The 172,243-nt window shown below is 63.8% G+C and carries 155 protein-coding genes, 1 tRNA gene and 4 pseudogenes (1 of these 160 running past the window's edge); 90 read left to right on the top strand and 70 right to left on the bottom strand.

Going from position 1 to position 172,243, the window contains the following annotated elements; translation table 11 throughout:
• The 20 genes and pseudogenes from sdhB to AWB70_RS23775 all read left to right on the top strand — a co-directional run.
• Positions 1-77 (top strand): annotated as a pseudogene (sdhB, locus tag AWB70_RS23865) (succinate dehydrogenase iron-sulfur subunit); the annotation flags it as partial.
• Between the two features lie 2 nt (positions 78-79).
• Complete coding sequence (locus tag AWB70_RS23860) at positions 80-349, top strand: FAD assembly factor SdhE (protein ID WP_014251426.1); 270 nt, start codon at positions 80-82, stop codon at positions 347-349.
• A gap of 136 nt (positions 350-485) precedes the next feature.
• Positions 486-1,787 carry a citrate synthase gene (gene gltA, locus AWB70_RS23855; protein WP_014251425.1) on the top strand — a complete coding sequence of 434 codons (1,302 nt, stop codon included), beginning with the start codon at positions 486-488 and terminating at the stop codon, positions 1,785-1,787.
• Between the two features lie 342 nt (positions 1,788-2,129).
• Positions 2,130-3,539 carry a 3-isopropylmalate dehydratase large subunit gene (gene leuC / locus AWB70_RS23850; protein WP_053569414.1) on the top strand — a complete coding sequence of 470 codons (1,410 nt, stop codon included), beginning with the start codon at positions 2,130-2,132 and terminating at the stop codon, positions 3,537-3,539.
• A 34-nt stretch (positions 3,540-3,573) separates the two neighbouring features.
• Complete coding sequence (gene leuD, locus AWB70_RS23845) at positions 3,574-4,224, top strand: 3-isopropylmalate dehydratase small subunit (protein WP_053569413.1); 651 nt, start codon at positions 3,574-3,576, stop codon at positions 4,222-4,224.
• A gap of 29 nt (positions 4,225-4,253) precedes the next feature.
• The gene (gene leuB, locus AWB70_RS23840; protein WP_053569412.1) at positions 4,254-5,321 is read left to right on the top strand and encodes a 3-isopropylmalate dehydrogenase; all 1,068 of its coding nucleotides are present in this window, start codon (positions 4,254-4,256) and stop codon (positions 5,319-5,321) included.
• A 147-nt stretch (positions 5,322-5,468) separates the two neighbouring features.
• Positions 5,469-5,624, top strand: coding sequence for a hypothetical protein (locus tag AWB70_RS38855; RefSeq protein ID WP_159680305.1), 156 nt, complete (start codon positions 5,469-5,471; stop codon positions 5,622-5,624).
• A gap of 82 nt (positions 5,625-5,706) precedes the next feature.
• Complete coding sequence (gene asd / locus AWB70_RS23835) at positions 5,707-6,828, top strand: aspartate-semialdehyde dehydrogenase (protein ID WP_014251419.1); 1,122 nt, start codon at positions 5,707-5,709, stop codon at positions 6,826-6,828.
• A gap of 150 nt (positions 6,829-6,978) precedes the next feature.
• Entirely contained in the window at positions 6,979-9,060 is a 2,082-nt protein-coding gene (locus AWB70_RS23830; protein ID WP_235024337.1) for a FimV/HubP family polar landmark protein, read from the top strand.
• Positions 9,060-9,863, top strand: a complete 804-nt coding sequence (gene truA, locus AWB70_RS23825) for a tRNA pseudouridine(38-40) synthase TruA (protein WP_045455175.1) — start codon at positions 9,060-9,062, stop codon at positions 9,861-9,863. Before AWB70_RS23830 ends, truA begins: the two co-directional genes overlap by 1 nt.
• Positions 9,860-10,528 (top strand): phosphoribosylanthranilate isomerase, encoded by a 669-nt coding sequence (locus AWB70_RS23820; RefSeq protein WP_014251416.1) that lies wholly within the window; start codon positions 9,860-9,862, stop codon positions 10,526-10,528. The genes truA and AWB70_RS23820 overlap by 4 nt, the downstream gene beginning before the upstream one ends.
• A 49-nt stretch (positions 10,529-10,577) precedes the next feature.
• Positions 10,578-11,771 (top strand): tryptophan synthase subunit beta, encoded by a 1,194-nt coding sequence (gene trpB, locus AWB70_RS23815; RefSeq protein WP_053569410.1) that lies wholly within the window; start codon positions 10,578-10,580, stop codon positions 11,769-11,771.
• Positions 11,772-11,782: 11 nt separating this feature from the next.
• Positions 11,783-12,661: a DNA-methyltransferase gene (locus AWB70_RS23810; RefSeq protein WP_053569409.1), complete on the top strand. Its 879-nt coding sequence runs from the start codon at positions 11,783-11,785 to the stop codon at positions 12,659-12,661.
• Positions 12,662-12,734: 73 nt separating this feature from the next.
• Positions 12,735-13,538: a tryptophan synthase subunit alpha gene (gene trpA, locus AWB70_RS23805; RefSeq protein WP_041731932.1), complete on the top strand. Its 804-nt coding sequence runs from the start codon at positions 12,735-12,737 to the stop codon at positions 13,536-13,538.
• A 68-nt stretch (positions 13,539-13,606) separates the two neighbouring features.
• Positions 13,607-14,479 carry an acetyl-CoA carboxylase, carboxyltransferase subunit beta gene (gene accD / locus AWB70_RS23800; RefSeq protein ID WP_045455166.1) on the top strand — a complete coding sequence of 291 codons (873 nt, stop codon included), beginning with the start codon at positions 13,607-13,609 and terminating at the stop codon, positions 14,477-14,479.
• Between the two features lie 76 nt (positions 14,480-14,555).
• Complete coding sequence (folC, locus tag AWB70_RS23795) at positions 14,556-15,866, top strand: bifunctional tetrahydrofolate synthase/dihydrofolate synthase (protein ID WP_053569408.1); 1,311 nt, start codon at positions 14,556-14,558, stop codon at positions 15,864-15,866.
• 42 nt (positions 15,867-15,908) lie between these two features.
• On the top strand, positions 15,909-16,778 hold the full coding sequence (locus AWB70_RS23790; protein ID WP_053569407.1) for an SPOR domain-containing protein: 870 nt from the start codon (positions 15,909-15,911) through the stop codon (positions 16,776-16,778).
• 9 nt (positions 16,779-16,787) lie between these two features.
• Complete coding sequence (locus AWB70_RS23785; RefSeq protein WP_053569406.1) at positions 16,788-17,321, top strand: CvpA family protein; 534 nt, start codon at positions 16,788-16,790, stop codon at positions 17,319-17,321.
• Between the two features lie 142 nt (positions 17,322-17,463).
• Positions 17,464-19,011 (top strand): amidophosphoribosyltransferase, encoded by a 1,548-nt coding sequence (purF, locus tag AWB70_RS23780; protein ID WP_045455157.1) that lies wholly within the window; start codon positions 17,464-17,466, stop codon positions 19,009-19,011.
• 79 nt (positions 19,012-19,090) lie between these two features.
• The gene (locus AWB70_RS23775; RefSeq protein ID WP_053569405.1) at positions 19,091-20,281 is read left to right on the top strand and encodes an O-succinylhomoserine sulfhydrylase; all 1,191 of its coding nucleotides are present in this window, start codon (positions 19,091-19,093) and stop codon (positions 20,279-20,281) included.
• Here AWB70_RS23775 and AWB70_RS23770 read toward each other — a convergent pair.
• The 12 genes from AWB70_RS23770 to AWB70_RS23720 all read right to left on the bottom strand — a co-directional run bounded on the left by AWB70_RS23770 (position 20,271) and on the right by AWB70_RS23720 (position 34,619).
• Complete coding sequence (locus AWB70_RS23770) at positions 20,271-21,050, bottom strand: helix-turn-helix transcriptional regulator (RefSeq protein WP_327349970.1); 780 nt, start codon at positions 21,048-21,050, stop codon at positions 20,271-20,273. The genes AWB70_RS23775 and AWB70_RS23770 overlap by 11 nt on opposite strands.
• A complete protein-coding gene (locus AWB70_RS23765; protein ID WP_035502329.1) occupies positions 21,047-21,388 on the bottom strand; it encodes an FKBP-type peptidyl-prolyl cis-trans isomerase in 342 nt (113 codons plus the stop codon). The genes AWB70_RS23770 and AWB70_RS23765 overlap by 4 nt, the downstream gene beginning before the upstream one ends.
• A 67-nt stretch (positions 21,389-21,455) precedes the next feature.
• Positions 21,456-22,868 carry a hypothetical protein gene (locus tag AWB70_RS23760; protein WP_053569403.1) on the bottom strand — a complete coding sequence of 471 codons (1,413 nt, stop codon included), beginning with the start codon at positions 22,866-22,868 and terminating at the stop codon, positions 21,456-21,458.
• 107 nt (positions 22,869-22,975) lie between these two features.
• The gene (locus AWB70_RS38440) at positions 22,976-23,206 is read right to left on the bottom strand and encodes a hypothetical protein (RefSeq protein WP_143281696.1); all 231 of its coding nucleotides are present in this window, start codon (positions 23,204-23,206) and stop codon (positions 22,976-22,978) included.
• Between the two features lie 246 nt (positions 23,207-23,452).
• On the bottom strand, positions 23,453-25,804 hold the full coding sequence (locus AWB70_RS23755; protein WP_014251403.1) for a polysaccharide biosynthesis tyrosine autokinase: 2,352 nt from the start codon (positions 25,802-25,804) through the stop codon (positions 23,453-23,455).
• Between the two features lie 498 nt (positions 25,805-26,302).
• Positions 26,303-27,391, bottom strand: a complete 1,089-nt coding sequence (locus AWB70_RS23750) for a glycosyl hydrolase (protein ID WP_053569401.1) — start codon at positions 27,389-27,391, stop codon at positions 26,303-26,305.
• Positions 27,392-27,424: 33 nt separating this feature from the next.
• Positions 27,425-28,627: a glycosyltransferase gene (locus AWB70_RS23745; RefSeq protein ID WP_053569436.1), complete on the bottom strand. Its 1,203-nt coding sequence runs from the start codon at positions 28,625-28,627 to the stop codon at positions 27,425-27,427.
• 49 nt (positions 28,628-28,676) lie between these two features.
• Entirely contained in the window at positions 28,677-29,756 is a 1,080-nt protein-coding gene (locus tag AWB70_RS23740; protein WP_014251400.1) for a glycosyltransferase family 4 protein, read from the bottom strand.
• A 10-nt stretch (positions 29,757-29,766) separates the two neighbouring features.
• The gene (locus tag AWB70_RS23735) at positions 29,767-30,918 is read right to left on the bottom strand and encodes a glycosyltransferase (RefSeq protein ID WP_053569435.1); all 1,152 of its coding nucleotides are present in this window, start codon (positions 30,916-30,918) and stop codon (positions 29,767-29,769) included.
• A gap of 519 nt (positions 30,919-31,437) precedes the next feature.
• Complete coding sequence (locus tag AWB70_RS23730; RefSeq protein WP_077158937.1) at positions 31,438-31,626, bottom strand: hypothetical protein; 189 nt, start codon at positions 31,624-31,626, stop codon at positions 31,438-31,440.
• A gap of 159 nt (positions 31,627-31,785) precedes the next feature.
• Positions 31,786-33,063 carry a flippase gene (locus tag AWB70_RS23725; protein ID WP_053569434.1) on the bottom strand — a complete coding sequence of 426 codons (1,278 nt, stop codon included), beginning with the start codon at positions 33,061-33,063 and terminating at the stop codon, positions 31,786-31,788.
• 470 nt (positions 33,064-33,533) lie between these two features.
• Positions 33,534-34,619, bottom strand: coding sequence for a glycosyltransferase family 2 protein (locus tag AWB70_RS23720; RefSeq protein ID WP_053569400.1), 1,086 nt, complete (start codon positions 34,617-34,619; stop codon positions 33,534-33,536).
• 646 nt (positions 34,620-35,265) lie between these two features.
• On the opposite strand from AWB70_RS23720, the gene AWB70_RS23715 reads away from it, so the two are divergent.
• Both AWB70_RS23715 and AWB70_RS23710 read left to right on the top strand, forming a co-directional pair.
• The gene (locus AWB70_RS23715; RefSeq protein WP_318293398.1) at positions 35,266-36,390 is read left to right on the top strand and encodes a sensor histidine kinase; all 1,125 of its coding nucleotides are present in this window, start codon (positions 35,266-35,268) and stop codon (positions 36,388-36,390) included.
• A 61-nt stretch (positions 36,391-36,451) separates the two neighbouring features.
• On the top strand, positions 36,452-37,819 hold the full coding sequence (locus tag AWB70_RS23710) for a hemolysin family protein (RefSeq protein ID WP_045455137.1): 1,368 nt from the start codon (positions 36,452-36,454) through the stop codon (positions 37,817-37,819).
• A gap of 663 nt (positions 37,820-38,482) precedes the next feature.
• On the opposite strand, the gene treY is transcribed toward AWB70_RS23710, so the two are convergent.
• From treY to AWB70_RS23650, 9 genes are all read right to left on the bottom strand, one after another.
• Complete coding sequence (gene treY, locus AWB70_RS23695; protein ID WP_053569399.1) at positions 38,483-41,440, bottom strand: malto-oligosyltrehalose synthase; 2,958 nt, start codon at positions 41,438-41,440, stop codon at positions 38,483-38,485.
• Entirely contained in the window at positions 41,437-43,650 is a 2,214-nt protein-coding gene (gene malQ / locus AWB70_RS23690) for a 4-alpha-glucanotransferase (protein ID WP_053569398.1), read from the bottom strand. The genes treY and malQ overlap by 4 nt, the downstream gene beginning before the upstream one ends.
• Positions 43,647-45,542, bottom strand: coding sequence for a malto-oligosyltrehalose trehalohydrolase (gene treZ / locus AWB70_RS23685; RefSeq protein WP_053569397.1), 1,896 nt, complete (start codon positions 45,540-45,542; stop codon positions 43,647-43,649). The genes malQ and treZ overlap by 4 nt, the downstream gene beginning before the upstream one ends.
• Positions 45,543-45,589: 47 nt before the next feature.
• Complete coding sequence (gene glgX / locus AWB70_RS23680) at positions 45,590-47,815, bottom strand: glycogen debranching protein GlgX (protein WP_014251391.1); 2,226 nt, start codon at positions 47,813-47,815, stop codon at positions 45,590-45,592.
• A 669-nt stretch (positions 47,816-48,484) separates the two neighbouring features.
• A complete protein-coding gene (gene glgB, locus AWB70_RS23670; protein WP_053569396.1) occupies positions 48,485-50,710 on the bottom strand; it encodes a 1,4-alpha-glucan branching protein GlgB in 2,226 nt (741 codons plus the stop codon).
• The gene (gene treS, locus AWB70_RS23665) at positions 50,697-54,083 is read right to left on the bottom strand and encodes a maltose alpha-D-glucosyltransferase (RefSeq protein WP_087086328.1); all 3,387 of its coding nucleotides are present in this window, start codon (positions 54,081-54,083) and stop codon (positions 50,697-50,699) included. The genes glgB and treS overlap by 14 nt, the downstream gene beginning before the upstream one ends.
• 74 nt (positions 54,084-54,157) lie before the next feature.
• On the bottom strand, positions 54,158-57,556 hold the full coding sequence (locus AWB70_RS23660; RefSeq protein WP_063786697.1) for a maltotransferase domain-containing protein: 3,399 nt from the start codon (positions 57,554-57,556) through the stop codon (positions 54,158-54,160).
• A 354-nt stretch (positions 57,557-57,910) separates the two neighbouring features.
• Entirely contained in the window at positions 57,911-59,566 is a 1,656-nt protein-coding gene (glgA, locus tag AWB70_RS23655; RefSeq protein ID WP_087086327.1) for a glycogen synthase GlgA, read from the bottom strand.
• Between the two features lie 295 nt (positions 59,567-59,861).
• Complete coding sequence (locus AWB70_RS23650) at positions 59,862-60,518, bottom strand: DUF1345 domain-containing protein (protein ID WP_045455116.1); 657 nt, start codon at positions 60,516-60,518, stop codon at positions 59,862-59,864.
• A gap of 246 nt (positions 60,519-60,764) precedes the next feature.
• Between AWB70_RS23650 and AWB70_RS23645 the strand changes: the two genes are divergently transcribed.
• Entirely contained in the window at positions 60,765-61,502 is a 738-nt protein-coding gene (locus AWB70_RS23645; protein ID WP_053569393.1) for a metallophosphoesterase, read from the top strand.
• A gap of 62 nt (positions 61,503-61,564) precedes the next feature.
• Positions 61,565-62,890 (top strand): DNA topoisomerase IB, encoded by a 1,326-nt coding sequence (locus tag AWB70_RS23640; protein WP_053569392.1) that lies wholly within the window; start codon positions 61,565-61,567, stop codon positions 62,888-62,890.
• A 34-nt stretch (positions 62,891-62,924) separates the two neighbouring features.
• Here the strand turns inward: AWB70_RS23640 and AWB70_RS23635 are convergent, their stop codons facing one another.
• From AWB70_RS23635 to AWB70_RS23625, 3 genes are all read right to left on the bottom strand, one after another.
• Positions 62,925-63,656 (bottom strand): RES family NAD+ phosphorylase, encoded by a 732-nt coding sequence (locus AWB70_RS23635; RefSeq protein WP_053569391.1) that lies wholly within the window; start codon positions 63,654-63,656, stop codon positions 62,925-62,927.
• Entirely contained in the window at positions 63,656-64,093 is a 438-nt protein-coding gene (locus AWB70_RS23630) for an MbcA/ParS/Xre antitoxin family protein (RefSeq protein ID WP_053569390.1), read from the bottom strand. Before AWB70_RS23630 ends, AWB70_RS23635 begins: the two co-directional genes overlap by 1 nt.
• 93 nt (positions 64,094-64,186) lie before the next feature.
• Positions 64,187-64,459, bottom strand: a complete 273-nt coding sequence (locus AWB70_RS23625; protein WP_053569389.1) for a DUF2866 domain-containing protein — start codon at positions 64,457-64,459, stop codon at positions 64,187-64,189.
• A gap of 266 nt (positions 64,460-64,725) precedes the next feature.
• Here AWB70_RS23625 and AWB70_RS23620 point away from each other — a divergent pair, with 266 nt between their 5' ends.
• Both AWB70_RS23620 and AWB70_RS23615 read left to right on the top strand, forming a co-directional pair.
• Positions 64,726-64,962, top strand: coding sequence for a hypothetical protein (locus AWB70_RS23620; RefSeq protein WP_053569388.1), 237 nt, complete (start codon positions 64,726-64,728; stop codon positions 64,960-64,962).
• 17 nt (positions 64,963-64,979) lie between these two features.
• Positions 64,980-65,291 carry a hypothetical protein gene (locus AWB70_RS23615; protein ID WP_053569387.1) on the top strand — a complete coding sequence of 104 codons (312 nt, stop codon included), beginning with the start codon at positions 64,980-64,982 and terminating at the stop codon, positions 65,289-65,291.
• Positions 65,292-65,376: 85 nt separating this feature from the next.
• Here AWB70_RS23615 and AWB70_RS23610 read toward each other — a convergent pair whose 3' ends face one another.
• Both AWB70_RS23610 and AWB70_RS23605 read right to left on the bottom strand, forming a co-directional pair.
• The gene (locus AWB70_RS23610; protein ID WP_041731911.1) at positions 65,377-65,535 is read right to left on the bottom strand and encodes a DUF3309 family protein; all 159 of its coding nucleotides are present in this window, start codon (positions 65,533-65,535) and stop codon (positions 65,377-65,379) included.
• Between the two features lie 316 nt (positions 65,536-65,851).
• On the bottom strand, positions 65,852-67,435 hold the full coding sequence (locus AWB70_RS23605) for an inorganic phosphate transporter (protein ID WP_014251378.1): 1,584 nt from the start codon (positions 67,433-67,435) through the stop codon (positions 65,852-65,854).
• A 187-nt stretch (positions 67,436-67,622) separates the two neighbouring features.
• On the opposite strand from AWB70_RS23605, the gene AWB70_RS23600 reads away from it, so the two are divergent.
• Positions 67,623-69,098 (top strand): CHAD domain-containing protein, encoded by a 1,476-nt coding sequence (locus tag AWB70_RS23600; protein WP_053569386.1) that lies wholly within the window; start codon positions 67,623-67,625, stop codon positions 69,096-69,098.
• A 38-nt stretch (positions 69,099-69,136) separates the two neighbouring features.
• On the top strand, positions 69,137-69,961 hold the full coding sequence (locus tag AWB70_RS23595; RefSeq protein WP_053569385.1) for a TOBE domain-containing protein: 825 nt from the start codon (positions 69,137-69,139) through the stop codon (positions 69,959-69,961).
• Positions 69,962-69,972: 11 nt separating this feature from the next.
• Here the strand turns inward: AWB70_RS23595 and AWB70_RS23590 are convergent, their stop codons facing one another.
• Positions 69,973-70,659, bottom strand: a complete 687-nt coding sequence (locus tag AWB70_RS23590) for a phosphatase PAP2 family protein (protein WP_053569431.1) — start codon at positions 70,657-70,659, stop codon at positions 69,973-69,975.
• Between the two features lie 330 nt (positions 70,660-70,989).
• Between AWB70_RS23590 and AWB70_RS23585 the strand changes: the two genes are divergently transcribed.
• Together AWB70_RS23585 and AWB70_RS23580 are read left to right on the top strand one after the other, a co-directional pair.
• Entirely contained in the window at positions 70,990-72,156 is a 1,167-nt protein-coding gene (locus tag AWB70_RS23585) for an extracellular catalytic domain type 1 short-chain-length polyhydroxyalkanoate depolymerase (protein ID WP_053569384.1), read from the top strand.
• A gap of 138 nt (positions 72,157-72,294) precedes the next feature.
• Positions 72,295-72,468 carry a DUF3563 family protein gene (locus AWB70_RS23580; RefSeq protein ID WP_014251373.1) on the top strand — a complete coding sequence of 58 codons (174 nt, stop codon included), beginning with the start codon at positions 72,295-72,297 and terminating at the stop codon, positions 72,466-72,468.
• 104 nt (positions 72,469-72,572) lie between these two features.
• Here AWB70_RS23580 and AWB70_RS23575 read toward each other — a convergent pair whose 3' ends face one another.
• The 5 genes from AWB70_RS23575 to AWB70_RS23555 all read right to left on the bottom strand — a co-directional run bounded on the left by AWB70_RS23575 (position 72,573) and on the right by AWB70_RS23555 (position 75,985).
• Complete coding sequence (locus tag AWB70_RS23575) at positions 72,573-72,992, bottom strand: organic hydroperoxide resistance protein (protein ID WP_053569383.1); 420 nt, start codon at positions 72,990-72,992, stop codon at positions 72,573-72,575.
• A 113-nt stretch (positions 72,993-73,105) separates the two neighbouring features.
• Complete coding sequence (locus AWB70_RS23570) at positions 73,106-73,567, bottom strand: MarR family winged helix-turn-helix transcriptional regulator (protein WP_053569382.1); 462 nt, start codon at positions 73,565-73,567, stop codon at positions 73,106-73,108.
• An 88-nt stretch (positions 73,568-73,655) separates the two neighbouring features.
• Positions 73,656-74,477: a BPSS1780 family membrane protein gene (locus AWB70_RS23565; protein ID WP_014251370.1), complete on the bottom strand. Its 822-nt coding sequence runs from the start codon at positions 74,475-74,477 to the stop codon at positions 73,656-73,658.
• Between the two features lie 8 nt (positions 74,478-74,485).
• A complete protein-coding gene (locus AWB70_RS23560; protein WP_014251369.1) occupies positions 74,486-75,454 on the bottom strand; it encodes a homoserine kinase in 969 nt (322 codons plus the stop codon).
• A 120-nt stretch (positions 75,455-75,574) separates the two neighbouring features.
• Positions 75,575-75,985, bottom strand: a complete 411-nt coding sequence (locus AWB70_RS23555) for a hypothetical protein (protein WP_014251368.1) — start codon at positions 75,983-75,985, stop codon at positions 75,575-75,577.
• Positions 75,986-76,213: 228 nt separating this feature from the next.
• Between AWB70_RS23555 and AWB70_RS23550 the strand changes: the two genes are divergently transcribed.
• A complete protein-coding gene (locus AWB70_RS23550; RefSeq protein ID WP_014251367.1) occupies positions 76,214-77,740 on the top strand; it encodes an AMP nucleosidase in 1,527 nt (508 codons plus the stop codon).
• Between the two features lie 63 nt (positions 77,741-77,803).
• Here AWB70_RS23550 and AWB70_RS23545 read toward each other — a convergent pair whose 3' ends face one another.
• Both AWB70_RS23545 and AWB70_RS23540 read right to left on the bottom strand, forming a co-directional pair.
• The gene (locus AWB70_RS23545; RefSeq protein ID WP_152979151.1) at positions 77,804-78,673 is read right to left on the bottom strand and encodes a hypothetical protein; all 870 of its coding nucleotides are present in this window, start codon (positions 78,671-78,673) and stop codon (positions 77,804-77,806) included.
• 310 nt (positions 78,674-78,983) lie between these two features.
• The gene (locus tag AWB70_RS23540) at positions 78,984-79,733 is read right to left on the bottom strand and encodes an LOG family protein (RefSeq protein ID WP_014251366.1); all 750 of its coding nucleotides are present in this window, start codon (positions 79,731-79,733) and stop codon (positions 78,984-78,986) included.
• A gap of 1 nt (position 79,734) precedes the next feature.
• Between AWB70_RS23540 and polA the strand changes: the two genes are divergently transcribed.
• From polA to AWB70_RS23525, 3 genes are all read left to right on the top strand, one after another.
• The gene (polA, locus tag AWB70_RS23535; protein ID WP_053569380.1) at positions 79,735-82,473 is read left to right on the top strand and encodes a DNA polymerase I; all 2,739 of its coding nucleotides are present in this window, start codon (positions 79,735-79,737) and stop codon (positions 82,471-82,473) included.
• A 172-nt stretch (positions 82,474-82,645) separates the two neighbouring features.
• Positions 82,646-84,010: an NAD(P)/FAD-dependent oxidoreductase gene (locus tag AWB70_RS23530; RefSeq protein WP_053569379.1), complete on the top strand. Its 1,365-nt coding sequence runs from the start codon at positions 82,646-82,648 to the stop codon at positions 84,008-84,010.
• A 200-nt stretch (positions 84,011-84,210) separates the two neighbouring features.
• A complete protein-coding gene (locus AWB70_RS23525; protein WP_053569378.1) occupies positions 84,211-85,086 on the top strand; it encodes a dienelactone hydrolase family protein in 876 nt (291 codons plus the stop codon).
• Positions 85,087-85,099: 13 nt separating this feature from the next.
• Here AWB70_RS23525 and AWB70_RS23520 read toward each other — a convergent pair whose 3' ends face one another.
• Positions 85,100-85,969 carry a sulfurtransferase gene (locus AWB70_RS23520; RefSeq protein WP_045455073.1) on the bottom strand — a complete coding sequence of 290 codons (870 nt, stop codon included), beginning with the start codon at positions 85,967-85,969 and terminating at the stop codon, positions 85,100-85,102.
• A 106-nt stretch (positions 85,970-86,075) separates the two neighbouring features.
• Positions 86,076-87,182 (bottom strand): aromatic ring-hydroxylating oxygenase subunit alpha, encoded by a 1,107-nt coding sequence (locus AWB70_RS23515; protein WP_053569377.1) that lies wholly within the window; start codon positions 87,180-87,182, stop codon positions 86,076-86,078.
• Between the two features lie 312 nt (positions 87,183-87,494).
• On the opposite strand from AWB70_RS23515, the gene AWB70_RS23510 reads away from it, so the two are divergent.
• The 4 genes from AWB70_RS23510 (at position 87,495) to folE2 (ending at position 91,676) form a co-directional block, all read left to right on the top strand.
• The gene (locus AWB70_RS23510; RefSeq protein WP_053569376.1) at positions 87,495-87,824 is read left to right on the top strand and encodes an exodeoxyribonuclease VII small subunit; all 330 of its coding nucleotides are present in this window, start codon (positions 87,495-87,497) and stop codon (positions 87,822-87,824) included.
• Complete coding sequence (locus AWB70_RS23505; RefSeq protein ID WP_053569375.1) at positions 87,821-88,708, top strand: polyprenyl synthetase family protein; 888 nt, start codon at positions 87,821-87,823, stop codon at positions 88,706-88,708. The genes AWB70_RS23510 and AWB70_RS23505 overlap by 4 nt, the downstream gene beginning before the upstream one ends.
• 94 nt (positions 88,709-88,802) lie before the next feature.
• Positions 88,803-90,719, top strand: coding sequence for a 1-deoxy-D-xylulose-5-phosphate synthase (gene dxs / locus AWB70_RS23500; RefSeq protein WP_014251358.1), 1,917 nt, complete (start codon positions 88,803-88,805; stop codon positions 90,717-90,719).
• Positions 90,720-90,869: 150 nt separating this feature from the next.
• On the top strand, positions 90,870-91,676 hold the full coding sequence (folE2, locus tag AWB70_RS23495) for a GTP cyclohydrolase FolE2 (protein ID WP_014251357.1): 807 nt from the start codon (positions 90,870-90,872) through the stop codon (positions 91,674-91,676).
• Between the two features lie 6 nt (positions 91,677-91,682).
• Here folE2 and AWB70_RS23490 read toward each other — a convergent pair whose 3' ends face one another.
• Positions 91,683-92,600 carry a LysR substrate-binding domain-containing protein gene (locus tag AWB70_RS23490; RefSeq protein WP_053569374.1) on the bottom strand — a complete coding sequence of 306 codons (918 nt, stop codon included), beginning with the start codon at positions 92,598-92,600 and terminating at the stop codon, positions 91,683-91,685.
• A 101-nt stretch (positions 92,601-92,701) separates the two neighbouring features.
• Here AWB70_RS23490 and AWB70_RS23485 point away from each other — a divergent pair, with 101 nt between their 5' ends.
• Entirely contained in the window at positions 92,702-93,925 is a 1,224-nt protein-coding gene (locus AWB70_RS23485) for an MFS transporter (RefSeq protein ID WP_082378098.1), read from the top strand.
• 36 nt (positions 93,926-93,961) lie between these two features.
• Complete coding sequence (locus AWB70_RS23480; RefSeq protein WP_053569373.1) at positions 93,962-94,588, top strand: glutathione S-transferase family protein; 627 nt, start codon at positions 93,962-93,964, stop codon at positions 94,586-94,588.
• A 3-nt stretch (positions 94,589-94,591) separates the two neighbouring features.
• Here the strand turns inward: AWB70_RS23480 and tsaD are convergent, their stop codons facing one another.
• Positions 94,592-95,620, bottom strand: coding sequence for a tRNA (adenosine(37)-N6)-threonylcarbamoyltransferase complex transferase subunit TsaD (tsaD, locus tag AWB70_RS23475; protein ID WP_053569372.1), 1,029 nt, complete (start codon positions 95,618-95,620; stop codon positions 94,592-94,594).
• Positions 95,621-95,696: 76 nt separating this feature from the next.
• Between tsaD and AWB70_RS23470 the strand changes: the two genes are divergently transcribed.
• The 5 genes from AWB70_RS23470 to AWB70_RS23450 all read left to right on the top strand — a co-directional run bounded on the left by AWB70_RS23470 (position 95,697) and on the right by AWB70_RS23450 (position 102,203).
• Positions 95,697-96,923: a BaiN/RdsA family NAD(P)/FAD-dependent oxidoreductase gene (locus tag AWB70_RS23470; RefSeq protein ID WP_053569429.1), complete on the top strand. Its 1,227-nt coding sequence runs from the start codon at positions 95,697-95,699 to the stop codon at positions 96,921-96,923.
• 210 nt (positions 96,924-97,133) lie between these two features.
• Positions 97,134-97,580 carry a GatB/YqeY domain-containing protein gene (locus AWB70_RS23465; RefSeq protein ID WP_014251351.1) on the top strand — a complete coding sequence of 149 codons (447 nt, stop codon included), beginning with the start codon at positions 97,134-97,136 and terminating at the stop codon, positions 97,578-97,580.
• 20 nt (positions 97,581-97,600) lie between these two features.
• A complete protein-coding gene (dnaG, locus tag AWB70_RS23460; RefSeq protein WP_053569371.1) occupies positions 97,601-99,484 on the top strand; it encodes a DNA primase in 1,884 nt (627 codons plus the stop codon).
• 440 nt (positions 99,485-99,924) lie between these two features.
• Positions 99,925-101,982, top strand: coding sequence for an RNA polymerase sigma factor RpoD (rpoD, locus tag AWB70_RS23455; RefSeq protein ID WP_075644265.1), 2,058 nt, complete (start codon positions 99,925-99,927; stop codon positions 101,980-101,982).
• Between the two features lie 144 nt (positions 101,983-102,126).
• Positions 102,127-102,203 (top strand) — tRNA-Ile (locus AWB70_RS23450).
• Between the two features lie 227 nt (positions 102,204-102,430).
• Here AWB70_RS23450 and AWB70_RS38850 read toward each other — a convergent pair.
• Positions 102,431-102,616, bottom strand: coding sequence for a hypothetical protein (locus AWB70_RS38850; RefSeq protein WP_053569370.1), 186 nt, complete (start codon positions 102,614-102,616; stop codon positions 102,431-102,433).
• 151 nt (positions 102,617-102,767) lie between these two features.
• On the opposite strand from AWB70_RS38850, the gene AWB70_RS23440 reads away from it, so the two are divergent.
• Positions 102,768-103,190, top strand: coding sequence for a hypothetical protein (locus AWB70_RS23440; RefSeq protein ID WP_053569369.1), 423 nt, complete (start codon positions 102,768-102,770; stop codon positions 103,188-103,190).
• Between the two features lie 220 nt (positions 103,191-103,410).
• On the opposite strand, the gene AWB70_RS38425 is transcribed toward AWB70_RS23440, so the two are convergent.
• Entirely contained in the window at positions 103,411-103,650 is a 240-nt protein-coding gene (locus AWB70_RS38425) for a hypothetical protein (protein WP_143281694.1), read from the bottom strand.
• Between the two features lie 101 nt (positions 103,651-103,751).
• Between AWB70_RS38425 and AWB70_RS23430 the strand changes: the two genes are divergently transcribed.
• From AWB70_RS23430 to AWB70_RS39555, 3 genes are all read left to right on the top strand, one after another.
• Positions 103,752-104,162: a hypothetical protein gene (locus tag AWB70_RS23430; protein WP_053569367.1), complete on the top strand. Its 411-nt coding sequence runs from the start codon at positions 103,752-103,754 to the stop codon at positions 104,160-104,162.
• The gene (locus AWB70_RS23425; protein ID WP_053569366.1) at positions 104,126-104,323 is read left to right on the top strand and encodes a hypothetical protein; all 198 of its coding nucleotides are present in this window, start codon (positions 104,126-104,128) and stop codon (positions 104,321-104,323) included. The genes AWB70_RS23430 and AWB70_RS23425 overlap by 37 nt, the downstream gene beginning before the upstream one ends.
• Before the next feature lie 95 nt (positions 104,324-104,418).
• Positions 104,419-104,553 (top strand): hypothetical protein, encoded by a 135-nt coding sequence (locus AWB70_RS39555; protein ID WP_268760573.1) that lies wholly within the window; start codon positions 104,419-104,421, stop codon positions 104,551-104,553.
• Between the two features lie 6 nt (positions 104,554-104,559).
• Here AWB70_RS39555 and AWB70_RS23420 read toward each other — a convergent pair whose 3' ends face one another.
• Together AWB70_RS23420 and AWB70_RS38845 are read right to left on the bottom strand one after the other, a co-directional pair.
• Positions 104,560-105,897 (bottom strand): DUF1996 domain-containing protein, encoded by a 1,338-nt coding sequence (locus AWB70_RS23420; protein WP_235024335.1) that lies wholly within the window; start codon positions 105,895-105,897, stop codon positions 104,560-104,562.
• Positions 105,898-106,072: 175 nt separating this feature from the next.
• Complete coding sequence (locus AWB70_RS38845; protein WP_159680302.1) at positions 106,073-106,237, bottom strand: hypothetical protein; 165 nt, start codon at positions 106,235-106,237, stop codon at positions 106,073-106,075.
• Positions 106,238-106,570: 333 nt separating this feature from the next.
• Here AWB70_RS38845 and AWB70_RS39810 point away from each other — a divergent pair.
• From AWB70_RS39810 to AWB70_RS39780, 5 genes and pseudogenes are all read left to right on the top strand, one after another.
• A pseudogene (locus tag AWB70_RS39810) lies at positions 106,571-107,452 on the top strand (major capsid family protein).
• Positions 107,453-107,464: 12 nt separating this feature from the next.
• Positions 107,465-107,905 (top strand): hypothetical protein, encoded by a 441-nt coding sequence (locus AWB70_RS23410; protein WP_060854202.1) that lies wholly within the window; start codon positions 107,465-107,467, stop codon positions 107,903-107,905.
• A 7-nt stretch (positions 107,906-107,912) separates the two neighbouring features.
• On the top strand, positions 107,913-108,449 hold the full coding sequence (locus AWB70_RS23405; protein WP_053569364.1) for a DUF4054 domain-containing protein: 537 nt from the start codon (positions 107,913-107,915) through the stop codon (positions 108,447-108,449).
• Complete coding sequence (locus AWB70_RS23400; RefSeq protein WP_053569363.1) at positions 108,446-108,637, top strand: hypothetical protein; 192 nt, start codon at positions 108,446-108,448, stop codon at positions 108,635-108,637. The genes AWB70_RS23405 and AWB70_RS23400 overlap by 4 nt, the downstream gene beginning before the upstream one ends.
• 174 nt (positions 108,638-108,811) lie before the next feature.
• A pseudogene (locus AWB70_RS39780) lies at positions 108,812-109,837 on the top strand (two-partner secretion domain-containing protein); the annotation flags it as partial.
• A gap of 1,239 nt (positions 109,838-111,076) precedes the next feature.
• Here AWB70_RS39780 and AWB70_RS39350 read toward each other — a convergent pair.
• Positions 111,077-111,208, bottom strand: coding sequence for a SymE family type I addiction module toxin (locus tag AWB70_RS39350; RefSeq protein ID WP_235024334.1), 132 nt, complete (start codon positions 111,206-111,208; stop codon positions 111,077-111,079).
• 225 nt (positions 111,209-111,433) lie between these two features.
• Here AWB70_RS39350 and AWB70_RS38420 point away from each other — a divergent pair, with 225 nt between their 5' ends.
• A complete protein-coding gene (locus tag AWB70_RS38420) occupies positions 111,434-111,679 on the top strand; it encodes a hypothetical protein (RefSeq protein WP_143281693.1) in 246 nt (81 codons plus the stop codon).
• 16 nt (positions 111,680-111,695) lie between these two features.
• Here AWB70_RS38420 and AWB70_RS23380 read toward each other — a convergent pair whose 3' ends face one another.
• Positions 111,696-112,448, bottom strand: coding sequence for a M23 family metallopeptidase (locus AWB70_RS23380; protein WP_235024333.1), 753 nt, complete (start codon positions 112,446-112,448; stop codon positions 111,696-111,698).
• A 279-nt stretch (positions 112,449-112,727) separates the two neighbouring features.
• Between AWB70_RS23380 and AWB70_RS23375 the strand changes: the two genes are divergently transcribed.
• Positions 112,728-112,979 (top strand): YkvA family protein, encoded by a 252-nt coding sequence (locus AWB70_RS23375; protein WP_053569360.1) that lies wholly within the window; start codon positions 112,728-112,730, stop codon positions 112,977-112,979.
• Between the two features lie 45 nt (positions 112,980-113,024).
• Here the strand turns inward: AWB70_RS23375 and AWB70_RS23370 are convergent, their stop codons facing one another.
• Entirely contained in the window at positions 113,025-113,363 is a 339-nt protein-coding gene (locus tag AWB70_RS23370; RefSeq protein ID WP_053569359.1) for a zinc ribbon domain-containing protein YjdM, read from the bottom strand.
• A 251-nt stretch (positions 113,364-113,614) separates the two neighbouring features.
• Between AWB70_RS23370 and AWB70_RS23365 the strand changes: the two genes are divergently transcribed.
• The gene (locus AWB70_RS23365) at positions 113,615-115,066 is read left to right on the top strand and encodes an aldehyde dehydrogenase family protein (RefSeq protein WP_053569358.1); all 1,452 of its coding nucleotides are present in this window, start codon (positions 113,615-113,617) and stop codon (positions 115,064-115,066) included.
• Positions 115,067-115,172: 106 nt separating this feature from the next.
• On the opposite strand, the gene AWB70_RS23360 is transcribed toward AWB70_RS23365, so the two are convergent.
• On the bottom strand, positions 115,173-115,511 hold the full coding sequence (locus tag AWB70_RS23360; RefSeq protein WP_041731862.1) for a hypothetical protein: 339 nt from the start codon (positions 115,509-115,511) through the stop codon (positions 115,173-115,175).
• Between the two features lie 97 nt (positions 115,512-115,608).
• Positions 115,609-116,553 carry a LysR family transcriptional regulator gene (locus AWB70_RS23355; RefSeq protein ID WP_014251291.1) on the bottom strand — a complete coding sequence of 315 codons (945 nt, stop codon included), beginning with the start codon at positions 116,551-116,553 and terminating at the stop codon, positions 115,609-115,611.
• Positions 116,554-116,974: 421 nt separating this feature from the next.
• On the opposite strand from AWB70_RS23355, the gene oxlT reads away from it, so the two are divergent.
• The 5 genes from oxlT (at position 116,975) to AWB70_RS23335 (ending at position 121,488) form a co-directional block, all read left to right on the top strand.
• On the top strand, positions 116,975-118,321 hold the full coding sequence (gene oxlT, locus AWB70_RS23350) for an oxalate/formate MFS antiporter (RefSeq protein WP_014251290.1): 1,347 nt from the start codon (positions 116,975-116,977) through the stop codon (positions 118,319-118,321).
• Positions 118,322-118,327: 6 nt separating this feature from the next.
• A complete protein-coding gene (locus AWB70_RS23345) occupies positions 118,328-119,254 on the top strand; it encodes a LysR family transcriptional regulator (RefSeq protein ID WP_053569357.1) in 927 nt (308 codons plus the stop codon).
• Between the two features lie 163 nt (positions 119,255-119,417).
• On the top strand, positions 119,418-120,431 hold the full coding sequence (locus tag AWB70_RS23340) for a 2-dehydropantoate 2-reductase (RefSeq protein ID WP_014251288.1): 1,014 nt from the start codon (positions 119,418-119,420) through the stop codon (positions 120,429-120,431).
• A gap of 114 nt (positions 120,432-120,545) precedes the next feature.
• Entirely contained in the window at positions 120,546-120,767 is a 222-nt protein-coding gene (locus tag AWB70_RS38415) for a hypothetical protein (RefSeq protein WP_053569356.1), read from the top strand.
• Positions 120,757-121,488 carry a GntR family transcriptional regulator gene (locus AWB70_RS23335; protein ID WP_014251287.1) on the top strand — a complete coding sequence of 244 codons (732 nt, stop codon included), beginning with the start codon at positions 120,757-120,759 and terminating at the stop codon, positions 121,486-121,488. The genes AWB70_RS38415 and AWB70_RS23335 overlap by 11 nt, the downstream gene beginning before the upstream one ends.
• Before the next feature lie 118 nt (positions 121,489-121,606).
• Here AWB70_RS23335 and AWB70_RS23330 read toward each other — a convergent pair whose 3' ends face one another.
• The 3 genes from AWB70_RS23330 to sucC form a co-directional block, all read right to left on the bottom strand.
• On the bottom strand, positions 121,607-121,969 hold the full coding sequence (locus AWB70_RS23330; RefSeq protein WP_143281692.1) for a hypothetical protein: 363 nt from the start codon (positions 121,967-121,969) through the stop codon (positions 121,607-121,609).
• A 112-nt stretch (positions 121,970-122,081) separates the two neighbouring features.
• Complete coding sequence (gene sucD, locus AWB70_RS23325) at positions 122,082-122,957, bottom strand: succinate--CoA ligase subunit alpha (RefSeq protein WP_053569354.1); 876 nt, start codon at positions 122,955-122,957, stop codon at positions 122,082-122,084.
• Positions 122,954-124,159 carry an ADP-forming succinate--CoA ligase subunit beta gene (gene sucC / locus AWB70_RS23320; protein WP_045455014.1) on the bottom strand — a complete coding sequence of 402 codons (1,206 nt, stop codon included), beginning with the start codon at positions 124,157-124,159 and terminating at the stop codon, positions 122,954-122,956. The genes sucD and sucC overlap by 4 nt, the downstream gene beginning before the upstream one ends.
• Before the next feature lie 331 nt (positions 124,160-124,490).
• Between sucC and AWB70_RS39075 the strand changes: the two are divergent.
• The 5 genes and pseudogenes from AWB70_RS39075 to AWB70_RS23295 form a co-directional block, all read left to right on the top strand.
• Positions 124,491-124,727, top strand: a pseudogene (locus AWB70_RS39075) (thiamine pyrophosphate-binding protein); the annotation flags it as partial.
• A 129-nt stretch (positions 124,728-124,856) separates the two neighbouring features.
• Positions 124,857-126,119 (top strand): formyl-CoA transferase, encoded by a 1,263-nt coding sequence (gene frc / locus AWB70_RS23310; protein ID WP_053569352.1) that lies wholly within the window; start codon positions 124,857-124,859, stop codon positions 126,117-126,119.
• 87 nt (positions 126,120-126,206) lie between these two features.
• On the top strand, positions 126,207-128,414 hold the full coding sequence (locus AWB70_RS23305; RefSeq protein WP_235024332.1) for an acetate--CoA ligase family protein: 2,208 nt from the start codon (positions 126,207-126,209) through the stop codon (positions 128,412-128,414).
• A gap of 59 nt (positions 128,415-128,473) precedes the next feature.
• On the top strand, positions 128,474-129,262 hold the full coding sequence (locus tag AWB70_RS23300) for a fumarylacetoacetate hydrolase family protein (RefSeq protein ID WP_053569351.1): 789 nt from the start codon (positions 128,474-128,476) through the stop codon (positions 129,260-129,262).
• Positions 129,259-129,921 (top strand): hypothetical protein, encoded by a 663-nt coding sequence (locus AWB70_RS23295; RefSeq protein WP_053569350.1) that lies wholly within the window; start codon positions 129,259-129,261, stop codon positions 129,919-129,921. Before AWB70_RS23300 ends, AWB70_RS23295 begins: the two co-directional genes overlap by 4 nt.
• A gap of 69 nt (positions 129,922-129,990) precedes the next feature.
• On the opposite strand, the gene AWB70_RS23290 is transcribed toward AWB70_RS23295, so the two are convergent.
• The 4 genes from AWB70_RS23290 to AWB70_RS38410 form a co-directional block, all read right to left on the bottom strand.
• Entirely contained in the window at positions 129,991-130,245 is a 255-nt protein-coding gene (locus AWB70_RS23290) for a CsbD family protein (protein WP_014251279.1), read from the bottom strand.
• 92 nt (positions 130,246-130,337) lie between these two features.
• Positions 130,338-130,694 carry a response regulator gene (locus tag AWB70_RS23285; protein WP_053569349.1) on the bottom strand — a complete coding sequence of 119 codons (357 nt, stop codon included), beginning with the start codon at positions 130,692-130,694 and terminating at the stop codon, positions 130,338-130,340.
• On the bottom strand, positions 130,691-132,202 hold the full coding sequence (locus AWB70_RS23280; protein ID WP_053569348.1) for an ATPase domain-containing protein: 1,512 nt from the start codon (positions 132,200-132,202) through the stop codon (positions 130,691-130,693). The genes AWB70_RS23285 and AWB70_RS23280 overlap by 4 nt, the downstream gene beginning before the upstream one ends.
• Before the next feature lie 381 nt (positions 132,203-132,583).
• On the bottom strand, positions 132,584-132,934 hold the full coding sequence (locus AWB70_RS38410; RefSeq protein WP_053569347.1) for a hypothetical protein: 351 nt from the start codon (positions 132,932-132,934) through the stop codon (positions 132,584-132,586).
• A 43-nt stretch (positions 132,935-132,977) separates the two neighbouring features.
• Between AWB70_RS38410 and AWB70_RS23270 the strand changes: the two genes are divergently transcribed.
• Positions 132,978-133,619 (top strand): DUF2968 domain-containing protein, encoded by a 642-nt coding sequence (locus tag AWB70_RS23270; protein ID WP_053569346.1) that lies wholly within the window; start codon positions 132,978-132,980, stop codon positions 133,617-133,619.
• A 219-nt stretch (positions 133,620-133,838) separates the two neighbouring features.
• Positions 133,839-134,546, top strand: coding sequence for an OmpA family protein (locus AWB70_RS38840; RefSeq protein ID WP_053569345.1), 708 nt, complete (start codon positions 133,839-133,841; stop codon positions 134,544-134,546).
• An 85-nt stretch (positions 134,547-134,631) separates the two neighbouring features.
• On the opposite strand, the gene AWB70_RS23260 is transcribed toward AWB70_RS38840, so the two are convergent.
• The 3 genes from AWB70_RS23260 to AWB70_RS23250 are packed head-to-tail and all read right to left on the bottom strand — an operon-like array spanning position 134,632 to position 136,205.
• On the bottom strand, positions 134,632-135,147 hold the full coding sequence (locus AWB70_RS23260) for a methylated-DNA--[protein]-cysteine S-methyltransferase (RefSeq protein WP_053569344.1): 516 nt from the start codon (positions 135,145-135,147) through the stop codon (positions 134,632-134,634).
• 46 nt (positions 135,148-135,193) lie between these two features.
• Positions 135,194-135,454, bottom strand: coding sequence for a hypothetical protein (locus AWB70_RS23255; RefSeq protein ID WP_045454995.1), 261 nt, complete (start codon positions 135,452-135,454; stop codon positions 135,194-135,196).
• On the bottom strand, positions 135,447-136,205 hold the full coding sequence (locus AWB70_RS23250; RefSeq protein ID WP_087086332.1) for a DNA/RNA non-specific endonuclease: 759 nt from the start codon (positions 136,203-136,205) through the stop codon (positions 135,447-135,449). The genes AWB70_RS23255 and AWB70_RS23250 overlap by 8 nt, the downstream gene beginning before the upstream one ends.
• A gap of 235 nt (positions 136,206-136,440) precedes the next feature.
• On the opposite strand from AWB70_RS23250, the gene AWB70_RS23245 reads away from it, so the two are divergent.
• Positions 136,441-137,448, top strand: coding sequence for an alpha/beta fold hydrolase (locus tag AWB70_RS23245; RefSeq protein WP_235024339.1), 1,008 nt, complete (start codon positions 136,441-136,443; stop codon positions 137,446-137,448).
• Here the strand turns inward: AWB70_RS23245 and AWB70_RS23240 are convergent.
• Positions 137,437-138,768: an MATE family efflux transporter gene (locus tag AWB70_RS23240; RefSeq protein ID WP_053569425.1), complete on the bottom strand. Its 1,332-nt coding sequence runs from the start codon at positions 138,766-138,768 to the stop codon at positions 137,437-137,439. The genes AWB70_RS23245 and AWB70_RS23240 overlap by 12 nt on opposite strands.
• A gap of 94 nt (positions 138,769-138,862) precedes the next feature.
• Here AWB70_RS23240 and AWB70_RS23235 point away from each other — a divergent pair, with 94 nt between their 5' ends.
• Positions 138,863-139,183, top strand: a complete 321-nt coding sequence (locus tag AWB70_RS23235) for a YnfA family protein (RefSeq protein WP_053569424.1) — start codon at positions 138,863-138,865, stop codon at positions 139,181-139,183.
• A gap of 13 nt (positions 139,184-139,196) precedes the next feature.
• On the opposite strand, the gene AWB70_RS23230 is transcribed toward AWB70_RS23235, so the two are convergent.
• Positions 139,197-140,219, bottom strand: coding sequence for a DUF2891 domain-containing protein (locus AWB70_RS23230; RefSeq protein WP_053569342.1), 1,023 nt, complete (start codon positions 140,217-140,219; stop codon positions 139,197-139,199).
• Positions 140,220-140,545: 326 nt separating this feature from the next.
• Between AWB70_RS23230 and AWB70_RS23225 the strand changes: the two genes are divergently transcribed.
• Positions 140,546-141,841 (top strand): MFS family transporter, encoded by a 1,296-nt coding sequence (locus tag AWB70_RS23225; protein WP_053569341.1) that lies wholly within the window; start codon positions 140,546-140,548, stop codon positions 141,839-141,841.
• A 218-nt stretch (positions 141,842-142,059) separates the two neighbouring features.
• Positions 142,060-142,731 carry a hypothetical protein gene (locus tag AWB70_RS23220; protein ID WP_053569423.1) on the top strand — a complete coding sequence of 224 codons (672 nt, stop codon included), beginning with the start codon at positions 142,060-142,062 and terminating at the stop codon, positions 142,729-142,731.
• Here AWB70_RS23220 and AWB70_RS39070 read toward each other — a convergent pair whose 3' ends face one another.
• Together AWB70_RS39070 and AWB70_RS23215 are read right to left on the bottom strand one after the other, a co-directional pair.
• Positions 142,732-142,893 carry a hypothetical protein gene (locus tag AWB70_RS39070; protein ID WP_167350999.1) on the bottom strand — a complete coding sequence of 54 codons (162 nt, stop codon included), beginning with the start codon at positions 142,891-142,893 and terminating at the stop codon, positions 142,732-142,734. It lies immediately after the preceding gene.
• Between the two features lie 63 nt (positions 142,894-142,956).
• Positions 142,957-143,979, bottom strand: coding sequence for an AraC family transcriptional regulator (locus AWB70_RS23215; protein ID WP_082378095.1), 1,023 nt, complete (start codon positions 143,977-143,979; stop codon positions 142,957-142,959).
• Positions 143,980-144,154: 175 nt separating this feature from the next.
• On the opposite strand from AWB70_RS23215, the gene AWB70_RS23210 reads away from it, so the two are divergent.
• The 4 genes from AWB70_RS23210 (at position 144,155) to AWB70_RS23195 (ending at position 148,960) form a co-directional block, all read left to right on the top strand.
• On the top strand, positions 144,155-145,288 hold the full coding sequence (locus tag AWB70_RS23210; RefSeq protein ID WP_053569421.1) for an acyl-CoA dehydrogenase family protein: 1,134 nt from the start codon (positions 144,155-144,157) through the stop codon (positions 145,286-145,288).
• A gap of 20 nt (positions 145,289-145,308) precedes the next feature.
• A complete protein-coding gene (locus AWB70_RS23205) occupies positions 145,309-147,015 on the top strand; it encodes an AMP-binding protein (protein WP_053569340.1) in 1,707 nt (568 codons plus the stop codon).
• 4 nt (positions 147,016-147,019) lie between these two features.
• Positions 147,020-148,141, top strand: a complete 1,122-nt coding sequence (locus tag AWB70_RS23200; RefSeq protein ID WP_053569339.1) for an enoyl-CoA hydratase/isomerase family protein — start codon at positions 147,020-147,022, stop codon at positions 148,139-148,141.
• A gap of 108 nt (positions 148,142-148,249) precedes the next feature.
• Complete coding sequence (locus AWB70_RS23195) at positions 148,250-148,960, top strand: hypothetical protein (RefSeq protein WP_053569338.1); 711 nt, start codon at positions 148,250-148,252, stop codon at positions 148,958-148,960.
• Positions 148,961-149,044: 84 nt separating this feature from the next.
• Here AWB70_RS23195 and AWB70_RS23190 read toward each other — a convergent pair whose 3' ends face one another.
• Both AWB70_RS23190 and ydiK read right to left on the bottom strand, forming a co-directional pair.
• Positions 149,045-149,584, bottom strand: coding sequence for a DUF6572 domain-containing protein (locus AWB70_RS23190; RefSeq protein WP_053569337.1), 540 nt, complete (start codon positions 149,582-149,584; stop codon positions 149,045-149,047).
• 190 nt (positions 149,585-149,774) lie between these two features.
• Complete coding sequence (gene ydiK, locus AWB70_RS23185) at positions 149,775-150,956, bottom strand: AI-2E family transporter YdiK (protein ID WP_075644269.1); 1,182 nt, start codon at positions 150,954-150,956, stop codon at positions 149,775-149,777.
• A 292-nt stretch (positions 150,957-151,248) separates the two neighbouring features.
• Between ydiK and AWB70_RS23180 the strand changes: the two genes are divergently transcribed.
• From AWB70_RS23180 to AWB70_RS23170, 3 genes are read left to right on the top strand one after another with little or no spacing between them, the layout of a single operon-like run.
• Positions 151,249-152,988 (top strand): pyrroloquinoline quinone-dependent dehydrogenase, encoded by a 1,740-nt coding sequence (locus tag AWB70_RS23180; protein WP_053569336.1) that lies wholly within the window; start codon positions 151,249-151,251, stop codon positions 152,986-152,988.
• Positions 152,988-153,593 carry a c-type cytochrome gene (locus AWB70_RS23175; protein ID WP_041731848.1) on the top strand — a complete coding sequence of 202 codons (606 nt, stop codon included), beginning with the start codon at positions 152,988-152,990 and terminating at the stop codon, positions 153,591-153,593. The genes AWB70_RS23180 and AWB70_RS23175 overlap by 1 nt, the downstream gene beginning before the upstream one ends.
• Positions 153,590-154,225: an ankyrin repeat domain-containing protein gene (locus tag AWB70_RS23170; protein WP_053569335.1), complete on the top strand. Its 636-nt coding sequence runs from the start codon at positions 153,590-153,592 to the stop codon at positions 154,223-154,225. Before AWB70_RS23175 ends, AWB70_RS23170 begins: the two co-directional genes overlap by 4 nt.
• On the opposite strand, the gene AWB70_RS23165 is transcribed toward AWB70_RS23170, so the two are convergent.
• The gene (locus AWB70_RS23165) at positions 154,222-155,142 is read right to left on the bottom strand and encodes a LysR family transcriptional regulator (RefSeq protein ID WP_053569420.1); all 921 of its coding nucleotides are present in this window, start codon (positions 155,140-155,142) and stop codon (positions 154,222-154,224) included. The two genes, AWB70_RS23170 and AWB70_RS23165, sit on opposite strands and share 4 nt — an antisense overlap.
• 119 nt (positions 155,143-155,261) lie before the next feature.
• Here AWB70_RS23165 and AWB70_RS23160 point away from each other — a divergent pair, with 119 nt between their 5' ends.
• Positions 155,262-156,200: a glutathione S-transferase family protein gene (locus AWB70_RS23160; RefSeq protein ID WP_053569334.1), complete on the top strand. Its 939-nt coding sequence runs from the start codon at positions 155,262-155,264 to the stop codon at positions 156,198-156,200.
• Here the strand turns inward: AWB70_RS23160 and AWB70_RS23155 are convergent.
• Together AWB70_RS23155 and AWB70_RS23150 are read right to left on the bottom strand one after the other, a co-directional pair.
• Positions 156,197-157,048, bottom strand: a complete 852-nt coding sequence (locus AWB70_RS23155; protein ID WP_041731846.1) for a 3-hydroxybutyryl-CoA dehydrogenase — start codon at positions 157,046-157,048, stop codon at positions 156,197-156,199. The genes AWB70_RS23160 and AWB70_RS23155 overlap by 4 nt on opposite strands.
• A 115-nt stretch (positions 157,049-157,163) precedes the next feature.
• Positions 157,164-157,643 carry a 2,4'-dihydroxyacetophenone dioxygenase family protein gene (locus AWB70_RS23150; RefSeq protein WP_053569333.1) on the bottom strand — a complete coding sequence of 160 codons (480 nt, stop codon included), beginning with the start codon at positions 157,641-157,643 and terminating at the stop codon, positions 157,164-157,166.
• Between the two features lie 131 nt (positions 157,644-157,774).
• Between AWB70_RS23150 and AWB70_RS23145 the strand changes: the two genes are divergently transcribed.
• The 6 genes from AWB70_RS23145 (at position 157,775) to AWB70_RS23120 (ending at position 162,350) form a co-directional block, all read left to right on the top strand.
• Positions 157,775-158,701, top strand: a complete 927-nt coding sequence (locus tag AWB70_RS23145) for an ABC transporter ATP-binding protein (RefSeq protein WP_014251250.1) — start codon at positions 157,775-157,777, stop codon at positions 158,699-158,701.
• A complete protein-coding gene (locus tag AWB70_RS23140; protein WP_014251249.1) occupies positions 158,698-159,459 on the top strand; it encodes an ABC transporter permease in 762 nt (253 codons plus the stop codon). The genes AWB70_RS23145 and AWB70_RS23140 overlap by 4 nt, the downstream gene beginning before the upstream one ends.
• 45 nt (positions 159,460-159,504) lie before the next feature.
• Complete coding sequence (msrB, locus tag AWB70_RS23135) at positions 159,505-159,990, top strand: peptide-methionine (R)-S-oxide reductase MsrB (RefSeq protein ID WP_053569332.1); 486 nt, start codon at positions 159,505-159,507, stop codon at positions 159,988-159,990.
• Between the two features lie 23 nt (positions 159,991-160,013).
• Positions 160,014-160,595, top strand: coding sequence for a hydrolase (locus tag AWB70_RS23130; RefSeq protein WP_053569331.1), 582 nt, complete (start codon positions 160,014-160,016; stop codon positions 160,593-160,595).
• A 61-nt stretch (positions 160,596-160,656) separates the two neighbouring features.
• The gene (locus AWB70_RS23125) at positions 160,657-161,703 is read left to right on the top strand and encodes a patatin-like phospholipase family protein (protein WP_053569330.1); all 1,047 of its coding nucleotides are present in this window, start codon (positions 160,657-160,659) and stop codon (positions 161,701-161,703) included.
• A 134-nt stretch (positions 161,704-161,837) separates the two neighbouring features.
• The gene (locus tag AWB70_RS23120; protein WP_053569329.1) at positions 161,838-162,350 is read left to right on the top strand and encodes a hypothetical protein; all 513 of its coding nucleotides are present in this window, start codon (positions 161,838-161,840) and stop codon (positions 162,348-162,350) included.
• 199 nt (positions 162,351-162,549) lie between these two features.
• On the opposite strand, the gene AWB70_RS23115 is transcribed toward AWB70_RS23120, so the two are convergent.
• Positions 162,550-163,713: a metallophosphoesterase gene (locus AWB70_RS23115; RefSeq protein WP_053569328.1), complete on the bottom strand. Its 1,164-nt coding sequence runs from the start codon at positions 163,711-163,713 to the stop codon at positions 162,550-162,552.
• A 300-nt stretch (positions 163,714-164,013) separates the two neighbouring features.
• Between AWB70_RS23115 and AWB70_RS23110 the strand changes: the two genes are divergently transcribed.
• Positions 164,014-164,580, top strand: coding sequence for a copper-binding protein (locus AWB70_RS23110; RefSeq protein ID WP_235024331.1), 567 nt, complete (start codon positions 164,014-164,016; stop codon positions 164,578-164,580).
• Between the two features lie 80 nt (positions 164,581-164,660).
• Here the strand turns inward: AWB70_RS23110 and AWB70_RS23105 are convergent, their stop codons facing one another.
• Together AWB70_RS23105 and gabT are read right to left on the bottom strand one after the other, a co-directional pair.
• Entirely contained in the window at positions 164,661-166,109 is a 1,449-nt protein-coding gene (locus tag AWB70_RS23105; protein WP_053569327.1) for an NAD-dependent succinate-semialdehyde dehydrogenase, read from the bottom strand.
• A 675-nt stretch (positions 166,110-166,784) separates the two neighbouring features.
• Positions 166,785-168,068 (bottom strand): 4-aminobutyrate--2-oxoglutarate transaminase, encoded by a 1,284-nt coding sequence (gene gabT / locus AWB70_RS23090; RefSeq protein WP_053569418.1) that lies wholly within the window; start codon positions 168,066-168,068, stop codon positions 166,785-166,787.
• A gap of 136 nt (positions 168,069-168,204) precedes the next feature.
• Between gabT and pdxR the strand changes: the two genes are divergently transcribed.
• Positions 168,205-169,692: a MocR-like pyridoxine biosynthesis transcription factor PdxR gene (gene pdxR / locus AWB70_RS23085; protein WP_014251240.1), complete on the top strand. Its 1,488-nt coding sequence runs from the start codon at positions 168,205-168,207 to the stop codon at positions 169,690-169,692.
• A gap of 101 nt (positions 169,693-169,793) precedes the next feature.
• On the top strand, positions 169,794-170,990 hold the full coding sequence (locus tag AWB70_RS23080; protein ID WP_053569326.1) for a M20 aminoacylase family protein: 1,197 nt from the start codon (positions 169,794-169,796) through the stop codon (positions 170,988-170,990).
• A 9-nt stretch (positions 170,991-170,999) separates the two neighbouring features.
• Here AWB70_RS23080 and AWB70_RS23075 read toward each other — a convergent pair whose 3' ends face one another.
• Positions 171,000-172,243, bottom strand: the 3' portion of a protein-coding gene (locus AWB70_RS23075; protein ID WP_053569325.1) for a methyl-accepting chemotaxis protein. 298 nt of this gene lie beyond the right edge of the window; the window shows 1,244 of its 1,542 coding nt (coding positions 299-1,542); the start codon falls outside the window, past its right edge; the stop codon is at positions 171,000-171,002.

Genomic DNA, 172,243 nt, shown 5'->3' with positions numbered 1-172,243 from the left:
ACGTGTGCCCCAAGGGGCTCAATCCGACCAAGGCGATCGGCAAGATCAAGGAATTGATGGTGCGCCGGGCGGTTTGAAAATGGACGAATCTCACCAGTCCGATCCCCTTCGCCGCGCGCGCCTTCGCTGGCGCGCACGGCGCGGCCTGCTGGAAAACGATCTGATCTTCGAGCGTTTCTTCAGCCGATATGAGCATGACCTCAGTGACGCCGACGTGGCCGCCTTGACCCGCCTGCTGGAACTGAGCGACAACGAACTGATGGACTTGCTGCTGGCGCGCACGGAGCCCGAGGGCGACCTGGCGACGCCGGATGTGATCCGCCTGCTGGACATGCTGCGTACCGCGTGACTTCTGCAGGAAATCGCGGAGTTTTGCAAAATAGGCCTGCTGCAGTGCACACAGGCCGATAAGACAGTTTTGCCGCGCAGCTTCCGTCGTGCAAATTATCGAGAACCTGTATTCATACTTCGATTGAGGATGTGCTATGACCCCGTCAGATGTTAAAGCCACGCTATCGTTCAGCGACAACTCGCCGAGCGTCGAAATGCCGATCTACAAGGGCACGATGGGCCCGGACGTGATCGACATCCGCAAGTTGTACGGTCAGACCGGCAAGTTCACGTATGACCCGGGCTTCATGTCGACGGCGGCGTGCAATTCGGCGATCACGTATATCGACGGCGACAAGGGCGAACTGCTGTATCGCGGATACCCGATCGAGCAACTCGCCGTGAACGCGGACTTCCTCGAAACGTGCTACCTGCTGCTGAAGGGCGAACTGCCGAACGAAGCGCAGAACAAGGAATTCGTGGACACGGTTACGCGTCACACGATGGTGCACGAGCAGATGCACTTCTTCTTCCGCGGCTTCCGTCGCGACGCGCATCCGATGGCCGTGCTGACGGCCGCGGTCGGCGCGCTGTCGGCGTTCTATCACGATTCGCTGAACATCAACGATCCGCGTCACCGTGAAGTCTCGGCCATTCGCATGATCGCGAAGCTGCCGACGCTGGTGGCGATGGCGTACAAGTTCAGCATCGGCCAGCCGTTCGTGTATCCGAAGAACGAGCTGTCGTACAGCGCGAACTTCATGCACATGATGTTCTCGAACCCGTGCGAAGAGTACAAGGTCAACGACGTGCTGGTGCGCGCGCTCGACCGTATTCTGATCCTGCACGCGGACCACGAGCAGAACGCATCGACCTCGACCGTGCGTCTCGCCGGTTCGTCGGGCGCGAATCCGTTCGCGTGTATCGCGGCCGGCATCGCATGTCTGTGGGGCCCGGCGCACGGCGGCGCGAACGAAGCCGCGCTGAACATGCTGGAAGAGATCGGCTCGGTCGACAACATCCCCGAGTTCATCAAGCAGGTGAAGGACAAGAATTCGGGCGTGAAGCTGATGGGCTTCGGTCATCGCGTGTACAAGAACTACGACCCGCGCGCGAAGCTGATGCGCGAGACGTGCTACGAAGTGCTGAACGAACTCGGCCTGCACGACGACCCGCTCTTCAAGCTCGCGATGGAACTCGAGAAGATTGCGCTGGAAGACGAATACTTCGTGTCGCGCAAGCTGTATCCGAACGTCGATTTCTACTCGGGCATCGTGCAGCGCGCGCTGGGCATCCCCACGTCGATGTTCACGTGTATCTTCGCGATGGCACGTACGGTTGGCTGGATCGCGCAGTGGAACGAGATGATTGCGGATCCCGAGCAGAAGATTGGCCGTCCGCGTCAGTTGTTCATTGGCCAGACGCCGCGTGAAGTGAAGCCGCTCGCGAAGCGCTAAGCTGAATACGTCAGGCGGGTAAGGTGTGGAAGAGCCCCGGTGAGTGATCGCCGGGGCTTTTTGCTTTTCAGCCTTCACGGGCCTTTTTGCGTCGCTTCTGCTGCAACGTTCGATTGACCAACGCTTTCCACGAAAGTGCGAGCTCCAGACCATCAATTTTTGTCCCGACCGCCACTAAGCCGGGTACTCCCCATCCAGGTATTGCCACCACCCCCATAACCCACTGTTTTTACACGGTTTTTTCTCACACCCTAGTACCCGCCGCGCGTCTGGCAGTGGCATAATCGTCGAACAAGCTAGACACCGACAAAAACCCCGCAGTCACCCACGAAAGCGCACATCATGGCTCAGACTCTCTACGACAAATTGTGGAACACCCACGTGATCCACACGGAAGAGGACGGTACCTCGATCCTCTACATCGACCGTCACCTGCTGCATGAAGTGACCAGCCCGCAAGCCTTCGAAGGCCTGAAGCTGGCCAACCGCCCGGTGTGGCGCATCAGCGCGAATCTCGCGGTGTCCGACCACAACGTGCCGACCACCGACCGTTCGCACGGCATTGCCGATCCGGTGTCGAAGCTGCAAGTCGATACGCTCGATTCCAACTGCGATAGCTTCGGCATCACGCAGTTCAAGATGAACGACCTGCGCCAGGGCATCGTGCACATCATCGGGCCGGAGCAGGGCGCCACGCTGCCCGGCATGACCATCGTCTGCGGCGACTCGCACACGTCCACGCACGGCGCGTTCGGCGCGCTCGCGCACGGCATCGGCACGTCGGAAGTGGAGCACGTCCTCGCCACGCAAACGCTCTTGCAGAAAAAGAGCAAGAACATGCTGGTGAAGGTCGAAGGCGCGTTGCCGCGCGGTTGCACGGCGAAGGACATCGTGCTCGCGATCATCGGCAAGATCGGCACGGCGGGCGGCACGGGCTACGCAATCGAATTCGGCGGCTCGACCATCCGCGCGCTGTCGATGGAAGGCCGCATGACCGTCTGCAACATGGCGATCGAAGCGGGCGCGCGCGCCGGCATGGTCGCGGTCGACGACATCACCATCAACTATCTGAAGGATCGTCCGTACTCGCCGCAGGGCGTCGAGTGGAATCAGGCGGTCGAGTACTGGCGCCAGTTCAAAACGGATGACGGCGCGCAGTTCGACCGCGTCGTCGAAATCAACGCGGCCGAGATCGTGCCGCAGGTGACGTGGGGCACGTCGCCGGAAATGGTCACGTCCATCGATGGCCGCGTGCCCGATCCCGAGAAGGAAAAAGATCCCGTCAAGCGCGACGCGATCGAGCGCGCGCTGAGCTACATGGCGCTCACGCCGAATACGCCGATCGAATCGATCCAGCCGGACAAGATTTTCATCGGCTCGTGCACGAATGCGCGCATCGAAGACCTGCGCGCGGCGGCGTATGTCGTGAAGTCGCTCGGCAAGCGCGTTGCGTCGAACATCCGTCTCGCGATGGTCGTGCCCGGCTCGGGGCTCGTCAAGGCGCAGGCCGAGCGCGAAGGTCTCGACAAGATCTTCACGAACGCGGGCTTCGAATGGCGTGAGCCGGGCTGCTCGATGTGCCTCGCGATGAACGCCGACCGCCTGGAGCCGGGCGAGCGCTGCGCATCGACCTCGAACCGCAACTTCGAAGGCCGTCAGGGCGCGGGCGGACGCACGCACCTCGTGAGCCCCGCGATGGCCGCCGCGGCCGCCATCGAAGGCCATTTCGTCGACGTGCGCAAGCTCGCGTGATCGTGCCTGATCAACCCGGACACTGAGAAAGACCATGGAAAAGTTCATCGTACATAGCGGCCTCGTGGCGCCGCTCGATCGCGAAAACGTCGATACCGACGCGATCATCCCGAAGCAGTTCCTGAAATCGATCCAGCGCACGGGCTTCGGCCCGAACGCGTTCGACGAATGGCGTTACCTTGATGTCGGCCAGCCCGGCCAGGACAACAGCAAGCGTCCGCTGAATCCGGATTTCGTGCTCAACCAGGCGCGCTATCAGGGCGCGTCCGTGCTGCTGACGCGCAAGAATTTCGGCTGCGGCAGCTCGCGCGAGCACGCACCCTGGGCGCTGGATCAGTACGGCTTTCGCGCAATCATCGCGCCGAGCTTCGCGGATATTTTCTATAACAATTGCTTCAAGAACGGCCTGTTGCCGGTCGTGCTGACCGAACAGCAAGTCGACAAGCTCTTCAACGAGACCTACGCGTTCGTCGGTTTCAAGCTGACGATCGATCTCGAAGCGCAAGTCGTGCGCACCGGCGACGGCACCGAGTACGCGTTCGAAGTGCCTGGTTTCCGCAAATACTGCCTGCTGAACGGGTTCGACGATATCGGTCTCACGCTGCGTCACGCGGACAAGATCAAGGCGTACGAGGCAGAGCGTCTGGCGAAGCAGCCGTGGCTGAACAACCGGCTCGTCGGATAAATCGAACCACGCAACGAAAGGAAGAGACGATGAAAATTGCAGTGCTGCCCGGCGACGGGATCGGTCCGGAAATCACGGCCGAAGCGGTCAAGGTGCTCAACGCGCTCGGCGAGAAGTTCGAACTGGAAGAAGCGCCCGTCGGCGGCGCGGGCTACGAGGCGCAAGGTCATCCGCTGCCGGAATCCACGCTGAAGCTCGCGAAGGACGCCGACGCGATTCTCTTCGGCGCGGTCGGCGACTGGAAGTACGACAAGCTCGAACGCGCGCTGCGTCCCGAGCAGGCGATTCTCGGCCTGCGCAAGCATCTGCAACTCTTCGCGAACTTCCGTCCGGCGATCTGTTATCCGCAATTGACGGGCGCGTCGTCGCTTAAAGCCGAAATCGTGTCGGGCCTCGACATTCTCATCGTCCGTGAACTCAACGGCGACATCTATTTCGGTGCGCCGCGCGGCCTGCGCGATGCGCCGGACGGCCCGTTCGAAGGCGCGAAGGAAGGCTTCGACACGATGCGCTATTCCGAGCCGGAAGTGCGCCGCATCGCGCACGTCGCGTTCGCCGCAGCGCAAAAGCGCCAGAAGAAGCTGACGAGCGTGGACAAGGCCAACGTGCTCGAAACGTCGCAACTGTGGCGCGACACGATGATTGACGTCGCGAAGGAATATCCGGAGGTCGAGCTGTCGCACATGTACGTCGACAACGCGGCGATGCAACTCGTGAAAGCGCCGAAAGCGTTCGATGTCGTCGTCACGGGCAACATGTTCGGCGACATTCTGTCGGATGAAGCCGCGATGCTCACCGGCTCCATCGGCATGCTGCCGTCGGCGTCGCTCGACAAGAACAACAAAGGCCTGTACGAGCCGTCGCACGGTTCCGCGCCGGATATCGCGGGCAAGGGCGTCGCCAATCCGCTCGCGACCATCCTCTCCGCCGCGATGATGCTGCGCTACTCGCTCGGCAAGGCGGAACAGGCCGACCGTATCGAAAGCGCGGTGAAGAAGGTGCTGGAGCAGGGCTATCGCACCGGCGACATTGCCACGGCGGACGGCAAGATCGTCGGCACGAAGGAAATGGGCGACGCGGTGCTGAAGGCGCTGTAAGTACGCGAAACGACGATCGGCGCTTCGCTGCAATAGAGCGGCCGATCGTCTCTTTTTGCCGATGTTCGCGCACGATCCCAACGATTTTCACGCGTTCGCAAAATCGCGGCGACGAAAACATCGGGTAATCGTGTATATTGCTTTGCTATGGCGAAGAACTCTCAATTCTCTCTGGTTTCCATCGGACGCGGCTCAAATGCCGTAGCGACGGAACTCGCCATCGGCACGCGCATGGCCGCCATCATCGGCGGCGTCAAAACGCGCATTACGAAAATTTCCCCCAAAGCGATCACGATTCGCTGATCGTCCCTCGTGTCCGAGCGTCTTCCCCGCGCGGCCACGCCGGGTAAAGATGCGGGGAAGCGTCCACAGTCAAAGGTTAGTCATGAATGTAGGTCTCGTTGGTTGGCGCGGTATGGTCGGCAGCGTCCTGATGCAACGCATGCAGCAGGAAGGCGATTTCGACTTGATCGAACCGGTGTTTTTCAGCACCAGCAATGCGGGCGGCAACGCGCCGTCGTTCGCCAAAAACGAGACGAAGCTCAAGGACGCAACGAGCATCGACGACCTGAAAAAGTGCGACGCCATCATCACCTGTCAGGGCGGCGATTACACCAACGAGGTGTATCCGAAGCTTCGCGCGGCGGGCTGGAAGGGCTACTGGATCGACGCGGCGTCGGCGCTGCGCATGAAGGACGACGCGGTCATCATTCTCGATCCGGTGAACCTGAACGTCATCAAGGATTCGCTCGTGAAGGGCGGGCGCGACTTCATCGGCGGCAACTGCACGGTCAGCCTCATGCTCATGGCGCTGGGCGGCCTGTTCCGCGAGAACCTCGTCGAATGGACGACCGCGATGACGTATCAGGCGGCATCGGGCGCGGGCGCGCAGAACATGCGCGAACTGCTGCAGCAGATGGGCGTGCTGTACGGTTCCGCAAAGGAAGATCTGGCCGATCCGTCGTCGGCGATTCTCGACATCGACCGCCGCGTGCTCGCGGCGATGAACGGCGAGCGCATGCCCGTCGACAATTTCGGCGTGCCGCTCGCGGGCTCGCTGATTCCGTGGATCGACAAGGATCTCGGCAACGGCATGTCGAAGGAAGAGTGGAAGGGCGGCGCGGAAACCAACAAGATTCTCGGCAAGCCGGCAATGGGCACGCCGGGCTCGGTTCCCGTCGACGGTTTGTGCGTGCGTATCGGCGCGATGCGCTGCCACTCGCAGGCGCTCACCATCAAGCTCACGAAGGACGTGCCGCTGGACGAAGTGCACGGCATCCTCGCCTCGGCGAACGACTGGGTGAAGGTCGTGCCGAACGAGCGCGACGCGTCGATCCGCGATCTGTCGCCCGCGGTCGTCACGGGCACGCTCACGGTGCCGGTCGGCCGTCTGCGCAAGCTGGCAATGGGCGGCGAGTATCTGTCGGCGTTCACGGTCGGCGATCAGCTCTTGTGGGGCGCGGCCGAACCGCTGCGCCGCATGCTGCGCATTCTGCTCGACAAGTAAAGTAAACTACGCGCCTGGATGCGCGTGCCCATCTCAAAAAGCGCCGCGTTTCCCGCGGCGCTTTTTGTTTTTGTGCTGTTTTGTTGCAAAGCACTGCTCACAGGACGATTTTCGCCGTATGTTTCAACTTTTGTCGCACCCGGAGCCTCAATGATCCAACGACCTCGCCGGTCTTTCCTTTCGTCATCGCGTGCGGCGCTCGCCGCGACAGGCTTTGCTCTATGCGCGGCGTTCTGGGCGAATCCCGGCGATGCGCTCGCCCAGGCAAGCGATGCGGCGGCCGCCGCCGCGACCGGGCAAACCTACGCGGTCAAACCGGGGCAGTCGCTGAGCGACATTGCCGGCGAACTCACCGGATCCAAGGACCGCGATGTTCGCGCCCGTGCCGCGCGTGCCCTCTTCGACGCGAATCCCAACGCGTTCGGCAATCACGATATCAACAAGCTGAGGCTCGGCGCGGTGCTCAATGTGCCCGCCGATCTGAGTGGCGCGGCTGCTGCCCCGGCAGCGCCTTCGGCCGCTCCCGTGCAACCGGTCGCGTCCGCGCCGGCCGAGACGCCAGCGCCTGCCGCGCCAGCGCCCGCGTCTGAGAACGCCACGGCGACGCCGCCGGCGGCGCCGGCCGTCGAGCCGCAAGCGAGCACGCCGGCGAACGCCGCGCCCGCGCCGGAACCGCAGCCCGAGGTCGCACCGGCGAGCGCGCCCGCGCCCGCTCCCGCGCCGGTCAAGCCGACCGGCGTGACGCCGGCCGTGATCGGGCTCACGCCGTTCATCGTCGCCATCGTGATCGTGGTGATCGGTGTCCTGCTGCTCCGGACGAGGCGCAACAAGCGCCGCGCGGCCCAACTCGACGACGCCGATCGCACCCCGCGGACTTTTTCGAGCCTCGAGGAAGCCCAGGCCGACGCCGACAGGCGCAACGAAGCGATGCGCAAGGCACGCGCAGCCGCGGCCGCCGGCGGCGCGGCCGGTCTCGCACTTGAATCCGATGCGCGCGATCAGCCAGAGTTGAATTCAGCGGCGGCGAGTATCGAAAACGCGGACGCGCCGCAGCCGCCCGCGACCTCGTCCGGCGACGAACTGCCCCCTGCAACCGAAGCGAAGCCCGCTCAGCCGTCGCACGACGAACCGTTCTCCCCCGCTGCGCCCGCGGCGCGGCATCCCGACTTCGTTCCGCCGTTGCCCGATGCCCTCGTCAGCGAGGCGGACGCGCACGAACAGCATGAGCAGCACGCTCGCGAAATCGCGGCGCGCGACGCGGCCCGGCGCGAAGCCGAAAAATGGGAGAGTGAGGAGCGGGAAGCCGCCGCCCGCCAGGCTGCGGCGCGGGAAGCCGAAGAGCGCGAGATTCGCGCGCGCGAAGCCGCCGCGCGAGAGGCGCTCGAGCGCGACACGGCCGCGCGCGAAGCCCAGTTGCGCGAAGCTGAAATGCGTCAGGTGACCGAGCGCGAGGAGTCGGCGCGTGAGGCGGCGGCACGCGAAATCATCGCGCGCGAGGCCGAACTGCGCGAACTCCAGGCGCGCGCCGCCGAAGAACAGGCCGCCGAACAGCGCGCCGCCGAGCAGCGCGACATCGAAGAGCAAGCCGCGCGCGAAGCCGAGAAGTCGGGCGTCGCGCTGGACGACGAACCTGTCGCCGCGCATCGTTTTCCGATGCCCAAGTTTCCGCAGGACGCGATTCAGGCGCTGGGCTCGCTCGACATGGAGTTGCCGCCGCGTATGGATTTGACGATCAAGCCGCCGGTCGTTGCGGAGCCGGAAGCGGCGACGCCGCCCGCCGCCGAGACGCCGCGGGAGCCGCGTCTCGCGCAGGTGCCGCCGCCGCCGACCGGGGCTACGCCGATCGAGCATGCGCCCTTCGTTCCCCAGCCCTTTACCCCCCTCGAAGCCGTGCCGCACACGCAGTCGCAGAGCCAGTCCGTCGCGGCGCAGATCGAAGCGGGCACCGCTGGCGCGGCGTCGGTTGCCGGTCTCGGCGCGACGCGTTTCGGGCCGCTCAGCCTCGATTTCGATCTCGGACGGGCGTCGAGCGCGAGCGAGCCTCTGCCTGCCCTGACGCCCGCGCAACTGGCGACGATCGCGCGCAATAAGCTCGAACTGGCCGCCGAATACATCGAATTGGGCGATCTTTCCGGCGCGCGCACCTTGCTGCAGGAAGTGATCGAATCGAACGATCCGGCGACGCGCCATCAGGCCGCCACGCTCCTGTCGACGCTCGCCCCGCATTCCTGATGCGCATTGCTCTTGGCATTCAGTACGACGGCGCGGCGTTTTGCGGCTGGCAATCGCAGCCGCACGGCAAGACGGTGCAGAACGAGCTTGAGCGTGCGTTGGCGAAGTTCGCCCAGACGCCGCTCGCGACCGTTGTCGCGGGGAGAACGGATACGGGCGTGCACGGCATCGGTCAGGTCGTCCATTTCGATACCGATCTCGACCGCGCCGAATTCTCGTGGGTACGCGGCACGAACGCGTTCCTGCCGGACACGGTCGCGGTGCAGTGGGCAAAGCCGATGCCGGACGACTTCCACGCGCGCTTCGCCGCCTTCGAGCGGACCTATTTTTACGTGTTGTACGTTAATCCGGTGCGTTCACCCATGCTCGCGAAACGCGCGGGCTGGGTGCATACGCCGCTCGACGTCGAAGCGATGCGCGATTCCGTCGCATGCCTCGTCGGCGAGCATGATTTTTCGTCGTTCCGCGCCGCCGATTGCCAGTCGAAGACGCCGGTGAAACACGTCTATCAGATCGACATTCGCGAGCAGGGCGATTTCATCCACTTTCGCTTTCGCGCCAATGCGTTTTTGCATCACATGGTGCGCAACCTGATGGGCTGCTTCGTCGCGATCGGGCGGGGCCGTCATCCCGCGTCGTGGATGGCCGAGGTGCTCGCCGCCCGCGACCGCCGCGCCGCCGCGCCGACCTTCATGCCCGACGGGCTGTATCTGGCCGGGGTCGGTTATCCTGAACACTTCGCGGTGCCGCCGCCGCATATCGCCAGCATGCCCTGGAGCGCAATCTGGGCAGAGCCGAAATGACCGAACAAGATTTGCATCGAACCCGCATCAAACTGTGCGGCCTGTCGCGCGCCGAAGACGTGCAACACGCCGTCGCGCTCGGCGCGGACGCCGTGGGCTTCGTGTTCTATCCGCCGAGTCCGCGCTCGGTAAGCGTCGCGCAGGCCGTCGAACTCGCGCGCCATGTGCCGCCGCTCGTCTCCGCGGTCGGCCTTTTCGTGAACGCGACGCCCGAGTGGATCCGGGAAGTCACGTCGAACGTGCCGCTTTCGCTGCTGCAATTTCACGGCGATGAGACGCCTGAACGATGCGAAGAACTCGCGGCAATTGCGGGTTTATCCTATTGGCGCGCATTGCGAATTGGGGCTGATGCGTCCACAAGCCATTTGATAGAATCGTCTCTTGAATTCAAGGCCGCAGGCGGCATTCTGCTCGACGCACTCGTCGAGGGCTTCGGCGGCGGTGGAAAGGTATTCGATTGGTCACTTATCCCAACAGATCTCGGGCATCGGGCCGTTTTGAGTGGTGGGTTGAACGCGCAAAACGTCAGTGACGCCATTCGGCGTGTGCGCCCGTACGCGGTCGATGTCTCGAGCGGCATCGAAGTGCCGGGCGCCAAGGGCGTGAAAGATCCCGCCCGAATGGCGGCGTTCGTGCGCGCGGTGCGCGCGGCGGACGCCGGGTGATTCGAACGTGAGCCGCGCCAGCGGCTCGCGTAACCGAGAGAGTGACGCAATGTACAACTTGCCAGACGAAAGAGGCCACTTCGGCCAATATGGAGGCGTGTTCGTCTCCGAAACGCTCATCCACGCGCTCGATGAATTGCGCGACGCGTATGACGCGGCTCAGAAAGATCCCGAGTTTCAGAAAGAATACGATTACGAGCTGAAGCATTATGTCGGCCGTCCTTCGCCCATTTATCACGCGAAGCGCTGGAGCGAGATGCTCGGCGGCGCGCAGCTTTACTTGAAGCGCGAAGATCTGAATCACACGGGCGCGCACAAGGTCAACAACGTGATCGGCCAGGCGCTGCTCGCCCGCAAGATGGGCAAGCCGCGCGTGATCGCCGAAACGGGCGCGGGGCAGCATGGCGTGGCGACCGCGACCATCGCGGCGCGCTTCGGCATGGAATGCGTCGTCTACATGGGCGCGGAGGACGTGCGGCGTCAGGCGGCGAACGTCTACCGCATGAAGCTGCTGGGCGCGACGGTCGTGCCGGTCGAATCCGGCTCGAAGACGCTCAAGGATGCCCTCAACGAAGCCATGCGCGACTGGGTGACGAACGTCGAAAACACGTTCTATATCATCGGCACGGTGGCGGGCCCGCATCCTTATCCGATGATGGTGCGTGACTTCCAGCGCGTGATCGGCGACGAATGCCGCGTGCAGATGCCCGAAATGGCGGGCCGTCAGCCGGATGCGGTGATCGCTTGCGTAGGCGGTGGATCGAACGCGATGGGCATCTTTTACCCGTATATCGACGATAAAGACGTCAGATTGATCGGCGTGGAAGCGGCGGGCGACGGGATCGATACGGGTCGCCACGCGGCATCGCTGATGGGCGGAAGCCCTGGCGTGCTGCACGGCAACCGCACGTATCTGCTGCAGGACGCGGACGGCCAGATCATCGAGACGCATTCGGTATCGGCGGGTCTGGATTATCCGGGCGTCGGTCCCGAGCACGCGTGGCTGAAGGACGCGGGCCGCGCGGAGTACGTCGGCATCACGGACGAAGAAGCGCTCAAGGCGTTCCACGACTGCTGCCGCATCGAGGGCATCATTCCGGCGCTGGAGTCGAGCCACGCGCTGGCGTACGGGGCGAAGCTCGCGAAGACGCTGCCGCGCGACAAGGTGCTGCTCGTCAATCTGTCGGGCCGCGGCGACAAGGACATGCACACGGTCGCCGAGCGATCGGGCATCCAGTTCTAAGCCACTAGCCGATGCGCACCGTCATTGACGAGCCGTTGTCTGCCGGCGCTCTCCAGAGCACCGGCGGCGACATCCGCAACCGCGATTTTCTGGCCGATGCCGAAAACATTCCCGACGCGTCGATCGATCTGATCGTCGCGGACCCGCCCTATGGTCTGGGCAAGGATTACGGGAACGACTCGGACATGCTGTCCGGCGACGCCTTTCTGGAGTGGACGTATCGCTGGCTCGACCTGGCGATTCCGAAGCTGAAACCCAGCGGCTCGCTGTACATCTTCTGCACCTGGCAATATTCGCCCGAACTGTTCGTGTTCCTGAAGCGCCGGCTTTTGATGATCAATGAGATCGTCTGGGACCGGCGCGTGCCGAGCATGGGCGGAACGACGCGTAAATTTACGTCAGTGCACGACAACATCGGTTATTTCGCGGTATCGAAGGATTACTACTTCGATCTCGATCCGGTGCGCATACCCTACGACGCAGAGACGAAAAAGGCGCGCTCGCGCAAGATCTTCGAAGGCAGCAAGTGGCTGGAGCTCGGCTACAACCCGAAGGATGTTTGGTCGGTTTCGCGGTTGCACAGGCAGCACGCGGAGCGGGTCGATCATCCGACGCAAAAGCCGCTGGAGATCGTCGAGCGCATGGTGCTGGCAAGCTGTCCGCCGGGCGGCCGCGTGCTCGATCCGTTCATGGGCAGCGGCACGACAGGCGTCGCGTGCGCGCGTCACGGCCGGCAGTTCACGGGCTACGAGATCAACGCGGATTACTGCGCGATCGCGGAGGCCCGCATGGCCGAGGCACGCGCCGCGAAGCTCGCGCCGCCCACGCCGGAGCGCACGCGCCGCAAGCCGCTCATGACCACCGACGCCGCCACGCAAGCCGCCGAATAGCGTCTTTTTCGCCGCTGATCGCGTCAGATGCGCACAAAGCATCGACGCCAACGAATACGAAGCGAGAATTCTCATGTCCCGTATCAAGAACACTTTTGCGGCGCTCGCCGCGCAGGGCAAGAAAGGATTGATCCCGTTCATCACGGCGGGCGATCCTAATCCGGAACAGACCGTCGAGTTCATGCACGCGCTGGCGAAGGGCGGCGCGGACGTCATCGAACTGGGGGTGCCGTTCTCCGACCCGATGGCCGACGGCCCTGTTATCCAGCGTTCGTCGGAACGCGCGCTCGCGCGCGGCGTGACGCTCAAGAGCGTGCTGGCCGATGTCGCGCGCTTTCGCGAAACCGACGACAAGACGCCCGTCGTGCTGATGGGCTACGCGAATCCGATCGAGCGGATGGGCGCCGAGGCCTTCGCGCAAGCCGCGAAGCAGGCGGGCGTCGATGGCGTGCTGGTGGTCGATTACCCGCCCGAGGAAGCGGAAGACTTCGGCGCCGCGATGCGCGCCGCCGGCATCGATCCGATCTTTCTGCTCGCGCCGACTTCCACCGACGAGCGTGTCGCGGCGGTCGGCAAGATCGCGAGTGGCTATGTCTACTACGTTTCGCTCAAAGGCGTGACCGGCGCGGCAAATCTGGACGTTTCCAGCATCGCGAGTAAAATCCCGGCCATCAAGTCGCATGTGCCCCTGCCGGTCGGCGTCGGTTTCGGCATTCGCGATGCGCAAACCGCACGCGCTGTCGCCGATGTCGCGGACGCCGTCGTCATCGGCAGCCGTCTCGTGCAACTGCTCGAAGAGGCGAAGCCGGACGCCGCAGCCGCGTCGCTGACGAGCTTCATCGCCGAAATTCGGCAGGCGCTCGACGCCGCACAGTAAAATACGCGCCGCCGCGGCCCGCTCGAACTCGAGCGCCGCGCGGCGCCCCGATCAGTCAAGGAAAAACGATGAGCTGGCTCGACAAACTGCTGCCGCCCAAGATCAAGCAAACGGATCCCAAAAGCCGCAAGGGCATTCCCGAAGGGCTGTGGGTGAAGTGCCCGTCGTGCGAGGCGGTGCTGTATCGCAACGACGTCGAGGCGAACCTGCACGTTTGCCCGAAGTGCAGCCATCACATGCGCATCGGCGCGCGCGAGCGGCTCGACCGCCTGCTCGATCCGGAAGGCCGCTATGAAATCGGCCAGGAAGTCGTGCCGGTCGATGCGCTCAAGTTCAAGGACAGCCGCAAGTATCCCGATCGCATCAAGGAAGCGATGGAGGACACCGACGAGACCGACGCCATGGTCGTCATGGGCGGTGCGATTCACACCCTTCCGTGCGTGGTCGCGTGCTTCGAATTCGCGTTCATGGGCGGCTCGATGGGCTCGGTCGTCGGCGAGCGCTTCGTGCGCGGCGCGCGCAATGCGCTGGAGCAGAACGTGCCGTTCATCTGCTTCACGGCTTCCGGCGGCGCGCGCATGCAGGAAAGCCTGCTTTCGCTGATGCAGATGGCCAAGACCACGGCGCTTCTGACCAAGCTGTCGGATGCCAAGCTGCCGTTCATCTCTGTTCTCACCGATCCCACGATGGGCGGCGTTTCCGCGAGCTTCGCTTTCCTGGGCGACGTCGTGATCGCCGAGCCGAAAGCGCTGATCGGCTTTGCGGGTCCGCGCGTGATCGAGCAGACCGTGCGCGAAAAGCTCCCCGAAGGTTTCCAGCGCGCCGAATTCCTCATGACGAAGGGCGCGATCGACATGATCGTGGATCGCCGCAAGATGCGCGAAGAACTTGCCCAGTTGATGGCCCTGATGACGCGGCAGCCGGCCGATTCCGTCGCCTGAGCCGCCGGTACGCCAGCGCCGCGCCGCGCGTGAACCCTGGGTTCCGCGCGGCGTTTTTGCTTTCTCGATCTCGAAAATGAACACTTTCCCCACTCTCGACGCCTGGCTTGCCCATCTGGAAGCGGCGCACCCGGTCGGCATCGACATGGGTCTGACGCGCATCGGCCGCGTGAAGGACGCGCTGGGGCTGCGCTTCGATTGCCCGGTTATCACGGTCGGCGGCACGAACGGCAAGGGCTCGACCTGCGCGATCATCGAAACGATCCTGCTGCGCGCGGGTTATCGCGTCGGCTGCCATACGTCGCCGCATTTGCTCGCGTTCAACGAGCGCGCGCGCATCGACGGCGCCGAGGCCAGCGACGCCGAACTGCTCGAACATTTCGAGGCCGTGGAGAAGGCGCGCGCGAGCCTCGCGGAGCCGGTGTCGCTGACGTATTTCGAGTTCACCACGCTCGCGATCCTGCATCTTTTCGCCTCGCGCGGACTCGATGCGGTCATTCTCGAAGTGGGGCTCGGCGGCCGGCTCGACGCCGTGAACATTGTCGATACGGATTGCGCGGTGATCACGAGCATCGATATCGACCATACGGACTATCTCGGCGACACGCGCGAGAAGATCGGCTTCGAGAAGGCGGGCATCTTCCGGGCGGGCAAGCCCGCGGTTTGCGGCGATCCGTCCGCGCCGCAGAGCCTGATCGATCATGCCGGGGCGATTGGCGCGGATCTGTGGCTCGTCGGGCGCGACTTCCGCTACGAGGCGCAGCCGGGCAACGAACGCCAGCAATGGAGCTATATCGGGCGTGAACAGCGGCGCTCGGCGTTGGCGTATCCGGCGCTGCGCGGCGCGAATCAGCTCATCAACACGTCGGCGGCGCTGGCGGCGCTCGAAGCGCTGCGCGATCGGCTGCCGGTTTCGGCGCAGGACATTCGCCTCGGGTTGGCGAACGTCGAGCTGGCCGGGCGTTTTCAGGTGCTTCCGGGCAAGCCGCAGATCATTCTCGACGTCGCGCACAATCCGCACGCTGCCGCCGTGTTAGCGCAAAATCTCGGCAACATGGGCTATTTTCCGTACACTTACGCGGTGTTCGGCGCGATGGGCGACAAGGATATCGAAGGCGTCGTCGCGCATCTGAAGAGCGAGATCGACCACTGGAACGTCACCGCGCTGCCGACGCCGCGCGCGGCGTCCGCGGAGCAACTCGAACACGCTTTGCGCGAAGCCGGTGTCAACGACGGCCCCGACAGCAGCGTTTCCCGCTTTGAGACGCCCGCGGCGGCATTTCAAGATGCGCTGAGCCGGGCCTCCGAAAATGATAGAATTTTGGTTTTCGGCAGTTTCTACACGGTAGCCGGCGTCATGGCGTACCGTCGCATGCAGCATAACTAGGCAGCATCACCAAGACGGTCGTCCGTCAGCATCAAGCGATACATGGGACTCTTTTCGTTCGGCAACAAAGACGACTCCGGTCGCGACGCACAATCCGATTCCCCGCGCGGCTCGCGTCATACCGTCCGCACGGAACGGCGCACGCGCAGGACGGACCGTAGCGAGCGCACCTCCGCCGACGCCATGATGCTCGATCCCACGCTTCCCGAGAAACAGCGCGCGCGGCGCAGGCTCGTCGGCGCTATCGCGCTGGTGCTGGCCGCCGTCATCGTCTTGCCGATGGTGCTGGATTCGCGCCCGAAGCCCGTCACCGACGACATTTCCATCGACATCCCCAATCGTCCGGCGCCCGCCGCGAAGCAGTCGCGCGACGCGACCGACGCGGACTCGCAGGCCGGCGTCGCGCACGAAGCGCCCGCCGCCACTTCCGGCAGCGTCGCCGCAGGCGTGACGCAACCGCAGCCCGCGGCGCCCGCCGCCACGGCGCAGGCCAAGCCGGAAGCCAGCGAACCGCCTAAGCCCGAGGCGAAGCCTCAAGCGTCGAAGCCCGCCGCCGTCGCGAGCCAGAACGCGAAGCCACAGGCCGCGCAGCCGCCTGCGGACGAGTCCAGCGCGAACGCGAACGCCGCGGCGAATGCGGCCGCGGGCGCGGCGAACACGCCGTCGTCGCCGGCCGGCAGCCGCTTCGTGCTGCAAATCGGGCAGTTCGACGACGAAACCGCCGCGCAGAATTGGGTCAACAAGTTGAAGTCCGCGGGTGTGCCCGCATATCTCGAACATCGCAAGCAGTCCGACGGCGGCACCAAATCGCTGTTGCGCGCAGGTCCGTTCCCGGATCGTGCGTCGGCGCAGGCGGCGCTCGCGAAGGTGCGCCAGGCCGGTCTCGGCGGCGGCACACGAGCATCGAACTAAGCAGACTCGATGTTCACCGCTTTCGACTATGCCGTGATGGCCGTGATCGGCTTGTCCGCGCTGCGCGGCATGTGGCGCGGCCTGCTGGCCGAAGCGTTCGGTCTCGTCGGCTGGGTCGCCGCGATTCTGATCGCCGGGCGCTTCGTCGGGCTCGTCGTGCCCTATATTCCGGCGACGTGGCCGGGCGGGGCGCTCACGCAGTGGCTGGTGGCGTTTCTGCTGGTGGTCGCGGCGGTGCTGCTGGTGTCGAGCGTGCTGTCGTCGCTTTTGACGCGCATCACGGAAGTAACCGGCCTGCGCGGCGTGGACCGTTCGCTGGGCTTGCTGTTCGGCCTCGTGAGAGGCGCTATATTGGTAGTGATACTGGTCGCCCTGGCTGGCTTGACCGAACTGCCGGAAAAGGATTTTTGGCGCAATGCGCTGCTGCGGCCGATGGCCGAGCAAGGCGTGCGCGAACTGAAATCGCTGCTCCCCGATACGCTCGCCGCGTACGTGCACGTCGCTCCTCAATCGAGCGTCCTGGCGCCAGACGCCGCACAATAGACGAACGGCCGGCTACACGAGGAACCCGCGACGGCTCGAAAGCGTTTCGACCCGGCCGCCTTACGGCCGATTTTCGAGAAAGCGCCCTCCGGAGCCGGGCAACGCCTTGTCTACCCGTTTCGACTCTTTGAAGGACCATGCCATGTGCGGCATCGTAGGTGTAGTTTCCCAAAGTCCCGTCAATCAGCTGATCTATGACAGCCTCCTTCTGCTCCAGCATCGCGGACAGGACGCGGCGGGCATCGCCACGGCGGACGGCAACAACTTCCACATGCACAAGGCCAACGGCATGGTGCGGGACGTGTTCCGCACGCGCAACATGCGCAGCCTGCCGGGCAACGTCGGCATCGGCCAGGTGCGTTATCCGACCGCCGGTTCGGCGTCGAGCGAGGAAGAAGCGCAGCCGTTCTACGTGAACGCGCCGTTCGGCATCATCCTGGCGCATAACGGCAACCTCACGAACTGGATGCAGCTGAAGGACGAGATGTTCCGCATCGACCGCCGGCACATCAACACCGCGTCCGACACGGAAGTGCTGCTCAACGTGTTCGCGCACGAACTGCAGCTCGCGAGCTCGGGCCTGCAGCTCGACGCCGCCGCGCTGTGGAAGGCGGTCGCGGGCGTGCACCGCCGCGTGAAGGGCTCGTACGCGATCGTTTCGCTGATCGCGGGCTACGGGCTCGTCGCGTTCCGCGACCCGTTCGGCATTCGCCCGCTGGTGCTCGGCAAGCTGGAAACGGCGACGGGCGTCGAGTGGATGGTGGCGTCGGAATCGGTGGCGATCGAAGGTATCGGCTTCGAATTCGTGCGCGATGTCGAGCCGGGCGAAGCGATCTTCATCGACGCCGAAGGCAATCTGCACAGCCATCAATGCGCCGAGAAGCCGGAACTCAATCCGTGCATTTTCGAGCTCGTGTATCTCGCGCGCCCGGATTCGTGCCTCGACGGCGTGCCGGTCTACAACGCGCGTCTGCGCATGGGCGACTATCTTGCCGAGAAGATCAAGCGCGTGCTGCCGGACGTGCCGATCGACGTCGTGATGCCGATTCCCGATTCGTCGCGCCCCGCCGCGATGCAGGTGGCCGCGAAGCTCGGCGTGGAGTATCGCGAAGGCTTCTTCAAGAACCGTTACGTGGGCCGGACCTTCATCATGCCGGGCCAGGCGGTGCGCAAGAAATCGGTGCGCCAGAAGCTGAACGCGATGGGCATCGAGTTCAAGGGCAAGAACGTGCTGATCGTCGACGACTCCATCGTGCGCGGTACGACCTCGCATGAAATCGTGCAGATGGCCCGCGATGCCGGCGCGAGCAAGGTGATTTTCGCGTCCGCCGCGCCGCCGGTGAAGTTCCCGAACGTGTACGGCATCGACATGCCGACGCGCGGCGAACTCGTCGCGCATGGCCGCAGCGACGACGAAGTGGCGCGCATGATCGGCGCGGACTATCTCGTCTATCAGGACGTGGAAGACCTGAAGAGCGCCATCCGCGACATCAATCCGAACCTGCGCGGATTCGAGGCTTCGTGCTTCGACGGCAACTACATCACCGGCGACGTGACGACCGATTATCTCGATCGCATCGAGTCCGCGCGCCTCGCGCCGCAATCGCAATCGGATCGCGATGCGGCGAGCGAAGCGCTGGAAGGCGGTGTCTCGCGCTCGCAGTTGCATTTGCAGCTATCGGTCGAGTAAAGCGCCGATATCGCTACAGGCCCGCTTCGTCTGCAAGGACCAAGCGGGCTTTTTTGTATCCGCGAAGAGGGGAGATGACATGAACGATAACTTCAACTTCGATACGCTTGCCGTGCGCGCCGGCACCTTGCGCAGCGAATTCAATGAGCACGCCGAAGCATTGTTTCTGACGTCGAGCTTCTGCTTCTCGAGCGCGGCCGAAGCCGCCGAGCGCTTCAAGAACGCGGAGGAAGCGTACACGTATTCGCGCTTCACCAATCCGACCGTCACGATGTTCCAGAACCGTCTTGCCGCGCTCGAAGGCGGCGAGGCCTGCATGGCGACGGCATCGGGCATGTCGGCGATCCTCTCGGTCGTGATGGCGTCGATGCAGCAGGGCGATCACATCGTCAGTTCGAAAAGCCTGTTCGGTTCGACCATCGGCATGTTCACGCAGATCTTCCCGAAGTTCGGCATCACCGCGACATTCGTCGATCCGGCCCGGCCCGACGAATGGCAGGCTGCCGTGAAGCCCGAGACGAAGATGTTCTTCCTGGAAACGCCGTCGAACCCGCTGACGGAGATCGCCGATATCGAAGCGATCGGCCGCATCGCGAAGCAGAACGGCGCGCTGTTCGTGGTCGATAACTGTTTCTGCAGTCCCGCGTTGCAGCAGCCTTTGAAACTCGGCGCGGATGTCGTGATGCATTCGGCGACGAAGTTTCTCGATGGTCAGGGCCGTGTGCTCGGCGGCGCGCTCGTCGGCACGAAGCGCTTCATCATGGAGACGGTGTTTCCGTTCGTGCGCAGCGCCGGACCGACGATGTCCGCGTTCAATGCCTGGGTGCTGTTGAAGGGCATGGAGACGCTCGCGCTGCGCGTCGAGAAGCAGTCGGCGAATGCGCTCGAGATTGCGCGCTGGCTGGAAGCGCATCCCGCGGTGAATCGCGTGTTCTATCCGGGACTCGAATCGCATCCGCAGCACGCCATCGCGATGAAGCAGCAGAAGGCGGGCGGCGCGATCGTATCGTTCGAGCTGAAGGGCGAGACGCAGGACGCGCAGCGCGCGAATGCGTGGCGCGTGATCGACGGCACGAAGCTCTGCTCGATCACCGGCAATCTCGGCGACACGCGAACGACGATCACGCATCCCGCGACGACGACCCATGGCCGCCTCACGCCTGAAGTGCGCGAAGCGGCGGGCATACGCGAAGGCTTGATCCGTCTTGCCGTTGGCCTGGAAGATCCCGCGGACATTCGCGACGATCTTGCGCGCGGACTTAACGGCTAACGCCGCCGTTGCGCCATTGCCCCGGCGAGATGCCAAAGCGCTTCGAGAACGCGTGAGTGAATGCGCTTTGATCGGCGAAGCCGACATCGAGCGCGATATCGGTGAGGGTTGCGCGCGGATCGGCGAGCAGGGTGAGCGCGGCATCGAGCCGCAAGCGATGCAGATAGCGATGCGGCGTCTCGCCGAACGCCTCGTTGAAAAGCTGATGAAAGCGCCGCATGCCGAAGCCGCAATGCGCGGCGAGATCGGCGATACGCAGCGGTTCCGATAAATGCAGACGCAGCCATCGGTCGATGCGCGCGAAGTCGAGACCGCGCATCGCGTCGACGGCATCGTCCGTGTCGTGCATCAGCACGCCGCATAGATGCGCGGCGGCCTGCCATGCGAAACGATGGACGAGGCGCGGGTCTTCGGCATGCGCGCGCCGCGCGACGTCGGCGACGAGCTGCGTGACACGCGGATCGATATCGATGGCCCGCGCGCGCTCGAAGTACCGCAGCGGCACCGCGACGGACGCCGCGGGCAGATCGAGCACGAGCTGGCGATTGTCGCCATCGGCCCAGTAGTCGTGACGCGCGCCCGCCGGAATGATCCACGCGCCGCGGCAATCGATGCGCGCGCCGTGGCCTTCGACGGCCATCTCCATCGACCCGTCGAGGCCGAGCACGATCTGATGGAAGTCGTGCACGTCCGACGCCTCGCACCGTTCATAACGGCGCAGCGACACGGCGGGACGATGAAGCGGCGCGTCCATGCAGGCAGGGCTCAGACGTCGAGCAGTTCCACTTCGAACACGAGCGTGGCGTTCGGCGGGATCACGCCGCCCGCGCCGCGCGCGCCATAGCCGAGTTGCGGCGGAATCGTGAGACGGCGCACGCCGCCCACCTTCATGCCCTGGACGCCTTCATCCCAGCCCTTGATGACCATGCCGCCGCCGAGCACGAACGCGAACGGGTCGTTGCGGTCCTTGCTCGAATCGAACTTCTGGCCGTCCGTGAGCCAGCCCGTGTAATGCACGCTGACGGTCTTGCCCGCGACGGCTTCGGCGCCCTCGCCAACGGTGACGTCTTCGTATTTGAGACCGGAATCGGTCGTGACAATCGACATGGTTGCTCCCTGGTTGATCGAAACCGACATTGTAGAACGATGCAGGGAAGCGGGCGGCGCGAGCGGCTTACAGATGACGCCCGCGCGGACCGAAGCGCGAGCCGATGCGCGCTCCGATTTCCGGCCGCACGTGCCTGCCGATCGCCGTGCCGATCGATGCGCCGTCCTGCGATTCCTGCATCGCGGCGGCGGCGGCCTTGTCGCCGACCTGCACTTTCGCGAGCTTCAGCGCGCGCACGCGCACGTAGGCCATCGCGACGAGCGTCCACGGCGCGAGATACGCGAACTCGGGCACGGAGACCATCATCATCGTCCAGGTCGCGACGCAGCACTGGCGCAGCGCCATGCCACGCGGGTCCCAGTCGAGCTTGAACGCGGGAAAGAGCATCAATGCGCTGATGAACACCGTGCCGACCACGCCGACATTGACGAGCAGTGTCGAGAAGAGATCGGTCGAGCGGACATAGCCGAAGCCGATGCCGAAGAGCTGGTTGAGCGGCGCGGCATTGAACCATAGCCGCATCGATTCGACGAACAGCAGCATGCGGTCGGAGCCCGACTCGGTCTTCTGTTCGAGCTTGTCCATCACCATCTGCTTGAAGAGATCGGCGATGTAATCCTGCAGCAGATACGCGAGCACGCACAGCACGAAGAGACCGATCAGCGCCTTGACCGGGTTGATGCCGAGCTTGCGCATGCGGATGAGCGAGTACACCGCATAGCCGATCAGCACGGTCGAAGACGTGCTCATGATGAGCGAGATCCCGATGACCCACACGGGCCAGCGCAGGCGCGAAGTCGCGTTGAAGTAAATCCAGAACGGGAAGATGGACATCGCGTACATGGAGGGCTCGCCCGTGAGCGCTTTCAGGCGCTGGATCGGAAAGCCCTTGATGTCGATCTGCTGGAACGAGCTGCCGTTCACCGTGCCGTCCGAGCGCACGATGCCCTTGCCGAACTGATCGCCGAACGCGCGGTTCGAGATGAAGTCGCCGGGCTGTCCCGTCACGATATAGAAGACCACTTCGTACATGCCGTACAGCGCGAACAGCGTGACGGCCGCGAGCAGCCATTGGTCCCACGTCGGCTTGTAATACTGGTAGACGTAAGCCACATAGAGCACGACCGCCGCGACGTAGAGCGACTGCGTAAACAGCGTCCTGCGCAGGATGAAGGTGAACGGATCCTTATCGTCGACGAGCACGATCTTGCTGAAGTCCGGCTCGAAGGGCGCCATGATGTCGGCGATCTGCGAGGTGCAGAACATGATCAGCCACACGACGATCGCCGCGAGCAGGAAATGCATCCAGTTCTTGCGCGCGCGGCCGCCGAACAGCAGCACGAGCGGCACGGAGAGAAAGCACATCAGATAGCCGATCGTCGTGCCCTGAATCGATGGCATGACGAGAAACGACGTCACCGGCATCGCGAAGGCCCAGATTCTGAAGTAGAGGTCGGTCAGCGCCGCTTTTTCTTTCATCGTCGAAGGTGGAATGCGCCTGGTTCGAACCAGGCTAGCTGTTGTAATCGGTATGGGCCGGAGCCAGGACGTCGGCGCTTATCGTGCTTCACCGCTGCATCGCGGGTTCAGCGCGAAATGAACGTGCGCGCGTCGAATCCCGGCTCGCCGAGATAGACGTAGCCGCCGATCGCGAGCAACGCGAGCACGACGACCACGACCGCCCGCACGGGCGTGCGCGCCAGCTTCCTCGCGCGCCGATGGGCACAGTGCGGACACACGGAGCAGTCCGCCGCAAGCTGTCTGCGACAGCGCGGGCATTGCACGAGCCGATGCCTGTAGGAAAAACGTCCGCTCATATGCGTCTCTTTCCCGATCCGGTTGCGGCGCGCAGCGCGCCGAAGCCCCGTGTCCATCCTGGCGAACGAGACGTTCCGGAGGATGGCTCGTGTTCCTGAAGTCGTTTGACATCCGGATCGCGCGGACGTTTCCCGCAGCGGATGGATGCATGGCGACCGATACCGCCGTTACAACGTTGAGCGCCGCGTGACAGGCACGCGGCGCGATTCATCGAAACAATGCCGCGCGTTGCCGCGCGCGCGATCTCAGCTCATCGACTTGAACGTGCTCGTATAGGCCGCGGCATAGCCATAACTGCGGCGATTGCTCGGGCGTCGCGGAATCGCGTTGAAGACCGAGCCGACGAGCCTGCCGCCCGCGCGCTGCACCTTCTTCACGGTTTCCTCGATCTCTTCCTCGCTCTGAATGCCCGAACGCAGCACGAGCACCGTCGAGCCGGCATCGCTCGCGACGATCGCCGCGTCGGTCACGACGAGGAACGGCGGCGTGTCGAGCAGGACCAGATCGAACTGGTCGCTCATGCGCGCGAGCATGTTGCGAAAGCCCGGCATCATCAGCAGCTCGGACGGATTCTCCGGATACGCGCCGCACGAGATGAACGAGAGCCCCGGCACGCCGACATAGCGGATCGCGTCGCCGAGCGCCATTTCGCCCTTCAGCACTTCCGAGAGACCGCCCGGATTCGACTGCTTGAAAAACGATGCGATGTGGCCGCGCCGCATGTCGCCATCGATCAGCAGCACGCGCAGGCCGATTTCGGCGAGCAGCACCGACAGATTCGCCGCGACGAAGCTCTTGCCCGCCGACGGAATCGGGCCCGTCAGCATCACGATATTGTTCGGCGCATTGGCGAGATCGCGATACAGCTCCGTGCGCACCGCGCGCAGCGCTTCGATCGCCGGATCGTGCGGGTAGCGGGTCGCGAGCACACGGGCATTGCGGTCGGTGTCGGCGACGTGCGGCATCGCGAAGGCATCGTGCTCCGGCAACTCGATGTGAGGCAGCGCTCTTGGCGGTCCACCGTCCTGCGTGCCGGAGTAGGTGAGCGGCGCATGCTCCACCGGCGACACGGCGATCTCGTGATCGAGCATCGCCTGCTGGCGGCTATACAGCACCTCGCCAAGCACGGGCACCGAGAGACGGCGCTCGACGAACATCGGATCGGTGACGCCGATCATCGCGTGACGGCGCAGGAAAATGAAGAACGTGCCGATGAAAAAGCCGAGGCCCGTGCCCGCGACGATCACGAGCGACTTGTTCGGCTTCACCGGGCGATACGGGCGCAGCGCGTTATCGACGATATGCGCGCCGCCGCTCGTGCTCGCACGGCGCACGGAGAGTTCCTGCGCCTTGTTCACCATGCCCATGTAGATGGTTTCCGCGACGCGCGCGTCACGGGTGAGCGTCGCGTTCTGACGTTCGGATTGCGGCATGCTGTCGAAACGCTGCTGAATCTGCTTGTTCGACGCTTCGAGTTCGGCGATCTGCTGGTCGAGATTGACCACTTGCGGGCTGCTCGGCTGGAAGCGCTGCAGGGCTTGCGTGCGTTGCAGCTTGAGCGTCGCGAGTTGCTGCATCGACACGATGCTGCCTTGCAGATAAGCCTGCGCTTCCGGAATCGGCTGCACCGACTGCGACTTCGCGCGGAACGTGCTCAGGTTGCCTTCGGCCACCTTCAGGTCGTGTTCGAGGCGCGGCAATTCTCCGCGAATGAATTCGAGCGTCTTCGTGTCGTTCGCCTGGCGCGCCTGCACCGCGGCGCTCAGGTACGCCTGGCCCAGCGCGTTCGCGACATCGGCGGTGAGCGCGGGGTCGTCGGCGTTGAAGGTGATCTGCACGACGCCCGTGTCTTTCGCGGACTCGGCCACCTTCATCGTCTTCTTCATGAGCGCGATGGCGTCGAGCGTGTTGAGGCGCGTCACGTCGAAACGCACGCCCGGATGGCCGATCGCGCTATTCACGAGAATCGATACGCCGTTCGCCGTCGCAGGGCGGCCGATCGTGCCGCGCAGAATGGTCTCGCCGTCGGGATCGCGCAACTCGTACTGATGGTTCTCCAGCAGCACGAGATCGAGCTTCTGGTCTTCGAGCGCGGGCGGCACGTCGAGCCGGCCGATCTGCAGTTCCTCGCCGCCCCATCCATACGAATCGAGGCCGAACCACGCGGGCGCGAGATGCCCCTTCTTCGCGAACAGTTCGGCGATCTGGCCGAGCACGGGGAAGGTCTTGGGCTTGGACTTGATGTCGAAATGAAACTGCTTGACCACGGGTTCGAGCACCGAGCGGCTTTGCATCACGGAGATTTCCGCAGGCGCGAGCTGATTGACCGTGGGTAGCGACTGCTGCATCTGCATCTGGTTTTGCGGCGCGATGCCGAGCGCGTTCGGATCGGGTGGATCCACGCGCACGACCACGTCCGACGAATAAATGGGCTTGGCAAGAAATGCATAGGCGGTCGCGAGCGCGGCCGCGATTCCTATGAACAGGAAGAGCATGCCAAGGTGATCGCGCAGGAGCCTGAGCATGTCGCTCGCGGTGAATTCACCGTCGTCCTTGCCTGGGCGCGAAGATCCGTTGTTCACATAGAGGGTGTTCAAAGGCGCCGTCCTCAGTTCGATAAATTGAGCGTTGTGTCCGGGCTGCGATAAAAGCAGAGTGCCCGCGCGGCATGTCCGCGCTACGTCTCACGTGTTGTTGATGCGGCGCATGGCCGGCGGAGCTTCCAGACTAAAGACGCGAGAGGCTTTCGAAAAACGAGCGAAGCGTACGATGCTTCGAGGTCGCAAGACGGAGCGCGTCGGCTCGTCGGAGTGCGATCCTTGCCTGAAGCACACTCCGTGCCTCGGAACCGCGTCTATTGGATTCGGCGGATGAAACTCGCGAATCCCGTTCGAGTCGCTTGTCATCAAACGATACGATACGCCTGGAAAAAATAGCGTCAAACCTATCTTCCGGTCGCGAAGTGCTCGCGTCTGTTAAGTACCGAACGTTCAACGACCGAAAGGCGCGGGCATACCACTTGCGCGGCCCTCTTTTCGCGCGATAATCATCGGTTTCGCAGCCGTTGTTTTCGTCGTACCAATTCATTGGTGTTTTTAGGGCATCGGGTTCGCCTTGATGAAATCGCGCACCGTGTTGAAGCGTGACTTGCGCGTTTTGCCGTCGTCGTGAATCACGCCGTAGTTACCGTCGCCGCCATAGCGCTGGTCGTCGTAGAGCTCGTACAACGTCACGTTCTGAATGTTGTAAGTCTTCGCCAGCGAGACGAATCCCTTCAACGCTTCCTTGCCCACGAGATAGCCCGCCGGGTCCGCATGATTCGGCCGCACGCCGTATTCCGTGATCCAGATGGGCTTGCCATAGCTGTCGCGCAGGCGTTCGAGCACGTTGACCTTCTTGTCGCCCGCCGCGGTGATCGGGCCCATGTTCGAATACCAGTGCCACGCGGTGATGTCCCATTGCGGTATCGGATGGCCCTTCGTGCCATCGGGCTGCGTACCGGCGTACAGCATGTCCGTGAAACCGTAATGAAGCCAGCTGAACGACGTCAGCAGGATCTTCGCGTCGGGATTCGCTTCGCGTATGCCCTTGATGAGGCCGAGGATCGAGCCGCGCGCTTTCATGAACATCGCGTTGTCGTAGTCCTTCGGATGCTCGCCGCTGCGGTCCGAGCCGAGTATCGTCCAGTTGTCGTATTCGTTGCCCACCTGATAGTACGTAACGAGGCCTTTGAGAACGCGCCCCGCGGTCTTGCCGAGCGCATAGCCGCGCTCGAAGGTTTCCTGTTCGCTCGCGCGCTTCTGCGGCTCGAAGGGCGTGACGAGCGCCAGCACGCCAATACATTGCCTGGCCGCCGCGCGCGCGAAATCCGCGACCATGTGCGCGCTTTCCTCATTCGATACATCCTGCGCGTACATCGTGACACCGAGGTCTCGCAGTTGTGAAATCTGCAAGTCGTAGTCGCTCATGCGATACGCGCCGCGATGCTCCAGATGCCCCGCAATCCCGTAGAAGACGCCGGTCGATCCTTTGTCGCAGGCGATCTTCGGCGCCGCATCCGCTTTCGATGAAGCGGACGAACGGCTGCTGTGATACGCGTCGGGCGTGCCGCTGCGCGCGAAGATCAGGACAGATGCGCACAGCAGCGCACCAAAGACTGATACCGCGGCCAACATGGTTCGCATCGATGTTCGGCCTCGTGATGATGATGCGCGCGGCTATTTGGCCAGCACGTCTGAATGTTGATGTGTCGCGCCCGCACCCGCGCCGCGCGCTCCGCCTGCGCCGCCCGGATGCAGCAGAACGTTTTGCGCCTGCGCGTCGAAGACTTCGCGCGAGAAACGCCTTCTGAACTCGCCCGCCAGCCCGGCGAGCGGAAGATTGCGCGCCGCGAAGATGCGCTCGACGAATGCATCGTGGTCGTTTGCCGGAAACAGCAGGGCGTCGGGCAGATACGAATCGAGCCCCGACACACGCGACACCACGATGGGCCGTTGCGCGAGCACGGCTTCGATCATGACGAGCGGCACGCCTTCGTACGCGGAAGGCAGCACGAGCGCGTCGCTCGCGACGATATAGGGCAGCACGTCCTTCTTCGGACCGACCATGCGCACGCACGCTGATAGCGTCGGGCTCGCGTCGATCATCGCTTGCAGGCGCGCTTCATCCGGACCTTCGCCGACGATCAGCACGAGCGTACGTGCGAATGCATCCGCGTGACGTTCGATCGCGTGCATCAGGAAATCCTGACGCTTCTGCTGAAAGTTTAGCCGCCCGATATGCGCGACGATCGTGGTGCCGTCGTCGGGCAGGCCGAGCGCGGCGCGCGCCGCGTCCTTCGTGAGCGTCGAGCGGCTGAAGCGATCGTCGACGTAATTCTCGAGGATCATCGCGCGCGCGTTGGGCGCGAGCTGGCTCAGCTTGCCGCACAGATGATCGTTGAGCGTCACGTATTCATGCGGCACGCGATACAGCGCGCGCTTGACGAGCCATTTGATTCTTGCGCCACGGCTTGCGTTCACCGGCGCTTCATCGACGAGCGGCAGGTAGCTCACCGTGCGCGTGCGCGCTTGACGTCCGGCGAGCAGGCCCGCGATGCCCGAGACGATCGTGCCTTGCGCGATCAGCAGCTTGTTCAGGCGCAACCCGCGCAATGTCGCCGCGGTCGCGCGGGCCTTGCGCAGCAGCGTAAAGACATTGCCGTGTATCGATTCGGCCGTGTAGGAAAGACCGATCGTGCCGACTTTCGGATGCGCGCGCGCCAGATCGCTCACATAACGATACAGCGGCTCGTTCGCCGTCGGCACGAGGATATGCAAAGCCTCGACATGCGCGCACTCGACGAGCGCGAGCATGAAGCGCTTAAGCATTTCTTCGTGACCGCCGTTGATACCCGAGTCGCAGTAGATTCCCAACTTCACCAATTTCCCCCTTTCTGCGCCGGGCGCGGCTCAAATCGCCACGACGCAATCACGCCTTGTCGATGAATTGCATGAGCAGGCGCGCGCTCTCCGTCCAGCGGAAACGCTCGGCGTGCGCGAGGCCACGCCGTTTGAGATCCTCGCTCAGCTCCGGCGAATCGAGCAGCTGGCGCAACTTGCCCGAGATATCTTCCACCGAAAACGGGTCGCAATAGATCGATGCATCCCCGCACGTCTCGGGCAACGCCGCCGCGCGGCCGACGAGCGTCGGACAGCCGTTGCGCATCGCCTCCAGCGGCGGAATGCCGAAACCTTCGTAAATCGAAGGATAGAGGAAGCACGCGGCATGTTGATAGAGCGCTTTCAGTTTTTCATCACTGACGTAGCCCGCCTGCTTGATGTTAGGCGCGTTCGACAGATCGTGCGCCTTGCCGAAGATGGCGGCATTCTTCATACCGACGATCACGAGATCGATCGACGGATCGTTCAGGCGCATGAATGCTTCCACGAGGCGCTTGAAGTTTTTCGTCGGATTCATGCTGCTCACGGCGAGCACGTAGCGGTTCTTCGTGAGACCGAGTTCATCGATCACCGTGGTATCCGGCGCGATGGGATCGAGATGGTCGGCGGCGAGCGGCACCACGCCGATGCGCTCCGCAGGCACGCCGACATGATGCGCGAGCCGGTCGCGCGAAAACACGGAGTTGGTCAGCACGCAACTCGACGTGCGCGCGAGAATCCAGAACATCACGTGATACCACGTGCGGAACTTCCACGAAAAATGCGCGGGCGTATCGAACACCGCGGCATCGTGCATATAGATGATCTGGTTCGGCCGGAAGATGGAACCCGAGTTCGAGAGATTCACGATGCGCGAGCGGCCGGCGAAGAGCGGCAACACGATCTGCTCCCAGAAGACACCCTTGCCGAAGCCGAGCTTCACGGTATCGACGCCTTGCACGGGATCGAGCCCGTCTTGCGGCGGCACCGCGAGCGTCACGTGCGCGCCTTGCGGCAACTTCACGAGCGCGGCGACGAGCTCTCTCGCGACGCGCTGCACGCCCGTGGTCTTCTGGCTCGTGAAGCGGCCGTTATAAACAAACTTGCTGGTGGCGATGGAAGTATCCATGTGCAGGGCGTCAGAACTGTGAATCGGAGCTGGTTTCATACGAGGCGGCCTGGTTTGCGCCGAGTTCGCGCGCGGGCTTGTCGGAGCCGAACTGGTACATCAGGAGCCACTGGCGGAAGATCGCGTCCATCGAAAAGCGCTTGCTCGCCGATGCCCGCGCCGCCGCGCCCATGCGCGCGCGCAATGCCGGCTCGTCGCGCAGGATCGCGATGCACTTCTCCATTTCTTCCGCGCTCGATGCGACGAAGCCCGTCAGCCCGTGCTGAACGACGTCGCGATTGCCGACGACATCCGTGACGACCGCGGGAATGCCCGCGACCTGCGCTTCGATCAGTGCGATGGGCATGCCTTCCCAACGCGATGTCTGCACATAGATATCGAGTTCAGAGGTCAATTCGAGCGCGCGTTCGCGCGTGACCCAGCCGCTGCACGACACCGCGCCTTTCGGCGTTCCGGCCGGCAACTCGTCCTCGCTGCCGCCGATCCACACGAAGCGAACGGAAGGGCCGTGCAACGCGGTGGCGAGCTTCACGAAGGCCTCATGATTCTTCTGGAACATTGCGCGTCCGCTCATGCCGATGACGAGTTCGCCGTCGCGCTTTTCGATGCGCGGCGGGATCTCCGCCACGTTCACGCCGTTCTCGATCATGCGGGCCTGCCGCGCGTGCATCTTCGTTTCGATCTCGGCAAGCTCGCTTTTCGAGCACGCCACGATGGTGCCGCCAAGGCGCGCCGCGATACGCTCGAAGCTCAGATAAGCGAACTGCTTGGCAGCCGACACGTCGCGGCGCAGAAAGGCCAGGCCATGCGGCGAATAGAACACGCGAGCACGCGGCGCTGCGATGCGCGCGGCGGCGCGCCCCAGCACGCCGGCTTTCGACGAATGGAGATGGATCACCGAAGGATCGCACTCCCTGAGCTTGCGGACCAGATCCCGAAGACCCGACAGGTCGTGCTTCACGCTGACTTCACGAACCATGTTCACATAGGTCAGCTTGACCGCCGGATGAAAGAGCTTCGAGAAGTCGTTGGGCGTTTCCTGCCGAATCGAATGAAGGATCGTTACGCCGACGCCAGCGGCCGCTGCGCGGTTCGATAGCTGGGTCAGCATGGAGAGCACACCGCCGCCAAAGGCTTCGGTGATATGGACGATCTCTTTCATATTGGACTCTTCGAATAGCGTCGTGCCGAGCGCCCGCGGCAATACGCAATGGAAGGGATGGTCTGGTCGTTATCAAGTAATTGGCGTGACACTTTTAAGTACGGCGTACGTATAGGATTTGGAGCAGCGCGGCTGCCCTTGAGGAAACCGCATACGGGCCGGGATGTGCGTGTCGCAGTACTAATCGAGCGCTCATGGGCGCTCGGGCGTACTCACGGGATCCGGCATAGCAATGCGCGTTCCTTGCGACGAGCGCAACGAACGGCCCCGACAAGCTCGAGAAACAAGCCTGGATTTACCTCATGCGTACGCCTGAACGAGTCGATTTGACCGATACAGGCCCGGCAAGGCTGGTCTTTGTGAAGATTGTTCTGCGTCGCGCCGATGCTAATGTGCTCGGGCCCGGTAAAAACGGCCTCTCTGCGGCACGACGTAAAGTGGGTCGGTCAATCGGTTTCGAGCGTTCCCAAGGCCGCGCCTTGGGGCAGTTTTCCCGCCGCGCGCTCGAAAGAAGGATCGTTACTGGGCAGGCGAATACGGATGTTCCGCGATCAATTCCGCGGCATTCTGCTGAGCAATGGCGGCTTCGCAAATCTCCAGAAGTATTTGCAGATCCTTGAGCGGGACCGCCACGGATTGCATGCGCAGGCTCTCGGCCTGATCCACTAGCTTCTGTACGTGTTCAATCGATGTTTCTTCTGTTTCCATCACACGGGCTCTCTTAATTAAACACTGTTCGTACCAATACGATATCGGCTCGAACTGCATGGGTCGGTTCGGTCAGTCACATACTTAAATGCAACTTTGTAGTAGCGCGCAAGTCGAATGCGCCAAATGCGACTTCGTGGTGCAGAGGCCGCTTGAGGCTTAAGTCGTCGTTTCTGAACCCGCGCCTTCCGCAATCGGGCGCTTCAAAAGCGGCACGCCTTGCAGATACAGCGTGAAGGCCATCGCCGCGGCAATGAATGTCTCTACGATCAGCACCGTGGCCGCCGCGCCCTGTTCGCCGAAGAGCTTCACAAGCACGGCGAGCGTGGCGAAGTTCACGACAGCGGATGCCATCAGCACGCGGCTGAATTGCGACCGCATGCCGAGCGGAAGCATGGTCTGAACACCGAAGAGATCGGAGAGCCCCGCCATCAACGGCACGAACGCCATCCATCGCAACACCTCTACGGTAGGCAAGAACTTCGGTCCATACAAGAGTTTTACAGCAAGCGGTGCGCCAAAGAAGATGCATAGCGAGATCAGCGACACGATCAAGCCCTGCACGACGAACATCTTGCGCAGGAATGCAAAGGCGTCGTCCTTGGCGTGATGCATGAGGAAGCTCACGCGTGGATAGGCCGCCGTCTTCAACGGTTGCAGCATATTCAGTGCCGCGCGGATCAGCTTGTCCGCCGCCGCGAAGTAACCTGCCGCAACGTTACCCGCCATGAATGTCAGCAGCACGATATTGCTCGATGCATAGATATCGACGATGGATGTCGCGATGAAGACGCTCCAGCCGTCCTTCAGACGACCGACGATGGTCTTGAACGACACGCGCACGAAGTCGAGCTCGCGCCGAAAGTACAAGTACGTGCAAATTGCGATACCCGATAGCAACGGCACCAGCGCGTTGACAGCCATTGCCATATAGAGGTCGTCATGCTCGCGCACGAAGAGATACATCGCAGGAATGCTGAGCGCGCGTCCGATGAATACGAGCAGGCTCAATACGCCAAGATCTTCGACGCCCTGAAAATACCATGTCGGAATCAGCATTGCACCGACCGCCTGACCATAGCCGATCAACAGCAGAGTACGGTTCTCTTCGAGATAGGGCACCACGGACGTGAGCACGATCACCACGAGGAATCCCGCAAGCGCGAGCATGGCTTGCGTGAGGATGGTTTCCCAGAACACCTTGGAGCGCAGCTCGCGGTTCTCGCGATTGATCGAAATCTTCGGCGTGGCCGTGAGCGAAAAGCTGTAGTTCGTGAGGGAGATGAAATACGCGGTGAAGGCCAGGCCGAATGCCAGGCGTCCATATTCGCCCGGCCCGAGTACGCGCGCAAGCCACGGCACCGTCAGGAGCGGTGCAAGGTACGTGGATACCTGCAACGTCATCAGTATCGTGAAGTTCTTTCGGAATGAAGCCATTGAACGGTTTTCCCCGCTTTCGCGCAGCGTGATCTTTATGACTATGACGCAAGATTGCGAACCCTGCAGGTCCGCCGATTCGAGTGGGCCTTTGCCTGACAGCGCATGGAGCGGATAGTTTCGCTCGTGCGTTTCGCGGTCGGTGCGGCACGCGGCCAAAGAGGTCTGCGCGCCCATGCCTTGGCCTGGCCTCGGGTGCGCTTGAGTTGAACGGAATGCGCCGGTTCCGGACCATCGACGTCCATCCGGAGAATGCGCAAGCACTATAGCAAACGTTATTTAACAAAAGAAAAGGGTATTCGTCAGTGGGTTGGCCCACGCAAGGTCTCAAGAGAGACATGATCGTTCGATTGAAAACGACTCGAAGTGATGCTAGGCATCCACATATCGTGAAGCTGACAGCGGCGCCATCTTTGAGCATTCTTTAGCGGTCGTCCTTAAGCGCAGTCCTTGCCGCGCTCAAGCATTTCTTAGTCGCGGCTAACGCTTGCGTGTGAACGCGTGCTCGCTTTGCCGGATGCATGCGCGCGCGCTGTCGAGGGCGGGCGCAACTCCATTCCAAGCGCGCGCTTGACCATGCGCTTCGCCTGAAACCAGCGGCGATCGACGACAATCTTCCGGTGAAAGCGCAGTTCCTTCGGCGTATCGTTGCGGCCCGCGGCGAAGCGGCGATAGCGCGCGGCAGTGGCTTCGATCGTGCGCATCGATTGAGCGAATGCGGGCGTATCCACGCGCGCGGCCTGATGACACGCATATGAGAAAACCTTGTGAAACATCGCGAGCCAGAAGGGGTCCAGCGCGTCGCCGTTGCAGCGCTCCATCGTTTCTTCCGCGCAGGTGGCAAGCGATGTCACCGTGTTCGGCGTGGCCCTGGTCGTGATGCTGCCCGCGCGGCGCCGATAGAAATAGAGATCGTCGGCAAGACGGAAGAGCGATGTCGCCCGCGCGTAGACGAGCGGAATCGCGGCGGCGTCTTCGTAGACGCGGCCCGTCGGAAACTCGATGCCGTTCCATAGCTCCCGCTTGTAGACGCGTGCGACGGGAAACACCTGGTACACGCGCGCGAAGTCGAGCAGCGCGTCGAGGTCGCATGCGCGATGACCGACCGTCGCCGGATCGATCAACGTGACCTTGTCGATTACCTTGCCGTCCGAATCGATGATGCCTACGTTGAACTCGATGATGTCCGCCGTGGCGGCGTCGAGAAGCGGCATGATCTTCGCGGTGAAGTCCGCGGACCAGACGTCGTCCGAGTCGAGAAAGCCGATATACGGCGACGTTGCTTCGGCGATCGCGCGATTGCGCGCGGCGGAGACACCGCGGTTTTCCTGATGGATCACGCGCATATTCGGCGCGCGCCCGCTGCGCTGAACCTCGAGTATGCGTTCGAGCGTGAGATCGGTCGAGCCGTCGTCGATGACGATCAACTCGATTTCATCGGCGCGCGGCTGCGAGAGCGCGGATTCAAGCGATGCGGCGATGAAATGCTCGACGTTGTAGGCAGGAATGATTACCGAGAGCAAGGTTTCAGGGTTGCCATGATGGGCATGAGTCATAGAGCTGATGTCAACCGTAGAGTTTGATTTGAAAGCCACCGTGGCCGAGACCGGCTCAAAGCGCGCGCCGGCCGTCCAATGCGCTAACTCCGAATTGGAATGCCCGAATCGAAAAAGCGAATCGAGAAAGCTATAGGCAGCGTCGAGCCGGAAAGGTTCGGCTCGGCGCATGAATGTCGGATCGCGGCGCTATTCTGGGAGATCGCGCCGAGGAAGTCGTTGTCAACAGAAAAATAAAATCGGCGGCGCGCTTCGGGTTGAAAATTCTCATTGCGACGAATGAGGCCGCGCGTGCCCCATCTATTTAATAGCAAATCGAATTCCCGCGTCTCTACCTGTCGTGTAAAAAAGGTAACTGAATTTATTTTGTTTGCGACCGCAATTCCTTAAACCGAATTAATAGTAATCCGATCCTTTCCTGGCGAAGTCGCGAATCCTGGGCCGCTCGTGCACGTGAATTGCTTGGCGGTCGTGGGGCAGAGCGTGCCGTGCCGTTGCCGCATGCGTCGTAGGCGCTCACATATAATGAGCTGCAAAGGTTCCTTCGCGAGGCGTATTCTTCAGGGCATACGCGCCGTTCAGTCCAGTGCGTCCGGCTTCCCGTGACATCGAAACTCAACACCGTTATACGCAAGGATCCATGACCGTGACAACGTCTTTTTCCAGTACGGTCGAGCCCGAAGGCGACAAGTCCTTCGATGCGGCCGTCGCAGGAAACGACGGCGTGCTGGTGCTCGACAGCGCTCAGCGCTGCCTCTCGGCCGACGCCGTTCTCGCTCATCTCTTCGATCTCGATCCCGCCGCCCTCGATGGCCGCGCGCTCGCCGAAACGCCCTTGCCCAAACCGCTCACCGCCGTGCTCGCCGAGGCTGCGGATGCCGCGCTCGCGGGCAACGGCACGCGCCGCGCGCACGTGACGATCGGCGCTGGCGAAGCGACACGCGCCTTCTCGATCATCGCGCTGCCGGGCCCCGATTGCGTCACGCTGATCGTCTCGCCTTCCGCGGGCGCGCCGGACGGGCAGAACGGCGTCGCGGACCGCATCGCGCATCTGCGTGCCGAGGCCGCGCTCTTCATGCGCGATCACGTGTTGTCGGTCGTATCGCACGATTTGCGCGGTCCGTTGAACGCGATCCACAGTTGGGGCTACGTGCTCGAACGCAAGGTCGACGCCAACGATCCCGCCGCGCAGCGCGCGCTCGTGGGCATCCGCTCGGGCGTCGAGCAGCAGGTGAAGCTGATCGAGCAATCCGTCGATACGACGCGCGCGGAAACGAAGGCGTTGTCGGTCGCGATTGCGCCGGTCGCGCTGCGGCCGCTACTGGAGAAAGCGGCGGCGCTCGCGCGCGCCGGTGTCGCGAGCGCGCGCGGCGTGACCATCGAGATCGATTCGCCGCTGGCGGAAGAACAGCTCGAAGGCGATGCCGAGCGTCTCTTGCAGGCGCTCTGGCTCATGCTCGCGTTCGCCGCCGAAGCGAGCCCGGCCGGCGCGACGGTGCATGCGGCGAGCAATATCGAAGGCAGCATGTGGCGCACGGACGTGCGTTTCACGGCATCGGCGCAAGCGTTGAACGACGCGTCGTCGCCGCATGTGCTCGAAGCCTTCGCGCGGCGTCAGGCGCTGGAGCCGCGCGAAGGCGGGCGCATCGCGTGGGGCCTCGCGCTGGCGAAACGCGTGTCCGAGGCGCACGGCGGCGCGTTCGAGCACAGCGATATTGCGGACAATGCGGAGGTCACGTTGTCGGTGCGCGTACCGGTCGCGGGGATGTAAATTGACTTTCGAAGACCTGTCGCCCATATACTGACGCTTTCCATATCCGAAGAGAGTTGCTTTGGCTCAGGTCGTCGCGCTGATCGGCGCATTGTTGCTTGTCGCGTTGAATGGTTTTTTCGTCGCGGCGGAGTTCGGGCTCGTCAAGCTGCGGCCCACGCGCGTCAAGGCGATCGCGCGCACCAACGGCCTGCCGGGCCGTCTGCTTGCGAAGGTGCACGGGCAGCTCGATGCTTATTTGTCCGCTTGTCAGCTCGGCATCACGCTGGCTTCGCTGGGGCTGGGCTGGATCGGCGAGCCGGCTTTCGCCACGCTGCTGCATCCGCTGTTTGCGCTGCTCGGCGTCGAGTCGGAAAAGCTCATCGATTCGATCTCGCTGTTCTTTGCCTTCTCGGTTATTTCGTTTCTGCATATCGTCGTCGGCGAACTGGCGCCGAAGTCGTGGGCCATCCGCCGTTCGGAGCAGGTCGGGCTCTGGCTCGCGATGCCGCTTTATGGCTTTTACTGGCTGATGTATCCGTTCATCTGGGTGCTGAACTCGAGCGCGAATTTCGTGCTGCGTCTTTTCGGCATGTCGGGGGATCACGGTCACGACGCGCATTACTCCACCGACGAGCTCAAGCTCATTTTGCGCGGGCGTCGTCATGGCGGCGCGTCGTCGTATAACGAGGACGAGTGGAACACGATTGCGCATTCGCTCGACTTCAGCCGCATGACGGTGTCGGATTTAATGCGTCCGGCGCATGAGTTGGTCGGCCTGCGCAACGATCTTCCGATGCGCGATAACCTCGCCGTGATTTCGCGGCATCGTTTCTCGCGCTATCCACTTTTCGCCGATGCGTCGGGCGAGCGCGTCATCGGCATGATCCATTTGAAGGACTTGCTGCTCGCGGGCGATGGCGGCGGACGCGGTTTCAACTTCAGCTTCTCGAAGGATGCGGCTGCCGAGAAGCTCGACAAGCTGTCGCGCCATGTCCGGCCGGTGCAATACGTGGCGCCGAATCTTTCGGCGCTCGAACTGTTTCGACGTTTCCGCAAGGGCGCGCCGCATCTGGCGATCGTCGGGCGCAAGGGGGCGAAGCCGATTGGCTTCATTACGCTCGATAATCTGCTTGGCGCGCTGGTCGGGCAGATCCATGACGAATTCCGTCAAGGCGATGCGGACTGGTCGCGCATGGACGATGGCACGTTGATGGGCAAGGGCAGCTTGCCGGTGGTGTCGCTGGAGCGGGCGCTGGGCATCGATATCGATGAAGGACGCGCGGAATCGGTCGGGGGGCTCGTGATCAATGCGCTCGGTGATTTGCCCACCGAAGGGCAGCGGGTTGAGTTTGATCGGTTCGATATTGTGGTTAAGAAGATGAAGGGGCCTAGGATTGTTTTGGTGCGGGTTTATCCGCGGGAAGAGGCGCTTGAGGAAGCTGAGTGACCTTTTTTGGTTTTCGTTTTCGTTTTCGTTTGTGGAACTTGCTTTGTTGTTGGTTTATTAGCACTGCCCCTCCCCGGGGCGGGGGTAACTTTCTTTGCTGCTGCAAAGAAAGTCACCAAAGAAAGCAGCTTTGTCACCGCCCGCGGTCACACGCAGTTTGGCCATTTTTCTCCTCGGGGAACGGCCCTCGCCTAAAGAGTGCCCTCGAAGGACTAATCGGGCTTGGATCGCGCACGGTCTGACTCGCCATAACATTAAGCGCGCCGGTTCAGCACGAAATAGCTTCGGCACAGCGCTACGCGCTGCCGTGGGGTATGCGAGGGAAACCAGTGGAACACAAATGGGCTCGCAAACCCGATTTACCCGTCGGCCGCGAAGCGGGCTGGAGCTTGAAATGGCTGTACCAACACATTAAGTGGCGCGATGTGACGGATCGTGTGCGATCCAAGCCCGATTGGTCTTGTGAGGGCACTCTTTAGGCGAGGGCCGTTCCCCGAGGAGAAAAGTGGTCAACGTGCGTGTGACCGCGGGCGGTGAGAAAGCTGCTTTCTTTGGTGACTTTCTTTGCAGCAGCAAAGAAAGTTACCCCCGCCCCGGGGAGGGGCAGTGCTAATAAACCGACACCAAAGCAAGTTCCACAAAAAACAAAAACCAAAAAAACAATCAAGGCCGAGGAACCCCTTCCTCCACCAACACCGCCACCGGCATAACCCCCAAAGCATCCCGCAAGAACAACTTTTCCCCTTCCGCCTTAGGCGCATTAGGGCTAAGCCAATCAAACAACGCCCGCGAGTGCAGCGCCTCAGGCAGAACAACAGCCGTATCCCCCCACCGCTCAGCCTCGACAAGCGGAAGGTCGCGCCCATCGACCAACAACCCCCCCGCAAGCCGCGTAGCGATAACAATAGCAAACGCACTCCCCGCATGCCGCGCAAAAGCAATCACATGCCCCGCGTGCTCGCCGCGCACCTCCAGCGGCACATACTCGCCCTGCGCGAACAACGACTCGCAATGCTTGCGCAAAGCCAGAGCGCGCCGCACGATCGCGAGCTTCACGCGCCCATCGCGCCAGTTGGATAGCTGCTCCGAAGGCGGCCCCTTCTCTTCGATCTCCGCCAGCCACGCACTGCGCAATTCATAATCGACAGGCCTGCGATTGTCCGGATCGACGAGACTGAAGTCCCACAACTCGGTGCCCTGATAAAGATCCGGCACGCCCGGCGACGTGAGCCGCAAGAGCGTCTGCTGAAACGAATTGATCGCGCCGAGCGGCCCGATACGCGTCACGAAATCCGATAACGCCTGCAGAAAGCCATTGCGCCGCTGCGGCGCGACGATATCGAACAGGAAGTCCTTGCACGCGTTCTCATACGCTTCATCGGGCGCAAACCAGCTCGTGCGCTGTTTCGCCTCGCGCAGCGCTTTTAACTGCCACTGCGCCACGCGTTCGGCGAGCGCGTGAACGCCCGCTTCGTCGTCGGGGGCGAGGGTCGTCGGCCAGCATCCGACGAGCATCTGATAAAGCATCGCTTCAGCAGCCGGACCCGGCGCCCATGCGCTGCTGTCGCTCGTCTCGTCGTGGCCGCCGCCCGGGCCACGTCGCAAGGGCGTGTTCAACGTGGACCAGTGTTTGAGCGTCGCCGACCATTCGTCCGGAATTTCACTCAACGCCGCGATGCGCGCGCGCACGTCTTCACCGCGCTTGTGATCGTGCGTCGCCGTGCAGAGCATCGCGTGCGGGAAGGTCTCGAAGCGCTCGCGATTGCACTGGTGAAATGCATCGACGGATAAGGAGAACTCGCCCGGGTCCGCACCGACTTCGTTGCGCGACACAAGCCGTCCATAGCGATAACACGCCGTATCCTCGACGGCCTTCGCCGCCACCGGCGACGTCAGTTGCGAAAACAACGTCTGCGCCGCGCGGCGCTGCGAACCGCTCGACGCCGCCGGGTTCTGGCCCGCCTGCGCCTGATTGCGGTCGCGCTCCCGGTTGCGCTCCGCCGCGCGATCGCGGCCCCGCTCGCCACGCTCGTTTCGTTCGTTTCGTTCGGTGCGCTCGCCGCGTTCGGGTTGCGGCGCTTCGTCGGGCAGCTTGCCGCCGAGCCACTGCGCGACCTGATCGAGCACGAGATGATCCGCGCGCGCGAGCGCCGCCCGCGCGCCTTCGAGCGCCTGCGAAAAGAAGCGCTCGTCCTCGGGGCTGCGCACGCCGCCTACCGGATAGATGCGATACACCGGAAACTGCACGACGAGCTCCGCGACCACGCGACGGATCGACGTGAACGTGAAATCACGCGTGCTCTGCGCGTCGCGGGCGATGCGATGCAGCGCGCGTGTCACGCGATCCAGTTCCGCCGCGAGGTTCTCTGCGAGTATCTTGCGGCGCGCGGCGAGCGCTTCGTCGGCGAACGAGGCGCTCCTGCCCGTTATCTCCGCCCACAGCGCGGCGAGGGGCGCTGCGCCCGCCGGATCGTGCAGCAGCGCGCCGACGTCGTTCATGAAGTCGTAGCCGGTCGTGCCGTCCACCTGCCAGTCGCGACGCAAGGGCTCGCCTCGGGCGAGTATCTTTTCGACGACGAAATACGTGTGCCCATTGCCGTGCCGCAACGCTTCGGGCCGCTCCGCCGACAGCTCTTCGAGCCGCGCGCGCAGACGCTGGCAATATTCGCGCGGCTCGGCGAGACCATCGACGTGATCGACGCGCACGCCATCGACCAGTCCTTCGGTGAAAAGCCTGAAGATGAGCGCATGCGATGCCTCGAACACCTCGGGCCGCTCGACGCGCACGCCGCCCAGCGTGCTCACGTCGAAGAAGCGCCGCCAGTTCACTTCGTCCGCGGCCGTGCGCCACCACGCAAGCCGGTAATGCTGCCGTTCCAGCAGGCGATGCAGCCGGTCGCGGCCGGCCGGCGTCTGCGGCGAATGCGCGGCGAGTATGGCTTCGATCGCCGCCTGGCCGCCTTCGGTCTTCGCGATCGTGACGAGCGCGGTGCGGGCATCGGCGGCGCGCGGTTGATCGGCGGGCTGCGTCGTCAGGCCGACGAAGCGCTGCGCAAGCTCGGGCGCTTCCTGAAACACGGCCGGGTAATCGACCGGGCAGACCGGAAACACGTTCGAGTAATACTCGATCACGAAGCGCCCTTCGTCCGCACGATAGGCGAGCCGGATCTTGCCGCCTTGCAACTCGTCGCCGTAAGACGCGCCGAGAAACGGCGCGAGCACCTTGCCGCGCAGCGCGGGATCGGGCGAATGCCAGTCCACGTCGAAGAAACGCGCATGCGCGGCGTGACGTCCCCATTCGAGGATGTCCTGCCACCACGCGTTCTCGGCGCCGCCCACGCCCATGTGATTCGGCACGATATCGACGATCAGGCCCATCTCGTGCGCGCGCAGCTTCTCGACGAAGCGCCGCAGGCCGTCCTCGCCGCCCAGCTCCGGATTGACCCGCGTGTGATCGACGACGTCGTAGCCGTGCGTGGAGCCGGCGGTCGCGGTCGTGATCGGCGACACATACGCGTGGCTCACGCCGAGCCGCGCGAAGTAGTCCACGCGCGCGGCGGCATCGTCGAACGTGAAGTCTTTGTGAAGCTGCAGCCTGAGCGTTGAACGCGGTACGGTCATGGTGTTTCGGAGTTCGATGTAGGTTCGTTCGGTTGCCCGGCGCGCCTGCGTGCGGTATCGACGGCAAGCAGGCGGTCGGCGAAGGCGTCATCGAGGAACAGTTCGTCGACCGGCCGGGCCAGGCGCCTTCGCCAGTTCGGATGCTCGTCGATCGAGCCGGGCAGATTCGGCTGCTCCGCAAGCGCAAGCAGGTCTTCGAGCGGATACGTGACGAGCGGCGCGGGCGTAGCGGCGACGAACGCCAGCGCTTCATCGACGGGCGCGTTGCCGGTATCGGGCGCACTCACGTCGTCGGGCGCCACGCCCGCGTCCTGGAACGCGCGCCACAAGTGTTCGCGATCCTCGCCGCGTTCTTCCAGCGCCGCCTCCACGGCATCGCGGCCATCGGCGCGCGCCATCGTCTGGCCGATCTTCGAGCGCCACACGATGTCCTCGCCGCGCCACCATCCGGTGACGGTCGGCAGGTCGTGCGTGGTGGTCGTCGCCGTGACGCCGGTGTCCCATTCGCGCGGCGGCTTGAAACCCGGCCCGTCCACTTCGCGTTCGAACCAGAGCACCCGAATGCCCAGCAAGCCGTGCTCCTGCAAGCGCTCCGTAAAGCCCGGCGGCACGGTGCCGAGATCTTCGCCGACCACGATCGCCCGATGCCGCCACGATTCGAGCGCGATCAGCCGCAACATGTCGTCGAGCGGATAACGCAGATACGCACCGTCTTTCGCGCTTTCGCCTTCGGGCACGAGCCACAGACGCCGCAAGCCGAGAATGTGATCGATGCGAATGCCGCCCGCGCACTTGAACGCGCAGCGCAGCATGTCGATGAAAGCCGCGAAGCCTTGCGTGCGCATCGCGCGCGGCGAGAACGTGGTGAGGCCCCACGATTGCCCGGCCTGATTGAAGAGATCGGGCGGCGCGCCGACGGACACGCCCGTCAGCATCTCATCGCGATACGACCATGCATGACTGCCCGCGCTGTCGCACCCGACCGCGAGATCCGCGACGAGCCCGACCGCCATGCCCGCGTCGCGCGCGACGTGCTGCGCGTGCATGAGCCCCTTGGCGGCGAGCCATTGCGTGAAGAGATAGAAATCGACCTCGCGGCGGTTCGCGGCGGCGAATTCGGTAACCGCGTCGCTGCGCGGATCCCGCAAGGCGTCGGGCCAGTTGCGCCAGTGGCCTTCGCCGTTTTCCGCGAGCTGCGCGGCCTGCAGCGCCTCGAAACGCGCGTGGTCTTCGAGCGGACGTCCGCCTTCTTCGACGAACGCGGCGAAATCCTTCGCGAAGGGCGAAGCGCGGTCTTGCGAGAACGGTTCGAAGAGCGCGCGCAGCACCGCGAGTCGCGCTTTCGACGCGCGCGGCCAGTCGATCAGCGTCAGGCCTTCGAGTTCGGCGAGATCGGCGGCGACCCCGGTCTTCTCGATCGCCGCGCGCGCGGCCGGCGCGCCGAGCACGGCGGCGGGATCGACATGCGCGATGTTCAGGAACAGCCGCGACGACGGCGAATACGGGCTGAACTTGTTCGGCTCGGCGCTGAACATCGCGTGCATCGGGCTGATGGCGACGGCATGCCCGCCGCGCTTCGCCGTCTGCGTCGCGAGCGTGGCGAGCGCGGTGAAATCGCCGATGCCGCCATCGCCGTTGCGACGCAGACCGTAGACCTGCGCCGCGATGCCCCAGAGCGGCGGGGCGTCGGCATCGACGTTGTCTTCGCTCAGGGAGCGCCATGCATCGTCGATGGTGAAGCAGCGCGCGGGCGCGACCGCGAGCGTCGTGCGATGGTCGTTGATGACGAGCGTGTGATAACCCGGCTCCGCGATCGGCGAGAGCAGCGCGATCTCGCCTTTCGGCGACGTGAAGCGCCCGTCGATCACCTCGCCGCTTTCAAGTTCGATGCGATAGCGCGCGCCTTGCTTCGCCGCCGACACCGGCAGCGCGATGCCGCGATCCACTTCCGCGGTGATGAGCGGCGGCAGCTTGCGGCCGCTCATTTCGGCATCGACGGCGGACATGCTCTGCCTGATCTGCGTGGCGTTGGCGCACGGCAGGCCGAGCTTGTCGAGCAGAATGCGCAGCGTCGTTTCCGGCACGCGCTGCATGATCTTGTGCGCGTCCTGCCATTCGATCTCGAAGCCCGCGCGCGCCGCGAGCGCCTCGATGCTGCTGACGGGCCGCGCGGCGTGAGCGTCGCCCTTCTTGCTGGCGGCGGCGCTCACGAGGCTTTCCCTTCGGCCGATGCCGGTTCGAAGCGGCGCGCGTCGTGCGCGAGCGCATAGTCGTTCACGTCGCCGGTGAGCCACGCGAGCAAGGTGCGGCCGCCGAGTTCGCCGCGGCTTGCCGTGTCCTGTGCGCGCGCCGGCGTCTCGAAGATGATCTTGCCCGGCGGCGTGTCGTCGAGCGCGAGGGCCGCATCGCCGAGATTGAGCGCGATGGAGAGCGTTTCGCCGTCGCCGAGCTTCCAGCGCGCGATGAGCGCCTTGTCGCCGAGCACGCGCGTGCCGAGCGATTTCGCGCCCTTCAAACGCGGCGTGATGAGTTTCGCGCGCACCGTCAGCGCCGACCGGTAGAAGTGCAGCCATGCGAGCCGATCCGCGTCCTGCGTGTCGCTGATTTTGGGCGAGGACATCTCGAACGTCTTCTTGTCGTTCGGGTCGGGAATGTGCGCGCGGCGCTTTTCGTCGGTGAACGCGGAGAACTTCGCGAACTCCTTGCGACGGCCTTCGCGCACCGCATCGGCGAGCTGATCGTGATAGTCGGTGAAGAAGAGAAACGGCTGCTTCGAGCCGTATTGTTCTTCCATGAAAAGCAGCGGAATCTGCGGCGAGAGAAGCAGCAGACCGGTCGCGGCGTAGAGCGCTTCGTCGTCGGTCAGCGAGCGCAGGCGATCGCCCATCGCGCGGTTGCCGATCTGATCGTGATTCTGCAGAAACATCACGAAGCGCGTCGGCGGCAGATGCGCGCTTTTCTCGCCGCGCGGCTTGCCCTCGTGGATCGGCGACGGATCGCCCTGATAGGCGAAGCCTTCCTTCAGAATGCGCGCGAGCTTCTCGATGGGCTTGTCGCAATACGCGCCGTAGTAGCTCTCGTTTTCGCCCGTCAGGAGGACGTGCAGCGTGTTGTGCGCGTCGTCGTTCCATTGCGCGTCGAAATGGGTTTCCAGCAGATTCGCGGTGTTGTGCTCGTTCTCCAGCACGAGGTGCACGTGACGGCTCGCCTCGACGGAGCTACGCACGCGATGCGCGAGTTCGCGCAGCCATTCGTCGTCGTTGATCGCGTGCACCGCGTCGAGGCGCAGGCCATCGAAACGATATTCGTTGAGCCAGTAAAGCGCATTGTCGAAGAACAAATCGCGTACTTGCGGACGCTCGAAATCGATCGCCGGACCCCACGGCGTATGCACGCCTTCGCGGAAAAACGGCTTCGCGTAAGCATGCAGATAGTTGCCGTCCGGCCCGAAATGGTTGTAGACGACATCGAGAAACACCATCAGGCCGAGACCGTGCGCGGTATCGACGAGCTGTTTCAGTTCTTCGGGACGGCCATACGACGAGTCGGGCGCGTAGGGCAGCACGCCGTCGTAGCCCCAGTTGCGCGTGCCGGAAAAATCGTTGAGCGGCATCAGCTCGATGGCGGTCACGCCGAGTTGCGCGAGTTCGGCGAGGCGCGCGGTCACGCCTGCATAGCCGCCCATCGCGCCGACGTGCAGTTCGTACAGCACGGTTTCTTCCCACGGCCGGCCGTGCCAGTTGGTATGCGTCCAGCGATACGCGCGCGGGTCGATGACTTCGCTCGGGCCGTGCACGTCCTGCGGCTGAAAGCGCGAGGCCGGGTCGGGCACCGCGAGATGTTCGTCGAGGCGGTAACGGTAGAGCGTGCCCGCGCCGCCGTCGGCTTCGGCTTCGAACCAGCCGTCGCCGGTCGCTTCCATGTCGATGAGTTCGGGCGCGCCGCCCGCGCGCTCGATCTCCACTTGCACGGATTCGCGCGATGGCGCCCAGAAGCGGAAGCGCGTGCGCGGATTCTCGCGCACGGCGCCCGTCAGATGAGCGCCGAAAGGAAGGCAATACGCATGATGATGCTTGTGCGGATCGATCGGACGTTCGGACATGATTTCCTGCCTCAATGCTGCGGTTTCGGCGAACTCGCTGGTGTGCGTCAGTGTGGTGAATCGGTTTCGTGCGGACGATGCGAGGTCATCGTGCCGGGATCGGGCGGCAGCGCCGTCAGAAGACGCGGCCCCTGATGCGCGCCCGCCATCCAGACTGCCTGCCAGTCGGCCTCGCCGGTGGGCTCGGCCAGCAGCACGACGATGCTGTGCGCGGCCAGCTCGAGCTCGCTTCCGACGAGCGGGCGCGTCACCGAATCGGGCTCCGCGCTATCCAGGAGCACATTCCATTCCAAGTGCGGCGCGGGCGGCATGAACACGAGCGTTTGCGACGATGCGTTGAACATGAGCAGCAGCACATCGATTTCACCGTCGACGCCGGGGCCGGCGCGCCGCAGCGTGAGCGCGCGGCCCTCGGGGTCCTGCCATGCTTCGATCGCGAGCGCTTCGCCGCGTTCATCGAACCAGCTCACATCGTAGAGTCCCGGCAGCACTTCGCGGTCGCCGTAGAGAAAGCGCGTTTCGCGCAGCACCGGGTATTTTTTGCGCAGCGCAATAACTCTCGCGACGAACTCGGTCATCACGACGCCTTGCGGGCTCTTTGCGATGTCCCAGTCGAGCCAGGATATCTCGTTGTCCTGGCAATAGGCGTTGTTGTTGCCGTGTTGCGTGCGGCCGAATTCGTCGCCGGCGAGCAGCATCGGCGTGCCGAGCGACAGCAGCGTCGTCGCGATCATCGAGCGGGCGAGACGCGCGCGCAATTCGAGGATCGCGGGGTCGTCGGTCGGGCCTTCCACGCCCCAGTTCGCGCTGCAATTCTCGTTGTGGCCGTCGTTGTTGCCTTCCTGGTTCGCTTCGTTGTGCTTGTGCGTGTACGCGGTGACATCGGCGAGTGTGAAGCCGTCATGTGACGCGACGAAGTTCACCGACGCCCACGGTTTCCGGAAGCGCCGGTTGAAGAGCTCGGCGGAGCCGGTGAGACGCGCGGCGAGATCGGGCCGCATGCCGGAGTCGCCGCGCCAGAAGCGCCGCACGCCATCGCGATACTTGTCGTTCCATTCGGCGAAGCCCGGCGGATGATTGCCGACCTGATAGCCATCCGGTCCGATGTCCCACGGCTCGGAGATGAGCTTGCGCGTGGAGAGGACCGGATCTTGCCGGACGGCGTCGAAGAAGCCGGAGCCGGGATCGAAGCCGTGGCCTTCGCGGCCGAGCGTCACGCCGAGATCGAAACGAAAGCCGTCGATATTGAACGCGGTGCACCAGTAACGCAGCGAGTCCATCACCATTTGCAGCACGCGCGGATGCGACAGGTTGAGCGTATTGCCGCAACCGGTCTCGTTGATGTAGTGGCGTTCGTCGCCGGGGATCAGGCGGTAATAGCTCGCGTTGTCGAGGCCGCGCCACGAGACCGTGGGCCCGAGTTCATTGCCTTCGCACGTATGGTTATAGACGACATCGAGGAATACTTCGATGCCGGCTGCGTGAAGCTGGCGCACGGCGATGCGCATTTCGTTGAGCCGGTGCGTCGACAGATACGTGGGTTCCGGCGCGAAGAAGGCCGCGGTGTTATAGCCCCAGTAATTGCGCAGGCTGCGTTCGACGAGAAAGCGGTCGTTGAGAAACGCGTGCACCGGCAGGAATTCGACGGCGGTGATGCCGAGCTTTTGCAGATGCTCGATGAACCACGGCGACGAGAGCGCGGCGAAGGAGCCGCGTTCGTGCTGGCGAATGTCGTCGCGCATCATCGATGTGCCGCGCACGTGCGTTTCGTAGACGATGGTTTCGCCCCAGGGCGTATCGGGGCGCACGTCGCGGGACCAGTCGAAGGCGTCGTCGGTGACGATACATTTTGGCATCGCGGGTGCGGAGTCGCGGCGATCCATCGACATGTCGAGCCGGTTCGAATGCACGCGATAGCCGAAGAGGGCGTCGGACCATCGCCAGGGGCCGACGAGCTTTTTCGCGTAGGGATCGAGGAGCAGTTTGTGCGGATTGAAGCGATGCCCGTATTGCGGCTGATAGGGGCCGTGGGCGCGGAAGCCGTAGACCGTGCCGGGGTGCGCGCCTGGCAGGTAGCCGTGCCAGATTTCGTCGGTGCATTCCGGCAGGTCGAAGCGCATCAGCTCCTTGCGGCCGGTGCTGTCGAAGAGGCATACCTCGATGCGGTGGGCATTCGAGGAGAACACGGCGAAGTTGACGCCCAGACCGTCCCAGTTGGCTCCGAGCGGGTAGGGGGCGCCCGGGAGCAACTTTTCCGGAAGTGCATTTGCCATTTTTTTTGCCTTTTGGCTTCGGGTGTTTTGGTTTTCGTTTCGGTTCGGTTCGGTTCGGTTCGTGGAACTTGCTTTGTTGTTGGTTTATTAGCACTGCCCCTCCCCGGGGCGGGGGTAACTTTCTTTGCTGCTGCAAAGAAAGTCACCAAAGAAAGCAGCTTTGTCACCGCCCGCGGTCACACGCAGTTTGGCCACTATTCTCCTCGGGGAACGGCCCTCGCCTAAAGAGTGCCCTCGAAGGACCCATCGGGCTTGGATCGCGCACGGTCGGTCACATCGCGCCACTCAATGCATTGGTACAGCCATTTCGAGTTCCAGCCCGCTTCGCGGCCGATGGGTCAATCGGGTATGCGTGGGTTTCCCCTGCATGCCCCACGGCAGCGCGTAGCGCTGTGCCGGAACTCTTTCGTGCTGCCCCAGCGTCCTTTGCGTACTAGCTCGTCGGACCGTGCGCGATCCAAGTCCGATAGGGCCTTTGGGGGCACTCTTTAGGCGAGTGCCACCGCGGGCTGGCAAGCATGGCCAAACTGCGTGTGACCGCGGGCCTGAAAAGCTGCTTTCTTTGCCTACTTTCTTTGCAGCAGCAAAGAAAGTAGGTGCCGCCCCGCACAGGGGCAGTGCTAATAGACCGACACCAAAACGGGACCAGCGACAAAAAAACCAAACCCATCAATCAGCCCGCAACACAATGGTAGACAAAGGCGGCAGAGTCAACGCAGCTGACTGCCCCTTCCCATGACTCGGATAGTCATCCGTATGAATAACCCCACCGTTCCCAGTATTCGACCCGCCATACACCGAGGCATCGGAGTTAAAGATCTCAGACCATCGCCCGCGCTGCGGCAACCCAATCCGATAAGCCTGCCGCGGCACCGGCGTCATGTTGCACACCACAACCAGCTCGCGGCCTTCCGCATCCGTGCGCCGATACGCATACACGCTATTCGCGTTGTCGTCCCCCACGATCCACTCGAAGCCGCGCGAATCGCTGTCGAGCTTGTGCAACGCCGGCTCGCTCGTATAGAGCACATTCAAATCTCGCACGAGTCTCTGCAAGCCGCCATGCAAGGCATCGTCGAGCAAATGCCAGTGCGGCGATTCATCGTGATTGAATTCCGCGAACTGGCCGAATTCGCCGCCCATGAACAACAGCTTCTTGCCCGGATGCGTCCACATGAAGCCGAAATACGCCCGCAGATTGGCGAACTTCTGCCAGCGATCGCCCGGCATCTTGTTGATCAGCGACCCCTTTCCGTGCACGACTTCATCGTGCGAAAGCGGCAGCACGAAACGCTCGGAATACGCATACACCATCCCGAACGTATACAGATGATGGTGATACTGCCGATAAACCGGATCTTCCTGCATGTAATGCAGCGTGTCGTGCATCCAGCCCATGTTCCACTTGAAGTCGAAGCCGAGGCCGCCGCTCTCGACATTCGCGGTCACGCCCGGCCACGCAGTGGATTCTTCGGCCACCGTAATCGCGCCCGGAATCTGCCGCACTTCATGATTCAGACGCTTCAGGAAGGCGATGGATTCGAGGTTCTCGCGCCCGCCGTAAATGTTCGGCACCCACTCGCCCGCCTTGCGCGAATAGTCGCGATACAGCATCGAAGCGACCGCATCGACGCGCAATCCATCGATGTGATAACGCTTCAGCCACGCCAGCCCCGACGCGATCAGGAACGCGCTCACCTCGTTGCGGCCGAGGTTGTAGATCATCGTGTTCCAGTCCTGGTGATAGCCCTCGCGCGGGTCCGCATGCTCGTACAAAGGCGTGCCGTCGAACTCCACGAGTCCGTGCGCGTCGTTCGGAAAGTGCGCCGGCACCCAGTCGATGATGACGCCCAGCCCCGCTTCGTGCGCGCGGTTCACGAACTCCGCGAACTGCTCCGGCGTGCCGAAGCGCGCGGAAGGGGAGAACTGCCCGAGCGGCTGATAACCCCACGAGCCGCCGAACGGATGCTCGGCGATCGGCATGAATTCGAGGTGCGTGAAGCCCATGCCCTTCGCATACGGAATCAAACGCTCCGCGAGCTCGTGCCAGTTCATGCCACGATTGCCCTCTTCGGGCACACGCAGCCACGATTCCGCATGCGCCTCGTAAATCGTAATCGGCGATTGCGGCGTTTGCTTGCCGCCGCGCGTGGCCATCCATTCCGCATCGGTCCACGCGTAGTGATCGATCGCATCGGCATCCGCGACGACCGATGCCGTCGACGGCGGCTTCTCGCTCTGCATCGCGCACGGATCGGCTTTCAACGGCAGCGTGTGGCCGTCGCGCGTGACGATCTCGTACTTGTAACGCGTGCCCGCGCCGATGCCCGGAATGAACAGCTCCCATACGCCCGCGTTGTGCCGCATGCGCATCGGATGACGCCGGCCATCCCAGGTGTTGAAGTCGCCCACCACCGACACGCGCCGCGCGTTCGGCGCCCATACCGCGAAGCGCACGCCCGCAACGTTGCCGTGCGTGACCGGACGCGAGCCCAGGCATTCGAGCACCGCGTAGGGGTCCGCTTGCGAGAGGCGTGTGAGCCATTCATCGCTGAGCACGGGGCCGAACGAATACGTGTCGTGCGTCTCCTGCGGCGTGCCGTGCCAGTCGACCTGCAAGCGATACGCCGCCGGCCTTTCGACGAAGCCCGCATACAGCCCCGCATCGTGAATGCGTGCGAGCGAGCCGAGATGCTCGCCATTGCCCGCGTCCGCGACGCTCACCGACGATGCGCCGGGCAGAAACACGCGCACGACATGGCCGAGATCGGTTTGATGCAGACCGAGCATCGCGAACGGATCGGGATGCCGGGCCTCGACGAGTGCGTCGATGTCGAGCGGATTAAGACCGTGCGCCGGATTCCTGGTATCCGCCGGATCGCTACGATTGTTCATGGTGGGTTCCATCCGGATTGTCCTTGGTTGCTCCGAACACGGGCCGCGTGCCGGGCGCGGGCGGCTCGCCCGTGTCGCCGAGCAAGCGGCTCGCGAGCGACGCGAGACCCCGCAACGGAAGGCCGATCCAGGTCGGCCGGTTCGCTGCTTCGTAGCGGATTTCGTAAGCGGCCTTTTCGATCAGGAAGAGATCGAGCAACGGTTGAAGCACGTCTTCGGCCGCGATGATTTCCGGCGACGATGCGATCGCCGCCATGTACTCCCGCAAGAAGCTCTCCTCGGCGAACGCGCGCAGCCGCTCGAACAATGCGCGCTTGCGGTCCGCCGTCTGCGCGGGCGCGTTCTCCGTGGTCGATTGCGCCGCCGCGCTCGCATACGACAGCGAACGCAAGAGGCCTGCCACATCGCGCAGGGGGCTCGTCTTTCTGCGGCGCTCGTCGAGGGCGCGCGCGGGCTCGCCTTCGAAGTCGATCAGATACGCGTCGCCCTGCGCCATCAACACCTGGCCGAGATGGAAATCGCCATGAATGCGAATGCACAGCGCATCCGCGCCGGGCGCGACGAGCTTCTTCACGGCATCGACGAGCATGTCGCGACGATCGAGCAGGCTTTGCGCGAGGAAGCGCTCGTGCTCGCCGAATTCGCTCATCTTGTTGGCGAGGATATCGAGCGCGGAGTTGAGCAGCGCGAGCGTGCCGTCGATCCAGCCCTTCACGTCGTCGTGCGATGCGCGTTGCGGCGAAAACGCTTCGTCTTCCGTCGGCGATGCGAGCGCCACGTGCAGTTCACCCAGCCGCTTGCCGATGATGCCCGCGATATTGCCGTAGCCCTGGAAACCTTCGGCTTGCACGTCGCGTTCATGCTGATGCTCGTCGGGCTCGACCGCGACGGCGAGTTCATCGACGGTGCGGCGCAGATAGTCGAGCGCGTAGTTCCACGCATCGCCCTGATTGTCGATGTAGCCCTGCAGGATGACGAGCGTATGCGGCACGCCCTGCGGATCGACGCGCACCACTTCGCCATACAGCGGCCCGGTGTTCGCATAGCCGAGCTGCGTCAGATAGCGGCTCATCTCCGCTTCCGGATGAATGCCGCCGACGACGCGCCGCACGAGCTTGAGCACGATCTTGTCCGCGATCACGAGGGAGCTATTGCTTTGCTCGGCCGCGAGCCAGCGGATTTCGGGCGGATCGGCGGGATAGAAGTTGAGTTCGTCGAGACGCGCGGTCGGAATAAAGCGGATCTCGCTCTTCTGCACGGTCGGCACGACGGCGCGCGACTTCAGTCCGCGCAGCACGCCGTAGGTGAATTGCGGCACAGCGAAGGCATCGGTGAGATGGCCGATGTTGCGGTTGCGCCGCACGCGCGCCAGGGCAAGCTGCATGTAGAGCGGCGAAGTCGTTTCCGTGCCCCACGCGATGGAAAGCGGCAGCACATAGCGCTCGCAATGATCGCCGACGTCCGCTTCGATCTCGGTGAACGCGAAGCCCGCGCCTTCGATCGTCGTCAATGCGGCGAGGCGCACCGCGTGCAGCTTCTGATCCTTCGATGCGAACCAGCGGCGCTTGCTCAGGTAATTCGGCAGCACTTCCGATTCGAGCAGCCGCACGTTCTCCGGCGTCGGTCCGGTCTGGCCCGCGCGAATCACCATCGTCACGAATTCGGGCAACTGTTCGGAAGGCGCCTGCGCCCACGCGGGCCGCAGGTTGCCGGGGCAAAGCTGGAACCACAGAAAGCCGTAGGGCGGGAAGGTCAGCAGATACGTGAGCTTGCCGATGGCCGGGAAGGGCGAATCGGCGGTCATTTCGAGCGGCACCGAGTTCTCGAATTCCGACAGGTCGAGTTCCACCGCCTGCGGCGCGCGCGAAAGATTCGCAACGCACAGAATGGGCGGATGGCCTTCGAGCTCGCGCACGTAAGCCAGGATCTTGCGATTCGCGGGCCGCAGGAAACGGATCGTGCCGCGTCCGAATGCGTGCGTCGAGCGGCGCACCGCGAGCATCCTGCGCGTCCAGTTGAGCAGCGAATGCGGATCGCGGCTCTGCGATTCGACGTTCACCGCGTCATAGCCGTAGAGCGAGCCCATCACGGGCGGCAACACGAGCTGTTCCGGGTCGGCGCGCGAGAAGCCGCCGTTGCGGTCGGACGACCATTGCATCGGCGTGCGCACGCCATCGCGGTCGCCGAGGTGAATGTTGTCGCCCATGCCGAGCTCGTCGCCGTAATAGATGACCGGCGTGCCCGGCATCGACAGCAGGAGCGAGTTGATCAGTTCGATGCGCCTTCTGTCGCGCTCCATCAGCGGTGCGAGACGGCGGCGAATGCCCAGGTTCAGACGCGCGCGGCGATCGCTCGCATACGTGTTCCACAGGTAATCGCGCTCGGAGTCCGTGACCATTTCGAGCGTGAGCTCGTCGTGGTTGCGCAGGAAGATCGCCCATTGATTCGTGGTGCCGAGATCCGGCGTCTGCCGCATGATGTCGGTGATCGGAAAGCGGTCTTCGCTCGCGATCGACATGTAGATGCGCGGCATCAGCGGGAAGTGGAACGCCATGTGGCATTCGTCTTCGTCGCCGAAATACTCCTTCACGTCTTCCGGCCACTGATTCGCTTCCGCGAGCAGCATGCGGTTCGGATACTCCGCGTCGATCGTCGCGCGAATCTTCTTCAGAATGTCATGCGTTTCGGGCAGATTCTCGTTATTCGTGCCTTCGCGCTCGACGAGATACGGCACCGCATCCAGCCGCAGCCCGTCGATACCCATGTCGAGCCAGAAGCGCATCACCGAAAGCACTTCCTTGAGCACGGCGGGATTGTCGAAGTTCAGATCGGGCTGGTGCGAATAGAAACGATGCCAGTAGTACTGGCCCGCGACCGGATCGTGCGTCCAGTTGGACGGCTCCGTGTCGATGAAGATGATGCGCGTCTCTTCGTACTTCTTGTCCGTGTCGGACCACACGTAATAGTTGCGATGCGCCGAGCCCGGCTTTGCATGCCGCGCGCGCTGAAACCACGGATGCTGATCCGACGTGTGATTGATGACGAGCTCGGTGATCACGCGTATGCCGCGCGCGTGCGCTTCCTGGATGAAGCGTTTCACGTCCGCGATCGTGCCGTAGTCCGGATGCACGTTGCGGTAATCGGCAATGTCGTAGCCGTCGTCGCGGCGCGGCGATGGATAGAACGGCAGCAGCCAGATCGCATCGACGCCCAGTTCCGCGATGTAGTCGAGTTTCGCGAGCAGGCCGGGAAAATCGCCGATGCCGTCGTTGTTCGCATCGAAGAATGACTTGATGTGAACCTGATAGATGATCGCGTCCTTGTACCAGAGCGGATCGTCGCTGAGAACCGACGCCTTCTTGTTGCGCTTCACCCTTGTATCCACGGTTTCGCTCCAATGTTCTTGGTGTGCTTTCGTACGTCGATGAATCACGCCTCGTGCATCCGTCACTCTTCGGGCTGCGGCTTCGGCAAGCCCCATGTCGGAGCAATGCGCCAGATCGCGAACGGCAGCGAGTGCGGGTCGAGCCGCACGTGCTGACGCCGTCCGCGCCATTCGAATCGTTCGCCCGTCACCTGATCTTCGACCGCGAGCGCGTCCCATTCACGTACGCCCCAGCGTTCGAGCGTCTGCCACGGCAAGTCGATATCCGCGCCTTGCTCGTTGAACGGATCGAGATTGATCGCGACGAGCACGACGTTGTCGCGCGATGCGTTCGCCTTCTCGAAGAACAGGATGTGATCGTTATGCGCGGGCAGGAAGTTCACGCCGAGATGCGTCTGCAAGGCGGGATTCGCACGGCGAATGCGATTCAACGCCGTGATCTCGGTCACGATGTTGCCGGGCCGGTTCCAGTCCCACGCCTTCAGCTCGTACTTCTCGGAGTCCAGATATTCCTCGCTGTTCGGCAGCGCGGCGGATTCGCAAAGTTCGAAACCGCTATAGACGCCCCAGAGTCCCGACAAGGTCGCCGCCAGCGCCGCGCGAATCACGAAGCCCGGCCGCCCCGAGCTTTGCAGGAAGCGCGGATTGATGTCCGGCGTATTGACGAAGAAGTTCGGGCGGAAGTAATCCTTCGCGTCGGTCTGCGTGAGATCGTGCATGTAGTCGATGAAGTCGCGCTTGCTTTCGCGCCACGTGAAATACGTGTACGACTGCGAGAAGCCGAGCTTCGCGAGACGGTTCATCACGCGCGGCCGCGTGAACGCTTCGGAGAGGAAGATCACATCGGGATGGCGCGCGCGCACGTCGCCGATCGCCCATTCCCAGAATGGAAACGGCTTCGTATGCGGATTGTCGACGCGGAAGATGCGCACGCCCGCCGCGATCCAGTGCAGGAAGACATCGCGCAACGCGATCCACAGATCGGGCTTGGCATCCTGCGCATAGAAGTCCGGATTCACGATGTCCTGATACTTCTTCGGCGGATTCTCCGCGTAGCGCAGCGTGCCGTCGGGACGCCACGCGAACCATGTCGGATGCGCCTTCAGCCACGGATGGTCCGGCGAGCATTGCACCGCGAAGTCGAGCGCGATCTCGAGGCCGTGTTCATGTGCGGCTTCGAGCATGCGCTTGAAGTCGTCGAAATTGCCGAGCTCGGGATGCAGCGCATCGTGACCGCCTTCCTTGCCGCCGATCGCATACGGACTGCCCACATCGCCGGGCTGCGCGGTCAGCGTGTTGTTCTTGCCCTTGCGGTTCGCCACGCCGATCGGATGGATCGGCGGAAAGTACAGCACGTCGAAGCCCATTTCGCGGATGCGCGGCATCTTGCCAATCACGTCGATGAACGTGCCGTGGCGATTCACGTCGTCGCTCATCGAACGCGGGAAGATTTCGTACCACGACGCAAAGCGCGCGGCCGCGCGTTCCGAATCGATGCGATACACCACCGGGTCGCGCGACAGGAACGGCCGATGCCTTGCCGCCGCGACGGCCTTCGCGGTCGCGGGCGCGAGCACGAGTTCGAGCTTGCGCGCGTCTTCGGCCTTCGTGAATTCCTGGACGATTTTTTCGAGCGGCTTGCTGTCGGCGTCGGGATCGTCGGCGGTCTTGACTTCGGCGAGGATCAGCGCGAACAGATGCTTCGCTTCCTCGACTTCGAGTTCGACCGTCTGATTCGCCTTCAGCTTCTTCTGCATGTGATCGACGAGCGACGCGTAATCGTCGCGCCATGCCATCACGACGAACTCGTGACGGCCCACGCGTTCGAGCGGAATGCGCGTGCTCCACAGATCGAGGCCGGCCGGCTGCACGGCGTGCATCGGCGCTTCGTGCCAGACGGTTTCGTCGGCGGCGCGCCACTGCACGGAAGCCGCGATCTTGTCATGACCTTCGGCGAAGATCGCCGCCTGAATCTCCACCGCCTCGCCGACGATGCGCTTGGCCGGAAAGCGCCCGTGATCGACCGAAGGCGTCACGCTTTCGATCGACACGCGCGGCGCCGTGATCGCATCGGCGACGGCCTTCTTGTCGGCGGCCTTCGCGCCGCGCTTGACCTGCGGCTGCGCGAGCAGAATGTACGGCTCGGCTTCCGCGCGGAACAGGCGCACTTCGCCCGCCTTGAGCGAGAAGGGCGCGAGCCGCTCGGCACGGCCCATCGCGTCGTCGATGAGCGCGAAGCGCGTGTAATTGCCCGGCACCGATTCGAGCAGATGCAGCGTATCGACATGCACCGGCGCGACGAGATCGGGATTGACGATCGCGAGCACCGCGTTCTCGCTGTGACGCAGATCGCCGCCGTCCGCGCGGATGACCGCGGCGTACGGCGTGCCCGCGCCCGTCAGCGAGCGCAGTTCGCCGACGCTCGAGAGCGTGCCGATATTGCGTTGCAGATCGTTCGCGCGGCGGATGCGCGCCGTGAGATCGATGCGCTTCTCGTTCTTCGCGCGCTCGTATTCCGCGGCGATGCCGTATTGCGGCGACATCGGCAGGCCGACGCCGTATTCGAAGCCCATCGGCACCATGATGCCGGTGCCGAGCGCGGCGGCCGTGTCGAGCGCGCGCGCGTAGGCGCGTTCGACGAGCGCGGTATCGCTCGTGTCCGACAGATCGCCGATAAGACGTGCGCCGAACGGATCTTCCGGAAACGCGATCGGCGCTGCGATGCGCGCGAGGGCCGCGTGTTCATCGAAGAGCCATGCGCTCTTGAAGTCCCACCAGCGCGTCGATGAAAACACGGCGTCGAACGCGGCGTCGGCAAGACCATGCAGGTCGTGACGCGTGACGCCAACGGTCCACGCGAGCCAGCGCGTCTCGGGATGCTTCTCGCGCACCGCCGCGCCGAGCCTGCGCCACACATGCGCGGGCACGGCATGCGGCGCATCGAAGCGAAAGCCGCCGACGCCCGCATCGGCGAGCAGGCTCAACTCGCGCGCCCACCATTCGGTCAGATGATGCGCGGCTTCGCCATCGGCGAAATTCGCCCACGCGACATCGCGCTGACGCGGCGGCTTGCGCGGATCGAGCCGTGCATCGGCGCTTTCGAACGGCTGGAACCAGTGCTTGTTCTCGCCGTAAAGCCCGCCTTCGGCGCTCACGCGGTCGATCACGATATCGACGAGCAGCGTGAGCTTGTGCTTCTTCGCGGCGTCGGCGAGCTGGCGCAAGCCGTCGGATGCGCTCGCATCGGACTCGAAAACGGGATGCAGCCGATGATGATCCGCGACGGCCTCGCGATGCCCGTTGCTGCCGGGCACGAACGGCGAGCCGATCAGGACATGATCGAAGCCGAGGCCGGCTGCATGCTCGAACTGGGCGGGCCAGTTCGCGAGCGGGCCGACGAGCAGGGGATCGATGAAGTAGATACGAGGCGCGTACGCATGATGAGCTTGATGGTTTTCCATCGTTCGTCTTTTCCAGAGTCGTCCTGCGGTGGCGGGGATGCGGGCATCGGTCGCGATCACGCTCACGGGCCAAACTGGCTGAAGAGCCGGTCCGCACGTGGGCGATCGCGGGCGGACTTCAGGCGGAACTCAGACTACACCCGGGCGCCGCTCGAATCATCGGCGCCTGCCTGCCGCGTTTCGCGATGCACCGTGCATCGAGCGCGGGTCGCGCTCCGGTGGCGCCGCGGTCCCCAAGTGATTTCCTTCGGGCTCGCACGGGGCGAGGCAGCATGTTGCGTGCCGCGCCCGGCGCGTGCCCGGCTCTCTCGCTTTCATCAAGGCAATACTATGGAGCAACTGAAGCCGTCATGCTCAGGCAGTGCGCACGAGCGCATGCGCCTCCCGGCCGTGCGCGGGCACGGGCGTTTGCATGACGTCGGGGACGCGGCGCGCGCGCAATGCGGTGCGGCTCGGACGCGCGTCGGTCAGGCCGACGTACAGTGCGACCATCGTCGTCACGGCTTCGTTCCATCCGAAGTCGCACGACATCGCGTTGCGCTGCAGCGCGCGCCATGCCTGCGGACGCATGTACGCATCGATCGCGCGGCTCGCGGCGCCGACGATATCGCCGGCCTGCTCGCCATCGAAAAGAAAGCCGGTGGGCGCGCTCATGTCGCGCGGCGCGGGGCTCGACGGGATCGGCATGTCATGCGTTCCGTCGCGCAGCATCATCGGCGCACGATAGACGGCATGCGCGATGCGCGCCGCGTTTTGCGCCGCATCGACGATCGTGTCGGCCAGACCGCCCACGCGCGAGGCGACCGGCAGCGTGCCGTAGCGCATCGCGTACATCTGCGTGAGGCCGCATGGCTCGAAACGGCTCGCGTGCAGCAGGATATCCGCGCCCGCGTGCAGCGCGTGGGCGCGGCGCTCGTCATAGCCGATATGCACGCCGACACGATCCGGCCACTCGCGCGCGAGCTTTCTGAAGCCCGCCTCGATATACGCCTCGCCCTTGCCGATGACCGCCAGTTGCAGGCGCGGATGTTTCTGCAGGAGACGCGGCAGCGCATCGAGCACGACATCGGCGAGCTTTTGCCCGGTCATGCGGCTGCCGATCGCCATCAGCGGCGCGAAGGGATCGACGGGCAGCCCGAAGCGGCGTTGCAGCGCGCGCTTGCAGGCGTGCTTGCCGCGCATATCGTCGAAGGAATAATTGCGTTCGATGAGCGTATCGCTCGCGGGGTTCCACGTCGTTTCGTCGATGCCGTTCACGACGCCCGACAGCTTGTCCGCGCAGCTTTGCAGCACGCCTTCCATCAGATGGCCGAAACGCGGCGTGAGGATTTCGCGCGCATAGGTTTCGGAGACGGTCGTGATGCGGTCGGCGTGGACGATGCCCGCTTTCATCAGACTCAACGCGCCGTAGAACTCGATGCTCTTCGGGTCGTTGAACGCATGCACGAGCCACTCCGGCGGGACGCCGAGCGACGCACCAAGCGAGAGCGCGTAATTGCCCTGGAATGCCAGATTGTGGATCGTGAAAACGCTCTTCGCGTGCACGCCGGCGTGCTTCATCAGAAGCGGCGTGAGGCCGGTGTGCCAGTCGTGCGCGTGCACGATGTCCGGCTTCTTCACGCCGCGAACGCCTTGCGCGATTCTGACCGCGGCGGCCGAGAGCGTCGCGAAGCGGATCGCGTTGTCCGTGTAGTCGCGGCCCTGTGCGTCCTGATACAGGCCGGTGCGTGCAAACAGCGTGTCGCAGCGCAGCAGCAGGACGGGCACGCCGGTGTCGGGCATGCGGCCCCGCAGCAGCGACGCATCGCCGCCGGGCAGGCCCGTGAGCGTGGCGACCTTGGTCAAGCCTTGCGCCTGAGCGATGGCGTTCGGATACGCGGGGAGCAGAATCATTGCATCGATGCCGGCTTGGCGCAGCGCGGCGGCATAGGCGCTGACCATGTCGCCGAGTCCGCCGGTCTTGGCGAGCGGGACGGCTTCGGAGGCGACCAGCAGAACGTTCAGAGGCAAAGTTGGGCTCCTGTTGAAGCGGAATCGCGCGGGCGTCACGCCGCGCATGCGGATGCTGATCGGGAATTCGTCTGAATGGGCTGGCGCATTGCAGCAATCGGTGTGCCACGCGCGGGGTGTGCGTGTGCGTTGCAGCACGTCCAATTCCGCTCATGGCGTAAAAGGACGGGCGGCGCTGCAATCCGGCAGACGTGAAATGGCACGGGCGTGCCGCGTGTAAAACTGACAGCGGCGCGCGCCGCGTTTTTACACGGCGCAAATCATGAGCTTATGGAGCGCGCGTGACAGCGGCGTTTCAGCCGCCGACCATGCTCGCGGCGATGTTGATCGACAAGCCGAGCACGGCGAGATTGAAGAAGAACGACATCACCGATTGCGCGAGCGCGGCGCGGCGCGCGGACGTCGAGCCGAGCGCGATATCGGCCGTTTGCGATGCGACCGCGATCGTGAAGGAGAAGTAAAGGAAGTCCCAGTAATCGGGCTTCAGATGCTTGTCGGGAAAGCGCAGCGCGGGGTCTCCTGCCGGCGACTGATAGTAGTGCCGCGCATAGTGCAGCGTGAACATCGTCGGGATGAGGAACCACGCGCCGAGCATCGTCGCGGCGGTCAGCAGATAGTGCGGCAAGGCTCTGGCGCCGAGGCTCTTCGCCGCCGCGAGCTCGACGACGATCGCGACGATGCTCGCGATCGCCGCGATGCTCACGACCATCAGCACGGTCGCGGCGTTCTCGTCTTCGCGCTCGGCGAGCGCCTGCACGTCGGTCTGGCGCGCCGTCGCCATCTGCAGCCAGATGAGCGCGAGATAGAGCCATACCGCCGAATCCCAGCCGATCAGCGCGCGCGCCGTCGGCCGGATGTGCGCCGGAACCAGAGCCGCGACCACGCAACCGGCCAGCAGGCCGATCAAGGCGCGCGGCCGGTTGCGCAGGACGGGCGGAAGGAAATGCTTCATGTCGTGGTTGTCCGCATGAGAAGCAGGGTGGCTCGATGCCCGCGATTATTGCTGTTTAGTCTTTCAGCAAGCTGATCTTCCATCGCGCAATAACTACGTGCTCTCAGTCGCGCGATCAGCAGCTTTTACATGCCGCATGCTCACGCGCGTAACGCGCCTGTAACGAGTGTTCGCGCCGCTTGCCGAGCAGGGGCAAAAGCGATTTAGCCCGCACACGGCGCAATTGAGCCGCGCTATCATCGGCGCATGAACGATCCTACCTTTCCTATCGTATGCAGACATCCTGCCAATGACGTCGGCCGCGACTTCGTGGTCGGCGATCTGCATGGCTGCGTCGATGCGCTGCGCTATCTGCTGCACGAAATCGGCTTCGATGCGGAGCGGGATCGTTTGTTTTCCGTCGGCGATCTCGTCGATCGTGGCGCGGATTCGCTCGCGGCGGTCGATCTCATCGACAAGCCGTGGTTCTATGCCGTGCGCGGCAATCACGAAGATGCGCTGATGTCGGTCGCGGCCGGCACGATGCGGCGTCAGTCGTGGTACGCGATTGGCGGCGCGTGGGCCGAAACGCTCACGGACGACGAACTCGCCGCGCTCGCCGTGCGGCTCGAAAAACTGCCGCTCGTGCGTATCGTGGGCGAGGGGACGCAGCGCTTCAACGTGCTGCACGCGGAATTCTTCGGCAGCGACGCCGAACTCGACGCCGCCGAATTCTCCGACGATGCGCGCAATCAGATCTTGTGGGGCCGCGGTCTCGCGCTCGGCCACGCGGACCCGTCGCGGCAAATCGGTTTGTCGACGACGTATTGCGGTCACACGCCGATGCGCGCCGTGAGGCAGATCGGCTCGCAGGTTTTCATCGATACGGCGGCGTTCGCATCGGAAGGGCGGCTCACGATCGTCCAGCCGGGCACCGACGAGCGCTGGTCCGTGAAGGAGCGCTGGGCTGCGTCCGAAGGCGCGGCGGCGCTCGCGCTGCCCTGATCTCGCGACGGCGGCCACGCGTGCCCGGATAGCCCGGCACGCACGTTGCTTGATGCTTCGCCATGACAACGAAAGCAGACCAGGCGAGGCACACGGTGGCGACGATCGACAAAAACAGCGACGCAGGCGGCCCGCAAGGCTGCCCCGAGGACTTGCCGCCGGGCCTGCGCTACATGGACGATGCGCGGCGCGGCTACACGCGCGAGTGGATCGACGGCGCCTTCGCGTACTTCAACACGCAGGGCAGGCGCATCGACGACGAAGCCGAGATTCGCCGCATCAACGCGCTCGCGATTCCGCCCGCGTACACCGCCGTATGGATTTGTCCCGACGCGCGCGGCCATCTCCAGGCCACGGGGCGCGATGCGCGCGGACGCAAGCAGTATCGCTATCACCCGCAGTGGCGCGAAACGCGCGACGCCAACAAGTACGAGCGCATGCTGGCCTTCTCCGCCGTGCTGCCGAGGCTGCGCGCCCGCGTCGCGCGCGATCTTTCGCTGGAAGGCATGCCGCGCGACAAGGTGCTCGCCACGGTCGTGCGTCTGCTCGACACGACGCTGATCCGCGTCGGCAGCGAAGAGTACGCACGCGAAAATCGCTCCTACGGCCTGACGACGTTGCGAAAGCGCCATCTCAAGGTATCGGCGGGAACGCTGCGGTTCAGGTTCCGCGGCAAGAGCGGGATCGAGCACGATGTCGCCGTGAGCGACGCGCGGGTCGCGCGCATCGTCAAGCGCTGCCTGGATCTGCCGGGGCAGGATCTTTTCCAGTATCTCGATGAAGACGGCGAGCGGCATGCGGTGAGTTCGTCGGACATCAACGATTATTTGCGCGAGATCACCGGCGCGGACTTCACGGCGAAGGACTACCGGACGTGGGCGGGCAGCGTGTTCGCGCTCGCGGCGCTGCGAAAGCTCGAATGGGAGACGGTGACGGAGGCGCGCAAGCATGTCGTCGGCACGATCAAGGACGTCGCGCAACTGCTGCGCAATACGCCCGCCGTATGCCGCAAATGCTATGTGCATCCCGCCGTGATCGAGGCATTCGAGGCGGGCGAACTCGCGCAGGCCATGCCTGCATCGCGCCGCAACGGCCTCAAGACCGACGAAGCCGCGCTCGCGATCTTCCTCGAAAAGGACGCGAAGCGGCGCACGCGCGAGGCCGCGCGCAAGAACCGCAAGGGCGCCGCGCCAAGCGATACACGCCTCACCCGGATGCTGGCGGAATCGAGCCGCAAGGCGCGCGCGGGCGCGTTGAAGGGCAGCGGCAAGAGCGCGGCGGCCCAGGCGCTCGATCACGCCGTCAAGAAGCCGGCGGGCAAGGCCGCGCGCCCGGCGTCGAAGAGGCTCGGGCGCACGCGCACGGAGACGGCGGTGGCGATCAGCTAAAAGCGCAACTGAGATGCGCCAAACGTTTGCCTGCTCAGCCGACCTGATTCAGCTCGAACACATAATCGATCGACTCGCCGTTCCAGTTGTATTCGAGATACGCGGCGTGACGGCAGTCGCGCAGCATCGTCGTGCGCAGCGCGGCAAGGCATTCGCCTTCCGGATCGCGCACCGACGGATACACGATGCCCGGCGCGCCCGCCGCCCGCACCGCGCGGCCGAGCGCCTTGCCCGGGCCATAGTCGTCCGGCGCGAGAATGCGCGGGTCGAGCGCCGCCTGCGCGATCGCGTCGCCGCGCAGATCGATGACTTCGCCGTGCGCCATCACCGTGTAGAGACGCATCTGCTGACGCAGCGGCGCTTCGTTCGTCGCGGCGAGAAAGAGGCTGGCGTGATAGCGCGTCTCCGCGATGGCCGTTTGCCGCTCGCGGCCGCAATAGAACACGCCGTAGCTGCCGTCGGAGAAACGGCTGCCGTTCGGGTTCAGATGCGTGAAGGCCGCCATGATCGGCCCGCAGCCCGGCCCGAAGCAGCGCTCGTCGGGCGGCACGAGATCGAGTTCGCCGACTTCGGTGCGCAGGCGGTCGTTGGTCATCGCTTCGAGCGCGTAGAGCGCTTCGAAATCCTGCGGCGACGCCACGCGGTCGAACAAGTTGACCGCGGGAAAACGCGTGGGAATCACGCGATAGGCGGGCGACCAGTCGAGCAGACCGTGGGGCCACCGTTCGCGCCAGTTCGATGTGTCCTTGCTGAATGTCACTCCCATCACGCCCAGCCGCCTCGCATCGCGTCGAGATACTGGCGCACGGCGACGAGGTCGCTGATATTGCCCGCCAGCAGGCGATCGAGCGCCGGACGTCCGCCGAAGGGCGGCGCGGCGTTGGGGCGGCGAATCCAGGTATCGGCGGCCCGCGGGTCGGGCAGGAGAATCTGCAGCGCCTTGTAGATGCCGAGAATCAGCGAGAGACGCTCCAGCGTGTCGCGCGTGAGCCGCGCGGACGCGGGTTCCTGCTTCCACTTGAAGTAGGTGGAGCGGCCGGGCGAGCCGAGCAGCCTGATCTGGTCTTCGGCGGAGAGCGCCCAGTCGCGGGCGATATTGAAGAACGCGCGCAGGCCGGCGGCGGATAAATCGCTGGAGTCCAGCGCCGGATGCGGCGCCGGATGGCCAGCCGGCACATGCACGGCGCGTGCGGCGTTAGACATGTCGTTAAGTCTCCAAAGGAACTAATTTTGTATATTAGTCCACAACTGGATTAATGCAAGCATGTCATGCGCTTTCGTGCTCGCAGCGCCGGATCAATCGTCGTCGTCGGAGGGGCCGTAGCGGCGGCCCGGCACGTGGGAACGCAAGGCATCGGCGATCTGGGACGCCGTGCAATTGGCGGGAAACACGCGGCGCTGCACACGCGCATCGTTTTTCATCACCCATTCGACCATGCGATACGCCGGTCCCCACGGCGGCTCGACCGGCAGGGACAGGCGGCATTCGCGCAGGGTGAGCGCGTATTGTTTTCGCAGCGTCGGGGCGAGATTCGCGGAGCGTCGACGCGCGGCGGTGTTGGCGGACATGGCGCATTCCTCACGGTGGGGGCTCGGCCGTCCGGTGTGGACGGCGGCAAAGAGAGCCGGATCGCAAGGCGAGTGTGTCCCCGGAGAATTAAGCGCGACTTAATGGCCGGGCCGTCGCGCGCGGCGCGGCGAAATGCCGCTGTGGCGGCCTCGATCGACCAGGTCAAGAGGCGCTTCGGCATTTTCACCACGCCGCTCGACGCCTGTTTGCCACGGCGGCGGCTTACTGTATATTCGTACAGCTTGTCCGCAACAGGAGCTTGCCGATGAACCCACGCAACGATCCGCTCCCACGCGCGCCCGAAGCCGCCGCACTCGAACGTTTCATGCGTGCGACGCGCGCGGTCAATGCCGCGTTCGACGCCACGCGAGGCGAGCCGGGACTGGAGCAGGACGGGCAATCCGTCGCACGCTCGCTGGAGCGTCTCGACGCGGCGCTGCGCGAGCTGGAAACTTCCGAGCAGTCGCTCGACGCCATTCTCTCGCGCAGAGCGGGCCATTAACCGTTGGAGCGAATCTCTTGAAGCGCGTTTTCCTGATCGCCGTTCTTCTGATCGGCTCGTCGTCGCTTTTTGCGGCCGAGCGTTACTCCGAAGTCTGGAATCCTCCCGAAGCCCAGGCCGTCAAGGGCAAGACCAAGCCGCACGCCTCCACGCCGGCCGCGGCCAAGAAAAAGCGCAAGAGCGCGCCGCCCGTCAAGCAGGTCGCCGACAAGGCCGCCATCGAGCAGCCGCCGGCTTCGGCGCGTCCCAAGGCGTCGTCGTCGCGCAAGCAGACGGAGCCGGTCATTCCGCGCAAGATCGAACCGAACGGGCAGGTGATGCGCGTCTGATCCGCAAAGCAAAGCATGCACGACAAAAAGGGGCGCCCGACTGGAGCGCCCCTTTTTCATTGCGGCCGAACGCAGCCGCGCGATGTCATAACCGACCCATCAGCAGCAGCACGATCACCACGACCAGCACGATGCCGACGATTCCGCTCGGCCCGTAACCCCAGCTGCGGCTGTGAGGCCACGAAGGAATAGCGCCGATCAAGAGCAGGATCAGGATGATCAGCAGTATGGTTCCGATCGTCATTCGACTTCTCCTTATTCAAATGATCGCGTGAAGGATCGGCGCCCGGCGCGGCCTCCCAACTGCCATCGGCAGTCATACGCCGGGGGACGGCGGCTCATGGCCGCCGGCACGATCAGTCGTGCAATCGACGGCATGCATCGAGCAAAGGCTGTGCCAATCGGCCTGAAAGTCCACGCGACAAGGCTCGCCGCGTCATCGCGACGCGCAAGGGCCAGCGGCCGATTGTCGAAAAGGAGAGGCGAAACGAGGGGAGGCGGGCAAAAGTTGCACGGCGCGGATCACTTTCCCCGCGCCGTGCCGTGACGCAAAACGCCGCTCAGAAGATGCTGCGGAACACCCAGAACAGCAGACCGGCCAGCGCGATCGACACCGGCAGCGTCAGGATCCAGGCGAGCGCGAGGCTGCGCACCGTGCGCCATTGCAGGCCGGAGCCATTCGCGGCCATCGTGCCCGCGACGCCCGACGACAGCACGTGCGTCGTCGAGACCGGCAGGCCGTAGGCATCGGCCGCGCCGATGGTCAGCATCGCGACGAGTTCCGCCGACGCGCCTTGTCCATACGTGAGATGCGTTTTGCCGATGCGCTCGCCGACCGTCACGACGATACGCTTCCAGCCGACCATCGTGCCGAGGCCGAGCGCAACCGCGACGGCCACTTTCACCCACGTCGGAATGAACTTGGTCGCGTGATCGAGCTGCTTCTTGTAGTTGTCGATGACCGCGCCGTCATCCGCCGAAAACGCGGGCGCTTTCTGCTTTTCCATGATGCGCAGCGCTTCCGACGCGATGTACATCTCGTTGCGCACGTTCTTCACCGTGCCCTGCGGCACGGCGGAAATCGTGTCGTGCGGGCGAATCTCCGTATCGATCGAATCGACGAGACTCTTCAGCGACGCGACCGTGTCCGGCGCGAGCGTCTTCGTCTGCACGTATTTCTCGACTTGCGCGCGCGCATCGGGCGCGGGCTGCGCGCCGTTGCTGTAGCGCTGGAGCACCTCGGAGGCGCTGTGGCTCACGGCAAGGAAAGTCTGCGTTTCGCCCGGCGTCACGGCCTTGTTGAGCGCGTAGGCGGTCGGCACCGTGCCGATCAGAATCAGCATGATGAGGCCCATGCCCTTCTGGCCATCGTTGGAGCCGTGCGCGAAGGACACGCCCGTGCACGTGAGGATCAGCAGGCAGCGAATCCAGAACGGCGGCGGCGTGTTCTTTTCGGGTTCCTTGTAGAGCGCCGGCACGCGCACGACGAGCTTCAGCACATACAGCAGGAACGCCGCGGCGATAAAGCCGACGAGCGGCGAAAACAGCAGCGACTTGCCGACCGACACCGCCTGGCTCCAGTCGACGCCCGACGTGCCGTTCGTGCCGTGCAGCATCTGGTTCATGAGACCGACGCCGATTACCGAACCGATCAGCGTATGCGAACTCGAAGAAGGAAGGCCGAGCGCCCACGTGCCCAGATTCCAGATGATCGCCGCGATCAGCAGCGCGAAGACCATCGCGAAGCCCTGCGAACTACCGACGCCGATGATCAGTTCCACCGGCAGCAGTTGCAGGATGCCGAACGCGACCGCGCCGCTCGAAATCAGCACGCCGATGAAGTTCCATGCGCCCGACCAGACGACCGCGAGATTGGGTGTCAAAGAGTGCGTGTAAATTACGGTTGCGACGGCGTTGGCCGTGTCGTGAAATCCGTTGACGAATTCGAAGCCGAGCGCGATCAGGAGCGCGATGCCGAGCAGGATGTACGGAAACGCCGACGACTCGCGCACGGGCGCGAGGTCGTCGAGCAAATGCGTGACGCAGTACACCGCGCCCGCCGCGATGACGAGCAGAAACACCAGCAGCGCATAGCGCTGTCCGGGCGAGCGGCCTTGAGATTGGGGAAAGACAACTTGGTTCATGTCGCGTCCTTGGGGCTGTTCCAGCGCGGGGCGTAGCGGAAGTTGGGAGGTTGAAAAAGCAGACGAGAAGCGTTTCGCAAACACAACTGGCCATGTTTCCCGCCGCGTGTGTCGATTTCATGAATCGGATGACGAGAGGCTTTTCGTATGAATTGACGGGCGGCGCGAGACCGCGCGAGGAGACTTCATGACGGTGTGGGTCGAGGTGGCGCTGCAGGCGCATCGTTCGGACGACGGATCGATCGGCGCACTTGCAGCCGTGTTGCAGGGCACCGCAGCTTTCTTGAACGTGACGCCGGTCAGCACGCGCCTGGCGACGCGCGCCATTGCGCTGAAGACGCCGGGCTGGCGGCTCTTCGTCGATACGCTCGAAGGCGCTCGCACGCTGTGCGCCGTGCAGGACGACAGCACGCCGATGCCCGGCTTCGCGCGATATCGAACCTTCGCGCGTCCGGCGGGCGACGATCTGGCGGCGTCGCTGATCGAGTTCGCGCAAGCCGACGACGCGTTGCGCGCGCCGCTTGCGAAAGCGCATCGGCAAAGCGAGCCGAATGCGGAAGATCAACTCGAGCGCGAGATCGAACGCATCGAGTGGCGCATCGACGCGGGCGGCGCGGATATTCTCGCGACGCTCGAAACGTCGGCGGATGCGCCGCCGGCGCTGCGGCTCGCTTCGCCGGCGGTGAACGGCGCACTCGACGCGGTGTTCAGGCTCGCGGGCGAAGTGATCGACGCCGCGCCGTTTTTTATCGCGCCCGATGAAACGCATGAGACGCAGACCGAGCCCGTGTATGCCGCGAAGCTCGATCTGCCGCGCAAGGCGACGCAGCGCGAGGCGTTCGCGGCGATCGCCGCATCGGTGGCCGAACAGTGGTTCGGCAACGCGGCCGCGGCGCGCGCGAGTCTCGGCGATGAGCACGTGCATCAGTTGCGCGTCGCGCAGCGGCGGCTGAAGACGCTGCTGAAACTCTTTCCCGGCTACGTCGATGAAGCCTGGAACACGCGTCTCGCGCCCGATCTGACATGGTTCGGCGACCGGCTCGCCGATGCGCGCGACTGGGACGTCTTCACCGACAAGACGCTGCCCGCCTACGCCGCGTCCGACGACAGCGCCGAGCGCTGGCAGACGCTGATCGCCGCCGCCGACGCCAAGCGCGGCGTCGCGCGGGAGCGGGTGCGCGACGCGCTCGCGTCGAAGCGCTACGCGCGCCTCGCGCTCGCGTTCGTCGAATGGCTCGCGCGCTTTGCGTCGCAGGAAGACGCGGAGCCGGTACGCTTCGTCACCTACGCCGAGAAGCGCATTCGCAAGGATTACCGGCGCATCGCGCGCGTGCCCGACCTCGCGGCGCTCGAAGCGCACGAGCGGCATCGCGTGCGCATTCACGCGAAGCGCCTGCGTTACGCGCTCGAATTCTTCCGCTCGGTGACGTCGCGGCGCACGCGCGAGGACACGGCGAAACGGCTAGGCGAACTGCAAGGCGTGCTCGGCGAAGCGAACGATGCGGCCGTCGCCGCGGACCGGCTCGCGTCCATGCCCGAAGCCAGCGATTATCAGCGCGGTTTCGCGCGGGCCTGGGGCGCGGCGTCGGCGCAAAAGGATGCGGTGGAAGGCGAACGGCTGCTTCGTTCGATGCCTCGTCCGCGCGTCAGGTCGTCGATATAATGCGACACAAAGTTTCAGCCAGTCCCCGAGGGCAATCAATGACCAAAACAGCACCGCACGAGGTGCGCGAGACGCTGGAACTCGGCGGCTCCGTGTGGCTGAAAAGCGGCACGGAGACGCTCGGCGGCGCGGCGCGCATTGCACTTCTGGCCGCGATTCGCGATTCGGGATCGATCACCGCCGCGGCGAAGGCCGTCGGCATGAGCTACAAGGCCGCGTGGGACGCGGTCGACACGATGAACAACCTCGCCGGCCAGCCGCTCGTCACGAGCGCAACCGGCGGCAGGGGCGGCGGCGGCACGACGCTCACGCCCGCGGCGTTGCGTCTCATCGACACGTATCGCGCGGTAGAACGTGAACACAGAAAGTTTCTGGAACGGGCGGGCGCGGCTATCGAAGGCTTCGCCCACGATTGGCAATTGATCGGGAGACTAGGCATGAAAACAAGCGCACGCAATCAACTCGCTGGCAAAGTCACGAAAATCACGCGCGGGGCGGTCAACGACGAAATCGAGCTCGGCTTGCCGGGCGGCCAGACGATCGTCGCGGTCGTCACGCACGAAAGCACTCAGTCGCTCGGCCTGAAGGAAGGCAGCGACGCCTTCGCGCTCATCAAGGCGTCGTGGGTCATGCTGATGGAAGACACGAACGCGAAGCTGTCCGCGCGCAATCAGTTGCGCGGCACGGTCGCGAGCGTGACGAAGGGCGCGGTGAACGCCGAAGTCACGCTGTCGCTCGACGGCGGCACGACCGTCACCGCGATCATCACGAATCAGAGCGCCGATACGCTCGCGATCGCGCAGGGTCAGAAGGCCGTGGCGGTGATCAAGGCATCGAGCGTGATCATCGGCGTGAACGACTAAAGACGCGGCGCTCAGGCGGCCGCGTGCAGTTGCCGTGGAAGTTCGGTGCGGCGATCCGGCGCGCGGTCGCGCTTCGCCTTCCAGCTCGCCCGCACGTAGGGGCGCTCGTGCCCGGACAGCCCGAGCGCGATTTCGGTGATCCAGTGCTGCGTCGGCACTGGCACGCCGTGCAAGGCCACGACGACGACGGCGAGACTCGCGGCGACGGGCGCCGGCGAGAGTTTGCCGGCCTCGGCGCGCCACGCGATGCGCACGAACGCGAGCGCGACGATCGCGCCCAGCATGCAGCCCGCGACGACTTCGGACACCGAATGCGCGTTCAGCACGACGCGCGACACCCCGACCCAGACGCCCAGCAACAGACCCGCCGCGACGCCGGCTGCACGTAACGCGCCGCGTGCGGGCAGAAGCGCGACGAAGATCGCGACGGGCAGCACCGCCGTGGACATCAGCGCATGTCCGCTGATGCCGGTGAAATCCAGATGACGCATGCCGATGCCCCAGCCGATGAACGCAATCTTGCTCAACGCGACCAGGCCGCTCGCCGCACCGAGCAGCGCGAGCCACGCGCCTGCGTACTTCCAGCGATAGCCAACTGCGAGCCATGCGGCGACGATGAGCGCCGCCGGCCCCATGACGCCGACGCTACCGAGCGCGGTAATGGAGATCCAGACAGATAGGGGCAAATCCACATTCATGGGCATTCTTGGGAATAAGGGTTGCTGCAGCGCCGCAGTATCGAACGCGACGGGCGTTGTCTGAAGCGTTCAAGACATAGTGCAGAGGGTTCGGCACAGTATAGCGTGTCGGAACGGGCTGATTTATGCGAGAGTCCCGAAAGAATCCGTTTCTTTATGTCGCATAACTCGCGCTTAGTTCGGTCTTTTCCAGTGATCTTACGGTAATTGACGCCGCGCGTTGACTCGACCACACGCGCCGCGCCGCCCGTTTGGTGCTATTGTGCAATGCACAACCCGGCGCGATTTTTTGTCGCGCCATCCGATGCACGTTTGAAAAGGATCCAGCCGATGTCGAAAAGCCTTACCAAGCTCTGGTTGCGCGGCTTGAGACGCCTCGTCGCCGGCCAAGTGGAAGCGGTGCGTGCGCCGAAGCCCCGTACAGCGGCCAAGCCCGCGCGCGCAAAAACGGTCAAGTCGAAACTGAAGTCGAACGCAGCCGCCAAGGTGGCGGGCGCGCCGCGCCCGGCGGCGAGTGCCCGCCCGGCGATGCGCGAATCGCGCGTGCGTCCGCGCGCCTCCGCCTGGGCGCGGGGGAAGTGGGCGCGGTCGTATCACTCGGCGCCGCCTACGTCGGGCCGCTTCGTGAATCACATGTCGTACGCGCTGTATCTGCCGCCGAAGACGGATATCGAGCCGATGCCGCTCGTCGTGATGCTGCACGGTTGCAAGCAGAACGCCGACGAGTTCGCGCAAGGCACCCGCATCAACCTGCTCGCCGACAAGTATGGATTCGCCGTGCTGTACCCGGAGCAGTCGAAGCACGATCACGCGCATCGCTGCTGGCGCTGGTATGACGATTCAGGCGGCGGAGGCGGCGGGGAGGCCGCGTCGGTCGTCTCGCTGGTCAACGCGATGGTCGAGCAGCATGACCTCGACGGCGAGCGCGTGTACCTCGCGGGCATGTCGGCGGGGGCGGGGCTCGCGGCGCTGCTCGCCGTGCGTTATCCGCATATGTTCGCCGCGGTCGGCCTGCATTCGGGCGTGGTGTTCGGCGAGGCGCGCTCGGCCATCGGCGCGATGGACGTGATGCGGCGCGGCAGCCGCAGCGATCCGGTCGCACTGATCGACGCGGCCGTCGATGTTCGCGACTATCCGGGCATGCCGGCCATCATCGTGCATGGCGAACTGGATTCGGTCGTCACCGCCGCCAACGCCGAGCAACTGACGAAGCAGTTCCTACGGCTCAACGGCTTCATCGATGCGGCCGGCAATCGCCGCGCGGGCGAGGCGCGCGAGGAATCGCATGCGGATGGCGTCGTGACGGACTACGTCAAGAACGGCCGCCGCGTCGTAAAGACGTCGGTCGTGCGGGGGCTCGGCCATTCATGGGCCGGCGGCGACGATACGGTGGCTTTCCACTCGTCGAAGGGGCCGGATTCATCGGCGATGATGTGGGAGTTTTTCAAGTTCCAGCGCCGCCCGAACGTCGCGGCGCGCGATGCCTACGTCGCCTGAGCAACTTGGCAGTGTTTCGAGTGTTGCAAATAAGTCTTTAGTATCAGCGTTCTAGCATTTGGGGCTGGCGTCGAATCAGGGGATTACCCTATAATCCGTTTCATAGGTAATAACCCCAGTATTCAAGCGAGGCCCACCATGTTCCTGCTCAGCCGCATTTTCCTGTTTTTGACCAAGTCCGCCGACCAGCGCGATCGCGAGCGCGACGACGCCTATCTCGCCGAAGCCACGGATATCTACGATCTCGAATATCGTATGAAGAAGCTGGATCAGCGCGTGGCGACTCGTCATCCGGCGTGGATGTCGAACTGATTTATCGCTCGCGCATCGGGGCCGCTGTTTTCGACGCGGCTCAGCAGTGCAGATGTTGAAATGCCGGCCTTCGAGCCGGCATTTCTGTTTCTACGCGCGTCGCGTCAGATTACGTTCACGCGCACGTCGACGTTATTGCGCGTCGCATTCGAGTACGGACAGACCTTGTGCGCGGCATCGACCAGCGCCTGCGCTTCGGCTCCGTCCAGGCCCGGCAGTGCGATGCGCAACTCGATGTCCAGCTTGAAGCCGCCCGCATCGTTCGGCCCGACGCCGACATCGGCGGTCACGGTGGTATCAGCCGGAATGGCGCGCCTTTGCTGGCCAGCGACGAACTTCATCGCCGAAAGAAAGCACGCGGAATAGCCCGCCGCGAACAGTTGCTCCGGGTTCGTCCCCGCTGCGCCCGAACCGCCGAGTTCCTTCGGCGCGCTCAATTTGACGTTCAGTTGCTCGTCCGAGGAAATCGCGCGGCCATCACGCCCACCGGTGCTCGTCGCCGTTGCCTTGTACAGAATGCTCATCAGTTTTCTCCGTTAGTTTGCGTTGACCACGGCGAGAATATAGCGCGTTAATAATTAGTGTACAAAGTAAATTGTTGCGATGTGGGCGTTAGAGAAAGACTATCGGTAAGCAATCAGTTATCGCCGTAAGCGTTCAGCGCCGTGCGCAGGCGCACGAGATCGCTGCGCAAGCGCAGCATAGCGTCGATATCGGAGCCGGACGCGCAGTAGATTTCGCTCGGAACACCGCGCGCGGATTGCTTGAGCGCGCGGCCCGCATGGGTCAGCCGGATGTAGACCTGACGCTCGTCCGCCACACCACGCACGCGCTCGACGTAGCCCTGGGCTTCGAGACGCTTCAGGAGCGGCGTCATCGTCGCCGAATCGAGCGCGAGGCGCGCGGCGATTTCCTTGACAGTCAGATCGTCCGCTTCCCAGAGCACGAGCATCGCCAGATATTGCGGATACGTGAGGCCGAGCTTCTCCAGCAGCGGCTTGTACGCTTTCGTCATCGCGAGCGATGTCGAGTAGAGCGCAAAGCACAATTGCTGATCGAGTTCGAGCGGGAAGTCGGGCGAAGCGTCGGGCGAAGTCATGGCAAAGCGCGGCGAAAAGGCCGGGGGCGGCCGATGCCGTTAGTGTACGTGCAACGCTTCGCGCACGAACGATCGCCGCGCCCGGTGCTCAGGCGTTGGGTGTGCCGGGCGCTTCGGGAATGTCCGGCGTGTCGGGCGACTGCACGCCGAAGCAGCCGCGGTAAGTCGCGTAGAACGAGCAATAGAGCGCCGTCGTCACGATGATGGAGGCGGGCATCAGCACCGCGAGCGCCATTTCCTGACCGGCGCCGAGCGCCTGCATGAGCGCCGTCAGCCCGAACGACACCGCGAGCGCAATGGCGATCCACAGCACGCCGTAATAGATGAACGCGCCACGGTTGCGCCAGCACGACACGAGGCTGAAGAACAACGCCTTCGCGGGCGGCACGTCGTGCCACGCGACGAGAATCGGCGCGAACCAGAAAAGCATCGCGAACGGGATGTAGCACGCCATGGCGACGAGCACCGCGAGCGGGCTGAAGCTCGCCGCGACGGTTTCCGGATCGCCGCTTGGGCCCGCGCCCATCATCATGCTGAGCAGCGTGCCGCCGTCCACGAGCGCCGAGGCCGCGAAGATCACCGCCATCGCGATGACGTAGAGCGCGCCAAGCGCAAGCAGCCTGCGCGCGACGACGCTGCCGTACGAACGGAATCCGTCGACGAGCACGGTCGGCCAGACCGGCTTGCCCGCGATCGTGTTGCGGCACGCCGCCATGAAGCCGACCGCGACGCCCGGAATGAACAGCAGCGGCAGAACCGGGCCGACGAGCGGCACGCGCGAGATCAGCGTCATCACGAACAGATAGGCGAAGAACACCGTGAGGAACGCAAACGGGTTGCGGCGGAACAGCCAGATGCCTTGGCGGAACCACACGTAGCCGGTTTTGGCGGGAACTTCGATCAGTCGCATGTCGCAGGTTATTGGTTGGCGGAGGAAGCAGATTCGACGCGTTCGCGCAGAATGCGTTCGAAATGGCCGGGATCGTGCGCTTTGAGCATTTGCGCTTCACGCGGCCGATGAAAGTCGTACAGACGCGACACCCAGAAGCGCATCGCGCCGGCGCGCAGCATGTCGTTCCAGTGACGCTCCTCGGCGGGCGTGAACGGCCGGACGGTCTGATACGCGCGCAGCATTGCATCGAGGCGCGCGGGGTCGAGCACGCCGGTCGCGAGATCGATGCACCAGTCGTTCACGGTCACGGCAACATCGAAGAGCCACTTGTCGACGCCCGCGAAGTAGAAGTCGAAGAAGCCGCCCAGACGCGCATGCTCGCGGCCGTGCGCGAACAGCACGTTGTCGCGGAACAGATCGCAGTGGCAGGGGCCGTCGGGCAGCGACGCGTAATCCGCCGAGGCAAAGAACGCGGCCTGATGCGCGAGCTCGCTTTCGAAGAGTTCGCGCTGCTCGCGGCTCAGAAATTCGACGATCGACGGCGCTTTCTCCTGCCACCAGGCGAGGCTGCGCAAATTCGGCTGATGCTGCGTGAAGTCGCGGCCCGCGAGATGCAGGCGCGCGAGCATCTGCCCGACTTCGATGCAATGCGCCGGAGTGGGCGCAAGTTCGGGCGCGCCTTCGAGCTTCGTCACAATGGACGCGGGCTTGCCGTGCAGCATGCCGAAGAGCGAGCCGTCGCGGCGCGGCATCGGATCGGGCACCGGCACGCGATGCGATGCCAGATGGCGCATCAGATCGAGGTAGAACGGCAACTGCGTGGCGCTCAGATTTTCGAAGATCGTGAGCACGTACTCGCCGTGCGTCGTCGTGAGAAAAAAGTTGCTGTTCTCGATGCCCGACTGGATACCGCGAAATTCGACGACATCGCCGAGATCGTAGTCTTGCAGCCAGTCGCCGAGTTCGGCGTTGGTGACGGGGGTGAAGACGGCCATGCGGGAAAACGTCGGTCAGGTTGGACGGCCGGGAGCGGGCCTGGGACAGGTGGCCCCCGGTAAAGAGCCACGGTGCCGCGGCCCGCTCGGCGGGAGCGGGCCCGGAGCAATCTTACGGGATCAGTAATGCAGGTTGATGGACGGAAGGCGCGTGCTCGCCTTGCCGTTGTCGCGCACTTGCGGCGAGGTATCGGCGGGCGCGCTCATCTGATAGCGCGTGCCGAAATTCGAACGCACGTCGATTTCGACGGGCTTGCCTTTGTCGCGGAATTCGGTGATTTCGGTGCCGTTGGTGCTCAGTTCGTGAAAGCTCGGCGTACGCGGCGGCGAGATCTCGACTTTCGAGCTGACGTTGGCGGGCGGGCGGTTGATGGCCTTCAGGTCGGGCAGGCCCGCGGCTTCTTCCGGCGACATTTGCTGGGCCGCCGGTTGCGGTTGCGGCCGGGCGGCTTGCTGTGCCGGCTGCGCAAATGCGCCGAAGCTTGCGGCGGCGAGGACTGCCGCGGCGGCGGCGCAAAGGTGCGGCTTCATGATCTTTCTCCAGGCGATGGCCGGATTCTAACAAAACGGTTGCAGGCTGAGCGATGCACGCGCGCCAAAGCCTTATTTTGCGCCGCTTTCGGGAATTGCGAATCGAAACGCCAAAAAGGTGTTGCGAGGTGTGATCGCACGCACTCAGGCCACGAGGGACTTCATGGTTCGCGCATTCTTCCGTGTTAATGTCGATTCATTACGAGGGCTTTAGAAATACACAAGATCATGACAAACGACCGGACTCAAAGCACGCAAGGCACGCCCGCCAACGATTTTCCGACCGAATCCTTCGAAGACCCGGCCGCCGCCGTCACGCGCCTTTCGGCGATCTATGAAGCGAATACCGCGTTTCTGCGCGATGCTTTCGCGCGCTATCGCCGCAACGAGCGGTTCACGCATCGCGTGCGCGCGTGCTATCCGTTCGTGCGCGTGCGCACCGAGTTGAACACGCAGATCGATTCGCGGCGTTCGTATGGTTTCGTCGCGGGTCCCGGCATTTACGAAACGACGCTCACGCGTCCCGATCTTTTCGGCGATTACTATCGCGAGCAATTGCGGCTGCTCACGAAGAATCATCACGTCGGTCTCGAAGTGGGCGTCTCCGCGCATCCCATTCCGATTCACTTCGCGTTCGCCGAAGGCATTCATCTCGAAGGCGATCTCGATCGCGACCGCCTGCTCGCGATGCGCAATATCTTCGATACCCCCGATCTCGCGCTGCTCGACGATCGCATCGTCAACGGCACGTATGAGCCGGGCCCGGGCGAGCCTCATCCGCTTGCGCTGTTCACGGCGGCGCGCGTGGATTTCTCGCTGCATCGGCTGCGGCATTACACGGCGACCTCGCCGACGCATTTTCAGAACTACGTGCTGTATACGAACTATCAGTTCTACATCGACGAGTTCGTGAAGCTCGGCCGCAAGATGATGTCGCGTGCCGACGACGAGGAGACGCGCGCGTATCGATGCGAGTATTCGTCGTTCGTCGAACCGGGCGATGTCGTCACGTACAACGCCAATCTCGGCGAGCAGCCGGAAGAAGGCACGTCGCCCGCGCGCCTGCCGCAAATGCCCGCGTATCACCTGAAGCGCGCGGATGGCAGCGGCATCACGATGGTGAATATCGGCGTGGGGCCATCGAACGCGAAGACGATCACGGATCACATCGCGGTGCTGCGTCCGCACGCGTGGATCATGCTCGGGCACTGCGCGGGCTTGCGCAATACGCAGCGTCTGGGCGATTACGTGCTGGCGCACGGCTATGTGCGCGAGGATCACGTGCTCGACGACGATCTGCCGCTGTGGGTGCCGGTGCCGGCGCTCGCGGAAGTGCAGGTCGCGCTGGAGCGCGCGGTCGCGCAGGTGACGCAGCTCGAAGGCGTCGAGTTGAAGCGCGTGATGCGCACGGGCACCGTCGCGAGCGTCGATAACCGCAACTGGGAATTGCGCGATCATCGCGAGCCGGTGCGGCGTCTGTCGCAGAGCCGCGCGGTGGCGCTGGATATGGAGAGCGCGACGATCGCGGCGAACGGCTTCCGTTTTCGCGTGCCGTATGGGACGTTGCTATGTGTGTCCGACAAGCCCTTGCATGGCGAGCTGAAGCTGCCGGGAATGGCCGATCAGTTCTATCGGGCGCAAGTGGATCAGCACTTGCAGATCGGCGTGAAAGCGATGGAGTTGCTACGCGAGAATGGCTTGTCGAAGCTGCATTCGCGGAAGTTGCGGAGCTTTGCGGAGGTGGCGTTTCAGTGAGCCTGCACGATGGGCGGGCCGCGCTTGACCGCGTTGCCCGCTTTATGAAGTCCGCCGCGCCTCTTATTGCTGAACGCGTGGCGCGGACAGAAGCCTCGTGTAATTCATCCAGCCGGTGACGGGGGCCTCGGTGTTATGAGATGGCATGCAGCCAATCTGCTGATCGAGCTCGGCCGGCATGCAGTAGGCGCCTTCATACGTGACACGAACCCAGGGTGTGTTGGTGCCAGAGGATTCAGTGACGTTTCGAATCGTCGAGGTGTCTGCGCTGATCTTCGAATCCTTCGGCACGATCACCACCGCCGAACAAGTCGAGCCGGGACATGAACGCATGTTCATGTCGATCCCGCTGAGCCACATGTCGATGACGCCGCGGTTAGCAGAAGTCGCAACAGGCGTACTTTCGACGGGTTGCGACGGTGGGGGCGCCGGCGTCTTGACGACGCTGAGGCGGGCAATCCGGTTGAGATCATCGTTGCTGATGCGGCGGACGAACCCCAACGACTCTTGCATACCGTCGCTGCCGATCAGCGAAAGGTTATAGGCAGTGTGATCCGAATTCCATACCTTGCGCAGTGTCAGAATTTCATCTTTACCGCCGCTTCGGGTGTTGATGTTGACGGTTTCAGCGTCGGGGTCAACATCGCCTAAAGTCACTGCTAGCGGTGTGTCGCCTTGAAGGATCTGCAACCGGTTATCCGCAAAATGGATTGTCGTCAGCCCAACAGGGGCGGACGAATTCCAGACGCCTGAAATCTCGCGTAGAAGTGCGATTTTTCTTTCCTGAATCGCGGAGTTTGGTGCGGCGGGGGTGCTCGCCGACGGCGAAGGGCTACTCGCCGGGCTCGAAGGTTTATCGCAACCGGAGAGAAGGGAAACGGACATTGCTCCTGCGAGAGCGAGTCGCAATGTTTGCTCGAATATTGATTTCATTCTTGAATTCTTATCTGCCGCGAATGGCGGCCGTGGGCCATCGATAGAGGCGCGGTCTCGAAAGGTCCGGTGATTTAAAGGAGCTATCGAATCGCAGAAGAGATCGTGCGTCCATCGCGTCTTCGCGTTTCGCAGCTAGCGCCCCGCTCCGGGCATAGGCTGCCCATGAGGAGCCTTAGCTTACGTTTCGGGTGAAAATGTTCTGTGGAAAAGTGTGGTGCCGCGGCAATTCAGCCGGGAAAGAGGGGGCGCGAGTGCGCAGTGAAGCAAAGAGCCGTGCGCGGCACGGCCCTTCCGAGACGTTGATGCGTTACAAATAAAACATCCGATCCTCATCCGACTTGCTTTCCGCCGGCTGCTCGACCGCTTCTTCACGATCTTCATAAAACCGCAGCACGGCATCGAGCACCTGATCCGGGTCGTCGATAACCTGCATCAGATCCAGATCCTTCGGGCTGATCACGCCGTTGGTCAAGAGCGTATTCTTGAACCAGTCCAGCAGTCCGGCCCAGAAATCCGCGCCGACGAGCACGATCGGCACATGGCGTGATTTCTTGGTCTGGATGAGCGTCAGCACTTCGGCGAGCTCGTCCAGCGTGCCGAAACCGCCCGGCATCACCACGACCGCGTCCGAATTCTTCACGAACGTGACCTTGCGCGTGAAGAAGTGACGGAAGCGCAGCGAGATGTCCTGCCACTGGTTGCCCGACTGCTCGTGCGGCAATTCGATGTTCAGCCCGACCGAAGGCGACTTGCCCGCGTGCGCGCCCTTGTTCGCCGCCTCCATGATGCCCGGACCGCCGCCCGAGATGACGGCGAAGCCCGCATCGGAGAATTTCTGCGCGATTTCGATCGTGCGCTGATAGTACGGCGACTCCGGTTTCAGACGCGCCGAACCATAGATGCTGATGGCAGGGCGGATCTCCGAGAGGTACTCGGTCGCCTCGATAAACTCTGCCATAATCGTGAACATCTGCCACGATGCGCGAGCCTTCTTGGCCGTCGCGCGCTCTTGATCTGCGAGCGATCGCAGACTCGGAATCACTTTTCTCTTGTTCATAATGCCTGAAGAACTAAGTCTTGAAGGTAAGACCCTGCTATTGGTCGACGGTTCTAGTTACTTGTACCGGGCCTACCATGCGATGCCCGACCTGCGAGGCCCCGACGGCGGCCCTACCGGCGCGCTGTACGGCATGATCAACATGCTTCGCCGCTTGAGGCGCGAAGTCAATGCAGAGTATAGCGCGTGCGTTTTCGACGCCAAAGGCAAGACTTTCCGCGACGACTGGTACGCGGAGTACAAAGCTAACCGGCCCTCGATGCCGGAAGATCTCTCCAAACAGATCGAACCCATTCACGTCGCCGTGCGCGCGCTCGGCTGGCCCCTCGTGATGATCGAACGCGTCGAGGCGGACGATGTCATCGGCACGCTCGCGGTGCAGGCCGAAAAGCGCGGCATGAAGGTGATCGTGTCGACGGGCGACAAGGATCTGGCTCAGCTCGTGACGGATCATGTCACCCTCATCAATACGATGACCAACGAAACGCTCGACCGCGCCGGCGTGCTCACGAAGTTCGGTGTGCCGCCGGAGCGCATCGTCGACTATCTGTCGCTCATCGGCGATACGGTCGACAACGTGCCGGGCGTCGAGAAGTGCGGACCCAAGACCGCAATCAAATGGCTCACACAATTCGAAACCCTTGATGGCATCGTAGAACATGCCGGCGAGATCAAGGGTGCGGTAGGAGACAATCTGCGCAAGGCTCTGGACTTCCTGCCGATGGCGAAAAAGCTCGTCACCGTGCACACGGAATGCGATCTCGCTTCGCAGATCGAGTCGATCGAGGGCACGCTTGCGAGCCGTCCCGAAGCGCGCGAGGAGCTGCGCGACGTTTTCCTGCGTCACGGCTTCAAGACCTGGCTGCGCGAAGTCGAAATCGCGGATGCCGTGGAAGGTCCGACCGACACGCCGCCAGCCGTTGTCACCGAAATCGAGCATCACTACGAAACCGTGCAGACGTGGGAGCAGTTCGACGCGTGGCTCGCGCGCATCGACGCAGCGGAGATCACGTCGTTCGATAGCGAGACCACGTCGCTCGATCCGATGACCGCGCAGATCGTCGGCGTGTCGATCGCAACGGAACCGGGGCATGCGGCTTATATTCCCGTCGCGCATCGCGGGCCGGATGCGCCCGATCAATTGCCGCGCGACGAAGTGCTCGCGAAGCTCAAGCCCTGGCTCGAAGATGCATCGAAAAAGAAGGTCGGCCAGCATCTGAAATACGACGAGCAGGTGCTGGCGAACTACGGCATCGAAATGCGCGGCGTCGAGCACGACACGCTGCTGCAATCGTATGTGCTGGAATCGCATCGTCCGCACGACATGGACAACCTCGCGTTGCGTCATCTCGGCGTGAAGACGATCAAGTACGAGGATGTCGCGGGCAAGGGCGCATCGCAGATCGGTTTCGATGAAGTGCCGCTCGATAAAGCCGCGGCCTACGCGGCGGAAGATGCGGATATCACGCTGCGCCTGCATCACGCGCTCTATCCGCAAGTCGCACAGGAAGAAGGCTTGCTGCGCGTGTATCGCGACATCGAAATGCCTACTTCGCGCGTGCTGCGCAAGATGGAACGCAACGGAGTCCTGATCGATCGCGAAAGACTCGATACGCAAAGCAACGAGATCGCCAAGCGTCTTATCGATTTGCAGGCACAGGCGTACGAACTCGCGGGCGGCGAATTCAATCTCGGATCGCCGAAGCAGATCGGCCAGATCTTCTTCGAGAAGCTCGAATTGCCGGTCGTGAAGAAGACGCCGAGCGGCGCGCCTTCCACCGATGAAGAAGTCCTGCAAAAGCTCGCCGAGGACTATCCGCTGCCGAAGGTGCTGCTCGAACATCGCGGACTGTCGAAGCTCAAATCCACCTACACGGACAAGCTGCCGCGCATGGTGAATGCGTCGACGGGACGCGTGCATACTAATTACGCGCAAGCCGTGGCGGTGACGGGGCGTTTATCGTCGAACGAGCCGAACCTGCAGAATATCCCGGTGCGCACGGGCGAAGGGCGGCGCATTCGCGAAGCGTTCATCGCGTCGCCGGGAAGCAAGATCGTATCGGCGGATTACTCGCAGATCGAACTGCGGATCATGGCGCATATCTCCGGCGACGCATCGCTGATGCGCGCGTTCACGCAAGGCGAGGACGTGCATCGCGCGACCGCTTCGGAAGTCTTCAGCGTCACGCCGCTCGAAGTCGACAACGACCAGCGGCGCATCGCGAAGGTCATCAATTTCGGCCTGATCTACGGCATGAGTTCGTTCGGGCTCGCGTCGAATCTCGGCATCACTCGCGATGCGGCGAAGCTCTATATCGACCGGTACTTCGCGCGCTATCCGGGCGTCGCCGCTTATATGGAAAACACGCGCACGACCGCGAAGATGAATGGCTTCGTCGAAACCGTGTTCGGCCGGCGTCTGTGGCTGCCCGAGATCAACGGCGGCAGCGGGCCACGCCGTCAGGCCGCCGAGCGCGCCGCGATCAACGCGCCGATGCAGGGCACCGCGGCGGATCTCATCAAGCTGTCGATGATCGCGGTGCAGGACTGGCTCGAAGCATCGGGCACCGGCGCGAAGATGATCATGCAGGTGCACGACGAACTCGTGCTCGAAGTGCCCGAGGAAGCGCTTCCCGAGGTCAGGAAGCGCTTACCTGAACTGATGTGCGGCGTCGCGAAGCTGAAGGTGCCGCTCGTCGCGGAAGTGGGCGTCGGCAACAACTGGGAAGAGGCGCACTGAGCGCACACTGAGAGCGCACTGAAATTGTTTGCGCAAGGCATAGGCGGCTCATGTCGCGTATGCCCTACATGTCGGTGACGCGCTTGTGACTGTCACCGAAGCTACGCACAATGGGTCAATGAGGAAGGGAAGCAAGACAGCCGATCGAATATAAAAGCACAGGGAGAGTTCCATGCATCGCTTCATCATCGTGGGCGGAGGGGCAGGCGGTCTCGAACTGGCGACGCGTCTGGGCGACCGGTTCGGATCGCCGGACGAGAAGACGCCGCCCAAAGCACAAGTCACGCTCGTCGACCGCAACCCGACGCACATCTGGAAGCCGCTGCTGCATGAAGTCGCGGCCGGCAGCATGGACCCGTTCACGCAGGAACTCGAATACGCGGCGCAGGCCTTGTGGCATGGCTTCGAATTCCAGCAGGGCGAGCTCGTCGGGCTGAATCGCGCGAAGAAAACCATCACGATCGGACCGCTGCGCGACGAGCATGCGGGCGAACTCTTGCCCGAGCGCGAGCTGGAATACGACACGCTGGTCGTCGCGATCGGCAGCACGACGCACTTTTTCGGCGTCGAAGGCGCGCAGCAAAATTCGATCGCGCTCGACACCGTCGGTCAGGCGGAGCTCTTCCGCAAGCGTCTGATCGCGGCGTGCATGCGCGCCGAGCACTTCGCGCCCGAGCCGGTCGCGGCGGGCGTGGAGGAGGCCGAGGAGGAGCCGGGCGTCGCTCCGGCGCCGCGCATTCAGGTGGCGATCGTCGGCGCGGGCGCAACAGGCGTCGAGTTGTCGGCGGAACTGCGCAACACCGCGCAGGTGCTGTCGGCCTACGGCTTGCACAAGCTCGATCCGAAGCACGATATCGGCATCGTGCTGATCGAGGCGGGACCGCGCATCCTGCCGGCGCTGCAGGAGCGCGTGTCCAGCGCGACCGCGGAGTTGCTGACCAAGCTCGGCGTGAAGCTTTTCACGGGCGAGACGGTCGCGGAGGTGTCGAGCGATTCGATCCGCACGGCGAGCGGCAAGACGATCCGCGCGGATCTGACGGTGTGGGCAGCCGGCATCAAGGCGCCGGCGATCCTCGCCAACCTCGACGGCCTGCCGACCAATCGCCTCGGCCAGCTCGTCGTGCGCCGCACGCTGCAGACAGAAATCGACGACAACGTCTTCGCGCTCGGCGATTGCGCCGCGTGTCCATGGCCGGGCAACGAGCGCAACGTGCCGCCGCGCGCGCAGGCGGCGCATCAGCAAGCAAGCTTTCTGTTCAAGTCGCTGGAGCGGCTTTTGCAGGGCAAGCCGCTGCCCGAATACACCTATCGCGATTTCGGCTCGCTCGTGTCGCTCGGGCATTACAGCGCGGTCGGCAATCTGATGGGCGGGCTGATCGGCGGGAACATGCTGATCGAAGGGCTCTTTGCGCGCTTCATGTACATGTCGCTGTACCGGCTGCACATTGCCGCGCTGCACGGCTACGCGCGCATGGTGCTCGACACCGTCGCGCATTGGCTGCGCCGCTCCACCGCGCCCCGCGTCAAGCTGCATTGATGGAATAGAGCGGCTGCGCCGTTCGTTCAAAGCTGTTTAGAATGGGCGGCGCGCTCGATTCGTGGCGCGCGTTCATTGTTGTTCATCGTCGTGCAGCGCCGCGCTGCGTGCAGCCTTGAGCTCGCCGCGCGGTTTCACGGACCCACGCCGCCGCACCTCACAGCAAAAATGACGCGACGGCCCTGCCGCGGGAGCCATCCATGCTAGACCCTGAAGTCGACCGTCTCATTCCGCATGTTCCGTTCGATCGGCGCACCTTCATCAAGGCAAGCCTCGGCACCGGCTTCGCGGCCGCCGTGCTGCCGGTGTCGGCGCAGACCATCACCACCGATACGAACGGCCTCGAAGCCGGCCAGATCGGCTTTCGCGGCGCGGACGGCACGCTCGTGCCGGCGTATCGCGCGCAACCGAAGGGCAAGACGCATTTGCCGGTCGTCATCGTGGTGCACGAGATTTTCGGGGTCCACGAGCATATCGCCGACGTGTGCCGGCGCTTCGCGAAACAAGGCTATCTGGCGATCGCGCCGGAATTCTTCACGCGCCAGGGCGATCCGAAGGCGTATTCGTCGATTCAGCAGCTCAACGAGCAGGTCGTGTCGAAAGTGCCGGATGCGCAGGTGCTCTCCGACATCGATCAGGCCGTCAAATGGGCGGGCGAGCACGGCGGCGACACGAAGCGCGCGGGCATCGTCGGATTTTGCTGGGGCGGGCGCATTTCGTGGCTCTATGCCGAGCGCAACCCGAATCTCAAGGCGGCAGTCGCGTTCTACGGGCGGCTCGTCGGCAACAAGACGGAGATGACGCCGAACAATCCGCTCGATCTCGCCAGCCAGCTCAAAGTGCCGGTGCTCGGGCTGTACGGCCGGCAGGATCAGAGCATCCCGCAGGACACCATCGAGCAGATGAAACAGGCGCTCGCGAACGATCCGCCGCCCGCGAAAAACTCGCAGTTCGTCGTGTACGACGACGCGGGGCATGCGTTCTTCGCGGATTATCGTCCGAGCTATCGGAAGGCGGACGCCGAGGACGGCTGGAAGCGCGCGCTCGCGTGGTTCCGCGAGCACGGCGTCAAGTAACGCGTCCTCAACCTCAGGGATTCGGGCCGGTCGCGACAGGGCGGCCCGGATCGGCGCTCCACTCGCTCCACGATCCCGGATAAAGCGCCGCGCCGTGCAGGCCGGCGATCTCCATCGCGAGCACGTTGTGGCAGGCCGTCACGCCCGAGCCGCATTGCAGCACGATGCGGTCGGCCGGCGTCGCGCCGACCAGCGCGCCGAACGCTTCGCGCAACTCGTGTGCGGTCTTGAAGCGGCCTTCCTGCGTGAGATTGTTCTTGAAGAAGTGATTGAGCGCGCCGGGAATATGGCCGCCTACGGGGTCGATCGTTTCGTTCTCGCCGCGATAGCGATCGGCGGCGCGCGCATCGATCAGCAGATGATCCCGCGTGCCGATGCTGCGCTCGATCGCCTGAGCGTCGATGGTCACTTGCAGCGGCGCGCCCGCCTTGAACGTGCCTTGCGTCTTCGGCGGCACGGCCGTGTCGAGCGCATTGCCCGCGGCTTCCCACGCCTGCAGGCCGCCGTCGAGCAGCGCGACGGAATCGTGCCCGAGCCAGCGCAATAGCCACCACAGGCGCGCCGCGTACATGCCGCCGTGCGCGTCGTAGGCGACCACTTGCTGACCTTCGTTCAGACCGAAACTCGCGAGCTTCGCGACGAGTGCCGCACGCTCCGGCAGCGGGTGCCGGCCGTTCGTGCCCGTCTTGGCGCCGGACAGATCGCGATCCAGATGAAGATAATGCGCGCCGGGAATGTGGCCTTGCGCGTAAGCTGCTTCGCCCGAATCGGGCGCGGCGAGATCGAAGCGGCAATCGAACACGACGATGCTGCCGGGCGCGGCGGCGAGCCGTTCGGCGAGATTGGTCGCCGAGATGAGCGTGGTGTAGTGAGTGTGCGGCATGAACGGCTCCTGAGCGACGCGCGATTGCGGGGTCTTTAACCGTAAGTCTAAACAAAAAGGCGAGCCCGAAAGCCCGCCTTTTCGTAACACATGCCACGAGGCCCGATCAGATCGTGCCGAGTCGATGCCGCAGAAACTCGTGGAAGTGCTGCATGCCGGATTCCATCGGGCTCTGATACGGCCCGACCTGGTTTTCGCCACGCGACATCAGCGCACGGCGGCCCGCATCCATGCGCTCGGCGATTTCGTCGTCCTCGCGCGCGGTCTCCATGTACGCCGCGCGTTCCGCCTCGATGAACTCACGCTCGAACAGCGCGATTTCCTCGGGATAATAGAACTCGACGATATTCGTCGTCTTCTGCGTGCCCTGCGGAATGAGCCACGACACGACCAGCACGTGCGGATACCACTCGATCATGAGACCGGGGTAGTAGACCATCCAGATCGCGCCGAACTCGGGCGGCTTGCCGTTGCGAAAGCGCAGGACTTCGTCGTGCCATTTGCGATACGTCGGGCTGCCGGGCTTTTCCAGATTCTTGTGGACGCCGACCGTCTGCACGCTGTACCAGTCGCCGAATTCCCATTCAAGGTTGTCGCACGACACGAAGCTGCCGAGACCCGGATGGAACGGCGCGACGTGGTAATCCTCCAGATAGACCTCGATGAAGGTCTTCCAGTTGTAGTTGCACTCGTGCACCTCGACGTGATCGAACATGAAGCCCGAAAAATCGAAGTGACGCGCGGTGCCGAGCCTCGCGAGATCCGCGGCGACGTTGCGGCCCTCCGATTCGAACAGCAGACCTTGCCAATTTTGCAGTGGCGTCTTGCCGAGGTTCAGACAGGGCTTGTCCGCGAAATGCGGCGCGCCGAGCAACTGACCGTTGAGATCGTAGGTCCAGCGATGCAGCGGGCAGACGATGTTGTCGGCGCTGCCGCGGCCGTTGAGCATGATCGCCTGGCGATGGCGGCACACGTTGGACAGCAGTTCGATATCGTCCTGCCGGTTGCGAACGAGCACGCGCCCTTCGCCCTCGCCGGGAAGCGCGAAATAGTTCCCCGCTTCGGGCACCATGAGTTCGTGGCCGACGTAGCGTGGACCTTGCTTGAAAAGTGTGTCGAGTTCGCGCGTTAGAAGCGCTTCGTCAAAGTAAGCCGTGACTGGCAGCTGGCTGTGAATGGCGTTCAGCTGCAATGCATTGCTCAGATTGGACATTCCCACTCCCGATGAAGACGTGAAAGCAGTGAACAACCCAACCATCGAAGATTCGATTTAGGGAGCCCGCGATTATACCCAAATTGATCGCCAAGGGGCGCTTAAGGTCTTGATTTGGGTATAAATTGTCGCGAGAGTTCCTCACGCGGCCTTCGCTTGCGAGCGCGAATCACGCGTTCCGGCAAGGATTCAAGGACAATGCCGTCACGAGGCGTCAGTATTTCCGGATCGACCGGATGCGGGTCGAAAATTTGGCTTTTGCCGTAGAATGTGCGACTTGGTTCCAAAAATTCAATTGCACATCCACGATTCATGGCGAAGACCGCTGTCCAGGAAACAGGCGAGAAATCCGGCGCCGACGCAGAAAGCGCAGACGCCGCGCAGCTTCCGGCGAACTATGAGGCGGCGCTGGCGGAACTCGAATCGCTCGTTGCGCGCATGGAAGAGGGTGCGCTGAGTCTCGAGGAATCGCTTGCGGCTTATCGCCGCGGGGCGGCGCTTGTGGGCTTTTGCCAACAGCAGCTCGAACAAGTCGAGCAGCAGGTGCGCGTTCTCGACGGCGAGACGCTCAAGCCGCTGCCCGCCGAGGTAAAGCGTGCGACCCAGAGTGCCGGAACCGGAAACGACAACGACGACCTATGACCTTTGAACAATGGATGCGCGCGACGCTCGACCGCGTCGAAACCGCACTCGAACACGCGCTTCCGGGCACGGACATCGCGCCCGCACGGCTGCACGAAGCGATGCGCTATGCCGTCTTGGGTGGCGGCAAGCGGGTGAGACCGCTGCTGGTCCACGCGGCGGGCGAACTGACCGGCGCGAGCGCGCAGGCCGTGGAAGCGGCGAGCGCGGCGCTCGAGATGATTCACGTCTATTCGCTGGTGCATGACGACATGCCCGCCATGGACGACGACGCACTGCGCCGGGGTAAGCCCACGGTACACATCCAATATGACGAAGCGACGGCACTGCTCGTCGGCGACGCGCTGCAGTCGCAGGCGTTCGTCGCGCTGACGGCCGAAGGCAATGGTCTGAACGATGCCCAGCAAGCCGCGCTCGTGCGCGAACTGGCCGTTGCGAGCGGTTCGCTCGGCATGGCGGGCGGGCAGGCCATCGATCTGGAAAGCGTCGGGCGCAAGCTGTCGCGGCCCGAGCTCGAAACGATGCATCGCAAGAAAACGGGCGCGCTCCTGCGCGCGTCGGTGCGCATGGGCGCGCTGGCGGGCGCGCATCCGGGCGCGGACGCGCTGGCGTCGCTGGACCAGTACGCCGCCGCAGTCGGGCTCGCGTTTCAGGTCGTCGACGACATTCTGGACGTCACCGCCGATTCCGCCACGCTCGGCAAGACGGCCGGCAAGGATGCGCAGCACGACAAGCCCACTTACGTGTCGATCATCGGGCTCGATGCATCGCGCGAACTCGCCGCGCAGCTCGGCCGCGACGCCCACGCCGCGATCGAGCCGTTCGGCGCGCGCGGCCAGCGTCTCGCCGAGCTTGCCGACCTGGTCGTGAACCGGGTGAATTGATTGTTGAACGCGTGACGAAGCCCACGGCGCGAAAGTACGAATCGAAACAATTGCGCCGAACGAATCACGCCAGTTTTCCTAAAATGGGACGACGATGTACGACTTGCTGAAAACCATCGACGATCCGGCCGATTTGCGCGCCCTCGATCGCCGCCAACTGCAACCGCTGGCCGACGAGCTGCGAGCCTACGTGCTCGACAGCGTGTCGCAGACGGGTGGCCATCTGTCGTCCAATCTGGGCACGGTGGAACTGACGATCGCGTTGCACTATGTGTTCGATACGCCTAATGACCGCATCGTCTGGGATGTCGGCCATCAGACGTATCCGCACAAGATCCTCACGGGCCGACGCGAACAGATGCCGGGCCTGCGCCAGCTAGGCGGTATTTCCGGCTTCCCGCGCCGCACGGAATCCGAATACGACACCTTCGGCACCGCGCATTCGAGCACGTCGATTTCGGCGGCGCTCGGCATGGCGATCGCCAACAAGCTGCAGGGAGACAACCGCTTCTCGATCGCCGTGATCGGCGACGGCGCGATGACCGCGGGCATGGCCTTCGAGGCGATGAACAACGCGGGCGTCGCCGACGACGTGCCGCTGCTCGTGATCCTGAACGACAACGACATGTCGATCTCGCCGCCGGTGGGCGCGCTGAATCGCCATCTCGCACGCCTGATGTCGGGCCGTTTCTACGCCGCCGCGCGCGCGGGCGTCGAGCGCGTGCTGCGCCATGCGCCGCCGGTGCTCGACCTCGCCCGCAAGCTCGAAGAGCACGCGAAGGGCATGATCGTGCCGGCCACGCTGTTCGAAGAATTCGGCTTCAACTACATCGGGCCGATCGACGGTCACGATCTCGACTCGCTGATCCCGACGCTGCAAAACATCAAGGAACTGCGTGGCCCGCAATTCCTGCACGTCGTCACGAAGAAGGGCCAGGGCTACAAGCTCGCCGAAGCCGATCCGGTGCTTTATCACGGTCCCGGCAAGTTCAATCCGGCCGAAGGCATCAAGCCTGCGGCGACGCCGTCGAAGAAAACCTACACGCAAGTGTTCGGCGAATGGCTGTGCGACGCCGCGGCGCTCGACTCGCGCGTGGTCGGCATCACGCCGGCGATGCGCGAAGGCTCCGGCATGGTGGAGTTCGAAAAGCGCTTCCCGGATCGTTACTTCGATGTCGGCATCGCCGAGCAGCACGCCGTGACCTTCGCGGGCGGGCTGGCGGCGGATGGCATGAAGCCCGTCGTCGCCATTTATTCGACCTTCCTGCAACGCGCGTATGACCAGTTGATCCACGATGTCGCGTTGCAGAACCTGCCGGTCGTGTTCGCGATCGACCGCGCCGGTCTCGTCGGCGCGGACGGCGCGACGCACGCGGGCAATTACGATCTCGCGTTCCTGCGCTGCATTCCGAACATGACGGTGATGGCCGCGTCGGACGAAAACGAGTGCCGCCAGATGCTCTACACGGCGCTGCAGCAGTCGAATCCGACGGCCGTGCGCTATCCGCGCGGCGCGGGCACGGGCGTCGCGACCGTCAAGCAGATGACCGCGATTCCCGTCGGCAAGGGCGAAATCCGCCGCGAGTCGTCGCAGAAACTCGGCTCGGGCAAGCGCATCGCCATTTGCGCATTCGGCACGATGGTCGCGCCGTCGCTCGCAGCCGCGGGCGAGCTGGATCTGACCGTCGCCAACATGCGCTTCGTGAAGCCGGTCGACGCCGACCTGCTGCGCGAACTCGCCGCGACGCACGACGCCATCGTGACGATCGAAGAAGGCTCGATCATGGGCGGCGCGGGCTCCGCGTGCGTCGAGGCGCTGCTCGCGAGCGGCGTCATCAAGCCCGTGCTGCAACTCGGCTTGCCCGACGTCTTCATCGATCACGGCGACCCCGGCAAGCTGCTCGCGAGCGTCGGGCTCGACGCGGCCGGCATCGTCCGTTCGATTCGCGAGCGCTTTATCGACGCCGTCGAAAGCGCGCACGCAGGCAAGCTGACGAAGCGCGTCGCCTGACGCATCGCTTCGAACGGCGCGCTCGGGGCGCGCCGTGCATCAACGCTTTGGCACACGGCGCGGACTTCCCTCCGCGCCGTGTGCGCTTCAACGTTTCGATCCGCTCGCGTCTTCTCATCCTTGGACGCGCGGCGCATAAGGACAAAACAAATGAATCAGATGAATCCCGCCTTCGTGATGCCCGACGTTCAGAGCACGCCCGACACGCGCCAGATCGCGATTCAGCGCGTTGGCGTGAAAGGCGTGCGGCATCCGTTGTCGGTGGTGACGCAAAGCGGCGTGAAGCCGAGCGTCGGCGTATGGAATCTCGATGTGCATCTGCCCGCCGATCAGAAGGGCACGCACATGTCGCGCTTCGTCGCGCTGCTGGAGGAGAATCGCCATCCGCTCGACCAGCACGCGCTGCGCGGATTGCTCGCCGTGATGCTCTCGAAGCTCGAAGCGCATTCGGGGAGAATCGAAGTCACGCTGCCGTATTTCGTGATGAAGACGGCGCCCGTGTCCGGCGTGCAAAGTCTGCTGGACTACGAAGTGACGTTCATCGCGGAGCGGCGCGACGGCGAAACGCGCATGTCGATGCAAGTGCTCGTGCCGGTGACGAGCCTGTGCCCGTGCTCGAAGAAAATCTCGCAGTATGGCGCGCATAACCAGCGCTCGCACGTGACGATCAGGGCCGAAGTCTCGGACGAGATCGCGGTCGAGGACCTGATTCGCATCGCGGAAGAAGAGGCGTCGTGCGAGCTGTGGGGCCTGCTGAAGCGCCCCGACGAAAAGTTCGTCACCGAGCGCGCGTATGAGAATCCGAAGTTCGTCGAAGACCTCGTGCGCGATGTCGCGACGCGCCTGAACGCGGACGAGCGCATCGTCGCGTATGTGCTCGAAGCGGAGAACTTCGAGTCGATCCACAATCACAGCGCGTATGCGGTGATCGAACGGGACAAGCGCCGCGACGCGTAAGTCTTTTCAGGCGAGCGCCATTTCCGACGAAACGTGCGCTTCCCTCACCGAAGCGACGACCAGCGACGCCAGCCGCTCGACCGGCGGCGACGCGTTCCCCGCGGCGCGATGCAACGCGAGCGGAATCGAAGGCAATGTGGGCAAGCCGCATTCGCCGGCGTCGATCGCGCGCACCGTCGAGGGCAATCCGTAGCTCGTGCGCACCGTCACCCCCAGGCCCGCCGCTGCCGCCGCCCATAATCCCGACAAGCTCGGGCTCGTGAACGCCACGCGCCACTTGATGCCCGCGCGGTCCAGCGCCGCCGCGGCCGCGCTGTGAAAGAGACACGGGCGATCGAACGCGATGAGCGGCAAAGGCTCGTCGGCGTCGAAATGCCACGGCACCGCCGATGACGCGATCCAGCGCATGCGCGGCTCGGCGATCGGCTCGGCGATCATCGCGGCGTTGCTTTCGCCGGTGACGCTCGTGGCGCCCCAGGCGAGCGCCAGATCGAGCTGCCCGGAATCGATGCGCTCCAGAAGCTCCGTATTGCGCCCGACACGCGCTTCGATGCGCACTTTCGGATGCGCCCGCGCGAAGCGGCCGAGCACGTCCGGCAACACCACTTCGCCGAAATCCTCCTGCAGGCCGAGGCGAATCCAGCCCTCCAGATCGACGCCGTGGATCGCCGCTGCGGCTTCGTCGTTCAGATCGACGAGACGCCGCGCATAGGCGAGCATCACCTCGCCCGCGTCGGTGAGCGCGAGCCCGCGCCCCGATTTGCGAAAAAGCGCCGCGCCCGCCTGTTCTTCGAGCTTGCGCAACTGGGCGCTCACCGCCGACGTCGAGCGGCCGACGCGATCGGCGGCCTTCGCGAAACTCCCCAGATCCATGCCCGTCACGAAGCTGCGCAATACCGCGAGATCGAAGGTTGTTTGGCTCATGATAATCGTCCGGATTTTCTGAATGGTTGCTGCAGAACTTTGCGATTTTCAGGACGATGCTAAGCCTGCAAACTGGCGCAGTCAATCTCGAAACGGACTGAATGATGGCCACTTCTCTCGTCAACGATGTTCGCGCGTTCGGTGACGCGCATCGCTGGAAAGTGCTCGGCGTCGGCGTGGCAGCCAACGCGAGCTTCTCGGCCGCGGCGGCGGGCATTCCGACCACGGCCGTCTGGCTGCGCGGCGGCTATCACCTGAGCAACGGCGAGCTCGGGCTCGTGCTCGGCGCGCTGGGCTTGGGCGTCGCGTTGTCCGAATTGCCGTGGGGCGTGCTGACGGATCGCCTGGGCGATCGTCCGGTGCTGCTGACCGGTCTGCTTTCGACCGCCGCCGTGCTCGTCGCGATGAGTTTTTTCGCCGTGCCGGCGTCGGCGACACTCGGCTGGCTCGTCTTCGCGATGTGCGTATTGGGGCTGCTCGGCGGCAGCGTGAACGGATCGAGCGGGCGCGCGGTGATGGCGTGGTTCGCCGAAGGCGAGCGCGGCCTCGCAATGAGCATCCGGCAGACGGCGGTGCCGCTCGGCGGCGGCATCGGCGCGGCGTTGCTGCCGTGGCTCGCGTCGTCGCACGGTTTCGCGGCGGTGTTCGGCGCGCTTGCGGCGATGTGCGCGGTGTCCGGCGCGTTCGCGTGGCGCTGGCTGCACGAGCCGCCGCATGCCACGCATCGCGCGGCGTCGCAACGGGACACCGCGCCGCTCGTGAACCTGCTGGTGTGGCGCGTCGTGCTGGGCATCGGCATTTTGTGCGTGCCGCAATTCGCGGTGCTGACCTTCGCGACCGTGTTCCTGCACGATGCGGGCCGTTTCGGCGTGACGGCCATCAGCGCGACGATGGGCGCGATCCAGCTCGGCGCGATGGCGATGCGCGTCTGGAGCGGCCGTCACACGGATCGGCGTGGCAACCGGCGTGCGTACCTGCGGGTGTCGGTGGGGGTGGCGTCGGCATCGTTCGTCGTGTTGGCGGCGGCGGTCGCGCTGGGCGTCGCGCATGCGCCGGTGCTGCTCGCGGCGCTGCTCGTTTTCGCGGGCATCTGCGCCTCGGCATGGCACGGCGTCGCGTACACGGAACTGGCGACGCTCGCGGGCACGCAACGCGCCGGCACCGCGCTCGGCATGGCGAATACGGCCGTGTACGCGGGCTTCTTCGTGACGCCGCTCGTCATCCCGCATGCGCTCGCGGCTGGCTCATGGACGAGCGTGTGGCTGGGTGCGGGCGTGTGCGCGTCGTTTGCGTGGTGGTTGTTTCCGCGCCCCGCGCGACCTTAAACTGGCCGTCTGGGACACGACCACGCGGAGCGCACCTTGATTCTCATCGGCCAATACGATTCCCCGTTCGTGCGTCGCGTCGCGATCGCGCTGACGCTCTACGACATGCAATACGAGCATCGCCCGTGGTCGGCATTCAGCGACGCCGCCAAGATCGCGCCCTACAACCCGCTCTGCCGCGTGCCGACGCTCGTCCTCGATTCGGGCGATGCGCTCATCGAGAGCACGATGATCCTCGATTACCTCGACGAACAAGCCGGCGATGCCCGCGCGATGATCGCATCGGGCGGACAGGAGCGGCGTCAGGCGCTGAAGGTGTGCGCGCTCGCGACGGGTTTCGCCGACAAGGCCGTCGCGCTCCTCTACGAACGCGTGCTGCATAAGGAGAAATCGCAGTCGTGGCTCGATCGCTGCACGGGTCAGGTCGAGCGCGTGCTCAACGCGCTGGAGGCGGACCGCGCGGCGCGCGCGACGCCTTACTGGTTCGGCGACGCGATCGGTCACGCGGATATCGCCGTGGCCTGCGCGTTGCGTTTCGCGCGCGAGGCGCATCCGGAGATTTTTTCGCCGACGCGCTGGCCGACGCTGATCGGCCATAGCGACCGGTGCGAAGGGCTGCCGGTGTTCAGGGCGATCGCGCAGCCGCTCAACCCGCCAAGATAAAAATCAGGCGCGCGCGAGCGATGTGAGATCCCAGCGCGGCTTCACGGTGAACGCGTAGTCGCGCACGGCCTGGTCCGGCCAGCGCGAGAGCCGCAGCGCGCCCGCGAGCGCGATCATCGCGCCGTTGTCGGTGCAAAGGGAGAGATCGGGGTAATGCACGTCGAAGCGGCGCATCTTCGCCGCCGCCGACAGCGCCTCGCGCAACTGCCGGTTCGCGCCGACGCCGCCCGCCACGACGAGCCGCTTCAGCCCCGTCTTCTTCAGCGCGGCCAGCGATTTCGCGACGAGCACGTCCACGGCCGCGTCGACGAAACCGCGCGCGAGATCGGCCTTCGCCTGTTCGCAGACGTTGGTGCCGAGCTTGCGGCTTTGCGTAAGCACGGCCGTCTTGAGGCCGCTGAAGCTGAAATCGAGATCGCCCGAATGCAGCATCGGACGCGGCAGCGCGACCGCGCCCGGCGTGCCGAATTCCGCGAGCCGCGAGACTTCCGGCCCGCCCGGATAGCCGAGGCCGAGCAGCTTCGCGGTCTTGTCGAAGGCTTCGCCGGCGGCGTCGTCGAGCGTTTCGCCCAGCGTCTCGTAGACGCCGACATCGGTCACGCGCATCAGTTGCGTGTGTCCGCCCGACACGAGGAGCGCGACGAACGGAAACGGCGGCGGCGCATCGACGAGCAGCGGGGACAGCAAATGCCCTTCGAGATGATGGATGCCGACGGTGGGCTTGTTCCAGGCCATCGCGAGCGCATTGGCGATGCTCGCGCCGACCAGCAGTGCGCCTGCGAGCCCCGGTCCCTGCGTGAACGCGATGGCGTCGATGTCGGCGCGCTGCGTTCCGGAGTGCTTCAGCACTTCTTCGAGCAGCGGCAGCGCCCGGCGGATGTGATCGCGCGAGGCCAGCTCCGGCACCACGCCGCCGTATTCGCGATGCATCGCGATCTGCGAGTGAAGGGCGTGCGAAAGCAGCCCGCGCTCGGTGTCGTAGAGCGCGAGGCCGGTTTCGTCGCAGGAGCTTTCGATGCCGAGAACGAGCATGGATTCAATGCGTTAGAGGGAACAAAAAAGTATAGCAGCGGGCGGGGATGGGCGTGCCGAAGGTAAAATGCGCGCCATGGAATCTTTCGATATCGCTGTCATCGGCGTGGGCGCGGCGGGCATGATGTGCGCGGCCGTGGCCGCTCAGTCCGGCCGCCGCGTCGTGCTCATCGACCACGCCGAGCGGCTCGCCGAGAAAATCCGCATCTCCGGCGGCGGGCGCTGCAACTTCACGAACATCAATGCGCAGCCGGGCAATTTCCTGTCGGCGAATCCGCATTTCTGCCGCTCCGCGCTCGCGCGCTACACGCCGCGCGATTTTCTCGCGCTGCTCAAGCAATACCGCGTGAAATGGCACGAGAAGCACAAGGGCCAGCTTTTTTGCGACGACTCCAGCGAGACCGTCATCGACGTGCTGAAAAGCGAGTGCGATGCGGGCGGCGTCACGTGGCGGCGTCCGGTGAGCGTGCACGAGATTCGTCACGACGGCGCGCGTTTCGCGCTCGACACGACCGCGGGCGCGATCGGCGCGGCGGCGCTCGTGATCGCGACGGGCGGCCTCTCCATTCCCAAGATCGGCGCGACGGACTTCGGCTATCGCGTCGCGAAGCAGTTCGGCCACACGCTCGTCGAGACGCGTCCGGCGCTCGTGCCGCTCACGTTCACGTCGGCGGACTGGGCGCCGTTCGCGGCGTTGTCGGGGCTGTCGCTGCCGGTGCGCATCGGCACGGGCAAAGGCAAGACGCGCGGCGAGTTCGACGAGGATCTGTTGCTCACGCATCGCGGCGTCTCCGGCCCCGGCGTGCTGCAGATTTCGAGCTACTGGAATACGTCGGAGCCGATTCACGTCGATCTGCTTCCCGACCTCGACGCCACCGGCATGCTCATCGAAGCGAAAGCCGGCTCGAAAAAACAGATCGGCAATTTCCTGGCCGAGCACGTGCCCGCGCGGCTCGCGCACGCGTGGCTCGAAGCGCGGCAAGTATCCGTCGATGCGCGCCTCGCCGATCTGCCCGACCGCACGCTCAAGGCGATCGGCGCGTCGCTGTCGGATTGGACGCTCACGCCGAGCGGCACCGAGGGGTATCGCAAGGCGGAAGTCACGCGCGGCGGGGTGGATACGCGCGAGCTTTCGTCCGCGACGATGATGAGCGAGCGCGTGGCGGGCCTCTATTTCATCGGCGAGGCGGTCGATGTCACCGGCTGGCTCGGCGGCTACAACTTTCAGTGGGCGTGGGCGTCGGGCGTCGCGGCGGGCAAGGCCGCGGCCGAGTTCGCGCGCGGCGCGGCGACGGCCGCGTAAGCGCGGCACGGGGTTTTGGCGAGTCTCGAAATGCGGACCCGTTTGCTATACTCGGACGGTCATCGGAGGATTCTCTCCGCTTCCGGCTAGCGCTCGAAAACGGCCTGCTAAATCCCGCTTGAGGAGGCGTTCCCAAGCGGGTTTTTGCTTTCGCGGGTGGGTCGCGCGCCTCGCCGGAATCCAAACTTTCGCAATTGCACCGGGTGAACGATGAGCCTCAAAGACCAGATCAACGACGACATGAAAACGGCCATGCGCGCGAAGGAAACCGAGCGCCTCGGCACGATTCGCCTGCTGCTCGCGGCCATCAAGCAGCGTGAAGTCGACGATCGCGTCACGCTCGACGACGCGGCCATCACCGGCGTCATCGACAAGATGATCAAGCAGCGCAAGGATTCGATCAGCCAGTTCGAAGCGGCGGGCCGCACCGATCTCGCCGACAAGGAAAAAGCGGAACTGGCGGTGTTGGCGGCGTACATGCCCGAACAGCTTTCCGCCGATGCGATCGCCGCCGAGGTTCAGGCGGCCGTCGCCGCGACGGGCGCCGCCGGCCCGCAGGACATGGGCAAGGTGATGGGCGTGCTCAAGCCGAAGCTCGCCGGCAAGGCCGACATGACCGCCGTCTCCGCGCAGGTGAAGGCCGCGCTCGCCAAGTAACCTCCGCAGCCGACTGACCGGTGATCCCGCACGCATTCCTGCAGGACCTGCTCAACCGCGTCGATATCGTCGACGTGGTGGGCCGCTACGTCCAGTTGAAAAAGGGCGGCGCGAATTTCATGGGGCTTTGCCCGTTCCACAACGAGAAGAGTCCGTCGTTTACGGTCAGCCCGACCAAGCAGTTCTATCACTGCTTCGGTTGCGGCGCGCACGGCACCGCGATCGGCTTCCTGATGGAGCACACCGGCCTCACGTTTCCGGAGGCCGTGAAGGATCTCGCGCAGGGCGCGGGCCTGACGGTGCCACAGGAACCGTCATCGTTCAATCGCGGCGGCGGCAACGGCGGCGATTACGCCCCGAGCAAGGCGGTCAGCGTCGCGCTCACGGACGTGATGCAGACCGCGTGTGATTTCTACCGCAAGCAACTGCGCGGCGCGCCGAACGCCATCGCTTACCTGAAAAAGCGTGGACTGACCGGCGAGGTCGCCGCGCGCTTCGGGCTCGGTTACGCACCGGACGGCTGGCAGAATCTCGAAGCCGCGTTTCCCGATTATCGCGATGAGAATCTCGTGGAATCCGGGCTCGTGATCGTCAGCGAGAAAACCGATTCGCAAGGTCAGGCGCGGCGCTACGACCGCTTCCGCGAACGCGTGATGTTCCCGATCCGCAACGTGAAGGGCAACGTGATCGGCTTCGGCGGGCGGGTGCTCGACGGCGGCGAGCCCAAATATCTGAACTCGCCGGAAACGCCGCTCTTCAGCAAGGGCAGCGAACTGTACGGGCTGTTCGAGGCGCGGCTCGCGATTCGCGAACTGGGCTACGTGCTCGTCGTCGAAGGCTATATGGATGTCGTCGCGCTCGCGCAACTGGGCTTTGCCAACGCCGTGGCGACGCTCGGCACGGCGTGCACGCCGGTTCACGTGCAAAAACTCTTTCGTCAGACGGATACCGTGGTTTTCAGCTTCGACGGCGATTCGGCCGGCCGACGCGCCGCGCGCCGTGCGCTAGAAGCCGCGCTGCCGCACGCGGCGGACAATCGCACGGTCAAGTTCCTGTTCCTGCCGAAGGAGCACGATCCGGACAGCTACGTGCGCGAATTCGGCACCGACGGATTCGGCGAGCAGGTCGATCGCGCCATGCCGCTGTCGCAATTCCTGTTGAACGAGGTGCTGAACGACAAGGAGCTGGATCAGCCCGAAGGGCGCGCGAAGGCGCTTTTCGACGCGAAACCGCTGCTTCAGGCGCTGCCCGCGAACGCGCTGCGGGTGCAGATCCTGCATATGCTCGCGGACCGGCTCGACACGCCGTTCACCGAGATCGCCGCGCTGTGCGACATCGATTCCCGTGCGGCGGCTGTCGCGCGCGCGAACGTGCCGAAGAGCGAGCGCCGCCGCGTGACGGGCCAGGAGCAGCGCGCGCTGCGCAATCTGGTGATGTACCCCGGCATCGCGGGTTCGCTCGATCAGGACAGCGAGCGCACCCTCGTGACGATGACCGAGCATGGCGAGCTTTTCAGCGAAGTGATCGGCCACGCGCGCGAGCTTGGCGGCGAGGCTGAATTCCAGATGCTCTCGGACGTCTTGAGAAATGCAGCAAATGCGCCCACGTACGAAGATATCTTCCAGGAAATTCTCGCCTATGATGAAAACGTTCGCGATTTGCTGATGCGCGACCCGTCGGACGAGGGCGCGGCGCAGCGGGTCGAGGAACAGAAGCGCCTGCTCGCCGAGGAATTGCAGGCGACGGTCGTCAAATTGCGTCATGACAGTTACCGGGCGCGGCTCGATCAGCTGGCGCGGCAGTCGAGCCTGTCCGCGGAAGAGGTTGCGGAGTTCTCGGAGCTCTCGGCGAAAGTCGCGCAGATCAAGGCGGGACGGGGCGCAAGCGCGGATGCCGCCGGGTGAGAATGCTATAATCGGCAGTTCAAGACGAGTTGCTTTTTGTCAACTATTTCGGTGTTTTTTGCTAGCTTTTGGCTGTGGATGTTGAGCAGGCGTCTAGCTGCTCGCAAAGAACATTCGAGGGTGTGTCGCGGTAGGCGTAACGAGAGGCGGAACGATAAGGGCGGTGGCTTTGCCGGCTGGGTGAGATCGCGGTGTGTGCGAGCGGTTACGTGGTGCGCGCCGCATAACTCACACGAAAGGGCCAGCTAGGCACGCCGACGAACAGACGGGCGTAAGGGAAGCGGCTGCTATTGAGGGTAGGGCGAAGAGACGATTCACACTCGTTCGATCCGCGATGGCGCCCCGGGCAGGGCACGCAGGACGATGCAGCGTGCGCGTATTGGGTATTCACGGTTCCATCGGCTGTTGTCCAGCAGCCGCGAGTCGAGACTAGAGCCGGTATGGCGAACTCCATGACGAAAAAGCTGAACGATGTATCCGTCGAAGACGACGCAATGCAAAACGCAGAGTCTGGCGCCGCTCCCGCGGCAAAAGTCGAAAAGGCCAGGGCCCGCGATCGCCGCGCGAAAGAAAAAGCGCTGCTGAAGGACGCGTTCTCGTCGAGCGCGCCCGGCACCGTCGAGGAACTCGAGGAGCGGCGCGGCAAGTTGCGCGCGCTCATCAAGCTCGGCAAGGAGCGCGGCTTCCTCACTTATGGCGAGATCAACGATCACCTGCCGGACAACTTCACGGAAACCGAGGCGATCGAAGGCATCATCAGCACGTTCAATGACATGGGCGTGGCGGTGTACGAACAGGCGCCCGATGCCGAAACGCTCCTTCTGAACGACAACGCGCCCAACGCTTCTTCCGACGACGAAGTCGAAGAAGAGGCCGAAGTTGCGCTCTCCACCGTCGATTCCGAGTTCGGCCGCACGACCGACCCCGTGCGCATGTACATGCGCGAGATGGGCACGGTCGAACTGCTGACGCGCGAGGGCGAGATCGAGATCGCAAAGCGCATTGAAGATGGCCTGAAGCACATGGTCATGGCGATCTCCGCGTGCCCGACGACCATCGCCGACATTCTGGCGATGGCCGAGCGCGTGCAGAACGAGGAAGTGCGCGTCGACGAGCTCGTCGACGGCCTGATCGATCCGAACGCCCAGGACACCGACGGTTTCTCCGAGCAGGAAGCCGAGGCTATCGAATCGGAAGAAGAGGAAACCGAGGAAGAGGGCGACGAGGAAGAGGAAGAAGAGGACGACGGGAGCGCGCAGGCCAGCGCCAACGCCGCTCAGCTCGAAGCACTGAAACTCCAGTCGCTCGAGAAATTCGCCCTTATCAGCGAATGGTTCGAAAAGATGCGCCGTGCCTACGAGAAGGAAGGCTACAAGTCGAAGGCGTATCTGAAGGCGCAGGAAGCCATTCAGACCGAGCTGATGAACATCCGCTTCACGGCGCGCACCGTCGAGCGTCTGTGCGATACGTTGCGCGCTCAGGTGGACGAAGTGCGCCAGGTCGAGCGTCAGATTCTGCATACGGTCGTCGACAAGTGTGGCATGCCGCGCGCGGAGTTCATCACGCGTTTCCCGGGCAGCGAGACGGATCTCGAATGGGCCGACAAGGTCGTCGCCGAAGGCCATGAGTACAGCGCGGTGCTGGAGCGCAACATTCCGGCGATCCGCGAGCAGCAGCAGCGGCTCCTGGACTTGCAGGCGCGCGTGGTGTTGCCGCTGAAGGATCTGAAGGAAACCAACCGTCAGATGGCGGCGGGCGAGCTGAAGGCGCGTCAGGCGAAGCGCGAAATGACCGAGGCGAATCTGCGTCTCGTGATTTCCATCGCGAAGAAGTATACGAACCGCGGATTGCAGTTCCTCGATCTCATTCAGGAAGGCAACATCGGCCTGATGAAGGCGGTGGACAAGTTCGAATATCGTCGCGGCTACAAGTTTTCGACTTACGCCACGTGGTGGATTCGCCAGGCCATCACGCGCTCGATCGCGGACCAGGCACGCACCATTCGCATTCCGGTTCACATGATTGAGACGATCAACAAGATGAACCGCATCTCGCGGCAGATTCTGCAGGAAACCGGTCTCGAGCCGGATCCGGCGACGCTCGCCGAAAAGATGGAGATGCCCGAGGACAAGATCCGCAAGATCATGAAGATCGCGAAGGAGCCGATCTCCATGGAAACGCCGATCGGCGACGACGACGATTCGCATCTCGGCGATTTCATCGAGGATACGAACACGGTTGCGCCTTCCGATGCCGCGCTGCATGCATCGATGCGCGATGTGGTGAAGGACGTGCTCGATTCGCTGACGCCGCGCGAGGCGAAGGTGCTGCGTATGCGGTTCGGCATCGAGATGAGCACCGATCACACGCTGGAAGAGGTCGGCAAGCAGTTCGACGTGACGCGCGAGCGTATCCGGCAGATCGAGGCGAAGGCGTTGCGCAAGCTGCGGCATCCGAGCCGGTCGGACAAGCTGAAGTCGTTCCTCGAGGGCAACTGACGGGACTTGTTTTGAGAGGCGTTGTGAGGCAAACTCGCTACCCTTCGATAGACGCCCGCGCGATGTTCGGATGTGACAGAAAGCGCCGATAGGGGCGCTTTCTTTTTGTGCGTTTTGTTTTTTTTCTTCTTTTTGTTCCTCGCAGGGCCGGAAGCTTAATTGGTATAAGCTGTCGACTCATAATCGACCGATAGTGGGTTCGAGTCCCACCCGGCCCACCATAGTTTTCCTAATTAGATCAACTGGTTGTGTGTCCGCCGATCCCCGCTGGGGCCTTTCCGGGGTCAATAACGCATCCTCAAGTCGCGCCATCTCGATATCGTTGTCATGCCCGCCATCAGCATCGCTGTTGCGTACGTGTGTCGAATTTGATAGGGAGACGGTAGCGCATGCTGAGCCGCTTGAGCAGACTGGGCCAGAACACCCGCTGAAACGCTTCTTCGCTGCGTCACGGCAGTTCATATCGGGGGTCCTGAACACCGTCCGCCTGCGTGAAGGCGCGTTGGCGTTGCAGAGCCGCCAGCGAGCGGCTATTCAGGCGCACTAGGCGGGCTTCGGCCGTTTTGGTGCGGTTCCTTTCTTCCCCCGCCACCAGCACACGCCCGATCGCGATCGTGCCTTCCTTGAAATCCACGCAGCGCCATTTCAGTCCGTTGATCTCGGAGGGGCGCAGTCACGACCAGAACCAGAGTTCGATGTAGTCGCGGATCGTTCGCGGGCGTGGGCAACACGGCTCGCCCTCGATCATGGGCGTAACGCGAGGCGGCTCAGTCGGCTACCAGCAGATGCCGGTGCCGTCCGAGGGCGACCCGTTCAAGCCCGAGAAGCTGGTGACGGTCGATATTGTGCCGAGCACCTACATCGATTGGGTGCGCGGCTGGGATCTGGCCAGCGTCGAAGGCGAGAACGACTGGACCGCAGAGGCGAAGCTGGGGCGCCTCGCGGACGGGCGCTACGTGATCGGCAACATGTCGCGCGGGCGCTGGGGACTGGATCGGCGCGATGCCGTGATCGCTGCCACGGCCCAGCTGGATGGCGTGAGCACACGCGTGGGATTGCCTCAAGATCCGGGCCGGGCGGGTCAGACGCAGGTGCTGTATCTGACGCGCGAACTGGCCGGATACCGGGTGGTGAGCAGCCCGGAAACGGGCGACAAGGGGGCACGCGCGCCGAGCCTTTCGCCGTGCAGGTCAACGTCGGCAACGTGATACTGGTGCGAGGCGACTGGAATGCGGCGCTGGTGGCCGAGCTACGCGGTTTTCCGTTCGGCACGCACGACGATCAGGTCGATGCGCTGTCGCGCGCCTTCGCGTTGCTGTTCGCCCGGCGCCGATGCGGATCTCGGATGCGGCGCTCGCGGCGGTATAGAGCGGGGAGGTGGCGCGGCCCGACCGCAGGAATCGCGCGCGAGCCTTCGCGTCGCCGAGATCACACGCCGCTCGTTGCGCGCTCTCGAGGAAAGGGGTGATGAAACGCCTTGCACGGTAACGCGGGGCTTGGCTGATGTACGAACACGCGCTCGTGCAGCGAATCGTCCGTATGAAATGCACCGGGGTTTTCTCGGCGCAGTTGTTCGGCCGCAGCATCGATGGCCTGAATTCTGTCGTTGGCGCGCGCAGTAGACGCGGCAATCGTGAGCGAGTGACGCTGCTCGTGGGTCAGATACACAAAGATCTCCTGCAAATCTTGTTGGATGCCTGCTGACGGCGTTTGACCGCGATGGCGTCATTTGAAGGTAGCGACTCGCCTACATCACCGCCCATCAGATTGTGCTGAAACTCGTCGCGCACTGGCTCGGTCGCACCTCGACCCGCATGCCTGCGCAAACGGCTGCACCGGGTGGCCAGAGCAAGCCGGAAGCAGCAAGACACCTTGATATCCGCCAGATTCACGATGGGGCGCTCGGCGTGCTCGGTGCGCCGGCGCCGTGCGTGCAGGCGTTCACGCTGCCTCAGGCCGCGCCCGGCGTCATCGCGCAGGACGCGAAGCTCGCTTGCGATTTGGCGTGCGATGCGAATTTTCGCTGGGCGCTTGGCGGGCTTTTTGCCGAAGGGCTCGGTTTTCTTGGTTATCCTTACCTCGCCGAACTCAGCCAGCGCCCCGAATACCCGCGGCCCGCCGAGGTTCTGGCGAAGGAAATAACATGCGCAAGGTCGAGGCGGACACCGACATCGAGTTGATCAACGCGGGCGTGATCAGCCCGGACGAGGCGCGTGTGCGACTGGCCGCGCAGGAAGACGGTCCGTATGCGTCGCTGGATCTGAACGAAGCCGCGCCCGAGCCGCCGCTGGAACAACTGAGCACGGCGGGCGGGGCGGAGCCGAAGTTCCAGCGCGCGTAGCAAAAGTCGATGCGCTGAACTATCGTCGCCCTGACCGCGAAAGCGATGACGCTCGCGCTGGTGCGCACTAACGAGGGCATTGAGGCGGCGTACCGGTGGCGGCTCACGCGCCGGGCAACCTGATGCACGCGAGCCTGATCTACTGGTTGTGCGATCGCGCGAAGAAACCCGGATTGGTGCAGGAGAAAACGCAGGACGCCAGTCCGCAGACATCGGTGCCCGCAGGGTGAGAATAATTACTTCATGAACAGCGCGGGAGCGAACACGCCGTCCTTTGAGGAGAACACAACGGTACGCCCTGTTGCGTTCCGCGCGCAGATGCCGATCGTCTGAGCGCCCGACGCGATGGCGCTCTTGACATAGTTCGTCACGTCGTTGAGTCGGCGAATGTTGGCGTTGTCGAGGTAGATACCGCCAACCGACTGCGTCGAACAGTCGACCGCTTGTGGCAACGGCGAGCTTTCGTTCCAGCCCGACGCCGCAGCATAAAGATTGAGCATGATCGCACTTGTGTCCGTGACGTTTTGCCCCTGCGTTTGCAGGAACGCCTTGCTCCAGAGATAGTCGCTCGTGTTGGACGGCGTCGAAAACTTCAGGAAGATGATGTCACCAGGGCCCACCTGAAGCGTCGGACCGGTGATAGTGGTCACACCCGTGGAGTTCATCCACGCATCTGCAATGGCTGGCGCATAGAAGGTCGGAATTTGATTGTCGCAGGCGACGTTTGCATTCGAGCACTTATCGATCGCGTACTGCATGCTATCGATCTTCCATCCATTGATGAAGTCGGCGTGCGCCGTGTACAGCGAACCCCACATCGGGGTCCATGCACCATTCGTCAGCATCGGGTCCATGGAAAGCTGAGCCGTCGAAAGATCCGGGTTTTGTCCAAGCGAATACTGAACGTTCACCTGCAACTCGGGAATTTTGATCGGGTAACTTGCGGGACACGTACCATCCGACTGCCGATACGCCATGTTGATAATCTGATTGGCAAAATCAGGCTTCAGATGCACGCCGTCCCAGCAGTCGGGGAAGTGCACGGAGATGTCGAGTTGTGAATAGGTGCCGCTTGCGTCCGTTACCACGGGGCAGTTTGTCGGCGCAATCGTCGTGTAGCCGCCGCCTCGGCACAGATAGTTAATCTGGGGCTTCGGGCTGTTCGACATGTGATCTCCCGCCAGCATTTGCAGCCCCGCGGGAATGGGCGAGAGCAAAACGACGGGTTGATCGTTCTTGTAGTAGGTCTTCGCGAAGTCGGGCTGCACAATACCCGACGCGCGTTTCAGTTGCGGCACCCAGTACGCGGAGATGTCCGACGTACTGTCGCAGGTTGTTACCTTATTGGTGAGCAGTGTGCTGTAATCGCTATATGCATCGGTTTTCGTGTTGCCGAAAAAGTCATGCATCATCGCCTGGCCGGGCTGGCCGTAATGCACGATTGAGTCGTCGGGAAGCGAATGCGAGTAGATACATTTTGCGTTGAACTGGCCGCCGGCGAACGCTGCTGGTGAGTATGCTGTTATCAGGTACGCCGCGAACAGGAGCAGAGTCGAAACAATCTTATTCTTCACTGGCGTTCCTTGAACGGTGAGCGTCTATTAAGCCAATGTGGTCATCACATCAGCGATCGAGCAAGTAGCATACAAAGGCAGGCGCTATTGTGTTATCCCGATCGAGCGAAATCGCTATCAAGCATGACTGAATTCCGCGGCACGGGGAGGCGGCATGCGGGACATATCGTGTTAATTACAGTGCTGCCGCGCGCACGGCGGGCAGCGCCGAGTTGAATTTCCTGCACGCGTAGTGAACGGCTGTGATGAACGGAGATGTGCCGAGCCATCGCTTCCCGCCGTGGCTGTGCAGCCAGATCGCTTCGGTGATGCCGAGCCCTTCCTGACGCACGCGCACCACCGTCGCGGTCGCCTTGCTGTTCTGATTTGACTTTCATTGTGTGCCGAGGTTGTTGTGGCGTTTCCAGCGCGGCGAACGTTGTTTGACCGACTAGTATCTCGCGCCGGGATGAACGGACGAAGTGCTGTCGCAGCTCGGTCGTAGGCGGCGGTTCTCTTGCTGCCGCCCCATCATGCGGCACAGCGATTTCGACCAGCTTGAGCGGACCTTCGGCATCGTGATGCCCGAGGTGCTACTAAACCACCGCGCTGATCGGTTGATGCCGCGATGGACGCCCAGCCGCCGCTCGTGACCACGCCCAACGCGGGCATTCCCGCGTGGCTGGCCAACTAGATCGACCCGGCATTCGTTCAGATCCCGACCACGCCCAACAAGGCGGCGGTGATCCTCGGCGAAGCGAAGAAGGGCGACTGGACCATTATCACGGCGACCTTTCCGGTGATCGAAAGCACGGGCGAGGTGTCGAGCTACGGCGACTACAACGAGAACGGGTCTGTCTCGGCCAACGCCGACTTTGCACAACGGCAGTCGTATCACTACCAGACCGTGACGCAGTGGGGCGAGCGGCAACTCGAAATGAGTGCGCTTGCCGAGATCGATTACGTGGCGCGGGTGAATATCGCGTCGGCGATCGTGCTCGACAAGTTCCAGAACAACAGCTATCTCTACGGCGTGGCCGGCCTACAGAACTACTGATTGTTGAACGAACCACGCCTGTCGCCGTCGCTCACGCCGGGCGCGAAGGTGTTCAACGCCAACGCCTCAGGACCGTGGATCACCAACGGCGCGGTGACCGCCACCGCCAACGAGATCTACACGGACATCCAGACGCTCTTCAACGAGCTCGTCTTGCAGTCCGGCGGCCTGATCGAGATGGATGCGCGCATGACGCTGGCGATGGCGCCCTCGTTGAGCGTGGCGCTCACGACCACCAATATCTACAACGTGAACGTGACGGACATGCTGAAGAAGAACTTCCCGAACCTGAAGATCGAGACGGCGGTGCAGTATCAGAACGCGACCGGCGGCAATCTGCTGCAACTAATCGCCGAGAGCATCGAAGGACAGAAGACGGGGTATTGCGCGTTCACCGAGAAGATGCGCGCGCACGGCATCGTGCGCGAGACGAGCAGCTACAAGCAGAAAAAGTCGCAGGGCACGTGGGGGACGGTGATCTTCCAGCCGTTCGCGATTGCTTCGATGATGGGCGTTTGAGGGGGAACTGACATGACCACGCGCACATCACGCATGGGCGCGTCGCCCGAAACGCCGCCTGGCGTGTCAGTGTCACCCACGGCGGCGGTACCGCCGATCGCGCCGCTTGAGTCCAGCGAGACCGTGACGGTGGCGTGCCGCCTTCCGCAGGGCGTTCATCTGGACATCGTGAAGCACGGGGAGTTGCGCAAGCGCGTGACGCTGAACGGCGCAAATTCGCGTGATGCGGTCGCAGGCTTCGGCATCACGGAACACGTGCCGAAGGCGTTCTTCGAGCAGTGGCTAGCCGATCATCAGGAATCGCCCGCAGTGAAGAACGGCCTGATTTTCGCGCATAAGCGGAAGGCCTCGGTCGAGGCGCAGGCCGAAGACAACACCGATCTCAAGAGCGGACTGGATCCGATGAATCCGAAGAAGCCGGGCAAGGATCTTTTGCCGCTGTCAAAAGAATGAGGCAGGCGTGAACGATTCCGCGAACGAAGGCGTCATCAGCTTCGACTATGCGCGGTGGGCCGCACGCTATCCATCGCTCGCGGCCAACGTGTCCGAGCCGCTCGTGCAGGCGTATTTCGACGAGGCGCAGCTGTTCTGCGACAACACGCGCTGCAGCCCGGTGCGCATTCTCGCAATCCGCGCGGTCCTGCTCAATCTGCTAGTCGCCCACCTTGCGATGCTGAACACGCCAACTGGAACGACTTCTGCTCGGCGCGACCACGCAAACGCCGCTTATGCTGCGCGGGCGTCTGGCGCTCACGAGAGTTGCGTAACTCACGCGCTGGCGAATCTGATTATGCGCAAGCGATTGTTCTGCGTGTTGCTCGCCCTACTTGCGTTGGGTGCCTGCACCTTCGTCTATATCGAGGGTGGCCGCAATACCCTCTGCGATATCGGCGGGCATGGCGGCGACATCCAGCTACCCGAGCGCGCGAGCTGGGCGACCCCGCATCCGCACCTCTTTTCCCCGCAGCACTCATCACGACCCCAAGGTGTCCCATGAAAGCGAAGATCGACATTCTCGGCGACGCGCCGATCCGTGTCATCGTCGATCGCAACGCGGTGAGCGATACAGTGCTCGAAGCGGGCGCGACCGTCGCGTTCGACAGCGCGCGCGAAGGCGTCATCGAGTTGCGCGAGCTTGGTGATACCGACGATGGCGGTGACGCAGAAGAGCGCGAGCAACCATAGTCGGGCGCATCGGCGGTGACGACAGATACAGCGTCTCGCGCCCAAGGGCGATCGACGCAAAGTGATTAGATTTCAGAAATTTCTCACTATTACGCAATCTTCTGTTGTTTGATAATCCCGCGAAGTTTCGGCACTGCTAATCACTAGCCGATCTCAAATTTTTCACCCAAAACAATGAATAAAAACTGTCATCGGCTTGTGATGAGCAAGCTTCGGGGAATGCTGTGTGCAGTGGCCGAGTTCGCGTCCTCGCACAGTGGCGGCGAACGTGCCACGTCTGGCGCACCGGCCTATGAAGCGCGCGTGCCGCAGCTTCGGCTGATCGCCTTGGCGGCGATGTTGCTGCTGGGTTCGGCTTCGATGGTGGGCTATGCACAGATCGTCGCCGCGCCGGGATCGGGTGCTCAGGTTATTCAGACTCAGAATGGTCTGAATCAGGTGAATGTGGCAAGGCCGTCGAGTGCGGGCGTTTCAGTCAACACATTTTCACAGTTTGACGTCCAGCGACAGGGCGCGATTTTGAACAATTCGCCAACCATTGTTCAAACGCAGCAAGCGGGGTACATAAACGGCAATCCGAACCTTCAGCCCAATGGTTCGGCGCGCATCATCGTCAATCAGGTGATGAGCAATGCGCCCTCGCAGCTCAACGGATTTCTTGAGGTCGCCGGGCCTCGTACTGAGGTCGTCATTGCGAACGTCAACGGGCTGAGCGTGAACGGTGGCGGCTTCATCAATACGTCGCGTGCGATTTTGACCACCGGCACGCCGAACTATGGACCGAACGGCAGTCTCGCAGGGTTCACGGTGAATGGCGGCGCCATCGCGGTTCAAGGTGCGGGGCTGGACGCGAGCCAAGTGGACCAGGTTGATTTGCTGTCGAGAGCGATTCAGGTCAACGCGGCAACTTATGCTAAAAACCTGAACGTGGTCGCCGGCGCAAATAATGTGGACCACGATTCGTTGAGTGTGACACCGATTGCGGGCAATGGCGCAGCGCCAGCGCTCGCCATTGACGTGAGTCAATTGGGCGGAATGTACGCGAATCGAATCTGGCTTGCTTCGAGCGAATACGGTGTTGGAGTCAGTACGCGCGGGATACTTGCCTCGCAAGCCGGGGATCTGACGCTCACGTCGAATGGACAATTGATTCTGGCCGGTCAGACGAACGCGAGTGGTTCCATCAACGCCAGCGCGGCCCAAGGCATCGGCATGCAGGCGGCAGGGGACGTGGCGGACAAATTGGAGAAGGGCAATCCGTCGCTGTGGGGTCCGGATGGAGCGGGTCGCACGGCGCTGCACGGTGCGGTGGCGGCAGCGGGCGCGGCGATGGGCGGCGGTAATGTGGCGGGTGCGCTTGCGGGCACGGTTGCGGGCGATCTGGCATCGAGCGCGGTCAATGGCGCGATGGATGGCAAAGCGGGTGCGACGCTGGTGGGGAATATTGCGGCGGGCGCGGCGGGTGCGGCAGCGGGTGGCGCGATTGGTGGGGCCGGTGGCGCGATGAGTGGTGCGAATGGGGCGCTGGGGGCTGATATGTACAACCAGCAGGCGCACCCGGCCGAGCGCGATAAGAAGTCGAAGGATCTGGTGGCGCGGGTGTGCTCTGGAACCGGACCATGCAATGAAGCGACATTGAACGCCGCGATTCAGGCACAAAGCGCAAACTCGAACGCAGCAGCAGCGAATTTACAGACAATGGGAGCCTATGGAGCGCCAACGGCGGCGTTGGCGCTGATGGGGCCGGAAGCGGTTACTGCTGCGGTGTTGGCTGGCGGGCTTGACTACGCGGGTAACGCGTACAGTTACTACACGGGTTTGTCGAAGGATCAACCGAGTGTCACGAACTCATATATTGCTGGGGTGGTCGGCGGCCTGAGTTATCCGCTCGCGATCAGCGGTTCGGCGATTTCGGGAATGGGAACCGCTGGAAGAATCGCGGCCAATGGATATAACGCGGCGGTGGCGGGTGTGGGCGCGTTTGGTGCGGCTGGAATGACGGGCAGTAATCCAAACGGGGCAGCTGCAGCCGCCACGGTTGCGGCCGCGGCGGGTTCTGGTGCACAGATTATCTTTCCCGGAGCATTGGGAAATATCCTCAATCAGATGATTCAGGGTGCTGCCGGACCTGTCCAAAACGCTGTTCAGAATAGGTTCTCTGGAAAATGAACGCAAAAGAGTCATTAATCGTTCGTCGTTACCTTAAGGCATATCTGTCTCTGATAGGAATATTTGCCGCTTTTGCGGGTGTGTCGATGGCGCAAGGTGCTGGCTGGAGGCCTGCATTGGCCGGGATGCCGCTATACGTAATTCTCTTTGTGGGCATCACGTATCAGCTAGTAAAAGAAATCATGGCATTGAGAAAGCGAAGGCGCGAGGACCAAGACGACTGACAGCAATCCCAGCCTACGATCTGCGTTTGTTGCTTACGGGCGTGGTTCAAGCTGGCGTGATGACGAGCCTGCTGCGTTCGACCTGCTCTCTCACTTGCTGAACGGACTCAAAGCCTGCCTGTTCGAGCCATCGCCCAGCGAGCTTGAGCCTCGGGTAGAGCGGCAGCGGCGCGGTCAATGGGGCGATGGACGGCAAAGCGGGGGCGACGCTGGCGGGGAATATTGGGGCGGGCGCTGCGGGTGCGTCGGCGGGTGGCGCGATCGGTGGGACAGGCGGCGCGATGAGTGGCGCCAATGGGGCGTTGGGGGCTGACTTGTACGATCGACAACTTCACCGGATGAAAAGCAGAAGAACGGGTTCAATCAGCTCAATCCAACGTGGGGCGACACTGCATACGACGGTTTGAATCTTGTAGCGGCCGCATTGGCGTTGAAGGCTCCTGTCCCGCTGAAAATGGGTACGGCAGACGGGCTGAACCGCTCCGGTTCAATGTTTGATGTCACAGTGCCGCGCATTAACAACAACACGCTGATTCCCGTCACAGGCCAGGCTGCGCCTTACGGTACGACGCAAGCCATCCTGCTTTCCGGGGTTGACACAAAAGGCATAACGGTTATCAACGATGTCCGAAACGCTGGCGGCAAATAATGAACTGGAATCGACTTTAACGCGTGATGACGCCGTTGCCATGATCGATCTCGACGGCGTTGCCATAGCCGGGCATCGGCCCGGCGTGAGTCACGCGCCCGCCGGCCGCAGCGAGAATAGGCGTGCCCATCGGCGCGGCCATGTCGATGCCTGGATGGAAACTCAGGTGGTGCGTGAACGGGTCGAGACGATTGCCAAACAATGAACTGGTGCGCCCGAATGCAATCGGGCGGCGCCCGGGAAAGGCCTTCCACGCTGCCTCGTGCAAGGCCGCACCTTGTTCGAGTGCGTCAACGGTCGTCGAGATGCAGTCGAGTTCCGCGCGAGTGACTTGTGGAGTGGAATGCGCGCCGGCCGCCGAGCAGGGGCGGGGCGGTAGCTCGGGGCCGCCCATGGCACCGCCATAGGACGCGCGCGCTGACGCCGCCGTGCTGGTTGCGTTGGCGCGTGGCAATCGTGCGCGCAGCCGTTGATCGAAGGCGCTGAGGGTGTCGAGTTGCGTGGCGAGACGCTCGACGCGCGCATCCAGCGAGGCATTCGCGGCCTGCAGGCGCGCGAACTCGGCTGCCGTGTAGGGCGCGGCGGCAACGGCAGGACGCGCAGGTTCGCGATAAACACGCGGCGCCTCCGTACGGTGATGCCCCAGCGCAACTCCGACGGCCAACGCAAGCACGACTGCCGAGCAAGCTGTGCCGACGATGGTGCGCAGCGCGCCACGACGCATCACGATGTACAGATCGTTTTTCGAACGCGAGAGAACTGATTCCAACCTTACCTCCCACTAACCAATGCCATTATTGAGATGGTAGGGATGCCGCGGATCGGGGCCTATCGGACAATTCAGATAAATTTGGGATGAGTGCGCGTCGCAGTCGGCATTCTTCTCGGTGTCTCGGACTTTCCCTATACGCGGCGTCGATGGAAGATCCTACGATCGCATGCAGCGCATGTATTCGGACTGCGAACAGAAATGCGCACGAGGAGCGCCAGCCGAAAGGACTACGATGTCGATAGTTATGGCGTTTGAACCAATGAAGGATACCCGGACGTGAAGCGGCTGATCGTGTTGTGGAAGATAGTCAAGAACGATGGACGCGTGCTATGGCGCGCGCTTCGCCGGCCCGACCGGCCGCGGTGGTTGCTGCCCGCGACGGTGCTGCTGGCGCTCTATGCGCTCGCGCCTTTCAATATCGCCGTTCCGCTGGTGGGCATCGTGGACGACGGCGTGTTGGTGCCGCTTCTGTTGCACCTGATCGTGCAGTGCCTGCCCATGCGGTTCCGTGTTGCGCGGACCGGCTGATCCCGAATACATCCGCCACGCTGGCGTGCATGCACGCCAGCACACTCACGCTTTCCTGACGAACTCCGACTTCAGGCTCATCGCGCCGAAGCCGTCGATCTTGCAGTCGATATCGTGATCGCTGTCGACCAGGCGGATATTCTTCACCTTGGTGCCCATCTTGATGACGCCGCCCGAACCTTTCAGTTTTAGGTCTTTGATGACCGTGACCGTGTCGCCGTCCTGAAGAAGGTTTCCGGCGCTGTCGCGATAAACCCTGCCCTCCGGTTCCGCAGTCGCAGCGGCGCCCGACCATTCATGAGCGCAATCCGGGCATATGAAAAGGTTGCGATCCATATAGGTGAATTCGGAGTGACAGTTCGGGCAGGGAGGCAATGCGCTCATTCGTCGATGCTTAGGTGCGTTGAAAGGCCCGCAGTATAGCGCCGCCCGGCGCACGGGCCGGCAAGCCATCTCTTTATTGGTCGAACGGCGGGAGGCGCCCGCAATTTCTACGTCGGCATCGAATATCGGAAAAAGCGGCGCTATATCCGTCCATACATTCCGCCCTATGCAAACAATAAGAATGTTTTGCTTTCATGGATGCTTTTTCTGCCCCAACATGAAGTGGTTCGTAAAAGCACATGGAGCAAGACATGGAAAGCACTGCGGATTTGAAGCGCTACGAGTTGCTCATCAACGGCGAGTTCGTTCCTCCGAGCGGGGGCGATTACTCCACGAACCTCGATCCTGCGACGGAAAACCCCATCGCGCGCGTCGCACAAGGCACGTCGGCCGATGTCGATCGCGCCGTGCAGGCAGCGCGCGCCGCGCTCAAACCGTGGAATGCGATCCGCGCCGCCGAGCGGGGCCGCATCCTCATGAAGCTGGCCGAACTGCTGCGCGAAAATCAGGAGGAGCTCGCGGCGCTGGAAAGTCTCGACGCGGGCAAGCCCATCGCCGGCGTGCAACGTCAGGACGTGCCCGCTGCCATCGATACGCTCACGTACTATGCCGGCTGGTGCGACAAGATCAACGGCCAGGTCGTGCCCGCGCGCCCCGACGCGCTGACTTATACCGTGCGCGAGCCCGTCGGCGTGGTCGCGGCCATCGTGCCGTGGAATTTCCCGCTGATGATCGGCATGTGGAAGATCGCGCCCGCGCTCGCGTGCGGCTGCACGCTGATCGTGAAACCCGCGGAAATCACGCCGCTCTCCGCGCTGATGGTCGGACGGCTCGCGCTCGAAGCGGGCGTGCCGCCGGGCGTGCTCAACATCGTGACGGGAAAAGGCTCGGTCGTCGGCGATTCGCTCGTTGCGCATCCGGGCGTCGACAAGGTGACGTTCACCGGTTCGCCGTCCGTCGGGCGCGGCATCCTGCAGGGCGCGGCGGGCAACTTCAAACGCGTCACGCTGGAGCTCGGCGGCAAGTCCGCGAACGTGATTTTCGCGGACGCGAATATCGATAGCGCGGTGCGCGCGGCCGCGTCGGGTATCTTCTTCAACGCGGGCCAGGTCTGCTCTGCGGGCTCGCGCATTCTCGCGCAGCGCGCCGTCTACGATGAAGTCGTCGAGCGGCTCGCCGAGCGCGCGCAGACCATCAAGCTCGGCGATCCGTCCAAGCGCGAAACCAACATGGGGCCGGTCATCTCCGCCAAGCAGATGAAGAGCGTGCTCGACTACGTGGATATCGGCCGGGAAGAGGGCGCGTCGCTGGTAACGGGCGGGCGTCGGGTGGGCGAGCGCGGCTACTTCGTCGAGCCGACGGTGTTCGCGAACGTCGAGCACGAGATGCGCATCTCGCAGGAGGAAATCTTCGGGCCGGTCGCCAGCGTGATTCCCTTCGATGACGAAGCCGATGCGCTGCGCATCGCCAACGGCACCGCGTACAGCCTCGCGGCGGGCGTGTGGAGCGCCGATATCGGCCGCGTGCATCGCATGGCGGCGGAACTGAAGGCGGGCACGGTCTGGGTGAACACCTACGGCTTCACGGACGTGCGCCTGCCGTGGGGCGGCGGAGGCGATTCGGGATTCGGCCGCGAACATGGCGATGTCGCCATCGAGAACTTCACGGAGCCGAAGGCGGTCTGGGTCGCGCTTGCGCCTTGAGTTTCACGTTCGCCGCGGGCAACCGCGGCGAACCACAAACCGAACGAACAAACGCAAAAGGGCGGTCCGACTGATCGGACCGCCCTGATAGAACACGAAGTGAATATTAGGCGCGTGCCGTTTCCTCGTTGCGCGCCCGCCAAAGCCGAGCCCGCTGCGTGCTGTCTTCGTATTGAACCGTGTTTTGCCGGCATGCCTCGATCGTCGAATTCTTGCGCTCGACGATCGCCTGGCACAGAAACTCGGCGCTGTACGCCTTCAGCAGATGCGCGCAATGCGTTTCGATGTACTGCGCGATCTTGCCGTAGTCGCTGTCCGCCGAGGCAAGCGAGCGATACGTCTGCGTATCCCAACGGAACATCAGGTCGAGTTCTTCGAAAGCGGTATTGAACGCGCAGACTTGCGCCTGAACTTCGCGGTCATCGTTGTACGTTGCATGGATCATGATCGTCTCCTGTATGGCCGTGGGGCATGAAAACAGGATAGAAAAATCGATCCATATACGATAGTTAAACTTTTTTCGCTTATCTATTCGTTAATGCTTATGCATTCGGTTTGCCCGTGGTCGCGACGATCTGCGTGATCGCTTCGATCTGCGCCGCGCCTTCGTCGATAAGGAATTGCTTGAATGCGAGGGCCACGGGCGGCAGGCGTTTGTTATGCCGATGCACGACGAACCAGTTGAGCATCACGGGAAAACCCTCGATGTCCAGCACGGAGAGCTTGCCCACCTGCAACTCCATGCTGATCGTGTGCGCGGATAGAAAGCTCAGGCCCATGCCCGCGATCACCGCCTGCTTGATCGTCTCCGTGCTCGTGATTTCCATCGCCACGTTCAGATTACTGAGCCGACCGGCGAAACCCTCCTCCATCGAATTCCAGGTATCCGAGCCGCGCTCGCGGACGATGAACGGCTCGTCGGCGAGCGCTTCGAGCGGAATGTTCCGGCGCCCGACGAGCGGATGATCCGGCGGCGCCACGATCACGTACGGATGAGGCGCGAACGAAACGTTGACCGTATCCATGTCGCGCGGCGGACGCACCATCACGGCGAGATCGGTGAGATTGTCGGTCAGCTGATGGAGCAGTTCTTCACGATTGTGCACTGCAAGATTGAGCCGCACATCGGTATTGCGCTGCGTGAAGGCGGCGAGCAAGCGGGGAAAGAAGTAGTCGCCCGCGCTGATCACCGCGACGTTGAGCGTGCCGCCCGAAATGCCCTTGAGCCGCGCCATGGCGTCGTCGGCTTCGCGAAACTGCTCCAGGATCGCGCGGCTGTAATGAAGCATTTCATTCCCAGCAGGCGTCAGATAGATTTTTTTCCCTAATTGCTCAAATAAGGGCAAACCGGCATGCTCCTCCAACTGCTTCACCTGGGTCGAGACGGCAGGTTGCGTGAGGTAGAGCTCCTCCGCGGCACGGGAAAAGCTCAACCGCCGCGCGACGGTTTCGAAGATCTTCAACTGACGCAGGGTGGCATTACGCAGCACGGCGGTCCCTCATCCATTAACGATAGCTAATTTATACAATAACTTTTTCTAACTTTCCTTAATCGTTTTTCTCCCCCACGATGCTTTCACGTCCGGCCAGTTATGTAAGGCGGACGCATCGCCCCGCAGCACGAAGCCTGCAAAGGCCGCTAACCATCCGGACTTCATTGGGAATCGCTTGAAAATGATTCGTCGATCGCCTGACGCGGATGTATGCCCGATGTGCGAATCGATCGCCCAACTTCACTCACGCGGCATGCGCGACCTGCGCAATACCCGCGACCGGCGGCCTCACGCCCATGCCGCCTGGACCGAGCATTTCCCCTGACCGACCGCTCGCCGCCGACGCAAAAAGCGCCGGTGTTCTCGCAGCACATCAAGCGCCGAACGAGCGCTGAGACAGATAACGGAGACAGACATGGCAAGCGCAGACACGATTGTGTCCGGGCAATCGCACGGGCGTCATCACAATAGATGGTTCCAGTTGGTGATCGGCATCATATGCATGGGCCTAGTCGCCAACCTGCAGTACGCATGGACGCTATTCGTCGTACCGATGGATGCAAAGCACCATTGGGGTCAAGCGGCGATTCAGACCGCGTTCACCATTTTCATCGTCACGGAAACATGGCTCGTGCCCGTCGAGGGCTGGCTCGTCGACAAGTTCGGGCCGCGGCCGGTCGTCATCGGCGGCTCGATCTGCGCGGCGCTCGGCTGGATCATCGACGCACACGCGACGAGTCTCATCCATCTCTACATCGGCGCGGTCGTTGCGGGCATCGGCGCGGGCTGCGTGTACGGGACGTGCGTGGGCACGGCGCTCAAGTGGTTCCCGGACAAGCGCGGTCTCGCGGCCGGTCTGACTGCGGCCGGCTTCGGCGCGGGTGCGGCCGTCACCGTGATTCCGATCTCGAGGATGATCCAGAGCGCCGGCTACGAGCATGCATTCATGTTCTTCGGCATCCTGCAGGGCGTGTGCATCTTCGTGCTCGCGCTGATGCTGGTGCGCCCGAATCCGCCTGCGAGCATCGTGCCGGCCAAGCGCATCGTCGCGACCAAGATCGACTACACGACCGGACAGATGGTACGGGCGCCGCTCTTCTGGGTGCTGTATCTGATGTTCGTGTTCGTCGCGGCGGGCGGCGTGATCGCGACCGCGCAGTTCGGGCCGATCGCCAAGGAATACGGGTTCGCAAGCATGCCGGTGAGCATCCTCGGCGTGACGCTGCCGCTGCTCGCCATGACGCTGTCCATCGACAACCTGTGCAACGGCTTCACGCGTCCGCTGTGCGGCTTCATCTCGGACAAGATCGGCCGCGAGAACACGATGTTCATCATCTTTCTCGGCGAAGGCGTGGCGCTGCTCGGGCTGATGGAGTTCGGCCACAATCCGTATCTCTTCATGCTGTTCGCGGCGATGACGTTCCTCTGCTGGGGCGAAATCTTCTCGATCTTCCCCGCGACCTGCGCCGACACCTTCGGCAGCAAGTACGCCGCCGCCAACGCCGGCACGCTGTACACGGCGAAGGGCACGGCGTCGATGCTGGTGCCGCTCGCCTCGGTGCTGGCGTCGATCGGCTCGTGGAACGCGGTGTTCATCGCTACCGCGATCACGTCGATCGCGGCGGGCCTGTGCGCGAAGTTCATCCTCGCGCCGATGCGCAAACGCTGGATTGAGAACACGGTCGCGGAAACGTCGGCGGAGTCTTCGGTGAACGCGTCGTTCCAGTCGGGCTGGGACGCATCGCGCAACACGGTCCAGTAATCCGCGATGACGCAGCCGCCGAGCGTATCGCTGCATCAGTTGAGGTTGTTCGTCACGCTCGCGCGGCATCGCAGCTTCACGCGCGCGGGCGACGAATTCGGCATCACGCAATCGGCGGTCAGCCGCAGCATCCGCGAACTCGAAGATGAAATCGCGCTGCGGCTTTTCGATCGCACCACGCGCCAGGTCGCGCTCACCGACACCGGCCGCAAGCTGCTCGCGCGCATCGCGCCGCTCGTCGAGGAACTGGAGGCGACGCTGCGGCCGCGCGCGCAGGAGGGCGGCGAGCCGGGCGTCGTGAATCTCGCGAGCAGTTGCGGTCTGACGGCGAGCGTGCTGCCCGCGATGCTCGCTTCCTGCCGCGAGCGTCTGCCGGATACCACCGTCGTCGTGATGGACCGGCCGCAGAACGCCGTGCTGCAACTGGTGCGTTCGGGCGAGGCGGAACTGGGCGTGGTCATCGTGCCCGAGCATCTCGACGAACTCGCCGCCGAACCTCTTTTCTCCGATGGCCTCGCGGCGGTCGTCGGCGCGTCGCACCGGCTGAGCGGCGCGTCGAGCATCGACTGGCAGCAATTGCGCGGCACACCGCTCCTTCTTCTCGACGACGACACCGGCAGCCTCAACGCCATCGAAGCCGCGCTCGCGCTGCACGGCGTGACCGGCGCGGTGCGTCAAAGGCTCACGCAGCCGGCGGCCGTGGCGCGCATGGCCGAAGCCGGCCTGGGCGTCGGCGTCCTGCCGATGCACGCGCGCGCCGCCTGCGACAGCGCGCAGACCCGCTTCATCCCGCTCGCGCCCGACGCGTCGCGCACCATCGTGCTCGTGCGCCGCAAGGGCCGCGCCTTGCGCGCGAGCGCGGCGAACGTCTGGTCACACTTCATCGCGTCGTCGTCGCATACTCTCATCGTGAGTCAGGCTGTCGAAGCCTGAGCGGCGCGCTTTCCCATTCGCCTTGCCAACCTGCGGCGCACATTCGCGCATGCGGGTTTTCGCTCGTCCGCAAACGCACGATTCGCCTTGTTCTTGCTCAATACGGAATGTAGTATCTTGTATATCAGAAGGCTATAAGGCTACAACCCTCAGGAGACGAACCATGAAAATCTGCGTGTACGGCGCCGGCGCGATCGGCGGCTATATGGGTGCGCAACTGGCGCGCGCCGGTGCGGACGTCAGTTTCGTCGCGCGCGGGCCGCATCTGGCGGCGATGCAGGCGAACGGCGTCAAGCTTCGGATCGATGGCGAGGAGCACACCGTCAAGGTGCGCTGCACGAATAATCCCGCCGAACTCGGTCCGCAGGATTTCGTGATCATTGCGCTCAAGGCGCATTCGATTCCGGGCGTCGTCGACCTGATTCCGCCGCTGCTCGGGCCGGAAACCGCGATCGTGACCGCGGTCAACGGCCTGCCGTACTGGTACTTCTACAAGCACGGCGGCGAGCTCGAGAACACGAAATTGCAGAGCGTCGATCCGGGCGGCCGCCAGTGGGACGTGTTCGGGCCGGAAAGGGCGATCGGCTGCGTGCTGCTGCCGGCGGCCGAGATCGCGGAGCCGGGCGTCATCGAGCATCACTACGGCAAGAAATTCCCCATCGGCGAGCCGAGCGGCGAAATCACGCCGCGTCTCCAGGCGCTGCACGACCTGATGGCGAAAGCCGACATGGAAGCGCCGATGCGCGACAACATCCGCGATGAAATCTGGCTCAAGCTCTGGGGCAACCTCTGCTTCAACCCGATCAGCGCGCTGACCGGCGCGACGCTGGACGTGCTGACGAGCGATCCGGGCACGCGCGCTCTGTCCAAGGCGATGATGCTGGAGGCGAAGGCCATCGGCGACAAGATCGGCGTGAATTTCCGCGTCGACGTGGAGCGGCGCATCAACGGCGCGGGCGCGGTCGGTGCTCACAAGACGTCGATGCTGATGGACTGCGAAGCCGGACGCCCGATGGAAATCGATCCGCTGATGACGGTGGTGCAGGAAATCGGCCGCCTCGTTCACGTTGAAACGCCCATGCTTGATGCGGTTCTCGCATTGATCAAGCTGCGCGAGGGCGTGAATCAGGGTACGGCGAAGGCGTTGCCGCTCCCGCAATCGCAAAAAGCGGCCTAAACTGCAGACGAAGGCACCAGCGTTGTTTCTGATATACAAGATGCAAAATATCTTGCGTGCTGTTGCGATGCAGCATATACTGAGGGCTCTTGAGTGATTTAACCGGAGCCTGAAATGAGCATCGCCCTGTTGGTTGTCGTCGGATTCGCGCTGGTTGCCGTTGGTGTGGGTGTTACGTTTATGATTGCGTCGTCGGTGCCGCAGAGCATGCTGCAGCGCGCACAGGATCACGGTCGCTTCGCCGGTCTCGCGGCGGAGGATCAGAACGGCGGTTCGGGCAAGCGTGTCAACGCAGGCCGTCCGCACTTGGGAAATCAAGCCATCAATGCCATCTGATACTCAATCCGTAGAACGGCCGGAAGTTCGCACGTCGGGGCTCACGCTTTCGCTGGAACCGATCAACGCCACGGTTTCGCTGCGCGACCAGGCGTACGCGAAGCTGCGGCAGGCAATCGCCGAGGCGGACATCTACCGCTCGCGGGAAGAGATCCGTCTCGACGAGAAAGAGCTGACCGAAGCGCTCGGCGTCTCGCGTACGCCGATCCGCGAAGCCATGACGCTGCTGGAGCAGGAGGGTTTCCTGCGCACCGTGCCGCGCCGCGGCGTGTATATCTTGCGCAAGACCAAGCGCGAGATCGTGGAGATGATCCACATGTGGGCGGCGCTGGAGAGCATGGCGGCGCGGCTCGCGACGCAGCGCGCATCGGACGAGGAAATCGCCCAGTTGCGCCACATGTTCGACAATTTCCGCGATTCGACGCCCGCCGAGCATATCGACGAGTACTCGGATGCGAATATCGCGTTCCACTCCGCGATCGTGCGGCTGGCGAAGTCGGAAATCATCTTCGAGACGATCAAGAACATCTTCGTCCACGTGCGCGCCATTCGTAAGATGACGATCTCGCAGAGCGACCGTGCGTCGCGCTCGATCGTCGATCACATGCGCATCATCGAGGCGCTGGAAAAGCGCGACACGGAACTGGTCGAGCGGCTCGTCAAGCAGCATTCGCTGGATCTCGCCGCGTTTGTCGAAGCGAACTGCGACTTTCTGGATTGAGTTTGGGCTGACGCGCCAAAGCGTCGGAAGAAATGCGAAAGGGCCGCGCGGCGACTGCCGGGCGGCCCTTTTTTCTTGCTGACGATCGGCGCATTCGATGCGGCGATCGAGCACGGCGTTAGTCGTGCGCGCAGTCGAGCTGCGTGGTTTGCATCGGCATCTGCGAGCCTTTGTCGTCGGTTTGCTGCGTGAGCGAGGTGCTGCCGTCGGGCTTAAGCGAGAACGAAGCGCCGCGCTGCGGCGTCGTGCCCGTCAGCGTCCCCCCCGACAAGCTCTGCGGGGCTTGCGTGCCGTGAGTCTGGCAGCGGACCGCGTTCTTGGGCGGCGCAGGCGGATTCTTCAGGTTCGCGGCGGCGCTGCCTTCGAAACGGGAAGGGGCGGAAGGATCGCTGAAGGACGGAGAAAGCGACTGGGCCATCGCCTGCTCGAAACAGACGGCGAGCGACAGCGCCGCAATAGCGAGGTGGAAGAAACGCATCATGAGCGACATTCAATAAGACTGAGAACCTCGCAGTCTAAGAGATGCCTCTCTGCAAACTGTTGAAAAGTGTGACGCGGGGCGGCCGCCCATGCCGCCCCGCCTGATCGCGCGATTACCGGTTCATCGCGCGCACCATCGTTTCGCCGAGCGCGGCCGGCGAATCGGCGACGTGAATCCCCGCCGACTTCATCGCGTCGATCTTCGCCGATGCCGTGCCGGAGCCGCCCGAGATGATCGCGCCCGCGTGACCCATGCGGCGTCCCGGCGGCGCTGTCGTTCCCGCGATGAAGCCGACCACCGGCTTCTTCGTCTTCGCGTCCTTCAGGAACTGCGCCGCGTCTTCCTCCGCCGAACCGCCGATTTCACCGATCATGATGATGCCTTCGGTCGCGTCGTCCTCCAGGAAAAGCGCGAGGCAGTCGATGAAGTTCGTGCCGTTCACCGGATCGCCGCCGATGCCGACGCACGTCGTCTGCCCGAGCCCGGCCGCGGTCGTCTGCGCGACGGCCTCGTACGTGAGCGTGCCCGAGCGCGATACGACGCCGATTTTCCCCGGCTTGTGAATGTGGCCCGGCATGATGCCGATCTTGCATTGCCCCGGCGTGATGACGCCCGGACAGTTCGGCCCCACGAGCCGGCTTTGCGAGCCGCTCAACGCGCGCTTCACGCGCAGCATGTCGAGCACCGGAATGCCTTCCGTGATGCAGACGATGAACGGCACTTCCGCGTCGATGGCTTCGAGAATCGCATCGGCGGCGAAGGGCGGCGGCACGTAGATCACGGAAGCGTCCGCGCCGGTTTTCGCGACCGCATCGGCGACGGTGTCGAACACGGGCAGGTCGAGATGCGTCGTGCCGCCCTTGCCCGGCGTCACGCCGCCGACCATGCGCGTGCCATACGCGATCGCCTGTTCCGAGTGAAACGTGCCCTGCGCGCCGGTAAAGCCCTGGCAAATCACTTTCGTGTCTTGATTGATCAGCACGCTCATTTGGCGGTTCCTCCTTGGGCGACGGCCGTGACGATCTTGTCGGCGGCATCGGCGAGGTTTTCGGCGGGGATGATGGCGAGGCCGGACGCGCGCAGAATCTCGCGGCCCGCATCGACGTTCGTGCCGGCGAGGCGCACGACGAGCGGCACGCGCAGATCGACCTCGCGCGCCGCCGCGACGACGCCTTGCGCGATCACGTCGCAGCGCATGATGCCGCCGAAGATGTTGACGAGAATCCCTTGCACTTTCGGATCGCGCAGGATCAGCTTGAACGCGGTCGCGACGCGCTCCTGCGTTGCGCCGCCGCCGACGTCGAGAAAGTTCGCGGGTTCGCCGCCATAGAGCTTGATGATGTCCATCGTGGCCATTGCGAGGCCCGCGCCGTTCACCATGCAGCCGATGTTGCCGTCGAGCTTCACATAATTGAGGCCGTGTTTCGCCGCTTCGATTTCGGCGGGATCTTCCTCGTCTTCGTCGCGCAGCTTTTCGATATCGGGATGGCGATAGAGCGCGTTGTCGTCGAAATTGAGCTTGGCGTCGAGCGCCATCACGTCGCCGGAACCGGTCACGACGAGCGGATTCACCTCGACGATCGACGCGTCCAGATCGACGAAGGCCTGATACAGCGCCGTGATGAACTTCGACGCCGCCTTCACCTGATTGCCGGTGAGCCCGAGTCCGAACGCGATCTGACGCGTGTGAAAGGGCTGTAGCCCCGTGGCCGGATCGATCGCGACCTTCAGAATTTTCTCCGGCGTGTGATGCGCGACTTCCTCGATTTCCATGCCGCCTTCGGTCGACGCCATGATCGTGATGCGCGACGTGGCGCGATCGACCAGCATGCCGAGATACAGCTCGCGCGCGATATCGCAGCCTTCCTCGATATAGAGACGCTTGACTTCCTTGCCGGCCGGTCCGGTCTGCTTCGTCACGAGCACCGATGCGAGCATTTTCTGCGCGTTGTCGCGCACGTCATCGACCGATTTCACGACGCGCACGCCGCCTTTACCGTCCGGATCGTTGGCGAAGCGCCCCGCGCCGCGGCCGCCCGCGTGGATCTGCGACTTGACGACCCAGACCGGGCCGCCCAGCGCGCTGGCCGCGTCGGCGGCCTCCGTCGCAGAAAAGGCGACGCGGCCCTCCGGAACCGCGACGCCGTACTTTCGCAGCAGCGCCTTCGCCTGATATTCGTGGATGTTCATTGCGTCTCCTATTTCCTCTAGTGGGATGGGCGCGACCACAAAAAAACGCGTCTCGGTGGCGCGCTGAAATACTGTATATCAGATTTCAAGACGGTCAAATACATTTCGCGTGGATGCGCCGGAGGAACACAGTTTTGCTGCGTTGCAGTGTCGAAAAATTGGAAATCGAAGCGGGGCGGGCGAATCAGCCAGTCGTGCGGCGCATCACAGGGTTTTCGCCGAGTGGGATACAGTTGACTAATACTGTGTGTGGAATATTGTATATCACATCGACCGCGACGAAGCGCGACGTCCGCGGGATGCACACCACCCAGTCGAGGAGGAGGCAACAATGTCCGAAGTCGTCGGCCGCCGCCCTGAAGCCGCCCCAGCCACCACCACCGCGGAAGACACGCTGAAAGCGAAAACCCGCGGCGCGGGCGTCATCTCGGGCGGTCATCTGGTCGCTCGTGCTTTGAAGAACGAAGGCGTCGATACTATTTTCACGCTGTGCGGCGGCCACATCATCGATATCTATGACGGCTGTGTGGACGAAGGCATCCGCATTATCGACGTGCGTCACGATCGCGAAGACAGGCAAGAGCGCGGTCATCAACATCTGGGTCGATCCGACCGTCTACGCGCCCGGCACGATGGCGCAGACGATGTACAAATAAACGTGAACTTATAAACGTCGTAAGAGATTGGGAGACAAGTCATGACGGTAAACACATCTGGCAAGGCGCTGGACGGCGTGCGCATCCTGGATTTCACGCACGTTCAGTCCGGCCCGACCTGCACGCAGCTGCTCGCGTGGTTCGGGGCGGACGTGATCAAGGTGGAGCGCGCGGGCGCGGGCGACATCACGCGGGAACAACTGCGTGACATTCCCGACGCAGACAGCCTCTACTTCACGATGCTCAACCACAACAAGCGTTCGATCACCATCGATACGAAGAATCCCGAAGGCAAGAAGGTGCTCGAAACGCTCGTCAAGAAGTGCGACGTGCTCGTCGAGAACTTCGCGCCGGGTGCGCTGGATCGCATGGGCTTTACGTGGGAGCGCATCCAGGAGCTGAATCCGCGGATGATTGTCGCGTCGGTGAAAGGCTTCGGGCCGGGACCGTACGAAGACTGCAAGGTCTACGAAAACGTCGCGCAATGCGCGGGCGGCGCGGCCTCGACGACCGGTTTCGACGACGGTCCGCCGACCGTGAGCGGCGCGCAGATCGGCGATTCGGGCACCGGCCTGCATCTCGCGCTCGGCATCGTCACGGCGCTGTATCAGCGCAACACGAGCGGACGCGGCCAGAAAGTGCTCGCCGCAATGCAGGACGGCGTGCTCAATCTGTGCCGCGTGAAGCTGCGCGATCAGCAGCGGCTCGAACGCACCGGCGTGATGAAGGAATATCCGCAGTACCCGAACGGCACGTTCGGCGAGGCGGTGCCGCGCGCTGGCAACGCATCGGGCGGCGGCCAGCCGGGCTGGATTCTCAAGTGCAAGGGCTGGGAAACCGATCCGAACGCGTACATCTACTTCATCACGCAGGCGCCGGTGTGGGGCGAAATCTGCAAGGTGATCGGCAAGGAGGAGTGGATCGACCATCCGGACTACAAGACGCCGAACGCGCGTCTGCCGCACCTGAAACAGATTTTCGATGAAATCGAGCGCTGGACGATGTCGAAGACCAAGTTCCAGGCAATGGAAATCCTCAACAAGCACGACATTCCGTGCGGCCCGATCCTCTCGATGAAGGAAATCGCCGAAGAGCCGTCGCTGCGCAAGACCGGCACGGTGGTGGAAGTGGATCACCCGGTGCGCGGCAAGTACCTCACGGTCGGCAACCCGATCAAGCTGTCCGACAGCCCCACCGAAGTCGTGCGCTCGCCGCTGCTCGGCGAACACACCGATGAAGTCATGGCCGAACTCGGCTACACGCCCGACCAGGTCGCCACATTGAAGAGTCTCGGCGCGATCTGACTCTGACGCTCTGAACGCTTGACCGCCGCCGCCTCGAACGAGGCGGCGCGGGCCCCTGCACGCCTAAATACACGGAGATTCGCCAAAATGAACAACACGGTTGTCCAGGAACGCAGCGAAGCCGCCAATTCATCCGCGCAGTCGGCGCAAGTCGTGCCGCTGCATGCGCCCGACGCGAAACGCCGCGTCGCCGAAGTGTTCGATCGCGTGAAGGCCGAAGGCCGCACGTCGCTCACCGCGCCCGAAGGCAAGCTGGTTTGCGATGCATACGGCATCGCGGTGCCGCAGGAAGGCGTCGCGAAATCGGCGGACGATGCCGCGAAGCTCGCATCGTTCATCGGCTATCCGGTGGTGCTCAAGATCGTCTCGCCGGAAATCCTCCACAAGACGGAAGCGGGCGGCGTGCTCGTCGGCGTAAAGAGCGAAGACGACGTCCGCGCGGGCTTCGATACGATCATCTCGAACGCGAAGAAGTACGACCCGAACGCGACGCTCGTCGGCGTGCAGGTACAGCAGATGGTCGGCGCGGGCCAGGAAGTGATCATCGGCGCGGTGACGGACCCGTCGTTCGGCAAGCTGATCGCGTTCGGTCTCGGCGGCGTGCTCGTCGAAGTGCTGAAGGACGTGACCTTCAGGCTCGCGCCCGTGACGCGCGACGAAGCCGCTTCGATGCTCGACGGCATCCAGGCCGCCGAGGTGCTGCGCGGCGTGCGCGGCGCGGAACCGGTGCATCGCGAGGCGCTCATCACGCTGATCGAACGCGTGTCGCGTCTCGTGGACGACTTCCCGCAAATCTCCGAGATGGACCTGAACCCGGTCTTTGCGAGCCCGAGCGGCGCGGTGGCCGCGGACGTGCGCATCGTGATGGATTTCGCGCCGGCGGAGCCGCGTTATCGCCCGACGCAGGAGCAGATCGTCACGCAGATGAACCGCATCATGAAGCCCGATGCGGTCGCGGTGATCGGCGCGTCGAACGAGGATGGCAAGATCGGCAACTCGGTGATGAAGAACCTCATCAACGGCGGCTATCAGGGCGCGATCTATCCGATCCACCCGAAAGCCGACGAGATCATGGGCCGCAAGGCGTACAAGAGCGTGAAGGACGTGCCCGGCGTGATCGACGTGGCCGTGTTCGCGATTCCGGCAAAGTTCGTGGCTCACGCGCTCGTGGAAGTGGGCGAGAAGAAGATTCCGGGCGCGGTGCTGATTCCTTCCGGTTTCGCGGAAACGGGCAATCACGAAGGCCAGGACGAGATCGTCAAGATCGCGCGCCAGTACGACATCCGCATGATGGGTCCGAACATCTACGGCTTCTATTACACGCCGAAGAACCTCTGCGCGACCTTCTGCACGCCGTACGACGTGAAGGGCAAGGCGGCGCTCTCGTCGCAGTCGGGCGGCATCGGCATGGCGATCATCGGCTTCTCGCGCTCGGCGAAGATGGGCGTGTCCGCAATCGTGGGTCTCGGCAACAAGAGCGATATCGATGAAGACGATCTGCTCACGTTTTTCGAGCAGGACGACAACACGGAGATCATCGCGCAGCACTGCGAGGATCTGAAGGACGGCCGTGCGTTCGCGGAAGCGGCGAAGCGCGTGTCGAAGAAGAAGCCGGTCGTCGTGCTGAAGGCGGGCCGCACGAGTCTCGGCGCGCGCGCGGCGAGCTCGCACACGGGCGCGCTCGCGGGCAACGACAAGATCTACGAAGACGTGTTCCAGCAGTGCGGCGTGATCCGCGCGCGCTCGCTGCGCGATCTGCTCGAATTTGCGCGCGGCATTCCGAAGCTGCCGACGCCCAAGGGCGAGAACGTCGTCATCATCACGGGCGCGGGCGGCTCGGGCGTGCTGCTGTCGGATGCCTGCGTGGACAACGGCCTCTCGCTCATGACGATGCCCGACGATCTCGACGCCGCGTTCCGCAAGTTCATCCCGCCGTTCGGCGCGGCGGGCAATCCGGTCGATATCACGGGCGGCGAGCCGCCGAGCACGTACAAGAACACGATCCGCCTGGGGCTGGAGGACGATCGCATCCATTCGATCATCCTCGGTTACTGGCACACGATCATCACGCCGCCGATGGTCTTCGCGAAGCTCGTCGTCGAAGTGAAGGAGGAGATGAAGGCGCTCGGCATCGAGAAGCCGATCGTGGCCTCGCTCGCCGGCGACGTGCAGGTGGAGGAAGCGGCCGAATACCTGTACGAGCACGGCGTGCCGGCCTACGCGTATTCGACCGAATTGCCCGTCGCGGTGCTCGGTGCGAAATATAAGTGGGCGCGCGGCGCGGGTCAGATTTAAGGAGGAGGGGACGAGGGCGCGGACCACGAACGTCCGCGCCCCATCACAAGGAGACAAACGTGACGCATTGGATTCGTTTTCGCGATGCCGATGGCAGCATCGGCTTCGGCACGCTCGATCAGCATTCGGGCCGCGTCGTGCAGCACGACGGCGCGATGTTCGACCGCCCGCGCCCGACCGACATCAGCTTCGCCGCCGACGATCTCACGCTGCTCGCGCCGTGCGAGCCGAGCAAGGTCATCGCGCTGTGGAACAACTACTACGCGCTGTCGCAGAAGCTCGATAAAGCGCCGCCCGCGCATCCGCTTTTTCTCATCAAGCCGCCGATGTCGGTGATCGGGCCGAACGCATCGATACGCCGGCCGAAAAGCTATCACGGCAAGATCGCCTACGAAGGCGAACTGGGCATCGTGATCGGCAAGACGGTGAGCGGCGCGTCGGTCGAAGAGGCGGAAGCCGCGATCTTCGGCTACACCTGCGTCAACGACGTCACTGCTATCGAGTTGCTGCAGGAAGATCCCAATTTCGCGCAATGGTGCCGCTCGAAGGGCTTCGACACGTTCACGTGTCTCGGGCCCGCGATCGTCACGCCCGGCAACGGCTTCGACTGGCGCGCGGCGAGCGTCGTCACGACGCTGGAAGGCGTCGAGCGTCAGAACTATCCGCTCGACGACATGATCTTCTCGCCCGCCGAACAGGTGAGTCTGCTGTCGCAGGACATGACGCTCGTTCCCGGCGATGTGATCGCATGCGGCACGTCGATCGGCGTCGGCTCGATCAAGGACGGCTCGCGCGTGGATGTGTCCATTGCGGGCATCGGCACGCTGTCGAACGTGCTCGAAGCATGATCGGCGACGCGCTGTCGGGCGCGTTGTGCGTGCTCGCGGCGCTATCGGCGGGTGCGTCGATGCGCGCGGGCGCGATACGCTGGTCTTGGGTGGCGGGCGCGGCCGTCGTCGCGCTGTGCGGCATGGACACCGTCGCGCTGTCGCTTGCCGCTGTCGCCGGATTCGCGGGTTATCGGCTCGACCGCGGTCCGTCGAGCGCGTCGGCGCACGCGTTGCTGGCGACTCTCGCGTTCGTCGCGTGGTTGCTGCCGGCCTCGAACAGCGCGTATGCGGCGGCGGCAGGCGGCGCGATCGCGGCCCTCGGCTATCTGGCTTGCGCGCGGGTCGATCGGGAAGGCGCGAATGCGCAGGCGCTGCATCTCGCGTGCGCCGGCGCGTGCGCGGCGCTCGCCTATGTGTTCGGCGCGCAACCGGGCGCGTTCGCCGTGCTGCCCGCGCTCGCGCTCCTTGCACTCATTGGCGCGCATTTGTCGCTCGCAATGGGTGGCGCGGCCGGCGTGCCGCTCGCGAATGGGATGAACGGCGCGGCGTCGTGCGGTCTGGCGATTGTGGCCGTGATGACCGGCACGCACGGCGCGCTCGTGGTGATGGCCGCCGCGCTTGCCATCGGATGTGCGCAGTCGGCGGTGCGCGTCGGCGTCGTGCGCGAGGCGCCGTAAACGGCAAAGCCGGCGTGATGGTCACGCCGGCTTTGTCATCGATACATCAGACGTGACGCGCGGCGCGCATCAACGATCGCGATTCCACAACGCGCCGAGCATGAAACCGACGGCCGCCGCGATCAGCACGCCCTGAATCGGCTGGTTCGCCACCGCCAGCCGCACGTTGTCGACGGTCTGTCCGTAGCTTTGCTGCAGGTTGCCATACGCCTGCCGGACCTTGCCTTCGGCTTGCGTGGCTTCGTCGCCCGTCAGCGCGCCGACCGCGTCCTGCACCTTGCCGACGACGCGTTGCGCCGCGCCTTCCACTTGATCCTGCACCATAGGTGCCTCCCTTTTCGGTTGAGCGGTTTCTCGTGTGTCCTTCTGAGTCCGGTTGCGCCGGAACGCTCCTGTACAGCACGTCGCGTGCCTAGTCAGGCGGGACCGATGAGACCCCTGACCGCGTCGATGAGATCGTCGATGGAAAGCGGCTTGCGGCGGAATTGCGCGTGCGGATGGTCGAGCGCCGGCGCGTTGGCCGCCGCGCTCATCAGGATCACCGGTACCGCGCCGAGCCCGTCGCTCGCGGCGAGCTGCCGGATCAGCTGGACGCCGTCCATGTGCGGCATCATCCAGTCGGTGATGACGAGCGCGGGCGGATTCGAGCGCGCGGCGTCGAGCGCCATGCGTCCGTTGGAGGCGGTCACGACCTCGTAGCCCTCCATTTCGAGCACGAGCCGCCAGGTGGTCAGAATGTCGAATTCATCGTCGACGACGAGGATCTTTTTCATGCGCGCGCGCCGGGATCCGCCACCGAGAGCGCGGGCGCCGCCGACGGACTGCCGGACAGCATACCCGTCGTGCCGATGAAACCTTCGCTGATATGCAGGCCGCGCGTGTCGATCGTCAGGCGGCGGATTGCGGAATCGTGCGTGCCTTCGCGCTGCTTCACGATCGACACCATGCGATACAGCGACGAATTCGCCTCCACGTAGCGCATGAGCACGATGTTCTCGGTCAGCGCCGACGCGCGCAGCGTTGCGGGCAGCGTCGGATTGCCGTAGAGCGGCAGTTCTTCGGTGAGGATCGTCGTCACGCCCGCATCGCGCAGGCGGTGCGTGAGCGCGTTGAGAAACAGTCCGAAACGCTCCGTGCGGTTCGCGGACTGATGAAATCCGTCGATGCCGTCGACCACGAGGCGCGACGCATTCGTGTTCCTGACCGCGTTCAACAGCTCGACGGCGAGTTCGTCGATCGCCAGTTCGACGGCCGGGTGCCAGTGAATCGACAAACGGCCGTCCGCCACGGCCGGCGCGAGGTCGATGCCGACCGAGCGCGCCTTGGCGAGCAGCCGCTCGGGCGACTCGTAAAGCCCGAAGTACACGCAGCGCTCGCCGCGTTCGACGCCCGCCTGCAGAAATTTGAGCGAGAGCAGCGTTTTGCCGATGCCCGATGGCCCGATGAGCGTGGTCGTCGAGCCGCGCACGACGCCGCCGCCGAGCATCTGATCGAAATCGGGAAACCCGAACGCGAGCTTGTTGCTGAAGTCGGGCAGGCCGTCGGGACTGGCCGGCGACGCCTCGATGCGCGGGAAGGTCACGAGACCTTGCTCCGTGATCTTGAAAAAGTGCTTGCCCAGCAAGTGATCGCGGGCGCGCAGCTTGTGGACCTCGATTTCACGGGCGCGCCGCATGCCCGTGTTGTAGCGGTTCAGCTCGATGAGCCCGTCGACGAGCGTGTGTTCCGGATGCGGCTCGTTGCCGGAAAGCGGCGCGAGAATCAGGGTCGTGCAGCGGGCGGCGCTCACGAAAGCGGAGAGTTCGTGGATGAACTGCGAGAGTTCGAGCTCCGTCGAGCTGAATTCGCGCGCGCTGCGAAAGCCGTCGATGACCATGAAGCGCGGCCGGCTCGACTTGATCGTGGACGCGATCAGCGAGAGAAAACCGGAGAGCCCGTCGCGCATCAGTTCGTGATAGCCGGAGACGAAGAGCATCCGGTCGGAGATGGCGTCGGCGTTGTAGAACGAGAGCGCCTTCAGATGGGACAGCAGCTTGGTATGCGATTCGGCGATGAGCGTGATGTACAGCACCGTGTCGCCTTGCGCGACCCGGTGAAAGCCGATCTGCGACGAGAGAATCGTCTTGCCGGCGCCCGCCATGCCTTCGATCAGATACAGGCCGCCTTCGACCAGACCGCCGCCCAGAATGTTGTCGAGGCCCACGACGCCGGTCGTGACGTTGTCGTCCGTGGAGGCGGGCTGCCGGGGTCGATCGGTGGAGAGATTGTCGTCTTGAGTCATGGCATTTTCGTTTTTACTGGACGATCCGGCTTTTTGCGAAGGCGCATTATGGCTGACTCTCGGCAATCATGTGCTTGCATGACGCGCCCGTCATCCCCGCCGCCGCGCCGTTTCATGCGTATCTGGTCTTGCGTGCCGCTGCCGGGCGCCATCGTTTTGACACGCGCAGGGCGCGGCCGGACGGCGCTCGCGCGGACGAGCGAATAGTTCCGAGTCGCATTTTTCACGCCCGATCGCGCCGGCGCTCAACCACGTTTGTCGGAAAGCAGGAATCTTTGAGAACCTTCTCATGGGCAGGGCGCGCTAACGCTGGTGAAATGACAAGCTGTGCCGTAGCCGTGTGCATCTTCTTCCGGCTGCTCCGTCCAGGCGCTCGCGCCATCAGATTATCTTTCTCGCCATGTTCCGTTCGCACTCGATTCCGGGCGCTTTCGCGCTCGCCGCCTGCCTTTTGTCTTTTTTTGCTGTCAGCGCCCGACCGGTCCACGCCGTCGAGCCGCTGCCGGACGCGCGCATCTTGTCGAGCACGCCGTTCGACTTTCGCGCCGACCGTGAGATTTTCTCGCGCATGAATCCCGCGCCGTCCGATGCGGGCATCCTCCGACCGCCGCAACCGTTGCGCAGCGCGGACGAACCGGCGCCGAAGCGCCAGTCGACAATTTGATTTCCGCACGATTTCGCGTTTTCGAATAACGCATAAATCGGCTGGCATTGGCGGCTTCGCGACACCATAATCCTTTCCGGACGACGCGTTTAATCGTTACGGAAAATCGCAATGAAACGCCTGTTGATTGCGAATATCGTGTTGATCTCGGCCGGTCTTGCCGGACCTTTCGCATCCGTATTCGCGGCTGGCGAAATATCCACGAACGCCGCGTCGAATATGCCGGACGGGGCGGCGGCGAAGAACGGCGATGTCGCGGAACTTGAGCGTCTGATAGCGGGCCGGAAAATCACTGAATTGCGCAAAACGTTGAATGGCAGTTTCGGCGCGAGTCTTTCGTATTTTCCGGAGCAGATGATTTATTATGCCGCGCTGTTTCAGCAAAACGCGATTTGGCGCGTGGTCAAAACGCAAAATGACGCACGCGCTGAGGCGATTTATTCTGACTTCGCCAAAATGTCGGTGACGCTCGCCGACGCGGAAATCAGGCGCATCAAACTCGAAGCCGAAAAAGCCTATGCCGACCGCCAGATCGCGGTTCAGCAGGAGCGTGCCAACCGGCTTCAGGCGGACCTGGATATCGCCCATGCGCAGCAAGGCCAGGTGACGAATTATCAGCAGGAGCAACAGAACGCGGTTCGTGAACTGCGCACAGAGCAGGCGGCCGCGCAGGCGCAGCTTCGCGCTTTGCAGTTGCGCGTGCAGGAACTGCAAAAACAGGCCGACGGCGATTTTCCCGTTCCGGCCAAATAGGCGCTTCGTCGTGCATTCGGCGGGCGCATTAATTTGGGAGTTGTCCGCTTAATCCGCGAAAGTGCGCGCGCTACAATCGCGCGGCCTTTTGGATAGCTTCATCGATCGATGCATCTATCCGAGATCGATTCACCTACTTTGCCTGCTTCTTTTCAGAGAGCAATCGGGCTTGGAAATGAGGCACGCATTAAGCGGCTTCGCGCTTTGGAGTTGACCCGTATGAACATCAAGATGCTCACGAAAACCTTCGCCGTCAGTCTTATGGCGGCCGCCGTCCTTGCGGGCTGTTCCACTATCACGGGACCGGCTTTCAATATCCAGGAGATTCAAACGTCGAATGGTCAAAAGGCGTATCGCGCCGAATGCTACGGTGTTTTCGAGAAGGGAAGCGCGTGCATGACCGCCGCTCAGAAAATGTGCGGCGACAAGAACGTTGCAGTCCTCCAGACCATTGCAGGAACGAATACGCCGAGCGATCCGCGCAACGTGACCTTCACGTGCGGAATGCCGCCGCAGGCCGCTCCGGCGCAAGAGCCGCCCCCCGCACCGGCCCCCGCACCCGCGCCGGCGCCCGCGCCTGCACCGCGCAAGGTCGTGCTCGACGACAAGACGAACTTCGCGTTCGACAGCGCGGAATTGACACCCAAGGCCAAGGCCATTCTCGACACGCTCGTCGCGGAAACGCAGGGCGCGACGCTCGCTTCGGTCTCGGTTCAGGGCTTCACGGATGCGATCGGCTCGGCATCGTATAACGTTGCGCTGTCCGAGCGCCGCGCGCAGGCTGTGCTGGACTATCTGAAGAACCGCGGGCTGAAAGCCGACCGATTTGCGCTGAAAGGCTATGGGAAGTCGAATCCGGTCGCATCGAACGCAACGACTGAAGGCCGCGCGGAAAATCGCCGTGTTGAAGTGACGCTCGCGCCGTAACCCTCGCGGCACCGCATCGACGGAAAAGCCCGCAAACCAAACGGTTTGCGGGCTTTTGCGTTTCCGGGCCGAGTGCGACCGGCGCTCAGAAAAGCGCGAGTTGCTCGCGCCCCGGGCCGCCCTCCAGCGTGAGCAAATGCCGCTTGCGCTCCACGCCGCCGGCATAGCCGGTCAGTTCTCCATCGACGCCGATCACGCGATGACACGGCACGATGATCGCCACCGGATTCCGCCCGTTCGCGCCGCCGACGGCCCGCGATGCGCCCGCGGGCAAGCCGAGCCGGCGCGCGAGATCGCCGTAGGTCCAGGCGTCGCCGAAAGGGATTTGCCGCAGCGCGTTCCACACCTGCTGCTGAAACGCTGTGCCGCCGAGCCGCAGCGCGATCGAAAATTCCGTGCGCGCGCCCGCGAAGTATTCGTCGATCTGCTCACGCGCTTCGAGGATCACGCGCGAGCGCGGCGGCGCATCGGACAGCGTCGGCTCGGGCAGACCATCGGGAAAATGCTTCTGGCCGACGAAAAACAGCCCCGTCAGACAGCCATCTTCCGCGCGATAGAGAATGTGCCCGAGCGGGCTCGGGCCGACATGGGATTCGATCACTTCATTGCTCCGCGCGGCCAATACGACGCAATCATTGTACGGCGCGTCAGATGAACGGATTCTCGGCGGTGCCGGACGGCGCGCTCGGCTCGTCGGGCAGCTTCGCGGGCAGCGAGGCATCGCCTTGCAAGGCTTCGACGATGGCGCCGAGCGCCTTGTGCAGCGCGAGCGCGTTCGCGAGACCGGCCTTGTCGCGCGTGATCGTCAGATCGCCGCTGATCGACAGGCGCTTCACGCCATTCTCGATATTGATCGCGTCGCCCGCGATGTTCATCACGTCCGTGTCGTTGGCAAATGGTTTAAACACCTCGCAGTCCTCCAATTCGTTTGTCCTTCAGTCCGTCCGGTATGCCCGGAAACGAGAGCCCGCTCATGGTCTCGAGTTCGCGCACGGTTTTCATCGTGTACGTGTTCGTCGGCGTGTTTTCGACGACGACCGCGAACGCGATGCCGCGCTGCGGCAAGTAGACGACCTTATAAAGTTGCGTCGGCACGAACACGCGCGATTCGCCGATTGTCTGCAACTCGCGTCCCGAAAAAAGCGGCCCGGTGACGACATAGGCTTCGCCCGATTCTTCCGTCAGCCTGCGCACCGCTTCCTCGATGCGCGACCAGATGCGCCGGTTGTTGGACGGGTCTTGCGGCACGATGTTCGCGAGCGAGAACGATTCGGCCATGCCTTGTCTGCTCGCGCGATCGCCCGCGGGACTCATGTGACCGCGGTCGTAACCGCTTCGCTTGTAATCGGAAAGCTGCGCGCTTTCGTCGGGCGGCAGGCGCTTGTCGACGAAAAAGCGATTGGTGCGCGTGTTGTTCTTCGCGTCATCGACGCTCTGCGAGGTCAGATGCTCCGCCGACCAGAGCGGCCCTTTCGTGATGCCGGAGTGAAGCAGCGCGAAGTCGGAATAGCAGATTTCCTGCGTCGACGCGCGCATCTTCGAATTGACGACGACCGGCGCGCGGCCGTTCGGGCTGAACTGCGGACAATCGCTCGCGAATGCACCGGTACACACAAGACCGATGAGCGCGGCGGCGAATGCCTTGATGCGAAATTGCATGCGTTGGAATCCGGGCTGAATGTGATGCATGAAAACCGTGCGCCGCATGGCAACCTTGCGCGGCGCCGGAGGCCGCAAAGTATAAGCGCTCATCGGCGCGCCTGGCGGGTGAGGCACGCGAACGCGCGTGAAATACAGGCGCGCTAGAATGCCCCGGCCCGAAATCAATTCGACAACGCGAATGAACTCAACGCGCAGCAAGTCCGTCTTTCGATTTTCGATGTCGTGTCTCGCGATGCTGTTCGCCTTGCACGCGCACGCCGACGAACCCGCGCCGCAGTCAGGCAACGACGGCCCCGCCTACGGCCCCGAGTTGCAGGGCTTCGATTATCCATATCCGGTCGCGCGCTTTTCGCTCACGTCGCAGCGTCAGGTGGTGCGCATGGCCTATATGGACGTGCATCCGCCGCATCCGAACGGCCGTACCGCCGTGCTCCTGCATGGCAAGAACTTCTGTTCGGCGACCTGGAAGCAGACCATCGAAACCTTGAGCGACGCGGGCTATCGCGTGATCGCGCCGGATCAGATCGGTTTTTGCAAATCGACCAAGCCCGAGCGCTACCAGTACAGCTTTCAGCAACTCGCGCGCAACACGCACGCGTTGCTCGCGGCGCTCGGCGTTTCGCGCGCGACCCTCATTGCGCATTCGACTGGCGGCATGCTCGCGGTGCGTTACGCGCTGATGTATCCGCGCGAGACCGAGCAGCTCGTGCTCGTCAATCCGATCGGGCTCGAAGACTGGAAGGCGAAGGGCGTGCCGCCGATTTCCATCGACGACTGGTATGCGCGCGAGCTGAAGACCAGCGCCGACGGCATCCGCCGCTATGAGACGAACACGTATTACTCGGGCCAGTGGCGCGCCGATTACGAACCGTGGGTGCAGATGCTCGCGGGCATGTATCGCGGGCCGGGCAAGGATATCGTCGCGTGGAATTCGGCGTTGATTTACGACATGATTTACACGCAGCCCGTCGTCTACGAATTCGATCATCTCAGAACCCCGACCTTGCTCCTGATCGGCGACAAGGACACGACCGCGATCGGCAAGGACTTCGCGCCGCCGGAAATTCGTCCGACGCTCGGTCGTTATCCCGATCTCGCGAAGCTGGCGAAGGAGCGCATCGAGGGGGCGAAGCTCGTCGAGTTTCCGGAGCTTGGCCATGCGCCGCAGATGCAGGATCCGGCGGCGTTTCATAAGGCGTTGCTGGAGGGACTCGCCGCGTCAAAGCCCCTAGCGAACTGACCGCGCACACACCACGCGCTCGATCGCGGGCAACTGAACGGCCAGCGTGATGCCGCGCGCCACCATGAAAACGGTGAGCGCGAGCCACAGCCCGTGATTGCCGAGCGATCCGGCGAGCGCCCACGCCGCAAGCAGAAAGATCGTGAGCGACACGGCCATCGCCTTCATCAGTTCGTGCGTGCGCGTCGCGCCGATGAACACGCCGTCTAGTTGGAAACCCGCGACGGATGCAAGAGGCAGAATCGCGGCCCACGGCAGAAAGCGCAGCGCCTCATGCTGCACGACGGCCTGATCCGTCAGCGCGCCGATGATCCACCCGCCGCTCAAGGCGAAGACGATCGAAAAGCCCGCTGCGCCGATCGCCGACCACAGCATCGTCACTTTCACGGCCTGACGGAATGCATGGCGGTCGCGTGCGCCGGCGGCGGCCCCGACGAGCGCCTCGGCGGCGTGCGCGAAGCCGTCGAGCCCGTAGGACATGAAGGTCTGGAAGTTGAGCAGAAGGGCGTTCGCGGCGAGGATCGCATCCCCCTGACGCGCGCCGAGATGCGCGAACCAGCCGTACGAACCGAGCAGGCAGATCGTGCGGATGAAGATGTCGCGGTTAATCGCGACGAGCCGGCGCATCGCGTGGGCGTCGAAGAGCGCGCGCGGTGCGAGCGGCGCGAGGCCGCGCGGACGCAGCCGCCAGAGAATCGCGAGGCCGAGCGCGAAACCGCAGAAATCCGCGAACGCCGTCGCCGCGCCGATGCCCCCGATACCCCAGCCGAAGCGATACACGAAGAGCAGCACCGCGACGATGTTCACCAGATTGATGAAAATCTGCGTGACGAGCGCGAGCCGCACGCGCTGGCAGCCCAGCAGATAACCCAGCACGACGTAATTGCCGAGCGCAAACGGCGCGGCCCAGATGCGCGCGTGGCAATACGCGCTCGCGGTGTCCTGCACGGCCGCGCTGCCGCCGAGCGCCAGCAGCGCAAAACGGATGATCGGCACCTGCAGCGCCAGCACGGCCGCGCCGATCGCCAGCGCGAGCAGCAAGGCGCGCAGCACGCTCGCGCGCAATGCGTCGTCGTCGCGCGCGCCGAACGCCTGCGCGACGAGTCCCGTCGTGCCCATGCGCAAGAAGCCGAAGCCCCAGAACACGAAGCTGAACACGAGCCCGCCGAGCGCGACACCGCCCAGATACTGCGGCCCGTCGAGATGGCCGGCGACGGCGGTATCGACCGCGCCGAGAATCGGCTGCGTGAGATTGGCGAGTACGATCGGAAACGCGAGCGTCAGCACGCGCTTGTGCCAGTGCAGGGGCACCGCTTTCATCGGATTGTGCGGGATGGTTGGCCAGGACAAGCGCGTCATTGTCCAGACCGGACGCGCGGCGCGCAACATCGCGTGTGCGTCGATAATGCGCGTCATGAAAACATTCGCGCTCTATATCGTCACGGCGATCGCGGAAATCGCGGGCTGCTATTTTCCCTATCGATGGATCAAGGAGGGCGGGTCGCCGTGGCTCGTCGTGCCCGGCGCGCTGTCGCTCGCGCTCTTCGCGTGGCTCCTGACGCTGCACGATACCGCCGCGGGGCGCATCTACGCGGCGTACGGCGGCGTGTATATCGGCGTGGCGATCGCCTGGCTGTGGGCCGTCGACCGCATCCGGCCGACGGCGTGGGATCTCGCGGGCGCGGCGATCGCGCTCGTCGGCATGGGTGTGATTGCGTTTCAGCCGCGCGTCTGAGGCGCGGCCGGCGTCACGCTTCGAGCGCGAGCAGCGCGAAGGTCGCGAGCCAGTGCTCGCCCATGTAATCGCCCGCGACGTGGGCGAGCCCCGAAGCCAGATGCTCGCCCGCGCTGGTTTCGAGCACGGCGATGCGCGCATCGCCCGGCGGCAGCGCGCGTGCGATCGTCCGCTGGCACCATGCGCGGCTCAGGTTCAGGCCGTCGAGGTGCGCGAGCTTGCCGTCGCTGCGGTCGGTGACGGTTGCGGGCGTGAAAAGCGTCGCAGGCTCGCGCGCCGCGATGCGCGGTAGAAAGCGGTCGAACCAGCCGACGAAGCGGTCGCCCGGCAGCATGTGGCGCATCAGCACCGCTTCCATCAGCGACGGCGACAGGAATTCGTCGCCCGCCGGCTCCCACGCCTGGCACGCCTCGTCCTGTTCGAACCAGCGCAGGGCCGTGCCGCTCAGCAGGCGCTCGAAGTCCGCATTCTGAGCGATGCGCGCATAGCCGATCGCCAGCGTCAGCGCGAACGCCATGTTGAAGTGCGTCCCGACACGCAGCGGATACGTCGCTTTCGGCAGAAATTCTTCGAAGCGCGCGACGAATGCATCGGCAAGCGGCTGGAGCGTGCGAGCCCAGCGCGCGCCGTCGTCGGACTGCATCGAGCGAAGCTGGCCCGCGAGCGCGAGCAGCCACGCCCAGCCGTACGGCCGTTCGAAACCCCGCGCGGCCGGACGCCGCAAATAGGCGACTTCCGCCTCCACGTTCGCGGCGGTGAAATGCTCGTCGATCACCGCGCGGATGCGCTGCGCCTCCGGCAAGCCGGGAAAGCGGTCGTAGAGGCGCGCGATCAGCCAGTAGCCATGCACGCAGGAATGCCAGTCGAAGCTGCCGTAGAAGATCGGATGCAGCGCGCGCGGGCCTTGTACATCAGCCTCGCCGGCCATGACGTGATCGAGCTTGTTCGGATATTCGCGCGTCAGGTGGCCGAGCGCGACCTGCGCGAACTTCGACGCGAGCGCGGCGTCGAGCGTGATCGGTTGATGCGGATTCATGCGGTCCTCGTCGATGCGATTCGTGATTCCGAGACTTTATCGATAAATAGTGTGAAATCTAGTCTAAGGGTAATTACTAAATGCACGCGAAACCGGAGCGGCCGCACGCCTGCAAAACGGCAGCGAAATGCTTTTATGACAAGCCTGAGCGCGCGCCGCACGCCATCGGCGGAAAACAGAGGTCAGGAAATTGCGCACGCCACGGTCGCGCGCCCTTCGCCGAACCGTCGTATAAACTTGCGCCCGAACGCCGCCAAGAGCGCCCGCGCCGGGGTCACGAGCCCCGGCAAACGCCACCCAGACAGTGACCAAGAGCCAGAAACAACATGACCGACATTCACGCTTATACCCCCGAGGACACCCGGCGTCGCGTTTTCGCGATCGTCGGCGCCTCGTCGGGCAACCTCGTCGAGTGGTTCGACTTCTATATCTACTCGTTCCTCGCGCTGTATTTCTCCGCGGCGTTCTTCCCGGGCGGCGATCCGACCGTGCAGCTTCTGAACACCGCGGGCGTGTTCGCGGCGGGCTTCCTGATGCGCCCGATCGGCGGCTGGCTCTTCGGCCGCATCGCGGACAAGCACGGCCGCCGCAACGCGATGATGATCTCCGTCCTGATGATGTGCGGCGGTTCCCTCGTCATCACCTTCCTGCCGACCTACGCGAGCATCGGTGCGTGGGCACCGTTTCTGCTGTTGATCGCGCGCCTGTTCCAGGGTTTGTCGGTGGGCGGCGAATACGGCACGAGCGCGACCTATATGAGTGAAGTCGCGCTGCGCGGCCGGCGCGGCTTTTTCGCGTCGTTCCAGTACGTGACGCTGATCGGCGGGCAGCTTGCCGCGCTTCTCGTGCTCGTGATCCTGCAACTGTTTCTCTCGACGGAAGAGCTGAAGGCGTGGGGCTGGCGCGTGCCGTTCTTCATCGGCGCGTGTGCGGCGCTGGTTTCGCTGTATCTGCGCCGTTCGCTCGACGAAACCTCGACCGCCGAAACGCGTCATCGCAAGGAGGCGGGCACGCTCAAGGGCCTGCTGCAGCACAAGGGCGCGTTCATGACCGTGGTCGGCTTCACGGCGGGCGGCTCGCTGATTTTCTACACGTTCACGACCTACATGCAGAAGTACCTGGTCAACACGGCCGGCATGCACGCGAAGACCGCCAGCAACGTGATGACCGCCGCGCTCTTCGTCTACATGCTGCTGCAGCCGCTCTTCGGCGCGTTGTCGGACCGTATCGGGCGCCGTGCGTCGATGCTCTGGTTCGGCGGCCTGGCGACGATCTGCACCGTGCCGCTCCTGCATGCGCTTTCCACCGTGTCGAGCCCGGTCATGGCCTTCGTGCTGGTGGTCGCGGCGCTCGCCATCGTGAGCTTCTATACGTCGATCAGCGGTCTCATCAAGGCCGAAATGTTCCCGCCGGAAGTGCGCGCGCTGGGCGTCGGCCTGTCGTATGCGGTCGCCAACGCGGTGTTCGGCGGCTCGGCGGAATTCGTCGCGCTGAAGCTCAAGTCGCTCGGCAGCGAATCCACGTTTTTCTGGTACGTGACCCTGATGTGCGCGATTTCGCTCATTGTTTCCTGGCGGATGCTCGATCCGAGCAAGGAAGGCTATCTGCGCAACGAGCCCTGAGGGGCCGGTGGCGAGCGGAACGGCGGCGGCACGGCCGTCGTCCGCATCGCTTGCCGATGAAGGTAGTATGGTGTTTTATGCGGTATGTAGACGACGCGCCGGCGACGGTGCACGGTCATAACGAGCAAATGCGGGAACCGGATATGCATGCGCGCGCAGCCGCCGCGCGCAACGCCGATGTGCACCTTCGGGCGCGTCGGTCTGCCTGGAGCCTGTTCATGGAAGATTTCGACGAAACGCTGTTCCTTGTCTGGCGCGCCAACCTGAACGTCCTGGTCGGCTCGCCGGGAGGCGCTGGGCGCCTCGCGCGCATGATGAACTTCTCGCCGACGTTCATGAAGCTCATTGTCGCGGGTCAGCGCGATTTCAATGAGGAGTTCGTGCGCGGCATCGAACTCGTGACGGGCCTGCCGCCGCACTGGATGGACGAACGCCGTGCGAGCGAAGAAGTCCCGCCCGACGTGCAGCGCGCGATCGACGAAGAAACGCCGATGGCCGTGTTCCGCGGCACCGCGCATCCCGCGCCGAAGCGCCCGGTGTTGCGCGGCCCGGAGCCGTTGCTTTCGCAGACCGAAGCGACGCGCCGTGTCGCCGATATCGCCCAGCAAAACGCCGAAGCGAACCGTCGCGACTTGCTTTTCCGCAAGAATCGCGAACTGCTTTCGCAGGATTTGCGCCGTCTGGAGCGCCAGCTCGGGCTGTTACAGGTCGACGGAATGCAGCCGAAGGTCGATGAACTGATCGCCTCTGATCGCATGAGCGAAGCGGCGAAGGCCGATCTGACCGGCCGACTCGAACAGATCGACAAGCACGTCAAGCTGTTACATCAGCATGTCGAGAAGCTGGTGGCGCTGCTCTCGACCCCGGACGAGCCCGAACTGGGCGAGTGATTATTTCTTCTTGCCGTCTTTCGGCGTGTCCGGTTCCGGATGCACCGCAATCGGATCGCTCGCCGGAAAGGTCTCTTCGAGCGCCTCGTCGAGCAAATCCTCTTCGTTCGCGGCGCGCGGCCGGTCTTCCTTCAAACGTTGATCCTGGCTGGCTTTCTTCATGGTGCGCTCCGCGATGCGAAGTCATCGACAATTCAATATAGCAGCCTCGCGAAACCCGCGCAGTCAGCCCTCGCGGCGGTAGTCGGCGGGGCGCACGCCCGTCCACTTTCGGAAGGCCCGCCGGAACGCGCTCGGTTCCGCGAAGCCGAGCGCATCGGAAATTTGCGGGATCGTGTCCTGCGTGTGCGCGAGGCGCGCGATCGCGAGGTCGCGCCGCAGCGCATCCTTGATCGTCTGGTACGTCAGCCCTTCCTGTTTCAGACGCCGCCGCAGCGTCGCTTCCGCCATATGCAGCGCGGCCGCGAGGTTGTCGGCTTCGGGCCAGTCCGTCGGCGCGGTCTGCTTCAGGCGCGCCTTGATGCGGGCCGCGAGCGAATCCGGATTGCGGTATTTCACGATGAAATTCGCCGGCGCGTCGCGCAGGAAGCGCCTGAGCGTCGCGGCTGTCTGCACGACCGGCAGCGCCGCGCAGTCGGCCGGCAGATCGACGAACGAGCGCGGCGCGTCGAAGCGCAGGTCGTCGCAGAACATGAGGCGGTATTCGTCGCTCGCCTGCGGTTCGGGGCAGCGCAAGTGCGCCGCGAGCACCGGAATGCGCCGCCCGACCAGCCAGCACAACAGCCCGTACACGAGGATGAAGCCCGTCGCGTAGGCGAACATCGTTTTGGGCGCGGCTTTGTCGTCGAGCCAGATGCGCACGCGCGTTTCGTCGATGTCGGGCGTGAAGGTCAGTTCATCGAGCACGAGGCGCATGAAGCCGGCGATGCGCGCGAGCGCCTGCGCGCCGTCGCGCGCGGTCAGCGCCGCGTGGCACAGCAGCACGAAGCTGCCGCGGCGCATCGGATGCGGGTCCTGGCCGAAGAACTCGTCGTCGAGCGCGTCGGCGGTGGCGTTCCACAGCCTGCCGTATTGCACCGGCGACACGCGGGCCCGCGGCGAATCCAGCGTTGCCGGCGCGATGCCCGCAGCGGCCAGCAGACCTTCGCGCGCGACGCCGCGCGCCTCGGCGCAGCGCAGCGCCGCTTCGACGAGGCTGACCGAGATCGAGTCGCGCTCGATGTTGCGTCCGGGAGTTGGGGTTGTCACTAGGTGGCCAAAGCGCTCAGTTAGCGTGATCGTTTTGGGCATCGGCTAATGTCCGGCGATTGCCTAGACTCGTGCGCAGACGGCCCATCCGCCCGTCTGACGGCGGCGAGCCAGTGTATCCGATCGATGCCTCGCAACAGCCGCCACCATTCCATCACCCGATAATCGAAACATGATCGACGCTTTCCTCACCGAAGAGCAGCGCATGATCCGCGACGCGGCTCGCCAGTTCGCCACCGAAGTGCTCGCGCCCAACGCGGGCCAGTGGGACAAGGACGGCGCCATTCCCGACGCGGTCGTGAAGCAGCTCGGCGAACTCGGCCTGCTCGGCATGATCGTGCCCGCGGAACTCGGCGGCACCTTCAGCGATTACACCGCCTACGCGCTTGCGATGGAAGAAATCGCCGCCGGCTGCGCGTCCTGCGCGACGCTGATGAGCGTGCACAACTCCGTCGGCTGCGGCCCGATTCTCGCGTACGGCACCGACGCGCAGAAGGCGGAATGGCTGCCGAAGCTCGCGAGCGGCGAGATCATCGGCGCGTTTTGCCTGACGGAGCCGCAGGCGGGCTCCGAGGCGAACAACCTGCGCGTGCGCGCCGTCGAGAAAGACGGCAAGTGGGTGCTTTCGGGCAGCAAGCAGTTCGTCACCAACGGCAGGCGCGCGGGCGTCGCGATCGTCTTCGCCGTCACCGATCCCGAACTGGGCAAGCGCGGCATCTCGGCGTTCATCGTGCCGACGGATACGCCAGGCTTCAACGTCGGCGCGCCGGAGCACAAGCTGGGCATCCGCGCATCGGATACCTGCCCGATCAACTTCGACGATTGCGCGATTCCCGCCGGGAATCTGCTCGGCCAGCGCGGCGAAGGGCTGAAGATCGCGTTGTCGAATCTCGAAGGCGGGCGCATCGGCATCGCGGCGCAGGCGCTCGGCATCGCGCGCGCGGCGTTCGACGCGGCACGCGCGTATGCCAAAGACCGCGTGCAGTTCGGCAAGGCGATCCGGGAACATCAGTCGGTCGCGAACATGCTCGCCGACATGCAGACGCAGATCAACGCCGCGCGCCTCTTGATTCATCACGCGGCGCGCATGCGCACGGAAGGCGTGCCGTGCCTGTCGGAGGCGTCGCAGGCGAAGCTGTATGCATCCGAAATGGCCGAGCGCGTGTGTTCCGATGCGATCCAGATTCACGGCGGCTACGGCTATCTGCAGGACTATCCGGTGGAGCGTCACTATCGGGATGCGCGCATCACGCAGATTTACGAGGGCACGAGCGAAGTGCAACGGATGGTGATCGCGCGCAACGTCTAAAACCTATAAACGGAGACGCAATGAATCGAGCACAGGCATTCATCGAAGCACGAGATTTTCTCTTTGCGCATCGCACCGATTACGACACGGCGTATCGCGAGTTCGAGTGGCCCGTGCTCGATCGCTTCAACTGGGCGCTCGATTATTTCGATCCGATGGCGCGCGGCAACGATGCGCCTGCGCTGCATATCGTCAATGAAGGCGGCGGCGAGACGCGTCTTTCGTTCGCGCAGATGAGCGAGCGTTCCGCGCGCGTGGCGAATCATTTGCGCGGCCTGAACGTCGGGCGCGGCGAACGCATTCTGCTGATGCTGCCGAACCGCGTCGAGCTATGGGAAACGATGCTCGCCGCGATGAAGCTCGGCGCGATCGTCCTGCCCGCCACGACGCAGCTCGCGAGCGCGGACCTGCGCGACCGCATCGCGCTGGGCGGCGTGCAGCATGTGATCGTCGATGCGGCGGAAACGAAGAAGTTCGACGGCATCGACGTGCCCGGTTTGCGCATTGCGGTGGGCGGCGCGAAGGACGGCTGGCTCGCCTACGAAGCCGCTTACGATGCAGCGCCGGATTTTCGTCCGGATGCCGAAACGAACGCCAACGATCCGTATCTGCTGTACTTCACCTCGGGCACGACGTCGAAGCCGAAGCTCGTCGCGCATACGCATCAAAGCTATCCGGTCGGCCATTTGTCGACGATGTACTGGATCGGCCTGCAACCCGGCGACGTGCACTGGAACATCAGCTCGCCCGGCTGGGCGAAGCACGCGTGGAGCTGCTTCTTCGCGCCGTGGAATGCGCAGGCGTGCGTGTTCATCTACAACTTCAGCCGCTTCGACGCGGCGCGCACGCTCGATGCGCTCGTCAAGCACGACGTCACCACGCTTTGCGCGCCGCCGACCGTGTGGCGCATGCTGGTGCAGGAGCCGCTCGCTTCGTATGCGGTGAAGCTGCGCGAGATCGTGGGCGCGGGCGAGCCGCTCAATCCGGAGATCATCGAGCGCGTGCAGGCCGCGTGGGGCTTGTCGATCCGCGATGGCTACGGGCAAACCGAGACCACCGCGCAGATCGCCAACACGCCGGGCCAGCGGCTCGTGCCGGGCTCGATGGGCCGCCCGTTGCCGGGTTATCGCGTGGCGCTGCTCGATCCGGACGGCGCGCACGCCGAGGAAGGCGAGATCGCGCTCGAACTGAATCCGCCGCCGCTCGGCCTGATGACCGGTTACGCCGGCAACGCGAAAGCCACCGAAAACGCGATGCGCGGCGGCTTCTATCGCACGTCCGACGTGGCGGCGCGCGGCGCGGACGGCTACTTCGTCTATGTGGGCCGGGCGGACGACGTGTTCAAGTCGTCGGATTACCGGCTGAGTCCTTTCGAGCTTGAAAGCGTGCTGATCGAGCACGAGGCGATTGCGGAGGCTGCGGTCGTGCCGAGTCCCGATCCGCTGCGCCTGTCGGTGCCGAAGGCGTTCGTCACGCTGCGTCACGGCTATGCCATCGGACCGGAACTCGCGAAGAGCGTGTTCGCGTTCTCGCGCGAGCGGCTCGCGCCGTACAAGCGCATCCGCCGGCTGGAATTCGCCGAACTGCCGAAGACGATTTCCGGCAAGATCCGCCGCGTCGATTTGCGCAGGCAGGAAGCGGCGCGCGCGGAAGCGGGCGCGCGCGGCGAGTTCGAGTTCTGGGAAGAGGATTTTCCGGAGCTGCGTCAGAGCGGCAAGGCGGATTGAGCGCATGAGCACGCAAGCACTGTTGCGCGACACGCCCGAGGTTGCGTTCGAGATCGTCAATCGGGTGGCGATCATCACGCTCGACCGGCCGCATGCGTTGAACGCGCTGTCGCACGACATGATCGCGCTGCTCGCCGATCGTTTCGCGACCTGCGCCGAGGACGATGCCATTCTCGCGGTCGTTTTACGCGGCAGCGGCGACAAAGCATTTTGCGCGGGCGGCGACGTGCGCAAGCTGTATCACGCCGCACGCAACGATCCGCATCACGCCACGCCGTGGCTGAAATTCTTCATCGACGAATACCGGCTCGATTACACGATTCATCGTTTCTCGAAGCCGGTCATCGCGCTGATGGATGGCATCGTGATGGGCGGCGGCATGGGACTCGCGCAGGGCGCCGCGTTGCGCATCGCGACCGAGCGCACGCGCATGGCGATGCCCGAAACGCGTATTGGCCTGTTGCCCGATGTCGGCGCGACGCACTTCCTGCGCGTGCTGCCGCGCGATCTCGCGCTGTATGTCGGCCTGACCGGCGCGACGTTGTCGGGCGCGGATGCGAAGCGCATCGGGCTCGCGGACGAATGCGTGCCGTCTACCTGGCTGCGCGGTTTCATCGAGCGTCTCGAAACGCTGCGCTGGAACGATGCGCAAGATGCAATGACGCAGTTGAAGCGCGTGTTCGTGCCGGGCGCGAATATCGAGCGCCACGCGCCGCTCGACGACATCCGCGCGCAGATCCGGCGGCACTTCGCGCCGTGCCCGACGGGCGGCGCGGAACGCATCGCGGCGTCGCTCGCTGCCGATGCGGACAACGAATGGTCGCGCGCGACGCTCGCCACGCTCGCAAGCCACTCGCCGACCATGCTCGAAGTGACGTATCACGCGCTCCTGCGCGGCCGGCAGATGTCCCTTGCGGATTGCTTTCGCATGGAGCTGGGCGTGGTGTATCGCGCGATCGATGACGGCGATTTCGTCGAAGGCGTGCGCGCGCTCATCATCGACAAGGATCGGCGGCCTCGTTTCGCGCCGACGACGCTCGCGCAGGTGCGCGCCGAGCGCGTGCAGCACTTTCTCTCATCGCCGTGGCGTAAAGAGATGCATCCGCTCGGGGATCTGTGCGCATAATCTCCAGACGCAATTCGCAAGCAAATGTTTCCGCGGCGAACTGCGTGAATGTCCGATGAGTCGAAGCTGGCTTTATCGATCATCGGACAATTCGAGAGGGGAACCACTATGCCGATCCGTCATTCACATCGAGCGCTTTTGTCGGCGGGCATCGCCATCGCGTTGATCGCACCGGCCGCATCTTACGCGCAGATCAATCTTCAGCAATTCGGCTTCGGCAGCGATAAGTCCGAAGCCGCCGCCGGCGCGAACGGCGCGGCGCAGCCTTCGGCGCTGTCGTCGCTCGTGCAGAACTATCTCGGCGCGAACCAGCAAGTGCTCTCGGGGCAATCGAGCCTTGCCTCCGCGATGGGCATGTCGAGCGTCGCGAGCCAGGCGCAATCGGCGGCGGGCTTGCTGCAGGGCGCGTCGGGCGGAAGCGGTGTGCCGAGCGCGAGCGTGCTGTCGCAGCTCGGCGGCACGCAGCAGAGCGTGTCGCAATCGTTGATGCAGGCGTTCGCGGGCGGCTCGACCGCGCCGGCCACCGCAACCAGCAAGAAGACTTTCACCGATGGCCTTGCGTCGCTCGGGCAAGGCGTCAAGCAGTACGCCGGCCTGCAATCGGACCTCGGCTCGGTGTCGAATTCGATGAACATGTCGTCGCTGCTGCAGGCGGGATCGAACCCGGCGACGGCGCAGGCCGCGACCTATATCGCGCAATCCGCGCCGGGACAGTTGCAGTCGCTCGTACAGACGCTCACGCAGGCGGTGCAATACGCGAAGACCAACGGCATTTCCGTTCCGTCGATCGCAACGTCGGCGTTGACCGGCACGAAGTGATGCCGCGCGGCGAACGCGCGCGCAAAACGAAAGCGGCGTGGCTCAAACTGAGCCACGCCGCTTTTTTGCGTGCGGGTGTTGCGTTTAGCGGCCGGTCGCCTGGCGCATCGCGAGACGCCTCAGCACGGGCAGCGCCTGCTGCCTGCGTGCCTTGGGCGACAACGGCGGGAGATAGGAGATATCGGCGATGTCGGTGAGCTGCGAGTTCGGGTCCGGATCGAGCACTTCCAGCGCGGGCGGCTCGACGGGCTCGGCGTCGACATGCTCGGGTTCATCCACGGTCAGGCCAAGGGAGTGACGCACATCCACGCCGCGAATATGCACCGTATAACCGGCATCGGCCAATAAGCGTTCACGCGATTTCCAGTATTCGCGCGCGGACGCAGGCATGGCATGCATCGACACATATTCGATCACGATCTCATAGCCGCGAACCTTCGGATAATTCAGCAATAACTTGCCCGAACGAACATAAGAAATGTAGCGGTCGATTTTCTTCGTGAGCAAATCCTGATGCTCCCGTTCATCGCGCCAGTCGAGCTCGTCGAAGAGCCCGACATAAACGCGCCTGAAGAGAATGTTCACTCCGATGTAGTCGATCGCGTCCACGTCGCGCACAGACATGGTCAATCCCCTGCGCCCTCAGTCGGGCAAATATCAATGGACGCATTGTAATGGATCTTCACGACCGGATTATCGTGAAACACCATGTTTAATGGGACAAAATCTCAATTTAATAAGAATCCTAATCCGTCAATTAAGTGCAATCTGATTGCTGCAAACAATTTCGACAAAACGACAATCTATTCATCAATCAGGTGCGTCTGCGCGATGCATCCGCGAGATCCCCGGCGGACGCGGCTTTGGCGACTTCCTCGTTCGGTATCGCTTCGACATGCGCCAGCGGCGGCTGCTCGTTGATCCACGCATTCAGGATCGTCGACGTCACCGCGAGAATCACAGGACCGATGAACAATCCGACTATTCCGAACGCGAACATGCCGCCGAGCACGCCGGAGAGAATCAGGAGCATCGACAGATTCACGCCGCGCTTGATGAGAATCGGCCGCAGGAAATTGTCGAGCATCGCGATCATGATGGACCACACGAGCAGCAGCGATCCCGCGATGTTGTGGTCGTGCCAGAAGAGCCATGCGACCCCGCCGAGCAGCGGCAGCAGCGGGCCGATCTGCGCGAGACACAGCATCAGCATGACGGCCGTGATGATGCCCGCCGCCGGCACGCCCGCGAGCGCAAGCCCGATGCCGCCGAGCGCCGACTGCGTCACCGCCGTCACGACGATGCCGAGCGCCACCGCGCGAATCGCGAGGCCGGCGAGCTTCACGGCTTCCGCACCGCGCAGCGTGGCGATGCGCGTCGCGAAGCGCACGACGAAGCGTCCCGCCGCCTCGCCGTTCATATACAGAATGCCGGAAATGATGACGGTGATCACCATGTGCATCACGAACACGCCGACGACGGCCGCATGCGAAAGCATCCAGCGCGCGACGATCGTCACGTACGGCTCCAGCTTCGCGAGCAGGCCGCCGGGGCCCGCATCGGACAGCATTTGCCATTCTTTCGAAACGCGCGCGCCGGCGAGCGGCACGTCGTGCACCCAGCCCGGCGGCGGCGGCAGCGCGTAGCTCGGCAGGCTTTTCACGGCGGCCATGATTTCGCCGCCATGTTCAGCGAGCGTCGAGATCGCCGAATAGAGCGGCAGCACGATGACGACCAGAAGCACGAGCAGCATCACGGTCGTCGCGATCCAGCGGCGGTTGCCGCAGCGGCGCTGCACGGCGAGCATGAGCGGCCAGGTCGCCACGACGATCGTCGTCGCCCAGATGAGGCCGGGCAGGAACGGACGCAGCACATAGAGGCTGCCGACCGTGAGCGCGGTCAGGATCGTGATGACGAGCAGAATGCGGGCGATATCCACCGGCTGGCGGGGACTCGGGGGATTGGGATTCGGCTGCCCGATGGGTGGAATTGGCATGATGCGTCCGGATGAAAGTGAGAGCCGATGCCGCGCGAAGAAAAAACGCAAAGCGATGGCGCGTATCGGGCGATGGACAAGGGATAAGCGAAAGGCCGCGATCCGGCAAGGGCGCAATCATAACGGCATGCAATCCATACTACTAAAAATCGCGTGGTGCATCGAACCCGAGCCTTCGATGTCTGCTGGAAATACGTTATTAAATTGCCTATTCTTTTTTGGGCGCAGAAGAGAGCAGGCATGTTCCGCCGCGCGTCCCGAGGACGATACAAGAACGATTTGGGAGACTGTCATGGCCGGTTTTTCCCGCACTTCGCTCGTTCCTTTCATTGTCGCCGCCGGTGCTTTCGGGATCGTGACATCGCCCGGCGCCCTGGCCGCCGACGAAATCCAGAACGCCAACACGACGCAGGCCTCGCCGGTTCCATCGGCGTTGCGGCCGGTCTCGCAGCAGCAACTCGACGGCGCCGCGGGCGACAGCGCATCGTGGCTGCATTCGAACGGCTCGTATGCCGAGACGCGCTTCGCGCCCGCGACGCAGATCAACACGTCGAACGTGGCGAAGCTCAAACCCGCGTTCATCTTCCAGACGGCGGTGATGGAGTCGATGGAAACCGCGCCGATCGTCTCGAACGGCGTCATGTTCCTCACCACGTCGTACAACCACGTCTATGCGATCGACGCGGTCACGGGCAAGGAGTTCTGGCATTACAAGCACAAGATGGGGCCGGTCACGACCTTCTGCTGCGGACCGAACAACCGCGGCGTGGCGATTGCGGGCAACCGGCTCTTCATGGGCACGCTCGATTCGAAGCTCGTCGCGCTCGATGCGAAGACCGGCGGCGAGCTCTGGTCGACGCAGATCGCCGATCCCGAGCTCGGCTATTCGGAAACGATGGCGCCAGTCGTCGTCGAAGACAAGGTGCTGATCGGCACGAACGGCGGCGAGTACGGCATACGCGGCTTCGTGAAGGCGTTCGATGCGAACTCCGGCCAGTTGCTCTGGACCTTCTACACGATCCCCGACACGGGCAGCGAAGGCGTGTGGGCCGAGAACGACGCCGTGGGCCGCAACATGAAGCGCGACATCGCCGCGGAGAAAAAGACGCTCGCGGACAAGGGCACGGAGTTCACGAAGACGCTCGGCGGCGGCGTGTGGATGGCGCCCGCGATCGATCGTCAGACGCGCACGGTGTATTTCGTGGTGGGTAATCCGTCGCCCGATCTGTATGGCGCGATTCGCCCCGGCGACAATCTCTACACCGATTCGCTCGTCGCGGTCGATCTCGATAGCGGCAAGTACAAGTGGCACTATCAGTACATCGCGCACGACGTATGGGATCTCGACGCGGCCAGCCCGCCGATTCTCATCGACGTGAAAGACCGGAACGGGCAGATGATTCCCGGCATCATCCACGGCGGGAAGACGGGCTTCGTCTACGTACACGATCGCCGCGACGGCAAACTGATCCGCGTCTCCGAAGCGATGATTCCGCAGGAAGGCGTATGGACCCTGCCGACGCCCAACGGCGCGCGCATGCTGCCGGGCGCGAACGGCGGCGTCGAATGGTCGCCGATGGCCTTCAGCCCGAAGACGCGCCTCGCTTACGCGGCGAACCTGCATCAGCCGATGACGTATCAGGTCGAGGAAGCGGCGTATCCCGGTGGCAAGATCTGGCTTGGCGGCGCCTTCAAGGTGATTCCCTCGGAGCAGCAGTGGGGCCGGCTCGTCGCGGTGAATGTCGATACGGGCAAGATCGCGTGGGGCTACAAGACGGAGCAGCCGCTCATCGGCGGCGTGCTCGCGACCGCGGGCGGGCTCGTGTTCAACGGCGAGGGCAACGGGCTCTTTCGCGCCTTCGACGCGGCGACGGGCCGCAAGCTCTGGGAGTTCCAGTGCGGCGCGGGGGTGAATGCGCCGGCGGTGTCGTACACCGTGAACGGCAAGCAGTACATCGCGGTCGCCGCGGGCGGCAACACGCAACTCGACTTCAAGCGCGGCAACAGTGTGCTCGTGTTCGCGCTGCCTTGATGATGACGCGTTCGAAACGTAAGCGTGTCTGGCTGGTGTACGCGCTGTGGCTCGCCGCGTGCCTGCTGCTGTCGCTGCCGTCGTTCTCGCGCGCGGCGGGCGACGTCGCGGCGAAGGCCGCCATCTGCACGACGTGTCACGGGCTCGGCGGCAACTCGACGACGGGCGACTATCCGTCGCTCGCGGGGCAGACTTCGCGCTATCTCTATCTGCAACTGCGCGACTTCAAGGCGGGCCGCCGCAGCGATCCGCGCATGTCGCCGATGGTCGAAAACCTCACGCCCGACGACATGCACGCGCTCGCGGATTACTTCGCCGCGCAGAAACCCATCGCCACCGATTTCAAGGCGGACCCGGTCAAGGTCGAAGCGGGCCGAAAGAAGTCGGAGGAGATTCTCTGCACGATGTGCCATCTCGGCGGCTTCACCGGGCAGAACGAGATTCCGCGCGTCGCGGGGCAGCAGTATCCGTATATCGTCAAGCAGTTGCAGGACTTCCGCGACAGGAAGCGCACGAACGACGCGGGCAACATGACGAGCGTATCGAAGAACCTGACCGACGCGGATATCCAGAATCTCGCGAACTACATCGCGAATCTGCAATGAGAGCGCTCGTCTTCTCGATGATGCTGGTTTGCGCGCTCGCCCACGCCGAGCAGGACGCCTACGCGCTCAACGAACGCCTGCTCGCCGCCACGAGGGAAGGCGATCAGGCGGCCGTCACGCGCCTGCTCGACGAAGGCGCGGCCATCAATTCACGCAACCGCATCGGCGACACGCCGCTCATCAGCGCATGCAAGAAAGGCTTGACGCCGATGGCGCGCATGCTGATCGAGCGCGGCGCGAACGTGAGCCAGGCGGACGTGCAAGGCATCACGCCGCTGATGGCCGCCGCGTTCGAGGGCAACGACGAAATCGCCGCGCTTCTGATTGCGCATCGCGTTGATGTGATGGCGACCGACCGCGTCGGCAAGACGGCGATCGAGTATGCGGCCGGGCGCGGGCACACGGCCGTCGTGCAGCGTCTGCTCGATGCGGGCGTCGACGTGAACGCGGCGTATCGCAATCACCTCACGGCGCTGATGTGGGCGGCGGGCTACGATCGCGAGGAAACGGCGTCGATGCTGCTCGCCCGCGGCGCGCGACGCGATCTGCGCGACGACCGCGGCATGACGGCGAAGGACATCGCCGAGCAGACCGGCTCGACGCATGTCGCTGCGTTGCTGTCGAGCGGCTAGGCCTGGGCAAAGGCGTCGATGCCCTCGACGAGACGCTGCGCGAGACGCGGCTGGCGCAACTGCTCGATCCACCATTGCAGCGCGCGGCCTTCGTGGTCGCCGCGCCACGCGACGTACAGCACGTTCGGCTCGCGCGGATCGGCGGTTTCCTTTTCGACGAGTTCGCCACGCGCGAGCAGCGTTTGCACGCGATGCCGCGGCACCCAGCCCGTGCCGAGCCCTTGCCGCTGCGCGAGGATTTTCGCGCGCATCGTCGGCACCGCGAGCGCGGCCTGTCCGCCGAGCACGCCGTAGGCGCGTCCCGCCGAACGCGACGAATCCGCGACGACCACCGCCCGATGCGCCGCGATCTGCTCGCGCCTGAGCGGCTCGTTCAACTTCGCGAGCGGATGGCGCGGCGAGACCGCGAACGTCCATTGCATCACGCCGAGCTCGAACCAGCGCAGGCCGGGAATCGCGGGCGGCTCGTTGGTCGCGCCGACGATCAGGTCCGCGCGGCCGTCGCGCAAGGCTTCCCAGGTGCCGGAGAGCACTTCGTGGGTGAGGCGCAGCGCCACGCCGGAATCGAGCGTATCGAACGCCTGCACGACCGGCAGCAGCGTCTCGAATTCGAGGATTTCATCGCAGACGACCCATAGCCGGTCTTCCCAGCCGCTCGCGATCTGCTTCACGCGCTGCGCAAGCCGCGATACGTCGAGCATGAGGCGCGCGGCTTCGTCGGCGAGCAGATGGCCGGCGGGCGTCAGTTGCAGGCGATAGCGCCGCCGGTCGAACAGCAGCGCATCGAAGCGCGTTTCGAGCTGCCGCGCGGCATGGGAAACCGTCGAGGGCGCCTTGCCGAGCCGCGCCGCCGCGCGCGACAGGCTGCCGGTTTCGCGGATCGCGTCGAGCAGCGAGAGTTCTTCCTCCGACAACATGTTCGGCTCCATCGAACGGTTTCATCGGGACGATCGTACGGCAAGCGGCATGTGATGGTCCATCATTCGCTTGGGCGCGCGGATTGCGCGCGCGAAAGGCGACTCAAGGGAGCAGAAAGATGGGACTTCTCGTCGATGGGACATGGCAGGACAAGTGGTACGACACGTCGTCCACGGGCGGGCGCTTCGTGCGCAAGGACGCCGCGTTTCGCAACCGGGTCACGGCGGAGGGCGAAAGCGGCTTCAGGGCGGAGGCGGGACGTTATCACCTGTACGTGAGCCTCGCGTGCCCGTGGGCGCATCGCACGCTCATCATGCGCACGCTGAAAGGGCTCGACGCGATGATCGACGTATCGGTCGTCAACTGGCTGATGCTGGAAAACGGCTGGACTTTCGACGACGGCCCCGGCGTCGCGCCCGATACGATCAACGGCGCGCGCTACCTGCACGAGGTCTACACCGCCGCCGACGCGCGCTACAGCGGGCGCGTGACCGTGCCGATCCTGTGGGACAAGATGCGCGGGACGATCGTCAACAACGAGTCGTCGGAAATCATTCGCATGCTGAATTCGGCGTTCGACGGTATTGGCGCGAAACCGGGCGATTACTATCCGCCCGAACTGCGCGACGAAATCGACGCGCTCAACGCGCGCATCTACGACACGGTCAACAACGGCGTCTACAAGGCGGGCTTCGCGACGACGCAAGCCGCCTACGAGGAAGCGGTCACGCCGCTTTTCGACACGCTCGACATGCTCGAAAAACGGCTGGACACGCGCCGCTACCTCACGGGCGAGCGCTTCACGGAAGCGGACATCCGGCTTTTCACGACGCTCGTGCGCTTCGACGCCGTGTATGTCGGCCACTTCAAGTGCAATCTGCGGCGCATTGCGGACTATCCGAATCTGTCGAGATATCTGCGCGAGATCTACCGCATGCCGGGCATCGCGGCGACGGTGAACTTCGAGCACATCAAGGGGCACTACTACCAGAGCCACCGCACGATCAATCCGACGGGCATCGTGCCCGCCGGACCGGTGCTCGATTTCGCGGCCTAGTCGTACTGATACACGCCGCGCTTCGTCTTGCGCCCGAGGCGTCCCGCCGCGACGAGCTCGCGCAACAGCGGGCACGCGCGGTACTTCGAATCGCCGAAGTCCTTGAGGAATACGTCCATCACGGAGAGGCACACGTCGAGGCCGATCAGGTCCGCCAGCGCGAGCGGGCCGATCGGATGATTCGCGCCGAGCTTCATGCCCGCGTCGATTTCCTCCGCGCTCGCAACGCCTTCATAGAGCACGTAGAACGCCTCGTTGATCATCGGCACGAGAATGCGGTTGACGACGAAGCCCGGCGAGTTGCGCACGCCGATCGGCGATTTGCCGACCTTTTCGGTGAGCTCGCGCACGGCGGCGGCGGTTTCGTCGCTCGTCTGCACGCCGCGGATGACTTCGACGAGCGGCAGGAGCGGCACCGGATTGAAGAAGTGCATGCCGATAAAGCGCTCCGGCGTGGCGAGCGTCGCCGCGAGCGCGGTGATCGAGATCGACGACGTGTTCGACGCGATGATCGCATCGGGCCGCGCGGCTTCTTCGATCTGCTTCAGGATGCGGTTCTTGAGCTCGGCGTTCTCGGTCGCGGCTTCGATGACGATGTCGGCCTCCGCGAGGCGCGCGTAGTCGGTCGAGGTCTCGATGCGCTTCAATGCGGCGTCGCGCGCGGCGGCCTCCAGCTTGTCCTTCGACACGAGCCGCTCCAGGCTGCCCGTCAGCGTTTTGACGCCCTTCGCGAGCGCGGCGTCGGTGACGTCGATCAGCACGACCCTGAAGCCCGCGACGGCCGCGACCTGCGCGATGCCGTTGCCCATGGTTCCCGCACCGACGATGCCGACGGTCTGAATCTTCATGCTGTGCTCCTCCTCAATCTGCGCCGGCGCGAGCGGCCGGCAAACCGGAAATGGTCGAATGCGCGTCACCGCGATTCCGAAAGGACGATTCTACCCAGCGACGCGGGCCGCGACGTTACCCGAAAGCCGTCAAATCCTTGGGCGCGATGCCGTTTGCATGACAAAAGGCAGCGTAACGGTCCCAGCCGCTCTTCCAGTTCTCGGCGGCGAGCACCCGGTCGCTGTCGTCCACGAAAAGCAGTTCGCCCTGAATGATATTGAGCGTGACGATATCCGCGCCACCCGAATCCGGTGGTAAGGCCTCCGGCGTGTGGCTCGATCCCGCCGTTTCGTACACGACGCTGCCCGGCCTCGCGACCCACTCGTGCTCGCGATACTTCCAGCTTCCCGCGACCGTGTAGACGATCACCGTGCCCGTATGCCGATGCCGCGGCATCTGGCCTTTGGCCGGCGCCTTGATCAGCGCGACGACTTCGCCGCGAATGGGATCGAGCTTGAAATACTTGACGAGCACGCGCTCGCTGTATGGCGTGAACGGCACCCACGGCAGGTCGGCGTCGTTGAGGCAGGTGGTGTGGATCTGTTCGAACAGCATGATGTCGGCTCCTTGCATTCAGCAGTGCATTGTAGGCAGCGCGGCGCATGTCGAACATCGGCCGAATGGACGACCCGGGACGACCCCTGCCGACCAAGCCGGATCGCGCGGTATCTGCTATCGTCCACGCCATGCCAACCATCATCACCGTTTCCAACCTGTCCAAGACCTACGGGTCGGGCTTCCGCGCGCTTCGGGACGTGAACCTGGAGATCCGGCGCGGCGAAATTTTCGCGCTGCTCGGCCCGAACGGGGCGGGCAAGACCACGCTCATCAGCACTGTCTGCGGCATCGTGAATCCGAGCGAGGGCGCCGTCACCGTTGCCGGGCACGATATCGTCAAGGATTATCGCGCCGCGCGCGAGATGATCGGCCTCGTGCCGCAGGAACTGACCACCGACGCCTTCGAGACCGTCTGGGCGACCGTGTCGTTCAGCCGCGGGCTGTTCGGGCGGCCGAAGAACCCGGCGTACATCGAGAAAGTGCTGAAGTCGCTGTCGCTGTGGGCGAAGAAGGATAACAAGATCATGACGCTTTCGGGCGGCATGAAGCGGCGCGTGCTGATCGCGAAGGCGCTCGCGCACGAGCCGGAGATTCTCTTTCTCGACGAGCCCACTGCGGGCGTCGATGTCGAGTTGCGCCGCGACATGTGGGGCCTCGTGCGCGAACTGCAGAGCAACGGCGTGACCATCATCCTGACGACGCATTACATCGAGGAAGCCGAGGAGATGGCGGACCGCATCGGCGTGATCAATCGCGGCGAGATCGTGCTCGTCGAGGAGAAGCGCGAGCTCATGCGCAAGCTCGGGCAGAAAAAGCTCACGCTGCAGCTCGAGAATCCGCTCGCCGACATTCCCGCGCCGCTCGCGCCTTACGGGCTCGCGCGCTCCGCGGACGGCAACGAGCTCACCTATACGTATGACGCGCACGACGAGCCTGGCCGCATCATCGCGCTGTTGCGGCACGTGGACGAAGCCGGCGTGCGTTTCAAGGATCTGCAAACGACGCAAAGCTCGCTCGAAGACATCTTCGTGAGCCTCGTCAGGGAAGCCAAATGAATCTATACGCCGTTCGCGCGATCTACCGTTTCGAGATGGCGCGCGCCGGGCGCACGCTGATGCAGAGCATCGTGTCGCCGGTCATTTCCACGTCGCTTTATTTCGTCGTGTTCGGCGCGGCCATCGGCTCGCGCATTCCGGAAGTGGACGGCATCAGCTACGGCGCGTTCATCGTGCCCGGCCTCGTCATGCTGTCCCTGCTCACGCAAAGCATCGCGAATGCGTCTTTCGGCATCTATTTTCCGAAGTTCACGGGCACGATCTACGAGCTGCTGTCCGCGCCGGTGTCGTACTTCGAGCTGGTCGTGAGCTACGTGGGCGCGGCTGCGACCAAATCCGTCATTCTCGGGCTGATCATTCTTCTGACGGCAGGACTTTTCGTTCCGCTCAGAATCGATCACCCCGTCTGGATGATCGTGTTTCTGCTGCTCACCTCCGTGACGTTCAGCCTGCTAGGGTTCATCATCGGCATCTGGGCGGACGGTTTCGAGAAGCTGCAGATCATTCCGCTTCTGATCGTCACGCCGCTCACGTTTCTCGGCGGCAGCTTCTATTCGATCAACATCCTGCCGCCGTTCTGGAAGACCGTGGCGCTGTTCAACCCGGTCGTGTACCTGATCAGCGGCTTTCGCTGGAGCTTTTACGGGCTCGCCGATGTCGAAGTCGGCGTGAGTTTCGGCATGACGCTGGTGTTTCTGGCCGTATTCATCGCGATCGTCGCGTGGATTTTCCGGACCGGATACCGGCTCAAATCATAAGGCGGCGCGCCTCGCGCGGCGGCCGGGCATGAGGGCGTTCATCGGATGAAAATCATGAAACGCACGAAGCGCAATTTCCTCGATGCGATGGCGGCCGCGTTCGCCGGCGGCCCGGCTCATGCGGCGCCTGCCCGGCCGTACGAAATCGATCACGGCAGCGCCGGCTGGCGGCGACGCCTGTCATCCGAGCAATATCGCGTGCTCCGGCGCGGCGGCACCGAGCCGCCGTTCGCGAGCCCGCTGCTCAAGGAAGGCCGCGACGGCGTCTACGCGTGCGCCGGATGCGGCCTCGCGATGTTTTCATCGGCGACGAAATTCGAGAGCGGCACCGGCTGGCCGAGTTTTTGGAAACCGCTCGACGGCGCCGTCGCGATGCACGCGGAGGCGACCGGCCACATGCGCAACGAGGTGCATTGCCGGCGTTGCGGCGGTCATCTCGGCCATGTCTTCGACGACGGCCCGAAGCCCACGGGCCTGCGCTACTGCATGAACGGCGCGGCGCTCGAATTCCGGCCCGACGCCCCGCAATAATCCATTCATCTTCCGGCTTTCCCATGAACGCACCTGAACTCAAGCTCGATGCCGCGAAGACCGCGCTCGTGCTGATCGATTTGCAAAAGGGCATCGCCGCCTTGCCCGTGCAGCCTCACGACGCCGCGAGCGTGCTTGCCAACGCGCGCGCGCTCGCCGACCGGTTCCGCGCGCTCGGCGCGCCGGTCGTGCTCGTGAAAGTGGCGTTTCCGAACGCGCCGGGCGGCCTGCGCCCGATCACCGACGCGGGGCAGGCGCAGGAAGCGCCGGCGCCCGCGGGCTGGAGCGAGCTATGCGCGGAACTCGGCGTCGAGGCGTCGGATATCGTCGTCACCAAGCGGCAGTGGGGCGCGTTTTACGGTACGGACCTCGATTCGCATCTGCGCCGGCGCGGCATCGATACGATCGTGCTGGGCGGCATCGCGACGGCGATCGGCGTCGATACGACCGCGCGCGGCGCGCATGAGCGCGGCTACGAGCAGATCTTCGTCGAAGACGCGATGAGCGACCTGCGCGCCGACACGCACGAATCCACGCTCCGCGCCATCTTTCCGCGCATCGGCCGGATCCGTTCGACGCAGCAGGTGCTGGCGGCGCTGGCATAGCGGCGCGCGTCGCCTATGCTGTAGCGTACGTCTCATATCGACGGGCGCGGGAGGTGCGGCGATGGCGGCGATTCCCAAAGTAGCGATCGCGTGTCAGGGCGGCGGCAGCCATGCGGCGTTCGCAGCGGGCGTGCTGGACCGGCTGTTGAGCGACGCATGCTTCGGCCGCTTCGAGCTCGTCGCGCTGTCGGGAACCTCGGGCGGCGCGATGTGCAGCGCGCTTGCGTGGGCGGGCTTGCTGCTGGGCGGCCCCGCCGACGCCAGACGGCGCCTCGCCGCCTTCTGGAAGGATCTGGAGGCGCGCGAGGGGCCGGATATCGTCGCCAACGCGCTCGGCACCTGGTACGCGCGGCTGCCGGTCAATGCCGAGATCAGCCCTTATCTGTATCCGCCCGTCGCCGAGGAGCGTTTGCGCGAGCTGCTCGACCGGCATTTGCCGTTCGCGTCGCTGCCCGCGGCGCCGGAGCAGCGCGCGAAACCCACGCTGCTGGTCGGCGCGACCGACGTGCGCACGGGCGACCGCGTGATCTTTCCCGGCGACAGGCTCGATCAGGACCAACTGGTGGCATCGGCCGCGGTGCCGCCGCTGTATCGCGCGGTCGAGGCGGACGGGCGCATGTGCTGGGACGGCCTCTTCAGCAGCAACCCGCCCGTGCGCGAGTTCACCGATTTCGCGAAGGACATGCGGCCCGACGAAATATGGGTAGTGCAGATCAATCCGCAGCATCGCCGGGAATTGCCCGAGTCGATGAACGAGATCATCGACCGGCGCAACGAGCTCGCGGGCAATCTCGCGCTCGGTCAGGAGTTGTACTTCACGACGCGCGTCAACGAATGGCTCAAGGCCGATGCATCGCTCGCGCAACGCTACAAGCCGATCAAGGTTCGCGTCGTGCAGATGCAACTCGACGCGAAGGATTATCCCGGGCCGCTCGACTATGCGTCGAAGCTCGATCGCAATCCCGCGCTGCTGCATGCGCTGATCCGCAAGGGCCGCGAGCGCGCGGAATGGTTTTTCGATGCGCGCTCGGACTGGCCGAGAGAAGGCACCGCTCCGCATAAGAGCGTCTACGCGACGACGCCCGCGGCGGTATCGCCGAAGCGGTAGCGTCACCTTGCCAGTAGGCAAGCATTACGGCGTCTGCCACAAAATTTCGCGCCCCATGCGTCATACGAATGGCGAATTCGTCGGCACAATCCTATCCTTCGATTTGCATTACAAACGGCACGAAGGAAAAAATCATGAATACGAAGACACTTGGACGCATGCTTGCGGCTTCACTGATCGCGCTATACGGCACCAATGCGATGGCGGACCGCGCCTCATCGCCCATCGAAGGGCAGATGGTCGTGCAGGTCATCGGCGAGGTGAAGGCGGTCGATGCGAGCGCGCATCGTGTCACGGTCGTGAACGCACAAGGCGTCTCGACGCAATTGAACGTGAGCCCGGCCATGCAAGACCTCGACAAGCTGCCGCTCGGCACGCGCATCAAGAGTTCGGCGCTTCAACCCGTGACGCTGACACCGGTCGGGCATGCGCAGCTCCAGCAGGCCATCCCCGGCGACAAGCGTTTCGTCGCGCAAGTGACGAGCGTCGACGCCGCCACGGGCGTCGTCATGCTGAAGGATGCCGACAATGTGCCGATCGAAGTACGCGCGCGCGATGCGCGTCAGGCGAGCACGCTTGCAAGCGGCGCAACGGTCCGGGTCGATACCTTGAACAACCGCCCGACGCCATCACAAAAGAAGCAATAATCGGCGCGGCTCTTTAGGACAATTCTGATGGTCCCGCTTTTTCGGCTCAATTAATTTTGTATCACTCACTGGCGGGGCCCCGCCCGTCATGTCGAGCGCGTCCGTTCATCCCCTTGTCCGGACGCAGCGCTTTCCCCCGAGCGCACAGGACGTGCGTCGCAATCGCGGCGCGCGTCCTTTTTTTATGCCGTCGCCCGCGTCATGCCGGCGTCGACGGCACCAGCCGGACCCGCGTGATTTCGGACGGCGCGCCCAGACGTTTCGGCGGTCCCCAATAGCCGGTGCCGCGGCTCGTGTAGACCCACAGTCCACCCACCTTTTCGAGCCCCGCGACGAACGGTTGCTGCAGGCGCACGAAGAAATTCCATGGCAGAAACTGACCGCCGTGCGTGTGTCCCGAAAGCTGCAAGGTGAAACCCGCTTCGGCCGCCGCGGCGGCGCTGCGCGGCTGATGCGCGAGCAGCACGCGCACGGCAGCGGAGTCCGGCGCGCCGCTGATCGCCTTCGCCGGATCGCTGCGATGCGCGGGATCGAAGCTGCCCGCGCTGTAATCGGTGACGCCCGCCACCACGGCTTGCGCGCCGTCGTGGTTCAGCACCACATGCTGATTGAGCAGCACGTTCAGACCCAGGCGGCGAAATTCGGCAATCCATTTGTCCGCGCCCGAGTAGTACTCGTGATTCCCGGTGACGAGAAACGCGCCGTGCCGCGCGGAGAGACCCGCGAGCGGGCGCGTGTGGTCGGCGAGATTGGGCACGGTGCCATCGACGACATCGCCCGTCACGGCGATCAGATCCGGTTCGAGCCCGTTCACCGCCGCGACGATGCGCTCCACGTAGTGACGCTTGATCGTCGGCCCGACGTGAATATCGCTGATCTGCACGATGGTGAAGCCGTCGAGCGCGGCCGGCAGATCGTCGATGGGCACGTCCACGCTGACGACCGGCGCGCGCCGGCGCGCGTTGTAGAAACCGATCGCGGAGAAGAGCACGGCGAGCACGGGCACCGCGAGCGCGCTATACGCCACGAGCCGCGGCGAGCCGACGGGCACGCCACGCAGCCAGTCGAGAAGATGCACGAAGAAGAGCATCACGTCGCGCGCGAAGGTCAGAAGAAGCAGCGAGGAGAAAAAGCCGAGCGCGGTGAGCCCGAGCCAGGCGAGGCGATCGGCGAGCGACGGCGGTTCGATCTGACGCGCCGCCATGCCGAGCGGAATGAGAATGACCGACGCTGCAAGCAGCACCGCCGCCAGCGTCTTGAGCGGCACGCCGACGGGCGCGTCCGGAATGAGCCGCACGCCGACGTAGAGATGAAAAAGAATGCCGATGCCGATGAAGCGGAGAAAGAAAGCCGAGCGTCGCATAGCGCCCCAGAGAGGATCGAAGAAGCGGCAAGAAGGCGCATCAAGGACGGCTGCGCCAGAGTCAGAGCCGATTCTACCCGGTAGGAAAAGTCTGCGCCGCCGGTGCACCGATGCGGCGCATCGGCTCGATTGCAACAAATTGACCGGTATTTGGACTTTCACATGTGTAGGGCGGTATAAATCCTCCGTTTTGGTTTCTGTAATCGCATTGTCAATCTCAAAAATTAGCAATGCAAATCTAAAAAGAGGGAAAGCATGAACATGAAACTGCGCGCAATGTCCATCCTGGCGACAACCGCGATGGCAGCATCGATCGGTTCCGCGTTTGCACAGAGCGATGCGCTCGTGAAGACGGCCGAACAAGTCGCAATGTCGGAGAATCCGGTTCATCTCCAGTCGGTCATCAAGGGCATCGACACGGCCAACCGTGTGCTGATGCTGCAGGACCAGAACGGCGACGTCATGTTGCCGGTGGGTAAGCAGGCCACGAATTTCGACAAGCTGAAGGTCGGCGACATCGTGGACGTGTACTACAAGAATGCGCTGCTGATGGACATCAGCAAATCGACGGCGACCGATAAGAGCGACCGCGCTCGCGTCGACACGACCGTGGTTGCGCCGGCTTCGGGCGCGAACGTCGTCGCCGGTTTCGATGCGGTGCGCCAGGTCGAAGTGCTCGCGACGGTCGTGAAGGTCGATGCGGCGAAGCGCACGATCACGCTGCGCGGCCCGCTCCACACCATGAGTCTCGATATCGCGAAGGACGTCGACGTGAGCAAGCTGAAGAACGGCGACAAGGTTCACGCGGTGTACGTGGCAGCGCTGGCGGTCAAGGTGACGCCGCCCGCGGCGACCGCTTCGAACTAAGACGCGCGCGCTGTCAAAGCAGAAAGGCCTCGGCATGACGAATGCCGAGGCCTTTTCATTGGGCGATCATCGTTGGGCGATCAAACAGCCATGCACAGATACTTGATGACGACGTAATCGTCGATGCCGTAGTGCGAGCCTTCACGGCCGAGGCCCGATTGCTTCACGCCGCCGAACGGCGCCACTTCATTGGAGATCAGTCCGGTGTTGATGCCGACCATGCCGTATTCGAGCGCTTCGGCCACGCGCCAGATGCGGCCGATGTCGCGGCTATAGAAGTAGGCGGCGAGGCCGAACTCGGTGTCGTTGGCGAGGCGCACGACTTCTTCGTCGGACGAGAACTTGAAGATCGGCGCGAGCGGACCGAAGGTTTCTTCTTTCGCCACTTTCATTTCGGGCGTGACGCCTGTCAGCACGGTCGGCTCGAAGAAGCCGTGACCCAGCGCGTGACGCTTGCCGCCCGACGCCAGCGACGCGCCTTTTGCGAGCGCGTCCTCGATATGCGACTCGACCTTCTGCACGGCTGCTTCGTTGATGAGCGGGCCGAGCGCCACGCCGCTTTCCGTGCCGCGCCCGACCTTGAGCCCTTTGACCGCCGCCGCCATCTTTTGCGCGAAAGCATCGTAGACGCGCTCGTGCACGAAGAAGCGGTTCGTGCAGACGCAGGTCTGGCCGCTGTTGCGATATTTCGACGCGATCGCGCCTTCCACGGCGGCGTCGAGATCGGCGTCGTCGAACACGATGAACGGTGCGTTGCCGCCGAGTTCCAGCGTCACCTTCTTGACCGTCGGCGCGCTTTGCGCCATCAGCAGGCGGCCGACCGCGGTCGAGCCGGTGAACGACAGCTTGCGCACGATCGGATTGCTCGTCATTTCGCCGCCGATCGCTTTCGGGTCGCCGGTTACGATGCTGAGCACGCCTTTCGGAATGCCGGCGCGTTCCGCGAGCACGGCGAGCGCGAGCGCGGAAAAGGGTGTTGCTTCGGCGGGCTTCACGACGATCGGGCAGCCGGCCGCGAGCGCGGGTCCGACCTTGCGCGTGATCATCGCGGCGGGGAAGTTCCACGGCGTGATGGCGGCACAGACGCCGATCGGCTCCTTCGTCACGACGATGCGCTTGTCGGCGGCGGGCGACGCGAGGGTATCGCCGGCGACGCGCTTGCCTTCCTCCGCGAACCATTCGATGAACGATGCCGCGTAGGCGATTTCGCCCTTTGCTTCGGCGAGCGGCTTGCCTTGTTCGGTGGTGAGGATGAGCGCGAGATCGTCGGCGTTTTCCGTCATCAGGTCGAACCAACGGCGCAGGATGATGGCGCGTTCCTTTGCCGTTTTCTTGCGCCAGGCGGGCCAGGCGGCGTTGGCGGCTTCGATCGCGCGTTTTGTTTCGCTTGCGCCCATGAGGGGGACGGTGCCTAGCGATTCGCCGGTGGCCGGGTTCGTGATGGCGAAGGTTTTTCCGTCGCTGGATTGTTGCCATTCGCCGGCGATGTAGGCTTCGTGGCGCAGGAGGGTTGGGTCTTGGAGGTGCATTTTTTTGCCTTTTGGGCGGTGGGGGTTGCGTTTGCGTTCGCGTTCGCGATTGCGATTGCGATTGCGTTTGCTTTGTTGCCGGATCCCGTTTTCGTGTTGGTTTATTAGCACTGCCCCTCCCCGGGGCGGGGGTAACTTTCTTTGCTGCTGCAAAGAAAGTCACCAAAGAAAGCAGCTTTGTCACCGCCCGCGGTCACACGCACGTTGGCCATTCTTCTCCTCGGGGAACGGCCCTCGCCTAAAGAGTGCCCTCACAAGCCCAATCGGGCTTGGATCGCGCACGATCCGTCACGTCGCGCCGCCCAACAAACGGGTACAGCCATTTCAAGCTCCGGCCCGCTTCGCGGCCGATGGGTTTCCCTTGCATACCCAACGGCAGCGCGTAGCGCTGTGCCGAAGCTATTTCGCGCTGAGCCAGCGCGCTTCGCGCACTGGCTTGTCAGACCGTGCGCGATCCAAGCCCGATGGGTTTACGAGGGCACTCTTTAGGCGAGGGCCGTTCTCCGAGGAGAAAAATGGCCAACGTGCGTGTGACCGCGGGCGGTGAGAAGGCTGCTTTCTTTGCCTACTTTCTTTGCAGCAGCAAAGAAAGTAGGTGCCGCCCCGCACAGGGGCAGTGCTAATAAACCAACGCGAAATCGGGATCCGGCGAAAACGGGATCCGGCGAAAAAAAATCAAACCGCCACGCCAACACTCTCCATCAAAACCTCTTCAAGAATCCCCAAAGCCTCATCAAAAACCTGATCCTGAATCGTGAGCGGAAACAAGAACCGAACGACGTTCGAATACACCCCACACACGAGCAGCAACAACCCGCGCTCCAGCGCGCGCGTCTGCACGAGCTTGGCAAACGCAGCATCCGCATCATTGGAACCCGGCGTGCAGAACTCGACCGCGATCATCGCACCAGGCCCGCGCACATCCGCGATCTGCGGCACATCGCGCCTGAGCGATTCGAGTTTCGCCTTGAGCTTGTCGCCGAGCACGACAGCGCGCTCGCACAGTGCTTCCTCGTCGATGATGTCGAGCACCGCGTGCGCCGCCGCCACCGCCAGCGGATTGCCCGCATACGTGCCGCCCAGACCGCCGGGGGCCGCCGCGTCCATGATGTCCGCGCGCCCGACGACGCCCGACAGCGGCATGCCGCCCGCCAGCGACTTCGCGATCGTCATCAGATCGGGGACGACATCGTAGTGCTCCATCGCGAAAAGCTTGCCGGTGCGCGCGAAGCCGGTCTGCACTTCATCGGCGATGAGCAGAATGCCAAGCTCGTCGCAAATCCTGCGCAGGCCGCGCACGAATTCGACCGGCGCCGGATTAAAGCCGCCTTCGCCCTGTACGGGTTCGAAGATGATCGCCGCGACGCGCGTTGGGTCGATATCGGCCTTGAACAGATGCTCGAGCGCGCGCAGCGAATCGTCCACCGACACGCCGTGCAGCGCATTGGGAAACGGCGCGTGAAACACGTCCGACGGGAACGGCCCGAAGCCGATCTTGTACGGCACGACCTTGCCGGTCAGCGCCATGCCCATCAGCGTGCGGCCGTGAAAGCCGCCCGTGAAGGCGATCACGCCCGGACGGCCCGTTGCGACGCGCGCGATCTTCACCGCGTTCTCGACGGCTTCCGCGCCGGTCGTGAAAAACGCGGTCTTGTTCGGATACGTGGACGGCGCGCGCGCGGAAATCTTTTCCGCGAGCGACACATACGATTCGTACGGCACGATCTGATACGCGGTGTGCGTGAAGCAGTCGAGCTGCGCGCGGATCGCCTCGACGATCTTCGGATGGCGATGCCCCGTGTTGCACACCGCGATACCCGCCGCGAAATCGATGAAGCGCCGGCCCTCGACGTCCCACAGTTCCGCGTTCTCGGCCCGCGCCGCGTAGAAATCGCACATCACGCCGACGCCGCGCGGGGTCGCGGCATTCTTGCGGGCTTGCAGGGCGGCGTTCTTCAGATTGCTGGTCACGGCGGGATTCTCCTTGAAGCGGTAGCGGATGGGTCGGCGAGGCCGAATCGAACACAGTGACGACTATAGTAAGATTTGGCCCTTAAGTTCAGAGCCATTTCAATAAATCTATAGGAGCCAATCGATGTCCACGCGCGCAAGTGTGCTGTCCGACTGGCTCGCGCAGCGCATCGACCGCACGAACGGCCAGCCGATCTACCGGCAACTGCATCGGCTTTTGCAGCAGGCGATCCTCACGCGCGAGCTGGCGGCGGGCGCGAAGGTGCCGTCGTCGCGGCTGCTTGCGACGGAACTCGGCGTCGGGCGCAACACGGTCACGCAGGTGTACGAGCAACTGGCGCTCGAAGGCTACGTGTCGTCGGCGACGGGACGCGGCACGTTCGTCGCGGACAGCGCGCCCGACGACATCCTCTTCGACGACGCGCCCACGGCCGAAAGCACGCGCGCCGCAGCGCAATCGACGCTCTCCGCGCGCGGGTCGCGGTTGATCGCGGGCGCGGGCGTGTCCAGGCGCCAGGGCGGCGCGTTCATGCCGGGCGTGCCCGACGTATCGCGGTTTCCGTCGCGCGTATGGAACCGGCTGCACGCGAAATACTGGCGCAAGCCGGTCCCGGAGCTTCTGACCTACGCGCCCGGCGGCGGCCACGCGGGCCTGCGCCACGCGCTCGCGGACTATCTGCGCACGTCGCGCTCGGTGCGCTGCACGCCGGAACAGATTGTCGTGACGACCGGCATCCATCAGTCGATCGATCTTGCCGCGCGCCTGCTCGCGGATGCCGGCGACACGATCTGGACCGAAGACCCGTGCTACTGGGGCGTGCGCAGCGTGCTGCAGGTGTCGGGGCTCGATCTGAAGGCGATTCCCGTCGACGCCGAAGGCATCGCGCCCGCGCCCGCCGATCTGGCCGCGCCGCCCCGGCTGATGCTCGTCACGCCGTCGCATCAGTATCCGCTCGGCATGGTCATGAGCCTCGCGCGCCGCCGCATGCTGCTCGAATATGCGCGCCAGCATCGCTGCTGGATCGTCGAGGACGACTACGACAGCGAGTTTCGCTATGGCAGCCGGCCGCTCGCGTCGCTGCAGGGCATGGACACGGCCGGCCAGGTGATCTATGTCGGCAGCTTCGGCAAGACGCTGTTTCCGGGGCTGCGCATCGGCTATGTGGTCGTGCCGGAGGCGCTCGCGGAGAGCTTCGCCACGGCGAGCGCCGAGCTCTATCGCGAAGGGCAGCTGCTGCAGCAGGCGGTGCTCGCGGAATTCATCGGCGAGGGGCATTTCACGTCGCATATCCGGCGCATGCGCGCGCTTTACAGCCAGCGGCGCGACACGATGCTCGCGACGATCGCGCAGCGCTACGGCGACACGCTCGCCATCGCGGGCGGGGATGCCGGGCTGCATCTCGTGCTGAAGCTGCCGCAACACGTCGACGATCGCGCGCTCGCCGCCGCCGCGCTCGAAGAGAACATTGTGGTGCGGCCGCTGTCGGGGTATTACGCGCATCGGCCGGACGCGGAATCGGGCTTGCTGATTGGCTATGCCTGCGTGCCGGATGAGGATATCGCGCCGGCTTTCGAGAAGCTTGCCGGTGTCATCGACCGGTTTTTGCGCTGATTTTGCCAATTCGACCGAAATTTCGCGCGAACACTGGAAACGCGCGCGCATGTGGAGGATCATGTGCGCCGTTTTCCCTGTACCGCATCGAGGGCTTTTTCATGACGACTGCTTCATCCGACCGACCCTTTACCGTCATTGCCGATCTGTCCGACGACGCGCCCGCGTTGCGCGAGATTCGCCACGACATTCACCGCCATCCGGAACTCTCGTACGAAGAGACGCGCACCGCGGCGCTCGTCGCCGAACGGCTGGAGGAATGGGGCTGGACGGTGACGCGCGGCGTCGGCGGCACGGGCGTCGTCGGCACGCTGAAAGCGGGCGGCGGTGCGAAAAGTATCGGCCTGCGCGCGGACATGGACGCGTTGCCGATCATCGAGCAGAGCGGCAAGCCCTGGGCGAGCGAGACGCACGGCAAGATGCACGCATGCGGCCACGACGGCCACACGACGATGCTGCTCGGCGCCGCGCGCCATCTCGCGCGCACGCGCCGCTTCAACGGCACGGTGCATCTGTATTTTCAGCCGGCAGAAGAGCACGGCGTGCCGAGCGGCGCGCAGCAGATGATCAAGGAAGGGCTCTTCGAGCGCTTTCATTGCGATGCCGTGTTCGGCGTGCACAACCATCCGGGAGCGCAGCCGGGCACGTTCCTGTTTCGCAAGGGGCCGTTCATGGCGGCGGGCGATCAGGTGTCGATCGCGATCGAGGGCGTCGGCGGGCACGCGGCGCGTCCGCATCTGTGCGTCGATCCGGTGGTCGTGACCGCGAGCATCGTGATGGCGCTGCAGACGATCGTCGCGCGCAATGTCGATCCGGCGCAGCCGGCGGTCGTCACTGTCGGCTCGATGCACGCGGGCACGGTCAACAACGTCATTCCGAACCGCGCGACGCTCGAACTCTCGGTGCGTTCGTTCAGCCCGCAAACTCGCGAACTGCTCAAGCGCCGCATCAAGGAACTGGTCGAAGCGCAGGCCGCGAGCTACGGCGCGAAGGCCACGGTCACGTATCTGGAAGGCTATCCGGTCGTCGTGAATTCCGACGCCGAAACGGAGTTCGCGATTGAAGTGGCGCGCGAACTGGTGGGCGAGGAGAATGTCGTCGCGCACGCGGATCTGCTGATGGGCAGCGAGGATTTCGCGTTCATGCTGCAGGAACGGCCGGGCTCGTTCCTGCGCATTGGCAACGGCGCGGGTGAGGACGGCTGCATGGTCCACAACCCGCATTACGATTTCAACGACAAGAATCTGCCGGTGGGCGCCGCTTATTGGGCGCGGCTGGTGGAGCGGTTCCTCGCGTGATCGAAGCCCTCACGCCGGCAACCTGAAACTCCCGATCGCCTCGCGCAGCACGTCCACCTGATCCTTCAGCGAATGCGCGGCGGCGGCGGCCTCCTCGACGAGCGCGGCGTTCTGCTGCGTCACCTGATCCATCTCCACGACCGCGCGGTTCACCTGTTCGATGCCCGCGCTTTGCTCGCGCGATGCGTGGCTGATCTCGTCGAGAATCTCGTTGACGCGGCGCACCGACTGCACGATCTCGGTCATCGTCGCGCCGGCGTTCGACACGAGCGATGCGCCTTGCTCCACCGTCTGCGTCGAAGTCTCGATGAGCGCCTTGATTTCCTTCGCCGCCGTCGCCGAGCGCTGCGCGAGGCTGCGCACTTCCGCCGCGACGACCGCGAAGCCGCGTCCCTGTTCGCCCGCGCGCGCCGCCTCGACCGCTGCGTTCAAAGCAAGAATGTTCGTCTGGAAGGCGATGCCGTCGATCACGCCGATGATGTCGCCGATCTGCTGCGAACTCGCCGTGATGCGCGTCATCGTGTCGATCACGTCATCGACGACGCCGCTGCCGCGCGTCGCCACGTCCGCCGCCTGTTCCGCGAGACGTGCCGCCTGCGCCGCGCTTTCGGCGTTGTTCTTCACGTTGGCGGTCATCTGGTCCATGCTCGACGCGGTCTGCACGAGCGCCGCCGCCTGCTCCTCGGTGCGCTGCGACAGGTCGGTATTGCCCGCGGCGATTTCCGATGCGCCCACGTTGATGTTTTCCGTGCCATTGCGCACGCGCCCGACCGTTTCCACGAGCCCGCGCTGCATCACGCTGAGCGCGTGCAACAGGCTGGTCGTGTCGTTCGGATGCACATCGACGGCGGCGGTCAGGTCGCCCTGCGCGATGCGATGCGCCGCGCCGACCGCGAGTTCCAGTTCGCCGCCGAGATTGCGCTTGATGCTGCGCAGGACGATCAGCATCGCCGCCGTCGCGATGCCGCCGAGCAGTGCCGTGATCGCGAGCCAGCGCAGCGCGCTCGCGTAGAACGCGCTCTGCACGTCGTCCATGTACATGCCGGTGACGAGATACCAGTCCCACTGCGCGAAGCGCTGGGAATACGAGAGCTTGCCGACCGGCTTGTCGCTGCCCGGCTTGGGCCACAGATAGCTGACGAAGCCGCCGCCGGGCTGATCGCCCGCCTTCACGATATCGACGAACAGGCGATTGCCCGCCGGGTCCGTGTACGTCGACAGATCCTGCCCGACCATGCCGGGCTTGATCGGAT

This window comes from Caballeronia cordobensis (genome assembly GCF_001544575.2).
Classification (GTDB): Bacteria; Pseudomonadota; Gammaproteobacteria; order Burkholderiales; family Burkholderiaceae; genus Caballeronia; species Caballeronia cordobensis.
Note: the sequence above shows the minus strand (reverse complement) of the source record. Positions and strands in the feature narration are given on the sequence as shown.

Excerpts from the sequence above, each read along its gene's own strand:
- AWB70_RS23860 (WP_014251426.1), top strand. The coding sequence starts at position 80 with ATGGACGAATCTCACCAGTCCGATCCCCTTCGCCGCGCGCGCCTTCGC.
- gltA (WP_014251425.1), top strand. The coding sequence starts at position 486 with ATGACCCCGTCAGATGTTAAAGCCACGCTATCGTTCAGCGACAACTCG.
- leuC (WP_053569414.1), top strand. The coding sequence starts at position 2,130 with ATGGCTCAGACTCTCTACGACAAATTGTGGAACACCCACGTGATCCAC.
- leuD (WP_053569413.1), top strand. The coding sequence starts at position 3,574 with ATGGAAAAGTTCATCGTACATAGCGGCCTCGTGGCGCCGCTCGATCGC.
- leuB (WP_053569412.1), top strand. The coding sequence starts at position 4,254 with ATGAAAATTGCAGTGCTGCCCGGCGACGGGATCGGTCCGGAAATCACG.
- AWB70_RS38855 (WP_159680305.1), top strand. The coding sequence starts at position 5,469 with ATGGCGAAGAACTCTCAATTCTCTCTGGTTTCCATCGGACGCGGCTCA.
- asd (WP_014251419.1), top strand. The coding sequence starts at position 5,707 with ATGAATGTAGGTCTCGTTGGTTGGCGCGGTATGGTCGGCAGCGTCCTG.
- AWB70_RS23830 (WP_235024337.1), top strand. The coding sequence starts at position 6,979 with ATGATCCAACGACCTCGCCGGTCTTTCCTTTCGTCATCGCGTGCGGCG.
- truA (WP_045455175.1), top strand. The coding sequence starts at position 9,060 with ATGCGCATTGCTCTTGGCATTCAGTACGACGGCGCGGCGTTTTGCGGC.
- AWB70_RS23820 (WP_014251416.1), top strand. The coding sequence starts at position 9,860 with ATGACCGAACAAGATTTGCATCGAACCCGCATCAAACTGTGCGGCCTG.
- trpB (WP_053569410.1), top strand. The coding sequence starts at position 10,578 with ATGTACAACTTGCCAGACGAAAGAGGCCACTTCGGCCAATATGGAGGC.
- AWB70_RS23810 (WP_053569409.1), top strand. The coding sequence starts at position 11,783 with ATGCGCACCGTCATTGACGAGCCGTTGTCTGCCGGCGCTCTCCAGAGC.
- trpA (WP_041731932.1), top strand. The coding sequence starts at position 12,735 with ATGTCCCGTATCAAGAACACTTTTGCGGCGCTCGCCGCGCAGGGCAAG.
- accD (WP_045455166.1), top strand. The coding sequence starts at position 13,607 with ATGAGCTGGCTCGACAAACTGCTGCCGCCCAAGATCAAGCAAACGGAT.
- folC (WP_053569408.1), top strand. The coding sequence starts at position 14,556 with ATGAACACTTTCCCCACTCTCGACGCCTGGCTTGCCCATCTGGAAGCG.
- AWB70_RS23790 (WP_053569407.1), top strand. The coding sequence starts at position 15,909 with ATGGGACTCTTTTCGTTCGGCAACAAAGACGACTCCGGTCGCGACGCA.
- AWB70_RS23785 (WP_053569406.1), top strand. The coding sequence starts at position 16,788 with ATGTTCACCGCTTTCGACTATGCCGTGATGGCCGTGATCGGCTTGTCC.
- purF (WP_045455157.1), top strand. The coding sequence starts at position 17,464 with ATGTGCGGCATCGTAGGTGTAGTTTCCCAAAGTCCCGTCAATCAGCTG.
- AWB70_RS23775 (WP_053569405.1), top strand. The coding sequence starts at position 19,091 with ATGAACGATAACTTCAACTTCGATACGCTTGCCGTGCGCGCCGGCACC.
- AWB70_RS23765 (WP_035502329.1), bottom strand. The coding sequence starts at position 21,388 with ATGTCGATTGTCACGACCGATTCCGGTCTCAAATACGAAGACGTCACC.
- AWB70_RS23760 (WP_053569403.1), bottom strand. The coding sequence starts at position 22,868 with ATGAAAGAAAAAGCGGCGCTGACCGACCTCTACTTCAGAATCTGGGCC.
- AWB70_RS38440 (WP_143281696.1), bottom strand. The coding sequence starts at position 23,206 with ATGAGCGGACGTTTTTCCTACAGGCATCGGCTCGTGCAATGCCCGCGC.
- AWB70_RS23750 (WP_053569401.1), bottom strand. The coding sequence starts at position 27,391 with ATGCGAACCATGTTGGCCGCGGTATCAGTCTTTGGTGCGCTGCTGTGC.
- AWB70_RS23740 (WP_014251400.1), bottom strand. The coding sequence starts at position 29,756 with ATGGATACTTCCATCGCCACCAGCAAGTTTGTTTATAACGGCCGCTTC.
- AWB70_RS23735 (WP_053569435.1), bottom strand. The coding sequence starts at position 30,918 with ATGAAAGAGATCGTCCATATCACCGAAGCCTTTGGCGGCGGTGTGCTC.
- AWB70_RS23730 (WP_077158937.1), bottom strand. The coding sequence starts at position 31,626 with ATGGAAACAGAAGAAACATCGATTGAACACGTACAGAAGCTAGTGGAT.
- AWB70_RS23725 (WP_053569434.1), bottom strand. The coding sequence starts at position 33,063 with ATGGCTTCATTCCGAAAGAACTTCACGATACTGATGACGTTGCAGGTA.
- AWB70_RS23720 (WP_053569400.1), bottom strand. The coding sequence starts at position 34,619 with ATGACTCATGCCCATCATGGCAACCCTGAAACCTTGCTCTCGGTAATC.
- treY (WP_053569399.1), bottom strand. The coding sequence starts at position 41,440 with ATGACCGTACCGCGTTCAACGCTCAGGCTGCAGCTTCACAAAGACTTC.
- treZ (WP_053569397.1), bottom strand. The coding sequence starts at position 45,542 with ATGTCCGAACGTCCGATCGATCCGCACAAGCATCATCATGCGTATTGC.
- glgX (WP_014251391.1), bottom strand. The coding sequence starts at position 47,815 with ATGGCAAATGCACTTCCGGAAAAGTTGCTCCCGGGCGCCCCCTACCCG.
- glgB (WP_053569396.1), bottom strand. The coding sequence starts at position 50,710 with ATGAACAATCGTAGCGATCCGGCGGATACCAGGAATCCGGCGCACGGT.
- AWB70_RS23660 (WP_063786697.1), bottom strand. The coding sequence starts at position 57,556 with ATGGAAAACCATCAAGCTCATCATGCGTACGCGCCTCGTATCTACTTC.
- AWB70_RS23650 (WP_045455116.1), bottom strand. The coding sequence starts at position 60,518 with ATGAAGCATTTCCTTCCGCCCGTCCTGCGCAACCGGCCGCGCGCCTTG.
- AWB70_RS23645 (WP_053569393.1), top strand. The coding sequence starts at position 60,765 with ATGAACGATCCTACCTTTCCTATCGTATGCAGACATCCTGCCAATGAC.
- AWB70_RS23640 (WP_053569392.1), top strand. The coding sequence starts at position 61,565 with ATGACAACGAAAGCAGACCAGGCGAGGCACACGGTGGCGACGATCGAC.
- AWB70_RS23635 (WP_053569391.1), bottom strand. The coding sequence starts at position 63,656 with ATGGGAGTGACATTCAGCAAGGACACATCGAACTGGCGCGAACGGTGG.
- AWB70_RS23630 (WP_053569390.1), bottom strand. The coding sequence starts at position 64,093 with ATGTCTAACGCCGCACGCGCCGTGCATGTGCCGGCTGGCCATCCGGCG.
- AWB70_RS23625 (WP_053569389.1), bottom strand. The coding sequence starts at position 64,459 with ATGTCCGCCAACACCGCCGCGCGTCGACGCTCCGCGAATCTCGCCCCG.
- AWB70_RS23620 (WP_053569388.1), top strand. The coding sequence starts at position 64,726 with ATGAACCCACGCAACGATCCGCTCCCACGCGCGCCCGAAGCCGCCGCA.
- AWB70_RS23610 (WP_041731911.1), bottom strand. The coding sequence starts at position 65,535 with ATGACGATCGGAACCATACTGCTGATCATCCTGATCCTGCTCTTGATC.
- AWB70_RS23605 (WP_014251378.1), bottom strand. The coding sequence starts at position 67,435 with ATGAACCAAGTTGTCTTTCCCCAATCTCAAGGCCGCTCGCCCGGACAG.
- AWB70_RS23600 (WP_053569386.1), top strand. The coding sequence starts at position 67,623 with ATGACGGTGTGGGTCGAGGTGGCGCTGCAGGCGCATCGTTCGGACGAC.
- AWB70_RS23595 (WP_053569385.1), top strand. The coding sequence starts at position 69,137 with ATGACCAAAACAGCACCGCACGAGGTGCGCGAGACGCTGGAACTCGGC.
- AWB70_RS23590 (WP_053569431.1), bottom strand. The coding sequence starts at position 70,659 with ATGAATGTGGATTTGCCCCTATCTGTCTGGATCTCCATTACCGCGCTC.
- AWB70_RS23585 (WP_053569384.1), top strand. The coding sequence starts at position 70,990 with ATGTCGAAAAGCCTTACCAAGCTCTGGTTGCGCGGCTTGAGACGCCTC.
- AWB70_RS23580 (WP_014251373.1), top strand. The coding sequence starts at position 72,295 with ATGTTCCTGCTCAGCCGCATTTTCCTGTTTTTGACCAAGTCCGCCGAC.
- AWB70_RS23575 (WP_053569383.1), bottom strand. The coding sequence starts at position 72,992 with ATGAGCATTCTGTACAAGGCAACGGCGACGAGCACCGGTGGGCGTGAT.
- AWB70_RS23570 (WP_053569382.1), bottom strand. The coding sequence starts at position 73,567 with ATGACTTCGCCCGACGCTTCGCCCGACTTCCCGCTCGAACTCGATCAG.
- AWB70_RS23565 (WP_014251370.1), bottom strand. The coding sequence starts at position 74,477 with ATGCGACTGATCGAAGTTCCCGCCAAAACCGGCTACGTGTGGTTCCGC.
- AWB70_RS23560 (WP_014251369.1), bottom strand. The coding sequence starts at position 75,454 with ATGGCCGTCTTCACCCCCGTCACCAACGCCGAACTCGGCGACTGGCTG.
- AWB70_RS23555 (WP_014251368.1), bottom strand. The coding sequence starts at position 75,985 with ATGAAGCCGCACCTTTGCGCCGCCGCCGCGGCAGTCCTCGCCGCCGCA.
- AWB70_RS23550 (WP_014251367.1), top strand. The coding sequence starts at position 76,214 with ATGACAAACGACCGGACTCAAAGCACGCAAGGCACGCCCGCCAACGAT.
- AWB70_RS23545 (WP_152979151.1), bottom strand. The coding sequence starts at position 78,673 with ATGAAATCAATATTCGAGCAAACATTGCGACTCGCTCTCGCAGGAGCA.
- AWB70_RS23540 (WP_014251366.1), bottom strand. The coding sequence starts at position 79,733 with ATGAACAAGAGAAAAGTGATTCCGAGTCTGCGATCGCTCGCAGATCAA.
- polA (WP_053569380.1), top strand. The coding sequence starts at position 79,735 with ATGCCTGAAGAACTAAGTCTTGAAGGTAAGACCCTGCTATTGGTCGAC.
- AWB70_RS23530 (WP_053569379.1), top strand. The coding sequence starts at position 82,646 with ATGCATCGCTTCATCATCGTGGGCGGAGGGGCAGGCGGTCTCGAACTG.
- AWB70_RS23525 (WP_053569378.1), top strand. The coding sequence starts at position 84,211 with ATGCTAGACCCTGAAGTCGACCGTCTCATTCCGCATGTTCCGTTCGAT.
- AWB70_RS23520 (WP_045455073.1), bottom strand. The coding sequence starts at position 85,969 with ATGCCGCACACTCACTACACCACGCTCATCTCGGCGACCAATCTCGCC.
- AWB70_RS23515 (WP_053569377.1), bottom strand. The coding sequence starts at position 87,182 with ATGTCCAATCTGAGCAATGCATTGCAGCTGAACGCCATTCACAGCCAG.
- AWB70_RS23510 (WP_053569376.1), top strand. The coding sequence starts at position 87,495 with ATGGCGAAGACCGCTGTCCAGGAAACAGGCGAGAAATCCGGCGCCGAC.
- AWB70_RS23505 (WP_053569375.1), top strand. The coding sequence starts at position 87,821 with ATGACCTTTGAACAATGGATGCGCGCGACGCTCGACCGCGTCGAAACC.
- dxs (WP_014251358.1), top strand. The coding sequence starts at position 88,803 with ATGTACGACTTGCTGAAAACCATCGACGATCCGGCCGATTTGCGCGCC.
- folE2 (WP_014251357.1), top strand. The coding sequence starts at position 90,870 with ATGAATCAGATGAATCCCGCCTTCGTGATGCCCGACGTTCAGAGCACG.
- AWB70_RS23490 (WP_053569374.1), bottom strand. The coding sequence starts at position 92,600 with ATGAGCCAAACAACCTTCGATCTCGCGGTATTGCGCAGCTTCGTGACG.
- AWB70_RS23485 (WP_082378098.1), top strand. The coding sequence starts at position 92,702 with ATGATGGCCACTTCTCTCGTCAACGATGTTCGCGCGTTCGGTGACGCG.
- tsaD (WP_053569372.1), bottom strand. The coding sequence starts at position 95,620 with ATGCTCGTTCTCGGCATCGAAAGCTCCTGCGACGAAACCGGCCTCGCG.
- AWB70_RS23470 (WP_053569429.1), top strand. The coding sequence starts at position 95,697 with ATGGAATCTTTCGATATCGCTGTCATCGGCGTGGGCGCGGCGGGCATG.
- AWB70_RS23465 (WP_014251351.1), top strand. The coding sequence starts at position 97,134 with ATGAGCCTCAAAGACCAGATCAACGACGACATGAAAACGGCCATGCGC.
- rpoD (WP_075644265.1), top strand. The coding sequence starts at position 99,925 with ATGGCGAACTCCATGACGAAAAAGCTGAACGATGTATCCGTCGAAGAC.
- AWB70_RS23440 (WP_053569369.1), top strand. The coding sequence starts at position 102,768 with ATGCCGGTGCCGTCCGAGGGCGACCCGTTCAAGCCCGAGAAGCTGGTG.
- AWB70_RS23425 (WP_053569366.1), top strand. The coding sequence starts at position 104,126 with ATGCGCAAGGTCGAGGCGGACACCGACATCGAGTTGATCAACGCGGGC.
- AWB70_RS23410 (WP_060854202.1), top strand. The coding sequence starts at position 107,465 with ATGACCACGCGCACATCACGCATGGGCGCGTCGCCCGAAACGCCGCCT.
- AWB70_RS23400 (WP_053569363.1), top strand. The coding sequence starts at position 108,446 with ATGAAAGCGAAGATCGACATTCTCGGCGACGCGCCGATCCGTGTCATC.
- AWB70_RS23370 (WP_053569359.1), bottom strand. The coding sequence starts at position 113,363 with ATGAGCGCATTGCCTCCCTGCCCGAACTGTCACTCCGAATTCACCTAT.
- AWB70_RS23365 (WP_053569358.1), top strand. The coding sequence starts at position 113,615 with ATGGAAAGCACTGCGGATTTGAAGCGCTACGAGTTGCTCATCAACGGC.
- AWB70_RS23360 (WP_041731862.1), bottom strand. The coding sequence starts at position 115,511 with ATGATCCATGCAACGTACAACGATGACCGCGAAGTTCAGGCGCAAGTC.
- oxlT (WP_014251290.1), top strand. The coding sequence starts at position 116,975 with ATGGCAAGCGCAGACACGATTGTGTCCGGGCAATCGCACGGGCGTCAT.
- AWB70_RS23345 (WP_053569357.1), top strand. The coding sequence starts at position 118,328 with ATGACGCAGCCGCCGAGCGTATCGCTGCATCAGTTGAGGTTGTTCGTC.
- AWB70_RS23340 (WP_014251288.1), top strand. The coding sequence starts at position 119,418 with ATGAAAATCTGCGTGTACGGCGCCGGCGCGATCGGCGGCTATATGGGT.
- AWB70_RS38415 (WP_053569356.1), top strand. The coding sequence starts at position 120,546 with ATGAGCATCGCCCTGTTGGTTGTCGTCGGATTCGCGCTGGTTGCCGTT.
- AWB70_RS23335 (WP_014251287.1), top strand. The coding sequence starts at position 120,757 with ATGCCATCTGATACTCAATCCGTAGAACGGCCGGAAGTTCGCACGTCG.
- AWB70_RS23330 (WP_143281692.1), bottom strand. The coding sequence starts at position 121,969 with ATGATGCGTTTCTTCCACCTCGCTATTGCGGCGCTGTCGCTCGCCGTC.
- sucD (WP_053569354.1), bottom strand. The coding sequence starts at position 122,957 with ATGAGCGTGCTGATCAATCAAGACACGAAAGTGATTTGCCAGGGCTTT.
- sucC (WP_045455014.1), bottom strand. The coding sequence starts at position 124,159 with ATGAACATCCACGAATATCAGGCGAAGGCGCTGCTGCGAAAGTACGGC.
- frc (WP_053569352.1), top strand. The coding sequence starts at position 124,857 with ATGACGGTAAACACATCTGGCAAGGCGCTGGACGGCGTGCGCATCCTG.
- AWB70_RS23305 (WP_235024332.1), top strand. The coding sequence starts at position 126,207 with ATGAACAACACGGTTGTCCAGGAACGCAGCGAAGCCGCCAATTCATCC.
- AWB70_RS23295 (WP_053569350.1), top strand. The coding sequence starts at position 129,259 with ATGATCGGCGACGCGCTGTCGGGCGCGTTGTGCGTGCTCGCGGCGCTA.
- AWB70_RS23290 (WP_014251279.1), bottom strand. The coding sequence starts at position 130,245 with ATGGTGCAGGATCAAGTGGAAGGCGCGGCGCAACGCGTCGTCGGCAAG.
- AWB70_RS23285 (WP_053569349.1), bottom strand. The coding sequence starts at position 130,694 with ATGAAAAAGATCCTCGTCGTCGACGATGAATTCGACATTCTGACCACC.
- AWB70_RS23280 (WP_053569348.1), bottom strand. The coding sequence starts at position 132,202 with ATGACTCAAGACGACAATCTCTCCACCGATCGACCCCGGCAGCCCGCC.
- AWB70_RS38410 (WP_053569347.1), bottom strand. The coding sequence starts at position 132,934 with ATGGTGTCGCGAAGCCGCCAATGCCAGCCGATTTATGCGTTATTCGAA.
- AWB70_RS23270 (WP_053569346.1), top strand. The coding sequence starts at position 132,978 with ATGAAACGCCTGTTGATTGCGAATATCGTGTTGATCTCGGCCGGTCTT.
- AWB70_RS38840 (WP_053569345.1), top strand. The coding sequence starts at position 133,839 with ATGAACATCAAGATGCTCACGAAAACCTTCGCCGTCAGTCTTATGGCG.
- AWB70_RS23250 (WP_087086332.1), bottom strand. The coding sequence starts at position 136,205 with ATGCAATTTCGCATCAAGGCATTCGCCGCCGCGCTCATCGGTCTTGTG.
- AWB70_RS23245 (WP_235024339.1), top strand. The coding sequence starts at position 136,441 with ATGCTGTTCGCCTTGCACGCGCACGCCGACGAACCCGCGCCGCAGTCA.
- AWB70_RS23240 (WP_053569425.1), bottom strand. The coding sequence starts at position 138,768 with ATGAAAGCGGTGCCCCTGCACTGGCACAAGCGCGTGCTGACGCTCGCG.
- AWB70_RS23235 (WP_053569424.1), top strand. The coding sequence starts at position 138,863 with ATGAAAACATTCGCGCTCTATATCGTCACGGCGATCGCGGAAATCGCG.
- AWB70_RS23230 (WP_053569342.1), bottom strand. The coding sequence starts at position 140,219 with ATGAATCCGCATCAACCGATCACGCTCGACGCCGCGCTCGCGTCGAAG.
- AWB70_RS23225 (WP_053569341.1), top strand. The coding sequence starts at position 140,546 with ATGACCGACATTCACGCTTATACCCCCGAGGACACCCGGCGTCGCGTT.
- AWB70_RS23220 (WP_053569423.1), top strand. The coding sequence starts at position 142,060 with ATGGAAGATTTCGACGAAACGCTGTTCCTTGTCTGGCGCGCCAACCTG.
- AWB70_RS39070 (WP_167350999.1), bottom strand. The coding sequence starts at position 142,893 with ATGAAGAAAGCCAGCCAGGATCAACGTTTGAAGGAAGACCGGCCGCGC.
- AWB70_RS23205 (WP_053569340.1), top strand. The coding sequence starts at position 145,309 with ATGAATCGAGCACAGGCATTCATCGAAGCACGAGATTTTCTCTTTGCG.
- AWB70_RS23200 (WP_053569339.1), top strand. The coding sequence starts at position 147,020 with ATGAGCACGCAAGCACTGTTGCGCGACACGCCCGAGGTTGCGTTCGAG.
- AWB70_RS23195 (WP_053569338.1), top strand. The coding sequence starts at position 148,250 with ATGCCGATCCGTCATTCACATCGAGCGCTTTTGTCGGCGGGCATCGCC.
- AWB70_RS23190 (WP_053569337.1), bottom strand. The coding sequence starts at position 149,584 with ATGTCTGTGCGCGACGTGGACGCGATCGACTACATCGGAGTGAACATT.
- ydiK (WP_075644269.1), bottom strand. The coding sequence starts at position 150,956 with ATGCCAATTCCACCCATCGGGCAGCCGAATCCCAATCCCCCGAGTCCC.
- AWB70_RS23180 (WP_053569336.1), top strand. The coding sequence starts at position 151,249 with ATGGCCGGTTTTTCCCGCACTTCGCTCGTTCCTTTCATTGTCGCCGCC.
- AWB70_RS23175 (WP_041731848.1), top strand. The coding sequence starts at position 152,988 with ATGATGACGCGTTCGAAACGTAAGCGTGTCTGGCTGGTGTACGCGCTG.
- AWB70_RS23170 (WP_053569335.1), top strand. The coding sequence starts at position 153,590 with ATGAGAGCGCTCGTCTTCTCGATGATGCTGGTTTGCGCGCTCGCCCAC.
- AWB70_RS23165 (WP_053569420.1), bottom strand. The coding sequence starts at position 155,142 with ATGTTGTCGGAGGAAGAACTCTCGCTGCTCGACGCGATCCGCGAAACC.
- AWB70_RS23160 (WP_053569334.1), top strand. The coding sequence starts at position 155,262 with ATGGGACTTCTCGTCGATGGGACATGGCAGGACAAGTGGTACGACACG.
- AWB70_RS23155 (WP_041731846.1), bottom strand. The coding sequence starts at position 157,048 with ATGAAGATTCAGACCGTCGGCATCGTCGGTGCGGGAACCATGGGCAAC.
- AWB70_RS23150 (WP_053569333.1), bottom strand. The coding sequence starts at position 157,643 with ATGCTGTTCGAACAGATCCACACCACCTGCCTCAACGACGCCGACCTG.
- AWB70_RS23145 (WP_014251250.1), top strand. The coding sequence starts at position 157,775 with ATGCCAACCATCATCACCGTTTCCAACCTGTCCAAGACCTACGGGTCG.
- AWB70_RS23140 (WP_014251249.1), top strand. The coding sequence starts at position 158,698 with ATGAATCTATACGCCGTTCGCGCGATCTACCGTTTCGAGATGGCGCGC.
- msrB (WP_053569332.1), top strand. The coding sequence starts at position 159,505 with ATGAAAATCATGAAACGCACGAAGCGCAATTTCCTCGATGCGATGGCG.
- AWB70_RS23130 (WP_053569331.1), top strand. The coding sequence starts at position 160,014 with ATGAACGCACCTGAACTCAAGCTCGATGCCGCGAAGACCGCGCTCGTG.
- AWB70_RS23125 (WP_053569330.1), top strand. The coding sequence starts at position 160,657 with ATGGCGGCGATTCCCAAAGTAGCGATCGCGTGTCAGGGCGGCGGCAGC.
- AWB70_RS23120 (WP_053569329.1), top strand. The coding sequence starts at position 161,838 with ATGAATACGAAGACACTTGGACGCATGCTTGCGGCTTCACTGATCGCG.
- AWB70_RS23115 (WP_053569328.1), bottom strand. The coding sequence starts at position 163,713 with ATGCGACGCTCGGCTTTCTTTCTCCGCTTCATCGGCATCGGCATTCTT.
- AWB70_RS23110 (WP_235024331.1), top strand. The coding sequence starts at position 164,014 with ATGGCAGCATCGATCGGTTCCGCGTTTGCACAGAGCGATGCGCTCGTG.
- AWB70_RS23105 (WP_053569327.1), bottom strand. The coding sequence starts at position 166,109 with ATGCACCTCCAAGACCCAACCCTCCTGCGCCACGAAGCCTACATCGCC.
- pdxR (WP_014251240.1), top strand. The coding sequence starts at position 168,205 with ATGTCCACGCGCGCAAGTGTGCTGTCCGACTGGCTCGCGCAGCGCATC.
- AWB70_RS23080 (WP_053569326.1), top strand. The coding sequence starts at position 169,794 with ATGACGACTGCTTCATCCGACCGACCCTTTACCGTCATTGCCGATCTG.